This is a genomic window from Plantactinospora sp. WMMB334, from assembly GCF_049179095.1.
Classification (GTDB): Bacteria; Actinomycetota; Actinomycetes; order Mycobacteriales; family Micromonosporaceae; genus Plantactinospora.
In genome coordinates, this window is record NZ_JBMHME010000002.1 from 3449255 (window position 1) to 3679940 (window position 230686).

The 230686-nt window shown below is 69.5% G+C and carries 174 protein-coding genes, 2 tRNA genes and 7 pseudogenes (2 of these 183 cut by a window edge); 67 read left to right on the top strand and 116 right to left on the bottom strand.

What is annotated here, in order from left to right; all coding sequences use genetic code 11:
* Positions 1 to 883, top strand: the end of a protein-coding gene (locus tag ACN27G_RS14785) for an Hsp70 family protein (RefSeq protein ID WP_421493394.1). 1340 nt of this gene lie to the left of the window's left edge; 883 of the gene's 2223 nt are visible here — the last part of the coding sequence; the start codon falls outside the window, past its left edge; the stop codon is at positions 881 to 883.
* A gap of 238 nt (positions 884 to 1121) precedes the next feature.
* Positions 1122 to 2327 (top strand): esterase-like activity of phytase family protein, encoded by a 1206-nt coding sequence (locus ACN27G_RS14790; RefSeq protein WP_421493395.1) that lies wholly within the window; start codon positions 1122 to 1124, stop codon positions 2325 to 2327.
* 53 nt (positions 2328 to 2380) lie between these two features.
* On the opposite strand, the gene ACN27G_RS14795 is transcribed toward ACN27G_RS14790, so the two are convergent.
* The 9 genes from ACN27G_RS14795 to ACN27G_RS14835 form a co-directional block, all read right to left on the bottom strand.
* The gene (locus tag ACN27G_RS14795; RefSeq protein ID WP_421493396.1) at positions 2381 to 3244 is read right to left on the bottom strand and encodes an ArsR/SmtB family transcription factor; all 864 of its coding nucleotides are present in this window, start codon (positions 3242 to 3244) and stop codon (positions 2381 to 2383) included.
* 215 nt (positions 3245 to 3459) lie between these two features.
* Positions 3460 to 5166 carry a phosphoenolpyruvate--protein phosphotransferase gene (gene ptsP, locus ACN27G_RS14800; protein ID WP_421493397.1) on the bottom strand — a complete coding sequence of 569 codons (1707 nt, stop codon included), beginning with the start codon at positions 5164 to 5166 and terminating at the stop codon, positions 3460 to 3462.
* Positions 5159 to 5443 (bottom strand): HPr family phosphocarrier protein, encoded by a 285-nt coding sequence (locus ACN27G_RS14805; RefSeq protein WP_421493398.1) that lies wholly within the window; start codon positions 5441 to 5443, stop codon positions 5159 to 5161. The genes ptsP and ACN27G_RS14805 overlap by 8 nt, the downstream gene beginning before the upstream one ends.
* Before the next feature lie 47 nt (positions 5444 to 5490).
* Positions 5491 to 6531, bottom strand: a complete 1041-nt coding sequence (locus tag ACN27G_RS14810) for a zinc-dependent dehydrogenase (RefSeq protein ID WP_421493399.1) — start codon at positions 6529 to 6531, stop codon at positions 5491 to 5493.
* Positions 6528 to 6977, bottom strand: coding sequence for a PTS sugar transporter subunit IIA (locus tag ACN27G_RS14815; protein ID WP_421497331.1), 450 nt, complete (start codon positions 6975 to 6977; stop codon positions 6528 to 6530). Before ACN27G_RS14815 ends, ACN27G_RS14810 begins: the two co-directional genes overlap by 4 nt.
* A 1-nt stretch (position 6978) precedes the next feature.
* Entirely contained in the window at positions 6979 to 7287 is a 309-nt protein-coding gene (locus ACN27G_RS14820; protein ID WP_421493400.1) for a PTS lactose transporter subunit IIB, read from the bottom strand.
* A gap of 32 nt (positions 7288 to 7319) precedes the next feature.
* Positions 7320 to 8477, bottom strand: a complete 1158-nt coding sequence (mtlA, locus tag ACN27G_RS14825; RefSeq protein WP_421493401.1) for a mannitol-specific PTS transporter subunit IIC — start codon at positions 8475 to 8477, stop codon at positions 7320 to 7322.
* Between the two features lie 117 nt (positions 8478 to 8594).
* On the bottom strand, positions 8595 to 9539 hold the full coding sequence (gene pfkB / locus ACN27G_RS14830) for a 1-phosphofructokinase (RefSeq protein ID WP_421493402.1): 945 nt from the start codon (positions 9537 to 9539) through the stop codon (positions 8595 to 8597).
* The gene (locus ACN27G_RS14835) at positions 9536 to 10297 is read right to left on the bottom strand and encodes a DeoR/GlpR family DNA-binding transcription regulator (protein ID WP_421493403.1); all 762 of its coding nucleotides are present in this window, start codon (positions 10295 to 10297) and stop codon (positions 9536 to 9538) included. Before ACN27G_RS14835 ends, pfkB begins: the two co-directional genes overlap by 4 nt.
* Positions 10298 to 10676: 379 nt before the next feature.
* Here ACN27G_RS14835 and ACN27G_RS14840 point away from each other — a divergent pair, with 379 nt between their 5' ends.
* The 3 genes and pseudogenes from ACN27G_RS14840 to ACN27G_RS14850 all read left to right on the top strand — a co-directional run bounded on the left by ACN27G_RS14840 (position 10677) and on the right by ACN27G_RS14850 (position 15651).
* Entirely contained in the window at positions 10677 to 12494 is a 1818-nt protein-coding gene (locus ACN27G_RS14840; RefSeq protein WP_421493404.1) for a DEAD/DEAH box helicase, read from the top strand.
* Between the two features lie 119 nt (positions 12495 to 12613).
* Positions 12614 to 14896: pseudogene (locus tag ACN27G_RS14845) on the top strand (glycosyltransferase); the annotation flags it as partial.
* Between the two features lie 107 nt (positions 14897 to 15003).
* A complete protein-coding gene (locus tag ACN27G_RS14850; RefSeq protein ID WP_421493405.1) occupies positions 15004 to 15651 on the top strand; it encodes a class I SAM-dependent methyltransferase in 648 nt (215 codons plus the stop codon).
* On the opposite strand, the gene ACN27G_RS14855 is transcribed toward ACN27G_RS14850, so the two are convergent.
* From ACN27G_RS14855 to ACN27G_RS14865, 3 genes are all read right to left on the bottom strand, one after another.
* The gene (locus ACN27G_RS14855; protein ID WP_421493406.1) at positions 15611 to 16420 is read right to left on the bottom strand and encodes an AfsR/SARP family transcriptional regulator; all 810 of its coding nucleotides are present in this window, start codon (positions 16418 to 16420) and stop codon (positions 15611 to 15613) included. The two genes, ACN27G_RS14850 and ACN27G_RS14855, sit on opposite strands and share 41 nt — an antisense overlap.
* A 93-nt stretch (positions 16421 to 16513) precedes the next feature.
* The gene (locus tag ACN27G_RS14860; protein WP_421493407.1) at positions 16514 to 17263 is read right to left on the bottom strand and encodes a polysaccharide deacetylase family protein; all 750 of its coding nucleotides are present in this window, start codon (positions 17261 to 17263) and stop codon (positions 16514 to 16516) included.
* Positions 17260 to 18261 carry a glycosyltransferase family 2 protein gene (locus tag ACN27G_RS14865; protein WP_421493408.1) on the bottom strand — a complete coding sequence of 334 codons (1002 nt, stop codon included), beginning with the start codon at positions 18259 to 18261 and terminating at the stop codon, positions 17260 to 17262. Before ACN27G_RS14865 ends, ACN27G_RS14860 begins: the two co-directional genes overlap by 4 nt.
* A 277-nt stretch (positions 18262 to 18538) precedes the next feature.
* On the opposite strand from ACN27G_RS14865, the gene ACN27G_RS14870 reads away from it, so the two are divergent.
* From ACN27G_RS14870 to ACN27G_RS14895, 6 genes are all read left to right on the top strand, one after another.
* On the top strand, positions 18539 to 19852 hold the full coding sequence (locus tag ACN27G_RS14870; protein ID WP_421497332.1) for an aspartate aminotransferase family protein: 1314 nt from the start codon (positions 18539 to 18541) through the stop codon (positions 19850 to 19852).
* Complete coding sequence (locus ACN27G_RS14875) at positions 19846 to 20871, top strand: NAD-dependent epimerase/dehydratase family protein (protein ID WP_421493409.1); 1026 nt, start codon at positions 19846 to 19848, stop codon at positions 20869 to 20871. The genes ACN27G_RS14870 and ACN27G_RS14875 overlap by 7 nt, the downstream gene beginning before the upstream one ends.
* 11 nt (positions 20872 to 20882) lie before the next feature.
* Positions 20883 to 21872, top strand: coding sequence for a UbiA prenyltransferase family protein (locus ACN27G_RS14880; RefSeq protein ID WP_421493410.1), 990 nt, complete (start codon positions 20883 to 20885; stop codon positions 21870 to 21872).
* A gap of 59 nt (positions 21873 to 21931) precedes the next feature.
* A complete protein-coding gene (locus tag ACN27G_RS14885) occupies positions 21932 to 22945 on the top strand; it encodes a glycosyltransferase family 2 protein (protein ID WP_421493411.1) in 1014 nt (337 codons plus the stop codon).
* A complete protein-coding gene (locus tag ACN27G_RS14890) occupies positions 22942 to 24000 on the top strand; it encodes a glycosyltransferase family 2 protein (protein WP_421493412.1) in 1059 nt (352 codons plus the stop codon). Before ACN27G_RS14885 ends, ACN27G_RS14890 begins: the two co-directional genes overlap by 4 nt.
* 335 nt (positions 24001 to 24335) lie before the next feature.
* Positions 24336 to 25391: an endonuclease/exonuclease/phosphatase family protein gene (locus ACN27G_RS14895; protein ID WP_421493413.1), complete on the top strand. Its 1056-nt coding sequence runs from the start codon at positions 24336 to 24338 to the stop codon at positions 25389 to 25391.
* Here the strand turns inward: ACN27G_RS14895 and ACN27G_RS14900 are convergent.
* Together ACN27G_RS14900 and ACN27G_RS14905 are read right to left on the bottom strand one after the other, a co-directional pair.
* Positions 25358 to 26092, bottom strand: coding sequence for a 4-carboxy-4-hydroxy-2-oxoadipate aldolase/oxaloacetate decarboxylase (locus ACN27G_RS14900; RefSeq protein WP_421493414.1), 735 nt, complete (start codon positions 26090 to 26092; stop codon positions 25358 to 25360). The genes ACN27G_RS14895 and ACN27G_RS14900 overlap by 34 nt on opposite strands.
* Entirely contained in the window at positions 26089 to 26823 is a 735-nt protein-coding gene (locus ACN27G_RS14905; protein WP_421493415.1) for a PIG-L deacetylase family protein, read from the bottom strand. Before ACN27G_RS14905 ends, ACN27G_RS14900 begins: the two co-directional genes overlap by 4 nt.
* Before the next feature lie 348 nt (positions 26824 to 27171).
* Between ACN27G_RS14905 and ACN27G_RS14910 the strand changes: the two genes are divergently transcribed.
* The 3 genes from ACN27G_RS14910 to ACN27G_RS14920 all read left to right on the top strand — a co-directional run bounded on the left by ACN27G_RS14910 (position 27172) and on the right by ACN27G_RS14920 (position 28870).
* Positions 27172 to 27255 (top strand) — tRNA-Leu (locus tag ACN27G_RS14910).
* A gap of 263 nt (positions 27256 to 27518) precedes the next feature.
* Positions 27519 to 27845 carry an AbrB/MazE/SpoVT family DNA-binding domain-containing protein gene (locus ACN27G_RS14915; RefSeq protein ID WP_278062168.1) on the top strand — a complete coding sequence of 109 codons (327 nt, stop codon included), beginning with the start codon at positions 27519 to 27521 and terminating at the stop codon, positions 27843 to 27845.
* Positions 27842 to 28870, top strand: coding sequence for a site-specific integrase (locus ACN27G_RS14920; RefSeq protein ID WP_421493416.1), 1029 nt, complete (start codon positions 27842 to 27844; stop codon positions 28868 to 28870). Before ACN27G_RS14915 ends, ACN27G_RS14920 begins: the two co-directional genes overlap by 4 nt.
* A 99-nt stretch (positions 28871 to 28969) precedes the next feature.
* Here ACN27G_RS14920 and ACN27G_RS14925 read toward each other — a convergent pair whose 3' ends face one another.
* Together ACN27G_RS14925 and ACN27G_RS14930 are read right to left on the bottom strand one after the other, a co-directional pair.
* Entirely contained in the window at positions 28970 to 30034 is a 1065-nt protein-coding gene (locus tag ACN27G_RS14925) for a tyrosine-type recombinase/integrase (RefSeq protein WP_421493417.1), read from the bottom strand.
* An 8-nt stretch (positions 30035 to 30042) separates the two neighbouring features.
* The gene (locus ACN27G_RS14930; RefSeq protein ID WP_421493418.1) at positions 30043 to 31482 is read right to left on the bottom strand and encodes a hypothetical protein; all 1440 of its coding nucleotides are present in this window, start codon (positions 31480 to 31482) and stop codon (positions 30043 to 30045) included.
* Between the two features lie 2078 nt (positions 31483 to 33560).
* On the opposite strand from ACN27G_RS14930, the gene ACN27G_RS14935 reads away from it, so the two are divergent.
* Entirely contained in the window at positions 33561 to 34169 is a 609-nt protein-coding gene (locus ACN27G_RS14935; protein ID WP_421493419.1) for a pentapeptide repeat-containing protein, read from the top strand.
* A gap of 15 nt (positions 34170 to 34184) precedes the next feature.
* On the opposite strand, the gene ACN27G_RS14940 is transcribed toward ACN27G_RS14935, so the two are convergent.
* Positions 34185 to 35891 (bottom strand): carbamoyltransferase C-terminal domain-containing protein, encoded by a 1707-nt coding sequence (locus tag ACN27G_RS14940; RefSeq protein ID WP_421493420.1) that lies wholly within the window; start codon positions 35889 to 35891, stop codon positions 34185 to 34187.
* A complete protein-coding gene (locus tag ACN27G_RS14945; protein WP_421493421.1) occupies positions 35888 to 36190 on the bottom strand; it encodes a hypothetical protein in 303 nt (100 codons plus the stop codon). The genes ACN27G_RS14940 and ACN27G_RS14945 overlap by 4 nt, the downstream gene beginning before the upstream one ends.
* Before the next feature lie 270 nt (positions 36191 to 36460).
* Here ACN27G_RS14945 and istA (ACN27G_RS14950) point away from each other — a divergent pair, with 270 nt between their 5' ends.
* The 3 genes from istA (ACN27G_RS14950) to ACN27G_RS14960 are packed head-to-tail and all read left to right on the top strand — an operon-like array spanning position 36461 to position 38897.
* Positions 36461 to 37879: an IS21 family transposase gene (istA, locus tag ACN27G_RS14950; protein ID WP_421493422.1), complete on the top strand. Its 1419-nt coding sequence runs from the start codon at positions 36461 to 36463 to the stop codon at positions 37877 to 37879.
* A complete protein-coding gene (gene istB / locus ACN27G_RS14955; protein WP_013289162.1) occupies positions 37876 to 38637 on the top strand; it encodes an IS21-like element helper ATPase IstB in 762 nt (253 codons plus the stop codon). Before istA (ACN27G_RS14950) ends, istB begins: the two co-directional genes overlap by 4 nt.
* The gene (locus ACN27G_RS14960) at positions 38637 to 38897 is read left to right on the top strand and encodes a hypothetical protein (protein WP_421493423.1); all 261 of its coding nucleotides are present in this window, start codon (positions 38637 to 38639) and stop codon (positions 38895 to 38897) included. Before istB ends, ACN27G_RS14960 begins: the two co-directional genes overlap by 1 nt.
* 21 nt (positions 38898 to 38918) lie before the next feature.
* Here ACN27G_RS14960 and ACN27G_RS14965 read toward each other — a convergent pair whose 3' ends face one another.
* The 5 genes from ACN27G_RS14965 to ACN27G_RS14985 all read right to left on the bottom strand — a co-directional run bounded on the left by ACN27G_RS14965 (position 38919) and on the right by ACN27G_RS14985 (position 42635).
* On the bottom strand, positions 38919 to 39929 hold the full coding sequence (locus ACN27G_RS14965) for a B12-binding domain-containing radical SAM protein (protein WP_421493424.1): 1011 nt from the start codon (positions 39927 to 39929) through the stop codon (positions 38919 to 38921).
* On the bottom strand, positions 39908 to 41101 hold the full coding sequence (locus ACN27G_RS14970) for a radical SAM/SPASM domain-containing protein (protein WP_421493425.1): 1194 nt from the start codon (positions 41099 to 41101) through the stop codon (positions 39908 to 39910). Before ACN27G_RS14970 ends, ACN27G_RS14965 begins: the two co-directional genes overlap by 22 nt.
* A gap of 158 nt (positions 41102 to 41259) precedes the next feature.
* The gene (locus ACN27G_RS14975; protein ID WP_421493426.1) at positions 41260 to 41460 is read right to left on the bottom strand and encodes a hypothetical protein; all 201 of its coding nucleotides are present in this window, start codon (positions 41458 to 41460) and stop codon (positions 41260 to 41262) included.
* A 197-nt stretch (positions 41461 to 41657) separates the two neighbouring features.
* Positions 41658 to 41972: a helix-turn-helix transcriptional regulator gene (locus ACN27G_RS14980; protein WP_421493427.1), complete on the bottom strand. Its 315-nt coding sequence runs from the start codon at positions 41970 to 41972 to the stop codon at positions 41658 to 41660.
* A 51-nt stretch (positions 41973 to 42023) separates the two neighbouring features.
* Positions 42024 to 42635, bottom strand: coding sequence for a GNAT family N-acetyltransferase (locus ACN27G_RS14985; RefSeq protein WP_421493428.1), 612 nt, complete (start codon positions 42633 to 42635; stop codon positions 42024 to 42026).
* 103 nt (positions 42636 to 42738) lie between these two features.
* Here ACN27G_RS14985 and ACN27G_RS14990 point away from each other — a divergent pair, with 103 nt between their 5' ends.
* A complete protein-coding gene (locus ACN27G_RS14990; protein ID WP_421493429.1) occupies positions 42739 to 42978 on the top strand; it encodes a hypothetical protein in 240 nt (79 codons plus the stop codon).
* 295 nt (positions 42979 to 43273) lie between these two features.
* On the opposite strand, the gene ACN27G_RS14995 is transcribed toward ACN27G_RS14990, so the two are convergent.
* Entirely contained in the window at positions 43274 to 43492 is a 219-nt protein-coding gene (locus tag ACN27G_RS14995) for a hypothetical protein (protein WP_421493430.1), read from the bottom strand.
* 108 nt (positions 43493 to 43600) lie between these two features.
* On the opposite strand from ACN27G_RS14995, the gene ACN27G_RS15000 reads away from it, so the two are divergent.
* Positions 43601 to 44827: an ISAs1 family transposase gene (locus ACN27G_RS15000; RefSeq protein ID WP_421491150.1), complete on the top strand. Its 1227-nt coding sequence runs from the start codon at positions 43601 to 43603 to the stop codon at positions 44825 to 44827.
* Here ACN27G_RS15000 and ACN27G_RS15005 read toward each other — a convergent pair.
* The 6 genes from ACN27G_RS15005 to ACN27G_RS15030 all read right to left on the bottom strand — a co-directional run bounded on the left by ACN27G_RS15005 (position 44817) and on the right by ACN27G_RS15030 (position 49762).
* Positions 44817 to 45638, bottom strand: coding sequence for a hypothetical protein (locus ACN27G_RS15005; RefSeq protein WP_421493431.1), 822 nt, complete (start codon positions 45636 to 45638; stop codon positions 44817 to 44819). The two genes, ACN27G_RS15000 and ACN27G_RS15005, sit on opposite strands and share 11 nt — an antisense overlap.
* A 125-nt stretch (positions 45639 to 45763) precedes the next feature.
* Entirely contained in the window at positions 45764 to 45898 is a 135-nt protein-coding gene (locus ACN27G_RS15010) for a hypothetical protein (protein ID WP_421493432.1), read from the bottom strand.
* A gap of 350 nt (positions 45899 to 46248) precedes the next feature.
* Positions 46249 to 46884: an N-acetyltransferase gene (locus ACN27G_RS15015; RefSeq protein WP_421493433.1), complete on the bottom strand. Its 636-nt coding sequence runs from the start codon at positions 46882 to 46884 to the stop codon at positions 46249 to 46251.
* Positions 46881 to 47510, bottom strand: a complete 630-nt coding sequence (locus ACN27G_RS15020; RefSeq protein WP_421493434.1) for a GNAT family N-acetyltransferase — start codon at positions 47508 to 47510, stop codon at positions 46881 to 46883. The genes ACN27G_RS15015 and ACN27G_RS15020 overlap by 4 nt, the downstream gene beginning before the upstream one ends.
* Positions 47510 to 49042 carry an APC family permease gene (locus ACN27G_RS15025; RefSeq protein WP_421493435.1) on the bottom strand — a complete coding sequence of 511 codons (1533 nt, stop codon included), beginning with the start codon at positions 49040 to 49042 and terminating at the stop codon, positions 47510 to 47512. The genes ACN27G_RS15020 and ACN27G_RS15025 overlap by 1 nt, the downstream gene beginning before the upstream one ends.
* A 42-nt stretch (positions 49043 to 49084) precedes the next feature.
* A complete protein-coding gene (locus ACN27G_RS15030; protein WP_421493436.1) occupies positions 49085 to 49762 on the bottom strand; it encodes a GOLPH3/VPS74 family protein in 678 nt (225 codons plus the stop codon).
* A gap of 668 nt (positions 49763 to 50430) precedes the next feature.
* Between ACN27G_RS15030 and ACN27G_RS15035 the strand changes: the two genes are divergently transcribed.
* Positions 50431 to 51282, top strand: a complete 852-nt coding sequence (locus ACN27G_RS15035) for a helix-turn-helix transcriptional regulator (RefSeq protein ID WP_318396653.1) — start codon at positions 50431 to 50433, stop codon at positions 51280 to 51282.
* On the top strand, positions 51279 to 51482 hold the full coding sequence (locus ACN27G_RS15040) for a DUF397 domain-containing protein (RefSeq protein WP_421493437.1): 204 nt from the start codon (positions 51279 to 51281) through the stop codon (positions 51480 to 51482). The genes ACN27G_RS15035 and ACN27G_RS15040 overlap by 4 nt, the downstream gene beginning before the upstream one ends.
* Positions 51483 to 51582: 100 nt before the next feature.
* On the opposite strand, the gene ACN27G_RS15045 is transcribed toward ACN27G_RS15040, so the two are convergent.
* Complete coding sequence (locus ACN27G_RS15045) at positions 51583 to 51783, bottom strand: DUF397 domain-containing protein (RefSeq protein ID WP_318396655.1); 201 nt, start codon at positions 51781 to 51783, stop codon at positions 51583 to 51585.
* A gap of 116 nt (positions 51784 to 51899) precedes the next feature.
* Here ACN27G_RS15045 and ACN27G_RS15050 point away from each other — a divergent pair, with 116 nt between their 5' ends.
* The 4 genes and pseudogenes from ACN27G_RS15050 to ACN27G_RS15065 all read left to right on the top strand — a co-directional run bounded on the left by ACN27G_RS15050 (position 51900) and on the right by ACN27G_RS15065 (position 56185).
* Complete coding sequence (locus ACN27G_RS15050) at positions 51900 to 52430, top strand: DUF6879 family protein (protein WP_421493438.1); 531 nt, start codon at positions 51900 to 51902, stop codon at positions 52428 to 52430.
* Positions 52427 to 53278 carry a helix-turn-helix domain-containing protein gene (locus ACN27G_RS15055; RefSeq protein ID WP_421493439.1) on the top strand — a complete coding sequence of 284 codons (852 nt, stop codon included), beginning with the start codon at positions 52427 to 52429 and terminating at the stop codon, positions 53276 to 53278. Before ACN27G_RS15050 ends, ACN27G_RS15055 begins: the two co-directional genes overlap by 4 nt.
* Before the next feature lie 640 nt (positions 53279 to 53918).
* Positions 53919 to 54938 (top strand): annotated as a pseudogene (gene istA / locus ACN27G_RS15060) (IS21 family transposase); the annotation flags it as partial.
* Positions 54939 to 55066: 128 nt separating this feature from the next.
* A complete protein-coding gene (locus ACN27G_RS15065) occupies positions 55067 to 56185 on the top strand; it encodes a hypothetical protein (protein ID WP_421493440.1) in 1119 nt (372 codons plus the stop codon).
* Positions 56186 to 56347: 162 nt separating this feature from the next.
* Here the strand turns inward: ACN27G_RS15065 and ACN27G_RS15070 are convergent, their stop codons facing one another.
* On the bottom strand, positions 56348 to 58009 hold the full coding sequence (locus tag ACN27G_RS15070) for a UvrD-helicase domain-containing protein (protein ID WP_421493441.1): 1662 nt from the start codon (positions 58007 to 58009) through the stop codon (positions 56348 to 56350).
* Positions 58006 to 59943 (bottom strand): ATP-dependent nuclease, encoded by a 1938-nt coding sequence (locus ACN27G_RS15075; protein ID WP_421493442.1) that lies wholly within the window; start codon positions 59941 to 59943, stop codon positions 58006 to 58008. The genes ACN27G_RS15070 and ACN27G_RS15075 overlap by 4 nt, the downstream gene beginning before the upstream one ends.
* 641 nt (positions 59944 to 60584) lie before the next feature.
* On the opposite strand from ACN27G_RS15075, the gene ACN27G_RS15080 reads away from it, so the two are divergent.
* The 3 genes from ACN27G_RS15080 to ACN27G_RS15090 all read left to right on the top strand — a co-directional run bounded on the left by ACN27G_RS15080 (position 60585) and on the right by ACN27G_RS15090 (position 61631).
* Positions 60585 to 60659, top strand: a tRNA-Pro gene (locus ACN27G_RS15080).
* A 76-nt stretch (positions 60660 to 60735) separates the two neighbouring features.
* Positions 60736 to 60990, top strand: coding sequence for a hypothetical protein (locus tag ACN27G_RS15085; RefSeq protein ID WP_421493443.1), 255 nt, complete (start codon positions 60736 to 60738; stop codon positions 60988 to 60990).
* Positions 60991 to 61136: 146 nt separating this feature from the next.
* On the top strand, positions 61137 to 61631 hold the full coding sequence (locus tag ACN27G_RS15090; protein ID WP_421493444.1) for a hypothetical protein: 495 nt from the start codon (positions 61137 to 61139) through the stop codon (positions 61629 to 61631).
* Positions 61632 to 62167: 536 nt separating this feature from the next.
* Here the strand turns inward: ACN27G_RS15090 and ACN27G_RS15095 are convergent.
* Together ACN27G_RS15095 and ACN27G_RS15100 are read right to left on the bottom strand one after the other, a co-directional pair.
* Entirely contained in the window at positions 62168 to 65770 is a 3603-nt protein-coding gene (locus ACN27G_RS15095) for a Helicase associated domain protein (RefSeq protein WP_421493445.1), read from the bottom strand.
* 82 nt (positions 65771 to 65852) lie between these two features.
* A protein-coding gene (locus tag ACN27G_RS15100) for an IS5 family transposase (protein ID WP_421492440.1) occupies positions 65853 to 66730 on the bottom strand; the annotation gives its coding sequence in 2 pieces (ribosomal slippage) (positions 65853 to 66380 and positions 66383 to 66730; 876 coding nt in all).
* Positions 66731 to 67234: 504 nt separating this feature from the next.
* On the opposite strand from ACN27G_RS15100, the gene ACN27G_RS15105 reads away from it, so the two are divergent.
* Both ACN27G_RS15105 and ACN27G_RS15110 read left to right on the top strand, forming a co-directional pair.
* Positions 67235 to 67468 carry a hypothetical protein gene (locus ACN27G_RS15105; RefSeq protein ID WP_421493446.1) on the top strand — a complete coding sequence of 78 codons (234 nt, stop codon included), beginning with the start codon at positions 67235 to 67237 and terminating at the stop codon, positions 67466 to 67468.
* A 99-nt stretch (positions 67469 to 67567) separates the two neighbouring features.
* Positions 67568 to 68188: a hypothetical protein gene (locus ACN27G_RS15110; protein ID WP_421493447.1), complete on the top strand. Its 621-nt coding sequence runs from the start codon at positions 67568 to 67570 to the stop codon at positions 68186 to 68188.
* A 119-nt stretch (positions 68189 to 68307) separates the two neighbouring features.
* Here ACN27G_RS15110 and ACN27G_RS15115 read toward each other — a convergent pair whose 3' ends face one another.
* Positions 68308 to 69198, bottom strand: a complete 891-nt coding sequence (locus tag ACN27G_RS15115; protein ID WP_421493448.1) for a hypothetical protein — start codon at positions 69196 to 69198, stop codon at positions 68308 to 68310.
* A gap of 131 nt (positions 69199 to 69329) precedes the next feature.
* On the bottom strand, positions 69330 to 69644 hold the full coding sequence (locus ACN27G_RS15120) for a hypothetical protein (RefSeq protein WP_421493449.1): 315 nt from the start codon (positions 69642 to 69644) through the stop codon (positions 69330 to 69332).
* Positions 69645 to 69707: 63 nt separating this feature from the next.
* On the opposite strand from ACN27G_RS15120, the pseudogene ACN27G_RS15125 reads away from it, so the two are divergent.
* From ACN27G_RS15125 to ACN27G_RS15135, 3 genes and pseudogenes are all read left to right on the top strand, one after another.
* Positions 69708 to 70042 (top strand): annotated as a pseudogene (locus ACN27G_RS15125) (transposase); the annotation flags it as partial.
* A 110-nt stretch (positions 70043 to 70152) separates the two neighbouring features.
* Positions 70153 to 74628, top strand: coding sequence for a hypothetical protein (locus ACN27G_RS15130; RefSeq protein ID WP_421493450.1), 4476 nt, complete (start codon positions 70153 to 70155; stop codon positions 74626 to 74628).
* A gap of 179 nt (positions 74629 to 74807) precedes the next feature.
* Positions 74808 to 76034 carry an ISAs1 family transposase gene (locus ACN27G_RS15135; protein ID WP_421491150.1) on the top strand — a complete coding sequence of 409 codons (1227 nt, stop codon included), beginning with the start codon at positions 74808 to 74810 and terminating at the stop codon, positions 76032 to 76034.
* An 87-nt stretch (positions 76035 to 76121) separates the two neighbouring features.
* Here ACN27G_RS15135 and ACN27G_RS15140 read toward each other — a convergent pair whose 3' ends face one another.
* The 12 genes and pseudogenes from ACN27G_RS15140 to ACN27G_RS15195 form a co-directional block, all read right to left on the bottom strand.
* Positions 76122 to 76817, bottom strand: a complete 696-nt coding sequence (locus tag ACN27G_RS15140; protein WP_421493451.1) for a transposase domain-containing protein — start codon at positions 76815 to 76817, stop codon at positions 76122 to 76124.
* Positions 76756 to 76950: a hypothetical protein gene (locus tag ACN27G_RS15145; RefSeq protein WP_421493452.1), complete on the bottom strand. Its 195-nt coding sequence runs from the start codon at positions 76948 to 76950 to the stop codon at positions 76756 to 76758. Before ACN27G_RS15145 ends, ACN27G_RS15140 begins: the two co-directional genes overlap by 62 nt.
* A gap of 498 nt (positions 76951 to 77448) precedes the next feature.
* Positions 77449 to 78651, bottom strand: a complete 1203-nt coding sequence (locus ACN27G_RS15150) for a TIGR02679 domain-containing protein (RefSeq protein WP_421493453.1) — start codon at positions 78649 to 78651, stop codon at positions 77449 to 77451.
* Positions 78648 to 82160: an SbcC/MukB-like Walker B domain-containing protein gene (locus ACN27G_RS15155; protein WP_421493454.1), complete on the bottom strand. Its 3513-nt coding sequence runs from the start codon at positions 82158 to 82160 to the stop codon at positions 78648 to 78650. Before ACN27G_RS15155 ends, ACN27G_RS15150 begins: the two co-directional genes overlap by 4 nt.
* 93 nt (positions 82161 to 82253) lie before the next feature.
* The gene (locus ACN27G_RS15160) at positions 82254 to 83624 is read right to left on the bottom strand and encodes an IS110 family transposase (protein WP_421490773.1); all 1371 of its coding nucleotides are present in this window, start codon (positions 83622 to 83624) and stop codon (positions 82254 to 82256) included.
* Positions 83625 to 83870: 246 nt separating this feature from the next.
* Positions 83871 to 84878 (bottom strand): annotated as a pseudogene (locus ACN27G_RS15165) (chemotaxis protein); the annotation flags it as partial.
* On the bottom strand, positions 84875 to 86038 hold the full coding sequence (locus tag ACN27G_RS15170) for a TIGR02678 family protein (RefSeq protein WP_421493455.1): 1164 nt from the start codon (positions 86036 to 86038) through the stop codon (positions 84875 to 84877). The gene ACN27G_RS15170 and the pseudogene ACN27G_RS15165, both read right to left, overlap by 4 nt.
* On the bottom strand, positions 86035 to 87606 hold the full coding sequence (locus ACN27G_RS15175; RefSeq protein ID WP_278062218.1) for a DUF2397 domain-containing protein: 1572 nt from the start codon (positions 87604 to 87606) through the stop codon (positions 86035 to 86037). Before ACN27G_RS15175 ends, ACN27G_RS15170 begins: the two co-directional genes overlap by 4 nt.
* A gap of 1503 nt (positions 87607 to 89109) precedes the next feature.
* Entirely contained in the window at positions 89110 to 91914 is a 2805-nt protein-coding gene (locus tag ACN27G_RS15180) for an RNaseH domain-containing protein (RefSeq protein ID WP_421493456.1), read from the bottom strand.
* On the bottom strand, positions 91911 to 95255 hold the full coding sequence (locus tag ACN27G_RS15185) for a hypothetical protein (protein ID WP_421493457.1): 3345 nt from the start codon (positions 95253 to 95255) through the stop codon (positions 91911 to 91913). The genes ACN27G_RS15180 and ACN27G_RS15185 overlap by 4 nt, the downstream gene beginning before the upstream one ends.
* Positions 95252 to 96487, bottom strand: coding sequence for a hypothetical protein (locus ACN27G_RS15190; RefSeq protein ID WP_278062224.1), 1236 nt, complete (start codon positions 96485 to 96487; stop codon positions 95252 to 95254). The genes ACN27G_RS15185 and ACN27G_RS15190 overlap by 4 nt, the downstream gene beginning before the upstream one ends.
* 69 nt (positions 96488 to 96556) lie before the next feature.
* Positions 96557 to 97831 (bottom strand): hypothetical protein, encoded by a 1275-nt coding sequence (locus ACN27G_RS15195; RefSeq protein WP_421493458.1) that lies wholly within the window; start codon positions 97829 to 97831, stop codon positions 96557 to 96559.
* A gap of 551 nt (positions 97832 to 98382) precedes the next feature.
* On the opposite strand from ACN27G_RS15195, the gene ACN27G_RS15200 reads away from it, so the two are divergent.
* The gene (locus ACN27G_RS15200) at positions 98383 to 98634 is read left to right on the top strand and encodes a hypothetical protein (RefSeq protein ID WP_278062226.1); all 252 of its coding nucleotides are present in this window, start codon (positions 98383 to 98385) and stop codon (positions 98632 to 98634) included.
* Between the two features lie 332 nt (positions 98635 to 98966).
* Here the strand turns inward: ACN27G_RS15200 and ACN27G_RS15205 are convergent, their stop codons facing one another.
* On the bottom strand, positions 98967 to 99956 hold the full coding sequence (locus tag ACN27G_RS15205) for a recombinase family protein (protein WP_421493459.1): 990 nt from the start codon (positions 99954 to 99956) through the stop codon (positions 98967 to 98969).
* Between the two features lie 171 nt (positions 99957 to 100127).
* On the opposite strand from ACN27G_RS15205, the gene ACN27G_RS15210 reads away from it, so the two are divergent.
* Positions 100128 to 102224, top strand: coding sequence for an N-6 DNA methylase (locus ACN27G_RS15210; protein WP_421493460.1), 2097 nt, complete (start codon positions 100128 to 100130; stop codon positions 102222 to 102224).
* Positions 102225 to 102276: 52 nt separating this feature from the next.
* Here ACN27G_RS15210 and ACN27G_RS15215 read toward each other — a convergent pair.
* Positions 102277 to 103511: pseudogene (locus tag ACN27G_RS15215) on the bottom strand (IS3 family transposase).
* A gap of 177 nt (positions 103512 to 103688) precedes the next feature.
* Here ACN27G_RS15215 and ACN27G_RS15220 point away from each other — a divergent pair.
* Both ACN27G_RS15220 and ACN27G_RS15225 read left to right on the top strand, forming a co-directional pair.
* On the top strand, positions 103689 to 105059 hold the full coding sequence (locus ACN27G_RS15220; protein ID WP_421490773.1) for an IS110 family transposase: 1371 nt from the start codon (positions 103689 to 103691) through the stop codon (positions 105057 to 105059).
* Positions 105060 to 105152: 93 nt separating this feature from the next.
* Positions 105153 to 106646: a type ISP restriction/modification enzyme gene (locus ACN27G_RS15225; RefSeq protein ID WP_421493461.1), complete on the top strand. Its 1494-nt coding sequence runs from the start codon at positions 105153 to 105155 to the stop codon at positions 106644 to 106646.
* Between the two features lie 36 nt (positions 106647 to 106682).
* Here ACN27G_RS15225 and ACN27G_RS15230 read toward each other — a convergent pair whose 3' ends face one another.
* The 5 genes and pseudogenes from ACN27G_RS15230 to ACN27G_RS15250 form a co-directional block, all read right to left on the bottom strand.
* The gene (locus ACN27G_RS15230) at positions 106683 to 108038 is read right to left on the bottom strand and encodes an IS4 family transposase (RefSeq protein ID WP_421491116.1); all 1356 of its coding nucleotides are present in this window, start codon (positions 108036 to 108038) and stop codon (positions 106683 to 106685) included.
* Positions 108039 to 108305: 267 nt separating this feature from the next.
* Complete coding sequence (locus ACN27G_RS15235; RefSeq protein WP_421493462.1) at positions 108306 to 109469, bottom strand: hypothetical protein; 1164 nt, start codon at positions 109467 to 109469, stop codon at positions 108306 to 108308.
* Positions 109470 to 109517: 48 nt separating this feature from the next.
* Entirely contained in the window at positions 109518 to 110150 is a 633-nt protein-coding gene (locus ACN27G_RS15240; protein ID WP_421493463.1) for an AAA domain-containing protein, read from the bottom strand.
* 208 nt (positions 110151 to 110358) lie between these two features.
* A pseudogene (locus ACN27G_RS15245) lies at positions 110359 to 111999 on the bottom strand (AAA domain-containing protein); the annotation flags it as partial.
* A gap of 431 nt (positions 112000 to 112430) precedes the next feature.
* A complete protein-coding gene (locus ACN27G_RS15250) occupies positions 112431 to 113777 on the bottom strand; it encodes a protein kinase domain-containing protein (protein WP_421493464.1) in 1347 nt (448 codons plus the stop codon).
* Positions 113778 to 114057: 280 nt separating this feature from the next.
* Here ACN27G_RS15250 and ACN27G_RS15255 point away from each other — a divergent pair, with 280 nt between their 5' ends.
* On the top strand, positions 114058 to 114234 hold the full coding sequence (locus ACN27G_RS15255; protein WP_421493465.1) for a hypothetical protein: 177 nt from the start codon (positions 114058 to 114060) through the stop codon (positions 114232 to 114234).
* Positions 114235 to 114292: 58 nt separating this feature from the next.
* A complete protein-coding gene (locus tag ACN27G_RS15260) occupies positions 114293 to 114448 on the top strand; it encodes a hypothetical protein (protein ID WP_421493466.1) in 156 nt (51 codons plus the stop codon).
* Positions 114449 to 115585: 1137 nt separating this feature from the next.
* On the opposite strand, the gene ACN27G_RS15265 is transcribed toward ACN27G_RS15260, so the two are convergent.
* Both ACN27G_RS15265 and ACN27G_RS15270 read right to left on the bottom strand, forming a co-directional pair.
* On the bottom strand, positions 115586 to 116344 hold the full coding sequence (locus tag ACN27G_RS15265; protein ID WP_421493467.1) for an SDR family NAD(P)-dependent oxidoreductase: 759 nt from the start codon (positions 116342 to 116344) through the stop codon (positions 115586 to 115588).
* Positions 116345 to 116558: 214 nt separating this feature from the next.
* Positions 116559 to 117170, bottom strand: a complete 612-nt coding sequence (locus ACN27G_RS15270; protein WP_421493468.1) for a TetR/AcrR family transcriptional regulator — start codon at positions 117168 to 117170, stop codon at positions 116559 to 116561.
* Positions 117171 to 117574: 404 nt separating this feature from the next.
* Between ACN27G_RS15270 and ACN27G_RS15275 the strand changes: the two genes are divergently transcribed.
* A complete protein-coding gene (locus tag ACN27G_RS15275) occupies positions 117575 to 117874 on the top strand; it encodes a hypothetical protein (RefSeq protein ID WP_421493469.1) in 300 nt (99 codons plus the stop codon).
* A 161-nt stretch (positions 117875 to 118035) separates the two neighbouring features.
* Here the strand turns inward: ACN27G_RS15275 and ACN27G_RS15280 are convergent.
* Positions 118036 to 118464 (bottom strand): annotated as a pseudogene (locus ACN27G_RS15280) (helix-turn-helix domain-containing protein); the annotation flags it as partial.
* 197 nt (positions 118465 to 118661) lie between these two features.
* On the opposite strand from ACN27G_RS15280, the gene ACN27G_RS15285 reads away from it, so the two are divergent.
* Both ACN27G_RS15285 and ACN27G_RS15290 read left to right on the top strand, forming a co-directional pair.
* Positions 118662 to 119357: a TetR/AcrR family transcriptional regulator gene (locus ACN27G_RS15285; protein WP_421493470.1), complete on the top strand. Its 696-nt coding sequence runs from the start codon at positions 118662 to 118664 to the stop codon at positions 119355 to 119357.
* On the top strand, positions 119357 to 120712 hold the full coding sequence (locus ACN27G_RS15290; RefSeq protein ID WP_421493471.1) for an acetylhydrolase: 1356 nt from the start codon (positions 119357 to 119359) through the stop codon (positions 120710 to 120712). The genes ACN27G_RS15285 and ACN27G_RS15290 overlap by 1 nt, the downstream gene beginning before the upstream one ends.
* Positions 120713 to 121680: 968 nt before the next feature.
* Here ACN27G_RS15290 and ACN27G_RS15295 read toward each other — a convergent pair.
* The gene (locus ACN27G_RS15295) at positions 121681 to 122673 is read right to left on the bottom strand and encodes an AfsR/SARP family transcriptional regulator (RefSeq protein ID WP_421493472.1); all 993 of its coding nucleotides are present in this window, start codon (positions 122671 to 122673) and stop codon (positions 121681 to 121683) included.
* A gap of 191 nt (positions 122674 to 122864) precedes the next feature.
* Between ACN27G_RS15295 and ACN27G_RS15300 the strand changes: the two genes are divergently transcribed.
* Entirely contained in the window at positions 122865 to 124067 is a 1203-nt protein-coding gene (locus ACN27G_RS15300) for a hypothetical protein (protein WP_421493473.1), read from the top strand.
* Positions 124068 to 124077: 10 nt separating this feature from the next.
* On the top strand, positions 124078 to 125016 hold the full coding sequence (locus ACN27G_RS15305; RefSeq protein ID WP_421493474.1) for a carbohydrate kinase family protein: 939 nt from the start codon (positions 124078 to 124080) through the stop codon (positions 125014 to 125016).
* On the opposite strand, the gene ACN27G_RS15310 is transcribed toward ACN27G_RS15305, so the two are convergent.
* Both ACN27G_RS15310 and ACN27G_RS15315 read right to left on the bottom strand, forming a co-directional pair.
* Entirely contained in the window at positions 124966 to 126975 is a 2010-nt protein-coding gene (locus ACN27G_RS15310) for a tetratricopeptide repeat protein (protein ID WP_421493475.1), read from the bottom strand. The genes ACN27G_RS15305 and ACN27G_RS15310 overlap by 51 nt on opposite strands.
* A 258-nt stretch (positions 126976 to 127233) precedes the next feature.
* Positions 127234 to 127776 (bottom strand): hypothetical protein, encoded by a 543-nt coding sequence (locus tag ACN27G_RS15315; protein WP_421493476.1) that lies wholly within the window; start codon positions 127774 to 127776, stop codon positions 127234 to 127236.
* Between the two features lie 431 nt (positions 127777 to 128207).
* On the opposite strand from ACN27G_RS15315, the gene ACN27G_RS15320 reads away from it, so the two are divergent.
* Together ACN27G_RS15320 and ACN27G_RS15325 are read left to right on the top strand one after the other, a co-directional pair.
* A complete protein-coding gene (locus tag ACN27G_RS15320; RefSeq protein ID WP_421493477.1) occupies positions 128208 to 130787 on the top strand; it encodes an ATP-binding protein in 2580 nt (859 codons plus the stop codon).
* 102 nt (positions 130788 to 130889) lie between these two features.
* The gene (locus ACN27G_RS15325; RefSeq protein ID WP_421493478.1) at positions 130890 to 133976 is read left to right on the top strand and encodes a hypothetical protein; all 3087 of its coding nucleotides are present in this window, start codon (positions 130890 to 130892) and stop codon (positions 133974 to 133976) included.
* A 109-nt stretch (positions 133977 to 134085) separates the two neighbouring features.
* On the opposite strand, the gene ACN27G_RS15330 is transcribed toward ACN27G_RS15325, so the two are convergent.
* The 3 genes from ACN27G_RS15330 to ACN27G_RS15340 form a co-directional block, all read right to left on the bottom strand.
* Entirely contained in the window at positions 134086 to 135174 is a 1089-nt protein-coding gene (locus tag ACN27G_RS15330) for a serine/threonine-protein kinase (protein WP_421493479.1), read from the bottom strand.
* A 186-nt stretch (positions 135175 to 135360) separates the two neighbouring features.
* A complete protein-coding gene (locus tag ACN27G_RS15335; RefSeq protein WP_421493480.1) occupies positions 135361 to 137397 on the bottom strand; it encodes an ABC transporter permease subunit in 2037 nt (678 codons plus the stop codon).
* Positions 137394 to 138824: an extracellular solute-binding protein gene (locus ACN27G_RS15340; protein WP_421497333.1), complete on the bottom strand. Its 1431-nt coding sequence runs from the start codon at positions 138822 to 138824 to the stop codon at positions 137394 to 137396. The genes ACN27G_RS15335 and ACN27G_RS15340 overlap by 4 nt, the downstream gene beginning before the upstream one ends.
* Before the next feature lie 998 nt (positions 138825 to 139822).
* Between ACN27G_RS15340 and ACN27G_RS15345 the strand changes: the two genes are divergently transcribed.
* The 4 genes from ACN27G_RS15345 (at position 139823) to ACN27G_RS15360 (ending at position 149283) form a co-directional block, all read left to right on the top strand.
* Positions 139823 to 142153, top strand: coding sequence for a beta-L-arabinofuranosidase domain-containing protein (locus ACN27G_RS15345; RefSeq protein ID WP_421493481.1), 2331 nt, complete (start codon positions 139823 to 139825; stop codon positions 142151 to 142153).
* Between the two features lie 279 nt (positions 142154 to 142432).
* On the top strand, positions 142433 to 145858 hold the full coding sequence (locus tag ACN27G_RS15350) for a hypothetical protein (RefSeq protein WP_421493482.1): 3426 nt from the start codon (positions 142433 to 142435) through the stop codon (positions 145856 to 145858).
* Between the two features lie 254 nt (positions 145859 to 146112).
* On the top strand, positions 146113 to 147942 hold the full coding sequence (gene fadD11 / locus ACN27G_RS15355; protein WP_421493483.1) for a fatty acid--CoA ligase FadD11: 1830 nt from the start codon (positions 146113 to 146115) through the stop codon (positions 147940 to 147942).
* Positions 147943 to 147978: 36 nt separating this feature from the next.
* On the top strand, positions 147979 to 149283 hold the full coding sequence (locus ACN27G_RS15360) for an FAD-dependent oxidoreductase (protein WP_421493484.1): 1305 nt from the start codon (positions 147979 to 147981) through the stop codon (positions 149281 to 149283).
* 97 nt (positions 149284 to 149380) lie between these two features.
* On the opposite strand, the gene ACN27G_RS15365 is transcribed toward ACN27G_RS15360, so the two are convergent.
* Together ACN27G_RS15365 and ACN27G_RS15370 are read right to left on the bottom strand one after the other, a co-directional pair.
* Positions 149381 to 150604 (bottom strand): alpha/beta fold hydrolase, encoded by a 1224-nt coding sequence (locus ACN27G_RS15365; protein ID WP_421493485.1) that lies wholly within the window; start codon positions 150602 to 150604, stop codon positions 149381 to 149383.
* A 32-nt stretch (positions 150605 to 150636) separates the two neighbouring features.
* Positions 150637 to 151779: an alpha/beta fold hydrolase gene (locus ACN27G_RS15370; RefSeq protein WP_421497334.1), complete on the bottom strand. Its 1143-nt coding sequence runs from the start codon at positions 151777 to 151779 to the stop codon at positions 150637 to 150639.
* On the opposite strand from ACN27G_RS15370, the gene ACN27G_RS15375 reads away from it, so the two are divergent.
* Together ACN27G_RS15375 and ACN27G_RS15380 are read left to right on the top strand one after the other, a co-directional pair.
* Positions 151729 to 151896: a hypothetical protein gene (locus ACN27G_RS15375; RefSeq protein ID WP_421497622.1), complete on the top strand. Its 168-nt coding sequence runs from the start codon at positions 151729 to 151731 to the stop codon at positions 151894 to 151896. The genes ACN27G_RS15370 and ACN27G_RS15375 overlap by 51 nt on opposite strands.
* Before the next feature lie 170 nt (positions 151897 to 152066).
* A complete protein-coding gene (locus ACN27G_RS15380; protein WP_421493486.1) occupies positions 152067 to 154388 on the top strand; it encodes a DUF4157 domain-containing protein in 2322 nt (773 codons plus the stop codon).
* 99 nt (positions 154389 to 154487) lie between these two features.
* Here the strand turns inward: ACN27G_RS15380 and ACN27G_RS15385 are convergent, their stop codons facing one another.
* Complete coding sequence (locus ACN27G_RS15385; RefSeq protein ID WP_421493487.1) at positions 154488 to 155831, bottom strand: ferric reductase-like transmembrane domain-containing protein; 1344 nt, start codon at positions 155829 to 155831, stop codon at positions 154488 to 154490.
* Positions 155832 to 155901: 70 nt separating this feature from the next.
* Positions 155902 to 156417, bottom strand: a complete 516-nt coding sequence (locus tag ACN27G_RS15390; RefSeq protein WP_421493488.1) for a sigma-70 family RNA polymerase sigma factor — start codon at positions 156415 to 156417, stop codon at positions 155902 to 155904.
* Positions 156418 to 156844: 427 nt separating this feature from the next.
* Between ACN27G_RS15390 and ACN27G_RS15395 the strand changes: the two genes are divergently transcribed.
* Entirely contained in the window at positions 156845 to 157843 is a 999-nt protein-coding gene (locus ACN27G_RS15395; protein ID WP_421493489.1) for an ADP-ribosyltransferase domain-containing protein, read from the top strand.
* A 47-nt stretch (positions 157844 to 157890) separates the two neighbouring features.
* Here the strand turns inward: ACN27G_RS15395 and ACN27G_RS15400 are convergent, their stop codons facing one another.
* Genes ACN27G_RS15400 through ACN27G_RS15485 form a run of 18 tightly spaced genes read right to left on the bottom strand, consistent with a single transcriptional unit; the run spans position 157891 to position 173994 of the window.
* Complete coding sequence (locus tag ACN27G_RS15400; protein WP_421493490.1) at positions 157891 to 158091, bottom strand: hypothetical protein; 201 nt, start codon at positions 158089 to 158091, stop codon at positions 157891 to 157893.
* A gap of 29 nt (positions 158092 to 158120) precedes the next feature.
* Positions 158121 to 159719 (bottom strand): hypothetical protein, encoded by a 1599-nt coding sequence (locus ACN27G_RS15405; protein WP_421493491.1) that lies wholly within the window; start codon positions 159717 to 159719, stop codon positions 158121 to 158123.
* 15 nt (positions 159720 to 159734) lie between these two features.
* Complete coding sequence (locus tag ACN27G_RS15410; protein ID WP_421493492.1) at positions 159735 to 160361, bottom strand: phage tail protein; 627 nt, start codon at positions 160359 to 160361, stop codon at positions 159735 to 159737.
* Positions 160358 to 161320: a hypothetical protein gene (locus ACN27G_RS15415; protein ID WP_421493493.1), complete on the bottom strand. Its 963-nt coding sequence runs from the start codon at positions 161318 to 161320 to the stop codon at positions 160358 to 160360. Before ACN27G_RS15415 ends, ACN27G_RS15410 begins: the two co-directional genes overlap by 4 nt.
* 8 nt (positions 161321 to 161328) lie before the next feature.
* The gene (locus ACN27G_RS15420; protein WP_421493494.1) at positions 161329 to 164880 is read right to left on the bottom strand and encodes a putative baseplate assembly protein; all 3552 of its coding nucleotides are present in this window, start codon (positions 164878 to 164880) and stop codon (positions 161329 to 161331) included.
* Positions 164877 to 165278, bottom strand: a complete 402-nt coding sequence (locus ACN27G_RS15425) for a GPW/gp25 family protein (RefSeq protein WP_421493495.1) — start codon at positions 165276 to 165278, stop codon at positions 164877 to 164879. Before ACN27G_RS15425 ends, ACN27G_RS15420 begins: the two co-directional genes overlap by 4 nt.
* Positions 165275 to 165673 (bottom strand): PAAR domain-containing protein, encoded by a 399-nt coding sequence (locus ACN27G_RS15430; RefSeq protein WP_421493496.1) that lies wholly within the window; start codon positions 165671 to 165673, stop codon positions 165275 to 165277. The genes ACN27G_RS15425 and ACN27G_RS15430 overlap by 4 nt, the downstream gene beginning before the upstream one ends.
* A gap of 13 nt (positions 165674 to 165686) precedes the next feature.
* On the bottom strand, positions 165687 to 166331 hold the full coding sequence (locus ACN27G_RS15435; RefSeq protein WP_421493497.1) for a phage baseplate assembly protein V: 645 nt from the start codon (positions 166329 to 166331) through the stop codon (positions 165687 to 165689).
* Complete coding sequence (locus ACN27G_RS15440) at positions 166328 to 167386, bottom strand: phage late control D family protein (RefSeq protein WP_421493498.1); 1059 nt, start codon at positions 167384 to 167386, stop codon at positions 166328 to 166330. Before ACN27G_RS15440 ends, ACN27G_RS15435 begins: the two co-directional genes overlap by 4 nt.
* A 15-nt stretch (positions 167387 to 167401) precedes the next feature.
* A complete protein-coding gene (locus ACN27G_RS15445) occupies positions 167402 to 168181 on the bottom strand; it encodes a LysM peptidoglycan-binding domain-containing protein (protein ID WP_421493499.1) in 780 nt (259 codons plus the stop codon).
* On the bottom strand, positions 168178 to 169452 hold the full coding sequence (locus tag ACN27G_RS15450) for a hypothetical protein (protein WP_421493500.1): 1275 nt from the start codon (positions 169450 to 169452) through the stop codon (positions 168178 to 168180). The genes ACN27G_RS15445 and ACN27G_RS15450 overlap by 4 nt, the downstream gene beginning before the upstream one ends.
* A 14-nt stretch (positions 169453 to 169466) precedes the next feature.
* Positions 169467 to 170009, bottom strand: coding sequence for a phage tail protein (locus tag ACN27G_RS15455; RefSeq protein ID WP_421493501.1), 543 nt, complete (start codon positions 170007 to 170009; stop codon positions 169467 to 169469).
* A complete protein-coding gene (locus ACN27G_RS15460) occupies positions 170006 to 170179 on the bottom strand; it encodes a DUF6760 family protein (RefSeq protein WP_421493502.1) in 174 nt (57 codons plus the stop codon). The genes ACN27G_RS15455 and ACN27G_RS15460 overlap by 4 nt, the downstream gene beginning before the upstream one ends.
* The gene (locus ACN27G_RS15465; protein WP_421493503.1) at positions 170176 to 170562 is read right to left on the bottom strand and encodes a hypothetical protein; all 387 of its coding nucleotides are present in this window, start codon (positions 170560 to 170562) and stop codon (positions 170176 to 170178) included. Before ACN27G_RS15465 ends, ACN27G_RS15460 begins: the two co-directional genes overlap by 4 nt.
* A complete protein-coding gene (locus tag ACN27G_RS15470) occupies positions 170553 to 170990 on the bottom strand; it encodes a phage tail protein (RefSeq protein ID WP_421493504.1) in 438 nt (145 codons plus the stop codon). Before ACN27G_RS15470 ends, ACN27G_RS15465 begins: the two co-directional genes overlap by 10 nt.
* Positions 170991 to 171016: 26 nt before the next feature.
* Positions 171017 to 172162: a phage tail sheath family protein gene (locus ACN27G_RS15475; RefSeq protein WP_421493505.1), complete on the bottom strand. Its 1146-nt coding sequence runs from the start codon at positions 172160 to 172162 to the stop codon at positions 171017 to 171019.
* Between the two features lie 19 nt (positions 172163 to 172181).
* Positions 172182 to 173381: a phage tail sheath family protein gene (locus ACN27G_RS15480; protein ID WP_421493506.1), complete on the bottom strand. Its 1200-nt coding sequence runs from the start codon at positions 173379 to 173381 to the stop codon at positions 172182 to 172184.
* A gap of 19 nt (positions 173382 to 173400) precedes the next feature.
* Complete coding sequence (locus tag ACN27G_RS15485) at positions 173401 to 173994, bottom strand: DUF4255 domain-containing protein (RefSeq protein ID WP_421493507.1); 594 nt, start codon at positions 173992 to 173994, stop codon at positions 173401 to 173403.
* A 187-nt stretch (positions 173995 to 174181) separates the two neighbouring features.
* Here ACN27G_RS15485 and ACN27G_RS15490 point away from each other — a divergent pair, with 187 nt between their 5' ends.
* The 3 genes from ACN27G_RS15490 (at position 174182) to ACN27G_RS15500 (ending at position 178970) form a co-directional block, all read left to right on the top strand.
* On the top strand, positions 174182 to 175705 hold the full coding sequence (locus ACN27G_RS15490; RefSeq protein ID WP_421493508.1) for a dynamin family protein: 1524 nt from the start codon (positions 174182 to 174184) through the stop codon (positions 175703 to 175705).
* A gap of 79 nt (positions 175706 to 175784) precedes the next feature.
* Positions 175785 to 177791: an Hsp70 family protein gene (locus ACN27G_RS15495; RefSeq protein ID WP_421493509.1), complete on the top strand. Its 2007-nt coding sequence runs from the start codon at positions 175785 to 175787 to the stop codon at positions 177789 to 177791.
* A 162-nt stretch (positions 177792 to 177953) separates the two neighbouring features.
* On the top strand, positions 177954 to 178970 hold the full coding sequence (locus ACN27G_RS15500) for a hypothetical protein (RefSeq protein WP_421493510.1): 1017 nt from the start codon (positions 177954 to 177956) through the stop codon (positions 178968 to 178970).
* Between the two features lie 19 nt (positions 178971 to 178989).
* Here ACN27G_RS15500 and ACN27G_RS15505 read toward each other — a convergent pair whose 3' ends face one another.
* Positions 178990 to 180138: an alpha/beta fold hydrolase gene (locus tag ACN27G_RS15505; RefSeq protein ID WP_421493511.1), complete on the bottom strand. Its 1149-nt coding sequence runs from the start codon at positions 180136 to 180138 to the stop codon at positions 178990 to 178992.
* Here ACN27G_RS15505 and ACN27G_RS15510 point away from each other — a divergent pair.
* From ACN27G_RS15510 to ACN27G_RS15525, 4 genes are all read left to right on the top strand, one after another.
* Positions 180130 to 180408, top strand: a complete 279-nt coding sequence (locus ACN27G_RS15510; protein WP_421493512.1) for a hypothetical protein — start codon at positions 180130 to 180132, stop codon at positions 180406 to 180408. The two genes, ACN27G_RS15505 and ACN27G_RS15510, sit on opposite strands and share 9 nt — an antisense overlap.
* Positions 180409 to 180502: 94 nt before the next feature.
* Positions 180503 to 183646 carry an AAA family ATPase gene (locus ACN27G_RS15515; RefSeq protein WP_421493513.1) on the top strand — a complete coding sequence of 1048 codons (3144 nt, stop codon included), beginning with the start codon at positions 180503 to 180505 and terminating at the stop codon, positions 183644 to 183646.
* Between the two features lie 105 nt (positions 183647 to 183751).
* On the top strand, positions 183752 to 185287 hold the full coding sequence (locus ACN27G_RS15520; protein WP_421493514.1) for a hypothetical protein: 1536 nt from the start codon (positions 183752 to 183754) through the stop codon (positions 185285 to 185287).
* 142 nt (positions 185288 to 185429) lie between these two features.
* Positions 185430 to 187247, top strand: a complete 1818-nt coding sequence (locus tag ACN27G_RS15525; protein ID WP_421493515.1) for a dynamin family protein — start codon at positions 185430 to 185432, stop codon at positions 187245 to 187247.
* 61 nt (positions 187248 to 187308) lie between these two features.
* Here ACN27G_RS15525 and pcaC read toward each other — a convergent pair whose 3' ends face one another.
* From pcaC to ACN27G_RS15575, 10 genes are all read right to left on the bottom strand, one after another.
* Positions 187309 to 187707: a 4-carboxymuconolactone decarboxylase gene (pcaC, locus tag ACN27G_RS15530; RefSeq protein ID WP_421493516.1), complete on the bottom strand. Its 399-nt coding sequence runs from the start codon at positions 187705 to 187707 to the stop codon at positions 187309 to 187311.
* 20 nt (positions 187708 to 187727) lie between these two features.
* Positions 187728 to 188126, bottom strand: a complete 399-nt coding sequence (locus ACN27G_RS15535; protein ID WP_421493517.1) for a cupin domain-containing protein — start codon at positions 188124 to 188126, stop codon at positions 187728 to 187730.
* Positions 188127 to 188178: 52 nt separating this feature from the next.
* Positions 188179 to 188697 (bottom strand): nuclear transport factor 2 family protein, encoded by a 519-nt coding sequence (locus ACN27G_RS15540; RefSeq protein ID WP_421493518.1) that lies wholly within the window; start codon positions 188695 to 188697, stop codon positions 188179 to 188181.
* A 62-nt stretch (positions 188698 to 188759) separates the two neighbouring features.
* On the bottom strand, positions 188760 to 189455 hold the full coding sequence (locus ACN27G_RS15545) for an ABC transporter ATP-binding protein (protein ID WP_421493519.1): 696 nt from the start codon (positions 189453 to 189455) through the stop codon (positions 188760 to 188762).
* Positions 189452 to 190147, bottom strand: coding sequence for an ABC transporter ATP-binding protein (locus tag ACN27G_RS15550; protein ID WP_421493520.1), 696 nt, complete (start codon positions 190145 to 190147; stop codon positions 189452 to 189454). The genes ACN27G_RS15545 and ACN27G_RS15550 overlap by 4 nt, the downstream gene beginning before the upstream one ends.
* Positions 190148 to 190166: 19 nt before the next feature.
* A complete protein-coding gene (locus tag ACN27G_RS15555) occupies positions 190167 to 191246 on the bottom strand; it encodes a branched-chain amino acid ABC transporter permease (protein WP_421493521.1) in 1080 nt (359 codons plus the stop codon).
* A complete protein-coding gene (locus tag ACN27G_RS15560) occupies positions 191243 to 192094 on the bottom strand; it encodes a branched-chain amino acid ABC transporter permease (RefSeq protein ID WP_421493522.1) in 852 nt (283 codons plus the stop codon). Before ACN27G_RS15560 ends, ACN27G_RS15555 begins: the two co-directional genes overlap by 4 nt.
* A gap of 29 nt (positions 192095 to 192123) precedes the next feature.
* Entirely contained in the window at positions 192124 to 193308 is a 1185-nt protein-coding gene (locus ACN27G_RS15565) for an ABC transporter substrate-binding protein (RefSeq protein ID WP_421493523.1), read from the bottom strand.
* A 194-nt stretch (positions 193309 to 193502) separates the two neighbouring features.
* A complete protein-coding gene (locus ACN27G_RS15570) occupies positions 193503 to 195029 on the bottom strand; it encodes a flavin-containing monooxygenase (RefSeq protein WP_421493524.1) in 1527 nt (508 codons plus the stop codon).
* A gap of 426 nt (positions 195030 to 195455) precedes the next feature.
* Positions 195456 to 195752, bottom strand: a complete 297-nt coding sequence (locus ACN27G_RS15575) for a hypothetical protein (RefSeq protein WP_421493525.1) — start codon at positions 195750 to 195752, stop codon at positions 195456 to 195458.
* Between the two features lie 62 nt (positions 195753 to 195814).
* Here ACN27G_RS15575 and ACN27G_RS15580 point away from each other — a divergent pair, with 62 nt between their 5' ends.
* On the top strand, positions 195815 to 196210 hold the full coding sequence (locus ACN27G_RS15580; RefSeq protein ID WP_421493526.1) for a RidA family protein: 396 nt from the start codon (positions 195815 to 195817) through the stop codon (positions 196208 to 196210).
* A 23-nt stretch (positions 196211 to 196233) separates the two neighbouring features.
* Positions 196234 to 196464 (top strand): MBL fold metallo-hydrolase, encoded by a 231-nt coding sequence (locus tag ACN27G_RS15585; protein WP_421493527.1) that lies wholly within the window; start codon positions 196234 to 196236, stop codon positions 196462 to 196464.
* Positions 196465 to 196692: 228 nt separating this feature from the next.
* Here ACN27G_RS15585 and ACN27G_RS15590 read toward each other — a convergent pair whose 3' ends face one another.
* From ACN27G_RS15590 to ACN27G_RS15605, 4 genes are read right to left on the bottom strand one after another with little or no spacing between them, the layout of a single operon-like run.
* The gene (locus tag ACN27G_RS15590; protein WP_421493528.1) at positions 196693 to 197655 is read right to left on the bottom strand and encodes a TIGR03620 family F420-dependent LLM class oxidoreductase; all 963 of its coding nucleotides are present in this window, start codon (positions 197653 to 197655) and stop codon (positions 196693 to 196695) included.
* The gene (locus ACN27G_RS15595) at positions 197652 to 198794 is read right to left on the bottom strand and encodes an acyl-CoA dehydrogenase family protein (RefSeq protein ID WP_421493529.1); all 1143 of its coding nucleotides are present in this window, start codon (positions 198792 to 198794) and stop codon (positions 197652 to 197654) included. The genes ACN27G_RS15590 and ACN27G_RS15595 overlap by 4 nt, the downstream gene beginning before the upstream one ends.
* Positions 198795 to 198808: 14 nt before the next feature.
* Positions 198809 to 200989: a 3-hydroxyacyl-CoA dehydrogenase NAD-binding domain-containing protein gene (locus tag ACN27G_RS15600; protein WP_421493530.1), complete on the bottom strand. Its 2181-nt coding sequence runs from the start codon at positions 200987 to 200989 to the stop codon at positions 198809 to 198811.
* Positions 200986 to 202212 (bottom strand): acetyl-CoA C-acetyltransferase, encoded by a 1227-nt coding sequence (locus ACN27G_RS15605; RefSeq protein ID WP_421493531.1) that lies wholly within the window; start codon positions 202210 to 202212, stop codon positions 200986 to 200988. Before ACN27G_RS15605 ends, ACN27G_RS15600 begins: the two co-directional genes overlap by 4 nt.
* Positions 202213 to 202273: 61 nt before the next feature.
* Here ACN27G_RS15605 and ACN27G_RS15610 point away from each other — a divergent pair, with 61 nt between their 5' ends.
* A complete protein-coding gene (locus ACN27G_RS15610) occupies positions 202274 to 202888 on the top strand; it encodes a TetR/AcrR family transcriptional regulator (protein ID WP_421493532.1) in 615 nt (204 codons plus the stop codon).
* A 114-nt stretch (positions 202889 to 203002) separates the two neighbouring features.
* On the opposite strand, the gene ACN27G_RS15615 is transcribed toward ACN27G_RS15610, so the two are convergent.
* From ACN27G_RS15615 to ACN27G_RS15630, 4 genes are all read right to left on the bottom strand, one after another.
* Entirely contained in the window at positions 203003 to 204466 is a 1464-nt protein-coding gene (locus ACN27G_RS15615) for an RICIN domain-containing protein (RefSeq protein WP_421493533.1), read from the bottom strand.
* A gap of 205 nt (positions 204467 to 204671) precedes the next feature.
* Complete coding sequence (locus tag ACN27G_RS15620; RefSeq protein WP_421493534.1) at positions 204672 to 205997, bottom strand: RICIN domain-containing protein; 1326 nt, start codon at positions 205995 to 205997, stop codon at positions 204672 to 204674.
* 39 nt (positions 205998 to 206036) lie between these two features.
* Positions 206037 to 207566, bottom strand: coding sequence for a family 43 glycosylhydrolase (locus ACN27G_RS15625; RefSeq protein ID WP_421493535.1), 1530 nt, complete (start codon positions 207564 to 207566; stop codon positions 206037 to 206039).
* A gap of 331 nt (positions 207567 to 207897) precedes the next feature.
* A complete protein-coding gene (locus ACN27G_RS15630; RefSeq protein ID WP_421493536.1) occupies positions 207898 to 209673 on the bottom strand; it encodes a cellulose binding domain-containing protein in 1776 nt (591 codons plus the stop codon).
* 334 nt (positions 209674 to 210007) lie between these two features.
* On the opposite strand from ACN27G_RS15630, the gene ACN27G_RS15635 reads away from it, so the two are divergent.
* The 3 genes from ACN27G_RS15635 (at position 210008) to ACN27G_RS15645 (ending at position 211607) form a co-directional block, all read left to right on the top strand.
* Entirely contained in the window at positions 210008 to 210622 is a 615-nt protein-coding gene (locus ACN27G_RS15635) for a superoxide dismutase (protein ID WP_421493537.1), read from the top strand.
* A gap of 6 nt (positions 210623 to 210628) precedes the next feature.
* Positions 210629 to 210907: a superoxide dismutase gene (locus tag ACN27G_RS15640; protein WP_421493538.1), complete on the top strand. Its 279-nt coding sequence runs from the start codon at positions 210629 to 210631 to the stop codon at positions 210905 to 210907.
* Positions 210908 to 211016: 109 nt separating this feature from the next.
* Complete coding sequence (locus tag ACN27G_RS15645) at positions 211017 to 211607, top strand: copper resistance protein CopC (protein ID WP_421493539.1); 591 nt, start codon at positions 211017 to 211019, stop codon at positions 211605 to 211607.
* Between the two features lie 89 nt (positions 211608 to 211696).
* On the opposite strand, the gene ACN27G_RS15650 is transcribed toward ACN27G_RS15645, so the two are convergent.
* The 10 genes from ACN27G_RS15650 to ACN27G_RS15695 all read right to left on the bottom strand — a co-directional run.
* The gene (locus ACN27G_RS15650; protein ID WP_421493540.1) at positions 211697 to 213562 is read right to left on the bottom strand and encodes a LamG-like jellyroll fold domain-containing protein; all 1866 of its coding nucleotides are present in this window, start codon (positions 213560 to 213562) and stop codon (positions 211697 to 211699) included.
* A gap of 105 nt (positions 213563 to 213667) precedes the next feature.
* Positions 213668 to 214945 carry a WxL protein peptidoglycan domain-containing protein gene (locus ACN27G_RS15655; protein WP_421493541.1) on the bottom strand — a complete coding sequence of 426 codons (1278 nt, stop codon included), beginning with the start codon at positions 214943 to 214945 and terminating at the stop codon, positions 213668 to 213670.
* 132 nt (positions 214946 to 215077) lie between these two features.
* Positions 215078 to 216418 carry a hypothetical protein gene (locus ACN27G_RS15660; protein WP_421493542.1) on the bottom strand — a complete coding sequence of 447 codons (1341 nt, stop codon included), beginning with the start codon at positions 216416 to 216418 and terminating at the stop codon, positions 215078 to 215080.
* A gap of 14 nt (positions 216419 to 216432) precedes the next feature.
* A complete protein-coding gene (locus ACN27G_RS15665; protein ID WP_421493543.1) occupies positions 216433 to 217443 on the bottom strand; it encodes an LPXTG cell wall anchor domain-containing protein in 1011 nt (336 codons plus the stop codon).
* 13 nt (positions 217444 to 217456) lie between these two features.
* Positions 217457 to 218365 (bottom strand): heme ABC transporter ATP-binding protein, encoded by a 909-nt coding sequence (locus tag ACN27G_RS15670; protein ID WP_421493544.1) that lies wholly within the window; start codon positions 218363 to 218365, stop codon positions 217457 to 217459.
* Entirely contained in the window at positions 218362 to 219483 is a 1122-nt protein-coding gene (locus tag ACN27G_RS15675) for a FecCD family ABC transporter permease (protein WP_421493545.1), read from the bottom strand. The genes ACN27G_RS15670 and ACN27G_RS15675 overlap by 4 nt, the downstream gene beginning before the upstream one ends.
* Positions 219480 to 220553 (bottom strand): heme/hemin ABC transporter substrate-binding protein, encoded by a 1074-nt coding sequence (locus ACN27G_RS15680; protein ID WP_421493546.1) that lies wholly within the window; start codon positions 220551 to 220553, stop codon positions 219480 to 219482. Before ACN27G_RS15680 ends, ACN27G_RS15675 begins: the two co-directional genes overlap by 4 nt.
* A gap of 420 nt (positions 220554 to 220973) precedes the next feature.
* The gene (locus ACN27G_RS15685; RefSeq protein WP_421493547.1) at positions 220974 to 221702 is read right to left on the bottom strand and encodes a thioesterase II family protein; all 729 of its coding nucleotides are present in this window, start codon (positions 221700 to 221702) and stop codon (positions 220974 to 220976) included.
* Positions 221703 to 221750: 48 nt separating this feature from the next.
* Complete coding sequence (locus tag ACN27G_RS15690) at positions 221751 to 229061, bottom strand: amino acid adenylation domain-containing protein (RefSeq protein WP_421493548.1); 7311 nt, start codon at positions 229059 to 229061, stop codon at positions 221751 to 221753.
* Positions 229058 to 230686 carry the 3' portion of an amino acid adenylation domain-containing protein gene (locus ACN27G_RS15695; protein WP_421493549.1) on the bottom strand. It continues 2793 nt past the right edge of the window, so only the last 1629 of its 4422 coding nucleotides appear in the window; the start codon falls outside the window, past its right edge; its stop codon occupies positions 229058 to 229060. The genes ACN27G_RS15690 and ACN27G_RS15695 overlap by 4 nt, the downstream gene beginning before the upstream one ends.

Consider the following 230686-nt stretch of genomic DNA (forward strand, 5'->3'; position numbering starts at 1 on the left):
CACCGGCTCCATCCTCGACCTGGCCTTCGACGGGGCCGGCGGCGACCTGATCGCCACCGGAAGCACCGACCAGACCATCCGGTTGTGGAGCGTCGCGAACCGGGGACCGGTCGGCGCCGCACTCCCCTTCAATCCCGGCCGGGGCCCGGCCAGCCCCTGGTATGTCCGTGGCGTCCGGTTCAGCCCGGACGGCAGCATTCTCGCCGCCTGCGGCAACGACTACGTGGTCCGGCTCTGGAAGGTGGCCGACCGGACCCGGTTCGGCGCGCTGACCGGGCACACCGGGGTGAACTACGTCGTGGCGTTCAGCCCGGACGGGCAGATCCTGGCCAGTTCCAGCGCCGACACCACGATCCGGCTCTGGGACGTGGCCCGACGCAGGCCACTGGGCGCACCGCTCATCGGGCACACCGAGAACGTGTACGCGCTGGCGTACCACCCCGGCGGCGACCTGCTCGCCTCGGGGGGCGCCGATCACACCGTCCGGCTCTGGGACGTGCGTAACCGCCGGCAGATCGGCGGAACACTGATCGGCCACGACGACAACGTCAGCTCGGTGACGTTCAGTCCCGACGGGCGGCTGCTGGCCAGCACCGGTATCGACAGGACGGTGCGGCTGTGGGACACGGCGAGCCGGCAGCCGCTCGGTGCGCCGATCACGCAGCCGTACGCCTCGCAGTCGGTCGCGTTCAGCCCGGACGGCTCGGTCCTGGTCAGCGGCGGCGAGCACGTCCGGATGTGGCGGCTGGCCACGCGTGAGCTGATCGGTGCGCCGCTCTCCGACGGCACCGCGAGCGTCACCGGCGTCAGCTTCAGCCCGGACGGCGGCACCCTGGCCGGTGGCGTCGGCAACTCCCTCTTCCTGTGGGAGGTGCTCCGCTGAACCGGCCCCGGACACCGCTGAACCGGCCCCGGACACCGCTGAGCCGGCCCCGGACACCGCTGGGCCGGTCCCGGCGCCGCCGCGGGGTGACCGGCGATCGTGCCGCAGCCGGCCTGACCTCGGCGGCACCGATGAGGTGGGCCTCGCAAAGGTTCCGGCAATCACCGCCTCGCAGACAGCCCGCATTCACCGGCCGCACCTAGCCTCCCAGCGAGTTCCTGACCCGAAAGAAGGACCGATGGGAATAATGAAGCGGGTCGGCATGGGCGCCGCGCTCGCCGCCCTGGCGATCACCGTGCCGGGGGTGGCCTCCGCCACCGACCGGAGCACCTGGGACCGCGCCGAGTTGCTGAGGTTCGCCGCGCTGCCGGCCGAAACCTTCGTGCCGGGCAGTGAGCCGTCCGGGTCCCTGCTCGGGGGTACGCCCAGCAACGGCGTCGTGCCGCCCTTCGCCGACCAGCCGGTGCAGGGCTTCAGCGGCGTGCTCCGCAACAGCGACGGCACCTTCGACGTCCTCTCCGACAACGGGTACGGCAACAGGGCCAACAGCGCCGACTTCCTGCTCCGGATCCAGCGGATCGGTCCGGACTTCCGCTCCGGCGCCGTCGACGTGCTCGGCGGGATCACCCTCACCGACCCGGACGGCCGGGTGCCGTTCCCGCTGACCCGGCCGGACCGGGTGCTCACCGGCGCCGACTTCGACGTGGAGTCGATCACCCGTACCGTCGACGGGACGTACTGGATCGGCGACGAGTTCGGGCCGTGGCTGCTGCACTTCGACCGGGCTGGCCGGCTGCTCGCGCCGCCGGTGCCGCTGCCCGGGGTCTTCGCACCGGAGAACCCGACCCGGGGCGAGACCCCGGCCAACCTCGGTGGCAGCAAGGGTTTCGAGGGCATGGCGCAGTCGCCGGACGGCCGCACCCTCTATCCCCTGCTGGAGGGTACGGTCGCCGGTGACGCCCCGGGCGCGTTGCGGCTGTACGAGTTCGACACCGCCCGCGCCGCGTACACCGGGCGGCGCTGGACGTACCAGCTCGACGACCCGGGCTTCGCGATCGGCGACGCGATCGCGGTGGACCGGGACCGTTTCCTCGTCATCGAGCGGGACAACGGGCAGGGTGCGACCGCGACGGTCAAGAAGATCTACCTGGCCGACCGGCGGGACCGCAACCGCGACGGCCAGCTCGACAAGACCCTGGTCGCCGACCTGATGAACATCGCCAACCCGAAGCGAGTGGGTGCCTTCGGCCGGACCTTCACCTTCCCGTTCCAGACGATCGAGGATGTCGTCATCCTGGACGACCGCACCATCGCCGTACTCAACGACAACAACTTCCCGTTCTCCGACGGCCGCACCCCAGGCCGGCCGGACGACAACGAGTTCATCGTGATCAGGCTGGACCACGGCCTCGACGCCGACAAGCGGATCCTGCACCGGTACTGAGCTCCGGCCGGCCCCGGGGCGTCGACCGTCCCGGGGCCGGCCGGCAGCACGAATCAGGTGGCAACCGCTGCCGGGCGCGCCGCCGGCTCCGGCTCGTCCTGCCGTTCCGGGTCGTCCTGCCGTTCCGGTCCGCCCTGCGGCAGCGGCTCGCCGGTCTCCAGCAGCGTCTTGAGGCTGGAGAGCAGCTCCGACCAGCCCTCCCCGATGCTGTCCAGCAGCGGGCTGTCCGGTGCGAAGCCCTCGTGCACGACGGTCAGCCGCACCGTCCCGCCCCGTGGCTCGATCTCGAAGCTGACCCTGCTGCGCGGCTCCTCGGCCAGCTTGGCCACCTCCGCCGGATCCATCTCGTACGCCTTGGCGAACTCCGGCGTGAAGCTGTGCCAGGTGAACGACAACCGCCGGTACGGCTCCGCCTCCAGCACGACCTGGGCCGGGTCGGCGATCCGGGCGCCGTTCGCCACCCAGACCATTTCCGAGCCGGGCTGCCAGTCCGTCTCGAAGATGACCCCCCAGTACCGGCTGGTGAACGCGGGATCGGTGATCGCCTGCCAGAGGCGTTCCGGGGTGGTGTTGATGAATGTGGTGTAGACGAATTCACGCTCGGCCATGGGTGCCTGCTCCAATGCCCTCTTGAGGTCGGCGAGTGCGTGCACCCGCGCCCGGTCGTACTGGTTGATCCAGCGGTCCGCGATGGCGTTGATCGGCTCGGCGTTGAGGTAGTGCAGCTTCTCCCGGCCGCGCCACAGCGTGGTGACGAGGTTGGCCGCTTCCAGCACCGCCAGGTGCTTGCTGACGGACTGCCGGGTCATCTCCAGCCCGGCACAGAGCTCCCGCAGGCTCTGCCCGTTGCGGGTGTTCAGGCTGTCCAGCAGCCGGCGGCGACTGCCGTCGGCCAACGCCTTGAACACCCCGTCCACCGTCGATCCCCCAACATGCAGTCAACTGGTTGCCCAACCATAGGCAGCCATCTGGCTACATGTCAACGACCCAAGATCTTCGGAAAGTTATGGTTCGTCGCGAACCGTAACTTTCCAAGATCTCGTAGGGCCGTTCCGGACAGTGGGCGGCGCGGGCCGGGAAGGGGCCCTCGCCTATCGCCACGGGCGCGGTAGGCGAGGGCCCTTCCTTCCGATCAGGCGACCTGGCGGGCCTGGGCGGGGTCGTCGGCGGCAAGGGCCAGCCGGGCCAGGCGTTCACAGTCGGCGTACGTGCGCCCGGCCAGTGCCGCGCGCACCGGGGCCAGCGAGCGGGCCGACATGGAGAGGCTCGTCATGCCGAGGCCGGCCAGGACCGGGGCGAGCAGCGGGTCGGCCGCCGCCTCCCCGCAGACCCCGACCGGCTTGCCGGCGGCCCGGCCGGCGGCGCCGACCTCGGCGATCAACCGCAGCAGGGCGGGCTGCCACGGATCCAGCAGCTCGGCCAGCGCGCCGGACTGCCGGTCGGCGGCGAAGGTGTACTGGCTGAGATCGTTCGTGCCGATGCTCAGGAAGTCGACGACCTCCAGCAGCTGCGCGGCCTGCAACGCCGCCGCCGGCACCTCGATCATCACTCCGGCCTTCGGCAGCCCGGCCGCGTGCACCGCGCCGGCGAACTCGGCCGCCTCGGCCCGGGTGGCGACCATCGGCGCCATCACCCAGACGTCGGCCGCGGTCCGCTCCGCCGCGCGGGCGATCGCCGCCAACTGGGTGTGCAGCAGCTCCGGCCGCTGCCGGGCCAGCCGCAGGCCGCGTACCCCGAGCGCCGGGTTGGGCTCGTCGGTCTGCTGCAGGAACGGCAGCGGCTTGTCCGCACCGGCGTCCAGGGTGCGGATCACCACCCGGCGCCCGGCCAGACCCGCGAAGACCTGCCGGTACGCCTCCGTCTGCTCGTCCAGCGACGGCTCGCGGCTGCGGTCCAGGAAGAGGAGTTCGGTGCGGAAGAGCCCGACCCCCTCGGACTCCTCGACCGCGGCCAGGTCCCGGGCCGAGCCGATGTTGGCCAGCAGCGCGACGGGGTGCCCGTCGGCCGTCCGGCCCGGCCCGGAGCTCGCCGCCACCGCCGCCTGCCGCTCCCGTTCGGCGGACTCGGCGGCGGTCACCTCGGCCGGGTCGACGTCCACCCGAACCTGCCCGGTCGCGCCGTCGACAAGCACCGTCGTGCCGTCGGCGACGTCGCGCACCCTCGGACAGGCGACCACCGCGGGGAGCCCGAGGGCGCGGGCCAGGATCGCGGTGTGGCTGGTCGGGCCGCCCGACTCGGTGACCAGGGCGACGACCTGCTCCGGGTCCAGGTCGACGGTGTCGGCCGGCGCCAGGTCCCAGGCGGTGAGCACGTAGCGGTGCCCCGGCGAGGGCACCCCGGGCATCGGCCGGCCGAGGCAGACCGCCACCGCCCGGTTGCGCAGGTCGTCGAGGTCGGCGACCCGCTCGGCGAGGTAGCCGCCGGCCGCCTCGAAGGCCGACCGGTGGGTGGCGAAGGCGGCGTCGATGGCGTGCGGCCCGTCCGTCCCGGAGAGCACGTTGTCGCGTACGGCGTCCAGCAGCACCGGGTCCTCGGCCATCATCGCCTGGGCGCGGAGCACGTCGACCAGGGTCTTCTCGCCCGACCGGTCGGCCCGGCGGGTCAGCTCGGCGACCACCTCGCGCAGCGCCGCCACCGCCCGGTCGGCCTCGGCGGGCGGGTCCGCCACCGGCACCGGCTCGGGCAGCGCCGGCACCCCGGCGACCCGGAGCACAGGCCCACCCGCGAGCCCCGGGCTGACCCCGATCCCGCGCAGCACACCACCGCCCGCGGACTGCACACCACCGCCCCCGGACTGCGGCGCTGCGGTCGCGGACTGCGGGCCGGCCGGCTCAGGCATCGGCCGGCTCCTCCGCGTCGAGGTCCCGGGCGAGCAGGTCGGCCAGGTCGTCCAGGACCGCCTCGGCGCCCTCGCCGTCGGCCTCCAGCACCACCTCGGTGCCCTGCTTGGCGCCGAGGGAGAGCACCGAGAGCATGCTGTTGGCCGGCACCGCCCGCTTCTCACCGGTCCGGATGGTCACCGGGACCGGTGCGGCCCCGGCCGCCGCGACGAAGAGCGCCGCCGGGCGGGCGTGCAGGCCACTGGCGGAACCGACGGTCACCGTACGCGTAGCCATGATGGCCTCCCTCTCAGGAGTCGAGTCGGTCGTGAGGATGCGTTCTCTCAGGGTTCGATCGTGACCTTGATGGCCTCGCCCCGGGCGACCACGCCGAACGCGTCGATCGCCCCGTCCAGCGGCAGCCGGTGGGTGATCAGGTCCGACACCGGCACCGCCCCGCTGGCGATCAGGCGGAGCGCCTCGGCGTTGTGTGCCGGGCTGGAGCCGTTGGCGCCGACGATGGTCAGCTCCCGGTAGTGCACCAGGTTGGAGTCGAGCGAGATGATCGGCTTGTCCTTGGGTAGGCCGCCGAAGAAGCTGATCCGGCCCTGCCGGGCGGCCATCTGCACCGCCTGCTCCTGGGCCGCGCCCGAGGCCGCCGCCGTGATGATCACGTCGGCGCCGCGCCCGTCGGTCAGCTTCAGCACCTCGTCGATCGGGTCGACCTCGGCGCCGCAGATCGCCGCGTCCGGATGCACCAGCGCGGCGGCCATCTCCAGCCGCTCCCGGTTCAGCTCGACCAGGAAGACCCGGGCGGCGCCCCGGGCCCGGGCCAGCCGGACGTGCAGGCAACCGATCGGGCCGGAACCGATCACGACGACGTCGTCGCCGTCGCCGACCCGCGCCAGTTCCTGCCCGTTGAGCACGCAGGCCAGCGGCTCGGCCACCGACGCCTCGGCGAAGCCGAGCCCGTCCGGAATCCGGTTCAGCCCGTCCACCGCGAGCACCTTGGCCGGTACGACCAGGTACTGCGCGAAGCCCCCCTCGTAGTGGTAGCCCATCGACTCCTGGTTGGGGCAGACGGTCATCCGCCCCCGCCGGCACTCGGCACACCTACCGCAGGGAATGGCGGCGATCACCTGCACCCGGTCGCCGGCCGACCAGCCGGTCACCTCGGCGCCGGTCTCCACCACCTCGCCGGCGATCTCGTGCCCCATCACCCGGGGCGGGTGGATGTGGTGGTGCCCGAACTTCGAGATCTTGACGTCGGTGCCGCAGGTGGAGCAGTTGCGTACCCGGATCTTGACGTCGCCGGGGCCCGGGGTGGGCTCGGGAACGTCGTCGATGCGTACGTCGCCGGGGGCGTGGAATCGAACGGCCTTCATGACGTGCTGTCCTCCCGTGCCGGCGCGAGCAGCGCCAGCACGTCGTCGGGATCGGTGGCCTCGCGCAGCGCGCGGGCCCGGTCGGTGTCGAGCAGGATCTCGGCGAGGCTGGCCAGCAGCTCGACGTGGCCGTCGCCGCGGGCGGCGATCGCCACGCAGACGGCGACCGGCTGACCTCCCCAGTCCACCCCCTCGGGGAACCGGAGCACCGCGAGCGCGTCGTGGTGCACCAGGTCCTTGCCGGCGAGGGTGCCGTGCGGGATCGCCACCCCCTCGCCGATGTAGGTGGAGACCGAGCGCTCCCGGGCGAGCATGGTCTGGATGTACTCCGGGTGCACCGCGCCGATGTCGGTCAGGGCCTCGCCGCAGCGCCGGATCGCCGTGTCGCGGTCGGCGGCCACCTCGGTCAGCCGGATCGCCCGCCGGTCGAGCAGGTCGCCGGTCAGGTCAGCCACTGACCTCACCGCCGGACTCGATCGCCTTGACCACGGCGGTCACCGCCGGGTCGCCGAGGAAGACCTGGAACGGTACGACGATCTTGCCGGGCGCGGCGGCGCGGGCCCGCGCGGCGAGCCCGTTGTGCGTGAGCACCACGTCGGCGTCACCCGGGATCGAGTTGACCGGCGTGTGCTCCACGGTGACCGAGAACTTCTTGAGCTGCTTGCGAAGTTGGCTGGCGAGCATGACACTGCTGCCCATCCCGGCGTCGCAGGCAACCACGACCTTGTGGATGTCCCTACCGTTGATGCTGCCCATGGCAGTCCCCTTCCGTTCGTACGGTGGTCTGGTCAGCTCTCGGCCGTCGCGGAGCGGGCGACGGCCGGGCTGGACTCGCGGTCGCGCTCCGCCGCCGGGTCCTCCGGCTCCGCGACACCGGCGGCCTCCTCCTCCGACTCCCCGTTGAGCTTGCCGAAGCCGAGCAGCGCCGAGGCGACCACGAAGGAGACCCCGGTGGCGACCAGCACGCCGAGCAGCATGCCGAACCAGCCGCCCCGCGGGGTGACCGCCGCGTAGGCGAAGATGCTGCCCGGCGAGGGGGTGGCGACCAGCCCGGCGCCGGTGACCATGAAGGTGCCGACCCCGGCGGCCCCGCCGGCGATGGTGGCGAGGATCAGCCGCGGCTTCATCAGCACGTACGGGAAGTACATCTCGTGGATCCCGCCGAGGAAGTGGATGATGCCGGCCGCCGGCACGCTCGGCCGCAGCGAGCGCGGTCCGAAGAGGAAGAAGGCGAGCAGCAGCCCGAGCCCCGGGCCGGGGTTCGACTCGACCATGAAGAGGATCGACTTGCCGGTCTCCTGCGCCTGCTGCACCGCCAGCGGCGAGAGCACGCCATGGTTGATCGCGTTGTTCAGGAAGAGCACCTTGGCCGGCTCGACCAGTATGGAGGCGACCGGCAGCAGGTTCTGCCCGATCAGCCAGTCCACCCCGTTGCCGGCCCATTCGGTGAGCCGGCCCACCACCGGGCCGGCGAACCAGACCGCGAAGAGGGCCATCGCGCCGCCGACGATGCCGGCGGAGAAGTTGTCCACCAGCATCTCGAAGCCGGGCCGGATCCGGTCCTTGACCATGTTGTCGAAGAGCTTCAGCAGGTAGGCGGTGAGCGGGCCGATGATCATCGCGCCGAGGAACATCGGGATGTCCGCAGCCACGATCATGCCGACCGTGGCGATCGCGCCGACGACCGCACCGCGCTGACCGTGCACGATCCGGCCGCCGGTGTAGCCGATCAGGATCGGCAGCAGGCTGAGAATCATCGGGCCGACCAGCTCGGCGAAGCGCTCGTTCGGCACCCAGCCGGTCGGGATGAAGAACGCCGTGATCAGGCCCCAGGCGATGAACGCTCCGATGTTGGGCATGACCATTCCGGCCAGGTGACCGCCGATCCGCTGGACCCGGGCTCTGAAGCCGGTGCCCTGGACCTCCGGTGTGTATGACACGGCCATGAGGGGGACTCCTTCGCGAAATATGGTCCGCGTTATCGAACGCGGCCGGGTTCGGGTCTCATCTGTCGGCTCCGGGGGTCGGCCGACGTCCGGAGCACGGTTGTTGGCATGACCGGCTCACCCCTGCGGCAGCAACGGCCGGACCAGGTCCGGCCGCGGGTGGAGTCGGACACTGTTCCGGAGCAGGTCGCCGGGGCCGGGCATCCGGCTGCCGGGCAGGCTGACCGCCGCCGCGCCCCAGGCGAGGCCCTCGGCGAGGGCGTCCGGCCCGCGCGCACCGGCGGCCAGGAAGCCGGCCAGCAGGGCGTCCCCGGCCCCGACCGTGCTCTTCGGTTGGGTCACCGGCGACTCGCCGGTGACGACGCCGTCGGCGTCGACCAGCACCGCGCCGTCGGCACCGAGGCTGGCCAGTACCGCACCCGCGCCCCAGCTCCGGACCTGGCCGGCGGCGTCGACCACGTCGCCGAGGGAGCGCAGCGGGCTGCCGACCGCCTCGGCCAGCTCCTCCCGGTTCGGCTTGACCAGCGCGACGCCGGCCTCGACCGCGGCCCGCAGCGCCGGCCCGCTGGTGTCGACCGCGAGTCGCACCCCCGCGCCGACCAGCAGGGCGCAGAGGTCGCCGAAGGCCGCCACCGGCAGACCCGGCGGCAGGGTGCCGGCGGCCACCACCCAGTCGGCGGAACCCGCCGCCGCGAGTACCGCCGCGGTGACCTCGGTGAACTCCGGCCCGGTCAGGACCGGACCGGACTCGTTGATCTTCGTTACCGTGCCGTCCGGCTCGGCGAGGGTGATGTTCGAGCGGGTACGGCCGGCGATCGGCACCGCCAGCAGGTCGACCCCCTCGCTGCCCAGCAGCCGGACGAGCTGGCTGCCCTCCTCGCCGCCGACCGGCAGTACCGCCCGGGACGGCACCCCGTTGGCCAGCAGCGCCCGGGAGACGTTGACCCCCTTGCCACCGGGATCGAGGTGTGCGGAGTCGGCCCGGATCACCTCGCCACGGGCCAGCCGGTCGATCTGCATCGCCCGGTCCAGGCTCGGGTTGAGCGTGACGGTCAGGATCATGCCCGCACCACCCGTACGCCGGCGGCCTCCACGTCGTCGGCCAGTTCCTCGTCCACTCCGCTGTCCGTGATCAGCAGGTCGAGGTCGCCGAGGGTGCCGAACCTGGCCAGGTAGTCGTTGCCGATCTTCGTGTGGTCGGCGAGCAGCACGACCCGGCGGGCGGCGCCGATCATCGCCCGCTTCACCGCCGCCTCGGCCGGATCGGGGGTGGTCATGCCGCGCTCGACCGAGCAGCCGTTGGTGCCCATGAAGGCGACGTCGACGTAGAGCTCGGCGAGGGGCCGCAGCGCCCAGTCGTCCACCGTGGCAAGCGTCTTGCCGCGCAGCCGGCCGCCGAGGAGCAGCACCGTGAGGTTGGGCTTGAGCCCGAGCGCCGAGGCCAGCACCGGCGAGTTGACCACGACCGTCAGCTCGCGGTCGGAGGGGAGGAGCTGGGCCAGCCGGGCGGTGGTGGTGCCGGCGTCGAGGATGACGGCACCCTCGTCGGGCAACTCGGCCAGGGCCGCCTTGGCGATCCGCTCCTTCTCGTTGATCAGTACGGCGTCCCGGGCGGCGAGTGCCGGCTCGAAGCCGATCCGCTCGACCGGGATCGCCCCGCCGTGCACCCGGCGGAGCACGCCGGCCCGCTCCAGCACGGTGAGGTCCCGGCGGATCGTCTCCGCCGTCACGTTCATGCCCTCGGCCAGCGCCATGACGTCGACCCGGCCCGCCTCCCGGGCCAGCCGCAGGATCTCCTGCTGACGTTCCTCGGCGTACATCTCGTGAGATCTCCCGCCCGATCGCTTTTGCTTCGTTTCTGTTTACGCCCGTTCCTGTGGCTCGTCAACATCTGCTCGTAACAGTTTGGTCATCTGATCGATTCAATCAGTATGATCCGCGACATTTCACCCGTGCTGCCATCAGTTGTGCTACCGAACTCGGCCGGAGAGCGCGGCAAGGCGCCGGGCATTACGATCCGGATCGAAACAGACAACGAACTCCGATTGTGTGGGTTTCCTCCCTGCCTGCGCGCGTTCCCCGGGCCACCCGGTCCGGGACCGGTTGCCGGGTCTGGCGGGAAGGGTCGGGCCGTGCGTGAGATCATCGAGATCCATGTCGCTGTGCGGCGGTGTCCGGGGTGGTGAAAGGCTTGCGGGTATGAGTTCCGACAGCGCACCACCCGCTCCACCGACCGACCCGCGTCCGGACGACCCGCGTCCGGACGACCCGCGCCAGACCGACGCAGACGCGGGCGCGGAGACCGACGCCGACGCCGACGCCGGCACCTTCACCGACCTCGGGCTGCGGACCGAACTCCTGGACGCGCTCGGCACGCTCGGCTACGAGGAGCCGACCGCCATCCAACGGGCCGCCATCCCGCCCCTGCTGGCCGGTCGCGACCTGCTCGGCCAGGCGGCGACCGGGACCGGCAAGACCGCCGCCTTCGCGCTGCCGTTGCTGCACCGGCTACCGCCGGACCGAAGCTCGGGTGCACCGCAGGCGCTGATCCTGGTCCCCACCCGCGAGCTGGCCGTCCAGGTCTCCGAGGCCATCCACCGGTACGGCCGCGACCTCGGCGTACGGGTCCTGCCGATCTACGGCGGGCAGCCGATCGCCCGGCAGCTGCGGGCGCTCGACGGCGGGGTGGACGTCGTGGTGGCCACCCCGGGGCGGGCGCTCGACCACATCGCCCGGGACACCCTGCGGCTGGACGGCCTCGACACGGTGGTGCTGGACGAGGCGGACGAGATGCTCGACATGGGCTTCGCCGAGGACATCGAGGCGATCCTGCAACACGTGCCCGAGCAGCGGCAGACGGTGCTCTTCTCCGCGACGATGCCGGCCCGGATCGACGGCCTGGCCCGGCAGTACCTGCGGGACCCGGCCCGGATCGAGATCGGCCGGCAGCCCACCCCCACCGGCACCGGCCCGCTGGTCCGGCAGACCGCATACGTCGTCGCCCGGGCGCACAAGCCGGCGGCGCTCGGCCGGGTACTCGACGTCGAGGCGCCGACCGCGGCGATCGTCTTCTGCCGCAGCCGGGAAGAGGTCGACCGGCTCACCGAAACGATGAACGGGCGCGGATACCGCGCCGAGGCGCTGCACGGCGGAATGACCCAGGAACAGCGCGACCGGGTGATGGGGCGGCTCCGGGCCGGCACCGCCGACCTGCTGGTCGCCACCGACGTGGCCGCCCGGGGACTGGACATCGAGCAGCTCACGCACGTGGTCAACTACGACGTGCCGTCCGCGCCGGAGTCGTACGTGCACCGCATCGGGCGGGTCGGCCGGGCCGGCCGGCAGGGGGTGGCGATCACCCTGGCCGAACCCCGCGAGCACCGGATGCTCAAGACCATCGAGCGGACCACCGGGCAACGGATCTCGATCGGCACGATCCCGACCGTGGCCGACCTGCGTACCCGACGGCTGGAGATGACCCGGGCGGCGCTGCACGAGAGCCTGCTGGAGGACGACCTCGAACCGTACCGGGTGATCGTGGAGACCCTCACCGACGAGTTCGACGTGATGGAGGTGGCGCTGGCGGCGGTGAGGCTGGCCCACGAGTCGGTCGGCGGCCCGGTCGACGAGGAGGAGGACATCCCGCAGGTCACGTTCCGGGCCGACCGGGACGGCCGGGCCCGGCGCGACGGCGGTCGGGACAGCGGCCGGGACGGTCGCCGGGACGACCGGCGTGGCGGCCGGCCCCGCTCCGCGGAGATGGCCTGCCTCTTCATCGGCGTGGGCCGGCGTGCCGGCATCCGCCCGCAGGACCTGGTCGGTGCGATCACCGGCGAGACCCCGCTCAGCGGCCGTGAGATCGGCTCGATCGAGATCGCCGACCGGTTCTCCCTGGTGGAGGTGCCGAGGTCCGCCGCGTCCGAGGTGATCAGCCGGCTGCGGCAGAGCACCATCAAGGGCCGCCGGGCGACCGTACGCCGGGACCGCGAGGGTGGGCGGGACGAGCGCGGCGGCTGAGCCGTCCGTCGCACTCGGTAATCCAGGCCGGTTCCAGAAATCGCGGTACGCCGATTGCTACGGTTTGCCGACCCGGCTGGAGCTTCGCCGACCTGCGGAACGAGGGGGTGACCCGGCGCATTGTCCGAAGTCGACCACACCGTCGATCCGCAGTCCGCGCGGGTGTCGGTCATCGTCCCCAACTACAACAAGGAAAAGACACTCCGGGCCTGCCTGGCGGCGGTCCACGCGCAGACGCTGCCGCCGGCCGAGGTGATCGTCGTCGACGACGCGAGTACGGACCGGTCCCGGCAGATCGCCGCCGAGTTTCCCTGCACCCTGCTGCCGTTCGCGGTGAACCGGGGCGTCTCCGCGGCCCGTAACGCCGGTGCCGCCCGGGCCGGCGGCGACGTGCTCTTCTTCGTCGACTCGGACATCGCGCTGGCTCCGGACGCCCTGGCCGGGGCGGTCGCGGAACTGCGGGCGCATCCGGGCTGCGGCGTGGTGCAGGGCATCTACGACCTGGAGCCGCTCTTTCCGGACGGTCCGGTCGAGTCCTACAAGACGCTCTTCGAGCACTTCTGGCGGCGCCGGGCCGTCGGGGTCACCGGCACCACCATGTTCGCGCTCACCGCCCTCCCCCGCTCCGTCTTCGACCTGGTCGGCGGCTTCGACGAGCGGCTGCGCGACGCCGAGGACATCGAGTTCGGCACCCGACTGCCGGCGTCGTACGAGATCCGCACCAGCGATCGTGTGTTGGGGCGGCACGACGACGTGGACCGGCTCTGGCCCTACCTGTCGGAGCTGTTCCGCCGCGCCCGGACGTACGCCGGGGCGGTTGTCGCGGCCCGTTGGGCAGCGGAGCCGGCCGGGTCGCCGACGGCCGGCCCCGAGGTGGCCGGCGCGGAGCCGGCTGTGGCGGAGGCGGCCGGCGCGGAGCGGGCGGGGCGGCGAACGCCGCACCGGATCGACCTCGGCTCGGTCGCGGGGCTGCTCGGCAGCGCGCTCACGCTGACCGGCCTACCGCTCGCCGTCTGGTCCCCGTGGCTGCTGCCGGTGCTTCCAGTTCCGCTGGCGGTCTTCCTCGTCGCCGACCGGGCGCTGCTCGGGTTCGCGCTGCGGCAGCGCGGGCCGGGCTTTCTGCTCTTCGCCACCGCGATGCGGTTCCTGACCCACCTGGCCGAGTTCGCCGGACTGGCGCTCGGCCTGGCCTGGGCGCTGCTCCGGCCTTCCCGGCGGACCGGCCGGGTGGGTCGGCTGGCCCCGGAGTCGAGCCGGTGAACCCGCCGATCGGCCCCGCCCGTCCGGAGCCGGGCCCGCTCGCAGAGGCGCGCCCCGGAACCGAGCAGGCGCGCCCCGGAGCCGAGCAGGCACGGCCCGGAACCGAGCAGGCACGGCCCGGAACCGGGGAGACGCGGCTCGGGATTGGGAAGGCGCGGCTGGGGGGCGGGACGTGGCGCGGCTGGTGGCAGCGGCTCAACCACCTGCTGGCCGCGGCCTTCGTGGTGGCGCTGGCGGCCGGTCTGGTCCTGTTCCTGCGGGACCAGGACTGGACCCCGCTCCGGTCGCTCGCGCAGCGGCTCGATCCGGTCCAGGTCACGCTGGTGCTCGGCGGCGCCCTGCTGATCAACTCGGTCGGCCTGCTGCTCGGATACCACTCCTGGCAGGCACTCTTCGCCGACCTGGGTGCGGCGGTCGACCGGTGGACCGCCGCCCGGTTGTTCTTCGTCGGGTTCCTGGCCAAATTCGTGCCGGGCCGGTTCATCGCGCTGCCGGTGCTGCTCCGGATGGGCCGGGAGATCGACGTCGGTGCGGTCCGGCTGGCCGGCGTCTTCCTGCTCAGCTGGGCCGTCGTCGCGCTGACCGGGATGACCGTCGGACTCGCGGCCGGACCCGCCATGCTGGGCGGCGCGACCGCCTGGATGCTGCTCGCCGTGCTGCCGCTGGTCGCCCTCTTCGCCCGGCCCGACCTGCTCAACCGAGGGCTCGCCGGCTCCGCCCGGCTGCTCCGCAGGCCACCGCCGCAGGTCACCGCCTCCCGGGCCGGGATCCGGCGGGCCATCACCACCCAGTCGCTCTCCTGGCTGATCTCCGGACACCACCTCTGGCTGCTGGCGGTGACCGCCGGCGCCCCGCCGGCCCGCTCCTATCTGGTCTGCGTCGCCGGGTTCGCCGCCGCGACCGTGGCCGGGCTGCTGGTGATGGTCGCCCCGGACGGACTGGGGGTCCGGGAGGCGGTGCTGATGGTCGGGTTGGCCACCGTGATGCCGGTGCCGGTGGCCGCACCGGTGGTGCTGACCAGCCGACTGGTCTGCGCGCTCAGCGAGGTGACGGTCGGCACGGGCGGGCTGCTCCTCGCCCAGTACCTGCACCGGCGCCGGCACGGCCTGCGCCGCAGCCCCGACCCTGCGCTGACCGGCTGAGCCGGCTCGCCGCCACCGCCGCGCTACCTCCCTCCCGGTACGCCGGGACCCGTTCCCATCGCCAGAGAGAAGTCGGTGACACCATGTCGAATGCTTTCTTCCGTACGGTGGCACGTCTGATCCGGGTCCCCGTGCGGGTGCTGATCCGCGCCAACCCCAGGATGAACGCCGCCTGGTGGAACACCCAGTACGCGTTGGGGTTCTGGCGCTACCTCGACGGCATGTCCGACGGAAGCATGCCGCTGTCACTTGTCGAGACCTGGGCGCCCCGGCCGACGATCCTGGACCTCGGCTGCGGCACGAGTGCCAACCTGCCGCTGGCGCGGGGCCGCTACCGCCACTACCACGGCGTCGACCTCAGCTCCCGGGCGATCGAGGCGGCGCGGGCGCTCGCCCGGCCGGACACCTCGTTCGAGGTCGCCGACATCCGCACCTTCGACACGGCGCGGCGCTACGACGCGATCCTGCTCCGCGAGGTCATCTACTACCTGACGGAGCCCGAGTCCACCCAGTTGTTGCGCCGGCTGCCGGCGATGCTCACGCCCCGGGGCCGGATCGTGGTGCAGATCTACGACGTGGCCCGGGCGGAGGAGTTCGTCCGGGTGATCCGGTCCTGTGGCCTCTCGGTCATCGACGAGGTCCCCGCGCGCCTCGGGGACAGCCCTCAGGGTGCCTTCTTCGTCCTCACCGGCGAAGCCGCCGGTGACCACGGGATCAGGCCGGGACCCGCCGCTCCCACCACGGCCGCACCGTGACCGGCTCGCTGCGCAACAGCCGCCGGTGCAGGTCCTGCAGCCGGTGCCCCGGTTCCACACCCAGCCGGTCGGCGAGGGTGACCCGGGCGTCCTCGAAGGCGGTGAGCGCCTCGGCCCGGCGCGAGGTCTGGCCGAGCACGATCAAAAGGAGCTCCCAGAGCCGCTCCCGCATCGGCTGTTCGGCGAGCATGCAGCGCAGCTCGGAGACGAGGTTCTCGACATCGCCGAGGAGCAGCCGCACGCCGGTCGCCTCCTCCACCGCGTCCTGACGCAGCTCGGTGAGGCGGATCCGTTCCGCCTCGGCGAGCGGCCCGGTCGCCTCCTGCAACGCCAGGCCGGACCAGCGGGCCAGCGCCTGCTGGAAGCAGTCGAGCGCACGGGTGAGCTCACCCTTGGCCCGGGCCGTCCGGGCCACCCGGACGTCGTACTCGAACCGGTTGACGTCGACCGCGGCCGGCGGCAGGTCGAGGGTGTAGCCGGGCCGGGTCGAACGGAGCACCCGGGCCAGCGCCGGTGGCCGGCCGGGATGCTCCAGCACCCGGCGCAGCCGGCCGATGTAGGTGTGCACCATGTTCTCCACCGAGTCGGGCCGGCGCCCGTTCCAGATCGCGTCGACGATCTGCGGAACCGACATCACCATCCCGCAGCGCAGCGCCAGCACGGCGAGCACCTCCCGCTGCCGGGGCGTACCCAGATAGAGGTTGGTACCGTCCCGCTCGGCCCTGATCGGCCCGAGGAGCAGGATCGTCAGGTCGTCGTCCTCCGACATCTCGTTTCCCCCTAGACAGGCATCGCTGCTTCCCCCCGCACGACCGGGCCGCACTGCCCGGCGTCGTCGTACGACATTTCGGCACGTCGTCACCTACCGGTCGGCAGCCGGTACGACGAACCGCAGTCCCCGGTCGCGCAACCGGGGCAGCACGGTCTCCAGTGCCTCGACGGTCTGCGACCGGTCACCACCCCCGTCGTGACAGAGCAGGACGTGCCCGGGCCGGCTCCGGGACAGCCGCCGCACGATCCGCCCCACCCCCGGGCTGCGCCAGTCGCTCGGGTTGACCGTCCAGTCCACCGGCGCCAGGCCGAGGTCGGCGCCGGCCCGCAGCACCGCCGGCGACCAGTTGCCGCCCGGGGCACGGAACAACCGGGGTGTCGCCCCGACGGCGTCCCCGATCCACCCCTGCGCCTCGGCGATCTCGGCACGCAGCCGGACGGGCGGCAGCGCGGCGAAGGGCTGCGGGTGCGTCATGGAGTGGTTGCCGATCGCGTGTCCGGCGTCGCGGATCCGGCGGGCCAGGTCGGGGTGCTCGCGTACCCGGGCGCCGATCAGGAAGAAGGTGGCCCGGACGCGGTGCCGGTCGAGCAGGTCCAGCATCCGGGGCGTCCACTCGGGGTGCGGCCCGTCGTCGATGGTCAGCGCCACGCTCCGGCCCGGCACCCCGAAGACCGGGCGGTGCGGGTCGCCGAGCATCGGCCGGCGGCTGCGGAACTGCTGCGCCCGGAGCGCGAAGAGCAGATAGTGCAGCGCCTGGGCCGACAGGTATGGCCAGCAGAGACGCCGGACGTGCGGCTCCTCGCCCGGCGCCGCGCTCCCCCCGACGGTCGGCCCGGTCATCGCGGCAGTTTCGCGACGGCCACCCGGGCCGGGCCGAAGTCGCGGTCCACCAGGTGACGTAGCCCGCCGATCACGGCACCGGCGACGACGGTCAACTGGACCAGCAGATGCACCACATAGAAGAAGACGACGAAGCCGGGGCCGCGCCGGCCGGCCACGAAGCGCAACAGTCCCGGGTCGGCGACGGCGAAGAGCAGCAGCAGGCCGAGCGGGACCAGCAGCAGCGCGGGGGCGGCGAGGCCGAGCGGCAGGGTAGCCGGCACCAGCGCGGCGCAGAGCAGCCCGGCCGGGGTGTTGGCACGGATCCCGGCCGGCCCGCGCTCGGCGAGCGCGACCGGCACCAGCAGTTGGGAGCGGCCGAACTGCTTGCGCAGCAGCCGGCCGAGGTGGCTGTCGTCGTCGTGCCGGCAGACCACCGTGTCGGTCAGCACGATGCCGTACCGGTCGCCCATCCGGTCGCCGAGCTCGACGTCCTCGGAGGCGCGCAGCCGCTCGTCGAATCCGCCGACGTCGGCGAAGACCGCGCGGCGGATCAGGCAGATCGCGAAGAGGGTGGTCCGGACCCGCCCCACGTTGCGCAGCCGCCAGTAGTGCCCGTGCAGCAGCCGGTACGCCTCCACCGGCCCGTCGTCGTAGAGCGGCCGCAGCGAGTAGATCCCGTGTACGCAGGCGACGTCGGGTTGGGCGGCGAGGATCGCCAGCGCGTTGCCCAGCGCCTCCGGCTCGGGTGCGCAGTCGGAGTCGAGGAAGAAGAGCAGCTCGCCCGTGCTGGCCCGGATGCCCCGGTTGCGGGCGGCCGCCGGGCCGGCGTTCCGCTCGGTGTGCAGCACGCGGCACGGGAACCCGGCGGCGATCTCGCGGGTGTCGTCGGTGCTGGCGTCGTCGACGACGATGACCTCGGTGACCGGGTGCCGTTGCGCGTAGACGGCCGCCAGGCACGCGCGCAGGGTCTTCGAGCCGTTGTGTACGGGGATGATGACCGACACCGTCGGCGCCATGTTCACCCACCTCAGCGGGACTGCGTGACAACTGCCAGGGACATTGACATTTCGAGATCTACCTGTCGCGACCAAGTTATCCAGTGGTCTGTCCACTGGCAAGCGTTGCCTTACGTAGTCAAGGTTGCGTACAGCACGGGTCCAGAGAAGATCCCGCACCAATCGATAGCGTTCCGACATGCCCAATCTGGTCAGCCTGTCCGATTGCGATCGACTCACCGTTCGCGAGGTGCACGACATCTATCGTCGTTACGTCAACGCGAGCCAGGTCAGCCTGATGACCTCGTTCGGGTTCGGCCGGGAATTGGTCGACCACGCCGAAGGCGCACACCTGGTGCTCCGGGACGGCCGCCGCATCCTCGACCTCACCGGCGGGGTGGGCGTACTCAACCACGGCCACAACCACCCGCGCATCCTGGCCGCCCGGCAGCGCTTCGCGCAGCAGCGGCGGATGGAGGTGCACAAGACGTACTTCTCCCCCTACCTGGCGGCGCTCGGGCACAACCTGGCCCAGCTCCTCCCCGGCGACCTGCGGATGTCCTTCCTGCCCAACTCGGGCGCGGAGGCGGTCGAGGGGGCGGTGAAGCTGGCGTACAAGTACCACGGCGGCCGGCGGGGCACGATCCTGCGGGCCGACCGCGGGTTCCACGGAAAGCTGCTCGGATCGGGCGGGCTGACCGGACAACCGTCGTTCGACTTTCCCACCATTCCCGGCATAGTTCCATTTACCTATGGAGACCTGGACTCGGTCCGGGAGGCGGTCGCGTCCCATCCACGGGACGTTTACGCGCTTGTCGTCGAGCCGTTCAGCGCCTCCACGGTGACATGGTGCGACGAGGACTTCCTGCGCGGCATTCGTGAGCTGTGCGACCGGCACGACATCGTGCTCATATTCGACGAGATCTACACCGGTTGGGGTAAGACCGGCAGCCTCTTCTACTTCATGCGGTATCCGGGGCTGGTGCCGGACATCCTTACCACGTCCAAGTCCTTCGGCGGTGGAAAGTCATCGATTTCTGCATTCGTCGCCCGGGAGAGGGTCTTCCGGAAGGCGTACGACAACCTGACCGACGCGCTGCTGCAGAGCACCAGCACCACGTACTACGGCATGGGCGAGGAGTGCGTCACCGCGCTCGAGGCGATCAACATCGTGGTGGAGGACGACTACCCGGCCCGGGCCCGCGAGCTGGAACGGGTGCTGGAGCCGGCGCTGAAGCGGCTGGCCAAGGAGTTCCCGGACGCGGTGGGCCGGGTCGCCGGGGCGGGCGCGCTCTGGGGCGTACAGATCGAGGGTGGCCCGAAGATCCTCGACCTGGTCTCCCGGCTCGCCCCGGCCGGGATGGCCCGGGACCCGAGGTTCAAGGCGAAGCTTGTCACCTGCGCGGTGATCCAGGCGCTCTACGCCGACCACGACATCTACACCTACTACACCCTCAACGGCCGCAATCCGCTGGTCATCGGGCCGTCCCTGGTCACCGACCCGGCCGACGTGCAGCGCGCCACCGACGCGCTCGGCGCGGTGCTGGAGCAGGGGCTCGGCAAGCTGGTCACCCGGTTCGTCACCCAGAAGGTGGGGTCGGCGCTGTGGTGATCACCGTGACCGGCGCCGCCGGGATGCTCGGCTCCCGGCTGGTCGAGCGGCTGGCCGCCGACGGGCACGACGTGCGCGGGGTGGACCTGCGGGCGGAGCCCGGCGTCACCCTGGTCGGCGACATCCGCGACCCGAGGGTGATGGACGAGGCCGCCGACGGCGCGACCGCGGTGCTGCACTGCGCGGCGGCGCTGCCCAGCTATCCCGCCGCCGAGATCCGCTCGATCATCGTGGACGGCACCGCGAACGTGCTGCGGGCGGCCCGGCGGGCCCGGGTGGAGCGGGTGCTGCACGTCTCCTCGACCGCCGTCTACGGGCTGCCCCGCCAGGTGCCGACGCCGGAGGAGCACCCCCGGGAGCCGGTCGACACCTACAGCGCGGCCAAGGCGGCCGCCGAGGAGATCGCCGAACGGTACCGGGCCGAGGGCCTGCCGACGGCGATCCTCCGGCCGAAGACCTTCCTCGGGCCGGGCCGGATGGGGCTCTTCGCGATGCTCTTCGAGTGGGCCGAGGAGGGCCGCAACTTCCCGGTGCTCGGCTCGGGCGACGTCCGGATCCAGATGTTCGCCGTCGACGACCTGGTGGCGGCGGTACTCACCGTGCTGGCCGCGCCGGAGGAGGTGGCGAACGACACCTACAACCTCGCCGCCGAGCGGTTCCGGACGCTGCGCGAGGACTTCCAGTCCGTGCTGGACGCCGCCGGCCACGGCAAGCGGGTGGTCGGGGTGCCGGCCCGGCCGGCACTGTTCGCCCTGGAGCTGCTGGAGCGCAGCCGGCTCTCCCCGGTCTACGGCCGACTGCTGCACAAGCTGCGGCACGACTCCTACGTGAGCATCGACAAGGCCGCCGAGCGCCTCGGCTTCACGCCCAAGTTCTCCAACGAGGACGCCATCCTGCGCACCTACGAGTGGTGGCGCTCCACCCGCGCCACGGCGACCGGGCCGGCGCGGGGCGGTGGACGGACCAGCCGCGAACCGTGGCGGCAGGGCGCGCTGTCCCTCGCGAAGATCTTCTTCTGACGGGAGTTCAGGTGACCGCCGTCGAGACCGCCGTCGAGACCGCCCTACCGGCCGCCGCACCGCCGGCCGCGCCCGCGCCCGCGGGTGCGCTCCGGCCGGCCGTGCTGGCCCGGGCGCTCGTCGTGCTCACCCGCCCCGGCCACGCGGTCAAGAACCTGCTGGCCGTGCCGCTGGCGCTGATCGACACGCCGGTCTGGACCGGGTCGGCGCTGCTGCGTACCGGCTGGGCCGTGCTGGTGTTCACGGTGGCCGCGTCGACGATCTACGTCGTCAACGACATCGTGGACCGCCGGCTGGACCGCACCCACCCGGTCAAACGGCACCGCCCGGTCGCCGCCGGGACGGTGCCGGTCCCGCTGGCCTGGCTGCTCGCCGTCGGGCTGGCCGGGCTGCTGCTCGGGCTGGTCCTCGCCGGACCCGCCGTGCCGTGGTGGCCGCTGGTCGGCTACCTCGGCCTCAGCATCGCCTACAGCAGGTGGCTCAAGCACCTGCCGATGCTGGACATCTGCGTGGTCGCCGCCGGCTTCGTGCTGCGGGTCCTCCAGGGGTACGCGGCCACCGGAGCCGCCCCGTCCGGGCTGCTGCTCACCGCCGTCTTCGGCGGCTGCCTGGTGCTGATCCTCGGCAAGCGGCGGCACGAGCTGGCGGTTGCCGGAGCGGCGCACCGGCCCGCGCTGGCCGGCTACAACGTGCGGCTCACCGACCACCTGCTCGGGCTGAACGCCGCGCTGACCTGCACCACCTTCCTGCTCTACCTGAACACCGACGCGCCGCTGGGGTCCTGGCGCCCGGTCACCCTCGCCGTGGTGGTGCCGCTCGGCCTGCTCGCCGCGTTCCGCTACCTGCAGGCCGTGCTGGTCCGGCAGTCCGGCGGCGATCCGATCCGGGCCCTGCTGCACGACCGGATGATCGTGGCCAGCGCCGTCCTGATCGGCACCACGCTGACCCTGGCGGAACTCGGCGCCCGCTACCCCGCCCTGCTGAGCTGGATCGGCAACTGACCGACCTGGATCGAGAAATGACCGACCTGGATCGAAGAATGACCGACCTGGATGGAGAAATGAACGGACCGCTCGTCTCGGTCATCGTGCCGAACTACAACTACGCGCGGGCGCTCGGGCTCTGCCTCGACGCGTTGCGCGCCCAGACCTATCCGCGGCTGGAACTGATCGTGGTCGACGACTGCAGCACCGACGACTCGGTCGCGGTCGCGCAGGCGTACGGCGCACGCGTGCTGCGTACGCCGACGAATTCCGGACCGGCGGCGGCCCGCAACCTCGGTGCGGCGAACGCCAACGGCGAGATCCTCTTCTTCGTCGACTCGGACGTCGCGGCAAAGCCGGACGCGGTCGCCAACGCCGTGGAACTGCTGAGCGCCGACCCGGAGATCGGCGCGGTCTGCGGCAACTACGATCCGGTACCGCTGGTCCGGGACAGCCTGCTGGAGGAGTACCGCTGCCTCCAGCAGTCGTACTGGCTGATCGCCGACGAGGGCCGGATCATGACGCTCTACACGGCGCTGCTGGCGATCCCGGCCCGGGTCTTCGCCGAGATCGGACCCTTCAACCCGCGGCTGCGGGAGACCGAGAACGCCGACTACGGCATGCGGCTCGCCCAGCGCTACCAGATCTGGCTCTCCCCGAAGGTGCGCGGCGTACACGACCACGACGCCGATCTCGGTGTGCTGGTGCGCAAGGTCTTCACCCGCACCGCCCTGCACATCCCGATGTTCGCCCGCCGGCCGGAGTTCCCCGGCGGGCTGAGCAGCGGCCCGCGCGCCTGGGTCAGCGTGGCCGCCCTGCTGACCGTGCTGACCCTGGTCCTTCCGGTGCTCTTCGGCGCGGCGTTCGTGGCGGTGCCGCTGGCCGCCCTCGCCGCCTGCCTCGCCGGGGACCGGCCGATGTACCGCTTCGTGCGCCGGGAACGTGGCATCCTGTTCCTCGGCTACTTCGCCGCCATGCACTTCCTGCTCAATCTGGTGATCGCGGTCGCCGCGCTGTCGGGGATGGCCGCCTGGCTCGCCTCGGGCCGGTTCCGGGGCCTCTACGACCGGCCGGAGGTGGCCACCCGATGACCCCAGACGGTGCCCGGTCCGGTGGCGGACCGCTTGTGTCGGTGATCGTGCCGAACTACAACTATGCCGAGTCGCTGGACCTGTGCCTGCGGTCGATCCTCGACCAGACGTACCCGGAGGTCGAGATCCTGATGGTCGACGACTGCTCGACCGACCACTCGGTCGCGGTGGCCGAGGCCCTGGGCGTACGGGTGGTGAGCACCGGGCGCAACGGCGGCTGCGGCCGGGCCCGCAACATCGGCGCCGCGCACACCAGCGGGGAGCTGATCTGCTACGTCGACTCCGACCTGGTGCTCGCCCCGGACGCGGTGGCGAACGCGGTACGGCTGATCCTCGCCGAGCCGGAGATCGGCGCGGTCTGCGGGATCGAGGACCCCGAGCCGCTGCTGCACGACACGGCGGTGGCCCGGTACCGTGGCCTGCAATATCACTACTGGTCGATAAGCTCGGAGGGCGACGTGTCGTTCCTCTTCCCGGCCGTCTGCCTGCTCCGCCGCCAGGTCTTCGAGGAGATCGGCCCGTTCAACCCGGAGCTGCGGCACACCGAGGAGGTCGACTACGGCTACCGGCTGACCCGGCGTTACCGCCTGGTGCTCACCTCCCGGGTACGCGGCCGGCACGACCACGACCACGAGCTGCGCGGCCTGCTCCGCAAGCTGTTCCACCGGGGCCGGCTGCGGATCCCGCTCTACGCCCGGGCCCGCCGGTTCGGGCAGGGCTTCGAGACCGCCGCCCGGGCCTGGGGCAGCCTGGCGGCGTTCGGGACGCTTCCCGCGCTGGCGCTGCCGCTACTGCTCGGCCCGTGGGGGCTGGTCGTCCCGGCCGGGCTGCTGGCCGCCTCGCTCGGCTGCGACGCCGGCATGTACGGCTTCGTCCGCCGCCGGCACGGCGTGCCGTTCCTGGTCTTCTTCGCCGGGCTGCACTTCCTGGTCAACGTCACGATCACCGCCGGGGTCGCCACCGGTACGCTGCAGTGGCTCGCCTCCGGCACGTTCCGCCGGCTCTACGACGCCTCGTTCCCGGTCGACCCGACCCCGCTGCAGGGCCCCGCATGACGGTCACCGCCGCCGGCGGCGGTACTCCACCGCCCGGCGGAGGATCGGCGACGACCGGCGCCCCAGCGCAACCGGAGCAACCGTCGCAACTGGAGCAGCCATCCACTCAGGAGCAGACTGCCCAAGGGCTCTCCGGGCGAGTGCTGCCCGGCCGGGAGAGGCCCGGCGCCGAGCGACCCGGTGGCACCGAGCGACCTGATGCCGAGCGACCTGATGCCGCGCGACTTCGTGCCGTGCGACCTGGTGGCACCGAGCGACCGGTTCCGGCCGCCGGGTCGCGGGCGGCGCCGGGTCGGGGCCGGCGTGGCTGGCGGTGGTGGCTCTACACAGGTCTGGTGGCCGCCGGGGCGCTCTGGCTCGCCTTCACCGTGGCGCATCTGGTGCTCAGTGGCCAGTGGTGGTTCTGGCTGGCGGTCGACGCGATCCCGCCGGTGGCCTTCGTCGGCGTACCGCTGCTGCTGGCCGGGGCCGCCGCGACGTGCCGGCGGTCGCGCCGGCCGGTCGCGCTGCTCTCCGCCGCGGCGCTGCTGCTCGGCGGCCAGCTCTCCGGGATCAACCTGCGCGGGCTCGGCGGCGGCGACGGCCCGCCCCCGCCCGACGCGGTCCGGGTCTTCAGCTGGAACACCGGGTACTGGGACGAGGGCGGCCAGACCGAGCGGATGTACGCCCTGCTCCGGGCCGCCGACGCCGACGTCTACCTGCTCCAGGAATACTGGTACGAACACTCCCCCGGCCCGACCGGGGCGGAGCTGGCCCGGCTGCGCGCCGAGTTTCCCGGCTTCGAGATCGCGGTCGCCGGCGAACTGGTGACGCTCTCCCGCTATCCGATCCTGCGCCGGATGCCGCTTGCGGCGCCGGGGATGCCACCGCCACCACCCTGGGCCTCGGCGAATCACTGGCTTTACAAGGTCCTCCGTACCGATCTGGACCTCGGGGCGGGCCGGACACTGTCGGTCTACAACCTGCATCTGCCGGTGCAGCTGGTCCCGGACCACAGCCCGCTCGGTGGCGACTTCTACCGGGTGATCCGGCAGCAGCACGCGCAGCGCGAGCCGCAGTGGCGGGCGCTGGCGGCGGACGTGGCGGCGAACCGGCATCCGATGCTGGTCGCCGGGGATCTGAACACCAGCCCGGCAATGGGCGACCTGGCCAAGCTGCCGGGTGGGCTGCGGGACGCGAGCTACGCGTCGTCGGCACGCTATCCCGCGACCTGGTCGGACACGCCCGGCTGGCCCCGGCTGTGGCGGCTGGACTGGGCGTTCGTCTCGGCGACGGTCCGGGTGCACTCCTACCGGTTCGGCGGCTCGACCGGCGGCGTCTCCGACCACCGGCCCCAGCGACTGGTGATCTCGACAGGTCAGCCGGGACCGTCGGGATCGGCGTCGAGGTAGCGGACACCGAGCCGGTCCAGCAACGGGCGTAGCTGGTAGATGTCGAGCCCGAGTACGCCGTCGGCGAGCTGGCGACGCCGCTCCTCCTCGGCGGCCTGGCGTGCGGCTCCGGCGGCGGCCACCTCGCGGGCCCGCTCCCGGGGCACCACCACGACCCCGTCGTCGTCGGCCACGATCACGTCGCCGGGGCGTATGCGGGCGCCGCCGAGCACGATCGGGACGTTCACCGAGCCAGGGCTCGCCTTGACGGTGCCCTGCGCGGAGACCGCCCGGGACCAGACCGGAAAGGCCATCCCGGTCAGCGCGGCGACGTCGCGGCACCCCGCGTCGATGACGAGCCCGAGGACGCCGCGGGCCCGCAGCGAGGTGGCCAGCAGCTCGCCGAAGGCCCCGTCGGTGCTGGGCGAGGTGAAGGCGACCACCAGCACGTCTCCCGGGCCGGTCTGCTCGACCGCCGCGTGGATCATCAGGTTGTCGCCCGGCGGGGCCGAGACGGTGACCGCCCGGCCGGCCACCCGGGCACCGGGATAGATGGGTCGGAGCAGGTGCCCGAGGAGGCCGGTCCGGCCCTGGGCCTCGTGCACCGTCGCCACGCCCTGCCGGCCGAGGTGCGCGACGGCGTCGGCCGGCGGTGCGGCGCTGCACCGGACGACGACGTGCCCGTGCGTGCGACCGGGTTCGTAGCGCTCGCCGGCCGTCACAGCAGTTCACCTCCGACCACCGGAAATATCCGCTGGAACGCCTCGGCGTGGGTGATCGACCGGTCGCCGCCGTTGCGCACCGCCTGCACCCCGCGCCGGAGACCGAGATCCGTGTAGTAGGCCACCAGGTGACTCTGGGCTCCCATGATCCGCATCGCCTCGATCTTGCGGTCGAAGACCGTGCTGACGTCCAGCAGCAGGTTCGGGACGAAGCCGCACTGCTCGGGCTGGTGCGGCTCGAACTGCAACACGTTCGGCGCACCGATCGGCCGGGTCTGCGGGTCGTGCCCGGCCGCCTGGGCGACCATGCGCGCCCGCAGCACGATCTCGTGCGCCAGAGAATGATCGAGGTTGTACGGGTCCCGCGCGGGATGAGTAATGATCACGGCCGGGTCGACCCGTCGGATGGTCGTGGTGACGTGGTCGTGCAGGTCGTCCGTCGCCCGCAGCGGGTAGTCCCCGGCGTCGAGGAACTCGATCTCGGCGCCGAGTATCTCCGCCGCCCGCCGCGCCTCGTCGCGTCTCGTCTCCTTGGCCCGTTCCAGGGTCATCCCGGGCTGCTTCCACAGCGCCTGTGACTCGCCCCGCTCGCCGAAGGTCAGGCAGAGCACGTGGACAGGCTGGCCACGGGAGGCGCTGAGCGCCAGGGCACCGCCGGCACGCCACACGAAATCGGCGGCATGCGCGCTGACCACGAGGACCGGCCCCCGCCCGACCGGAGACGCTGCCATCGACGATCCCTTCGGAGCGGTTCGGTGGGCGCGTTCGTGCGCCGCCGTAGGTGCACCGGCTCGGCGGCCGGCAGTGCGATCGTAGGTCGGGGCGCCGCTATTGCCAACAATATCGTCGACAATCTTACGGGCGGTCGGAGCTCGTCCCCGGAGGGTCGTGCTCACCCGCGCTCCGGGTGTCGGACAGCGCCCGCCGGAGTGACCGGGCCGGGCAGCGGGTCGGGTCGGCGGCCGGACCATGCCGCCGTGCGCGGCCCGAAGTCGGCGTGTACAGTAATGCCCCGTGCGGCGCTGCGGCGGACGCCAGGCGAGATCGTCGTCTTGGCGCTCGGTGGCGGCGGCATGCAGGTCCGGGTGGCGGAATGGCAGACGCGCTAGCTTGAGGTGCTAGTGCCCGTATAGGGCGTGGGGGTTCAAGTCCCCCCTCGGACACAGATTTTACGCATCGGTGCGCAATCCCTGTGTGGGTGTTCAAGTCCCCTTGAACACCCAGTTCACTGTATTTCATCACTGTCGGTAACCGCCGTGCAGGGGCGAAGGTGGTCGCGATGACCACGTCCGTGCCGCCGGTGGTTCCCAAGTCGATTCCCCGAGGTGCTACTGCCGACCCGGAGACACCGGGCCGCACTCGACAGCCACTTCCCGTGCCAGCCTCGGATGCCCAGTTCGCACGAGCGACCGACACCGTCTACGCCTTGAGCGCGGTCGACAAGCGCGGTCGGATCGGTGATCGCAGCATCGTCCAGGTACTTGGTTGGGCGCCGGGAACTCGCCTGGACATTCGCGAGCGGGCCGGGATCATCATGGTCCGCGCGGCCCTCGACGGCGTCCACCGCATCGACATTCGCGGCTACCTGGTCCTGCCGTTGGCGGTGCGTCGGTGGTGCCGGCTCACGGCCAGGGACCGGGTTCTGCTTGCCGCCGACCCCATCAACAGTGTGTTGGCGGCGCATCCCCTGGCGACGCTTGACCGGCTGCTGGCGGGCGCACACGAAGCCGTGGCAGGGGGTGAGGGGGCGTGAGTCAGAGCATCGCCGGCCGGCCCGAGTTGGAGGCCGCCCGGCTGCTGCTTGAGCGGATGGGCATCTCCCCCGCCGATCTGCTGGAGGTACGGCCGGCCCGTCCGCCGGCTCCGACGTTCGCCGAGTACGTGCCGGTCGTCGCCGCCGCGGTGTCGCCCGGCACCCGCCGGGCGTACGGCACCTACTGGAAGAAGGTGGTGCAGGCATGGGGTGACCGCCGCATCGACGAACCTCTCCCTTCCGAGATCGAGCAATTACGCGCCCAGGTGCAGGCCAACGTGGTGGCGCGACGCAACAACCGGGGCGGCCGGTCCGCGGCCGAGCACGTGGTGGCCGCGTTGCGCTGCCTGTACCGGCGGGCGGTGGCGGACGGGTATCTGGACGCGGCCGACAACCCGGCGTTGAAGGTGAACAAGCCGCGCCGCCTGCCCAGCACGCGGCGGGCGATCGGCGACGCCCGCCTATCGGAGATCAACGAGGTGGCGGTCAGCACCGGCGATGACCCGGGCCTGGACAGTTTGCTGATCCGGCTGCACACCGAGACCGCCTGCCGCCGCGCCGGGGCGCTGGCGCTGCGGCCACGGGATCTGGACACCGACGAGTGTCTGATCTTTCTGCGGGAGAAGGGCGGCACGTCCCGGTGGCAGCCGGTCTCCCCGACCCTGATGCGGCACCTGGTGGCGCACCATGCGGAACGGGGTGACGGCGACCGGGACGGTAGCCTGCTGCGCTACCGAGACGGTCGCCCGTTGACCTACCGTCGCTATGACCATCTATGGGCGCGAATCGGGCAGCACCTGCGGTGGGTGCACACCCAGCAGATCAGTACGCACTGGCTGCGGCACACCACGCTGACCTGGGTGGAGCGCACCCATGGTCATGCTGTGGCCCGCGCCTACGCTGGCCACACCGACGGCGGCGGGAGTGGAGCGACGGCCACTTATGTGCGGGCGACGCTGCAGGAGGTCGCGGCCGCGTTGGCTGCGTTGACCGGCGAGGACCATCCGCTCGCCCCGGAAGTCTAGATCGTTTGGTGGCCTCCCTCGGTCTCACGAGGGGGGCCACCGATTTCATCTAAGGGAACCGGCGCCGTCGTGTTCAGGAGCGGGCCAGCGTGGTGAGGTTCAGACGGAAGCGGAATTGTCCGTGGTTGGATGATCGTGTGCGCTGTTCTCGGATCTGGCCAAGGGGTGCGGCTCGCCGGTGAGCCGGGCCAGAGCGGTGGCGACCTCCTGGATTTCGGCGCGCACGTAGGTCATGGTCGTGCCGATGTCGTTTCTGCCGCTGTGTCCGGCGTAGGCGCGGGCCACCGCGTAGCTACAGGTGCGTTCGACCCAGGTCAGGGTGGTGTGACGCAGCCAGTGGGTGCTGACCTGCTGCGCCGCTACCCAGGGCAGGTGGGTGCCGACGCGGTGCCATAGATGGTCGTAGCGACGGTAGGTCAGCGGCCGACCATCGCGGTAGCGCAGCAGGCTGCCGTTGCGGTCGCCGTCGCCCCGCTCGGCGTGGTGTGCCAACAGGTGCCGCATCAGGGTCGGAGAGACCGGCTGCCAGCGGGACGTGCCGCCCTTCTCCCGTAGATAGATCAGGCATTGGTCCGGATCTAAATCTCGTGGACGCAGCGTCAGCGCCCCACCTCGGCGGCAGGCGGTCTCCAGGTGCAGCCGGATCAGCAGGCCGTCCAGGTGTGGGTCGTTGCCGGTGGTTGCCGCGATGTGGGTGATCGCGGCCAGTTGCGCCTCTGGGATGGCGCGGCGGGTGCTGGCCAGCCGGCGGGGCTTGGCGACCCTGGCTGCGGGGTTGTCAACCTCTCGGATCAGACCATCCATGACCGCGTGCCGGTAGATGCAGCGGATGGCGGCTATCAGGTGTTCGGCGGCGGTGCGGCCGCCGCGGGCGTTGCGGCGCACGACCACTGCGCTGCGGATCTCCTCGGCCAGCCGCTTGATCTCCAGCGGCGTCGGCTCGGTGATTCTCCGGGTGCCCCAATGCTGACGGATCCGTTGCCAGTACGAGTTGTAAACGCGGCGGGTACCTGGTGAGACGGCCTCGGCGACCTGAAAGATGTACTCGTCGAACGTCGGCACCTCCACGGGGGCTGCCGTCGTTTCGGCGAGCAGCTGTTCAGGGGTGATACCAAGCTGCTTCAGCAGGCTGCGTAGCGTCTCCAGCGCGGCGCGCTGTTCCATTGGCCCGATCATCGGCCGGCCTGGCTGTCGTCTGGCTGGCGGTAGCGGACGACCATGTCGTGCAGGGTGGCCATCGGAACTACCAGCAGCTCGTTTCGTCGCGGGTTCGCGGCGAGGAGCACTCGATCTTTGGCGGCGATGCGACACGCGCGCCGTACCGTCAGGGGAAGCCGTAGATGGCCACGCGGGTTGATGCGGACTGTACGACCGGTGCGGGCCACCACGATCGGGCCGCTCGGTCCAGGCTCAATCGCCAACTCGATCGGGTGCCCGGCAGCCCAACCCATAAACCTCAGCGCTGACCGATCGGCCAGCCGCCCATCGCGGTCGACGGGCGTGACCACGCAGCGGATCCCAGCGCCGTCCGCAGCGCCGGGTGGCTCGGGGATCGGCAGTCCCACCATGGGCCGCGGCTCCGGGCCCGTGCCCGTGCGTCGCAGGGAGGTCGGCCTGGTGCCTTCAAGCGATGTGTCCCCGGCATCGCACCAAGCGGTGGTCCGGTCTCTCGCCGGAGTGGTAGGGCCGAAGCCCGCGACCTGTGTTGGGTGGCTGCTGTGGCTACCGCAGGGTATGGCGCGTCGTGACGCGCCGCTCCCGACCTGTTGTGAGCCTCGGTCAGTCATGGTGATCTCCCGCGGCTCGGGGAGCGGGTCGATGTGGCAGATCGTTTCGCTTGTCAACCGGCGGCGACATTCGGGGCCTGCGGCACCGAGCGCGGCGTGTAGCGTGTCGCAGTCAGTCGTCACGACTCCTGCTGGTGTAGACCAGAAGGTCGACGCTGGAGCTCGGACCGTTGTCGCCGGTGAGCCAGTCCTGCCGCGCCGCCTCGACCTCAGACGGGTGGCGTAGTAGAGGAACTGTTCGCCGTCAACGGGTGCGGTGACCGCGACGATCTGCGAGACGTAGGTCAGGCCCGCGGCGCGGGCAGCCGGCAGGAGTTCGGCGAGGTACTCGGCATACGTCGTGCCGGGCTGACCCGGTGCCGCAGGACTGACGGCGAGGATGGTGTCGGCGGTCATGATGAGCCGGCAGGCGGCAAACAGATCAGTGACGCTGGCGGGCGTGCGGGTGGGGTGCGACGGTGGCCATCGCAGGACGACGAGGCTGACCGGGTCGGTGATCGTGTCGAGGTCGGCGACCGTGCTGGGATCGGCGATGGCCAGGTACGAGCGGTACGTGCGCGCGGTGGCGTGTTCCAGGTACGGGTCGCTGTCGAAGTCGACGACCGCGTCGCCGCGTCCGGTGTACACGAGGATGAGTCGCTGCGCCATGCGCGACGCGAGTCGGCTGCCGGCAGTGGCGGGTGCCGTGTCGTCACGGTTGTCGAGCCGCCAGACGGCGATCGGGACATCGCCACCTCCGAGAACGGTGACGTGTTCTCGTGCCTCCTGGTCGGACAGGTTGGGACGGACTACGCCGCTGGGCGTGGAGTGAGGCTTTGCAATCATGTGCGGGTGGCCCCCGCGCTGACTGGCCGTGTTCGCACCTACAAATGGCCCTGCCAGACCGGCACAGACCATCCGCTCATGTCGTCGCTTACCCAACAGAATCCCAACAGGTCGGGGCTTGTCGGGGCGGCACCCGCCCAACAGGTCGCGCCGCGACGCCCAACAGGTCGTCGGCGTCGACCCAACAGCCCTGACTGTTGGCAAGCATTCGCTGTTAGCCAACAGCGAAAGCCGCTCCTGCTTTGGCTACCCAACAGCAGGCATCGTGTGGCGGTCGACCAGACAGCAATCTCAGGGGGCAGCCACGCCGGAGCCGGGGTTAACTGGTCGAGGCGGCAGGCGTTGACTCGGTAACGCATCGCCGCGACCCAACAGGGATGACTGCGGTCCAACAGCGTATGGCCGCGCGAGCCCGTCGCTCCTGCCGACGGCGCGACTCAACATCTGGTCGCGGCGACCCAACAACGAGTGGCCCCCGACCCAACAGCAAGTCGCTGCTGCGGATGCGACCCAACAGCGACCCAACAGCGATGCGCTGTTGGGTCGCTGTTGGGTCGCGGGTCCACGCCGGACGTTGTGTTGGCCACCCAACAGCGGACGTTCGTGGGCAAGACACCGGAGCGAGAAACGGCCGGTGTCGGCGCCCCGGGGGATCGGGGCGCGGCCGGCCTGAGTGGCCGTGTTCGCCCCCAATCATCGATGGCTGGAAGGAGCGACGCTCCCACGGCCCTGCCCCGATCCCTGGTGCGCCACCTCAACCCCATTCCGAGCCCCGCACGCGGGGCGGGGAGGCGCCCGCCATGTTCCGCCGCAACGGTGGTCTGCGCCGTTTGGCCACTGGCGGCGACCCGATCGAGATCGAGAAGTCAACTCCGCCCTAAGAACGCCCTCCTCGGTTACGTGCTAGCGGTCCTCGCGCCGGTTCTGCACGCGATCGTGCAGGGCTGGATCGGGGGCTGACATGGACGACTGGTTCGTCAAGCAGCTGATCGGCTCCATCCTCCAGTGGTTCGCCGAAACGGAGTCCGGCGTACTGAACGCCTGTGGAACTGCTGTCGGCCACCGTGTCCGTCAGCCCTGACGTGACCACCCCGCCACAGGTCACCGCGTTCGCCAGCACGTCGCTGGGCCAGTGCGGTTCGGCGGGCAGTCGCCCGTGCGGTGGCAGGCACCGCCAGAAATCGATCGGCGAACCCCAGCTCGCCCGCGGAGCCGACAACCCCTCCGCGGCGACGATCCCGACTCGGTCGACCCAACAGCAACCCAACAAGACCCCCGCGTAATCCAACAGACGCATTCGGCAACGCCCGGATATGAGGCCGCTCATTCTCCAGACCGCTGTAGGCAGTACTCATACACCGTCGGCGGTAGGCAGCGAGGTTCCTCAGCGGCCCAGGGGAAGCCGCCGAGGAACCGCATCAGCGTACGCTCAGCCACCATCCGGTCACCAAAGTGGAATCCCAGGCGACACCGGTCCGGTCCCGCTCTGCCGCCCCGGCCAGGATGTGGTCCTCGCATCGGCCACCGACCCGGCCAGTGCCCGGGCGCCGTACTGCCGGGGCCAGGCCGACCACCCTCACCCAACAGCCCAGGTAGGAGCCGTCCTCTCCGCGAACAGCAAATCCCGACAGTTCCCTGAGGGGAACTCGCGGAGGGGGAACGGAGGTTGGTGATCTTTGCGGTGCCCCGGACGAACGTGAGGGGTCGTGCTCTCTACGACCACCCCTCGCCGTGCGCCCACTCACACCTGCATCGACATCTCGCACCGGCCACTGCCTCAACGCCCGATGGCCGTCGTCTCTTGGCCGCGGCTATCGGCGTGCTGGCCATCACCGGGCATCCTTGCGAGCCGAGGCGCCGACGCGCGGTCGCCCAGGTCGGACAGCCGAGGCCGCCGTCGCTCACTGGCGCTGGGCGGGCGCATTTGTAGGAATGGGTCCGGCGTGTGGACCGGCGCGTTGGACGATCACCTCGGTTAGCGTGCGGGGATGACTGTGCGGTCGTCCCGTCGTGGTGGTGTCGCTCGTTGGCGGGCGCCAGCGAAGCCTAGGCCGCCGTCGTCGCTGGACCTCGCAACCATGGAGGACCATGCTCTCGACGACGAGGCGACGTTCCGACGACTCGGCTTCTTTGATCTGGACATGTCGGCGCAGTCCGCAGATGGCGTCGAGTTCGCACAGTGTCGCTTCAGGGGCTCGGACCTGAGCGGTGGCCATCTCGACGGTGGGACCTTCACCGATTGCCTGTTCGAGCGTACGAACCTGGCGAACCTGCGGGCGGAGAAGTCGTCCATGCTCCGAGCGCGGTTGTCTGCCAGCCGGATGACGGGGCTGCACTGGATCAACGGGGCTGTGCGGGACGTGACGATCACGGCGTGCAGGCTCGACCTGTCCTCGTGGCGGTTCACGGACTTCGCCAGCGTCTTGTTCGAGGACTGCAACCTGACCCAGGCGGATTTTCAGAACGCGGATCTGAGCGGGGTACGGTTCACGAACTGCGACCTGACAGCGGCCCAGTTCTCGCAGGCAACCATGGCGGGTACGCGGTTCGCCAACTGCAACCTGGCTGGGATCGGCGGCGTGACGAGCATGAGCGGGGCCGTCATCGCCCATCAGGATCTCATTGCCTTGTCGTACACCCTGGCGGCAGCGCTGGATATTCATATCGAGGATGTCGGCGGCGAGTAGCGACGGTCACGCATCCTACGGACGCACGTCGGGGGCGTCTTTGCTGACGAGGTAGGGGCCGACCTGCATGTGTCGCAGCTCGGAACGGTCCAGAACGGCGAGCGCCTCGCCTGCGGTACGGACGATCGGGTGCCCGTGCAGGTTCAACGAGGTGTTGAGCAGAGCTGCGCGACCAGTGCGGCGTTGGTAGGCGGTGAGGATGCGGGCGAGGCCGGTGTCGGCGTCGTCGGGGACGATCTGCGGCCGGCAGGTGAGGTCGGCAGGGTGCAGGGCGGCGATCATCTCCGGCACCGCTGCCGGCTGGGCGGGAAAGGCCATCATCATGTACGGGCTGTCGATCCGTTTGGGGTTGTCGAGGTAGTCGTGCTGGCGGCTGGCGAGGATCGCGGGAGCGAACGGCATCCAGAAGTCGCGTTGCTTGACGAGGCGGTTGAGTACACGGGGTAGGTCCGCGTTGCCAGGGTCGGCGAGGATGGACCGGTTGCCGAGGGCGCGGGCGCCGAACTCCATGGGTCCTGCGCACCGGCCGACGATCTCTCCGCTGGCGAGGAGGTCGGCGACGGTCCCATCGATGTCGGACGGTCGTCGAACATTCCACTTGATGCCGCTGAGGGCCGCAGTGGCTTGTGCGTCGGTGACATCGTCGCCGAGGTAGCAATCGCCCAGCGGCTCAACTACGTCGTGACCGCCGACGTTCCTGCTAGTGAGGTAGAAGGCGCCGATGGGCAGGCTTTCGTCTCCGCAGGACGGGAACGCGGCGAACGTGCGGACCTCCGGTAGGGCGGCGATGCGCCCGTTGGCCTTGACGTTCATGAAGACGCCACCGCTGGCGAGGACGTCGGAAATGCTGGTGTGCGTGATGGCGGCGGCGGTCCAGGCGCACATCAGGTCTTCGGTGAAGCGTTGGAGGCCGGCGAAGACATCGTCGAACCGGTGCCGGTGGAGCTGGCGACGGATGGCCGGCCAGGACTGTTCCAGACTGACGCCCGTGTTGCGGACGAACCGGAGGCCGCTGGCGTCGAGGGTGAGGTAGCGGGCGTAGATGGCGGCGACCGCAGCGGCCCGTTCGGGGTTGGCGTAGGGCGCCATCCCCATGAGCTTGTATTCATCCTCGTGCGGGGTGAAGCCGTACGCGTGGGTGGTCCAGAAGTAGAGCAGGCCGACGGAGTTTCGTAGGTCGGTGCGGGCGATCTCGCGGTGTTGGCCGTTCTGCCAGAGGGAGACGGTGGCGCAGGCACCGTCTCCGAACCCGTCGCAGGTCAGTACCAGGTACCGGCTACGGGGGTTGGCGCGAAGGCCGTAGTAGGCGGTGGCGGCGTGGGTGAGGTGGTGGTCGGTGAAGGTGACGGGCGCGGTGATTCCCACGTCGGCCAGGTGTGCTCGGATCCGGTTCTGCACGGCCGGGGATTCGTCGGCGAGCAGCGCCATCTCCTGCTCTGCGCGGTCAGGGCGGACGTGGAAGGCCGCGAGTCGGCGAAGGAACTCCTCGCGGGGGCAGTGCTCGGTGGAGCCTGATCGGGATCCGTAGGCGACGTGGGTGATGTCTTCGGGCTTGGCACCGAGCCGGTCGAGGCAGGCGGTGACGGCCTGGGTCGGGAAGCCCATGTAGCCCTTGATGCCGGTCAGACGCTCTTCTTGGACGCAGTACAGCAGCCGTCCCGCGCTGCCGATGGCCGCGGCCGAGTTCGCGCCGGCGTAAAGGCCGAGAACGAGGTTCGTCATCGGGCGGCTCCGGTGGCGGTCGTGGTGGGGATGCCGAGGGCGGCGGTCAGCCATCGCCACTCCGCGATTTTCAGCTCGGCGAGGACCCTCAGATCGTCATCGCGGCTCTCCGATAGCCGTGGCAGGACGGGTGTCACGTTCTGGACGAACCAGGCGGCGAGCGCGTCGTAGAGGTCGGCGACGTCCGGTCTGGCGAAGCGGAAGGCACGACGGAACGGGGCGGCGTCAAGCAGGCCCGCGCCACGGATGTGCCGTTCGGCGACAGTACCGGGGATGACCAGGAGCCGGCTGCGGGCCATGAATTGCGGTATCCGGTGGCGGCCGAAGCGTTCGATGGCGGCGAGTTCCAGTCGTAGTCCTTCGATGGTCTGCCAGGGGTGCCAGAGGATGTAGCTGGCGACGGTGGTGATGCCAGCAACGTCCGCTGTCGGGGTACGGCTTGGAGTGCAGAGCTAGGTACAGCTGATCTTGCAGAGGTGCGCACTGTTTGTCCGTCGTCAGCGGGTGACTGAGGGTGAGGCTGCTCGGGTCGTGATCGGGCAGGCGTGGGGCGGCTGGCGGTGGGGGCGATGGATGAGCAGCGGTGGCTGGATGTGCGCCGGTTCCGGGCGTTGCACGAGGCTGGTGCGAGCGTCTCGGAGATTGCTCGTGAGACGGGCCTGAACTGGCGGACGGTGAAGAAGTACCTGGCTGCTGGTGGCGGTGAGGTGGTGCCGCCGGTTGCGGCGCGGCCGGCTCGTGGGCAGCTGATCGACGTGTTCGCGCATGTGGTCGATGCGTGGCTGCGGGCGGAGTTGCTGCTCAAGGGCACGGTGATCCACGAACGCCTTGTTGAGCAGTACGGGTTCACCGGCAACTACCAGCGGGTGAAGTTGTATCTGCAGCAGGCCCGGCCGCGGATCGCCGCGGAGCTGGGGATCAGCCCGGATCAGCTGGCCGGGCTGCACCGCCGGTTCGAGGTCGTTCCGGGTGCGCAGGCGCAGGTGGACTGGGGTGACGAGGGCGGCATCCTGGCTCACGTCGGGATCGCGAAGGTGTACTCGTTTCACATGGTGCTGTCGTACTCGCGGGATCCGTTCTGCTGCTTCACCACCAGCCAGGACCTGGCCGCGTTCTGGGAGTGTCACCGGCGGGCGTTCGCGCACTTCGGCGGCGTTCCCGGGACGATCGTCTACGACCGGACCAAGACCGTGGTCCGCCGGCACGTCGCCCCGGGCCAGGCGGTTCCGCTGCACCCGGAGGCGGTCGCGTTCGCCGGGCACTACGACTTCGACATCGATGTGCTGGCCGCCTACCGGCCGACTGGCAAAGGGCGGGTCGAACGGCAGGTCACCATCGTCCGTGATCATGTCCTGGCCGGGCGGGCGTTTGCGTCGCTGGCCGAGCTCGACGCCACGTTCGTGGCCTGGGTTCCGCAGCGGCGGGCCGTGCGGCATCGCACCCACGGCGAGATCATCGGCGTGCGGGCGGTCCGTGACCACGCCGCGCTGCGACCGATCCCGGCCAGGGCGTATGTGGTCGCCGACCGGCATCTGCGGCACGTCGGCAAGGACTGCCTGGTCGCCTACGCCGGCAACCTCTACTCCGTGCCGGCCCGCCGGGTCCGCCACCGCCAGCTCGTGGAGATCCGGGCGACCGCCGCCACCATCACCATCCACGCCACCGTGCCCGGTCTGGACGGCGCCACGTTGCTGGCCACACACCAGCGGGCCGTGGGCCGCGGCGCCCGCGTCGTCGACGAAGCCCACTGGGACGGTCTGCCCGACGGACACACCCGTGCCGTCACCGCCGGCGACCCCGACGGTGGGCAGCCAACCACACGCCGACCGGCCCGCCATGCAAGCGGCCAGGGGCCGCTGCAAGCCCTGCTCAACCGGGCCGCCGCCGCCCAGGTCGCCGTCGAGGCCCGCCCGCTGTCGGTCTATGAACAGATCGCTGCCGCCAGCCCGTTCACCAACCGCCCACACCTGAAGGACGTCTCGAAGTGAGTGAGCTGGTCACCAACCGCATCCACGCCAGCGCCACCAAACTCGGCCTGCCTCACCTGGCCAAGACGCTGCGGGAACTCACCGGCCGGGCCGACACCGAGGCCATGGGCTACCTGGAGTTCCTCGACCTCGTCCTGGAAGAGGAACTCGCCGTCCGCGACGAACGCCGCTTCCGCGCCGGGCTGCGCCTGTCGAAGCTGCCGCACCACAAGACCCTCGACGACTACGACTTCAGCTTCCAACCCGATCTGGACCCCCGCAAAGTCCGTGACCTCGCCACCCTCGCGTTCGTGCAGGCCAAAGCCAACGTCGCTCTCCTCGGCCCACCCGGTGTCGGCAAGACCCACATCGCGGTGTCCCTCGCGGTCGCCGCCTGCCGAGCCGGGTTCACCGTCTACTTCACCACCCTCGACGACATGGTCCGCCACCTCACCGCCGCCGACGCGATCGGCCGACTGGCCCGCAAGCTGCAGACCTACCTACGCCCCACCGTCCTGGTCATCGACGAAGTAGGCTACCAACCCCTCGAACGACCCGAGGCCAACCTCGTCTTCCAAGTGATCTCGAAACGCTACGAGAAGGGCTCCACCCTGCTCACCTCGAACAAAGGCTTCGGCGAATGGGGCCAAGTCTTCGGCGACGAGGTCCTGGCCACCGCCATCCTCGACCGGCTCCTGCACCACTGCGACGTCGTCCCCATCAACGGCCCCAGCTACCGACTCAAGAACCGCCTCACCGCCATCGAGAACGTCGCCTGATGCCCACCCCGACCAACCCGGACGACCCCGCGACCACCAACGACACCCACCACCGCAACCTGCTGCAACTCCTGCTCCAGATCTGCGAGGACTTCCTCACCCACACCGGCCCGGCAACCCACCACGAGGTCGACATCCTCCTACGCGCCCGCGGCATCACCGGCGGACCCGGATGGCTGATCGACATGCTCGGCCTCACCCGCCTACACCTGCAAGACGCAACCCACCGTGACGAACAAGGCGCCCACCACGACACCTGACCTCTGCAAGATCAGCCGTACTCACCTCTGCACTCCAACGAGTACCCCGACATCCGCCGCCCCCACCACTTCATGGAGGTGACCGACATCTTGGCGTTTGCCGTACAGGCGGTGCAGCGTGTCGGGGTTGAAGGATTCGGCGCCGATCAGGATGACGTCGACACCGGCCGCCGCGAGCACGGTCAAGATGTCCGGGTCGAGGGTTTCGCTGCGGATGTTGAGGCTGATTCGCAGCCGCCCGGCCAGGCCACGCTGGTGTAGTTCGTCGAGCAGCTCGGCTGCGCGTTGGGCGCAGGCGGCGCGGGTGCCGCCGAAGTCGGTATCGGCGAACGCGAACCGGGTCGCGCCGGTCAGGTGATGCAGGTGTGCGATGTCGGCGACCGCCGCCGTCATCGGCAGCCGGGTCCAGCCGCCGCCGAGGTCGGCGTTGTAGGCGCAGAAGGTGCACCGGCTGCGGCAGCCCCGGCTGGCGCTGACCGACACCACCGCGTCGGGCTGGTAGGGCACGTCCGCGTCGGTGAGTGCGGTCAGCGGGGTGTGGCCGGTCAACTGGGCTGCGGCGTCGGCCATCACGGCGGCGACTGTAGCGTTCTTGATCGCCATCGGATGCTGACCGAGGCTGATGGTGTGGTCGACGGCCTGGTGGTGGCGCAGCTCGGTGGAGGCGCTGGTTGCCAGAGGACCGAAGCCGACGACCGGGATCTGGTGTCGGGCCCGGGTCGCGGCCAACTCGTCGGCGATGCTGCGTAGTCGTGGCCCGTAGGCGTCGGAGGTCCACAGGTGGACCAGCAGCACGTCGAACGGCCCCTGGTCGGCGATCACGTCATCGAGGGCGGTGGCGCGGCGGGTGCGGTAGTAGGCGTCGAGTAGCGTGCTGTGGTGGCCGGCGGCTCGCAGGTGAGCGTGCAGGGCGAGGGCTTCCCCGTCGACGTGGCGCTGTTTGAAGTGCAGCTCGGACAGGGCGGGCGCGTACAGCAGCACCCGCGCCCGGGTACTCGGGGTCGGCTGGGTCAGCATTCGCAGCGCCGGCACGGGGTCGGCACCTCCCCTCGGAAGGCGGCCAGGATCGGCGAGGCGAACCAGACCTGATCCAGGTCGTCGGTGAGCAGGCTGCCGCACCGCTGGGCAGGATTCTCGACACCGAAGATGCAGGGGTATATATCGGCGCGTTGGTCGACGGCGAAGCCGACCGACCCGTTGCCGCAGGGTTGCCCGGGGTTGACGGTCTCGATCTCGACCCGGTGCGCGTCGGCCAGGCGGGCACACTCGGCGCGCAGTTCGTCCATGATCTCGGAGTCGGAGAGTGTCAGGTCACGGCTGGAGCGTCCGACGGGCTTCTGCGGAAAGAACTTGAACCGGCGGCACCCGTGCGCGATGCCGACCTGGACGACCTGCTCCAGCTCACCGATGTTGATCTTGTTGACGACGGTGTTGATGACCACGTCGCAGAACTCGCTGATCCGGTCGATCCCCGTCAGGGTGCGGGCGAAGGAGCCGGGGGCGCCGCGGATCAGCTCATGGGTGGCCGGCGTGCCGCCGTCGAGGGAGACCTGCACGCTGCCGATGCGCAACCGGCGTAGCCGGGCGATGACGCGTTCGGACAGGACGGTCGCGTTGGTGCTGACCCCGAACCCCATCCCCCGGCCCAGGATCTCTTCGGCGATGGCGAAGAACCCGTCACGCAGGAGGCTTTCGCCGCCGGTGACGTAGATGTCGAGCACGCCGTAGTCGTCGAGCTTGCCTACCAGTGACAACCACGTCGGCACATCGAGGAGGAAGTCGTCAGCTTGCGGTCCGCCGGAGCAGTAGCAGTGCAGGCAGCGCTGGTTGCAGCGGGTAAACGGCTGCAGATGAACCCACAGCGGTTTCAGCACCGGCACGGTGGGGGTCTGGGCGGCGATCCGCGACGCGACCGCGTCGATGGCGTCCGTGTCGACCGGCATGGCCGGGCCGTCGACCGGCACGAGGATGCCTTGGGCGAGCAGTTCGGTGGCGTGGTGCGCCCACGCGGTCAGGTCGATACCCAGGCGGGACTGGGCGTGTGTCGCCTCGGCTTCGCCGAGTTCGGTCGGGCGCGGGGTCTGGTGGAGCAGGGTGAGCGCCGTTGCGGCGGGAGGCAGTCGGTGGATGCGACGTGGGTGGGTGTTCCAGGCCAGGGCGCCGAAGTGTTCGTGACGCAGCCGAAGACCGGTGGCGGTGCTCACTGCGAGTGGGACCTGCGGTGGCGCTGGCATGGGAGACCTCCGGAAATCGGGTGCTGGGCGCCAGGGCGCCGGGCGCGTCAGGGGATGCGCGTCCGGCGCCCCGGCTGTCAGGAACGTTGTGTGTCAGCCCGGCTCCGGGACCAAGCCGGGCGGGTGGGTCAGGGCAGCCGCTCGGTCGTGGCGACCGTGCCCGAGTAGGTGCGGTGGCCCAGCGACAGGGACGCGTCCGCCACCGTGGCGAAGCTCGTCACCGCGTCCGAGGGCCCCTCGGTTGCGCTCGTCGCGGTCGGGACGGTGCCGCGCCCGAACTGTGACGCCGTCTCGGTCACGCCCGCGTGGGCCGGGTAACCTGGTGCCATGTCATCCTCCTCCGGTTCTTGAAATCTGACGGGGTGGTCGCCCCGCCATATCCATTAACACGTCTTTGCGGCCTCGGCGCTAGGGATGCGATTCGCACAAATACACAGGATGATTGTTGTGCGATTGGATTTGCCGGGCGCGTTCCGACAAAAGACAGCGACTCCCCACGCAAGGCAAGCTGGCGCCTCACGGACAACTATTGACTGCGGGCACGCCGGACTCGTCGACGCCTGCCGTCGCTGGCCTCCCGCATTTTGTCAACCACAGGCCACAGGTTCAGTAACTCACCCCCCGCCCCCAACACGTCGTCGCACCGTCGAGCAAGCTCCTGGGTGGGCCATCGCTCGGCGCGCTCCACCGCTCCGACAATTTCCGGGCTGTGGCGGATCAATCGCGCAAGAGCGTTCTGTGACAGCCTCTTGCGCACCCGAAGATCACGCAGACGAGCGCCGAAACGGTCGCGCGGCGATCGTTCCGGTGTCAATGCCTTCAACGGTCGCGCCATCGTCATCTTTCCTGCCGAAACGGCCACTAAGGTACGGCCGCTTGATTCGTTTCCTGCTCAGCAATCCTCGCCGCCCTCCACCGCCGGCACTGGTCGCCACATCAGGCAGATTCGGCTTCCGTTGGGGACCGTGACGGCACAGGTTGGGCTGTAGCCGAGTGCCCGGTAGAACTCGCGGGCGGAGTTCGTCGCAGCATCCGCGTACGTCGGGACCTCGGCCCTGTCGAGCCTCGCCAGATGGTGTTGCACCAGCAGCCGACCGATTCCGCGTCCTCTTAGGCCAGGAGTCACTGCGACGAACGCCAAGTGCTCGTAGCCGGCAGGCTCTCGGTACATGTCGAGTTGCTTGCCCAGCACCGCGAACCGGTGACTGCTGCTGCCAGCGACAGCGAGAAGCCTTGACTCGTAATCCAGCGGAGGAGGCAGGGGTCGATGACGGTCGAACCACACAGCGACAGCGGTGCCATCACGTAAGACCTCGACCGTGCCATAGAACAAGGCGTGCTCGACGTGTATGCGGGCGACCTCTCCGAGGATCGTTCGCCGTTCCCTGCGGTTAGGAACGAGCCACGCCGCCTGATCAAGATCACACCACGCGTCGGCGATGATCCGGGCAACGGCGTCCACATCCGCCGCCTCAGCATGCACGAATCCTGGGGGGTCGCTCACCGCCGCCGTGCCTCCATATCTTTCACTCCGGCCAGACACCCGCCAGATTCGGGTCTCGGTATATGCGTTGAGCCGATTACGTACCAGGTAGCGATCGGCGCCCGTGCTCGAAGAGCTGATATTGAAAGAGTGCGGGTGGTTGATTGTTCAAAGACTCTTGATGCGCAAGCAGCGCGCCTGTTGTGCGATCGAAGACGAGCGTGGTGGTCGATGGGCCGCCATTCAGGCTGACAGCGACACCGGCCCGACCGGCAACATCGGTGACCTCGCCCTCGTAACGCAAGAATGGAACGGGCGCCGGCACACGAAGAACCGCTGCCCGCTGGCGGTGGTCGAGGTATAGGGGCCGGCGTGCGAGTCATCGGACTTGGGATCGATTCGCGCGGCGAGTGCGCACAGCCAATCGCTTACGCTCGGGCGGACGGGTAGTGACGGCGCGACCGGAGGTGGCGTCGATGCTGCCTGGTGCAGGACCGACGTTTCCCCTTCCGGTGGCTGCACGATCACAGCCGTTGAGGCAATGAAGGCGAGGGTAGTCCCGGCGGCTAGCGCGAGAACGCCGAGGCGCCCTGGAGGGCTCAACGTTGACCTGGTGCTCATGATCTCACATCCTTCTTTGGGTGATGAGTCGACACCGCTTAAGGGTTTGGTCCTTGGAAGTGGCGCATCGATTCAGGACCGGCGCCTGTGGCCGTCAGCAGCGGCGAGGGCAGGTCGATGTCGGCGGCGACGAGTCGGTGGTCCGACGGAACTACGCCGCCGGGATCGGGGACGTGGACCTTGTAGCTATCGGCAATCACGTAGGGCGCCATGGCATCGTTGACCAGCAGCCAGTCGATGAGGCACGGCCGTTTCATGATCGATAGTGGCGTTGAGTGACGATGCCCGCGTTGGCGTGTCGGATATGGACGAAGCTCCGTTGAGTCCAGGTCTTTCCACAGATCTGGTTCAAACGGAGCTTCGTCGTGCCGCAGTCTGCCACCCTCATCGCCGATCCGTCGCCCGTGCCGCTGCCCGAGGACGTCTCGTTCACGCCTTCGTGTCACGGTCTGCTCGATCTGCTGCTCGCCGTCGGCGACGGCCGGTCCGACCAGGGCCGTGATCATCCGGTCGCGGTCGTGCTCGCGCTGGTCGCGGCGGCCACGGTCGCCGGCCTGAAGGGCTACACCGCTATCAGCGGCTGGGTCGCCGACGTGCCTGCTGAGATCCTCGACAGCCTGTATACGCGGGTCGAAGCCCGCCCCGGTGCACGACCGTCACGCTCGACACTGTGGCGGGTATGCACCGACACCGACGGCGATGTCCTGGACGCGGTGATCGCCGAATGGACCACCGCCCAGCGCACCGGCACCGGCACCGGCACCGGCGAACAGGATTCCACCAGCAGCGATACACCGGCACAGATCCGTCTGGACGGCAAGACCGTACGCGGCGCCGTCGACGCCGACGGCGAGCAACTGCATCTGCTGTCCGCCCTGGCCGGATCGCCCGGCCCGGACCCGGCCGCCGTCATCATCGCCCAGGCCCCGACCGACGGCGCCAAGACCCGCGAACCAGAGACCGCCCGCGCCTTGCTGGAGACCCTCGATTTGCGCGACGCGACCGTCACCGCCGACGCCCTGCATACCGTCAAGGCCACCGCCGAGCTCATCCACCAGCAAGGCGGCCACTTCGTGCTACCGGTCAAAGAGAACCGGCCCGCGCTGTTCGATGCTCTCAACGTCCTGCCCTGGGCCGACACGCCGATCGGTTACGAGAGCACGGAAACGGGGCACGGCCGTACCACCCGCCGCACCATCCGGGTCCTGCCCGCCCCGCCCGGCCTGCCGTTCCCCCACGTCAGCCAGGTCTGGCTTATCGAACGCTACGTCACCACCGGCGACGGCAAGCAGTCCGCCGCCGCGCAACTCGGTGTCACCAGCCACCCCGCCGAGGCCGCCGGCCCGACCGAGATCGCCGCGTTCAACCGCGGCCAGTGGACCATCGAATCCCTGCACTTCATCCGCGATACCTGCTACCGCGAGGACCACTCCCGCGTGCGCACCCGCTCCGGCCCACGCGTCCTCGCCTCGCTACGCAACCTCGCCATCAACGCCCTACGCCTGGCCGGCCGCACTGATATCACCGAAGCCACCCGCTGGGCCAACCGCGACATGACCAGGCCATTCACCATCCTCGGCCTCACCGGATGATGTTGAAACGGCCGTGGTCGATGAGGAGACCGCCACCAGCATCGACGCCAGCGTTGACGGTCGGCAGGATCGGTCGATTGGGGTTCCTCTGCCAAGCCATCTCGGCAATGGCGTAGAGACCGCAACCATCTTGTCGAGTTTGGGTCTCCGTATTCCAGGTACCGAGGAGGTAGTCCATTGCGCGGGTGTCTGGCCCCCACTTGCCGTCGGGCCCGAGGATGCCTTTGTGGGATCGGTGACTGAAACCCGCAGCCATCCAGTCCCTCTGTGGCAGGTGGTCGCCCGACGCCGTGGCGTTCAAATCGCCACCTCCAATTACAGGAAGCGGCTGCCGGTCGCCGTATCGGCTCAGTCGTCTTGCTTCCTCCAAGCGGACATCGCCGGAGAGCGGTTCCCAGTGGTTAACGAAGGCCAGAAACTCTGTCCGCTCCTCAGCGATCCGACCGCTTTCACGTACTGCGAATCTCGCGACGTTGCGCTGATCCTCGTATGCCCCTGGATCGTCCTGATTCCACCAACACCGAAGTACTAGAACGTTTGGGTTGTAAAAGATGGCAGGCGGGAGTGGGCCGCGGTGCATCGATCCGAGCTCGACCGAGTACGGCACTCCCAGCTCGTCCGACAGCGCTTCCGCTGCCGCGTACTTGGCCTCGCCTGCCTGGTCGCGATAGTTCTTCGCCTCACAGAAGAAAATCAGGCTCGGCGGCTCGTTGACATCGGCGAAGGCAGCCTGAAGCTTGGTGAAGTTGTATGTCCCATCGGCGGCGCGCCCGCCATTTTCATAGTTGAACAGCGCGACGGATATACGCATGGTGACCTCTCGACGGACCGGTGGGTGGGTGGGCGGGCGGGCTGGCTGCGCCGGGCGTCCGGGTGCGCAGTGCCCGGGGCGCCGGCGGCCGGGGCCGGTGGGAGACTCGCCGGCCCCGGCTTTGGTTACAGCGCTATGAGCATCAGCGCGAGCAGCCGCTGCTTGAGCGTGCGCTTGGCCAGCCAGCGCTTCAGAGCACCACCTCGACGCGTCGCTGGCGCGTCGGGGTGGTCTTCAATCTGGTGGACTGCCACAGTCATGGATCTCACCTCCTCTCCCGGCTTGTGGCTCAGTTCGGTGGGCCGGCGCCTGACCTACGGACGCCGGGTATCCGCTGCCGGCGGCAGCGAAGTCTGTGATGGATCGGCTGGCCTGACGCCGGCCCGTCTCGTCGCCGGGGGACGCCGAGACGGGCCGGCTGCCTGGGCCGACTAGTGGAAGTCGCCCCAGGCGAAGGCACGGCCAGCGGCCGATGGCGTAACGCCACCGGCGCGAGCCGGCGCCGGCGGCACCGTCCAGGTCCGAGTGACCTCGGAGATCCACAGGCGGTAGTGCGTCATACACCAAAGCGGAAGAGCGTTCCCGTCGGCGAGTGCATTACCCCGAGTCATTAGCCCTCGCTGAGGAGCGGAAGTTGCGGATTCGATCGGATGGGTTCTTGGCAGTCGCGCCACATAGGGACGATTTGGCCTCCCTCTGCCGGTAGCGTGATGGGTTCTCGGTTGACATAGCCGTGGGCACTCAGCAGGCGCCGTCCGGCAGTGGTGAGGACATGGCCGCAGGTGGGTTCCCCAAGACGCCTGGGGTGTTCGGAGCGGTAGCGCAGCAAAGCGTCGGCATGTCCCTGCCGCTGATGGTCAGGATGGGTGGCGAGGAAGACGAGTTGGGTGTGCGCCTGAGTGGGATGGTGATTGGCGAGCTGCTCGTCCAGGTGCTGGAATTGGTGGAGGTACTCGCCGCAGGCGGCGGTGAGTCGCCTCCGGTAGTCGACCGGGCCGGGTGTCTCGCGGTCGTGGGGAAGCCAGACAGCGACGGCGGTGCGGTTGTCGAGGAGGTGGATGTCTCCCCAGAGGAATGCGTGCTCGGTCCATATCCGAGCCCATGCGGCCAGGACCGGTTCGCGGCGGCCCGCGTCAGGAACGAGCCATGCGCCGAGCGGCTGCGGGGCGATGGCGGCGGCGATGAGTGCAGATGCGTCAGGTATCTCGACGGCAGTGGCTCGACCGACGCGCAGGAGTTGGTTCACGGCTTGCCCCCGTCCGCGCTCGGGGCCTGGGCATGCGGATCGCGAAGCATCGGCCAGATCTGTGGTCCGTTGTCCGGTAGCTGAACTGGCCCGTCATTTCGGTACCCGTGGCGCAGGTACAGTGCGCGGTTGCGGTGGTTGCTGGCTTCCAGGTATGCCGGTAGCCCGAGCGTGGCGAGCTGGGCATGGTGGTGGCGGAGCAGGGTTCCACCGATCCCCTGTTGCTGTCGGTCGGGGGCAACGGCGAGGAAGGCCAGGTAGTGGTGAGGCCAGGTCGGGTGATGCTCGGCGAACACGTCGGCCAGCAGGTCGAAGCGCCGCCACCAGCGACCGCATCCGGCGATGAGGCGCCAGTCGGCATTGGGATCCGGCATCGGATCGGTCATCGAGTACCAGATGGCGACGCCGGAGAGGTCGCCAGTGACGTGGACCATGCCGTGCTGGAGTGCGTGCTCCACCCAGATCCCGAAGTAGTTGCGGTAGATGGCAGGGCGGGCAGTGTCGTCAGGCACGAGCCAGTCCGCGAGCGGGCCGTCATGGAAAGCCACGGCCAGCAGGCTGACGAGATGCTGCTGATCGTCGGCCCTTGCGTGGCGGATCACCGCCGGAGGTGCAACACGGGTCATCAGGATCGGTCCATTTCCTCGGCTCCGGCGGGGATCGAGCGGGCGAGCGGGGCCAGGGCCCTGGCGGTGACGCTGCGCGCGCCCAGGCCGATCCCCTCGTACACGGCAGGTCTAAGCACGCGCAGGAGCAGCGCCCAGCCGATCCCGATCAGGGCAGCGACCGCATAAGCGACGGGGAAGATCCACCGCAGCGGCGAGGACGGCTCGACGCCAAGGAGCGTGGCGAAGTCGTCGATGGTCGCCCACAGCACGAGGCCCAGGAGGCCGGTCGCGAGGCCCGGAGCGACCAACCATCGCCACCAGGTCTCGCCCCGCCGCTGGAAGATGAAGAAGCCGACCACGGCGGCCGAGGTGCTGGCCATGAGGATCAGCACACCGAGGCCACCGGTCACGGTCACCCAGAAGAACAGGTGCTTGATCGGGTCGGCCTCGGCTACTACGTAGCCGACCAACACCGCCAGCGCAAGCACGGTCTGGGTGAGCGATCCTGCGGCGGGAGCCCCGCTACGACGGCTCGTCCGCCCCAGCCACGCCGGGACGACCCCTTCCCGGCCGAGGGCGAAGGTGTAACGGGCCACTGTGTGGTGGAAGCTGAGTACGGCAGCGAACAGACTGCTGATGAAGAGCACCTGTCCGACGGTGACGGCAAAGCGCCCCACGTGTGGTTGGACGAGGTTGAAGATGAGGTTTGTGCTGTCTTCGGTCGCTGCGGCGACAATGCGGTCGGGGCCGGTGGCGACCGACATGGCCCACGCGCTGAGTCCGTACAGCAGGCCGGTGATGGCAACCGCGATGTAGGTGGCACGCGCGACCGTGCGCTTCGGGTCCCGGGTCTCTTCGGCGAAGACTGTGGTGTTCTCGAAGCCCACGAACCCGGTGAGCGTCGTGACTAGGGCGGCGCCGATTCCGGGGGCGACCAGATGTGCTGGAGATAGCGTGGCTAGGCTCAGGCCCGTACCGGGTGCGGGATGCGCGAGCATCACGACGTCGAACAGCACCGCGATGAGGATCTCGGCGCTGAGCACCACCGCCAGGACTCGACCGTTGAGGTCGACCCGCAACACGCCTAGGACAGCCACGGCCGCCCAGGCGGCGAGCGCGTAGGCCCACCAGGCGACATCAACGCCGAGTCGCGGATTGACAAAGTCGGCGGTCACGGCACCGAAGCCGCCGTAGAGCCCGATCTGCATGGCGTTGTACGCCAGCAGTGCCACGATCGCTCCACCGACGCCAGCGGGTCGGCCGAGCCCCTTGGCGATGTAGGTGTAGAAGGCCCCGGCATTAACGACGCGCCGGGACATGGCGACGTAGCCGACGGCGAACAGCGCAAGGATCGCCGCCGTCGCGAGGTACGCGACAGGGATGCCGGGAACGCCGGTGATCGCATAGCCGGTCGTGGCGCCGCCAGCGACCACGGTCAGTGGCGCGGCAGCGCTGATCACGAAGAACACCACCGCCGGCACGCCGAGGCGGTTGGCGGCGAGGGTGGCGGCGATGTTGCTGGTGGGTGTTGGTGGGCTGTTCAAGAGCAACTCCGGGAATCGAGGGGGGTATGCGGACGGAGGGAGTGGCGCTCAGGTGCGGTGGGCCAGAACCGCATCGCCGATCGTGGCCTCGGTATGCACGAGCAGTTCTCGCATTGGTTTCCACGTGTGAGTGACGACTTCCCGGAGGTAGGCGACGCTCGCCGAACTGGCGCCCGCGAGCAGCCACCTGTCCAGGCCCGTCGCCACGGCGAGCCCTGCCAGGCATGTCATCTCGTACGAGAGCTGCTGGCCGTCTCGCAGCCGCATCGACAGCGACAACCACGGCCAGGCTGCCTGGTTCATGTCGGTGGGAAGGTATGTGGTCGTCGGCGGTCCGAACAGCCTTCGTGAGGTTTCCGCCCGCAGGTGCCCGTGACGAATCAGGCGGCGGGCCACCTGTGTCCGGGCCGCTTGCGACAGGAACAGCAACCAGGTCCGCACCGTCTGGCGGTGCTGCTCCGCCAGCAGACTGTCGAGCACGGTGTGAGACAGCGCGTCGAGCGGTGGCGTCCTGTTGACCACCACGAGGTGACCGTCGTGAACCTCGATGTGGCGAGTCGACAGCAACTCACCCAAAAGCGCGGCTGCCAATCCGATCTCGACGGCGCGGTGGTGCAGACGAGGCCGCCCGTCAACGTCGTGATGCGCCAGTCGAAAGTAGTCATCAGCGAGCACGACCAATGAGCCCTTCAGCGGGATGGAAACGATGGACAGGTCTCGTGACATCGGCGGGCGGTCGCATCAGGTCCGCCAGACGAGCGACAGCTCGCCTGGTGCCGCCCCGATGCGAACGGCCATCAGCGCTCCCGCGAACAGCACTCCCCAACCGGGTTCGGGCACGCCCTCGACGGGTACGGCACCTCGCGACTCCAAGGCGTCGTACGTACGTCGCTCGACAGCCGCAGCGTCGACCGGGCTCATCCGGCAGCCACACGGTGAGCGGTAGCAACGACCGTCAAGAGATCGCAGCGGACACAGAGGAAGGTCGCAGCCGCTGCAGATCAGCAAGCCCCACAGCGGGTAGAGCTGGCCTGCGGAATCCGGGCCGTGCAGCATCGCGGCGAGGAGCCTCGTCGCGTGGAACCGGGATCGGCAACCAGGACGATGGCAAGCGCAACCGGTCGCCGTCGGCTCGTGCGTCCTGAAGACGTCAACCACCAGGTTGGCCATGTGCGAACCGTTCTTCATGACGAGAGCGCCCATGGCGCAACACCCCTTCCGGCCTGCTCTTTCTCGATTGCTGGCGTATGTCGCTCGTCGGGCGGACCCATGCTCGCCCGCATGTATGCGAGGTCGACTAGGGCTAGTCGGCTAGGCGCACCTAGTCTTACAGCTTCGACTAGATCGAGACAAGTTGTCTTGGGCAGTCTGTTTGGACATGGCATGCTGTCCCGATGCCGAACTGGCCCACTCTCCGACGCAGGCGGCTCGCTCGTGAGTTGAGCGTCCTGCGCGAGTCCATCCACATGACAATCGAGGAAGCTGCAGCTAACGCCGGGATCTCACCGTCACACCTGTCTCGGGTTGAGCGCGCGCTCGTCGGCGTCAGGGTGCCTGTCGTACGGGCGTTGCTAATGACGTACGGCGCTGACGCGCCAACGGTGGCCAACCTCGTGGAGGTCGCCCAGACGGCCACACAGCGTGGCTGGTGGCACCGATACGCAGGCAGCATCCCTGACGACTACGCGACGTACATCGGGTTCGAGTCGGACGCGTCGCGGATATGGAACTTCGAGTTGATCTCGATTCCAGGGCTGATGCAGACCGAGGGGTATACCCGTGCGATCCTGCAGGGTGGCGTGGCTCGCCTCACGGAGGAGGAGATCGAACGGCGGGTCGAGGTTCGGATGCGTCGGCAGTCTCTTCTGCATCGGGACGATCCACCAGCCCTGTGGGTCGTTCTCGATGAGGCCGCTATTCGTCGGCAGGTCGGCGGCCCACAGACCATGGCAGAGCAGATGCAGCGTCTTGCCACGATCGCAAACCTGCCGCATGTGGACGTTCAAGTGATTCCGTTCGGGACGGGCGCCCATCCCGGGACCCCTGGCTCGTTCGTCGTCCTCGGGTTCGCCGATCCCGCAGATCGGGATGTCGTCTACATCGAGACCATGGCCGGTGATCTCTATCCTGAAGGAGACGCGGACGTCCAGGCGGCAGTTCAAGCGTTCGACCGCCTGCGGGCGATGGCGCTGAGCCCGAACGACTCGGCGTCGCTGATTCAGGACGCAGTGAAGGAGCTTGCATGATCGACTTTAGCTACGCTACCTGGCGGAAGAGCACGAAGACCCAACAGAGCGGTCAATGCGTCGAGGTAGCGAGGGTAGGCGAGGTAGTCGGCGTACGGGACTCCAAAGACCCCCATGGTCCAGTGCTGGTGTTCAGGAAGGGAGAGTTCGCTTCCTTCCTGAACGGCGCGACGAAGGGCGAGTTCGGCGATCTTCTCTAGCGCTGGGGATGCACGCTTGGGTTGATTGCTCGGCGCGGTGACGCCTGGCTCGGGCGACAGCCACCGAGCCAGGCGCACACCTGCTCGCCCTCCAGTCTGATCACAGATACACAGACTCGCCTCGACCGGGTCCCTGGAGGAACGCCCGCCACTGCGAACGCGTGAACCGGAGCACCCCACCGTCGGGATTCTTCGAGTCGCGCACCCCGACGCCATCAGGCAATGACGCCACCTCCACGCAGTCGCCGTTGAGGCTCGCCGAGCTCTTGCGCCAGACCGGGCGCCCGGACCCATCTGTCATGTCGACTCCCTTCGTTGCGTAGGATCGAGACTGCCACAAGGCGACTCGTTCGACTAGTCGTCATGCTCGACTAGACTTGATCGACAGGTGGCGGCAGAACGGACAATCTGATGCAGATGGATGAGCTGATCGACCTGTTGCGCAACACGCGTCAGTCGGTGTTCCGGCTCGAAACGTTGAGTTCCTACACTGCGGCCGGCGAGGCGGAGCTGCTCCGTGCCTTCGAGGCAGGGCTGCCGCTCCCACCTCGCGGCCCTGACACTGATCCGTGGCTACGGATGGTCGCGGACAGCGTGCGAGACGGCACGTCCTGGAGCCGGGTTCACGTCCTGGACCGTCCGCTGTCGGACTACCTCCGGTTCGAGCTACTGGGCTATCAGGGCAACATTGCCGCTGGCGAGGATGTCCGCATCGCGGAGCGCGCCACGCACCCCGAGGCATTGAACGCGATGACGCGCGATTTCTGGCTACTGGACGAGGCTCTTGCGGTGGTCATCGAGTACGACCACGACGGCCGACGGTTGACCATGGAACCAACCAATAAGGTGAGCAGCTTCGTCGGGCAGCGCGATATCGCGATGCGCTACTCCGTCCCGTTACTGGACTACTTGCCGTTAGTCCAGCACGAGATACGTAGATCCTGGTGAGCGCCGCGACCGACGACCGGGCCCGGCTTGCCGCCCAGTTGCGCGAGCTGCGCGAGGACGCAGGCCTTTCGACCACACGGCTCGCCGGGTTGCTTGGTTGGTCGCAGTCGAAGGTCTCCAAGATCGAGAACCGCCGAACAAAGCCCTCTGTCGCCGACGTCCGAGCATGGGTGGCCGCCACAGACGCACCAACCGAGATCGCGTCCGAGCTGGTGAACATCGCAGAGTCCATCCAGGTAGCCGCGATCATCTGGGACAGCACGCTGGCTGGTGGACGCGCAGAACATCAGCGGACCATCGCCCGGCTCCTTGCCGACGCAACGCAGATGCGGGTCTTCCAGAACTCTGCCGTGCCAGGCCTGCTCCAAACCGCCGAGTACGCGCGGAGTGTCCTCGCCCTCGCCGACGTCTTCCGAATCGGTGACACGCCGAAAGCAGCCGCGGCGCGAATCGAACGGCAGGCGGCACTCTACGAAACTGGAAGGCGATACGAATTCCTCATTTCTGAGGCCGCACTGCGATTCTCCCCAGTGGCGCCTGACGCACTTGCCGCGCAATACGACAAAATCCTGTCGGTCTCGACGCTCTCCAGCGTGAACGTCGCAATTCTCCGAACCGGCGCCCGGCCCTCGGCGGTCCACGCACACCCGTTCGTCGTCTACACCATGCCCGACGACGCCACATTCGCGACCATCGAGACCTACACCCGCGAACTGACACTGACTGACCCCGAAGAAATCACCGTCTATCAGCGGGTCTACGACAACCTCCTCGCTGACGCTGTGACCGGCGAGCAAGCTCGTAAGTTCTTGACCGACCTACGGTCGGAGGCCGTGGGCGCGATGTGATGTCTCGGCAAACTAATTGATCTCAATACTCACTTCAGGTTCATGTACATATCGGACCTCGCCGAGCCGGTGTCGGTCAGTGTCCGTGCGCTCCTGGAGCAGCGCGTCCAGATCCGCTCTATACGGTTAATAGCTCGTTAACCCCCAAGTGCCCAGCTCGCGCCGGCCGGTAGCGGCCCGGCGGCGGACCAGGCCGCGTGCTCGCCGGGGTCAGCCGGCCCCAACGTCACACGTTCGCCGTACCGGGCTGCCACGTACCACGCTGCCGAGCACTTCCCGCCCGGTGGTGCGCGCCGGCCGGCGGCAACCGCCGCCACCGTAACCGATCTCCCGAACCGGCGGCCCCTGGCGCCGGCGCGCCGACAGATCCAAGATCACCAGCAGGATTAGGAACCAGGGCCAGATCCAAGGTCGGCCGGCGTTGACACCTCGTACACCCGGCGCGGCTCCCAGTCCGTGTCGGGTAATTTGCGATCCCTCCAGGGGTGATGAGCGACTCCCCAGTCACATGTCGGCGGCCAGTGGAAGATCCCCATAGGCGGCCATTTACCGCCCCGCTGATGGCCAGGGTTCTCCCCGTGGACGGCCAGATACCTCCCCGCTGATCATGACGAGACGCTGGTCGGCGAGGGTCGGCGGCGTGAAACGCGGCAGGGAGATCGTGGAAATCTTGGAGGCGTACGACCTCACGGGTAGTTCCCGTGCGGCGGCCGAGCTGGCCGGGTGTGACCGACACACCGTGGCCCGGTATGTGAGGTTGCGGGCCGAGGGGCGCAGCCCCGAGGAGAGGACCCAGCGGGCTCGGCCGATCGACGAGTTCATGGACAAGATCGAGGAGTTGGTGGCCCGCTCGGGTGGCCGGGTCCGCGCTGATGTGGTGCACCGGCGGATCACCACGCTGGGCTTCGCCGGCGGGGAACGCACCACCCGCCGGGCGGTCGCGGCGGTGAAGAAGTCTTGGCAGGCCGGGCAGCGGCGGGTGTTCCGCCCGTGGATCCCCGAGCCCGGTTTGTGGCTGCAGTTCGACTGGGGCGAGGGCCCGCGTATCGGCGGCCGGCGGACCACGTTGTGGTGCGCGTGGCTGCCCTGGTCCCGGTTCCGGGTCGTGATTCCAGTTCTGGACAAGACTCTGCTGACGGTCGTGGCCTGCCTGGACGCCACCCTGCGGCGCCTCGGCGGGGTGCCGGCATACGTGCTGACCGACAACGAGAAGACGATCACGGTGGAGCACGTCGCGGACATCGCTGTCAGGAATCCGGAGATCGTGCAGGTGACCCGGCATTACGGGATGACGATCCGCACCTGCGTGCCGGCGGACCCGCAGTCCAAGGGCGGCGCGGAGAACACTGTGAAGATCGCCAAGGCGGATCTGGTGCCGACCAGCGCGAACCTGCTCGGCCAGTACCGCACGTTCGCGGAGTTGGAGGCGGCCTGCCGCGACTTCACCGACGAGCTCAACACCCGCGTCCACCGCGACACCCGCCGTCGCCCGGCCGAAGCCCTGCTCGAGGAACGCGATCGGCTGCACCCGCTGCCGGCGCAGCCGTTCACGGTCGCGTTCGGCACCACCCGCCGGGTGAACTGGGACTGCACCATCTCGGTCGACGGGGTCCGCTACTCAGTCCGCCAAGTCGAAGTCCCTGGCCGGGCAGATGCGCGCCGCGATCCCTCAGGCGAAGTTCTTCGGCATGACCGGCACGCCGCTGCGGAACCTCGCCACCGACACCTTCGAGTTGCCGACGCCTGGCAATCTGGCAAAGTCGTTGTTCCGTCTGGGAGGATCCCGCTGTGACTGATTCGCTGACCGGTCCCGCTGATGCCGGCGACGGTGCTGCGGCCCAGGAGGCGGTTGAACGTGAACGCGCCGAGATGCGGGAGTTCGTCGACGGCCTGACTGTCGACGACCTTGACTCGGGTGCCTGGTTCGCGAAGCTGTGCGCCCGCGCATTGCGCACGTATACGGAGAAGGCCACCTGGGAGTATTTCCAGGGCAAGTACCTGGGGATGCCGGCGGACGGCATCGTCGACCGGCGGATCAAACTGGCGGCGAGATACGCGATGATCGAGGGGGGATTGTCGTCCGCTGCGTACACGGCCGCCGTCGCCGCGACGATCGGCTCGCGTGGCGGCGCGAGCCGAGCCATGATCCCGGCCGGCGCCGCCGCGTTCGTGGTCGACATGGCGGTTCTAAGCCAGCTACAGATTCGGCTGGCCTACGACATCGCCGTCATCTACCGGATCCCGTTGAACGTCGACGACCCCGAGGACCTGTGGAAACTCGTCCGGGTGGCGTTCGCGATCAAGACCGGTGAGGTCGCCCGGACTGGTGCGACGAAGTTCGTTCCGGGTGTCGTCCGGCAGGTCGTGAAGAAGTACTACTCGGGTGCGGTCCGGGAATCGGCGATGGCTCTTCCCTATGTCGGGCAACACCTGCTGCAACGCAACGTGATCAAGTTCGGGATTCCCGCGATCGGGATCCCGGTCACGGTGGTCGTCAACCGGTGGACGACGAAGGCCGCGGGACGGTACGCGCGAAGCGTGTTCCGGAACGAGGCCAGGGTCATCGAGGTCGTCGAGACGCTGATCCGGCGCACCCGGCACCCGAAGCTCATACTGTGGGTCGCGTGGCTGGTCATCAACGCCGATGGCACCATCACCGACGACGAGACCCTGCTGTTTCAGCTGCTGACCCGTCTCGTCCGTGAGCAGCATCAGGTCACCGACGAGCACCTCGCTCGCGTCATCGACATCAACCCGGGACAGGTGTGGCGGCGTGTCGCCGCCGAGACCGGAGACCTCAGCGACGTGATCGACGCCGCCGAGCAGGTCGCAGCCATCGATGGCGATATCAATGCGGCCGAGAAGGCCGTCATCGCCGAGCTGCGCGACCGCTGCAGCCGCAGCTGACTCGCCAACCGGCAGGGTTCGGGACCTTTGCGCGCAGTGACGCCGGTGCGGCTCGGTTCATTGCCGCCATCTGCATGATCGTTTTACACGGAGGGCGAACGGGCTTCAGAGCTACCGCTGGCACCACCAACGGTGGAGATACACAAGTGGTGCGCGTTCCCGCTACTCACTAGGCCAGCCGCCTTCGAGACCTTGGGCGTAGGCGAGCAGTCTGACGTCGGGGTTACGGGTGGTTGACCAGTTCCATGGTGCGCCTTTTGGTTCAGAGCGGTGGTTGGCGCAGGTCAGCAGGAGGTGGCTCTTTGCTCGTGAGACTGCTACGAAGTAGTTGGCACGCTCGTCTTCGTAGTTGCCCCAGAACATTTCTTTCTCAACTGCAGGTATGACAACGGCCTCAAACTCAAGACCTTTAGACTTGTGAATGGTCATGATCTTTACCCCGCCGTCGCCGAGCCGGTCTACGGCGGCCGCGAGGTCGCTGCCTGATGAGATCATGACCTCTCGAAGTCGGCCGGCCAGTTCTGTGCTGAGATGGTTCAGTCTCGCCTCGTCGTAGAGGGAGCTCAGTGTCGCAAGCACGCTTGCGCCGATCGAGCTAACAAATCCGGTGACAAGGTCGCCGATGACCTCTGGGTCATCTATCCGCTGCAACACAACGGCTCTCGCCGCCTTTAGGTGCTCCTCCCAGGCGTGGTGGCGCCGAAAGGTACGCTCCTCATCCTCGCCGTCGAAGAGACCGCTGGCGTTGACTAATTCGTATGCTGCGGCATTCTGGTTGCCCGTGGCGAGCCTGAGGAATGCCAGCAGGACTTGGGAGAGTGGTTCAGCCAGCAAGTCTTGAAGTTGCTGGTCGTTGCGGTAGGGCACACCGGCTCGATCGAGCTCCGAATAGAGCGGCTGACCATATAGATCTGACTGTTTCGCGAAAAGTACAGCTATCTGGCTCGCTGGTATCCCGGCATCAATACGTTGCTGTATCCATTCAGTGAGGTGGACGGCCTCATCATCGGCGGTTTCAAACCCGAAAAGGTCGATCGTTCCTTCTTCGCCTTCGATGCTGTCTTCCGGTACGGCGGCGGATGAATCCATGTCGATGACCATCCGGTTTTGGAGCCGTCGGAGCCGTGGTGCTGAACGGCGGTTCTGGTAAAGGTTGAGCGACATCGCCGCGAAGTCAGAGGAGAATGTTAGGAAGATTCCCTCAAGCGCTCCGGCCCAGGCCATGATTCGTTGTTTTGTGTCGCCGACGGCAATCAGTTGGATTGGCGTCCCCTTAAAGGCTTTCGTGATCAGGGAGTACTGATTGTTAGTGCAGTCCTGGAATTCGTCCAGGAAGATGTAGCGGTACGTCTCGCGTAGTCCACGTAGGACGGCTTCGCTGTTGTCAAGGATCTCGTTGGCCAGGGGCAGGAAGTCGCTATATGTAACCTGCTTGTGTTTGATCCGGTCTGGCCCAACCGTGAAGTCTGGTTCAAGGGCGTTGATCCCCGAGAGGGCGAGCCTGAAACGCCGTATGAGCCTCATCGAGAATGCGTGAAAAGTGTAGCTGTCAAAACGCCTTGCCAATTCGGGTCTGACTCGCCGCCGTACCCTGTCGCGTAGGTTGGCGGCGGCGTCGACCTTGAAGGATATTGCCAGGATCCTTTTGGGCAACGGACATAGTCCGGTCTCGAGGAGGAAGCTTGCCCGTTGGGCGAGCAGCTCCGATTTTCCCGTACCCGGGCCAGCGGTGACCGCCATACTTCGGTCGGTGGTCCTACAGGCAATGTCCGCGTTGGGTTCTAGCTCGATCCCAGGCGATGGTGTCCATTCGGCTGGCGTCATTCGGGAAGCTCCCTGAGCTTGGCCTCGACTGCGCTGATCATGCGCTTGATGGTGTCAGGCATGCCGGTTTCAAGTTGAGCAGCGGTGAGCTTTGACAAGGCCGACAAGTGCTCTGCGGGTTTGCTTCCGTTGATGAAGAGTCGCTGATAGTTGGCGAACTGGCTGGCTTCATCGGCGGTGTACTGGGCTTCCAGTTTCCGGGCTTTGCCGAGGACTGCTTTCAGGGTGTCGTCATCTGGCGGGCCAATGGCATCCTGATCGAGGCCGTAGGCATCTGGGAAGGCCGACAGCATCGCGAAGTCGAGGTCAAGCGGCGTGGAATAGAAGACCCCGTAGCCCTCCAAGGCGGTGATTTCTGTGCTTCCTTCATCGCGGATCAGGTGTGCCGGGTCGTCCCATTTTGGCAGCAAATCAATCTTGTCATTCGTGATCGTGCTGGAGGTCTCGGGGGCTGCGTGCTCCAGCAGCTGTGTGTAGGCGTATCTTAGGCGGCCCCAGCCTGCTTGGTACCGAGCGACATCCAGGTCGAGTAGCGTGACGTGTGGTATGCGAAGGCGGTTCAGCAGCCGCCAGAAGTGGTTCACGTGCCTACCACCGAGCGGGACAACGGAGATCGAGCTCAGATCGGTGGTGAGCCCCGCCGCTTCGAGAAGTGGTGGGATGACAATCTGCTCGCTGTCGCCTTCGCCTAGAATGACCAAACGTGCGAAGTAGAGCTCCGGGAATGCCTCGACAGCCTCCCGGACGAACTTGTAGGCTTCGTGGCTTTCCGGTGGCAGCTCAATTGTCGAGATCACGGTGCAGCGGTCTTCATTAAGGCGCAGGTGCCTAATGGCGCTTGGGGTGACCCTGCGCACTACCGAGGGCGAATGGGTTGCCACAACGACTTGTGCGTCTGATTGTGACGCGAATTCAGTGAGTAGCTTGGTAACTCGTCCGAGATAGTGCGGCGAGAGGCTGTTCTCCGGCTCCTCCAGCGCTATCAGCGTGAACGACGCAGGCCGCAGCTTGGCGGTGTCGATGTACAGCGTCTGTCCGGCACGAACCTCACGGCCGATTCGGTGGAGCGCTACGACCAGCGTCAGGTACAGCAGGGATTGTTGTCCGTCGCTGAGCCGGGTCCAGTCCACAGGGCTACCACCCGGCGCAGGGTCGAATGTGATGTTGAAATGCCGCAGAACGCTGTTGATATCCGCCCTCGTGAATTCGGTCTGCGGCGTCTGAAAGTAGGTCCCGGCATGAAGACGTGCCCACGCCTGCGTCATGTGGCTGCCGAACGCGGCCACTGCGACGTTGGATCCAAGACAGCTGCTCATCTGGCGACCCAATTCCTCGATGACGGCGTGTTGTGCACTCCAGTCGATCGAGCGCATGAGTTTTCCAAGCATCGCCCCGCTGGTGTAAGCGATGTGATCGGCTGGATCTCTCCGCGCTGGCAAGTAGTGCACCTGAATCAAACTTCGGTCGTACTCCCCCATCTGGCTGACGGTCACGGGTTCATCGGTAGCCGGATCGATGCTGGTCACGAACTCGATTCGCTCGTCGACCTCGTTCAGGTCATCAATCGCGGCCGTGAGACGGATTCGGGTCTTGGGTACTTCGTGCGCCCCTTGAAGCTGCATGTGGCCAAAGAAGTCGGGTACGGCAAGCTTCTCAGCTTCGTCATCGCCCAACTCAGGGAACGAGAACTCCACCTCGATCCAGAGTTCGCGCTCGGCGACGGTCCCGCTCGTCCCGATGGTTACGTGGAAGTCGTCGGGCTGAATTTTGCGCATGGGGAGCTCAGCCGCGAACATCCTCGCGAGCGCCGTGAGTGCGCTCGTCTTGCCAGAGCCGTTGGGCCCTAGCAGGTAGCTGATGTCATCGATATCGAGCGTGGTGGGCTTGGGCCCGAAGCATTGAAAGTTCTTAACCCGAAGCTTGGTCAGGCGCACGGCATTCCCAACTTGGACTAAACGGCGATTCGAGGGCAGTCGAGTTTACTAGGGCGGGCGCGAGCGCGCTGGCGACCACGCCGATACTCACCCGTTCGAGGATTCACCACGTCCTAACGGGCAGTCAGCCCGAACGGCAAGACGGTGACGACTGCCGGTGCGAATCGGACGATCCGACCATAAAACATCACCCAACCGACCCGGCCGGTACAGGTGGCCACGCTTCGCAGCCACACCGATGAGATCCACGCCTGCGTCTTCAGTCCAGACGGAGACCTTCTCGCCAACCACCAGAACAGATCGCTTCGTGCGCCTCGGACGAGTCGCTGCTTAACCCCCGGGCAGTCAAGTTTGCCCCGCTTGAGCCGCTGCATCGTCGAGTCCGACCGCTCAGGCAAGCACTACGCGGTCGAACGGGGTCCGGGTGCGGTTTACGCCAGCAGGACATCAAAGTCCACAGCCATCAGAAATGGGAAAATGGTTCGTGTTCGGCCGGACACTTGTACTCCTCAACCCCCGTCGTGGATCCGCACCTGTGCTGTCTCGCCGAGGGCATCCGGGCGGTCGATCTTCGCAAATCGCGTGGGGAGGTCCGATGCGGTGTTCTATGGTCTGCTGGCGACTCGGTCGGGTCGTGGCGGCAGCGTGTAGCTCAGTGAGTAGAGCACCGGGCCCGGGACCCGGAGGGCGCGGGGCTGGGCCGGCCACGCTGGCCATGGAGAGCAACGAGACGTTTCCGCAGGTGGGGTCGGCGTATCCGGTGGGGCAGCTGGCTCGGCGTACGTGACGGCGGTGACGCACGAGGACGCCGGTACCCGGTCGCACGCCGAGGAACGGGTGCGCCGCTGGTCGCGGGCGCCGGTGGCGGGGCTGCCGGTATGGGTGATCCCGCAGGTGGTGCGCGGTGGGTTCGCCACGGGTTCCCCGGCGGCGGACGGGCCGCTGCACCCGTACGAGATGGAGCCGGCTGCCCGGGTGGGCGTGCCGGCTGAGCGTGGTGCGCTGTTCGCCTACTTTCTCACCGAGGCTGGGCAGGCCGAGTTGTAGGTGCTGTTGGACAGCGGCGGCTACCGGATGGAGCTGCCGGAGCAGGCCGCGTTGTTGACGGTGGTTTGGCTGCTGCGCGCCGGTGACCGGACGCGGGCGTTGGGGCTGCGGGATGGGATCGGCCCGTACGTGGGGCAGCTGTGTTCATGCCGGTGCCGGATCCGGCGGGCGGGCAGGATGTGGCTGAGGTGTGGCGGGCGGACGCCGGCGAGGTCGGCGCCGCGCTGGCCGGGCGGCGGCCGAACCTGCGGGTGGAGGCGATGCGCGAGGCGCTGACGGTGTGGAATCCGTTCGCCGACGAGTTGCTCGAGCTGTGGTTGCCACCCGGGATGATGCCGGCGTGGTCGCCGCGGTGTTGCCGCCCGGCTGGTCCGAGCGGGCGCGGGCGCTGCTGGCCCGCTACGAGGTGCTCGCCGACCAAGGAGAACCTAGCCATTCTGCGGACCGCTACGCAGGAGGTCACCGGCGGACGGCCGCTGGTGCCCCGGGCCCGGGGGATGCTGCGCCGCGCGGTCTACGCGATGCTGGCCATGCGCGGCCGGCCGGGCTCGGCCGCGCATGCCGTGCTACGCCGGGCGCAGGCACACGTCGCGGCGAAGCCGGCTCATCACCTGCTGGCCCGGATCGTGGTGCCCGGCTAGTCGCGCACGACTCGGAGATGGGCGTGCGGGACGTGGACGCGGTGTGCGCACCGGTCAACGCCGCGGAGGCAGCTACCCACGAGGTACCGGTCGGCACGCCGATGCCCGAGTCGATTCGGCGGGTGGTTCGCCGCGCCACCGTGGGCACGGTGCCGGAGCGGCGTACGCCTGGCAGCAGCATCTGGTCTTCTACCTGTCCCTTTCCGACACGGGCGACCCGAGGCCTCTTATCGAAAATCCTTCCACGCCGAACTCGCCGCCGCGCCGGACGGCGTCCGTACCCGGCTGGCTCCGGCGCTCGTCGGACTTGGCTACGTCGCCGCCGGGGCCGGTTCACCGGCGACAGCACGCCGGCCGCAGGCCGCCGCTGCAGGGCTGGACCACCGGCCACCACTGGCTGAACCAGCCGTCGACAGATCGCACCCCACCAGAAACCGGGTCGGCATATGAAGATCGCGTTCTCGGCCTCGTCGCGGGTTCGCCACGACGTCCGCTACACGAGTTCGATTTTTAACGTCGACCGGACCGCCGTTGCATCAGCTCTCCACGCCCGGCCGTCCCTCCCAAATCCATCCCGGCACCGCCTCGAGTTGCTGGATGCGATCGGGGGCGAGTCCACCGCGCTTGTACTCGGCGCGTCTCCGGCTGACCCAGGCGCCCAGTCTGAACCCGTCCGCACATCTGTATTTGACCGGTACGTGTCCATGGCGGTGCTCGGCGACATAGTCGAGTAAGGCCGCCATCCCGGCCTCGAAGCTGCCGCTGCGAGCGGAGGGCGGCACCGTCCACCGCCACCCCGGCAAGCTCTCAAGTTGCGCGACGCGATGCGTCAGGAGGACGCCCTTGCGATGCTCCTGTCGGCGGGCCGCGACCCAGCCACCGAGCCTGAAATGGTCGGCCGTGACGTATGACTGGGAGACGCACGCGTCACCGTGCACCTCAACATATACCCGCAGTGCTCGCAGCCCATCGTCGAAGTTGGCTGTGTGCCGTCCCCACGACCAGCCCGGCAGTGACTCGAAGGCGGCTATCCGGTCCGGCGCCAGCCTGTCCGCCTTATACGCCGATTGCTGCTTGGTGATCCACTTACCCAGATCGAATCCATCCGCCGTAACGTGATCGTGCGGCACCCGGGCGTCGCCGTGCTCGGCGACATATTCCTGCAGCGAGGCCATTCTATGCTCGAAGCGGTCGTTTCGGGTGTGCCATGACCAGCCAGGAAGTCGCTCCAGTTCGGCGGCGCGATCCTCGGGGAGCTTGCCCTTCGCCCGGTCCTGGCGGCGCACCGTGACCCACTGTCCGAGCTTGAAGCCGTCCTCGGTCTTGAACGCCGACGCAACGCGGGTGTGGCCATGCTCGTCGGCGTAGGCCCTCAGCGCGTCCAGGCCCGCGTCGAAGCCTTCGTCGAAGACCTCCCACCGCCAGCCGGGCAACGCCTCGAGTTCCGCCACCTGCTCGGCGGAGAGCCGATTCCGCTTACGGCCCGTGCGTCGCTTGCTCACCCACCTGCCAAGGTGAAAATCGGTCGCGGTGACATGCCCCGCTGGCACCCGGGCGTGGCCGTGCTCCGCGACGAAGGCGCGTATCGCGTTGTATCCCCTCTCGTACCGGGAGTCGCGTACGTTCCACGACCAGCCAGGCAGGTCCTCCAGCTGCTGCTGGCGCTCACGCGACAACCTGCCGATCTTGCGATCGAGCCGGCGTACCTGCACCCATTGCCCTAGCGCCAATCCATCGTCCGTGACGTGGTCCTTGGGCACCCGTGCATCGCCGACGGCGGACATGTAGTGCCGCAGCGCTTGGAGCCCGGCCGCATAGTCGGCGTCGCGGGAGTCCCATACCCAGCCGGGCAACACCTGCAACGTCGAGGCCCGCTCGCTCGCCAATCGGCCGGCCCGGTGCACCGCGCGCACCCGAGTGACCCAAGCGCCGAGATTGAACCCATGCGCCATGACGTAGCTCTGCCGGACCCGGGCGTCGCCATGCACGCTCACGTATGCCTGCAACTGTCCGAGTCCCTCGTAGAAACCGCTGGAGGTTACCTCGACAGCCCTGATTCTAAGCTGACCGGCCAGCTCGGACGAACTCCACACCGGGAGGTCGACGACGAGCCGCCCGAGGCTTCCACCCCCGATGATCCCGTCGCGGCCGAGCGCAGTACGCAGCTCGTCGAGTTCCTCGGCCAGGCGTTCATCGTGGTCTCGTAGCGCCGCGATGACCTGCCATACCGCATCAAAGGCGCTGCTGGCGAGTACGGTGTCCGGGTCGTCGTTCTGCCGCAGCACGACCGGCAGCACGATTAGGCCTCGCTCCTTGGTCGCGGTTCGGCGCAGCGCGCGGCCCACCGCCTGCACGATCTCGATCGTGGATCGGCGCGGATCAGCAAACACCACTGCGTCCAGATCGGGGAGATCGACACCTGCGGTCAGGCACCGCGCGTTGGCCAGCAGGGCCCGTGGTGGACCGCCGGACGTGCCGGTCGCGGCGAATTGACGGATCAGCCTGGCGCGCTGGCTGCTGGGCATGCCTCCGCTGACGTAGGCAGCGTTGATCGGGCCGGGTGAGGCGCTGGGCGCTACTGCTTCCAGTTCGGTGAGCAGCTCGGCGAAGCATCGGGCCCGGGCCACCGTCGTGTGAAAGCTGAGCGCGGTCCTGACGTCGCGTTCCCGGAATGCCCGTCCGGCGGCGACCAGGGCGGCAAACGTGGTGGCGTCGATCGTTCGCCCCCCTGCGTCGACCAGATGCCGGTTGGTCACCGCCGCGGCTGCCTCCGAGTACGGGTCGACGCCCAGCACGAGCACCTGGTAGTCGGCCAGTAACCTCAGCCCAATCGCGTCGGCGAAGCTGAGCCGATGTGCGACTGGCCCGAACACCGCCGTGTCGCTCATGCTGATGACCGACAGATCTAGCTGACGTGCACGGGCGGCGATCCGAGGCTGCACGACCTTGGGCGTCGCGGTCGCGAATACACGGCGGGCCGCGGTGATACGGCCGCGGTCCAGAATGGTGCCGAACGCGGGCGGGCAGTTCCCGGCCAGGTAGTGCGCCTCGTCGGCTACGGCCAGATCGAAACGTGCCGGCGTGCCAGCTGCGGCGAGGATTCGCTGCGCCTCGGCGACGACCGGGCTCGAGTGATATGTCGAGAAGACCACCAGGGGCCGGCCATTCTCGGGAGCAGCCTGCATCCGGGCGGCCAATGCGCGGGCATCAGTGAGCACCGGGACGGCCAATTCGGCCGCCGAGATGTCGGCGTCCGTTGCGGCAGCAGCGGCGACGGTGTCGTCGCTGCACACGGCGATCGGCTGCACTTGCCCGGCCGACTGGGCCGACCATTCCCTGAGCGTCTGCGCCAGCAGAGCCAGGCTAGGCACCAGGACTAGTGTCTTCCGGGCTGCGATCCGCTCGGCGATGCCGTGGCAGGTCAGCGTCTTGCCGGAACCGCAGGCCATGATGAGGCTGGCGCGGGCATCGTCGCCTGCGCTGAGTTGACCCTCCAGCTCGGCGACGACGTCGTCGACCGCCGAGAGCTGGTGCTCGCGCAGCGGGCGCCGGGCGCAGCGCAGCGACGCGGCGGGGTCGGCCGTATGTAGACCTGCCAGTGTCTCTGGCCAGCGCACCGGTGACGCCTCCAGCTGGGCGAGCCCGACAACGACGACCGGGATGGCCTGTTTGAGCATGGTGCGTTGGGCGTGTGGAGCGAGCCGGTCCGTCGACATGACCAGCAGCCGTTGGGCGAACGCGCTGGTCGCGGATGCGGATAAGAATGAGTCGATGGCGGCCTTGGTAACCGACCCGGTCGCTGCGTAGCCCTTGCACTGCACCGCCCACAGCTGCCCACTGACGGTCTCGACCACCAGATCGATTCCCCGGTCGGGGCCGTCGGCGCCGGGCCAGTCCTCCCAGCGCCATATCCGGGCCACCTGCGGCGCGTACACCGGGTCCGCCCGCAACCAGAATCGCACGATCGTTTCGAACTGCCGTCCCCGCAGCGTGCTGTCGCCGCATGCGAGCAATGCCAGTAGATTCCCCACAGTGCCCTGATGCGGCGACGGCACCTCCACATCGAGAGGGTTCCAGCAGTCCCCGTTCTCGTCCGCGCGGGCGAGGGCCTCAGCTCGACGAATGTGTTTTAACGGCATGCGCTCTCCTCCAGCCATGCAGGCGACGCCGGACTGAGCCATGGCCTTCAGAACCGGACGGCGCTAGGTGGTGTCCTGCGGATCATGGAGTGTGGTCGGGTACGGCACGGAGCCAGTCGAGCATCTCGATGAGGTCCAGTGTGGCTTCGTAGCTTTCGATGAGCTTGTCGTACCTGGTCGCCAGGCCTCGCCAGTGTTTGCGTCGACCGAAGCCACGTTCGACCTGGTTGCGGTGGGTGTATGCGCTGGTGTCGAAGTCTGGGGGACGGCCGCCTGATGATCCTTTCCTTGTCCGGTTGGCTTTCTGGTCGGCGCGTTCGGGGATCACGGCGGCAATCTTGCGGGCCCGCAACGCGGCCCGGTTCGCCTTGGACGAGTACGCCTTGTCCGCGGTCAGCGAGTCCGGACGCTTACGGGGACGGCCGACGCCGCCGGGTCGGGTCACGGCGATCTGATCCAACAAGGGCACCAGCTGCTTGGTATCGGAGGCCTGGCCCGGGGTGATCCGCGTGGCGAGCGAACGGCCTCGCCCGTCGGCCATAGTGTGCACCTTCGTGGTCAACCCTCCCCGGGAACGACCCAGACCCTGACGTGCCTGCGAATCCTTGGTGGTGAGCCCCCTTTACGGGCACCGGCGGCGTGCTGGTGAGCGCGCACGACCGTGGAATCGACCTGAGCGTCCCAGTCGATGTCACCGTCAGCCTCAGCCAACGCGACCACCTGCTGCTTGAGACGGGTCCAGGTGCCGTCGGCAGCCCACCGGCGGAACCGTTCATGACAGGTCTTCCACGGCCCGTACCGCTCGGGCATGTCCCGCCACGGCGACCCGGTCCGTTTCACCCAGCAGATCCCGTTGATCACCTGCCGGTGATCGCGCCACTGCCCACCACGACGGGGCTGCGCGGGCAGCAACGGCTCCAACACCGCCCACTCGGCATCAGTCAAATCAAAACGCGCCACGACCAGAACAACGAACCACCATCAAGATCCGCCGGACACCACCTAACGGTACGGTGAACCCCCGACAAAAAGGCCTCCAACGGCCGGCACGACTGTCCTAATACTGAGTGGGCATCTGGATGTACTGGGGTGATGAGTTCGTGCCCACGAGCCAGGCCCGACGAGCGATGACCACCTGGCTGGGCGACCCCCGCGTCAGCAAGAAGCAGGCCAGACAAACCGCGCAGGAACTCCTCCGGCAGCTCGACAACCCCAATGCGAGCATCGCCGCAAGGCGCGAGCTTCTCGATGCCCTGACCGACATCGCCTACACCGGCCGGCCGGACTACCCGCGCCTGGAACACGCGGTGCGTAACGTCTTCGAGCCAGCAGGAGGCAAGATTCGCAAGGCTGTCGGCGATCCCGCTGCTCCGATGATGGCGGACTCGATGATCGACCTGGCCAAGGCTCGCCCTCGCGGCCGTAGCTCGTCTGCGCGCCGGCCACGTAACGGACGAGGAGTTCGTGCGAGCCCGCCACCTACACCTGGTGACCTACTCCGAGTGCGCCATCCAGCAGCCCAGACTTGCTGTCGAGGCACCTGCAACCGCCCCGGACCTGTACGAGCCCGTCACGGCCGAGGCCGCGTTGAACAGCTCATGCGGCAACCTCCTCACCACCCTGGGGCTCGCCGAACTGCACCCGGAACACGCCACCCGAATCTCGGCAACACCTGCGCCCCGGATCAGCTTCGTATAGGAGCTGATGGTCGGCCCCAACGGTGCAAGCGGTAGGCGTGCCCCTGGAGGCACGTCCCACGGACTCAAATGAGTGGACGGCGGGCATACCCTGGGTCCTGTGGCGTGGTCTCTGAGCCTTCACGAATTTCGGCAGCCGGTCCTGGCCGACGCGCTGTTGCTGGCTGCGGGCAAGGCGCTGTATCTGGCCAACTCGTTCGAGTCCAAGTGCCGGTACATCTTGCGAATCATGAATCTGGTGCAGGTGATCGAATCTGATCCTGTGCTGACGCTTGAGCAGGCGATTTCCGGACTGCCGCAAGACAAGATGCTCGGGGCAACGATGAACGACATCGTCACCCACCCCATCGGCGGCGCGAGCGCCGACCTTCTTCATAACGCCCGCCGCGCTCGGAACCTCATCGCACACGAGGGAACGCCAGCAGCACCGATTTGGGACCTAAGCAGAAGGTCAATCATCGAGCACGCCGCGCGCCTTCGAGCGGCGGTCGCCGACCTCGCTGCTGGCGACAACGTCGTTTCGACATGGTGCTATGAAATCGAAGAAAAGATGCCTGCGCCGCGCGACTTCAAGGCGGCTTACCCAGACATGGTGACCAACTGGGCGTTCGGTGATCTTGACCGCCTGATTGCCGAGGGGGAGGGCGAGCCCGACGACAACCCGCGCACAATCGTGGAGTACCTGAGACGGCGTCAAGCCTCCCGCAACCCCGCAATCTAGCCGGGAGCAGGCACCAACGCGCATACGTGACGGGCATAGAACTTCTCCGTCGCAGCACTGCCCGCACGGATGACGGGCAACCACGCGGCATCCGACGCGCGGCATGCTAAGGCGTGCCATTAGATAGGATCGGCCAGTATCTTGATCGCGATTTCTTCCAGATCCAGGAAGACTCGTTTGACGTGGTTGAGATGCCGGTAGATGGCCGCGCGCTCCTCGCCTTTTGTAGTAGATCCGCGCCAGATCGGATCAAAGACCTCCGGATTACCCACGGCTGTTTCCGCAGCATCGAGCGCCTCTAGCAGATCCGGGTGACTCGTTTCAAGGCGGAGCTTTCGTGCGTTTGACCTGATGAGCTGCATGTCGCTCGCCATCGCGCCGCCATTATCGGCAACCCACGCGATGATGGCCCGCTTGTTCCACCGGTCGCCTGCGCTGCTAAGGGTGGCCGCCTGCAACGCGTCAGTCCAGTTGTTGGCGGCATGAACCGTATCCGCAATAAGCAATCGCTGTCGTTGGCGTCGCTCATCTTGCCGGGCAGACTCCGCAGCTGCACAAAGCCCTCCGAGAAGCCGTTCTTCCAGCGTAGTAAAGGACGCAGCGACGACGTCCGTCACTTCGACGTCAGTCAGGCTCCAAGAACGTTGCAAGGTCTGATACTCAGCGAGTTGTGCCCTTTTCCACTCGCGGAGCACGTCAGCGGTGAAATGCTGCGGAGTTTGATCAATCTCCCACGCATGCGTGTCGCACAGAGGGATCAAATTCGACGCGTCCCGGTTGGCCGCCTCAGACATGTCTGGGTCCCAGCGTGCGCCGCCCTGGCTACGGGCGTGTATGTGGGCGATCCGGCTGTTGAGGATGTACTCACCGGTGTCACCGTTCAGCCGATACAGCGGCTTCTTGCAGGTTGGCTCGCCACACCGCCATGCCGTGCCGTAGAGCTGCTTGATCGTGCCCTCAGTCGGCGTCCGATGCTCAATCGACCCGGCGCTAGGTGATGGGTTCGACACCCGACCATCATCGCCTACGACAGCTCGTCCAGTGCCGACATAGGGGTCGGAAGCTCTGGAGTCGGTAACCAAGCATCGACGCCTGGGCAAGGCTGAAGAAGGTATCGAACTCGCTCAGCACACCGCCGGCACTAGGCGCTGCTGCCGAGTTCGTTGATCCTGGCGCGGATGCTCTCCACCTGGTCGCCCAACGTGATAAGCAGGAACCGGCGGGGATCATCGGCGGGCGCCTCGGCGACGGTGCCAGCGAGGTGGGCGTACAGGCCCTGCGCGTTCTCCAACTCCGGAAGAAGTTTGGCGAGCTGCTGCTCTGGTGGCAGCGCACGGAACTGTCGTCCGAGGTCTTCGTGTAGCCCGTTCACGACCGGGTCGTTGAGCCAGGCGTCCACCACGTCGGACTCACCGGGATCGAACGCGGCGGGGTCGCCGTCTGGGTCATAGGTCACATTCTCATCCTCTCAGCCGGTGCTACGTAGCTGGTACGCGGCCGCTCGCGGGGCGCATAAGGTGCCGATCGGTGGACCTGGCTATCATCGCCGCCCACACCCAGCTCCGGCTGGCCCGAACCCCTCACCGTTGACCTGCGTCGCCCCTGGGAGCGACCAGCCCCGCCCGAACGACTCACCCCCGCCCGGGTCCGGCGCGGCTTTCGGCACCTACGCCCAACAACAGCCTGTCCCGCGCAAGCACCGAAACCCACCCGGCCAGGACCCGGACGACCACCTGGCACACCCAACCGCCAGCCCACCCGCCGCTACGACGTCCACATCGTCACCAGCAACGAGACCAGGAAGACAGCCTCCAGAAAGAAAAATCCGCCAACCCCCGACCACGCCGCACAGGTTTAGAAGTCAAGCTAGCGCGCCAGGTCACTAGCATGAACCGACTGCCCTGGCCCGGCGTAGCGGCAGCAATCGCAATGGGGAGGTCAGAAGGATTATGTCTCGGTTTCCGGTGACGACGTTCGACACACTGCGCCCGTGGGAGGGTGAGCAGAGCCGGGCTTTCGAGGAGCTGTCGTACCAGCTGCTCAAGAGGCAGGTGCCGGCCGGGACCGTGGCGATCCGCACGGGCAACCCGGACGGCGGGGTCGAGTGGTACGCGGTCGAACCGGACGGCACGGAGCACGGCTGGCAGGCCAAGCACGTACACGGTATCGAGGCGCTGTTGACGGCGATGACCGATTCGGTCAGGCGGGTCGCGAAGGAGCGCCCTGCGCTGCGCACGTTGACGTTCGTCATCTCGTGGAACCTGGGGACCAGCCGGCAGATCCGCAAGGGAACGCGGCTCAAGTCGCAGCGTGACAAGTTCAACGACAAGGTCGGCGTCTGGAAGCAGACGATCCCGGGCGCAGACAGAATCAGCTTCAAGCTGGTCCAGGGCAGCGACCTGCTTGACGAGCTGGCCAAGCCGGAGCACGAGGGCCGCCGTTGGTTCTGGTGGGGCGAAACTGTCCTCGGCCGCGACTGGCTGCGCGATCACCACACCGTGCAGACGGAAGCGGCCGGCGAGAAGTACCGACCGGATTTGCAGGTCGACCTGCCCATCCAGGAGGATCTGCTGGCGCTCGGTTTCGACACCAGCGTGCGCGAACGGCTGCAGCGGCTGGTTCACGAGGTAGGCGCGGGTGTCGCCGAGTCGCGGCGCTACCCGCCGGCCAAGCCCAGCCCGTTGTATATGGCGGTGGTGCAGGCCGCGGACCGACTCGCCAACGCGGCCACCGCGTTCGACCTGCAGGCCGGTGATCCCGCAACCGTTCTCGAGCGGCTCGACACCCTGCTGGAGGAGGTGCAGCGGGCGGCCGAGCCACTCATCGAGCGGGACCGGGCCACCGTCGGGGACGGGCATCAGGTTCGGCACAGCACCGATTTCCGTGACCTCCTCAAAGCCGTCCGCGAGCTGTCGTGGTGGCTCGACTCCTCCCCCGGGCAAACCCTGCGCCGCCGGGCCTACTTTCTCTCCGGCGTGGCCGGGTCCGGCAAGACGCACCTGCTCCTCGAGGCGACCCGCCGCGCCCTCGAGCAGGGCCGGCCCGCCGTGTTCCTGGCCGGTGCGCAGCTCGGCCGGGGCGAGTTGTGGACGAGTATCTGCGACCAGCTGGGCCTGGAGAACCTCGGCGCCGACGGCCTGCTCAAGGCCATGGACACCGCCGGGGAAGCCGCCGCCAAGCGCGGCAGCCGTTTTCTCCTCATCATCGACGCGGTCAACGAAACCGCCCAGGCGGACTTCTGGGCCTCCCGCCTGCCGGCGCTGCGCGCCAAGGTCGCCCAGTATCCACATGTCGCCCTGGTGGTGTCGTGCCGCGACACCTACCAAGACATCGTCTCGGACTACGCCGAGCGGGCACGCTTTCACCAGCGCACGCACCCCGGCTTCGCCGGCCACGAGGTCGAGGCCACTCTCAAGTACTTCGCACACTTCAAGCTCGAAGCGCCAAAGATCCCGCTGTTGACGCCGGAGTTCACCCTGCCGCTGTTCCTGCGCATGTACTGCGAGAGCGTCGCGCACGCCGGCCGGGCCGCCGGCCACGAAGGCCACCAGGGCCGGGTGGCGATCTTCGAGCAGTACCTCGCCGCGAAACTCGCCGTCGTCGCACGCCGACTCACCCGAGACGCGGTCTCCGACTACGAACGTGACGCTGCCCGCGCCCAGGCCCGCTCAGCCTTGGACGCCCTGCTCGACGAGATGGCACTACTCGGGCGAGAAGGACTGACCATCAGCGAGGCCGACACGGTCGTCCGGTCCGTGTTAGACGGCCCTGCGGTGTCTCCGGCCAAGCTCCTCGGCCTGCTGCAGGACGAGGGTGTCCTCACCCGGGAGCATCTGTACCTTGGCCCCGACACGTTCGGCGACGGCATACGGATCGCCTTTCAGGCGTTCTCCGATTTCCTGTTGCTCACGCGCCGCCTGACCGCCTCGCCGAATCCGCTCACCGACACCGACCTGCACCGATGGCTGGCCCAGGACGCCAGCGGGGGCATCGTGGAAGCCGCCACCATCGTGTTTCCCGAGGTCTACAACACCGAGCTACCTGACCTGCTCAACCTGGATCTCCGGCACGGCAGCCATGACGCGGATTCTCGACAGCGGATCCGCGTCCGGCGCATCTACCGCAGCCTGACGGCCATGCTGCCTTACAGGGCCACCACCGCGGTCACCGAACGAACCATCGAGCTGCTCAACGTTACCCCTGGGCTCTCGCCCACCGACGTCTACCGGGTGCTGTTCGCCATAGCCCCGCAGCCGGGCAACCTGCTCAACGCCGAACGCCTGCACACCCACCTCACCCGCATGCGCATGCCCGAACGCGACACCGCCTTCGGGTTCGCCACCTATCACGAGCTGTTCGACGACACCAGCCCGGTGCCCCGCCTCGCCCGATGGGCCGCCGCCGGCCCCTACCCCCATTACGACCCCAAGGTGATCGAACTCGCCTGCATCCCGCTGTGCTGGCTGCTGTCCTCGCCGAACAGATACATGCGCGACTGGATCACCAAAGCCGTCGTCCAGCTGCTGCGCGGGCATCTCGACGTGATGCGCGCCCTGGTCGAGCGGTTCTGGAGCATCGACGACCCGTACGTGCTGCAACGCGTGATCGTCATCGCCTACGGCGCCCTGCTGCGCAGCACCGCCGCGCACGCCACCGACGCGGCGGCCCTGGCCACCACCGTGCACACCCGCGTTTTTACCCAGCCAGTCCGCGCCGATGAACTGCTGCTGGACGCAGCCCGCGGCATCACCCACTGGGCCATCGCCCACCAGCTCCTTCCCGACACCGCCGCGCGCGCAGCCGAGCGCCCCTACGGCCTCCCGATCCCAGGACCGGCGCCGACACAGGCGACCCTCGACGCCAAATACGGCCGGTACGACGACATGCCGCCCGAGGATGACTACCTGTCGGTCTTCATCTCGGTGCTCGGCATGGGCGACTTCGGCCGCTACGTCGTCGAGTCCGGCATGCACCACTTCTCGCGCTACCGCGTCGGACAGCCTCGCCCCGACCGCCGGACCGGCTACGCCCGACCGCGGCTCATCAAGTCCCGCTGGGCCGCGTTCCTCGCCTCCCTCAGCTCGGAGCAGAAAGCCGAGCACGCCGCCTTGCTGGTCGACCCCCAACCTCACGCCATCGCCCTACGCCGCTACAAACTCAGGACAGGGCAAGACCCATTCACGGCCGAGCAGCAGGAGCTTCTCGACGCCGCCTGGAAATATCCGAAAATCGTCAACCACGACTACCCAGCCGACCAGGCCCGCCGGTGGGTCTTCCACCGAACCCTGAGCCTCGGCTGGACCCCGGCACGCTTCCGTGCCGAGGACCGCAGGATCGGGCACGGCCGAGGCCGGGAAGGTCACAAAAGCGAACGATGGGGCAAGAAGTACCAGTGGATGGCCTATCACGAGCTCCTCGCCCGCGTAGCCGACAACTACCAGAGCGCCCACCGCTACGACGACTCCCCCACCTACGACGGCCTGCACCGCCTCATCGGCGACCGCGAGATCGACCCTAGCCTGCCTCCGATCGACTTCCGCGCCTTCAGCGAACACGACGGCCAAGGCGCGACCGCGTGGCAGCCACCCATGATCAGTCTGGCCGGCTGGCCACCAGCCGACCTCGACTTCCGCCGCCACCACGGGAACATCCAGAAATTGTTGGCTGACACCGACACTGAACCCACCATCGACGATTCCGCTTTCCTGCACGACACCAACGGCACCGACTGGATCGTGCTGGAGAGCTTCACAAAGACGACCGACCCGGCCGCCCACAAGAGCTGGCGTGGCCTGCAGCAGTCCTGCTCCGTCGACACCCTGCTCATCGCCAGAACGGACGCGAACCCGTTCCTGACCGCCCTCGCCGAGCAAACCCGGCACGGGACCCTCGACCTGGTCGACAGCCATGGCCATGTCGACTGCTGCTACGTCGGCGAAATCGGCCGCACGGGCCCACCCTGCTACCACCGCCACGCCGGCTTCGAGACGGTGACCGTGGCCGACAAACAGTTCGCCATCGGCCGTACCGTCGAGCCGTACGCGTGGGAGGGCAGCATCTACGACTGCTCGATCGGTGAGACCGCGAGCACGCTGCTGCCCTCCGCACTGCTTCAGCAGACAGCCGGGCTGACCTTCGACATGCGCGGGCCAAGCTGGCTCGACACTCAGGAGTCACCGGTATTCACGTTCTACCAGGAGCCCGGAAGCAGTAACCGAGCCCTGTTGGTCCGAGCCTCTTACCTGCGCGAGCTCCTCGCCGAACGCGATCTCGAACTCGTCGTGCTACACACCTTCGAACGCATGGAACTCAAAGACGACTACGACCATGACGGCCCCTTCCCCTCGATCAGCGCATCCGTCGAAGCACGCCTGGGCTCGGACCTGACCGTGCACACCGGTCGTCCGCGCCGGGAGGAGCGCGACGTGCTCCTTCCTTGATGGGGCGAATATCGCAGCAGCACGACGGCTTTTGCCTTGCCTGTTGGCCGTGTCAGGCACGGCCGTTTCATGATCGATAGTGGCGTTGAGTGACGATGCCCGCGTTGGCGTGTCGGATATGGACGAAGCTCCGTTGAGTCCAGGTCTTTCCACAGATCTGGTTCAAACGGAGCTTCGTCGTGCCGCAGTCTGCCACCCTCATCGCCGATCCGTCGCCCGTGCCGCTGCCCGAGGACGTCTCGTTCACGCCTTCGTGTCACGGTCTGCTCGATCTGCTGCTCGCCGTCGGCGACGGCCGGTCCGACCAGGGCCGTGATCATCCGGTCGCGGTCGTGCTCGCGCTGGTCGCGGCGGCCACGGTCGCCGGCCTGAAGGGCTACACCGCTATCAGCGGCTGGGTCGCCGACGTGCCTGCTGAGATCCTCGACAGCCTGTATACGCGGGTCGAAGCCCGCCCCGGTGCACGACCGTCACGCTCGACACTGTGGCGGGTATGCACCGACACCGACGGCGATGTCCTGGACGCGGTGATCGCCGAATGGACCACCGCCCAGCGCACCGGCACCGGCACCGGCACCGGCGAACAGGATTCCACCAGCAGCGATACACCGGCACAGATCCGTCTGGACGGCAAGACCGTACGCGGCGCCGTCGACGCCGACGGCGAGCAACTGCATCTGCTGTCCGCCCTGGCCGGATCGCCCGGCCCGGACCCGGCCGCCGTCATCATCGCCCAGGCCCCGACCGACGGCGCCAAGACCCGCGAACCAGAGACCGCCCGCGCCTTGCTGGAGACCCTCGATTTGCGCGACGCGACCGTCACCGCCGACGCCCTGCATACCGTCAAGGCCACCGCCGAGCTCATCCACCAGCAAGGCGGCCACTTCGTGCTACCGGTCAAAGAGAACCGGCCCGCGCTGTTCGATGCTCTCAACGTCCTGCCCTGGGCCGACACGCCGATCGGTTACGAGAGCACGGAAACGGGGCACGGCCGTACCACCCGCCGCACCATCCGGGTCCTGCCCGCCCCGCCCGGCCTGCCGTTCCCCCACGTCAGCCAGGTCTGGCTTATCGAACGCTACGTCACCACCGGCGACGGCAAGCAGTCCGCCGCCGCGCAACTCGGTGTCACCAGCCACCCCGCCGAGGCCGCCGGCCCGACCGAGATCGCCGCGTTCAACCGCGGCCAGTGGACCATCGAATCCCTGCACTTCATCCGCGATACCTGCTACCGCGAGGACCACTCCCGCGTGCGCACCCGCTCCGGCCCACGCGTCCTCGCCTCGCTACGCAACCTCGCCATCAACGCCCTACGCCTGGCCGGCCGCACTGATATCACCGAAGCCACCCGCTGGGCCAACCGCGACATGACCAGGCCATTCACCATCCTCGGCCTCACCGGATGATGTTGAAACGGCCGTGCCGTGTCAGGAGACGACGGCATGCGTCTTGATCGACAGGGCGGGCCTCACGAAGTGCGCCGGGCACACGGGTCACCTGGTGGGCTGGCTCCGGGCTGACGCGGCCGGCAGGGCCCCCAGCGAGTGGCACCTCTGACCGGCCCGCCCACCCTCCCAAACACGAAACGCATACACTCCGACCGGACTGACCGAATCACCAGTCGGCCAGGACGTCGAGCGCGTCGGGTACGAGTCGCGACAGCGCGGCGGGCCAGTGGACTCGTCCCGTTGCTGCAAGTCACGTGCGCCGGCATAATCACTGACTGGACGTTTGCTTCGGGTAGAAGACCATAAGAGCCAATTCGCATATTCATGGACGCCACAGATTTTACCCGGACCATGACCATCCGCACTTTCGGGAACGCCGACGGATTGCCGGCCGAACCCGCATACCCGGACGCAGCCACGTTCTCCGGCGTGTCCGGCGCGTCCCACTCGACCCCGTCGATACTCATTAACTGCCACGGCCCGAGAAACCCACCCCGGGTCAGCTCCTCCGCGACCGGCACCGCGACCCGGTCGAACACCTCGACCATCGGCTCCGGCCCCAACCGTTTCCGGGCCAAGGTGATCCCACCCGAGGTCGGCGCCGTCCACTCGCGATCCCAGCACCCCCCACGCTCCGAGGGTCTCGGTCAGCCGGACCGCGACCTCCTCGTAGTCGTCGTCAGCGAACAACGCCAACGCCATCGCGAAGTACACCATCACGTGCGGCGGACAGCTTTCCATCCGAACGCAGCGCCGCCTTGCCCGTGACCTCGACCGCCTCATCGACGACCTCACGCGGCACCGACCCCGGGAGGACGCTGATCGAGATCCAGTCCGGCAACCGTCCACCCACGACCTGCGCATCCGTGACCACCCACAGACCGTAACGCCCGCAACCGGCGGACCTATCACCGCGACACCAATGGCCACGAAACCCCAGCACACAACCATGATCAACTTACGTTAAGTGGCATTGGTTCTTGGAGGCATTCCGGATGGAGATCCACTATGACCTCCGTACCAGCCGCGCCACGTCCGCAGCTGAGATCAGCGCAGAAACAGTCAACCAGCTCGCTCAGCAGGCCGGGCGGGCGGAAGCCACCCTCTGACAGGCATCCGCGAGCACCCATCAGTCAGAGCCACATCAAAGGGAGCGACCCGCCGAGTCAGGCGGGTCCCAGATGATCAAGGCTAGCAGTTTTGGTGAGCGCCCCCGGCAGGGCACCAACCTGCGTATTCGGGGCGGCCGGCTTGCGCGTGGCTACGCCAACACGACATCCATATCAGCCACGGTCGGATATGGGAATTTGGTTCGTGTTGGGCCTGATACTTGTACTCCTTCACGACGACCAGTGGAGAGACAGTGCTGGAGCTACCCCGTCGAGCCCTCCAGCCGTGATCGCGGACTGTTCGGATAGGTGGTGGCGGGATCTTCGTATGCGGCATGGCTGGCCGGGCTGAGGTCGGTGATGAGGGCTCGGAGTCGGGCTTCCTCATACAGGCCGTCGGCGTCGGGTAGCCATTCGGTGGCGCCAGGCAGGACGAGCATTTCGGCGAGGAATCCGCGGCCTGCAGTGTCGCGGTCAGCGGTGACCCGTAGTTGGACGTCGGCGGCGGCGAGGCCGCGGAGCAGTGTCCATGCTGCCGATGAGGGTCGTCCGTAGATGCACACCAGCGGCAGGCAGGTGGTGCCGAGTTGTTCGGCGGCGGCCTCGGCGACGGCGGGGTTCTCGCAGACGCGCACGACGGTCAGCGCGGGTGCAGGTGCCCAGCCTCCGCGTAGGCTGCGGCTGGTCAGCCATACCGGTTCGCCGTGTTCGGCTGCAGCGCCCGCGATCCGGGTTGCTGGGGCTTTCCCGGTCAGGGTGAGGTTGAGGACCAGGACGGTGGCGGAGACCTCGTCGCAGCTGATCCCGTGCTCGGCCCACACGTGCCGCCAACGATCGGCGGTCAGCGCGGTGTCGGCGGCGGAGGCGGCGTTGTCCGCGGTGGCAGAGGCGGCCGCGAGCAGGCGGGCGGCGGTGCGGCCGAGGTCGTGGTCGCGGTCGAGGCGGTGCGGGTCGCCGTAGAGGGCGTTGGCGATTTCAGCGAGGGGTCGGCCGGTGCCGGGCAGGGCGTGCCACAGGTGTTGCAGGTCGTCGGAGCGGCGGGCGGCGGTGTCGGGGTCGGTGCCGAGCCAGCGGCGTTTGCGGGCAAGCTGTACGGCGTGGTCGGGAAGGCCTGTGGTGGTGAGGCTGGTGTAGGCGGCGTCGATGGTGGCTGCGGTGCGGGCGGCGGCTTGTTCGCGGCGGCCGCGGACGTCGTCGATGGCGCCGCCAGTGCGGGTCAGCAGGTCGAGCAGGTCGTCGCCGGTCCGGGTGAGGGCAGTGCGGAGTTTGCCGAGGGTTACGGGCTGGCCGGATGTGTCCCACGCCACGCCAAGATAGCGGGCCACTTGGGCTCGTTCGGTGGCGGTGAGCTCGACGCGGACGGTGACGCCGTTGCCGGTGCGGCGTTCCTGCAGCAGTTCCCGGACCGCGGTAAGGACCTTGTGCGGGCCGGGCTGGGCGGCCCACCGGTCGGTTGCCGCGCTCATGCGGGCTCACTTTCGTCGATGCCAGCCGCGTCCGATGGTTCCTCGGTGCCGGTGTGGTGGGCGCCGTTGGTGTGCGGTGGCTCGACCGGTGCCGGGTCGGGGAGCATCGTGGCGAACAGGTCAGGGCCGAGATCTTCGGCGCTGCGGCGTGGGGTGAGCAGCCGGGTGGCGTAGTCCCCGACGGGGATCTGTTCAAGGGTGTGCCCGGCCCACAGCATCAGGGACAGGTCGACGCCGGGAATGGGTGCGGGTGCTCGGGTGATGACCCAGACTGCGGCGGCGGGGACTTGCGCGACGGCGACAAGCGGTGCGGGTCCGGCGAGCAGGAAGTCGAGGTCGAAGTCCGTGAGCATCCGCATCATCGTGGCGCGGTTGCCGGGGTCGACGCCTTCGAAGGCTTCGTCGAGCCAGAGCGGCCGGGGTGCTTCTGGAGATTCGGAATACAGGGCGACCAGGGTCGCCAGCAGCGGCTGCAGCAGGGTGAGGACTTTGCCTCCGCCGGAATCGACGCCGTGGACTTTCCTGGTGAGGTCTTTCCACCGGGTCTCGTCGTCGTCGCTGTCGCCGACTTTGTATTGGGCGACGACGTCGAACCAGGCACGATAGTCGAGCAGTTCGGCGAGGCGGTCGGTCCAGTCTTCGGTGCCAACGAGGCCGGCTTCCTGGGCCTCGCGCAGACGGGCGCCGAGGAACAGTTGGATCTGTTGCTGGGCGGCGTCGGATTCTATGGTGCCGTCCAGGAGTGCTTTGAGGATCTTGAAGCCGGGCGCTTGTCCTTCGGCGGGGACGCGGCGTAGCCGCAGCGTGATCTTGTTGGCGCCGGTCGGATGTTTCTCCAGAACCTCGTTGACAACCGCGAGCAGCGTGATGACCTTCTTCATCCGGTCGGCGAGGTGGTCGATGAAGGTGGAGGAGAGAAGTTCGGTGTACATCTGGTGGAGCTTCTCGTCGTGGGTACGCGACAGGTCGTCGACCAGCTTTTGCAGGTGCAGGATGGCTTCAGCTGGGTCGAGCGAGGTGCCAGAGGCATCGACGATCAAGGTGACCGACGGCAGGGGGTGCTGGTCGTCGGCTTCGGTGATGATGATCGAGCGGCCGCCGTGGGCTTCGAGGACGGTGCGCAGCTCGATCAGGGAGCTGCCGAGCATGCGCGAGAGTGCGGCTTCAACGCGTTTGGCCTTGTCGTCGAGCCGGTCGGGCCACATCGGCGGGCGCAGCCGCTCGGTGGCGGTACGGGCGTGAGCGAGCGCGGCGGGCAAATCACGGCTGTCCGGGGCGGGCAGGTTACGAGCGGCAGTGAGGCCGGCGTCAACAGGTGTCCACCAGGCGGCAGCCGCGGCGTCGCGGTGTTCACCGGCCGCCGTGTGGTCCTTGCAGGCGCCCTTCCAGGCGTTCTCGGCTTCACCCGCCTCTTTGGAGCGGGCCAGGCCTTCGCGTCGACTGGCCGAGATCGACGGACCGTATTCCTCGACTTTTCGTTCGAGTTCTTCGGCCTGGGCGAACAGCTGTTGCGCGTCGGCGTCCACGGACTGCTCGGCCAGGGTCGCGTTCGTGTCGGCCAGCTCGGCGGCTGCCGCTTCACCTTCGGCGAGGGTGACGGCGGCGGTGACCCGGCCTTCTTCGGTGGTGAGCCGTTCAGCAGCATCCGTGGCCGCGGCAGTGGCGGCTTTGAGCCCGCGCAGTGCCAGCCGCAGGGAGCCGGCGGCGGCGGCGGTTGTGTCGAGGTCTGCGGCGAGGGTGTCGAGATGCTCCTCGCTGGTGGGGAGCTGGTTATCGACGCCGTACCGGATGACCTCTGCTGCCTTCTCCTCCGAGAGGGTGCGGGCCTGTTCTTCTCGGCCGCGAGCGTCGCGGTAGGCGGTGCCGGCTTTCTCGGCTTCGCCGGTCGCGGCGGTGTGAGCAGCGGCAGCTGCGACGACGTCGGCGTCGGTGGGTGCCTGCCTGGCGCTGGTGCGCAGGTTCGTGACCTGGGTGCTGACGGTGTCGGCTTCGCCGGTGAGGCGCTGCGCTTCGTCGCGGAACGCGGTGGCTTGCGCGCGTAGGTCGGCGATGTTGCGGCGGCGGGTCGCGGCGCGGGCGGCGGTGCCGATCAGTTCAGCGCCGTGTTCGGCGGGGGCTGCCCGGCCGGCTGCGGCGGTGGTTCGCCAGCGTCCGTCGGCGGCGAGGCACACGGTCGCGGTGAGCGGGCCGTCGGTGGTGTAGCCGATGCCGTTGAGGATCTTCGTGACAGCGTCGGTGAGGGTGGCGGCGTCTTCGGCGGGCTGCAGCACGGCGGCCAGTGAGGTTGTCGCGACAGGGAGGGTGCCGGTGGTGATGACGGCGTCGTCACCGTGCTCGGGTCCGAAGGCGCCGTCGGTGGTGACCCATGTGTCGAGCAGGCCCGCGGCGGCCAGGGCCGCCTCGACATGGTCGAGGACGGCGGGGTCGAGACCGTCGACCGGGTCGAGCAGTCGCCACAGCGGGGCGCCTGCCGCTGTCGGGAAGGCGGGACGTGTCCGGCGGGTCCAGCGCGCTGGCGGGTCGGGGATGGGGTCGCCGGCGGCGGCGAGGTGGTCGGCTTCGGCGTCCGCCGCGGTTGCTTGTGTGGTGGCGGTTTTCGCGGCGGCGCGTAGGTCGGCGGCGCGGGTGATCAGCGGTGAGGTGACCGGGTCCAGCCATTGGCGGGTCAGCAGGGCGGTGAGTAGTTCCCGTGGCCGGTCGCCGCGGGTCTGGTCGGTGACCGCAGTGATCCACTGGGTGCGGGTCTCGGTCGGTGGTGCCCATTCGTCGAGGGCCGATGCCCAGCGTTCCAGGTCGTCCGACAACGTCTGTACGGCTTGGTGCAGGGCGTTTTCGGTGGCGGTGGCGGCGTCCGTACGGATGATGAGTTCGGTTTCCGCCTTCTGCGCCAGGTCGTCAAGGGTGTTCCAGGTCGCAGCGGCGGTGCTGGCGGCGCGGATGAGTTTGCGCAGTGCAGCGACTTGCCCGCGGCGGTTGGTGATCGCGACGTCGAACCGGTCGACGTCTCCGGCGGCTGCCCAGGCCGGTGCGTGCTCGCCGAGCCCTGCGGCGGTGGCGGCCTCGACGGCGTGCCCGCCGGCGGTCTCGACCTCCTGTTGCGCGATCGTGAGCTCGTCCGCCGCCTTGTCGCGGCGGCCGATGGCCTTCTCCAGGTCGCCACGGGTGGTGGCCAACTGGGCGGTGGCCTTGCGGGCGCGCTCAGCCGCGGCGTTGGCCTCAGCGCGCAGGCGTTTGGCGTCGTTGGCGCGCTCGACGGCGGTGGTGTACGCCGATGAGCGCAGCAGTTGCATTAGTTCGGCGCGGGTGCGCCCGAGGGCCTTCTCCAGGTCGATGGTGTTCTGGGCTTCGTCGTTTAGGCGGGCGCGGGCTGAGACGAAACTCGAACCTTGAGCACGTGCGCGGCAGCGTCCCGGCGGAGCCGGGACATGATGGTTTCCGAGCATGGTGAGGTGCTTGCCGTGGGTGGCCGGGGTGCGGCAAGCTGGGTCGTTGGTGGGGAGAGCGACCACGTTGTCGGCCCTTGTGGTCTGACCTTTTGCCGGAGAACGGCCTTGTCGGCGCTCTTCCCACCGCTTGTGTGCGGGTGCTGCTGGTAGGCCGTTTCAGGCGGCGGCCTCGCCGTCGTGGTGGCTGCCGAGGCTGTCGTCGTCGTACGGGCCGTTGTCGTGGTCGACGAGGACGATCTTCTTGCCGGACAGGGCCTCGAGTTGGGCGATCAGTCGGCGGGTGTGGGTCTCGGGGTTGACGCGGCGGGTGTAGTAGTCGTGGCCGAGATCGGTGTAGGGCTTTCCAGTGGCCAGCACGGTCCAGATGACCTTGATGAGGGTGTGCGCGACGGCGAATCCGGCCTTCTTGGCGGCGGTCTTGTTCGCCTTGCCACCGAAGCGGCGGTGCAGCCGGTGAAACCGGGCCCCGAGCCGGGTCCGCGTGCGGGAGGCGGACAGGGCAGCCTCGATGAGGATCGACTGGACGTGCGTGTTGCCTTTGCGGTGCCGGGCCCGGTGGCGCCGGCCGGCGGACTCGTTGTTGCCCGGGGCGAGCCCGGCCCACGCGGCCAGATGCTTCGCGGACGGGAACCGGCTCATGTCCACGCCGATCTCGCTGACGATCACCGCCGCGACCCGGTCGCTGATCCCGGGGATGCTGGTCAGCAGCCGGATCTGCGCGGCGAACGGGGCGAGCAGCCCGGCGGGTTCGGTCGCCGCCCGGCGGCTGGTGCCCGGGGCCCCGGGGTGGCCGATCTTCTCTTTGACCTGGTCGATCATCTGGTCGAGGTGGTCGAGCCGGGCTAGGTGGAACCCGATCATCTGCCCGTGATGGGCGGTGAACCGGCCGGCCAACGCCAGCCGCAGGTCCTCGGTCTTGTTCCGCAACACCCCACGCGCCAACCCGGCGAGGACCTGCGGGTCACGCTCGCCGGCAACGAGGGCGTCCAGCATCGCCCGGCCGGACACGCCGAACGTATCGGAGGCGACCACGTCCAGCTTGATCCCGGCCGCCTCCAGGACCTTGAGCAGCCGCTGCTTCTCCCGGGAGCGTTCCTCGGTCAGCTTCGTCTGATACCGGGTCAGGTCCCGGATCTCGCGGATGTCGTCCGGCGGCAGGAAACTGCCCCGTAGCAGGCCGACCTCCAACAGCCGGGCCAGCCATTGCGCGTCCTTGACATCGGTCTTGCGGCCCGGGACCGCTTTGACGTGCGCCGCGTTGACCACGTCGATCGTCAGGTCCGGCCCGCCGGCTTCCCGTAACGCGGCGTACACCGGCCACCAGTACGCGCCAGTCGACTCCATCGCCGCCCGGGTCACCCCGCACTCGGCCAGCCACGCTCCCATCGCCAGCAAATCCGCGTAAAACGTGCGGAACGTGCGGGTCTTCTCCCGCCGCAGCGCCGGCCGCCGCGGATCCGGGGTCCGCACCGTCACTGTGACCTGCTTCTTATGCACATCGATCCCCGCGACATGCGTGTACAACACGTCCAAACGACACGCCTCCGTCCCGATCACCAGCCAGGGGCGATGTCGCTCGCAGAGCCCGTCATAGACTCATGACACTGAGACACGTGCACAGGGGGCAACAACCTGGGGTACCAGGGACGGACTCCCGCACCATTCTTGCTTTCAGGCACCGCGAGGGCACCAAGCCCAACCGGCGACGGCGAGCGACACCGCCGACCGAGTTTCACCCACCTGTGGGTGGCCCCGCCAGGGGCCATGGTTTTCTTGCTTGAGCGTCGTTTCCGCTGCGGTGGCGTCGTCGCCGGCTTTGACGAACGCGGTGTCGGCGGCGATCAGTGTGTCGGCGTGCAGGCGCAGGACGGCGTCGCCCCAGGGCCGCCAGGCCCGGTTGAGGTAGACGGTGATCGCTTTGCGGGCTTCGTCGGCGTGGTCACGGTCGCGGGCGAGTTGTTCGAGTTCCTGCCAGCCGTTGGCGAGTTCGGTCACCTCGCTTTTGGCGACCGGGGGCAGCGCGGAGCGGATCTGGGAGGTGAACCAGGCCGGGTCGAGTTTCTGTCCGAGGTGTGGGGTGCGCAGCACCTTCAGCATCTCGATCACGGTCGCGTAGCGTTCGGTGTCGTCGAAGCCGAACAGGTCGGTGGCGAGCCGCTCGGTGTAGTCGGAGCCCTTCGGGTAGACGGTGACCCCGGCGATGCCCTCGAGTTCCTTGGGTTCGGTAACCGCCTGTCCGACGGCCAGGTCCAGGCCGTCGCGGACGCGGGCGGTGCCGTGGCAGACGACCCAGGCGCGGGTCATCTGCTTCACGCCGCGTTTGGTCTGGGTGTAAAGCATGGTGGTGACGAATTCGGGGGTGCCGAGCGGGCCTATGCGGCCGTATTCGACCCAGGCCCAGCCGCGATTGGTTGAGGTGGAGGCGTCGCGCCGGTCTCGGTCGTCGGTGACGGGTTCGACGTAGTACCGGTATTCCTTCTCGGAGTCGCCGAACGTGTCGACGTACTTGCGGTCGAGGCTGCCGGCGAGCATGAGCAGCGTGGTCAAGGCCATCATGGTGGACTTGCCGGACTGGTTCTGGCCGACGAACTGGGCGCGGCCGTCGGCGAACCAGTATTCGGCGACGTCGAATTCCCACAGGCCGATCACGCCGGCGCGCAGGACCTGCCAGCGGGAGCGGGACGGGTCGGGCAGCCCGGCGGTGGTCACGGCGTCTCGCCAGGCGGCCAGTTGCTCGTCGGTGGCGGCCGGCCCCGGTGCGGGCAGGTCGAGCGTCGTCATCGGGTTGGCTCCGTCGGATCGATCAGGGTGATGTCGGGGTCGCGGTAGCGGCCGGCGACCGGTGACAACGTCCACGAGCCGTCCGGGTCGACCTGGAGCAGGCCGAGTTCGGTCAGGATCGTTTCGGCGTCGCTGCGGACGGTGCCGGGCACGGTCTTCTGGTCTTTGGACATGTAGTCACCGCGCCATGCGACGAGGTCGTCGACGACTTCATCGACCTGTGTACTGGTCAGCCGGACGGTGCCGGTGGGGGCGCGGGTGCCGTGGCGGCCGGCGAGGTCGGCCATCAGCAGGGCAACCCAGTCCGCGGCGCGGGCGCGGGGCCAGTCAGCGACGCTCGGCTGCCGGTCCGGGTCGTCGGGTAGGGCGAGCAGGAGCCCTTCGGCGCGGGCTTCGACGGTGCCGCCGGTCATCTGCGTCAGATCTGCGGTGCGCAGCCCGCGGGCTTTGCGTAGCGCGTCGGCGTCGTGTTCGTCGAGGTCGGCGTAGACGACGGCCGGGGTTTCCAGCAAGGCCCGTAGTTGCCGCACGGTGCGGGTCGCGGCGAGCTGCTCGGCATCAGCCTCGGGTGAGTGCAGGGCGGCTGCCAGGACGTCGGGGCTGGTCATCAGCAGCAGGGCGTCACGGTCGACGTCGTAGCCGGCGCCGGGTCCAGCGCCGTCTTCGGTCCAGTCGAGCAGCATCTCGTCGCTGGTGCGGCGGCGTAGCACTCCCCAGTCGGCGAGCAGGGTCGCGGCGTCGCGCAGCAGCCGCCGTTGCGGTTTCTGTTCCGGGTCGTATCCGGTCACTGGGGTGCCTGCGGCGCCGGTCAGGTCGCGGACCATGTCGGACAGCTGTTGCAGGGTGACGGTGGTCGAGACTTCTTCGCAGCATCCGGCCAGGCAGCAGGCCAGTGCCAGCAGCCGTCGGCCGGGCGCGCCGGTGGGGCGTGGTGGGGCGGTGACCTGTCCGCCGACGGGTACCCGGATCAGCCGGACGGCGCGGCCGATGCGCTGGATGCGGTAGCCGGCGCGGCGGGCATGGTCGGTGATCTGGCGTTGGTGGCGTAGCACGTGCCGGTGCAGGATTCGGTTGGTGGCCGGGGTGATCAGCGGTTGGGCGAGCAGGCCGAGGAAGGCCTGCTGGGCTTCCTTCTCGATGGCGGAGGTCGCGGTGTTCACGGGCGGCTCGCGGCCGGGGTTATGTGCAAGGCGATGTCGGGATGGACCAGGCGCCCGTCAGGAGTGTGCACTATCGCGGCGGGGGCGCCGTCCGGCGGTGGATCGGCGTGCAGCTGCCAGCGGGCGTCGCCGGTGGTCGCCGACCTGGTGCCGGCCTGGTCGGGGCGGGCGGCGGCGATCGTGCCGAGCAGGACCAGCAGCATCTGCAGCTCGTCGACGCTCACGTTGCGCCATTGCGACAGCCGCTGCCCGGACCGGGCGAGGATTCCGTTTTCGGTGAGCGCGGCCTGCGCGGCCATGCGGGCGGCGCGTTCCCGGGCGGCGCGTTTGGCGCCGGTGCGGTCAGTGAGCCGGGCGGCGGTGCCGGTCACGGCTTTGGGGCCTTGTTTCCGCAGCCGCGCTTCGATCGGGACCGGGTCGGCGTCCCAGAACGACACGGCGCCGGCGCTACCGGCCGGCGGGCTCGTTTCACCGGGCAGGTGCCGGGCGGCGAACAGGCCGGTCGCGGCGCACCACAGTCGCCACGCGGCGTCATCGTCGGCGGCCGATTCCAGGCGTGCCGCCAAATCGAGCAGTTCAGCGCGCCGGGAGACGTGGCCGCCGACCGCCGCGAGAGTGCGCTGCCCGCGCAGCAGCGGCCCGATCGTGTCGCGCATCTGCCGGCGTAGTTTACGGGCCTGGCAGTCCGGGCCGTCGAACCAACGCCGCAGCGTTTGCAGGGTGTGCTGGTGGGTGTCGACCAAGGCGTCGATGGCCGGGTCATCGGCGTTGGCGCCGAGGGTGTGCACGGCGATACGCCGCCACACGTCGGCAGGCAGCAGGGCGAGTCTCCCGGCGCGGGTGGTGATCGTCTCGGACTGGGTATCGATGCCGGCGCCCCACATGTCGACGTAGCGGCGCAGGGTTTCCTGCACGGTGGTGATCTTTTCCGGTGTCGGGGCGCCGGCCAGAGCTCCGGCGAGGCGCGCCTGCCAGCTGGCGGCGGCTTTCACCATCGACTGGTGGGTTGTGGCGATCACCGACCACGCGGCGGCGGCTGCGGCCGGGTCGGTGCGGGCGCAATCGTGCAGCAGGTTCAGGTTAGCGGTCAGGATGCCGGGGGCGAGGGTGGCGGCGGCTTCGGCCGCGGTGTCGTCACCGAGGGAGGTGATCGCCCGGTGCAGCTGGGCGACGGTCTCGGTCAGCTGGTACCGGTCGCGGTCGAGGACGAATTCGGCGTCACGGACAGCTTTGTCCTGGAACGTATAGACGACACCCCAACGTTCGAGCCGGGTCATCCGCTCCTTGAGCCGGAAGCCGGGGTCGTCGAGCAGGGCTGGGTCAGCGCCGAGGTGCTGCAGGCGCCGGCGTAACAGCTCGGGCAGGTCGGTGGCGGCGACGCCGGTCAGCGTGTGTTCCTGTTCGGCAAGCAGCACGTCCACGATCAGCCGGTACTGCGCCGCGAACCGGCTGGTCAGATAGCTGGCCTGCAGCAGTCCGCCGGGGAGACCGGCGAGCTGCCACAGGTCGAGACCGTCAGCGGGACGTTCGTCGTCATCAACCTCAGAACTGTCCGGCCGCACCCGCATCCCCTTCCCCGCCGCATCCCGGGAACGCGCTGCTGCCCGCAGTGTACGGGCGGGGCGCGCTGCCGTCCGGCGAGCATAGGAGCTGGATGCGACAGGTACCGCTTGGCGAGTTCGTCCAGGTGACGATTCGCACCATGATCAACTGGTGGCGTTGCGCAGGCACGGCACTACTGAACATCACCATTCCACTCGATACGGGCCAACTGTCAGCTCCTTGACACTCGGCCTCCCCGGCACCGGGCCACTCGCCCACAGGACCCGGCCCGGGGCCGCTCCACCCGATCGGACCGACGCGACCCGCGCCGTCGTCGATCCACAGCGCGATCAGGCCGCACTCTGCCGTCCGCGCCGCGTCCGGCGCGCTGGCCACGGAGCCAGCGCCAGACATGCGCTTCCCAACGCAACGCTGTAGAAGGGATCGTCGCCATCGGCCGTCACGCCCGCCATCCCCGCGAACGGATCCGTGAGCGAAGCCACGACATCGCCGGGGTAGGGTACTGCTCCCAGAGCAACTGCCAGTCGTCGCCGGCACCCCACAGCCGCCGAGAATCACCCCTCACCGGCTCCGACAGATCCGGGCGATCCAGCGGGTCGTACCACCAGTTCCCCAGCCCCCATCGCTTGTCCGGCGAAACGCAGGCGACCCGGACGAAGAGGCCCGCGAGCAGGGACTGCATGTCGTCGCTGACAGGCGGAATCGACGCCAAGTCAGTCTTCTCCGCCTGCGTCAGGCCAAGTCCGTCGGTTGACGGTTGCCGAAACGGACACCGCCCGGAGGCCTGCCTCAGCTCGAAGGGTCTCGGAGCCCGGCAGATAGCCATGGCTGCGCCGGTCCCGGAAAGCTTGCCCCTGAACCGTGTGACCCGCGCCGACCGGGGGCGGGCGTGGTTGACGGACGACGCAGGCTGCCAACCCATGTCGACGAAGTTCAATCGAAAGGCGCTCAGCTGGCGACCGGCTGCGGTTGGCGCCACATCACGACGGGGCTCGCAGCGCCAAGGCGGCCGCGAATGATCTGGCCTGGCACGAACTCGTGCCTTTTGTACAGCGCACCGTTGCGGTCGGTCGACGACTCGAGATAGGTCGGTTCCCGGCGTACGTCGAGGCGCTGAAGCCGATGTGCGATTAGCGCCCCGCGACCATCCTCAATGGGCCGGAATCCGGTTCAGGGGCGTGCACGTCGCCATCGCCTATGGGTGTCAGAGTCGATGCGACCGACGGCACAGGGGCATCCGCAGCGCCGACAGCCCAATCCTTGGCGAGCGACTGCCGATCTCGGCAGTAAGCAACCGAGTCGCTACCCGAACTTCAGTCACCTGCTGGCGGCGGCGCGCTTTGCCAGCATCATCTCTGCGTTGTCTGGCACCTCGGCGAGGCAACCTCACGCACTGTCGTAAAGCGGATGACGCGCCGGCGCGAGAGCGACCATGTGCCGGAAGCTCGGCGCCCGTGCCGGGCGCGGAGCTGACAGTCGTTCTCGTGCCGCAGCTCGAGCTTCGGAGCCTATTCTTCTGCATCGGAGCTGGCTTCCTCATCGGCTGATTGCGCGGTGCGGCGGTACTGCGGATGGTCTTTGTCCATCTGGATTGCCGCGTGCAGGGCGACCGGGTACCGGGCGCGATCGGACCAGTACATGGTTTGGTGGCAGAGCTGGGCGGTGGCGAACGCGAGCGCTTCGTGGGAGACGCGGTCGTTGAGGGCGATGGGAAAGATTTCCGTGGCGGTCATCGAGTACCACGGCTCGGGGATCTCGCTCTTCCGGCGTTCTTCCTTGTTCTCCGAATTGACGGAATGTTTCGCGTCCCAGCGGGTGTACTTCGCGCCGAGCCGGCCGGAGTTGCCGCCGTCGTAGTTGCGGGGAACGTTGCAAAGCAGCCATACAGGGGTGCTGAAGTCCGTCTCGATCTCGTACAGCGCCTTGGTCGTCTCGCCTTCTTTCTCCTCCTCTCGGCTGCTGAGCACGTGAGTGTAGCTAACCGGCGGAGGCACCCGGTCGTCGGCGATGTTGATACGGATGACCGCGTCGGGCTGTTCGTCGGCGGGGAGGGTGAAGCCGGGCAGCCAGTATTTGCTCTTGCGCGTGTCGGGATGCAGCCCCTGCTTGCTGTTCTGCAGACCATCCCAGATACGCCGCGCGCTGTCTTCGTCGACAGTGACGACATAGGGGCGGCCGTCGAGTTCTTCAACGAGGTCTTCCAGCGCCCGTTCGATGATGGCCCCGATGTCGTCCCACCGCTGACGGTGGGACTTCTTGCCGCCAGCCTCGCTCGGGTAGTTCGTGGCGTGGAACTCGTTCTGGGCGCAGCGGTAGGGCTGCCAGCGAGCAGCGGTCGAACTCCAGCCGCGCAGTTGCCACACGTCGCCCGCGACGGCCGGCGGAACCAGTGCGGTTGCGGTCACGACGGCCTTGGGGGCGCCTTTCTCGCGTTTGCGGTTGTTCTGCTGGCGGATGTGGAATCCGACGTGGGCGATGCGGTCGGCGCCGTATGCGGCGTGCCGGGCTTCGGGACGCAGAGCGTTGGCGATGCGATCGTCGATGATGCCGAGGGAGCGGTACAGGTCGAGCAGCGCCATCTCACTCGGGTGGTCGGGCGTTTTCGGCGCGATGACACCCTGCGCGTTCTTGCCGAGCAGGTACTGGCTCGCGATGTCCCGGCCAGCCAGGATCATCTTGGTTTGCGGCTTGGCGTCCAGTTCCTGCAGCTCGGCCGGTTTGCGGCCGGGGGCGTCCTCGGCAGTGGGAACGTGAGTTTCACACCACGTGCCGACCAGCACGCCGCCGCTGGAGTCGAGCGCCGCCTCGGCCGGCTTCAGCGCCTTCGTTCTGCCGTGCGGGCTGCCATGGGTGAGAAAATCACCCATGAATCGGAAGACCGCGGTGACCGTTCCGCCGTAAAGGTCGATCTCCTGGCCGTCGCGTGGGTCCAAGCCCTCGGTGGCGAGGCCGTAGGTCTTGGCGAGGGTCGCGATCATCCGCAGGCGGGTCTCGTCGCGGTACCACAGACAGACCAGGCGCAGTTTAGTGAAGCCGGCCGCCTTCACTGCGGCGGCGATGGAGGCGGGGTCAGGGAATGCGGTGCCTTTGCCGCGCAGCCGCACCTCGGCGCCGGCTTCGCGGGCAGCCTTGCGTCGATCCAACTCCGCCTTGGACACCTTCTCCGGGTCGGTGGGCCGGTGCGGCAAGGTCAGGGTAGTGGCGCGCGCGACGATCGGTTGGGCCAGATCACCGAGCCGGTCCACGATGTGCTGGTTGAGCACCCGCAGGTGGTGCATGCCGGTGCCGACGCCAATGGGGAACTGCCGGTTCTTCGCCAGCACCGGCCAGATTTGGCTCGGGCGCTCGCGGGAGAACGTCAGCTTGGGTTTGTCGTCGTGGCCGACCTTGGCAATGGCTTCGGCGCGCATCCGTTGTTCGGCCTGCGAGCGGGTCGCGATGGCTTGCAGGATGGAGTAGTCCATGTCGAGGCGCCCGAGCGCTTCGAGCGCGTATCGGCTGATCGTGCGGGCTCCGCCACCGCCGTGCAGAGCGACCTCGAGGATCGGCCGGTTCTCTCCGGGCTGGACCGCCAGGACCGTCCTGCTGAAGATCAGCGAATCCGAGATCCGGGTCACCCGGGAGGTCACCATGAGTACGGGGTTGACGATGTTCGGCACGGTTTCCAGGCTCAGTGCGGTACGTGACAGCGCGTACCGGCCGCCCTGGTCGCTCTCCCACGGCTTGTCGAGGGCTACGAGGCCGCCGGTGACGTCCGGGCGCAACGTGACGCTGAGCCCGTCGCGAACCGCCCACGGGCCGGCCAATTTCTGCGCCAGCCCCCAGGTGATGGTGCGGTACACCCAGTTTGGGGCGACCGGCTGAACACCGTCCTGCGTCCGGATGTGCTGGGCAAGGTACTCCTTCTTCTCCGGCGTATCGGCGATGCTCTGCGCCACCTCCGGGGGCCGCCGCAGGTCGATCTCGTGGATCGTCACGCCGTGGGCAAGGCCGTAGGTGAGGGTGAACACCCGGCAAAGCAGCTTGTCGTCGATCGGCTCCCGCGAGGCCAGGAACGGCTGGGGACCGCCGGGCTCGAAGTAGACGTATCCGCCGGTGAGCACGCTGAGCACGGTGGTGGCGATCGAGTACGGTGCCTGCGCTGATTCGTTGCCGTACCGGTCTTTGCAGGCGCGTTCGAAGTTCTCCCAGAGGGAGCGGGTCTCGGGGCTCAGATGCCGAAGGTACACGGCGTCGTCGCGGACCAGGTCGGGGGTGCAGCGGTACGCGAGCGTGTCGAGATAGCGACCGGGAGCACGGCGTTGTGGGGTCACTCGTCCTCTCCTCCGAGAGCAGTTGTCAGAGGGTATTCGTTCGGGTCGATTCCGGCGTACGACAGGAACGCGTTGAGCGCTTCGCCGTACAGGGCGTTCATCTGTGCCCGCACCTCGGGCGGCCATTTGGCGTGGATGCGGCGCAGAATCGTGTCGAGATCAGCGCTCCAGGTGTCCTCGTGGAACGCGAAGTCGACCATGTGCAGGACGGCTTCCGTGCCGCCGCGGCGGGCCCGTCCGGCGAGCTGGATGAGGTCGACGATCATGCCCGCGACGACTTCCTCCTGCAGCGACTTCTGCATGGAGGTGAACTGGTTGGCCGAGCGCAGCAGCAACCGCAACCGCTCCCACGCGGCGTCGCGAGCACCGGCGAGCGCGGCGATCGGGTCGCTGCTTCCGCTGGCCGGCAGGGCTCGCATGCCGGCGGCATTGATGCTGGCGTACATCTCCGACGGCTCGTTGAGCAGCGCCAGGGGCCGTACGCACAGGTAGACCGAGCGCACCGCAGAGCGGATGCCCTTGACGATGTTGAGCCCGCGCGCGATCAGCGGCAGCGGCACGACCAGGATGTTGCCCCGGTCAGGGAAGGTCTCGAACTCCTCACCGGTCAGCCGCACGGCACGGTCCTCGCGGGGCAGGTCCGGGTTGAGGCTGTGCCGGTCCTCGGCGCGCACTGCCACACACAGCCCGGACCGGTAGGAGCCGGACTGGGAGATGCCGCGGGCGAGCCAGGCGCACTGCTCATAGGAGTTCGCCACCACCAGCACGTGGGCACGATCAGGGTCGTTGACGGCGGCTTTCTCCAGCTCACTCCGGATGTAGCGGTCGTAGAGCTGATCGCCGAGTTCGATCAGCGCATCACGTTTGCGGCTGGTGTGCAGACCGGAGACCTTGATCGGTTCGCCGAACAGCGGGTGGCCCTTGCCGTACTCGACGCGGCGTTTGCGGGCGCGGATGGAACGTGCTTGCGCGTCGGTCATCCACCAGCGCACCGGTGCGTGCACGTGCTCGCGGACCGCCTGCGGGAAGAACGCCGTCGCCGACAGCCCCATGACCGGCCGCTGCGTGCCGGCCAGGCTCAGCGAGACGATCCCACCGAGTTCAGCGGTGAACAGGTGCGGATCACCACCGATGGTCTGCGCCACCAGCTCGGCGCTGCGTTCCCGGTCGTCGAGACCGGTTACCCGATAGCCGGTCAGAGAACGGCCGAGCATCCCGATCGGCATCACAGCGGTGATCGCCGAGTTCTGCAACTGTTCGACGATCTTCTGAGCGGACCGCAACCCGGACGACCGGTACCGCTGAGCGGTCTTGCGGACCTCGGCCAGAGCCTCGTCCAGTTCGATCATCACTGCGCGGGTCGCCAGCAGGTTGATGATCTGCGCACGGCGATGCCCGTCGCTGATCGAATCTTCCAGCAGTTCGTGCAGTTCGATCTTGACGGCGTCGAGCAGGGTCTCGCCGCGCGGCCCGACCAGTGCATTCAGGCCGCGTTGGACATCAGCCCAGACCGGCTCGAGCGTGCCGCTGGCCCGTCCGTGCCGGTCCTCTTGCTGGTAGCGCTCGGGCATCAGCGCGTTGATCCGTTCGATGACCTCGGCAGGGATGCCGGCCTCACCGACCTCAAGGTCGGGCCACAGCAGTGCGGCGAGCGTCCGGTCGCGGCCGCGGGCCATGTGCCAGCGGCTGCTGGTCTGGTCGGGAATGCGTTCCTCGGCGCGTTTATCCTCCACGACGGTCAATGTCAGCGCGTTGCGGCAGATGCTGAGCAGCAGGAACTCGGCCATGAGCCGGACGTGGCTGACCGAGGGCAGCAGTTCGTTCTCGTCGTGGATGGGCAGCCGTTTCGCGTCGGTGTCCATCGACTGCGGAGCGGATGTCCAGTGGCGGCGCGAGTGCAGTTTCACGTCGCTGGCGCAGCGTTCGATGGCCCGGGACTGGAACTGGTCGACCTCGTCGATGAGCACGGCGTGGCACGTGCGCAGCGCAAACTCGGCGGCCGTTAGCGTGTACACGGGCCGGCCGTCGAGGTTGACGCCGATGCGCAGGGAGCCCTGCAGGAACAGGAAGTGGTTCATGACGACCACGTTGGCGTCGCACGCCTGGTAGACCGGGGCGAACTTGCTGCAGGTCGGGATCCACGGGCAGGCCGACATCCCGACACCCTGCCGGACCAGCGACAGGCACGGTTCGCGACCAGGCGGATAATCGCCGGTGGCCTCGGTGAATTCCCGCTGTGCGCAGCCGTAGGCGAGCGGGTCGATGTCGCGTTCTCCGCGCAGCCCCCAGTCGCCGGGCGCGTCGGGATCCTCGTCGATCAGCGAGGCGTGCTTGACGGCGCGCTCGTGCATCCGGCTGGTGGACATCAGGTGTGCGCAGGTCGGCATGTGCTCCAGCGCGTGTTTCGTTTGCAGGTGGGCCAGGTCACCGCGGATGTTCCACGTCATGGCCAGGCAGGACTTGATGTCGGGCTGCACGATGGCCAGACGCCGGTTGTTCAGGGCGAACCAGCTGGCCATGACCCGGACCAGGACGCTCTTGCCGGTGCCGGTCGGGGCGTGGAAGATTTCCAGCCCGCCGGCCAACATGGTCATGACGTCGCAGGGCGAGACAGTGTCGGTGGTCTGCAAGACCTCGAACAGCCCGGACAGCGTGGTGTGCAGAAACCGCTTGTCGGCCGGGAACCGCTCGTCGATCTGCGCAGCCAAGCTCAACAGCTCGTTCGCGGGAATGCGCAGCTCGGGCTCGTACGCGACAGTCGACGCGCGCGGCAGCCGGTCATGGCCGAACGGTTCGGTGAAGTGCGGATAGCGGGGAATACGTACCCGGCCGTAGATCTGACCGCCGTCCTTGACGTAGATCGTCGGGGTAGTCCACGTCCCGGGGCCAGCGAAGTCCGGCGGTTTCGGGCGGGCGCTGGGGCGCCGGAACCGGGCGGTCTGCCGGTCGGCGTACTCCAGCAGGTCCCCTCCCACACGGGGGTACGCGGCGTCGGCCTGGAACGGGTTCTTCCCGGCAAGCTCGAACGCCGCCAAAGCCACGGGCTTGCCCTCTGTTCCGGGATCCGGCGGCGCGAGGATCGTGCGGGCCGCGACGGAGAAGGCACGATGCTCGGCCAGGTCGGCCGGGGCGACCGATCCGAGCAACGCGATGCGCTGCTTCTCGGCATGCGCGAGCCCGTTCCAGCGGTCCCACACCGTGTATTTGCCGGACAGCAGGAACGCGGCATCGGCAAACCCGGCGGCGTCACGGGCATCACCCGCGATACGGCGGGGGAAGTAGTGCGCTGCCAGCGCCAGCGCGGCGTTCACCACGCTGGTCTGCACGGTCGGGTCGCTCACGCCCACCTCACCCCCGCCTTCGTGCAGACCAGCTCGCCGAAGGCCGACGCGGTGACCGCCTTCATGCCGTAGCGGGCGCACACCTCCGACAGCAGAGGAATCTGCCCGGCCCGGTAGTCCGGGACCACGAGCCATTCGGCACCGCCCCGGTCGCCCTCCTGCGCGTGGATGAGGCTGCCGAGCGTTGTCGCCGATGTGTAGTCCTTGACGTCGACTTTGAAGGGCTTGCCGACGCCGGGAACCTTCACTCGCAGGTCGTAGGCGTCAAGGGATGGCCAGAGTTCCGCTGCCAGGCCACGCTCATACAGTTGGTCGCGCAGCGCCAACTCGGGAATGCCCGGGACCGTGGTGTAACGCCACACGCCGCGAACCAGAGCCTTGTGCTTGTCCACCGGCGTCGGCTCCGGGATCGCGTCAAGGTCGGGGAACAGCACCGACTCGGGACCGGTGGGCGGGTCCGGGCGCGACTCGGGACGCAGTGCCGCGGCTGATCCGTCACTGGTCGGCCGGAACAGATACGAGGCGCCCATCTCGGCGTGCGGGGTGTGCCAGCAACGGGCCGAGCCTGTCAGGACGCTGGCACTCTTGCGCAGCACGAGCCGCATCGGCCACCGGCAGATCGGGCACGGATACCACCAGCCCTGGTGTGTCGAGCCGTACGGGATCTCCTGGTAGAAGTCGGCCACGCTCGGCGGCAACCGCAAGTCCGCCAGATCATCCGTGTGCCCGGCCGGGGTTCGGATCAGATCCTCGCGCCCGTTCTCGTAGACCGATTGGACACCTTGCTTGCTCAACGCCTGGTAGACCGTCTCCTGCTCGACCTCCTCGCGGAATTCCCGCACGCCCGCCACGCCCGCGGCCCGGTGGAGTTTGTGCAGGGTGTGCAGCAGCATCCGCTGCTCGAAGTCCAGGTCGAACGCGTTCTCGGTGATCTGCCCGTCCTGATCGACGACAGCCAGTCCCTTGAGGTCGACCGGTTCGACCCCGGCAGGCAGCAGCTGCGCGAGGTCACCCGAAAGTGCATCGCGGAATCGCCCGAACGGCAGCGGGCTGCCGGGCCCACGCGCGGCCAGGACGCTGCCATGGCACTCCATCAGCGTCTCCAGCCGCTGCTCCGGTTTCCGGCCGGGGCTGGTCAAAGCCTTCGCGGCGTGCACGGCGGCCTTGGTCACGAGATAGCGTGCATGGTCATCGCTCAGTGTGCTGGTGTCGTCATCGACAGCATTAGTCACGTGGGCGGATGCTAGACCCACCCTCCGACAAGAAACCGGGCGCGAAGCGACTGGGCCCCGTGTCAGAAGTCAGACGATGCCCTCGATGCCGGTGCAATCCACTTGCGGATACCGCCGACGATAAAGATCAACGAACGCGGCGAGGTGCTGTCGGCCCAGGTCGGTCAACCGCCACCGGAACTCCTCCACGTGCGTCCCACCGGCGGCGAGAACCGCCACCGACTCGATCAGCCCTCGGCTCGGCGGCCCGCCGGCAGCGCTGCGGTAGCCGACGCCGAGAAAGAACAGCGCCCGGCCCGCCAGCCGATCCTCCGGCAGACCGTCGGGCTCGGCCGCCGCAACCCGGACCAGAACGCTCCACAGCCACTCGGACAGCAGATGCGGCTCGTGATCAACTTCCACCGGCTCGTCCAAGCCGGCCCGGGCCGCGGCGCGGCCACGCCGGGTGATCTCGACCAGGACCCGGACCACCTCACCGGCAACCGGGTCATCGACGACATCCTCGGTCACGACCACCAGACCCCGCCGGGCCAGGGCATGCACTGTCGGACCCGTACCCGGATCGTGGACGCCGCGCCGACGCAACCGCTCCTGCAAACGGGTGTACCCGGTCTGCGCCGGCGCGCCTTTGAACGCCAGCGGAAGCCGACGCCAATCAGCACTCCTCGGAACCGGCAACCGCTGCAGCCTGCGCATCCACATCTCCGTAGCCGTCATGCGGTCGTCGCGCATGATCTCGCCCAGATACACCCGCTGGCGTTCATTCAGCGATGCCCACGCCGCGACCGCAGCGCGCGAAGGGCCACCGCTGTCCGGCGTCTCCACCAGCGGCGCAGGTTCCTGCGGCCGGGTACGCATCCACGCGTCCAACACCATCCGTACCGGCACTGCGTAGATCCGCGCCAGCACAGTCACGAGACGACCGGCCACCACCGGTGTGTCCCACCCCGGCTCATGAAGCGACTCGCCGTTTTCCAGCGCGGACAGCATCTCAGCCGATACGCGCAGCTCTCGACCAGCCGGAGACGATCCGGCCAGCGCCGCCGCGTCGGCCAGCCTCAACCCCACCGCGAATCGTAGGTCTGCCAACGTCTCACGACCCGGTTCGATATCGATCAGCTCATCAGGGCGGCAGCCGACAGCCCCCGCCAGGCGCTCCACCCCAGCCGGGCCCGCGGCACGCAACCCCTCCTCGTAGAGGAAGACCTCCCGCGCGGACATCGCTGCCAGCGCAGCCACATCGCGCCGAGACAGACCACCCGTCAGCCTTCGCGCGCTCAGCGCGCCCGGGATCAGCTGGCGGGCTGACGAAGTGGCACTGTCGGTGCTGAGAATGGCCGTCATCGCGACCACGTCAGCCCGAGATCAACAGACACCACCATCAAAGCCATCGCAACGTCACCAGCAGCGACGATAGCCCGTCGTTGGCCGCGGCGCAGAAGACCGGCCCAGGATCACCGGCTGCGCCACCACGACAGGCTATCGAACACATGTTTCATTTTTGCACGGATGAGCCGGTGGGGTCGAGTAGCCGCAGATCACGGGTTCCATCAAGCCGCAGTACGGTGCACGACCGGCGCCCCGATCACGCGACTGCAATCCATACACCCATCTCAACGACATCGGACCGGCACAGAGCCGGATACGGCGGCCTTGCAGCTGCTGGCGGACCAGGAAGGCATCGCCGCAACATCAGAGCGTGATGTCGCCGTAGCCTCTACCAACGGCTGGACCGGTCCCTCGGTGGGAACGACGCCGAACGGCGAATCCTGCGCACCTACGCCGAGCGGTACGTACGGCTCAGCCCCGACATCCCCGCGCTGATCCCGCAGGTCTACCTCCACTACGACCCGTACACCGAGCGCCAGGGGTCTACCGCCCTCACTCGCCAGCGAATGGACTTTCTACTGCTGCTGCCTCACCGGGTCCGTGTCGTGATCGAGTGCGACGGCAAGCAGCACTACGCGGACGACGACGGCCGGGCCAGCCCCCGCCGCTATGCCGAGATGATGACTGAAGACCGCGAGCTACGGCTCAACGGTTACGAGGTCTACCGATTCGGAGGCGCTGACCTCGTCGACGGCCCGGAGACGGTACGCCGCCTCGACGCCTTCTTCGACCGGCTCGCCGTTCGCCATGCTGCTTGAACGCCGGCTATGCGCTGTGGCCGACACGCTGCGGCGCTACATCTCTACTACACCGGCTGCCGAGGAACGTCCTGCGCGGCCTGCGGCTGCTGGTCCGCCCGGAGACCGTGCTTCGGTGGCACCGGGATCTCTTGGCCCGCTCCACGAGTTGCTGGGCGAACTCCCGCTCCGCCGACGTCGGCTGCGGAAGTTGAGCAGCAGTCGCTTTCTTGTCTGCCAAGACGTGGTCCTTCCCGGACAGGATCGACGTCCTGTCCAACGGACCACACCCAGGTCAACACGGAAATCTGCGCAGTCCCACCGACAGCCTGTAGTATCAGCGCATGCGCACTCTAAAGTGCGCGCTGGTGCTGATCGTGGGGGTTCAACTCCCCCCTCGGACACGTTAACCCCCACCAAAGCCGTTCATGTTTCCGAGCGGTTCGGGTGGGGGTCGTTGCTTCTGGCGTGGGACTCGAGCTATCAACGGCCGTCGACCGAGTGTGATGGTGTCGGCGTCGCAGGTGACGGTGATCTGGTTCGCCCGCAGGTACGCGGCGGTAGCTCGCGCGTCGTCGCGGGCTTCCGTCGTTCGATCGTCGAGTTGCCGTGCGATGTGGGCGAGGAGCAGGTCTTCGCGTAGGTACAGCGGCTTGGGCCGGCCGGATAGGGGCCGGGCTGGCGCTGGTGTGGCCGTGTCGGCACCGGTATCCGGGCCGCCCGTGTACCCAGTGCGCGTCGGCACGTCGGCCGCAGGCTCGGCAGATGACCAGTCCGGTGAGCAGGTACCGGCGCGGCTGGCCGTCCTCCGGCGCGGGGACCGCGTTCACCGCTTGAGCCTTGACGAAGTCCGCCTCGCTGACCAGCGGCGGGTGCACGAACCGGGCGGACAGTATCCACTGGTCTCGGGGATTCCAGCGCCGTACCGAGCCTCGACTGGTGCGCGGGTCCCCCGGCTCAGTCTCCTGATGGTCGGTGTACTGCCGGTTCCACACCTGCCGCCCCGTGTAGCGGGGGTTGGCGAGGATCTCCGCGACCGTCCGTACCGTCCACCCGTCCGCTGTCCGGTGCCGGTTGCGCTTGCGGTCGTACTGCGATGGTGACGGAACACCCAGGTGGTTGAGGGTACGGGCGATGCCGCCGGCACTGGTGCCAGCGTTTCGCTCCGCGAAGATCCACTGCACGTGCGGTGCGGTGACCGGGTCGGGGGCGAGTCGATGTAGTCGCCGTCCCCAGCGGGCGTGCGCGGTGACAATCGCCCCGCGACCGGCCACGAGTTCGCTGGCGCAGTCGAGCTGCCAGTGCCGCGACATCGCGCAGTCCTGGTACTCGACCGTCGACATCCGGCCGTAGAGCTGCCAGTTGTAGCCGACTTTAAAGCGGTTCGCCCCTTTGTTACCCGACTGCTAAGTCTACAAGGGACATGCACGCGTGGCTATCGACCAGTCGCAGGTTGTGTCGGCAGTCGTGCCCGGGGATTCTGTAGTACCAGAGTCTCAGCCACAGGAGGCTCCATGGCCAGTCCCGCACGTCGCCGCCAAGCCCATTCCCAGGCTCCGAAGCTGCGCCTCGTTCCTGACCCGGTCTCAGATGCCGTGGCGATCTTTGGTGAGCTGATCGCCGAGAAGCTCGGCCGGGGAGGCGATCAAGAGGATCAGCTGCGCGGTCCGCTCGAGCAGTTGTTGCGTCGGCTCGGCCGGCACATAGGTGTCGATGCTATCCCGTACGGCGAGGTGAGACTTCAGAAGATCCGCGCCCGACCGGACTTCGCAGTGGACGTGGGCGGAGTTCGGGTCGGATATGTCGAGCTGAAAGCACCCGGCCGTGGCGTGCCGACGACCTGGCGCCGGCCGGATAGGCGGGAACGAGAGCAGTGGGAGAAGCTGAAGGCGCTGCCGAACGTCCTCTACTCGGATGGCGTGACGTGGGCCCGATACAGCTACGGCGACCTCGCTGGGCCCGAGGTTCGACTGGAGGGAGATCCGTTCGACATCCGGCGGCCTCTGCGGACTGACGGATCCGGGTTCGAGGCGCTCATCCAGCAGTTTCTGCTGTGGGAGCCGGAGCAGCCCCGCACCCTCACGCAGCTGATCAACATGGTGGCCGGCCTCTGCCGGTTGCTCCGGGACGAGGTCACCGCCATCCTGGGCGATCCCACCCGGGACGTAGCCCACGAGGAACTCTCCTTGCTCGCGGCTGACTGGCGCGACCTGCTCTTTCCCGACCTCGACGACCTCGGCTTCTCCGACGCCTATGCGCAGACAGTGACCTTCGCCCTGCTGCTCGCACGGGTGGATGGGATTGCCTTCGAGCAGACGCCGCTTCACGAGATCGCCCGCCTGCTCGGCAAGAAGCACTCACTGATGGGCCGTGCCCTGGCGGTACTTACGGACAACGAAGCTGCCGACGAACTGCGCATGATCCAAACTCTGCGCCGGGTGATCAGCTGCATCGACTGGAACGTGCTCGATGACGGGCGGACAGACGTCCACGCGGATCTCTATGAGCGGTTCCTCGCGGCATACGATCCAGCCCTGCGGCGACGCAGCGGCTCGTACTACACCCCCAAGCCGGTTGCCGCTGCCGTGGTCGACTTCGTCGATGAGATCCTCACGGTCCGCTTCGACCGCTCCTGGGGCCTCGCAGCTGACGACGTGGTCGTGGTCGATCCGGCGATGGGCACCGGAACGTTCCTCGTCGAGGTGCTGAGATGCGTGTCGGACACCATTGACGAGAGACAGGGCAAGGGAGCGAGGGCACCCCGACTTCGCGAGTTCTTCCAGGACCGCCTCGTCGGCTTCGAGATCCAGGCTGCGCCCTACGCCGTTGCCGAACTCCGCCTTCACCAGACGATGCAGGTCCAGTTCAAGACCGAACTGCCCGCCTCCGAGGTTCGTTTTCTCACCGATGCGTTGGAGGACCCGGTCAAGCAACAGGGTCGGCTGCGAGCCGCGTACCGCGTCATCGAGCGGGCCCGGCAGGAGGCCAACCGCATCAAGCGGGACGTGCCGGTGATGGTGGTCATCGGCAATCCGCCGCACGTCGAGAACAGCAGGGGCCGAGTTCCCTGGATCGAGGAACGCCGGAAGGTGCCTCTGCTGCCCGGCGCGTCATCCGGCCGTCCGTCACTCGACGAGTTCCGCGTCCCCGGTGGCGGCAGGTACGAGTCGGACCTCTACGGCCTGCCGTGGTGCTTCTGGCGCTGGGCGCTCTGGAAGGCGTTCGAGGCCCACCCCACCGAGCCCCAAGGAATCGTTGCCTTCGTCACCCCATCGAGCTTCCTCAAGGGCAAGTCCTTCGAGGGCATGCGCGAGTATCTGCGGCGAACCTGCGACGAAGGCTGGATCATCGACCTGTCCCCGGAGGGCAACCGGCCCCAGCAGGACACCCGGGTGTTCGGCCCTGAAGTGGGGCGGCAGTTGTGTATCGCAGTGTTCGCACGCTACGGGAAGAGCGATCCGGACAGGGCGGCGATCATCCACCGCATCTCGCTGACCGGCACCAAGCAAGAAAACCATGGCCCCTGGCGGGGCCACCCACAGGTGGGTGAAACTCGGTCGGCGGTGTCGCTCGCCGTCGCCGGTTGGGCTTGGTGCCCTCGCGGTGCCTGAAAGCAAGAATGGTGCGGGAGTCTGTCAAGCCCCGGGTTTGGTGGAGAGTTGGTTAGCTGGTTTTCAGGGGTGTGGTGACCGGTTGGGTCATTGCGTGTAGCGTTTCGTGTTCGGCGGGTGGGGCGTGTCCGAGTTCGCCGTGGAGCCGGCGGTTGTTGTACCAGTCGATGTACTCGACGGTGGCCATCTCCAGGTCGTCGAGTCCGCGCCACGGACCTCGGTTGCGGACGAGTTCGGCCTTGTACAGGGAGTTGAACGCCTCGGCCATCGCGTTGTCGTAGGAGTCGCCCTTGGACCCGACCGAGGCGACGGCGCCGGCCTCGGCGAGGCGTTGGCTGTAGCGAATCGCTCGATACTGGACTCCCCGGTCCGAGTGGTGGACCAGTTTGCGCAGGTCGGCGCCCTGGTGTTCGCGGCGCCAGATCGCCATCTTCAACGCGTCGAGCGCCAGATCCGTGTAGAGGCTGGTGGAGACCTGCCAGCCGACGATCATGCGCGAGTACACGTCGAGGACGAACGCGGCGTACACCCAGCCCACGCTGGTGCGCACGTAGGTCAGGTCGGCGACCCACAGCTGGTTTGGCCGCACGGCGGTGAAGTCACGTTTGACCAGGTCAGCAGGGCGTCCGGTCTCGGCGGTGGGCCGGGTCGTACGCGGTGACTTGTCGCGCAACAGCCCGCGCAGTCCCGATTCGCGCATCAGCCGCTCGACGGTGCACCGGGCCACTTCGACGCCTTGGCGGCGCAGCTCGTGCCAGATCTTGCGAGCCCCGTAGACGCCGTAGTTGACCGCGTGAATCTGCTCGATCAGCGCGGTCAACTCCTCATCGCGCCTCGATCGGGCCGAGGCGGGGCGGGTCCTGGCGGCGTAGTAGGTCGACGGTGCGATCTCGGCTGGCGTGCCTTGCAGCGCCCGCAGGACCGGCTGGACACCGTGTTCGACCTTCTGCGAGTCGACGAACGCGACCTTCATCGCGACGGCCGGTCCAACTCGGCCGCGAAGAAAGACGCCGCGGAGCGCAGGATCTGGTTCGCCCGCCGCAGCTCACGATTCTCCCGCTCCAACGCGGCCAGGCGTTCCGCGTCGCTGCTGGTGACGCCCGGACGGTCACCGGCGTCGGTCTCGGCCTTCTTCACCCACCCACGCAACGCCTCGGGATGCACCCCGAGCTGGCCGGCGATCCGCCGGATCGCCCCTACCGCACTGGCGGGATCCCGACGGGCCTCGACCGCCAACCGGGTCGCACGCTCACGCAGCTCATCGTTGTACTTCTTCGGTGCGGGCATCGCTGGAGTTCCTCCCAGGTTTCGATGTCTCCATCAAACCCGGTGCGGGACAGTCCGTCCCTGGTACCCCAGGTTGTTGCCCCCTGTGCACGTGTCTCAGTGTCATGAGTCTATGACGGGCTCTGCGAGCGACATCGCCCCTGGCTGGTGATCGGGACGGAGGCGTGTCGTTTGGACGTGTTGTACACGCATGTCGCGGGGATCGATGTGCATAAGAAGCAGGTCACAGTGACGGTGCGGACCCCGGATCCGCGGCGGCCGGCGCTGCGGCGGGAGAAGACCCGCACGTTCCGCACGTTTTACGCGGATTTGCTGGCGATGGGAGCGTGGCTGGCCGAGTGCGGGGTGACCCGGGCGGCGATGGAGTCGACTGGCGCGTACTGGTGGCCGGTGTACGCCGCGTTACGGGAAGCCGGCGGGCCGGACCTGACGATCGACGTGGTCAACGCGGCGCACGTCAAAGCGGTCCCGGGCCGCAAGACCGATGTCAAGGACGCGCAATGGCTGGCCCGGCTGTTGGAGGTCGGCCTGCTACGGGGCAGTTTCCTGCCGCCGGACGACATCCGCGAGATCCGGGACCTGACCCGGTATCAGACGAAGCTGACCGAGGAACGCTCCCGGGAGAAGCAGCGGCTGCTCAAGGTCCTGGAGGCGGCCGGGATCAAGCTGGACGTGGTCGCCTCCGATACGTTCGGCGTGTCCGGCCGGGCGATGCTGGACGCCCTCGTTGCCGGCGAGCGTGACCCGCAGGTCCTCGCCGGGTTGGCGCGTGGGGTGTTGCGGAACAAGACCGAGGACCTGCGGCTGGCGTTGGCCGGCCGGTTCACCGCCCATCACGGGCAGATGATCGGGTTCCACCTAGCCCGGCTCGACCACCTCGACCAGATGATCGACCAGGTCAAAGAGAAGATCGGCCACCCCGGGGCCCCGGGCACCAGCCGCCGGGCGGCGACCGAACCCGCCGGGCTGCTCGCCCCGTTCGCCGCGCAGATCCGGCTGCTGACCAGCATCCCCGGGATCAGCGACCGGGTCGCGGCGGTGATCGTCAGCGAGATCGGCGTGGACATGAGCCGGTTCCCGTCCGCGAAGCATCTGGCCGCGTGGGCCGGGCTCGCCCCGGGCAACAACGAGTCCGCCGGCCGGCGCCACCGGGCCCGGCACCGCAAAGGCAACACGCACGTCCAGTCGATCCTCATCGAGGCTGCCCTGTCCGCCTCCCGCACGCGGACCCGGCTCGGGGCCCGGTTTCACCGGCTGCACCGCCGCTTCGGTGGCAAGGCGAACAAGACCGCCGCCAAGAAGGCCGGATTCGCCGTCGCGCACACCCTCATCAAGGTCATCTGGACCGTGCTGGCCACTGGAAAGCCCTACACCGATCTCGGCCACGACTACTACACCCGCCGCGTCAACCCCGAGACCCACACCCGCCGACTGATCGCCCAACTCGAGGCCCTGTCCGGCAAGAAGATCGTCCTCGTCGACCACGACAACGGCCCGTACGACGACGACAGCCTCGGCAGCCACCACGACGGCGAGGCCGCCGCCTGAAACGGCCTACCAGCAGCACCCGCACACAAGCGGTGGGAAGAGCGCCGACAAGGCCGTTCTCCGGCAAAAGGTCAGACCACAAGGGCCGACAACGTGGTCGCTCTCCCCACCAACGACCCAGCTTGCCGCACCCCGGCCACCCACGGCAAGCACCTCACCATGCTCGGAAACCATCATGTCCCGGCTCCGCCGGGACGCTGCCGCGCACGTGCTCAAGGTTCGAGTTTCGTCTCAGACAAGCTGGCCCGGCTGACCTCGCTGCGGCTTGCTGCTCCGGAATGGGCGAGTTGCCGTCCGGAGTGGCGTGCACCGTTCCTCGCCGGCTCCGACACCGAGTGGGATAGTTATCCGAGCCTCAAGGACTTGTTCCCCGAGTCGTCCCGTGGCGTCACCGCCGGACGGACCTGGGTGTACGCACCCGATCAGGAGACGCTCCAGCGACGCTGGGCCACGTTCACACGCAGTGTGGAGGGGGCGCGTCGGCAGATGTTGCCGGAGTCCCGCGATCGCACGATTGACAGCGTTGTCCGGCCCTTGCCCGGCTTCCCTCCGGTAGAGGGCACCCTCGCGACCGAGACAGGGGCGCCGGCAGCACCGATCCGGGTCGCGTATCGAGCCTTTGACCGTCAGTGGCTGCTCCCGGACAGTCGACTGCTCGTCATGCCAAGGCCGCCGCTGTGGGCGGTTCGCTCACCCCAGCAGATATTCATGACTGAGCAGAACAGCCAATCGATCGAGAGTGGCCCAGGCGTCGCCTTCACACACCTGATCCCCGACCTCCACCACTACAATGGGCGGAGCGGACGGGTCTTCCCGCTCTACTGCGACGCGTCAACCCACCGACCCAACGTTACGCCCGGCCTCTGCGCTTTCCTGGGAGCGGCCCTCAGGCAGTCGGTCGCTCCGGCTGACGTCATGGCCTACGTTGCCGCTACCGTCGGGCATCGCGACTACACCCGACGGTTCGCCCGCCAGCTCCAGCACCCGGGCGTGCGAGTGCCCCTCACGGCTGATCCGGAACTCTGGACGGAAGCGGTGCACATTGGCAAAGAGGTCCTGTGGCTCCACACCTTCGGCAACAGCACGCCCGATCCCGCGACGCGGCCGAGATTTTCGGACTTCGTCGAGGCCGCAGGCCCACGGGTGGTTGCGGAGATACCAGATCGACCAGGTGAACTGCCGCAAACGATCAGTTACGACGCGGATCACCGGGTTCTGCTGGTGGGCGAGGGAAAGATTGCCCCGGTTCACCCGGACGTCTGGGAGTACGACGTGGGCGGCATGCGTACTGTGCGCCACTGGTTCAACTACCGATGCGCCCACCAGCGCCACCGACGCAGGTCTTCGGTCCTCGACGAGGAAACGCCGCTGAGCTGGAGCAGCGCGTTCACCGATGAGCTGCTTGAGATCCTGGCTGTCCTGGAGCAGTGCGTCGCACTCGAGCCACAGCAGGCCGCTCTCCTGGATCGCGTTTGCGCCGGTCCGCTGATCTCCACAGCCGGACTCACGGACGCCGAGGTGCTACCTCCGAACCGGCCGAACAAGCTAGGGGTCACCGGCGACGAGACAACGCCGCGCCTGTTCTAGATGCAACGCCGTTCAGTTAGGGCAGTGGTTGGTTGGTCAAGGGTCGTTGGTGATGACATCGATGCTGGTGGTGGCCTTGTAGGTGCGGCGATCGATGTTCGGTCCGCGGGCTTGGTACTTGGAGTTCGAGCGTTTGATCATGCGGCTCTTGGTGCGGATGCGGCGTTCGGGCAGCAGGTTGGCCAGGACACGTTCGCCGATGGCGCCGACCAGGTCGATGACGGTGTCGGCGATGACGCCGGCGGCGTGGACGACTTGGTCGCGGGCGGCGTTGAGGGCGGTGGTGAAACTGGCCCGGTCCGGGTCGAGGCCGGGCTGGCTGTCGGTGGCGTCGACCATGGCGGTGCGTAGCAGTTGGTAGACGATCAGCAGGGCGTGGATCTCCTGGTCGACGCCGTCGGGGGTGCGGGCGCGTAGGACCCGGCCGCCGAGGATGGTGGATTTGAGTTCCAGGTAGGCGGTCTCGATCTCCCATCGCTGGTGGTAGAGGGTGACGAGGTCGGCGGCGGGGTAGCGGGACGGGTCGAGCAGGGTGGTGATGAGCCGGTAGTCACCGATGTGGCTGCCGGTGGTGGTGGTGATGCTGATTCGGGCCTCGATCACGCGGACGTGTCGGCCGCCGATGACTGATAGCCAGGATCCGTCGCGGTAGCGGTGGATCAGCGGGAGTCTGCGGCCGGTCTTGCAGCGGATCAGCAGGTTCGCTCCGGTCGCGGTGAAGGCGGTGATCAGGTCGGCGGCGCAGTAGTTGCGGTCGGCCAGTAGCAGCATCCCGGCGCGTAGGCTGCGGGCGAGTCGCTCGGCTTGGGCTGTCTCGCCGGTGGTGCTCGGGTCGAACACGGCGTCGATGACCGTACGAGTGCCGCAGGTCAGCAGGGCGCTCAGCCGCAGTGTCGGGTAGCCGGAGCCGCCGTTGTTGCACCGGTGTTTGACGTAGCGGTGCAGGTTGGCCGGCGAGTCCGCGACAGTGATCATGGTGCCGTCGATGACGACCGGCAGCAGGCCCCGCCACCACACGGTGGCGACGGCGCCGGTGGCCGCAGGCCCTCGTAGCAGGTCGAACAAGGCCCGCAACGGGGCCGGGCCGAGTCGTTGCCGGGCTTGGCGTAACGCGCTGCCGCTGGGGTCCGGTACCGGTAGCCCGCGCAGGCCGGCGACGAGTTTCGCCCACACCTGCCGGTAGCCGCAATCGGCGAACAGACAACCGGCCAGCAGCAGATACACCACGACCCGGGCCGGCAACAGGCGGACCCGTCGCTGCGTACGCCGGGTCGTGGCCAGCACATCATCGACCATCTCGAACGGCACGAGGCGGGTCAACTCACCGAGATGACCCGCCGCGAACGGTCCGGCAGCTACCGTGACCGTCCGTGTTATGGCAATCTGATCCACCGAGCGGGGTTCCTGGTTCGGGTTGTCTTGGAGTGACAAACCTTGATACCGGAACCCCGCCTCTCATTCCCTGATCAACACACCCCTTGACCAGCCCCACCCACGCCTAACTGAACGACGTTGGTTCTAGACATCCCTGCCCGGCCGTCAGCGCTCCCGACCGAAGGCGACGGTGTGACATTACGGACTGCTCGGGGAGGCTCAGCTCGCGACAGGCCGTGAAAGATGCCGACGTCCAGGTACCGCGCCGCCAACCAGGAAGCGCCGCTACTCCAGTGCGTCGAAGTGGAGGAGGTACGCGTGCAACTGTTCTCTCTTCGCGTACCGGCGTAATTCGTCGAAAGTGGGTACGGTCACCTCAAGTTGTTCGGCCACTGTCCTCATCCGGTTGGTGAGGTCGGCTCGGGTACGGACCTCGCGGAGTTGCGTCATGGCCAAAGCCCGTTGCATGGCGGCTTGCCGCCGTAGTTTCGTATCGTCGGTCCAGACTTGTATGAAGTGCCGCTTGCGCAACTGGTACGACCCGATTCGGTTGAGCGGCAGCTTTGGGGTGCCACCAAAGCTGTCCGCGACGAGCGTTGCCCGCCAGACGCCGCTGGGGAGGTACCGCAGAGTGCCCTTTCGTTTGCCGTCGGCGAGCCAACTGGTCCAGATCTCTCGCGGATCCTGCGACGGCTCGGTGGCGATCAGTTGCTTGATCATTGGGATCCGATCGCACACGGACTCCAGAAAGGTGTCTCGTTCCCCGGCCACCCCGCTGTACGCCAGCAACCGGCCATCGGCGCTTTCGATGAGGTACGCCGGCAGGTAGGCGTCCTGGTCCCCGAGCACGCGCAGATCCCGCAGTTGCTTGGGCAGATTGAAGTCGAATCGATCGGGACGCTCCCCAAGCTGTGTGACGATCTCCGGCCGGAAGGCCGAGGGAGAGAAGAGCGGAGCGAAGCGCGATCCGTCGCTGACCTGCTCGGCCGGCACGTCCGGGGTGGGAAGCAAAGTCAGCGAACCCTGGTAGTGGCTGCGTGGAAGTGGCCGGGCGGTGAAGCGTTCGACGAGAAGCTGCTGGCGGCTTTCCTTCGGCACGTAGCGGATGCCGACTCGGGCGGAACCTTCCCCGAGCGGGGTAAGCGTGACCAACCCCTCGGCTTGGCGGACGTGTCCGATGAGGGTCAGAAACGCCAGGCAGCGCTCCACCAGCGAGTGCGGCAGGCCGTAGAACGCGGCCAAGTCCACCGATCGGGTCAACCCAGCCTCCAGAATGCCCCGCACCAAGAAGCGATCCAGCACCTCGTACGGCTGCTCGTCGTAGACCTGCGCGGTCGTCTCCACCTGCCACAGCGGCCACAGCACCGGGAAGAGCCGCGACGGACGCACACCCGGCACGGTGACCGCGTGCTCGATGGCCCGCCGGGCGGGATAGATGATCCGGGTCATGGCAACAACCTGCTCTCCGGGCTGATCAGCACTGCAGACGCCGTTCTGTCAGGCACCGAGCACCGACTCAATTTCCAGGGAGGGCCGGCGGTCGCCCACCGCGTCGAGATGGTCGGTCAACGATTGGATCAACGCGGCGAAACTCGGATCGCGCGCGGTACGCAATGTCGCCGTGTCACCCACCAGAACCAGCTGACGCCGGGGCCGGGTGATCGCCACGTTGAGGCGTCGGAGTTCGCTGAGGAACCCGATCTCGCCCCGGTGGTTGCTGCGGGTGAACCCGTAGACGATCAGGTCCCGCTCACCGCCCTGAAACGAATCGACGGTGCCCACGTTGTCGACCACCTCGGTATCACCTAGTTCCTTACTAAGCAGCTGGGTGATCAACTCGGCCTGTGCCCGGTACGGGACGATGACCGCCCAGTCGGCGTACCGAGTGGCGTACCGGCCCAAAAGCTGGACGATCAACCTGGCCTCCAACTCGTTCACGTAGCCGGGCCGCCCCAACCCATCCGCCGTGCGATCGGGTTGCTCCCTCCGCCGCGTCGCCGGCTGGTCCGAGGTGTCGATCATGGCCAGCGGCGCTCGGAACACCGGATCCGGTGGACCTCCGGGATGCTCGGTCTCCAGTAGTCCCCGATAGAAGGCGGCCGACACGAACTGGGCCAGCTCCGCCGGCATGCACTCGCAACATAACCCGGTTGGTGTCGCCCAAGCTGGGATAGAGCCTTTCGAAGGCGCTGCGTCGCAGCACGTCACCGATCAGTGTCGCGACTGCGGGAGGCACATCGGTGGCCTGGTTGTCGGCCCAGTCGCGTACCTCGTCGTCGAGGAAGGGCGGCAGCTGATTGTGATCGCCGACCAACACCGCTCGGCGTGCCCGAACCAACGGCACCAACAAATTCGGCGTGGAGATCTGCCCGGCCTCATCGACGATCGCCACATCGAATTCCAGCTCGGCCAGGAGGGCGGTGGTGGCGGTACCGATACAGGTGGCGGCCACCACATCGGCGTACCGCACCAGCTCTCGATGCAAATCCTGCTCGGCGACAGCCACCTGGTCACGCCATTGAGTAAGCAGCCCGGCCCGGAGGCGGGCCAGGGTCGCCGCCGAGGTCAGCTCCTGCTCCAGCCGTGTCCAGCCGGCCAGGTCGCCCGGCACCCCGACCGGCACGGCGACCGCCGGGTGCAGCACCTCGCGCGTCTTCTCCACCGCCCGCGCGGCCTCGCCCAGCGCCTTCTCGCGGACCTGGCAAGCACTGTCGCGAGCGCTGGTGACCGCTCTGACCGCCGGGTCGGCCGCGATCAGAGCGTCGGCTCGGGCACGAACAGCACCGTGCGACTCCTCGGCCAGTCGCATCGCCGTCTGTGCTGCGCTGAGCTGCTGAAAGCTCGCGGCGAGACGCCGTTCCCGGCGGTCGGCGAGCCAACGGAAGAAGAACGCCAGCATCCCCGAGGCGGCCCGCCGCCGCGCCACCTCGGCGCGCACCTCGTGGTTGCGGTGTTTCTCTGCGAGCGGCGCCAGACTCGCGCGTGATTCCCGTACCCCCTGGTCGGCGGCGGCGAGCTGTACAGCGACCGGTGCGGCGGCCCGATCGACCGCGGCTGCCAACTCGGCCGCGCGGGCCTGGACGTCCCCGTCCGCGAGCCGGGCCTCAGCGAGCCGGGCGGCCAGGTACTCCAGCCACCGCCCAGCCTGGTCCTCGACACCGACGAAGGAAGCCAGCCGGGACGCCATACCCTCGGTCGCGGCCAGGATCTCCAGCCGAAGGGCGTCGACCTGCGTCTCCACCATGAACCCGCGCGCGTGCGCGGTCATCGCATCCTCGTTGCCGACCCGGACCGCCCGGACGTCCGGCGGTAGTCGTTCGAGCACGTTGTCCACTGCGCGGTTGGTGTGCGAGGTGACCAGCACCCGCTGTCCACGTTGGGCGCTGGCGGCGGCGATCTCGGTGATGGTACGGGTCTTTCCGGTACCGGGCGGGCCGAGCACCAACAGGAGATCGGGCACGGTCAGGGCAGCGCGGAAGGCGTGCAACTGCGCCGAGTCGAGCGTTTCGCGCGGCTGGGCGCCAGTGTCCGGCCGGTACGGCGCCACACGGTGGTCGACCAACTGGGTGAGCAGGTGGGGCTGGGCGGCACGCCGTTCCCGAAGAACCTCCACCGCGTCAAGTTGCGCGCGGTAGACGCGGTCGCTGGGCAGCACCTGCAACGCACCCTGCTTAGGTATCCGGGCGTAGTCCACCGTGCTGTCGAACCGCACAGTCACCTCTTGGTCCTCGACCCGTAGCACCCGCCCGCGCAGGTCAGGTTGGTCGGTCAGGAAGACCTGCGCGCCTCTGCCCACCGTGGCGTTGCGGAGCAGTTGGAAGGTGTAGACGCCACGGGCGGAGTGCCGCTCCTCACGGGTGCTGTCGAGCCTGCGGTACGGCAGGGCCGGCGCCTGGCGTTGTCGGGCGATCTCGATGTCCCGGGTCGCCTCGACGACATCGGTGAGCAGGTCGAGGTACGCGATGTGGTGCGCCGGCATCGTCGGCGTCGCCTCCGAACGTGTAACGCCCAGATTCGCCCAGGCTTGGCAAAGCAGGGGCCAGTGTGACGACAACCGCTGCGGAACGTCACGGACGTGGTGATAGGCCCACCAGCCGGCCGTACCGCCGAGCACCAGCGCCGCCTTGAGTAGCCGTTCCTGGTCCTTGAAGGAAAGCGGTGAGACGTGTCCGAGTCGGTACGCGTCACCGTGGTCGCTGGGATAGAGCCAGGCCGCCCAACGTTTGCCGTAGACGACCAGCCTGGACCGGTCCGGCTCGACCCGCGCCGGCAGCGCGTTGAACGAGGCCAGGCTGCCGAACTCGTTGATCAGCGCGGACGGATCACGCAGACCGCCCTGTGCGAGTTGGTCGATGGCCTTGCCGGACGGTACGACCGCGACCGGGCCGGGCAGGAGCAGGGGCGCGATACTCAACGGGTACCTCTCTGGGAGAGCTGTCGACGTCCCTCGCGGAACGCGACGGCGAGCGCGCGTGGCCCGACGGGACGGCGGGACGGGTCCGGGTCAAGGCAGCGCAGCAGCAGGTCGTCGAGGTGTTCGGGCCACTCGGACAGGCTGGCCCGGATCGGTGGCGTCGCGTACGGCGACGGCGGATGACCGGTCGTCGTGTGATAGACCAGCGCCGCCACCTGGTAGACGTCGACCGGGGTCGCGGATCCGCCGCCCCGATGCTGCTCCGGGGCACGGTAACCGGGAACCCCCTCACCCGGCTGCGGCGTGAGGGCGGCCAGACCGCCGTCGACCAGCGCCGCGCGCCGGGTACGTCCGGTGAGCACGATGCTGTCGGGACCGAGCGCCCGGTGACTCGCCCCTTCTCCGTGCAACAGCGCTAACGTGGCGCAGACTTCGGCCGCCGCGCCAAGCACCCCAGCGGCGGCAAATCGGGCCAGCGGCGTATCGGTGGGGCCGAACGCCTGCCGCCAGCTAGGCCCGGTAGGCAGCACCGTGACCAGTGTGGTGGCGGCGGCCTCCTCGGTGAGATCGTCGAGCGACGGCAGCCCGCCCGTACCGCCGAGTTTGCGCAACAGGTGGCCCTGCGCGCGTACCTCGTCGCGGCGCCGCTGCGCCGTCGACGTGTCCCGGACGAGGTGGAGTTGGCGGAGCCGGACTCGAAGTGGATCGTGTTGGACGCGGTCGGCGGTCGCCTCCCGCCAACTCCACGAATGGTCGAGGCTTACCTGCTCAACCGAGTCCGCGTACAACAGGTAGCGGTGCGCGCCGATCCGGCGTTCGTCACCACCACCCCACGGGGTCCCGGCGTGGTCGGAGGGTTGGCGTGGCAGCGCGGATGGGACCGTGACTGACTCCGAGCTCTTTGGATGGTCGGAGTCCTGGTCGCCAGCGTCCTGGTAGGGGTGGTAGTAGGCGCGCCGGACATACCGCGCGGCTGGCCGCATCAATTGACTACGCAAGCCCGTCTCGTCCCACAGGACCAGCCGTACGCCGGTGAGCCGCGCCTGTGTCTGCCGCCAGCTGTCCCACCACTGGGTCATTTGGGGGTCGAGGCTAGACGGGACGCAGAGCACCCACTCCTGAACTCGGTAACCGTGCTGGGACGCATTACGCACCGCCGAGGCGAACGAGCCTTCAATCTGCCCCCGGTGCCTGTTCGTCACCCCGTGCGGAAAGTACTTCGCCTGCCAGATCATGACCTGACCGTTGAGGTCGCCCACCAATGCGTCGATGCCCCAGTCGCCACCGTTGGCGAAGACAAGCCGGGCGTCGCCGCGTACCGCCTCGACCAAGAGCGCGATCATCTGCTCGAAATCCTCACGGGCACCGGCCTCACCCGCTCGCGCCTGATGTGCGTAGAAGTGGATCGGCGGCTCCCCCGACGCCGCACGTGTCACCGCGTCATCACGTCCCTGCCATCACCCAGGTGTCGATCCGTACGGCAGCGAGCATCCCAAATGACCGGTGTCGACGGCAAGGTGAACACCCGCAGAAGGCTCTACCGGTCTTCCGTCACCCTCTTCGGGATATCCGGAATCGTCACCGTCGCATTCACGCTGTCCGCTAACGTACAGCGTTCCAGCAATGACCAGCACCACCGCCGGCAAGATCGTTGCCGGCGACTGCTACATCGTCTCCGCCTTCGCCTACCGGAGCCGAAAGACCGAGGTCTGCTGTAGGGCGGAACACGTCGGTAGTGGCGCCGGTGGACCGCCGGCGGCGGTTGACCACGGTGCCGTCCGTACGGGCCGTGCACTGTGACGCCCGGCGACCCCAGGGCGCTGCGCCCCGTCCGTCGGCTAGCTATCCTCGCGAAGTCATGTCTTCTCCCCCGTCCCCGCTTGACGGGCAGCCGACCGGCTCGAAGCTGGAGCGGCGTGTCATCACCGCCGCGCAGGCCGCGTTGGCCCGCCATCGACATGGTTCGCCGCTCATCCTGCTCAGCGCGCTCGGTTGGCTTCCGGGGACGTGGTGAACCGGTGGCGCCGGGGCCGTGTTCCGGAGTTGGAGCGGAGTGCGGCGGTGCCGCCGTCGCGGCTGTTGGAGGCGTTGGAGATCTTCGGTCGCTGGGCCCGGGGCGAAGGACTACAGTCGGACGAGGTCGACTACCTCGCCGCCACCCGCGATCGCCGCCAGCTGCGCTTCACCGCCGACGACGATCCGCAAATCGAGCGGGCATACCGGACACACTGGATTTCCGGCACGCTTTCCCAGACCGCCCGGGCGCGGCTGGTGCAGCGGCAGAGCGCGCCGCCCGACCTGGTGGTTCACTCGGCGCTCACCCCGTGGACCTGCGCCGAGTGCGGGGAGACGGGCGAACTGCTCGTCTCCGAGGACGCGACGACCCTCTGTCTGACCTGCGCGGACATGGATCATCTGGTCTTCCTGCCGGCCAGGGACGCGGCGATGACCCGGCGAGCGAGGAAGGCCAGCACGCTGTCCGCCGTGGTGTTGCGATTCAACCGTGCCCGGAAGCGGTACGACCGGCCAGGGCTGTTGGTGGAGCCGGCCGGGCTGGACAGCGCCGAGCGGCAGTGCCTGGGTGACGAGGCCGCGCGGCTACGTCGCCGCGAGCGGGACCGGGAACGCCGAGCCGACCAGGATGTGGCGTTGGTGGCCCGGATGGCCGAGGAGATCGTTCGACTCTTTCCGGGGTGTCCGGCGCCGCGGGCGGAGGCGATCGCCGAACACACCGGGCTGCGCGGCAGTGGCCGGGTCGGTCGCTCCGCGGCTGGCCGCGCCGTCTCCCAGGACGCGATGACCGACTCCTTGACGGCGCGAATGTGCTGCCTCGCGTGCAGCGGCTGGTTCGACTGGCCTCGGCCGCCGCCACCTGCGAACCCTGCCGGTCCGCCTACCCGTACACCGACGGATTCTGGGACTTCGCCATCCACCCCGCCTGAGCCCGGTGATTTCTGTCGTTGCGCATTACGGCGATCTACGACGGGTTCCTTGGCATTAAGAAGTGTTCTTAATGACCGTACATATCGTATGCCAAGGAACCCGCCCTCAGTTCATCCGGCCCGCACACCTTCGGCCACAAAGGTCATGACCGGCGCCAGTCGCCTCTGTCTTCTGGTGCGGATCGAGACTGACCTCTTGATACGAGGTGTCACATGGCCTTCGCCATATGGCCGCCATCCACGAGAATGGTCTGTCCGGTCAGGAAACTGGCTCGGTCGCTCGCGACGAAAACAACAACGTCGGCGATCTCCTCCGGGGTGCCGAGACGGCCGAGCGGACTGATTTCTGCCATCTTCTGGAATCTGTCGGCACCGATGAACTCGACGACGTTGTCGCTCGACACGTTGCCCGGCGCGATACCGTTTACCCGGACGTTCGCGGGACCCCACTCGGCGGCCCACGATCTGGTGTAGGAGTCGATCGCAGCCTTCTGTGCGCCGTAGGTGGACATGTAAGGCATGTGGCGTGCTCCGGCCATGCTGCTGATATTGATGACTACACCACCGCCGCGGGCGGCCATCCCGCGTGCAAAGCCCGTCGTCAAGGCGAATGCTGCCCGAATGTTGACGTTCCAGGAGTCAGCGTTCTCGGCGATGGTCTGATCCAGGCTCGGCCTGATGCTGTCGCGGTAGCTCGCCGCATTGTTGACGAGGACGTCGACCTCGCCAGCCTCCTTGATGATCCGGTCGACGTCCTCCAACTCGCTGAGGTCGGCGAGGATGAACCGGGCCTCACCGCCCGCCGCGCGGATGTCGGCGACGACCTCGTCACCACGCTCTTGGTGCCGGCCCGTGATCAGAACCGTGGCCCCGTCGCGCGCGAACGCATGCCCGATCGCGGCGCCGATTCCACCCCGTGATCCCGCTCCCGTGACCAGGACATTCTTCTTTTCCGTACGCACGGTCATTCTCAGCCTCTCCGTTGTAGTAAGCGCTGTTCAACCGCAGCCGCAACCTGTGATGTAAGGGAAAGCCTCTTCGAAGACGAATAGCGGCCTCAGAGTCAGGCCAATACCGTTCGCGCCGCCGGACAATTCCGCCGAGTTGCCTTCGATCTCCGCTTGAATTCCTTGCTAGTTGACCGGTCGGTCAAGTTCGTTGTCAAAAAAAATTCATGTCGGCTCAGACCGTTGTCAAGTTGATTCCCAAGGCGTGATTGAGCCGTACTCGCAGATCCGCGCCCAGCGGCGCGAGGTCGTTTTGGATGCGGGCCAAGACCATGGCGCTCAGGATCACGTCGTGAATCTCCCGAGCCATAGCCTTAACGTCGGTATCACGAGGTATCGTACCCTCGATCACCATGTCACTGATCGCCGTCTCGAAGTATCGGGCCCGGGTGTGGACCAACTCCTCGAACTTCTGGGCGTAGAACTCGCTCTGGCCGGCCAGTTCGGAAGCGAGTGAGGTGACCGGGCAGCCGCAAACTCGGCCGAACGTTTCAGCCGCATGGGCCTGCTGCTCCAGCAGCGTCGCCGTAAGGTTCTCGAACCGCCGCGCCGGCGAAGTGTCAGCCGTGAACACCTGGCCATAAGCCTCGTCCGAGCGTCGGATTTCCTCATCCATCGCCGCCAGCGTCAGATCGACCTTGGAAGGAAAAAAATGGTAGAAGCTTCCTTTCCGTACGTCAGCCGCCTTGCAGATGTCGTCCACACTGACCGACCCGTAGCTGTTCCTCCAGAGCAGCTCCAAGGCCGTCGCGACAAGCTTCTGCCGGGTATGCGTCCCTGCTGACATCTGGATCACCTCTCCCTTCCGCACCGAACGCTAGCACAGGATCTGACCAGTCGGTCAAGGAGTGTGGCGCACGTCCCCTCCGAGTCCGCAACGGTGGGAAGTCAGCTCGATCATCTAGGTGTAAGCCTGCAGCCGACTGGACCACCGCGGAGATCGTCGATCGCGGGCGGCTCGGTAGAGCGGCGACACAGCTGGCGGGTAGCAGCGTTGCCGGCAGCGCGGCCACCGCGGTTGGGTGAGCCGCTGCCCCGTCGCGCTCGACTCGATCGCTGGCTGTTTCTGCGCACAGCACGAGGTTTGGTGCGCCGCCGCACATACGACGGCGTACCAAACCGTGGTGCCGGCACGTCGGCGACGACTCGCGTCGGTACTTCCGGGTCGTTTCCCACTCAGCGTGGCCGATCATGAACGAGCTTGCGTTGTCCCCATCACCCCGAGTCTCGTCACCGGTGCTCGGCAACGCGGCGCACCGTCCGTCGGCCCTGCTGGTCATGCCCCGCGACCTGGTCGACGACGTATACGGACCGGAGGAACGTGCCCACCTGGTCCACTGGACCGGCCCGGACGCGACGGTCGAGCAGGTCAGCACGCGACCAGCGCTACTGGCCGACGTCAAGCTGCTCGTCACCGAGGTCGGCCGCTTCGTCACGGGCCAGCCGCTGCTACATCAGGTCCGCGCTGCCGATACGGCGCTACGCACATGACCCATGGGTCGGGCGGCGTCCGCGCTGCGGGCGCTGCTGTTGCCGTGGCGGCAGCGGTAGCCCGGTCGGTCGTGCACCCGATGTGCCTCCATACGGCGCCGGCAGACGCCGCAGCGCAGCGGTCCGGCGAGCATGAGGGTACGGGTGCCGCCGTCCTCGGCGGGGCGTGCGGCCCGGATCGATTCAGCGGGGACAGGGTGCGGTCGCCTTTGCGGCGGCGCATCACGCCCCAGAGCTGGTCGTCGGCGAACCTGTAGCAGCCGTGGAAGCAGCGGATGCCGTGCGTACGCCCGTAGGTTGCGGGCAGCCGGTCCGGAGGCGATCGCGGCGCCCACCCAGCACCGTGGTGCGGGCGGATCGACAGCGGCCCGAACGGGTCGAAGGCGGAACACCGCCGCGGAAACCGCCTGGTCACCTCTTCGATCCGCTCGAGTTGGCGTCGTAGTCCGGATCCGAGGATCCCTTCCACGTTCCAGCGCGCGTAGCCCGATCTCGTTGAACAGGTGGATCACGTCGCGGACCGTGTCCTCGTGCGCGGCGACCAACCGAGCGATCGACGTGACAGGTGTCCCGGACACCGACGCTCTCAACGGCCTACCTCACCGACGTCGGGAGTGAGCCCTCACCACCTCGTCCGGACGCACGCCACCCGGCGTCTCACCGACCCGGCAAACGTTCATGGACAACGCGCCGGGTCTCCGTGCCGGCGCGGCTTCACCGCGTTGTGGCTGGGGCCATCGAGGCTGCCTGGTTGCGCGTGGCCGGAGAGATAATGTAAACATGAGTCATGTTTAGTTCTGCCGAGGCCGCGACACCGGGAACCAAGCCCGCCTCCCAACGGCGTTCCCGCGAGACCCGCGACAAGCTGATCACCGCGTTGGACGAGTTGCTGCGCGAGAAGGACTTCGGGGCGATCAGCGTCGCGGAGATCGCCAACCGGGCGGGGGTCTCCGTCGCGTCGATCTACCAGCGCTTCGACAACCGGAACGCCGCGGTCGCCATCCTCATCGCGCTGTACCTGCGCCGGGTGACGCAGTGGTGGAGCGATCTCGCCGACGGGGCCTCCGGCCGTGCAGGCTCCTCGTCGCTGCGCGAAGCGCTGGTCCTGGTCGGCCGCGCGGCCTGGCGCCAGTTTGACGACCTGCGCTACATCATGCGGCCCGCCTACCTCCAGTCCCGCCTGCACCCCGACCTGCTCGACGAGCACTGGCGGACCCAGGAGGAGGGCGCCGTGGGCGGCTTCCTCTCCCTGTTGCGCGACCACGCCGAGGAGATCCGCCATCCCGACCTGACCCGGGCGGCCAGCATGGTCACCTACTTCTTCAACCTGATGTTCCTGGGACGCCTACTCCATCCGGAAGGAATGTCCGGTTGGGACATTCCGACCGAAGGCGACGAGTTCGCCGAGGAACTCGCCGACTTCGTGTGCGGCTACCTCGGCGTCACGCGGACCTCGGGCCCGCGGGAACAGGCAGCAAGCTGATGCCGGCCATGCTCGAACGAACCGTTCTGGCCGTGGCCTCGCTTGCGGCGGTGTTGAGCCTCGCCGACACCACGGCGGGCCCGACGGCGCTGGTGGCGGTCGCCGTCGCAGCCGTCCTCAGCGTCGTCCGGCTGGCGACCAACCACGCCCGCTGGCAGATGGTGCCGGCCTATCTCGCGGTCACCTGGCTGTCGGTCGGGCTCGCCGTGGACCTTCCCAGCAGCGCGCGCATCGCCGGCGGTGTGGTCACGTTGATGCTGTTGGCCCTGGCCGGCGGGCTGACAACCGGCCTTCCCGTCCCGAGCCTGCCGCGCCCCGACGGACCCTTCGGCGTCGGCACGATCACCACAATGGAGGAGCGCCACACCACGGCAGTCTCGACCACCCCGCGCAGGAGGCTGTTCATCAAGGTGTGGTACCCGGCGGAGGTGGACCAGGTCCGGTCGCACCGCGAGGGCGAGGCGCTCTGGTCCGAGCTCCGCGAGGCGCCCGGAATCCCTGTCGGGCTGCGACTTCTCACCGGCTACCTGCGACAGGTCCGGACCCACGCAGTCCGCGACGCCCGCTTCAGCCGGGTCGCCGTTCCTGGTCCGGTGGTCCTGTACCACCACGCGCTCATCTCCATCAGCGCCGAGAACTCGCTGCTGATGGAGTCACTGGCCAGCCACGGCTATGTGGTGGTGAGCACCCGGCACATCGACCAGCGGACGGAACTGGCGGAGGTCAACAAGGACGCTGACCCGGCTGCGGCAGCCCGGGTGCAGGAGATCAACCGGGATCTGCTGGGTGAACTCACCCGAGCCGAGCGTGCCCGCCTGGCACATGAGCTCTTCCAGCTGAGCGCCGCCACGGCGACCATCGTCGCCCGGCGGGCGGCGGACGCCCGTCATGTGCTCGACCGGCTCCCGGCCGTCCTCGCCGCCATTCCGGGCTACCCCACCGGCAGGCCGGCGCCGGACCAGGTCGCCGCCATCGGACTCTCCCTGGGCGGAGCCGTCGCCAGCGAGCTCAGCAAGGCCGACGAGCGGTGCGCCGCAGTGGTGAACATCGACGGTGAGCTCTACGGTGAGCTACTCCAGGAACCGCTCACCAGCCCTTACCTGATGATCTACAGTGAACTGAACTCGGGCGGCAACGACATCGCCCGGCAGGCCGCGCAGGCCACCTTCCATGAGGTCACGGCATTCGGTGCGAAGCACTTGGACTTCCACGACGCCTCGGTCGTGCTGCCGCTCCTGAGGTGGTTGGGACAGCTGGGCAGCGGCTCCGGGGCCCAGATCACCGCTTGGAAGAACGAACAGATCCGGCGGTTCCTGGACCAGACCATTCGGGCCACAGAAGGAGCCTCACCGTAGGTCACATAGCCAGATGCTGGTCGGGCGTACCGGCCCGCGCGGAGGTCCCCGCGCGCAGATGAGCGTCGCCACGGCCCGAGCGTTGACGGTTGGCGATTCACGGCCCATGGTGCCGTGCTTGCGAAGTGGCATGGTTGATCATGCTTGACTCGACGCCATCATGCTCCGACGCCAGGGTTGGCCGGTCGCGGTCGGACCGGCCAACCCTGAGGCTTCGCCGCGACTGCCACCCCTGCGCGCCGCACCGGCTGTGAACTTGAACCCACATCCCGGAACCGCTCACGGCAGGCGGGGGCGGAAAAAGACCGCAACACCACCATCACTGGATACAGCGTTCCCAGTGAACACGGCAGACCAGGCCAGCAATAGCTGGTGCGGCCACGGGGGCGAAGAAGGTTAATGCAACGATGCAGGTGGCCGCCCAGCGCCTCGACCCTGGTCCGAAGACCATCCTTGATGCTCCTTTCAGCGCCATTCGGCGACGAATTCCTGTGCAAGTGGTAAAGACGCGCCACTTGAGTACTTCTGCCCGCGATGCCGTTCTTGAAATCACGAGTAGTATCCCGCTCACCATCTGCCGTACAACAACGCAGGAAGTGTCGTTCAGTTCCCTAGACAGGCCCACAGACTTCGCCAGGGACAGAAAACTTCGGTCACAGGACACTACTCTTCCCGCTCGGTACCGCCATCGGTTCACGCGGAACGCGTCCGCAGGAATTTAGCATTGAGGACGGACTTGAACAACTGCCGCGAGCCGGCCCCACTACGGATCCCACCGGGGGTTCCGACACGAGGTCGCCCGGGCCGGAGTGCGGACCACGCAAACTGCCGCTGACGTGCGGATAGGCTCCTGGATCCGTCGGTGCCGCCGCCTCTTATGACGCAGGGCCAACTCATTGTCACCCAGTGCTCCATGCCACCCCGAAGGCGGCCCTTCGATTCGCCAGCGACGCTACGTGTCCAGGAAGCTACGTTTCGTTAATGTATTGGTCGCCGGCGGTCTGGTAGACATTCCCGTTGGACGTCGCCGTCATCGTGACGTTGCTGTGCAAGGTCCGCTCGTCACGAACGGAACCCTTCGACAGCTGTCGCATGAGGATTATTCGCGATGAGTCAGGGTTGCCCTCTGCCTCGTCGTCCGTCCTGGGTCTGTGCGTGTCAGGCTCTGCCACGGACGGTAGGCGACAGTCTGAGCGGTCGGCCTGGGATTCGGTTGCGGAAGCTCGAGTGACCAGCCGTCGTACGAGCGCGTTGACGTCGGGCCCCGGGCGGACCTGGACGGTGTTCCACATTCGGTCGGCGGCCCGGTTCACGAATCCTGGGATCATTGAGGTCTGCCCGCAGTCGGCTAGACCTTGGACGGCGAGCGCTATCAGCCGGTCGGTGGGCACGACGTCGTTGACCAGGCGGACGGCGTTGGACGCCACGGCCTGGTGGTCACCAATCTTCAACTGCTGTTCGAAGAGCGCACAGAGGGTCTCGAGGTGTGCCTGGCGTAGGTCATGCCGACGCTGGTCGGCCCAGTCGCCGTCGATGTTGGCGAGGGGTTCGCCGTGCCAGAGGCTCAGTGCCTGCTGGTAGGTGAGAACAGCGCCCTGGGCGTCTCCGCCATGGGCTTTCGCCCGCCCGGCGGAGGCCAGGACGGTGAACCGGTGGTAGTCGACGGCCTCTGGTGTGATACGTAGCTCGTAGGCGCGGGGACGGCGGTTCACGAGCCAGTCACGGTCGCCACCCGCGTCCTCGATCGCGCGGCGGACAGCACGGACATAGGTGGCGATCGTCTGGTCCGCTTTCGTCGGCTGCCGGTCGCCCCACACGTTGTCGACGAGGGTGGCTGTCCGAACCGGCCGGCCGGGGCTGAACGCGAGCGTGGCCAGGACGCAGCGCTCCGCGGAGCGCTCGAGACTGATGCTCTTCGCCTCGGTCTGGATCTGCACTTCGCCGAGTACCCGAAGATCCATGTCGTCTCCCACCGCGTCGCTTGATGGAAGTGTGTCACCACCGCCCCCGGCTGTCCCTTCGAGAACTGATTTCAAGGGTGCTGACCTGCACCGTCCGCACTCGTGTCCGATGTGGCGCCCGTATTCCTGCCCGGCACGCTCCCGCATCCTCTGAACGCGATGTCGACGCGGCGGGAAACGAGGTAGGTGTGATGACCCAGGACTGGATCACGGTTCCGGTCGGCAGGGACGGCGCGCGGTGGCAGACCGCGACGACGCAGCGCCTGGTGTTGGCGGTCGTCCACACGCTGGCCGCTGCCGGGCACGTGCTGGACGCGATCGAGCTGCTCGAGTGTGACCAGCGGATACAGGTGGCGTTCAGCCAGGCACCGGACATGTTCGGCGGCGGTGTGCAGGAGCACCTGCGGGCGCTCGGCGCGATGGTGATCCCGTGGTCTCAGGCCAGAGAGATCGACTTTGACCTGGTCGTGGCAGCCGACTGCGGCGGCGTGCACGAACTGCACGGCCCGGTGGTGATGCTGGCGCACGGGGTGGTGAACAACAAGATGGCGCCAGCGGCCCTGGGCGGGCCCGCCAGCGGGCTTGTGGTGGGGTTGGGAGCGCCCTGGTTGACGTGGTACGGACGGCTCGTTCCGGCGATGGTGGCGCTGTCGCACCGAGACGTGATCGAGGTGCTGGCCCGGCAGTGTCCGCAGGCGGTTCCGGTCGCGGCGGTGGTGGGTGATCTGTGCCTGGATCGACTGGTCGCGACCGCACCGCATCGTGACGAGTACCGGCGGTCCCTCGACGTCGGTGACGGGCGGACTCTGGTCGCGGTCAGTTCCACCTGGGGACCGGAGTCGCTGATGGCCCGCTGGTGGCGGACGCTTGTCGACCTGCTCGACGGGCTGCCGCCGGACGCGTACGCGGTACGGCTGGTGATGCACCCCGGCGTGTGGTGCCACGGGCGTCGTCAGATCCTCAGTTGGCTGCGCCGGCAACTGCGATCCGGCCTGCGGGTGGTGGAGCCGACCACATGGCGTGGGCTCGTCACGGCCGCGGACGTGGTCATCGGTGACCACGGTTCGGCTACCACCTACGCCGCCGCGGCGGGGACACCGGTGCTGCGCGCCTGCAGTCCGCTCGGCTGCGTCGCGCCCGGTTCCGCCACGGAGCGGCTGGCGAGGGCGGCGCCAACGCTGACGGCGGGCCAACCGCTACCAGTTCAGATTCGTGCCGCGGCGAGGGCGAGCCGGGAGGGGGCGTACCTGCCGGTCGCGTCGGCGGTCACCTCCGAGCCGGGGCGGGCGGCGCGGTTGCTTCAGGCGCAGATGTACCGGCTGTTGGCGTTGTCCGTGCCGTCGGAGGGCTGTGAGGTCAGGCAGGTCGGTCCGCCGGTGTTGGTCGAGTGGTGAGGGGTGCGGGATGGGTAGCAGGATTGTGGTGGCCGGGGTGGCGAGCCTGGCCGTTCATCTGGCGGTCGATGGCTTCCCGGTCGGGTACGCACCGGTCTCGGCGCCGGCCTGGATCGACGCCGGGCTCGGTGGTGCGGGTGCACAGATCGCGGCCGTCCTTCGGCATCTCGGTGACGACGTCGATCTGTGTTCGATCGTTGGCTCGGACGTGCCGGGTGAACTGGTGCGGACACATCTGCGTGCGGCGGGTCTGGACGGCTCCGGGGTGATCGAGGGGCCGGGTTCGTCGCAGACCGTGGTGCTGGTGGCGCCCGACGGCGCCCGGATGGTCTATCCATATTTGTCGGTGGTGAACGCGGTAGGGTATCCGGAGGATCGGTTCGTGCGGGCTCTGGCCGGTGCGGACCTCGCGGTACTGACGAATGTGGAATTCGTGCGGGAACTCCTCCCCGCCGCGGTGCGGGAGGGCGTGCCGGTCGCGGTCGACGTCAACGTGATCGCCGACGTGCACGAGGCGTATCACCAGCCATGGCTTGAGGTTGCTGACATCATCTTCTGCAGCGGAGAGCGCTTGCCGTGTCCCGCGCCGGAGTGGGTCGCGGAGGTGTTGACGCGATATCCGGGGGCGACGATGGCCGCGGTCGGCTGCGGCGCGCGGGGCAGCGTGCTCGGGTTGCGTGACGGTCGCCTGGTCACCGCCGCCGCGGTGGCACCGCTGGGGGTGCGCAACACCTCCGGCGCTGGCGACAGTCTCTTCGCCGCGTTTCTGCACAGTTGGCTGGCGACCGGCAACCCGGTGGAGGCGCTCGGTGACGCGGTCGTTTTCGCTGGATGGCGGGTCGGTCACCGCCGGCCGACCTCGGCGCTGCTGAGCGGATCGGAGCTGGCGCGGCTGCGGTTACGGCATCCGGTGCGGGTCAGCGTCGGGTGGTGGGATCAGGGAGGCTAGCTGACGCACCTGCTCGGCTTCGGCGTCTTCGTTGCCCTCGTAGAGGTGCAGGGCTCGGGTCAGGTGGGTGTGGGCTTCGGTGAACTCCTGCTCGACCAGGGCGAGTTCGCCGAGCCGGTGGAGAGCCTGTGCCTGGCCTCGCGGGGAGCCGAGGCGCCGCATGTCGGCCAGGGCGTGGGTCAGCTTTTCACGGGCCGGGCGGCGGTCGCCGAGGCGGCCGAGCGCCCGGCCCGCTTCTATGCGTATCCGGGCGTCGTTGTAGGGGTCGACGTCGCCGAGGCTGGCGAAGATCGCTGCGGCGTCGTCGAGGTGGGTGAGCGCCTGCTGGTGCCGGGCTGATTCGTTGGCGACCGTTGCCAGGTTGAGCAGGGCCAGTCCGGTCCTGCGAGGTTCACCCGAGTCGAGGCACAGTCGGAGTTGACGGGTGAAGAGTGCGGCGGCTTGCGGGTACTGGTGCTGTGCGAGGGCGACCAGGCCGAGTCCCTCGACTGCTGACGCCGTGCCGTACCCGTCCGCGGTCTCGTTGCACAGCCGCAGGCACCGTTCGAACAGCTGCCGTGCCATGTCGAACTGGGCGAGGTCGAAGTGTGCGAAGGCCCACCGGCGCAGCATTTTCGTCTCGCGGTCGCGGTCGTGCAGCTGCTGGGCGCATTCCACGGCGATACGGTCGACCTGCAGTCGGTCGCGGTGATGCCGGTGGTAGTGGAACAGCGGCCACATCGCGTCCGAGATCTGCCAGGCCAGCAACGGTTGATCATGGAGTGCGGCGTGTCGGACGGCGGCGACGAGGTTGACGCGTTCTCGTTCCAGCCAGGCTAGCGCCCCGTCCCGGTCGCTCAACCCGACGATCGATGTCTCCGAGCTGACGAAGGGGTTGTCCGGGTCCTTGCGGCGGTACGGGGTCAGCAGCCGGTCCGCGGCCGACACCCCGGCCAGGTACCACTCGATGATGCGTCGGGTAAGGAGCGGGTGGTCCGGGTCGGTTTCGGCGCACTGTCTGGCGTGTAGCCGGATCAGGTCGTGAAGTTTGTACCGGTCCTCGGTGGTTTCGTCGAGCAGGTTCGCCTCCAGCAGGGCGTCCAGCATCCCGACGGCCTCCTGCCGTCCGACGCCGAGGGCCGCTGCCACCACGTCGAGGCCGAACTCCGGTCCCGGGTGCAGACCCAGTGCGCGGTAGCACCGCGCTCCGGGTTCGGACAGTTCCTGGTAGGACAGGTCGAAGACGCTCTGGATGGAGATGTCCCCGTGTCCGCCCAGGCTCCGCAGTCGTCGACCGTCCTCGGTCAGTTCGTCGACGATGCGACGGATCGGCCACCGCGGGCGGGTTGCCAGTCTGGCGCCGGTCACGGTCAAGGCGATCGGGAGTCCTGCGCAGAGGCGCACCAGCGACGAGGTTGACGTGGGGTCGCTGCCGGTGCGGTCTTCGCCGACCGTCCTGGTGAGCAGTTCGACGGCGGCCGGTTCCGGCAGGGGGGCCACGGTCAGGAAGCGGGCGCCGTCGCTGACCAGGCCGGCCAGCCGCCACCGTGTCGTCACCAGGACCACGGATGACGACGATGTTGGCAGCAGCGGGCGGACCTGGGCTGCGGATACGGCGTCGTCCCACAGCAGGAGAAGCGCCTTGCCCGCTGTCAGGGATCGGAACATCGCCGCCTGCTCCGCGGCACCCGCCGGGACACGCTGCGGGGCGATGCCGAGTGCCCGCAGTGCCTGGCCGAGGATCTCACCCGGGGCTACCGGGCCGGCGGGATCGAAGGCGCCCAGGTGCGCGTACAGATGGCCGGCGGGAAACCGCGGACCGGCCCGCTGTGCCCACCGGAGAGCCAGGGCTGACTTGCCGATTCCACCGGCTCCGTTGATGACGATCAACGCGGGACCTGTCCTCGGCTCGCCGACCAGCCGGTCGATGTGCGCCAGTTCCGCTTCTCGTCCGACGAAGTGTGCCGATGGCGCCGGCATCTGTCGCGGAACCGGAATGCCGCTCTCGTCCCGATGGTGGAAATGTACGCCACCATCGATCTTGCCAGCCTGCACCATGGACCCCGCGACGGTGCCGCGCGTGACGTTGGTGACGCTATCGGTCTCGTTGGTCCCCGACATTACGCATACCCGCCCCACTTCCCGGCCGCCTCAACAGTTGCCCCGACTCCCCACCGATCACAAGCATCGATGGCCGTCAAGGCATGGCGGGCTACTCACCAAGTCGGGTGGACCCCCTCAGGAGCCCGGTCCAGGTGGCCCCAGGCGGATCCCACCCTGGACGTCCCGCGCCTGCACCAGGGTGCCGCTCACCGGACCGATCGCCCGGTTGACCATCCCGTTGCCGGCGTCGACACCGGCAACGGGCCGGTGTCGCAGCTGTATCCACAGCTCGTTCAGTTCCTCGGCGAACCACCGGTCCCGAGCCACGGCCGTCTCCAGAACCGCCGCCAGCCGCCGCACGCACTCGTCGTCGTGCGGTTGCGCCCGGGCGGCCTCCAGCGCCCTCTCCGAGTCGGGATCGCCACGCAACCTGTGCCGCACGAACCGTGCGAGAGCAGAGAACGCGGCCCTACCGCCGTCAGACAAACCCTCCGCGGCCTTGGCAGCAAGCGCCGATGCCACAGCCACCATCACGGGGTCGGTCACGTCCCACCTCCGGACCGGTAGACCCAGACAGATCTTGAAGATTACGTCGGTACCGGTGTCAGGCACGACAACCGAGACAGTGATTACCCCACAATGTGCAATCAGGCAAAGAGTACAGGCAGCGGCGGCCATCAAGAGCAGGAAAGAAGAGGAGCGAATCCCATGAATAGCGAGCGGGGACCCGACAGCCGGAAAGCGGCGCACCCGTAGTCAATCATGAGGAATCGCTGGCCACGAGGTCGACCAGGCAGACGGTCTTTGAGATCGACTTAAACCGATCAAGTTGGATTGGCGACGGAGCAAACACGACATCGACTCGCATGTTTACCGTGGATATAACGCCGTCCCAAGGGGGGTCCCATGAACTCGATGCTCGCCGCACTCGCAACCACCATCCTGGACGCTTACGGCATCGGCATCGCGTACGACTCGATCCACACATCGAGGCGATCATGATGACCGCCACCGCCAGCAACCCCCGACCAGAGGCACATGACCGAGCGGCACAGGCCGCGCGCGGCGCCGACGCACCCGATCCGGATCCGACGTCAAGCCCGCCCACGATGGCCGAGCGCAACCTCCAGGCGCGCAGCAACAACCGCATCTACCAGGCAGCCGGAAACCAATACATCTACGACAAGCCCGCACCCGCGCCCGCCGCGGTCAGCAACACACTCCCCCGCGACACACCCGCCTTCATCGGCCGGGACCCAGAGCTGCGCAGCCTGGTTGAAAAGGTCGCCTACCTCCTCGACAACGACCACACGATCCCCGTCCACGCCATCGACGGCATGCCCGGAATCGGCAAGACCGCACTGGCCGTCCGCGCCGGCCACAGCCTCACGCACCGGTTCCCGGACGGGCAGTTCTTCATCGACCTGCACGCCCACAGCCCCCACCAGGGGCCAGTCCGACCTACCGACGCCCTGTTCGGGCTCCTCACCGCCGACGGGTTCGACGCCAGCCAGGTCCCGACCGACACCGACTCCCGCGCCGCCCTCTGGCGCGGCCGCGTGGCCGGCAAGAAGGCCCTGATCATCCTCGACAACGCCGCCGGCCACGACCAGATCGAACCCCTCCTGCCCGGCGCTCCCGGCTGCCTCGTCCTGATCACCAGCCGACGGCGCCTGACCGGCCTCAGCAGCCGCCACCACACGGTGCCGCTGCCGCTGACCACCCTCTCCCCCGAACACGCCAGCGAACTGTTCGCCACCAGGGCCGCCCGACCAAACGTCGGCGCCGACGCCATCACCATCTCCGAGCTCGTCAACCTGTGTGGCCACCTACCCCTGGCGATCTGCCTGCTGGCCGCCAGGCTCTACCCGGAGCCGCAGTGGCACGTCGCCGACCTGGTCCAGGAACTCAGCCGCGCCAACGATCGACTGCACCACATGTACGCCGAGACCATCGGCGTCGCGGCCGCCTTCGACCTGTCCTATCGCCGATTACCTGCCGGCCTCCGCCGCTTCTTCCGCCGCCTCGGCCTGCATCCCGGGACGGAAATCGACCCGTACGCCGCCGCTGCCCTCGACGCCATCAGCCCATCCCAGGCCCGACGACATCTTGAGACGCTCTATCACGACCACCTCGTTGACCAGCCAAACCGGGGCCGGTACCGCATGCACGACCTCATCCGGGAGTACGCCCGGCACAGGGCCGGCCGCGACCCCGCCCGGGACAGGGCCGAGGCCACCAACCGCCTGCTGGACTACTACCAGCACGCCGCCCAGATCGCGAACCGCCAGCTGGCCCGACCCGGACGACACCGCCCCGACGATTCCCCGCGCACGCCGGCCGCGCTGCCTGACATCCACAACCGGCAGGACGCACTGGCGTGGATGAACGCCGAACGCGGAAACCTGGCCGCCTGCCTCGGCGCCCTCACGGCCGGCCAACAGACCCACCGCATCGTCACGCTCGCCGCCGCAACGGCACCCTACCTGCGCGACAACGGTCCCTGGGACCACGCGGTCTCGCTCCATCAGGCCGCAGCCTCCGCCGCCCGACGGGCCGGCAACCGACGCGCACAGGCCGACGCCCTGCGCGAACTCGGCACCGTCCACCGCGCCTCCGGCAACTACACGCCCGCCACCAACGCCCTACACCAGGCCCTCGACCTCTACCAACAGCTCGACCACCCCTGCGGCGTCGCCGATACCCTCACCCAACTCGCCACCGTCCGCCGCCACACCGGCGACCATCCGGCAGCCATCAGCGACCTGCAGAATGCACTCGCCATCTACGAGAAACTCGACGACCGGCACGGGTTGGCCGCCGCACTCAACGAACTCGGCGTCGTGCACCACCAGACCGACAACCGCCTCAGCGGCATCCAGGCCCTCCAGCGGGCCCTTGCCATCCACCACGAACTCGGCGACCTACACGGACAGGCCGACGCCCTCAACCAGCTCGGCACCGCCCATCAGATCGTCAGCGACTACCACCTTGCCATCGACGCCCACCGACGGGCGCTCGACATCTACCTGGAACTCGGCGATCGTCACGGACAAGCCCGCGCCCTGAACTACCTCTGCGCCGCCCTCTGCGAAACCGGTGACCTGCCCACTGCCAAGCACACGCTCACCGATGCCCTCGCGATCCACCGCAGACTCGGCTACCGCCTCGGCGAGGCCAACGCCCTCACCTACCTCGGAACCGTGCACTCCGCCAACGGCGACTACACCGCGGCCGAACACGCCCTGACCCGCGCACTGGCCCTCTACCGCAACCTCGGCTACCGGACCGGCCAGTCCGACGCGCTCAACCAGCTCGGAACCCTTGCGCGCCTGACCGGCCGACACGACACCGCCGACGCGCTCCACCACGAGGCCCTGACCATCGCCGAGGCCGACGACGACCCACTGGGCCAAGCACAGGTGCTCAACCAACTCGGACAGCTGCTGCTGGCCCGCAATCAACCAGCGCACGCACTGGATTGCCACCAACGAGCCCTGCACCTGGCCCGGCACGCCCAGAACCGACGCGAGGAGGCCCAATCACTCGAAGGGGTTGGCCGCTGCGCCCAGCACACCGGCAACCAGCGACAAGCCGCCGAACACCTCGACCGGGCACGAGACATCTATCAACAGCTCAGCGCCCCCGCCGGCCGGACGGAAGACCGCCCGGACGGGCCACCCCGATAGCCAGCCCAGGCGCCGGCCTCGGGCCGGGGACAGCGCGGCTACGCCGTCCGCCGCCGTGATGGCCCGCCTGGCTGAGGACAGCCGGTGTGACAGGATGCGAGTGTGGCTCACGTCACCCGGGTCCGCAGGCCGTATCCGCTGCTTGTCGCCGCGGCCGTGCTGCTGGTGCTCGGCGCGACCGTGGCCGGGGTCGTCGGCGGCGCGCTCGGGCTGCACCACACCCCGGCCGCCGTGCCACGTGAGGACGTCGCCGCCGCACCGCCGCGGGTCGCCGCACCGGCACCGCCGTTGGCGTCACTCGCCGTACCGGACGAACCGCGCGTCGTGAAGGCCGCCGTCGCCGTCGCCGACGCGGTCGTCCTCCGTGGTCTGCCCCGGCCGGTCGTCACCCCGGGCACGGCGCGTCCGATCTCGACCTCCGAGAGGCTCGCCCCGGGCACGGCGGCGCCGGCTCCGCCGGGCGTGACGACGCTGCGGGCACAGGTGCTTCCCACCCTGACCGCAGCGCCGGAGTCGTACCGGATCGGCGTCAGCGAGTCCGAGTTGGCCGTCGACGGCAGCGATGTCGCGGGGGTCGCGGCCGGGTTGTACCGGCTCGCCGACCGGATCCGCTCCGGCGCCGAGGCGCTCCCCGCGGCCGACGCGGGCCGGGTGGTCACCCCCCGGCTCGGCCTGCGGCTGACCGACGCCGGCTCGGTCGGTCGTGCGGCGGATCCGGACGCCTTCGCCCGGGGCGACGACTACAGCCTGAACGCCGACGTGGTCGGGCAGGCGTTGCTGCCGCAGGCGCCGTGGGTGGACGGTGCGGCGGTGGCCCGGATCGGCGCGGAGTTCCGGCAGTTCGTCGACCATTCGGTGGCGCAGGGCTACAACGGGATCGTCGTTCCTGGCTTTCTGGAATACGTGACCTTCGCGAAGGTGGCCGACGGGCACGCGGTCTACCCGCCCGGCGACCCGCACGTCGAGCGGGCCCACGCGATGGTCGCGGCGTTCGCCCCGGTCCTGCGCTACGCCGAACTGATGGGCGTGAAGGTCTTCCTGCTCACCGACATGCTCGCGGTGTCGCCGCCGCTGGAGGCGTACCTGACGAGGACCGTCGGCGGCCTCGACGCGGCCGATCCCCGGCTCTGGTCGGTCTATCAGGCCGGGCTGGCCGAACTGTTCGACAGCATGCCGTTCGTCGACGGTCTGATGATCCGCGTCGGCGAGGGCGGCGAGGTGTACGCCGAGGACGGCTGGGACTACTCGTCGAAGCTCGTGGTCACCACGGACGCCTCCGTACGCGCGATGCTGCGAGCCCTGCTGGACACCGCCGGCAGTGCCGGCAAGGAGGTCATCTTCCGAACCTGGACCGTGGGCGTCGGCGCCGTCGGCGACCTGCACACCAACCCGGAGTCGTACGCGAAGGTGCTGGACGGATTCGACGACCCGCACCTGCTCGTGTCCACCAAGTACACCCTCGGCGATTTCTACAGCCACCTGCCCCTGAACACCACACTGCTCGCCGGCACGCACCGGCGCATCGTGGAATTCCAGGCCCGCCGCGAGTTCGAGGGGTTCGGTGCGCTACCCAACGACCTGGGCCCGCTGCACCGCCATGCGCTGCGCGAGTTCCTCGCCGCCAATCCCAGGATCGAGGGCGTCTGGAACTGGACCCAGGACGGCGGCCCGCTGCGCGCCGGACCCATGTCGCTCTACCTCCGCGCCGGCTTCTGGCAGCTGTACGACCTCAACACCTACGCCGTCGGGCGGCTGGCCTGGAATCCCGACGCCGACCCGGCGCGGATGACGGCGGACTGGGCGTACCGCGTGTTCTCCGCCGATCCGGCCACGGTCGCCGCGATCGGGCAGGCGATGGCACTGTCCCGGCAGGCGGTCACCACGGGCCTGTACGTCGGACCGTACGCGGACAGCTCGGTGCGGGCGCTCGGCCTGGAACCGCCGCCGATGATGTGGATCTTCGAATGGGACATCCCGACCGGTGACTCCGCCACGCTCCACAGCATCTACGCGGTGACCGGCGATCGCGTCGACGAGGCGATCGCCGAGGGCGAGCAGGCCATCATGCTGGCCCGACGCATGCGTGACCTGGTCGCCGCGACCGATCCGGCGACCTGGCGGGACACCGGACTGCGCAGGCACTTCACCAGGACGCTCGACTACCAGGTGAACCTCTTCGAGACCCTGGGCGCCTACCGGACCATGGTGCTGCGGCACGCGCAGTGGCTGGACACCGGATCCCCGGCCGCCTACCGGGGCTGGCGGCTGGCCGAGACGGCCTACCGCGGTGCGCGCGACGTGCACCGGCAACGCTACGACGGCGACCTGGACCTGCCCGCGTACAACTTCACGGCCGCGGACATCGGGGCGCTGCGCGCGGACCGGGATCCCGCGATGGCCTGGGCGGCCCGGGTTCTGCTCGGACTGATCGTGCTGGTGCTGCTGCTCGGCCTCGGCGGACGTGGCACCGGTGGCGGCGCCGCGCGGGGTCTGCTGCTCGGCGCGGTCCTGCCGTGGCGGGTCGCCACCCTGCCGACGCCCGGATCGCGAGTCGACCGGGTGCTCGTGTGGCTGGTCCCGGCCGTGGTACTGGTGGCGAGCCGGCTCGTCCTCACCTGGTTCGCCGCTCCGGCGCACCTGCTGGTCACCCTCGGCGGGTGGGTGCTGTTCGCGCTCGTCGCACGCCTCGTCGTCGGAAGACGGGACCCGTTCCACCTCTGGGCCACCATCGGCGGCGTCGCGCTGCTGCGCAGCGTGCTGCTGCTGGCGGTGCTCGCCGGACGCGGACCGGGAGGGTGCTGGTTCGGCTTCTGGACCGCACCGGCCGCGCGCACGGCGTACCTCACCGTCGCGTTCGCGGCGTTCGGCTGGCTCTTCGTCGCCACCGCCGGGATCCTGCGGGACCGCTACGGCCTGCGACGTCGAAGCGCCGCCGGGCTTACCGTGACCGCCGCAGCCGTCCCGCTCGCGCTGCTGTCCGGCCTGGTCGGGGCGGTCGGCCTGGAGCGCGCGCTGACGGTGTGGAACGACCAGATGGCGTTGCTGCCCTGGGGCCTGGCCCGCATCCTCGGCATCACCGTCCACCTCGGCATCCCCGCCGATCTCCCCGGTCACGTCGCGGTTGTCGGTGCCGCGCTGGCCGCCGCCGGCCTGCTCCTGGCACGTGGCCGCCGCGGGAAACCCACCTGACCACCCCGCCGAGCAACCACACCGGCGGCCTGGTCACCGAGGACGGCAGGCTGCGGGCACCGTCGCCACGGCATCCTGGCGGCTCGCGTGGACAGCTCTCGCGGCGGAGTCAGGCGCGGTGCCGTCCCGGGCGTGCGGCCCGCGAACCCGCGGCCTGCGAACCGGACCCTGCCGGAGCCGGTGGAGGCCAACCGGGACCCGGCGCGTCGCCGGCCGGATCGCGCCGACGGGATGGCGGCGGCGAGAACGGCTCCACGGCCCCGGCCCGGGTCACCTCGTCGAGCACCGGATCATCGGCCGACGTCGGCTCCCGGGGCGCCGGGGCGGGTGGACGGGAGGGTGACGGCAGGACGCCGACCGGGACGTACACCTGCGCATCCACCGCCTCGGCCAGCAGCAGCGCCATGGCGGCACTGGTCGGCCGGTCGGCCGGGTCGGCGCTCAGGCACCGCTGGCAGAGCTCGGCCACGTCGGCGGGCAGGTCGGCGACCGGTGGTAGCGGATCCGGTGTCCGGTGGACGTGGGAGAACGGCCGATCCGGTTCGGTGCGTACCGGCCATGGCAGCCGCCCGGCCAGGCAGAGATAGAGCAGCACGCCGACGGCGTACACGTCGGTGGCCGGGCTGGCGCCGACCCCGCTGAGCCGCTCCGGGGCGACGAACGCCGGCGTCCCCACCAGATCGCCCCCGGGCACCGGGTCACGCTCGCCGACCAGTGCCGCGATGCCGAAGTCAAGGACCTTCACCCCGGTCGGGGTGAGCACGATGTTGGCCGGCTTGACGTCCCGGTGCACGACGCCGCCGAGGTGGGCCGCGGCCAGCGCGGCGCCCGTCTCCGCGCAGACCCGCACCGCGATCCGCCAATCCAGCGCCCCGGACCGCCGCAGATGCGCGGCCAGCGTCTCGCCCTCCACGAGCTCCATGACGATGTACGGCGCCGGCCGACCGTCCGGCAGGGGCGCCAGGCCGAAGTCGTGGACGCTGGCGATGTTGGGATGGGCGAGCCGGGCCGCCGAGCGGGCCTCCGTGCGGGCCTGGTCCACGGTCGCCCGACCGGCCACCGGATCGGCGTACGGCAGGGTGATGAGCTTGACCGCGACCGGCCGGTCGAGCACCTCGTCGTGCGCGTGCCAGACCTCCGACATACCGCCGGCCCCGACTCGCCGATCGAGGCGGTACCGCCCGTCCAACACCGGCATCCCCGCCCCCGACACCTCTTCCCCGCCGCCGGTCCGGTCGACGACGGTCGGAAACAGCGCTACCCACGGTCGGCCCCGCACAAACCGCCCGAGCCAGGTGCCCGCGCTGCGGGGCCTCCTGGTGCGGAACGATCACCCAGCCGCGGCGCCCTCGCTGACCAGGTCAGCCCTTCACCGCGCCCGCGGTCAGCCCTTCACCGCGCCCGCGGTCAGCCCCTCGGTCAGGAAGCGCTGCCCGAAGGCGTACATGACCACGACCGGGATGCTGACGAGCAGCGACGCCGCGGCGAGCTGCCCCTGCGGCACGACATCTCCGGCGATCATCGACTGCATTCCCACGGGGAGCGTCTTGTAGTCGTCCTTCGTGATGAACACGAAGGCGAAGAGGAACTCGTTCCAGGCATTGGTCAGGGTGAACAGCGCGACCGCCAGCAGTCCCGGCTTGGCAAGGGGCAGCACCACCCGGCGGAACGCCTGGAGGCGGGTGCAGCCATCGACCAGGGCGGCCTCCTCCAGCTCGACGGGGATCGACGAGAAGTAACCCGCCAGCAGCCAGGTGGCGAACGGAAGCGTGAAGGTCGGGTACGTCACCACCAGGGACCACAACGAGTCGGTGAGCCGCACCCCGATGAGCAGCTGGTACAGCGGGATGAACAGCAACGCGCCCGGCATCACGTAGGTGATCAGCACCGTGACGGTGAAACCCTGCGCCCCGCGGAACCGCAGCCGGGCCAGCGCGTAGCCGGCCAGGGCGGCGCAGAGCAGCGCCACCGCGGTGGACGCCGCGGAGACCAGCACCGTGTTGAGATACCAGCGGCCGAACGGCTGGTTGGCGAAGAGGGCGCCGAACTGCTCAAGGGTCCACGGCGTCGGCCACAGGTCGTGTTCGCGCATCACGACCTGGCCCTCGGACTTGAAGGCCGTGACGGCGATCCAGTACATCGGGCCGAGCACGAAGGCGAGCAGGCTGGCCAGCGCGACACCGGAGCCCAGGCCCGAGACGAGGGACGACGCACGGCGACCTCCCCGGGCCTGGAACGCCGAGGTCAGCCGACCGACGGCGGCCGCGACCAGCAGGATCACCCCGAGGACCACCGCCGCCTTCCAGAAGATCTGCGGCGACGCCCAGAGCAGCAGACCGGCGACCGCCGCGCTGACGACCCACGGCAGCGCCTGCCGCGCCGGCCCGGCCCACCGCGCCGGCCCGGCCCACCGCGTCGTCCGGGTACGCCGGGATGGCGTGACGCCGGTGTCCTGGCGCAACAACCGGACGAGGACGAACACCAGCCCGCCGATGATCGGCAGCATGACGAGCGTGACCGCCGCCCCCGCGCCGTACTGCAGCTGCAGGATCGCCTTCGAATACGCGACGAGCACGTACGGCGCGGTCACGTCGCCCGGGCCGCCCTGGGTCAACAGCCAGATGAGGTCGAAGTTGTTGAACGTCCAGATCGACGACAGCGTCACCGTCACGGTGATCACGTGGCGCAGTCCGGGCAGCGTCACGTGGACGAACCGCTGCCACGCCGAGGCGCCGTCGATGGTCGCCGCCTCGTACTCCTCCGCCGGGATCGCCTTCAACCCGGCGAGGAAGCAGATCGTGAAGAACGGCACGCCCTTCCACACATTGACAAGGATCACGGACGGCATCGCCAGCGAGGCGTCGGAGAGCCAGCCCGCCGGCCAGCTCTCGACCAGCTGCGCGGAGGCCAACAGCGGCCCGATCCCCGAGGCGGTGAGCAGCGCGTTGACGCTGCCGAAGATCGGGTCGAGCAGGGAGCGCCAGCTGAACGCCGTCACCACCGTCGGCACCACCCACGGCACCAGGAGCAGGCCGGTCAGCAGGGCCCGCCCACGACGCCGGTGGTGCAGCAGCAGGGCCGCGGCCAGCCCCAGCACCACCTTGAACACCTCGGCGTACGCGGTGAAGACGAACGAGTTCACCACGCCCGTGTGGAATTGCTCGTCGCCGACGAGGGCGAGGTAGTTGTCGAATCCGACGAAGACGCTCTCCGAGCCGTGCCGTTCCGTGGTGCTGGTGACGATCGACCGGGCGATCGGCAGGAGTACGAGTACCCCGACCAGCACGGCCGTCGGGGCCAGGAACAGCGCTGCCAGCCGCCAGTCACGACCCAGCCGCCGCTGGCTCGTCGTGAGGGAGCCGGGCCCCGGCGGCGAGGATGCCCTCGTCGCCGGGGCCGGCGCCGGGCGAACCAACCTCACTGCGGCAGCCCCTGCTGGGTGAAGATCTGCACCATCTTCGCGTGCGCCGCCGTCACGGCCTGTGCGGGCGTCGTTCCCTGGATGACCTGCTGCATCATGTCGGTGAGGACGTAGGCTGCGACGACAGCCTGCTGGCCGGCGCTGGCCGTCTGGGGGAAGGCCAGGCCGTTCCTGGTGGAGAGCGGCAGCGGCTGCTGGGACATGGTGCGCAGCATGGAGAACGCCGGGTCGCCGCTGGTGAAGAACGGGTCGGCGTCCCAGACCTTCTCCCAGGCGGGCATCGCCAGGCCGGGCGCCTCCTTGGCGACGCCGACCAGCGCCGGCGCACTGACCAGGTACTGTGCCAGGAGCTTGGCGAGCGCGGCGTTCCTGGCGCCCTTGAAGACGACGAAGGCCTGGGACTGGCCGAAGAGCAGGGACTTGTCGGTCGCCGGCCCGATGCAGTCGGAGAAGACGTGGGTGTTGCCGTAGACCGGGTTCTTCTTGGTCTTGGAGTCCGCGTAGACGCTGAAGCTGTTGCGGGTGTAGCCGGTGACCCCGGCGAGCCAGTTCTCGTTGTTGCTGGTGTCGGTCCAGCTCGCCACACCCGGCGGCAGCATCGACCTGTACTTCGGGTTGGTGTAGATGTCGCCCAGGAAGGTCACCGCCTGCACCGTCTCGGGCGAGTCGAAGGTGACCTTCCGGCCGTCGTTGGAGGCGATCGCCCCGCCGTAGGAGTTGATCAGAGCCTCGATCATGCCGTTGCCGTCACCGGACCGGTTGACGGTCATGCCCCAGCCGAACCGGCGCCTGCCCGGATCGGAGATCGCCAGGCACAGGTCCCGCACCTCCTCCCAGGTGTAGACGTCCTTGGGGGCGATGCCCTTCTCCTGCATCCAGTCCTTGCGCAGGAACGACCCGATCCCGATGAAGTGGTACGGGATGGCGAACCACTTGCCGTCGAAGACGCAGAAGTGTCTGGCCTCCGCGCAGGGCTCGCCGTACCTGGCCGTCAGGGCCTCGACGACGTCCGTCACCTCCTCCAGGTCGCCCAGCGCCTGGAACTGCGCGACGAACCGCGAGTCGGTCATGAACGCCAGGTCACGTGCCACGCCGCCCTTGACCTCTGCGTCGATCTTGGCCACCACGTCGCCGGCGTCGGCCTGGACCAGACTGTTCTCGATCTTCGTCCCGGTGGTGTCGGCGAACTTCTTGACGGAGCTGTCGAGCATGTCGTTCGCCGCCGTCGAATACAGCTTCTGCGACAACATCCCCATCGAGGAGCCCTGCAACGACGCCGCGGCGTCGAGTAGCTCCTGCGGCACCTCCGCCTGCGCCCCCGGGGGCGACTCCGAGTCGCCTCCGCACGCGGCCAGACCGGCCGCGCCGAGCACCCCCACCCCGAGCCCCAGAAAGCCGCGCCGGGACCACAACGGGTTGTCCTCCATGGCCACTCGCCTCCTTCCTTACCTCACAGCCGCACGCCGAAGAGGCTGGAAGGCCGGCCGCCTCCCTTGTGACACCTGCGAACCGCACACGAGGACCGATCGCCCGAACGGGTGGTCGCAGCCCGCCTCTGTCGCGCAGTCATCGGAAAATTGCCCCGGGCGCGACGGGCCCTCCCCCCGACCTGCCCGAGACATGCGCACCGCCGGCCTGGGACGTCGACCTGCCCGGCGGTGCGCTCACCTTACCCATCTCGGAAAGTCGCGCCTAGAGAGAAGCGGCAAAATCCAGGACGTCGATGCCATTCATCGACGTCAACGAGTTGCGATCGGCGTCGGCCATGCTCCTTGGGCCTTCGCCATCCAGCGATGTCGTTCCTCATTGCGATGCCGAGGTGCACCGACGCCGATGTCGCACTCCTCGCTCTACACCGAGGACCCGCTCCTCGCGCTCCTTACCGCGCCCGCCGCGACCGACTCGCGCCAACGTGGGTCCGGCCACCCGGGCCTTCGGTCTGACAGCTGCGGTGTTAGCGTGAACATGATCTCTCGGCCCCCGGAAGCGGCACACGGGGCCCCCAGGCCCCGCCCCGCCTGCCGGGTGATGGGTCAAGCTGTAACGCCACCGCAAACCCCACACAGCACCAGGGCTTGCTATCGCGTTGACGTCGATATATGTTATCGCTCACATCTATAGCTCGCCACGACATCGCTGACCTCCGCCCGTCCGCACGCCAGGGGGCGACGCCTCGGCCCGCGCGGTCCAGAAGCCACGGCGGGCTCGCCGGCCCCGGACACGCGGCGCGCAGCGCAGCCGCGGAAGCGCCGCAACCCCGCTCCGACCCCGAAGGACCGCCGCCTGCCGCGACAGGCTCGGGCACGAGGAAAGTCCCACCGCTGTCGCCCGGACTGCTGCTCAGCAGTCCGGCCCGCGGCCCGCCTCGACCGTCCAGGGGCCAGCTTCCACCGGCCCACCGCTTCCCGTGAGATGGAGAACCACCGTGTCGTTCCCGCCCGTGAGCCGGCGCCGGCTGCTGCAGGGCGCCGGTGCCGCCACCGTCGCCACCGCCGTCGGCCCCGGAATCGCCGAGGTAGCCGCGGCGGCCGCCGTTCCGCCGGCCCGTCCGGACATCGGTGTCTCCGCCCACCCGTTCGAGCTGGGCCAGGTACGACTGACCAGCAGCCGGTGGCTGGACAACCAGAACCGGACGCTGAACTACCTGCGGTTCGTCGACGTCGAGCGGCTGCTCTACAACTTCCGGGCCAATCACCGGCTCGGCACCAACGGTGCCGCCTCGAACGGCGGGTGGGACGCACCGTCGTTCCCGTTCCGGACCCACATGCAGGGACACTTCCTGACCGCCTGGGCACAGGCCTGGGCGGTGCTCGGCGACTCCAACTGTCGGGACAAGGCCAACCGGATGGTGGCCGAACTCGCCAGGTGCCAGGCGAACAACTCCGCCGCCGGCTTCAACCCCGGCTACCTCTGCGGCTTCCCCGAGTCCGACTTCACCGCCCTGGAGGCGCGCACGCTGAGCAACGGCAACGTGCCGTACTACGTCATCCACAAGACCATGGCCGGACTGCTCGACGCCTGGCGCCAGATCGGCAACAACCAGGCCCGGGACGTGCTGCTGGCGCTGGCCGGTTGGGTCGACTGGCGTACCGGCCGGCTGAGCGCGAGCCAGATGCAGAACATGCTCGGCACGGAGTTCGGCGGCATGAACGCCGTGCTCGCCGACCTCTACCAGCAGACCGGCGACGCCCGCTGGCTGACCACGGCGCAACGGTTTGACCACGCCGCCGTGTTCAACCCGCTGGCCGCGGGCTCCGACCAGCTCAACGGTCTGCACGCCAACACCCAGGTGCCGAAGTGGATCGGCGCCGCCCGGGAGTACAAGGCGACCGGCACCACCCGATACCGGGACATCGCCAGCAACGCCTGGAACATCACGGTCGGCGCGCACACCTACGCGATCGGCGGCAACAGCCAGGCCGAGCACTTCCGCCCGCCGAACGCCATCGCCGGCTACCTCCGGCAGGACACCTGCGAGCACTGCAACACCTACAACATGCTCAAGCTGACCCGCGAGCTGTGGCTGCTCGACCCGAACCGGGCGGCGTACTTCGACTTCTACGAGCGGGCTCTGCTCAACCACATCATCGGGGCACAGAACCCGGCCGACAACCGCGGGCACATCACATACTTCACCCCGCTGAACCCGGGCGGCCGGCGCGGCGTGGGCCCGGCCTGGGGCGGCGGCACCTGGAGCACCGACTACAACTCGTTCTGGTGCTGCCAGGGCACCGGCATCGAGGTCAACACCGCGCTCATGGACTCCGTCTACTTCCACAACGGCAACACGCTGACGGTGAACCTCTTCCTGCCGTCGGTGCTCACCTGGAGCCAGCGCGGCATCACCGTCACCCAGACCACCACCTTTCCCGTCGGCGACACCAGCACGCTCACCCTCTCCGGCAGCATGAGCGGCTCGTGGAGCATCCGGGTCCGTATCCCGGCCTGGACCAGTGGCGCGACGATGAGCGTCAACGGCACGGTGCAGGACGTCGCCACCACCCCGGGCAGCTACGCGACGGTCACCCGTACCTGGTCCGCCGGGGACACCCTCACCGTCCGGCTGCCGATGCGGGTGGTCACGCAGGCCGCCAACGACAACCCGAACGTCGCCGCGGTGACCTACGGCCCGGTCGTGCTCTCCGGCAACTACGGCAACACCGCCCTGTCCGCCCTGCCGGCGCTCACCGTCTCGTCGGTCAACCGGACCGGTAGCAACTCGCTGGCCTTCACCGCCACCGCGAACGGCGCCACGGTCAACCTCGGTCCCTTCTACGACGCGCACGGGCACAACTACACCGTCTACTGGAACACCAGCGGCGGCAGTGACCCGGGCACCTCCAGCTACCGCCTGGTCAACGCCGGGACCGGCCTGGTCCTCGGCATCCGGGACATGTCCACCGCCGACGGCGGGCTCGCCGTGCAGTGGGGGGACAGCGGCACCGCCGACCACAACTGGATCGTGGTCACCGAGGGCAGCGCGGTCAAGCTGCGCAACGTGCACAGCGGCAAGGTGCTCGGCGTGGAGAACATGTCCACCGCCAACAACGCCCGGGTGCTCCAGTGGGCCGACAACGGCACCGCCGACCACCTCTGGACACTGCTGGACCAGGGCGACGGGACCTACAAGATCCGCAACGTGCACACCGGCAAGCTGCTCGGCATCCTCGACGGTTCCACCGCCTGGGGCGCGCAGGCCGTGCAGGACCCGGACAACGGAAGCGCCGACAACCGCTGGCGGCTGGTCCGCAACTGACCCACGCCCCGGCCCGGCGCGACCACCCGGGCGGATCATGCCGTCGCCGCTGATCGCGGCGGCGGCCACGGAGCGAAGTTGGATCTTGCGCGACCGAGCGGTAGGCGGGAGGATGCGGGAAAGCGCTTGCCCAACGACGGGCGAAGCGAGATGGAGAACAAAGTGCACAAAACACTGCGCAAAGTCGTACCCCTGCCCCTGACGCTCGCGGTGAGCCTGTCCCTGTGTGGCTTCACGTCTCCGGCTGCGAACGCCGCCCCTGCCGCCGGTCCCCGCCAGATGGAGTATCTGACCCGCGGCCTGGTCGCCGCCCAGACCCCGGGCGGCATACTGCTGAGTTGGCGCTTTCTGGGCAACGAACCCGACGGCATCTCCTGGAACGTCTACCGGAAAGACAGCGGTGCGGAGTTCGCGAAAATCGCCACGATCGCGCCCAGGGACGTCCAGCCCGAGAGCGACTACGACACGAACCCCGGCGTCGTGAAGGAAAACGTCACCCCGTCCAACTACACCGACCCGGACGGAACGCTCACCTCCGGCTACGAGGTCGCCCCGGTCGTCGGCGGCGTCGAGGGCGAGCGGCAGGGCATGAGCGTGCCCATGCTGTCGGCCCTGACCGGCCAGGCGGGCCAGGCCAACAGGGGCGCGGCGACCTACATCCCGCTCAAGCCCGCGCCGGCCCCCGTGCCGCTCGTGCACTTCACCTACCGCGGCCAGCGGTTCGGCCCGGGCACCAACCTGAACGCGGCCAACATGGTCGTCCCGGGCACCGGAAACCAGAACTGGTACGTCGTCGACATGGATCTGCTGCGAGGCTTCCGGGTGGCGTACGACGACCAGGCGACCGTGACCCAGGAGCAGTTGGACGGTTGGGTCGCGCGGCTCAACGAGCACAACACCACTCCCAACGCCCTCGGCGTCGCCACCTACCCCACCCCCCGGCCACTGACGAACTCTCTCGTCGACGGCAGAATCACCGAAGCGCTCTACAAGGAACTCGAAGCCGAGTTCGTCAAGTACGTGGAGAACCTGGACTCCGGCACCACGCTGCCCTACGCCAAGACCGGCACCGGCGCGATACACACGTCGCAGAGCAGCCCCTACTCCACACATGACATGACGGTCGGCGACTTCGACGGCGACGGCGAATACGAGATCGTCGTGAAGTGGCGGAGCACCCAGCAGGACCCGATGTACTCCGAGCCGATCTTCGCCGGCAGCAACACCACGACCGCTCCGGAATACGTCGACGTGTACAAGCTCGACGGCACCATGCTGATGCGCGTCGACATGGGCTACAATGTCAGGGCGGCCAACGACCACGAGACCACCCTGTTCGCCGAGGACTTCGACGGTGACGGCAGGGCCGAGCTGATGCTCAAGACCGCGCTGGGCACGCGCATCGGCAACTGGGACGAGGCGTCGCAGTCCGTCGTCTACCCGAACACCCTCGACACCGTCGTGGGCGGCGCGGACGGCCTGAAGACGACCACGGACACGTTCAAGGAGTACTTCACCGCCGGCGACACCGAGGCGCTGGACACCTACTGGTCGCTCCTCAACAGCTTCACCATCAGCTACCGCAGCCCGGTGGCCGGAGGCGGCAACGACGGGATCAACGATCCGGCTCTCAAGCGGTGGATCAAGACGTACCACGTCGGCCCGATCGGCCCCGCAAAGGACGACCAGGAGTTCTTCTCGGCCTTCAGGTGGGACGCCGCCGCCGGCAGGGGCGTGCTGGTGGACAGCGCCAGGTATCCGTTCCCCTACGAGGGCAGCGTCGACGGCGACAACTGGGCCATGACACCCGCCACCCAGCGCGGCAACTACGCCTACCTGGCCTACCCCGGCCCCGGCGCCGGTAGCGGCCCCGGTGACTACAAGTCGCAGATGATGGCGCCGTCGGAGGCCTACTGGCTCGAGAAGCCGTGGAAGGCGGCCTCCTGGGGCGACGCGCAGGGCAACCGCGGCAACCGCTACGTCGGCGTCGTGGCCGCCCTGGACGGCACGCACAACTATGCGGTCTCCCAGCGTGGCTACTACGCGCGGACGACTCTCGCCGCCTTCCGTATCGTGGACGGCAAGGTCGTGCTGCAGGCCAGCTTCGACTCGGCCGACCCGCAGTACTGGTCGCTGGGCGGCACCGCCTACGACTACCAGAACCGCGGCAACCACCACACCTCCTCCGGCGACCTCGACGGCGACGGCCGGGACGAGATCGTGATCAAGGCCCTGGTCCTCGACCTGAACGCCGACGGCACGAAGATCCTGCCCGAGGTGCTCAACGGCGACACCATGCCCACCATCGAGGGGCAGGACGGCGTTCCGCCGGTCGCCGGCAGCTTCGAGTTCGCCACCGACGCGGTCCGGGACAACCCGCTGAACACCTGGGCCCCGCTCCGCCACGGCGACCGCAGCGCGCTGCTTCCGGTCGACAAGGACAACACCGTCCGCATGTGGTCCGGCAGCGAGGAGAACCTGCTGGACGACATCCGCACCGGCCGGCAATCGGGCTGGCTGCCCGGCACCGAGGCGCATGACCCGATGGCGGGCAAGCGGCGCAACGACCAGGGCGAGATCGTCCACGAGAACTCGATGATCTACGGGGTGTACGCCGGTTCCGACACCGAGGGGACGGTGGCGGGCAACTTCTCCAACCGCTGGCCCGGCGCGCAGGGACACTCGCAGAACGGTGCCAGGAGCATGGTCACCGGCGAGCTGCTCAACGGCAGCCGCAACCTGGGCGGCGGCCAGTACGCCATCTGGTTCGGCGGCGGCCTGACGGCGATGGCCGCCAGCAGCGCGACCATCAGCACGGTCGACGACCTGACCTTCGCGACGTCGCCGTATCTCGCGACCGGTCTCACCTCGACCGGCAACAAGAGCACGCCGACGCTCAAGGCCGACCTGCTGGGCGACTGGCGCGAGGAGCTCGTGCTCCGGGCCTCCGGCAACCGTCTGGCCATCGTCACGACCCTGTCCCCGACCGAGTACGGCATCCGCACCCTGATGCACGACCCGATGTACCGCGTCGGCGTGGCCAACAAGAACACCGGCTACGACCAGTTCGGGTTTGCCAGCTTCTATCTCGGTGACGAGGCCGGGCTGCCCCCGATGCGGACCGACATCTCCGTCCCGGCCGCGCCCGACACGACCGCGCCGACGGTCACGGTGAAGCCGGAGTCGAAGGGACGGGGCGGGGTCTACCGCAACGTCTCGTTCAAGCTCTTCGACGCCGGAAAGATCGACAGGCTGACCCTGAACGGGGTCGGGAAGGACCTGACCGACAACACCTGGTCCGACCTCAACGGCGTCAGGCCGGGCACCTTCGGCGGCAGGGCCGGCAGCAACGAGTTGAAGGTGTACGACGTGGCGGGCAACGTCACGCCGCTGACCTTCACGCTGGACGTCACGGGTCCCACGGTGACGGTGAAGGACGGCGCCACCGAGACGGTCGGCAGCGCGGCGGCCGGCTACGAGCTGGTGTCGTTCAAGCTGTTCGACGCGGGCAGGGTCGACAGGCTGACCCTGAACGGGGTCGGGAAGGACCTGACCGACAACACCTGGTCCGACCTCAACGGCGTCAGGCCCGGGGTGTTCGGGGCGGTGCTCGGGGCGAACGAGCTGAGGGCGTATGACGTGGCGGGCAACGTCACGACGCTGACCTTCACGCTTGTCGCGCCGGGGCCGGCGGCGCCGGCCTGAGACTCGACGCACGCGGTACCACAACGGCGACCGGGTCCCCCTGACAGGTCGACGCCGGGGAAGGGCCGGTCCGGCAAGGACCGGCCCTTCCCCGTTCCGCGACGGCACGCCCTGGGTGCGCTGCTCCCGCGGAGAATCCTCTTCCTCAGAGAATCCTCAGAGTTCGACCAAGCCTCGACGTCACGGAAGGTCCGATGGTGGAGCGGTCCCGGAACACCAGCAATCCCGGGCCGAATCGGACGATTGGATCGAGCATGAGCACGCCCAGAACGTTCTGCGAAGCGTTCCAGCGAATCGCGGCCGTGGACCCGGACGCGGTCGCCCTGCGCACGGTCGGGGACACCGCGACCGTGACCTGGCGGCAGTACGCGGATCAGGTGCGTGCGGTCGCCGCCGGGCTGAGCGCGCTCGGAGTGGGCCGGGGCGACACGGTCGCGCTGATGATGGCCAACCGGCTGGAGTTCTATCCGCTGGAGGTCGGGGCGCAGCATCTCGGCGCCACGTCGTTCTCGGTGTACAACACGCTCTCCGCCGAGCAGTTGGCCCACGTGCTCGCCAACGCCGGTGCGACGGTCGTGGTGTGCGAGGAACGCTACGTCGAGCGGATCCGCCGGTCCGGAGCCGTCGTCGAGCACCTGGTGTGCGTCGACGGTGCACCGGAGGGCACGATCAGCGTGGCGGAGCTGGTCGGCCGCGGTTCGCCGGCCTTCGACTTCGAGGCGGCGTGGCGGGCGGTGCGGCCGGACGACGTGCTGACGCTGATCTACACGTCGGGCACGACCGGCGATCCCAAGGGCGTGGAGATGACCCACCGGAGTCTGCTGTTCGAGGTGTACGCCGTCGCCGAGGTGCTGCCGGTCGGATTCGGCGACCGGACCACGTCCTTCCTGCCCAGCGCGCACATCGCCGACCGGGTGGCCGCGCTGTACTTCCAGGAGACGATGGGCACCCAGATCACCGTGGTCCCCGACGCCCGGCAGATCGCCGCGGCGCTGGCCGACTGCCGGCCCACGATCTGGGCAGCGGTTCCCCGCGTGTGGGAGAAGCTCAGGGCCGGCATCCTCGCGGCCGTGGCGGCCGAGCCGGACGAGGCCAGGAGGTCGGGGATGGACTGGGCGCTCGACGTGGCGGCGCGTAGGGCCGAGGCCGCGATGTCGGGCGCACCGCTGAGCGCGCAACTGGCCGCCGAGTACGCCAGGGCCGACGCTCTGGTCCTGTCCACGCTGCGCTCCAGGCTCGGGCTGGACCAGCTGAGGTGGGCGGTCTCCGGTGCGGCGCCGATCCCGAAGCAGGTTCTCGCGTTCTTCAGCGGGCTGGGTGTGCCGATCACGGAGGTCTGGGGGATGTCGGAGCTGAGCTGCGTCGCCAGCGTGGTCTCGCCGGCCGAGCACCGGCTGGGCACGGTGGGCCGGCCGCTGCCCGGGATGGAGGGCAGGATCGCCGAGGACGGCGAGTTCCTGGTGCGCGGGCCACTGATGATGAAGGGCTACCGTGCCCAACCGGAGGAAACCGCCAAGGCTATCGACGAGGACGGCTGGCTGCACACCGGCGACGTGATGACGATGGACGACGACGGCTACCTGACCGTGGTCGACCGGAAGAAGGAGCTCATCATCAGCGCCGCCGGCAAGAACATGTCGCCGGCGTACATCGAGAAGGCCATGAAGGACGCCTGCCCGCTGATCGGCGGCATCGCCACCATCGGCGACGGGCGGGCGTACAACACGGCGCTGGCGGTGCTGGATGCCGAGACGGCGGCCGCCTACGCCGCCCGACGTGGTCTGCCGGACGCGTCCGCGACGGCGCTCGCCGCCGACGCGGACGTGGTCCGCCGGATCAGGGCGGGGATCGCCGAGGCCAACGCCAGGCTGTCCCGGGCCGAGCAGATCAAGCGGTTCCTGATCCTGCCGACCTTCTGGGAGCCGGGTGGGGACGAGCTCACCCTGACCTCGAAGCTGCGCCGCAGGCCGGTCGCGCGGAAGTACGCCGCCGAGATCGAGGCGCTGTACGCCGACTCGCCGGGAGCGGGCGTCCTGGAACCCGACGCTGCCCTCGCACCGGCGTCCGCGTCGGCCACGAACTAACCCGTAGCCGGCCCGGGCGTGAGCCGGAGGCAGTCGATGGGCAGGCGTCAGCGCACCAGCGCGATAGTCGTCGGCGCGGGCATGGCCGGTCTGCTGGCCGCCCGGGTCCTGAGCGATCACGTCGATCAGGTACGGATTCTGGAGCGGGACCGCCTGCCCGGGGACGCGGTCCCGCGCGGCAGCGTCCCGCAGGGGCGTCATGCCCATGTCCTGCTGGTCGCCGGCCAGCGGCTGCTGGACGGCTGGTTCCCCGACCTGGCGGACGAGCTGGTGGCAGCCGGCGCTGTCCCGCTCGACGCCGACGAGCCGGTGCGCCATCGGGGGCGCGGACACCGGATACCGTCCGATCCCGGCTTTCCTGCCCTGTCGATGAGCCGGCCGCTGCTGGAGGGGACGATCCGCGGACGGTTGCTGCGGCAGCGGCCCAACGTGTCGGTCGCCGACGGGACGCCGGTCGACAGCCTCGTCCTGGAGGGCGGCCGGGTGGTCGGCGTGCAGGTCGACGGCGTGCGGCACCGCGCCGACCTCGTGGTCGCGTGCACCGGCCGGCACACCCGTTTCCTGGACCAGTTGGCCGGGCTGGGGTTTCCCGCGCCGCAGGTGTCGGCGATCCGCATCGACGTGGCCTGCGGGACGTGCGTGGTGCCGCGCCGGCCGGACGATCTCGGTGGCGCCCCCGCCGTCGTGGTCAACGACCTTCCCGGTGACCACCGGATGGGCGTGATGGTGCCGGTGGAGGGCGACCGGTGGATGATCACCCTCGGCTCGTTCCACGGTGAGGCACCCCCGATCGAGCCGGCCGGCTACGAGGAGTTCGCCCGGCGCCTACCAGCGCCGGTGATCGCCGACGTCCTGGCCCGGTCCAGGGTCCGGACACCGGTGCTGACCCACCGGATGCCGGCCAGTCAGCGCCGGCACGTGGAATGGCTGGACCGTACCCCGCCGGGATTCCTCGTGCTCGGCGACGCCGTCTGCAGCCTCAACCCCGTCCACGCACAGGGGATGTCGTCGGCGGCCCTCCAGGCCCGGGCCCTGGGGCGGGCCGTGGCGCGCCACGGCCCGACCTCACCGAGGCTGCCCCGCGCCTTCTACCGGCGGGCCGCCAGGGTGGTCGACGTGCCGTGGCGCCTCGCGGCCCGGGCCGGCGGCCCCGGCGTGGTCAACCGCTACCTGGACATGGTCTTCCGGGCCGGCCGCACCTCGGTCCCGGTGGCCCGCCAGGCGTTGCGGGTGCGGAATCTGCTCGCCCGGCCGGAAACGCTGATGACCCCGGCCATGGTCCTGCGGGTCCTGCGGGCCGCCCGCCGCTCCCCCGACGACAGTGAGGGAGCGGCCAGGTAGCGACGCCGACCGCCGGCGACGGCCCGGCGGGCGGGAACGCCGACGGCCAGCGACGGGCCCGACGCGCACGGACGCCGGCGGCCTCGGCGGGTGTCGGTCACTCCGCCAGGAAGGCATCGATGTGGGACAGGAACTCGGACCAGGCCGGTTCGGAGGCGGTCAGCAGGTGATTGCGGCTGTCGAGCAGGACCAGCCGGCTGTCGGGTATGAGCGCGGCCAGATCGCTCGCCTGCGCGGCCGGGACGCGTGCGTCGTCGCGGGAGTGCAGGATCAGCGTCGGACAGGCCACCCGGTGGGCGATGCCGGAAACGTCGATGCGGGCGAACTCCTCCAGGAACCGGACCCCGTTGGCCGGCGATGTCGTCTGCCGCTGGAACACGGTGAAGTCGTCCCAGTCCCGTGGCGTGCCGTCCGGCAGGAACTGGGAGGCGAAGACCTGCAGAAAGCGCGGATCCTGATTGCCCCACCCCACCCGGGCCAACTCCAGGTCGATGGCCGCCGCCTCCCGTTCGGCGTCGTCGCGGGCCCGCACCTGCCGTCCCTGGGCGTACGCCCCGGCGAGAATCAACCGGCTGACCCGCTCGGGACGGCGGACCGCGTACGCGATCGCGACCGCGCCGCCCTGGGAGACGCCCAGCAACGGGAACCGGTCCAGCCCTATCGCCTCGACCACGGTGTCGAGGTCGTCGACCCAGTCGTCGAAGCTGAAGCTGGGCACCTGCCAGTCCGACAGTCCGCAGCCCCGCTCGTCGTAGCGGATCAACTGGCGGTCGCGGGCCAGCCCGGACAGCCAGTGTGACCACACCGGAGTCGTCCACTCCAGGTCCAGGTGTGACATCCAGTTCGCGGCCTTCAGCAGCGGCGGACCCGTGCCGATGGTGGCGTAGGCGATGCGGGTGCCGTCCTCCGCCCGGCAGAACCGGATCACCTGGCGCTCCGTGCCGTCGAGCAGCTGCGCCGGGACCGCGGGACCCGGTCCGGCCCCTGCCGCCGGACCGGGTCGGACCACCGTGGCCGGCGCCACGAACTGGTAGCCCCGACGGTGTACGGTGCGGATCAGCCGCTGCCGTTCGCCGGTGTCCCCGACGGCCAGACGAGCCGTCCGCAGCGCCGTGGTGAGCGCGGCCTCGCTGACGAAACGATCGCCCCACACCGAGTCGAGGAGCTCGTTCTTCGACACCACCCGATCCCGGTGCGCGACCAGATGGCACAGCAGGTCGAAAGCCCGCGGTTCCACATGCACGGGCTCGCCGCCACGGCGCAGCTGATGACCCGCGACGTCCAATTCGTACTCGCCGAAGCGGAGCACTTCCCCAGCCACCGACGCAGCCTACTGATCTTGCGTGGCCGGGCTCAACCGGGGTCGGGGCCGTCTTCGGCCAGGAAGGCGTACATTTCGTCCAGGAATCTGGGCCAGGCCGGCTCGTCGCCGGTGAGCAGGTGGTTGCTGCCCTCGAGCAGGACCAGCCGGCTGTCGGGGATGAGCTCGGCCAGTTCCCTGGCCTGCGAGACGGGAACCCGTGGGTCGTCGCGGGAATGCACGATCAGCGTCGGGCAACGCACCCGCCCGGCCAGGTCCGAGACATCGAGCCGGGACTGTTCCTCCAGGAACCGGGCCCCGCCGGCCGCCGAAACGGAGCGCTGCTGGAAGCTCATGTACTCGTCCCACCGGTGCGGCGCACTCCCCGCGAAGAACTGTGCGCCGAAGAATCGCTGGTAGCTGTGGTTCTGGGCATGCCAGCCGGCCAGGGTGAGCTTCAGGTCGAGGTGCGCCGCGTCGCGCTCGGCGGCATCGCGTGCCCGGGCCAGCTGGCCGCGGGCGTAGGCCGCGTTCAACACCAGCCGGCTGACCCGCTCGGGCCGCAGCGCGGCGTACGCCACCCCCAGGGCGCCGCCCTGGGAGATGCCGAGCAGCGGGAAACGACCCAGCCCCGCCGCGTCGACCACGGCGTCCAGGTCCTCCATCCACTCCTCAAGGGCGAAACCCGTCGTCCGGTCCGACAGCCCGTAGCCCCGCTCGTCGTAGCGGATCAGCCGGCGACCACGGGTCAGGCCCTCGAACCAGTGCGCGAACGCGGGCACCGTGCGTTCCAGATCCATCTGGCTCAGCCAGTTGGCGGTTCTGACCAGAGGCGCTCCGGCGCCGGTGACCGCCCAGGCGATACGCGTGCCGTCCGCCGTCCGGCAGAAGCGCGTGACGTCGCGGGACCAGGCCGGCGCCTCACCCTCACCAACGGCACCGGCCGTGCCCGCGGCTGACTGGGCAGCCGCCGTGGGCGCGACGAACTGGTAGCCACGGCGATGCACGGTCCGGATGAACCTCTGGTCGCGGCCGGTGTCGCCGATCGCGAGCCGGACGGTGCGCAGCGTCGTGGCAAGGGCGGCGTCGGTGACCGTCTCACCCTTCCAGACGGCGTCAAGCAGCTCTTTCTTGGACACCACGCGGTGGCGGTGCTCGACCAGGAGACAGAGTACGGCGAACGCCCGCGGCTCGATCGGAACTGGACGCCGGTCCTGACGGAGTTGACCGAGACCGGCATCCAGGTCGAATTGGTCGAAGTGGTAGGTTGCTTGGCCCACCACGGCAGTTTACGCCTCAGCGTCAGCAGTTGACGCCTCAGCGTCCGAGATCGGACCGGCGGCGCGGCGCGAGACGCCGCCGAGACGCCAGGCGCGTATACCTCTGCGCGGCGGTTCGGTCCCGGACTCTCCTCGTACCCCGATGGTGTCGCGGACGCCGGGCCGCCGGTGACGGTTGGGCGCACCGCGAAGGGGTTTCTCGGGTGGCGGCTGTGGCGGGTCCGGCGCATGACACGGCGAGGGCGGGGCGGACGGCGACGCCCACTGATCGCGGCGCGGTGGCTCGCCCGCCCGGTGGGATAGCCGCGCTGCACCGCCGATTCGGCAATCGCGGGGTCCGGCGGCTGCTTCAGGCGAAGCTGGAGGTCGGCGCGGTCGACGACCCGCTGGAGCGGGAGGCCGACCGGATCGCGGCTCGGGTGACGGGTGTGTCGCTGCGCCGGTCCCCCGCTGCCGGCGGGGGCGTGCCGGCGGCCGGGGGCGGCGTGGCGGACGCGGCCGTGGCGACGGCCGTCCGCCGGTCGCGCGGGGGCGGCCGGCCGGTGCCGGACGGGATCCGGCGACGGATGGAGGCCGCGTCCGGCGCGGACCTGAGCGGCGTACGGATCCATGTGGGCGCGGAGTCGGACCGGCTGAACGGATCGCTCGGGGCACGGGCGTTCACGGTGGGGTCGGACGTGTTCGTACGGCGTGCCGAATTCGCGCCGGGAACGGCGGCGGGTGACGCGTTGCTGGCTCACGAGTTGGTGCACACCGTCCAACAGGCCGCCACGCCGGTCGTGCGGCGGGCCGTGAATCCGGTCGCCGGGTCCGTTGCCGACGCCGTCGCGGGCACGACCGCGGAGGCCCTCCTTCAGACGACGTCGCCCGCACAGGCGGCGGGTCGGCTTCTGGGCAGCAGGGACGAGTGGCCCTACGGACGTGATGCGGAGGCCGACGCGCACACCGAGATCCTGGCCAGCGCGAAGTACCTCCACCGGCGCAGGGTCGAGTGGCGGGCGGAGCTGAAAAATCGCCTGCAGGAGGACGGGCTCGACCGGCAGGACGATCGGCCCGCCTGGGAGAAGTTCCAGCAGGCGACCGCGGACGGCGCCGCGCAGGAGAAACCACCGTGGTTCCTGAACCCGAAGGCGCCCGGCGCCCCCTACTCCGACCTTGATGACTACCAGAGGATCAACCAGGACTTCATGGAGCAGGCGAAGAAATCCCTGACGGCTCCGGAGCACGACCCGCAGCGAAGGCTCGGCGCCACCTACGATCGAGACACCAATTTTCCGTTCAGCGATGCGATCGTCGCGGACGAACATCAGGAGCTTATCAGCATCTCTGCCCTGGAACTCGCGCCCGGCAGAATCCTGCGCCTCTTCACCGACTCCAATGTCTCGACGAGCACCGAGTACCGCTTCCACGTCGGAAGAAAAAGGAACCAGGATGGAGTCACCACCCTGGACGCTGTCGTCATGCCCACGACGACGGGGGAGTTGGCACCGGCGGGCACCAGAGTGGAGATCTCGGAGCTGCCGTCAAGCGCCCTGAAGATCTGCCAGGGAAATACCGTGCTGGCGGAGAGATTCTTTCCGACGATGATATCGGCGACGCGGGGCTTCTTCGAGTCCGTGATCGCGCCGGCCGACGCCCAGGGACCGATGGGGGCGGGAGACGACGAGGCCAGGTTCCGCAACCGTTCGCCGGAATTACCTCACGACGAGGCGATGCTGAACATCATCCGCGGCCGCAGCGATCCCACCGATCTGCGCAGTTATCATCACACGGTCGGTCCGTGGGCCAACCGGCTGAACATCAAGTCGCTGGGCTGGGGTGTCTCGGTGGCGTTGTACCGACGGCTCGGCGGAGACGCCACCTTCCAGGAGGCGCAGCACGACGACAGGGCGGATTTCTACACCCCCCTCATCATGCCCCCACGTCTCGCCAGGCCCGCGGCGCGCCTGGGACAGTCCACGTCCGCCAGGAAGGTCGACGCCAGTGACCCGGAGTGGTACCTCAAGGAGCTGGAGCACCAGCCCGGCCGGTTCGTGGGCGGCCGCTCCAACAGCACGCTCAACTACATGCAGAGTGCCTCGCTGCTCTGGCAGCGGAAGAAGATGACGAGTCAGGAGTGCATCGACCTGATCGCCTTCGTGATCGCCGACATGGTGGTCAGTGGCAACCACAGCATGGAGGAGTGCATGACCACGGTGGTCATGGCCGCGCCGGTCTCCCCTCCCTGGAACAGGATCCTGACGCTGTTGATCAGCCGGCCCACCCCGACACTGACGCTGTGGCTCACGCTGATCGATCGCCACACCATCGGTTCGATGCGCGATGAGACGCGGGAGACGCTGGAAAAGCAGATGGGCAGGCTCCGGAAAAGGTCGGACCAGACCCTCCAGAGGACGGACCAGACCGTCACGAAGGATTCCCTCGCCGCGTCGTTGCAGGGTAACCGGAGCTTCGAGCCGGCACTTCTCAGGGCTCTGGTCACGCTGTACGACCAACTCTCGAAAGCAACCCCGACGCAACCCTGAGCCGAGGCCACGTCCGCCAACCCCCACTCGCCGGGCGGTCGGCGGACGCGCTGCTCGCGTGGTGTGTCGAGTGCTGAGGTCAGACCCCGAGCCGGAACGTCAGACCCCGAGCCGGAACGCCTCGACGTGCCGCTGGTGGGCGGGGACGCCCAACGCCCGCAGACTTCGCGACACCACATCGGCCATGGCGGCCGGACCGCACATGAAGACGTCCCGCTCCGCGATGTCCGGCACGAGGCCGCGCAGGCTCTCCGGGCTGAACGGCTGGTTTCCGGGGCCGGTGCGGCCGGTCAGCAGGTGCATCCGGGCGCCGCGCTGTTGCACCAGGTTGCGCAACTCACCGAGCAGCACCGCCTCGTCCTGCGCCCGGGCACGATAGAGCAGCACGATGTCGCCGGTCAGGTCCGGGTCCTCCAGCAGCGCGCGGATCGGGGTGATACCGATACCGCCCGCGATCAGCACCACATCCTGCCGGGTCCGGCGGGCCGTGGTCAGCGCGCCGTACGGTCCCTCGGCGTAGACCCGCGTGCCGACCGGCAACTGCCGCAGCCCGGCGCTGGTACTGCCGATCGCCTTCGCGGTCAGCCGCAGCGTGCGGCCGTCGGGCGCGGCCGACAGCGACCAGGGGTTCACCTGCCACCAGGAGTTGTGTCGGGGGAAGCGCCACCAGAAGAACTGGCCGGGCCGGGCCCGCAGCCGGTCAAGGTCGCGGCCGGCCACGTACACCGAAACCGCCTCGCCGAGTTCGGGGACCACCGCGACCACCCGCAGGCGGTGCCGCACGTTGCGCACCACCGGCACGACGAGCCGGTTGGTGAGCAGGGCTCCGATCGCGAAGGTCCACAGGCCCCACCAGTAGATCTGGGTGTACGCGCTGGTGGTGAAGGCGCTGCCCTCGTAGACCTGGTGGATCACCGCCAGCACGAGCATGACGTACACCACCAGGTGGACGGCGTGCCATGCCTCGTACGGCAGGCGCCTGCGGATCGCCCGCACCGAGGTGAGCGCCATGACGCCGACCAGGCCGGCGGCGATCATGCCGAGCAGCACGGGCATCTGCTTGGCCAGGTTGGACGTCTCGGCGAGGAAGGAGATCTGGTCCAGCTCCGCGAAGCCCAGCAGCACGAAGGTCGGGTGGAGGATCACCAGCCAGAAGATGCCGAACCCGGTCCACCGGTGCCAGTTCGTGAGCGTGTCCATGCCGATCCGCCGCTCGAGGAACGGCAGACGGGCGATGAGCAGCACCTGCAACGCCATCACGAAGCCGAGATGCAGTCCGAAGAAGCGGCCGAGTGAACCCAGGGTGTTGTAGGCGGGCCTGGCGGGATTGGCGAACATGATCTCGACGATCGTCAGGTTGACCAGGAGAAATATCGCAACTGCCAGGTAGGCCGTCCGGGCCGTGCCGGCGCGGCGGACGCGCGGCGGTGTCGCCGTATCCATGGAGACCTCTCTGAAGCCGGGCCGAAACAGGCACCGGTGCGGATGTGAAACGGACAACCAGGGGTCGGGCTCACGCCGCGGCGGCGGTGAGCTCGGCGCGGAGAGCACGAACCGCGTAATGGGCACGGGACTTCACGGTTCCGGGCGGGATCCCGATCGACCTCGCCGCCTCGACGACGGTGCTGCGCCGGTAGTACAGCTCGAAGATCACGTCCCGGTGCTCGGCGGTGAGCCGGCGCAGCGCCGGAATCACCATGGCGTTGCTGACCACCGCGTCGGCGTGGTCGGGCACGGAGCGCTGCGCGGTGTCCCAGACCTCGTCGGTCACGTGGCACAGCCGCCGTCCACGCGCCTGGTCGACCACGAGATTGCGCGCGACCGTGAACAGCCAGCCGCAGACCCGCCCCTCCCCTTCGGCCTCTTGCATCTCAATCAGCAACCGGCGATGGCGCCAGGCCCGCAACATCGTCTCCTGGAGCACGTCGTCGGCAAGGCTGTGATTGCCGGTCAGTTTGCGGGCATAGGCTCGGACGGGCACCCCGTATCGCGCCACCAGTTCCGTGTACGCCTGATTGTCGTCTCCCACCGTGCCGGACGCTTCGGTAGTTGGGCGATGGCCCGTTGTCACGTGCGGCGGCCTTTCCCTCGACGTTTCGGAGTCCGTGGATTCGGCCCCGGGAACAGCTTGAGGGACGCACCGCGACGACACTTGAGGAAGATCTGAGGGAAACCTGAGGAAACGCCATCGGGTACGCGCGACCACAGGAGGCGGGAGCGGTTGCCCGGCCTCCACACATGTCGTTAGCGCGCACTGTCAGGTCGACGACAGTTTCGAGTCTCGTAGGCGACCCGGCTCCATTTAAGGCGATGAAATCGCCAGGCGCAAGCGGTGCCGACCCGCGCCGAAGGCGGTGGGACGACGGCGGGCCGGCGGGGAGAGTCGGGAGGCGTGACATGGCGTCGATGCGGGACGGCACCGTATTCTCCTACCGGGAGAGTTCGATTTCGACGCCGTGTACGCCGACAGCGTCGACGGAGAGGACGGGTCCGTGCGCGCCTATCATCGCGAGTCGACCGCATCACCGACGACCTCGCCCGGACCCGTGGCCCGGACGGCCCGCGTCACCCGACCTCCGGACGCACTGATGCGGATACACCGTCAGTACGGTAACCGGCGATCCCAGGCGATCATCCAGGCCGGGTTGCGGGGTGAGCAACCGATAGACGAACCCGCGATGGCGGGAGCCCCGGCATCCAGCGCTGCTCTGCTGGTGCAGCTCAAGCCGAAAGAAGTCGACGACCCTGATGGCGGGGACACGGACGAGGAAGCGGAGCGTCGCCCGTCGGGCATCGCGATCACGGACTTCCAGAACGAAACGACAACCCGCCGAGACTCCGAGGACGGACGAAGCGAGGACGGACGAAGCGAGGACGGACGAAGCGAGGACCAACGGAGCGACGACCAACGAAGCGAGGACGAGCGGAGCGACGACCGACGGAGCGAGAGACAGAAGAGCGAGGAACAGCAGCGGAGAGAGCGGCTGATCGCGGCCATGCGCCCCTACACGGGCGAGGATTTCGGGTTGCTCAACGACCATCTTCGGGAACGGGGAGAGAGCGGTCCCCGCTACGCTCACATCGGCGTGGTCGCGAGATTGTCGAGGGCGCTCCGCCGCCTGCCCGAGAGTCCAGGGCTGAGCTATCGCGGAGTACAGCTCTCGAGGGAGCAGTTGGACGCCTATCAACCCGGGGCGATCGTCACCGAGTTCGGCTTCACCAGCACCGCGCGCTACCCGCGAAACGCCTTTGGCGGCAATACGCTCATGCTGGTCTACGGGTGGACCGGCAGGGACGTCGACGAATTCTCGCAGAATCCTGGCGAGCACGAGGTCCTGTACGACCGCGGGAACCGCTTCAGGGTCCTGCTCAAGGTCTGGGATCCTTCGAGCCAAAAATGGATCATCGTCGTGGTCCAGGTGAGACCCGGGCCGCGGCGCCTCCGTGGCGGTTGATCCCTCGATCCATGAGCTCTCCCGCCACCGCCCGGTCGGGAGTTCCGTCAGGAAGCCGGTTGCCCTTCGCGTTGGTCGGGATCGGGATCTTCGGCAAGTAGCTCCTTCAACACCTGGACGGCGCCGGTGATGCGCAGCAGGGTCTGCTGGACGTCGGTCCGTTTCGCCTCCAGCTCGGCGAGCATCTGCTGGCCCGCGCGCAACTCGGTTTCCAGCTCGGCGATCCGCTTCTCCAGTAGGGCTCTCATCGGATGGGGTCCTTTGCCGTGGTCAGCGTTCATCGGGGATTACGAAGCTCCCAGCGTGCGTGATTGAGGTTTGTGTCGTCCGCCGCGGAGGCGAGCACATAGCTTTTCTTCGTCATCAGATGCTCGTAGATGCTCGAGTGGGCGTACACATCCCGGCCGGTGTTGAACAGCTCGATAATCAACTTCCCGGCGGCAAGCTTCTTGAGGACGCTCATCTCGTGTTCGGTGATGACGGTCGAACCGATCCGGAGGTTGTCCGCCTTCACCATCGCGGCGTCCACATACGACGCGTGAATATCGCTGTAGTCGTCGCTCTTGAGTTCCCCAACCCGGAAGTGGAAGCCCGCCTCGTCGACCTCCAGCCGGTGACCGTACCGATTCTGGTGGACGAACCGGAGGTTGAACGACGAGTTGGCGATCTGTGGCGGCAAGGTGTCGGTCTGCTGGAGGTCGAGGAACGAGGTCCTGCCTCCCGCCTCGGCCGTGCGCTTGTCCCGGAGCAGTAGCAGATGCTGGTTGTCGGCGAGGACGGCCAGCCGCGACCCCCGCGTGTCGCTGGAGCCGATCCCGACGCCGCCGGAGGCGCCGACGGTGAGCCGGGCGGTCTGGTTGGTGACGAGAGTCAGCGGGCTGTTCGTCGTGGTGCCCACGATCATGCCCGCCGGTGCACCGTACATCGTGCTCTCCCGCGCGATCACCCGTCCGTCCACGTTCGCCGTCCGCACCGACAGCTTCGTGCTCGCCGAGCCCACCACGTCGACGACCCGACCCCACCCCTCGGTGTTCGCCGGGGTGGCCGTGCCGACGCCGACATCGCCGTCTGCGCCGACGAAGAGCCGGGTCGTCCCGGCACTGTCCCCGTCGTGTGTCCGGACGTGCAGGCCCCGCCCGGCGGGGAGCCGTCCGTCGTACTCGATGGAATAGCCCTGATACTCCGCTTCCGCCCACAGCCGGATCCCGCTGCGGTGTCCGCTGCCGGCGGCGGTCTTGAACGTCAGGTGCCGGTCCCGCGGGTCGAAGTCGCCGATGTCCAGGTCGCTGCCGGGATCGGCGGTGCCGACCCCGACGCGGCCGGAGACCGAGAGGCTGGACCGATGGGTCATGGCGTGGTCGACCGTGACGTCACCGTTGTCGGCCACCGTCAGCCGGCCGAGCAGCACCGTGTGGCCGTCCAGGTCCGGCGCGGCATCGGCGGGTGAGACCGCGGTGAGACCGTTCGGGGCGACCGCCACGACCGTCGGGCTCTCCTCCCACCGCCGGGCGCTGGAGCCACCGTCCGCGATCTGTCCCGCATCCGTCGGGGACTCCCGATAGGCCAGGTGCACCTCGACGTTCTGCTGGTTGGCGAATCCCTGCCCCAGCGACAGCGTCCTGCCGGCGGCCAGGACGAGGTGCCGGCCCCGGGCGTCGACCGCCATGCCGCCGGCGACCGTGAGCTGGTACCGCTCACTCCCCGCCGCCAGGGTCAGGCCCTCGCTGACGCCGGTGAGCCGCAGCAGCCTGCTCTGCCGGCGTACCCGGTCGAGGTGGAACTTCTGCTCGTCGATGAAGTCCTGGTCCTCCAGGAACTGCCCGTCGAAGAAGCGGACACGCTTCGATACGACGTCGGGTTGGGTGTAGTCCGCCATCGGGCCTCCTCGGTCTCAGTTGGAGTCGCGCGTGCCGAGCAACGTGTTGACGCCGAGGACGAGCCGCTCCGGCCTGCCGCCTTCACGCTCCTTCAACTCCTCGGAGACGATCCGCATCGTGGGCACCACGACCTTGAGGGCGTAGAACGTGTGTGCCGGCTTCTCCCGGTCGATGATCGCCCTGGCGACCTCCTGCACCCTGCGCAGACCCACCGGGTCGGAGTCGCCGAGAGTCAGCTGGACCTGGAAGTAGTGGTCGGGCGCGTCGAACCGGTCGAGGATCACCACGTCTTCCCGGGTCACCTGGTCGGCCAGCGGGTTCAGATAGATCTCGAGCATGCGGCGCAGCCCGGCCAGGGTTCCCCGCTGCCGGTAGAGCGGCACCACCTCCCGGATGAAGCCCTTCTTCCGCGCCACGTCCCAGTCGGCGCGCAGGCTCAGCGCCACCCAGCCGGCCAGCCACGGCAGGAAATCCTCATCGGTCTCCATCGGGTCCAGGTAACGTGCCGAGCGTTCGATGAGCTGTTCGAGGCCGTCGACGTCGTCACGGCCCGTCAGGACCGCCTCGAAGGCCAGCAGGAACCGGCCGGCGAACGGGTCGCCCCGGAACATCGCCGGCAGGTGGTCGAGGTAGCGGCTCACGCCTGCCTCACCCAGCTCGACGGGTGGCTGCGCCCGTAGCTGTCGTAGCCGGTCAGGTCGAGCCGGGTCAGGCGCGGCAACTCGTGCGTCTCCAGCGGGATGCTTCCCGTGCCGGCGTCACCGACCGCGCCGGCCGGGGTGACCCGGACACTCTCGATGTAGTCGAGCAGGGGTGCCTGTTCGAGCACGGCGTAGACCTCGGACGGGTGGATGTGCTGTCCGAAGGGCCAGCCGTCGCCGGTGGTGCCGCCGGTCAGCGGGGCGTAGAAGGCGCGCAGCCGGGCCTGGGCGTCGGCGATGGCGTCGCCCGGCAGGGCGTCCGCGCGGACCGCCAGGTCGGCCGAGATCTGGATGTCGACGTATCTCGGGCCGACCACGTGGTGGCGCACCGTCAGCAGCCTGCGAGGATCGAGAAAGTCGTGCAGCCCACCGGTCAACGCCTCGGTGGGCAGCGGGTGGGTGTCCGTCCCGTCGGCCGGCTCGGGAAGGACGACGACGCTGACGTGCGCCGGTGCGGCCGCGACCGGGTCGGCTCCGGCGAGGTCGCGGCCCGGGACACAGCGCACCCGCCGTACCCGGGCCAGCCCGGCCGCCTGTGGCTGCTCGGGCCAGGTCCTGCCGACGAGGTACTCGTAGTCGTCCACGGTCACCGCCCGGTAGCGCTCGTGCAGCGCCGCCATGACCTGCCGGACGGCCGGGCCGAGATCACCCGTGACCGGCGGGATCCACTCGGGACCGGCGAGCAGCCGCAGGAAGTTGCGGGTGTGGCTCTGCGGGACCTGGTTGACCTGATACAGCTGCATTTCGGTCAACCAGGCCAGCATTTCCACGAGCATGATGCCCGGGTCGCTGGGGTTGTGGTCGGTCCACTCCGGCAGCAGGACCGGGATGAGCGCCCGCGCCTCACCGACAAGGTCGTCGTAGTCGCGGTCGTCCAGGTTCGGCAACGCAATCGGCACGGGAGTCCTCAGGCTGGAAGGGTCACGGTGATCTGGTGCCGTCCGGAGTAGACGAGCGCCCGCTCCAGCCACCGGGTGAGGTCCGCGGGCACCGGCGTGGCGCCCTGCGCGAGCGAGCGGTCGAGCACCTCCGCCAGCCGGGCGCCGAGCGACTCGGACTCGGCCACCTGCGCCACCGCGAGCTCGCGGACGTGGTCGACCCCGTCGACGGCCTCGATCGCCGCGTACAGGTCCGAGCGGTGCGGCTTGCGCCCGAAAGCCCAGCCGGTGCCGTCCGTGCCACCGGCCAGGGGGTGCAGGAAGCGGTCCAGGGCCTGCTCGACCCGCACCTGGATCAGCACGGCCGCCTCCGGCGAGACGGCCACCACGGTGGCGGTGACCGCCACCTCGATCCACTCCGGTCCGGCGACCCACAGCGCGGCGGTCGGGCCGCACCGGTCCCGCAGGTACGCCTCCACCTGGCGCAGCAGCCCGATGCTGGGCGTCGGCCGGGGGGCGGCGGAGTGCGGGACCACGATCACCCCGATCCCGCCCGCGTCGGGCTGCCCGTGCTCGTCGCGCGGCTGCTCGTCCGGGTCGAGCCACAGGTCGAACGGGTCGAACCCGGTGGGTGGCACCGCCTGGGCCCGAGCCACCTCGGCCGAGGACTCGAACGCGAGGTCCGCGACGTCGTCGGCGGTGACCGCGCGGTCGCGGTGGCGCAGTGTCTTCGGCCCCCGGCTCCGCACCCGGTCCAGCGGCTCCCAGTCGGAGCCGCCCGAGGCTGGCTCGTGATTCGTCACCGCGTCCAGATACGGCACGGAGGATTTCAGGGTGGCGATGGTGCCGGCGGGCCGGTTTCCCCGCTCCCCACCTCCGCTGCGGTAGGTGAGCCGGACGTTGTTCTGCCCGCGCGGCACCACCCGCCCGGCCCCGCCGTCGCCGAAGCTGATCACACCGGTGGCGGCGTCGACGGTGTAGTGGCGGTCGCCCGGCCCGGAGCGGTGGAAGTCGGTCACCTCGTGCCATCGCACCCAGACCTGTTCGAGATCCGCGCTGCCCGGTCCGGTGCTCCGGCCCTCGTCCCCGAGGAGGACGGCGTTCTCCTCGGCCGGCGGCCGGGGCTCGCGGACGGCAAGGTCCTGGCCGGCCAGGACCGGTGTCCGCGCGGTGCTGAAGCGCTGGCCGGCCTCGGCGGTGCCCGACCCGAGCAGCTCCTCGGTCACGGTGGTCGCCTGGGTCGCCCAGGTCGTGTTCGGCAGGATCCGGCGCAGCCGGGGCGGGATCGCGAAGCTCCCGTCCCGGTGGCGCAGTCGCAGCCAGCAGCGCTGCTGGCCGAGGTGCTCCCGGGCGGTCAGGTCCGGCGGCCCGACGAAGCGCACCACGCCGCGTTCGCCAAGCGTGCCGGTCTCGTCGAGCGCGGCCAGGGTCCGCCAGCCGGCGGCACCGCTGTATTCCCAGACCAGGTCGGCACGGTCGGTCAGGTCGACGGTGGCGAGCCGGTCGGCCACCACGTCCTCCGGCTCCGGCGCCTCGACCTGGAGATAGAGGGTGACGGGCCGGTTGCCGAACGGCTGGTCGAAGCCGAGGTAGAGGGCCGCGTCCCGCTGCGGGTTGGGCGCGAAGGGGGTCACGTCCCACGGCCCGCCGGCGTGATGGCGATGGGTCACGAGGCGGAAGTCGTTGCTCGTGACGCAGGCCTGTGCCGGGACCGGGGCCGCGAGTCCGGCGCGGGACCGCCACGAGACCGTGCTGACCACCGGCGGCGCGAACGTGGCGGCGGCCAGTTCGTAGCTGCCGTCCTCGTCCTGGGTGTAGTGGGCCGCGATCCCGTAGTCACCGCCGACCAGCCGGACCCGGACCCAGTACTCCTCGACGCCGTTGACCACGGTGCGCGCGAAGCCGGCGGGTGCGGTCAGCGTCAGGGTGGCGTCACCGGTGAAGGCGTACGCCGGGTCGCTGACGGTCATCCCCCGCCAGCTCGCGCCGTCCCAGGCCTCCCAGACGATTCGCGGGTGGCCGTCGGTGCGCACCGGCGGCACCGGACCGTCCGGCTGGCCCGGCGCGTTGGTCAGCGTCACCTCGGCGACGAGTTCCGTGCCCGGCCAGACCAGGCTCGCCGGGCACGCGAGATAGCAGGTGTCGTTGAAGCGCGGCTGCTCGCCGAACGGGTGGAAGTCCTTTGTCACGTCCAGCGGGCCGGCGTTGGCGAACGCGCGGGGCAGCGCCACCGGATCCGGCGCGGCCAGCATCCGCACGTCGATGCCGGTGAGGGTGGGCACCTCCCAGTCGTAGGCGACGGTGACCGCCGCCAGCCGGGGCAGGATGGCGTACGTCGCACCGTCGTCGACGATCTCGGCCCGCAGCCAGCGGCCCGACCGCGCCTGGAACAGCTCGGCCGGCCACTCGGCCGGCACCCGGAAGCTGACCTCGCCGTCGCCGGTGAACGCCATGGTGCCGTCGAGTAGCGCCCCGTCGATGTCGTCGTCGTCCTGCACGGGCGCCGAGGCGGAGCCGCCGAGCTGCCGCCACTCGTCGCCGACCCTGTAGGACCACCGCAGGCGCACCGGGGCGGCCGGGTCGGCGACCACCCCGGGCCGGGCCAGGGCGACGCCGAGGCGTATGAGGGCGTTGGGGACCGCCGCCGCCGCAGGGAGGCTGAGATAGCACCAGCGGCTCTGGCCGGCTTCTCCGAAGGGAAAGACTCCCTCGACGTCGACCTGCGGGGCCCGGCGGCCGGCCGCGACCGCGTCGAGCGCCAGCCCGGAGGCGGGATGCGGCATCGGCATGTCGAGCCGCGCCCGCAACCAGCCGGCCGTGGTGCCGTCCACCTCGTACCCGGGCAGCGGCGGCAGCCCGGCGAGGGTCACCTGCCAGGCGTGGCCCCAGACCGTGCTGGCCGCCTCGATCGGGTGCCATTCCGCGCCGTCCCAGTAGGCCCAGGTGATCGGCCACCCGCCGAACAGGGCGGCCCGCGCGGCGGTCAACACGATGGTGACGGTCTTGGTCCCCTCCATCGCGAGTACCGGGTCGCAGGCGATGAAGAACTGGTGCGGCACCAGCCCGTCGCCGACGAAGGCCGCGAAGGGTTCGTCCCGCTCACCGGTTGCCGCGGCGGTGCGGTCGGCGTACCGGTCGCGCGGCGCGTCGTCCACCAGCACGGTCCGCAGGTGTGCGGGGGTGACGACGAGGTCGGTCGCGGTCTCGAAGACGACCTCGCCGTCCTCACCGTCGTCGCCGTCGGGTGGAGTGGCCGCGATCCGGGTGCCCGCCGGGACCACCGCCTCGGTCCGGCTGCGCTGCGACAGGGAGAAGGTGAGCGGCACGCGGGCCGGCCGCGGCGGCGCCGGCTGGATCCCGATCAGGTTGAGGAAGGCGAGGTAGTCGCGTTCGGGCACCTGGTTCAGGCGCTGCACCACCAGCTCGGCGTAGCGGGCGAAGACGCCGATGAGCGCCTGACCGGCGTCGGGCCGCCCGTCGGCCGGCGGTCGCCAGCCGCTGTACCGGGTCGCCAGGGCCGCGGTCTGCGCGGCGAGCGCCTCGCGGTCGCGCTTGTCGATGGGTGGAGGCTGCCCGGTCATGCGATGTAGAAGGGGTAGACGAGGTTGAACCGGCTGTTGGTCGATCGCACCTCGTAGTTGATCTCGATGAGCAGCCGGCGCCGGTCCGCGGGGTCGGGCGTCGGATAGACGTCCAGGACGTCGATCCGCGGCTCCCAGCGGGCCAGCGCCTCCCGCACCGCCCGGCTGATCCGCCCGGCGGCGCTCACGTCGTTGACGTCGAAAACGACGTCGTGGATGCCGCAGCCGAAGTCCGGCAGCATCACGCGCTCACCGGGCGCGGTGCCGAGGATCAGCCCGATCGACTGCCTGATCGTCGCCACGCCGTCGTCGGTGAGCCGGATGCCCCGCTCGGGGTCGCCGCCGATCGGAAAGGCCCAGCCGGTGCCGAGGAAGCCGCTGTTCGCCAGGCCGGTCACCCGATCGTCACCGTGCCCGTGGCGACGACCTTCCCGATCGGCAGATCCATCGGGTCGTTGCAGGTGGTCGCGGGATCACCAGACCTGATCGCCGGCTTGCCGTTGATCATCACGGATGTGCTGCCGCCCTGGACGGTGGCCGTGTTGGACGGCTCCTTCTTGAACTTCGCGGTGGGACTCCCGGGTGTGTGCGCCGGAGTGTTCTCGGCGGTGGCGCCCGCCACCGCCGCCCACTCTCCCATGATCTTCACGTTGGTGCTCAGGCCCCCGTTGATGACGCCGGTGAACGGAAACGGCGTCGGCACCTCCGTCAGCGCCGGCCCGCTGGGGACCAGCACGACATGGATGTCGTCGGCCTCGACCCGGTCGCCCTTCTTCGCCGCGGACGCTCCCATCGATTCCACCCCCTCAGTTGATTCTGACTTGACTGCCGATGATGTCCATCTCGCCTTTGGATTCGGCCCTGAGCGTGGTCTTGGCGTCGACTGTGACGTCGGCGCCGGAGGCGATCTCGACACCGGCGCCGGCCAGACGGAGCCGCCCACCCGCGGAGATCAGGATGTCCGCGTCCGCGGTGATCGCTATCCGGTTGTCCTTCGTGCTGATCACGATGCTGTTCCTGGCGCTACCGTCGACGATCTCGATCCGCTCGTCCTGCTCGGTGTCGATCAGCCGGATCACGTGCCCGCTGCGGGAGACCAGCGCCCGTACGTCGTTGCGCCCGTCGCTGTTGGCGACCGGCGGGCCGTCCTTGCCGTTCCACAACCCGCCGATGACGTAGGCGCTCTCCGGGTTGCCGTGCTCGAAGGCGACCAGGACCTCGTCCCCGACCTCGGGCAGGAGGTAGCAGCCCCGGCCGGCGCCGGCCATCGGGGCGGCCACCCGCGCCCAGTCGGTCTCGGCACCGTCGGAGAGCCACGGCAGCGCCACCTTGACCCGTCCCAGCCCGGCCCGGTCCTGGTTGTTGGTGACGATGCCGATCACCACCCCGTGGAACCGCCCGTCCGCCCGGCTCGGCGTCTGGTCCATCAGGTGGTCGTAGAGGTCTGTCACGCCGCGTTCCTCCGTACCTCGAGGCTGGTCCGGTATCCCTGCTGTGCGGTCACCGAGTGGCTGGCGGACACGACGTAGTAGGCGCCGCTGAAGGCGGCGCCCGCCCCCTCGATCTCGACCACCTCGCCCGCTCGCAGGCGGGGCTCTCCCCCGCACTCGACCTCGCCGGTGATGTAGGTCAACGCCCGCTCGTCGAAGTGCCCGGTGGCGATCTCGTCGGCCCGCTCCCGGTCCGGCACCCGCAGGTCCACGGTGGCCGAGACGGCCCCGTCGAACACCCGGCCGGCCTGTTGGGGGCCGGTGGCGGCACCGCCCATCGTGCTGGACTCCGCGCCAGCTCGCGCGGTGGAGACGACGGCCCGCTTGCCCGTCACGTCCCAGCCCCGCACGGAGTGCTCGGCCACCTGGGCAAGGGCGCGCAACCGGGGCGTGAAGCGGGAGATCTCGCCGCCGACGCCGAGCTTCGCCGCCGGTGGCCGGCCGTGCTGCGGCGGCCGGAAGTACAGCACCCTGTCCCGTACGAAGATCTCGTAACCGATCACCTTCGCCCGCTGCTGGAGGAACTCCAGATCGGTCTGGTTGTTCTGCAGCACGTAGTCGAGCGTGGCCCTGGTGTCGGTCACCTCGGCCCGCAACTGCGCATCGGCGGCCACCTGGCGGGCGATGGCGCTGTCCCGGGTTCCGGTGAAGGTCCGGGTCCGCTGCCGGCGGAACAGCCGGGTCCGCAGGTCGTACCCGCGCACGGTCAGCATCGGCGTCCGACCCGCGTCGAAGGCGGGCTCCAGGCTGGTGACCTCGCCGACCATCACCGGATACAGCTCCCTGACGGAGCCCAGCGAGATCCGCACCTCGGTGCCGACCGCGAACAGCGTGGCGTCCGACCAGGTGACGGCGAGGCGCCTGGCGTCCCAGTTCTTCAGCGTGACGGTGAACATGCTCAGGGCGTTCAGGTCCTCCAGCACGGTCACCGACTCCACGTCGCGGTGGGCTTCCGGCGGCAGTCGCACGCCGCCGCACTGGATCTCGAAGTCCGGGCCCGACTCGTCGGTTGTCATCGTCCGGGTCTCCGCTCAGCTCAACCTGGGAATGATCAGCACCGTGCCCGGGCGTAGGTCGCGCGGGTTGACGACGCCGTTGGCCGAAGCGATGCGCCGCCACAGGCGGGGATCCCGGTACTCCGCGGCGGCGATGCTGTGCAGCGTGTCGTTGCGCCGCACCACCCACGTCTTGTGTACGTCGGACGAGTGCATCTCCCGCTCTTTGAGCTGCGCGTCGGTGAGCGACTCCGCGAAACTGCACGAAACGGTGGCCCGCACCGGAGTGCCGTCGGGCAGGAACATGGTGAACCGTTCGTCGATCCGCGTGAGGACGCCGGTGAAGATCTCGGTGAAGGCACCCCAGGACAGCGTGCACAGCGGTGGACGGTGCAGTTCCCTGTCGAACTCGGCGAGTTGGCTGACCCGGCTGGTCAGCGCGGTGACGTTGGTCGAGTCGCCGGTCTGGAAGGGGTTCGGCGGCGTGAACGACGTCGCCAGGTCCCACAGGGACGCCTCCGCCCTGGACTCGTAGGTGTCGAAGAACAGCTCGACCGAGAGCGTCGCGGGCTGCATGGCGGCGAACTCCTGCTGCATACCGCTCCACGTCCAGGCGCTGCCCTTGCCCGCGCTCTCGTGCGTCTGCCAGCTGACGGAGCGGGACCGGCTGATCTCATTCGGGTTGAACAGCGCCTCGATCGGGCCGTTGCGGGCGAAGTCCGTGCCGTCATGAGTGATGGTCAACTTCTGCAGTCCACCACCGCCCGGCCCGAACCCGAGCAGCGCGTTCGCGACGCTCGCCTTGTTGACGCTCACCGCCGCACCCCCCGGCGCTCGGCCTCGACCGCCAGCCGGCGCAGGATCCGGTGGTGCACCTGGTCGGTGACGTGCCCGGCGACCGCCCGCGCGACCTGCGCCGGCTGTGGCTGTGGCTGTGGCTGTGGCTGTGGCACGGTGTGCGTGGCCCGGGGCGTGCCGTCCGGCGGCCCGCCGGCCGTCCACCCGCCGTCGACACCGTACCCAGGACCGCCCCGACCGCTGCGGGCCGGAGCCGCCGGGGCCGCGCGGGGCGGTACCCCACCCGCCGGCCACCCGCCGACGGCGTAGGGCGCCGGGCGGGCAGGTGGTGCGGTCGCCGCCCGCGCCGCGGCCAGCGGAAGCTGCCGCACCGGTGGGACCACCGGCCGCCGCGCCGGGACCGGCGCCGGCCGAGCCGTGGGTCGGGCATCCACGCGCCGCCCGGACGTCGGCAGCGGCCCGGTGTCGCGGCCCGCCGCGTGGCCCGGCGCAGGTGTGGGGGCGGCCGGGACGGGGAAGGCGACCTGCTGCCCACCGGCGTGCCGGTCCGGGCCGTGCTGCGGGGCGGGCCGGACGACCGGGCTCGACCCCGCCGGAGCCGCCCCCTCGGATGCCCGCGAGCCCGCCGAACCGCCCACCTCACCGGTCGCGGTCGGCGCACCGGCGGATGCCGGCCGGTCGGCCGGACCTGGCAGCCGGAGCGGACGCGACCCCTCACCCGTGCCGGTGCGGGTGGACGGCGCGACCGGCTCGGCCGTCTTCCGCTCGATCGGCGACGCATGCCCGGAGGCGGGTCGCGGCGTCACGGGTCGCACGGGTGCGTCGGCACCGGGACCGGCGGTGCTCCGCGCCGCGCTCGCCTCGCCGTCCGACCGGGACGGGCGGGCCGGCACCGCCGGGCCCGCCGACCCGTCGGCCCTGTCGGCGGGCATGAGGCGGGCCAGGGCGAGCGGCCCGGAACCGACCGAAGTGGACACGGCGCTGTCCGGAACGGTGGTCGTGGCGGGGCCGGTCGGGGAGGCACCGGCCGGGCGGGCGGGCGCGTCGCGGTGCACGGCCTGCGGTGGCGGCGCCGGTTGGGCGTACACGACGGGCATCGCCGGCCCGGCATACTGTCCGGTCGCGTCGACGTAGCGTGCGGCAACCTCGGCCAGCGGCAGCCCCGCCGTCATGCTGCGATGGCGGGCGAGCAGTGCCCGGATGTGGCCGAGGTCGACCAGTCCCGGCCGCCGGGCCGGCCGCGCCAGCCGGCGTACCAGGGCCGGGTCGAAGACCGTGTCGTCGTCCATCCCAGGGCTCCCGGTCAGCCGGCCATGCCGGCGACGCCATGCCCCAGCGCGGCGGCCTGGCCCAGCAGCGGCTTGGTCAGGCCCTCGTGCGCCAGCTCGACGGACTCGAAGCCGACCTCGTCGCCGCCGGCGTTGAAGGTCGGGCCGGACCAGCGCACCGGCAGCGCGTTACGGAAGTTCCACCACATCACGGGGATCTGTCGACGATCGAGCAGCACGATCGTGCCGCTCCTGCGCTGGATGACGCCGCGGGTGGTGTTGTCGTACCAGTTCCACAGGCTGCTGAGTGCGCCCAGTCCCTGGCGCAGGACCAGGTTGGCCGGAGTGGCCGCACCCGGCAACTGGTGGGCGAAGCCGTTGACCCCGCCCTCCCGGTACGCCTGCATCTCGATCTGGCTGTCCAGGCCGCTGACCTCGTTGAAGCCGGCGACCAGCAGACCCTCGATCTCCACCGCGAAGTTGAAGGTCGGGAACGGATCCGGTAACCGCAGGCCGCTCCAGTTGCCCACGGCGGCCGTCGCCCAGCTGAGCCCGAGCGGAATCCCGGTGGACATCATCGCCGTGCCCCTCCCTCTTCGTTGAGCCGTTCGTTGATGCGCGCGATCTCGGCGACCCAGCGCTGCCGTTCCCGGTGGTCCAGCTGCATGATCTCGTGGTAAGGCCAGTGAAAGTGAAAGGCCAGGTACGCTACTTCCTCGTGCAGCCGGTCCGGGGAGTAGCGCGTCATCCCCCCAGGCTGGGCTGCTCCACTTCGAACGATCCCCCGCAGTGCGGGCAGTCGACCTGCAGCCGGGCGTGCCCGTTGAGGTTGACCCGCTGGTAGAGATCCTGCAGGTAGGCGAGGTCGGCGGAGTAGAGGTTCTCGACCACGTTGGTGTTGACGTAGTCCAGCCCGCCGAGCCGCGTGATGACCCGGGCGAGCAGGATGACGACCAGGTAACCCGGGTTCGCGCGCACCCGGGGGTCCTTGATCGGCTCGATCTCGTCGAGAGCGGTGGCCATCCGCATGGTCCCCTCGCGGTGCACCGTGCCGTCCGGCGCGACGAGGCCGTGCGGCAGGGTGAACGGGAACTCGGTGCGGCGGGCCTCGGCGACACCACCTAGCTCCACTGGTCGACCTCGATCCGCTCACAGGCGAGGGTCAGCTGCTCCACGGCGATCTCGTCGCTTGTCGCGTTCAGGCTGGGTCCGGTCCACGACTTGGGCCAGCACTCGAAGAGGTTCCAGGTCACCCGCGGGTTGCCCTGCTGGTCGAGCAGGGTGATCGACACGTTGTGCCGCTCCACCGTGCCCTTCATCACCCGCTGCCGCCACTCCCACAGCTTGCTGTCGTTGGTCAGGCCACGACTGAGGGTGATGTCGCCGTAACTGTTGAGCCCGGGGATCTTGCGCGGGGCCAGGTTCCGGTCGGTGCCCTCCCGGTACTCCGCGCCGTTCTGGCTGGTCTCCAGCCCGGAAGCCTCGCGGAAGCCGGCCCGGGTGATGCCGTCCAGCTCCACCGCGAAGTTGTAGCCGAAGTATGGATCGAACCTGTCCACAACCGCACCTCCTGTTGTCGCGCCGTTCACGCCGCGCCGACCGTCACCCCGCTCGCGCCGTGGATGACGCGAACGGTGATGAACTCGGCCGGCGCGGTCGGCGCCACTCCGATGTGTGTCACTACCACCCCGGCCTCGATGACCTCGGGTGGGTTGGTCTCGTGGTCGCACTTGACGTAGAACGCCTCGGCGGGGGTGCGGCCGCGCAGCGCGCCGCGCTGGAACAGCCCGTCGAGATACACGGTCAGTTCCCGCATGATCCGCATCCAGAGCCGTACGTCGTTGGGCTCGTGGACCAGGCCCGTCATGAACCGTTCGATCCAGCGGCCGATGGTGCTGACCAGGCGCCGTGCGGTCACGTCCCGCCAGACCGGATCGGCGCCGAGGGTGCGCGCGCCCCACACCCGTATTCCCCGGCCGGGCAGCGCCCGCAGGCAGTTGACCCGCTGCTCGTACAGCGCGCCCAGCTCGGCGGCCGCGAGGTGCGTCTGCAGGTCGACGACGCCCTCCAGCACCGTGTTGGCCGGCGCCTTGTGCACGCCGACACGCTGGTCGCCGGCCGAGTAGACGCCCGCCACGTGCCCGGACGGTGGCAGGTGGCGCAACCGTCCGGTCCCGTCCGGCACACCGAGCCACGGGTAGTACAGCGCCCCGAACGCCCCGTCGGCCCCGGTCAACGCCGCACACTGGTCGGCGACCTTCGCGGTGTCCAGGGCCGGCACACCGTCGAGCAGTGCGAACCGGTCACCCCGGTCCCGGCAGTGCCGCAGCAGCAGCGCCTGCGCCGCGACGATCGGGGCGAGGTCCCCGTCGTCCGGCCACGGCGGGGCGGGGACGATGTCGGTGGCACAGACGAGGTCGACGTCGTCCAGCGAGTCCAACACCGCCAGCCCGCCCCGCACCTCGTCGGCGGGCGTCAGCGCCTCGGGGAGCCGTACGGCGTGGCACACCGTCCCGCCGTTCTCGAAGAACCCCCGGACCGCGTCGGCCAGGAAACCGTCCGTGGAGCCGCCGAAGGCCGCCTCGAACTGCGGCCACAGCGTCAGCCGCTGCGGCGTGTACGGTCCGGCGGCGGCCCGGCCGAGAAACACGGGCACCCCGGTGAGCATGGTCGGTGGCAGCGGCGGGAACACGTCCTGCCGGTGCACACCCGGTGTGAGCTGGTTGGTCACGGTGTCGTCCGGCGGCGCGCTACTGGATCCCGCCGGCCCACTGGCTGATCCGGAAGACGACGAACTCGGCCGGACGCACCATCGCCACGCCGATCTCGACCACCAGTTGGCCCGCGTCACGGACCCCCGCCGGGTTGACGGTCTCGTCACAGCGCACGTAGAACGCCTGCTCCGGGGTGTTGCCCAGCAGCGCGCCGGAGGCCCACACGGTGGTCAGGAAGGCGCCGACGTTGCGGCGGATCTTCGACCACAGCTCCGGCGCGTTCGGTTCGAAGACCACCCACCGGGTGCCCTCGTCGATCGACTCGCGCAGGAAGTTGAACAGTCGCCGGGAGGAGATGTACCGCCACTCGGACTGCTCCCTGCCGGCCAGCGTACGGGCGCCCCAGATCGTGATGTTGCCGTCGAACCTGCGGATCACGTTGATGTCGTCGGGGTTGAGCCCGGCCTGACCCTGCTTGCTGACCAGCGTCTCGACGCCCAGCGCGCCACGGATCACCTCGTTGGCCGGCGCCTTGTGCACGCCCCGCTCCGTGTCGACCCGGGCGTAGACCCCGGCGATGTGCCCGCTCGGCGGCTGGTACACCGGGTTGCCGTCGTCGTCGGTGACGCCCACGTCGATCCACGGATAGTAGATCGCGCCGTAGCTGCTGTCCCGGACGCCGCCCTGGATCGCCGCCTTGGTCAGGGTGGTGGTCCGTCGGCCGTCGAGGATCGCGAACCGGTCCTGCAGGTACTGGTTCTCGCAGTGGTCGACCAGCTTGGTCTGCACCGCGTCGCTCACCGCGCCGGGGATCGCGACCAGCGCGATCTCGTCGATCGCGGTGAAGGTTTCCAGCGCCTCGATCAGGTCGTCGTCCAGGGACTCGCCACCACCGGCGACCCGGGTGATCCAGCAGCGCCCGCCGCCGTTGTTGAAGAAGCCGTACGCCGCGTGGGCGAGGACCTGGTTGCCGGGCTGGATGTCGCCGAAGAGGTTCTTGAAGGTCTCCCAGCCGTCCACGAGCTGGGCCACGCCCGCAGGCGCGACCAGGTGGAAGTCGGCCGGTTCCACGGCGCCGTCGGCCTGCACGCCGGAGCGGCCCGGCAGCAACGGCATCGCGACATCGTCGGCCACGACTCCTACGAAGCCGGCGGTGCTGGTCCCTACGCCGGCGATCGGCTTGATCGCCGAGGGGACCTCCTCGACGTACACGCCCGGCGCTAGATACTGCGGCATCTGTGGGTACTCCCCCTCGTCAGGACTCCTGGTCCACGCCCCGGCCGACCCGGATGACCGTCTCGGTCACCTCCGGACCGACCTCGGTCGAATCGAAGACGTCCACGCTGAGCGTGACGCTGTAGTGCAGGACCGCCTTGGGTCGCCCGCCCATGGCCTGCCAGAACTCGCCGATGCCCTGCAACTGGCTCTCGGCGGTGACCAGGGCACGCAGTGGTGGTTGGTGGCCGATCAGCTCACCGCGCAGGTAATCCTCCGGGATCTCGCGGTGACGCAGCAGCACCCGCAGCACGTCGCCGAGCAGCCGGTGCTCGTCCTGCGCCGGATTGGGCGCGCTCTCGTTGGGCCAGGCCGTGACCAGATAGGAGCAGTCGACCCGCGCCGGCACCCGCCGGCGCGTGACCATTCCCGGCGGCTGCCGGACGTTTTCCCACTGGTTGATACGCAGCTCGTGGTTTTCCCGGATGTCGTACAGGAAGAACGCGATCGCGGGCAGGGTGACCCCGGACGGCGGGAACTGGTCGTCCGGGGTGGCGAAGCTGATGGTGATGCCGGGCAGCGCCAGCTCACCTTCGACGAGCGCGGCGAGGGTGGCGTCCAGGTCCTGGAACATCACCCCTCCTCGTCCGGCCGCCTGTCGGCCCGGAAAGGTCTACCCAGGGGCCGTCGCACCGGCGTCTGCCGCCGCGTCTCCCCGTCGACGGAAAACCGCCGCCCGGAAAAGACATGGCGGCAGACGCCGGCGAGACGCCCGCCCGGTAGGTATGTCCAGTGGCCCCGTCGGCGGAAAGGAGACCACGTTGAAGGGCACCGAATCTCGGCCTCCGTCTGCCGGGGCGGCGGCACACGGTGCCCGGACGAGCCTGATCGAGCGCACCAGGCACGTACTCGGCCAGGCGGTCGAGGTGTATCACGGCACGCCGCAGGAACGGCGTCTGACCGCGGTGCGGGACCGGCTCGACGAGCCGCTGCGGGTCGCCATCGCCGGGCGTATCAAGGCGGGTAAGTCCACATTGCTCAACGCGTTGGTCGGAGACCGGCTGGCACCCACCGACGCCGGCGAATGCACCCGCGTCGTCACCTGGTACCAGGACGGGCACACCTACCAGGTGCTCGCGCGCCCTCAGCAGGGCCCGCCCAGGCAACTCCGGTTCAGCCGCGAGAACGGCGCCATCGAGTTCGACCTGGCGGACCTCAGCGTGGACGATGTCGCACAGTTGGAGGTCACCTGGCCGTCGCAGGCGCTGAGGACCGTCACGTTGATCGACACTCCCGGCATCGGTTCGCTCTCCGAGCAGGTCTCGCAACGGTCCTGGCACCTGCTCGTTCCGGACGACGAGGAGACCCCGGCCGACGCCGTCGTCTACCTGATGCGGCACCTGCACAGCAACGACATCGACTTCCTGCGGGCATTCCACGACATGGAGGTGTCCCGGCCGAATCCGGTCAACGCCATCGGGGTGCTGTCCCGGGCCGACGAGATCGCCGTCGGCCGGCTCGACGCGATGGCGTCGGCGCGCAGGATCGCCGGCCGGCTGAGCGTCAACCCGAGCGTGCGGCGGCTGGTGCAGACCGTTGTTCCGGTGGCGGGGTTGCTCGCCGAAACCGCCGGGAGCCTGACCGAAGTGGAATTCGCCCAGCTGCGCCGGATCTCCGATCTGCCGGCGGCGCAGTCCGATCAGTTGCTGCTCTCCGCCGACCGGTTCGTCCAGAGCATGCCGGAGCTGGGCCTCACCTCGATCGAACGGGAGGCGCTGCTGGGTCGGTTCGGCCTCTTCGGGCTGCGGCTCTGCACGGTCATGCTGCGACACGGCACCTGCACGAAGGCCACGGAGCTGGCCCGGGAGCTGACCGAGCGCAGCGGGCTCGCGCAGCTGCGGGAGGTTCTCGGCTCGCTGTTCTTCGAACGTCGGGACGTGCTCAAGTCCCGATCCGCGCTGCTCGCCCTCGCCGACATCACGCGCGTCGACCCCCGGCCGGGTAGTGAACACGTCGCCGCGCTGGTCGAGGAGGTCACCGCGTCCGCGCACCCGTTCAACGAGCTGAGAGTGCTCGCGAGCCTGCGTGCGGGTTGGGTGACGGGCAGGCCCGCCGTGATCGACGAGCTGGAACATCTCATCGGCGGGGCCGGTGCCGCACCCCACCAGCGGTTGCGACTGCCGCCGGACGCCTCCGAGCGGGAGCTGGACGAGGCGACGGACGCGGCGCTGGCCCGCTGGCAGCGCCGGGCGGAAAATCCCCTGACCTCGGCCGAGATGGCGGTGGCGGCCAGGGTGGCCGTGCGGTCCTGCGAGGGCCTGATCGCGGAGCGGCGGTTCCGGTGAGTCCGCCCCCGCGCTTCACGGCTGCTCCCCGGCGGCCTGACGAACCCCTGTAGTGAATTCACAATCGGAGCATTCATCGATGTACGCGCTTGGTATTGACCTCGGAACCACGTTCACGGCAGCGGCCACCTGGCGCGACGGTCGGGCGGAGACCGTCACGCTCGGCGATCGGAGTGCCGCCATCCCGTCGGTGGTGCTGCTGCGGCAGGACGAGACATTCCTGACCGGGGACGCGGCGCATCGGCGTGGATTCTCCGAGCCGCAACGGGTCGCCCGCGAGTTCAAACGGCGGCTCGGCGACACCACCCCGATTCTGCTCGGCGGCGTGCCGCAGTCCGCCGAGGCCCTGATGGCGCGGTTGCTCCGCTGGGTGGTCGACGAGGTGGCCCGCCGGGAGGGCGGCCAGCCCGCCTCGATCTGCATCTCCCATCCCGCGAACTGGGGTCCGTACAAGATGGACCTGCTTCGCCAGGCCGCGCGGATGGCCAACCTGGACCTGCCGGTGACCTTCACCACCGAGCCGGAAGCGGCGGCGGTCAACTACACCCAGCAGCAGCGTGTCGAACAGGACACCGTGGTGGCCGTGTACGACCTGGGCGGCGGTACCTTCGACGCCGCGGTGCTGCGCAAGACCGGGGCCGGGTTCGAGGTCATGGGACAGCCCGAGGGCATCGAACGACTCGGCGGCATCGACTTCGACGCCGCGGTCTTCAGCCACGTCCAGGCGGCCCTCGCGGGCAAGCTGGAGGAGCTCGACGAGGACGACCCGGCGGCGATCAACGCGGTGGCACGGCTCCGGGACGAGTGCGTCCAGGCCAAGGAGGCGTTGTCGTCGGACACCGACACGTCCATCCCGGTGCTGCTGCCCAACGTGTCCACCGAGGTCCGACTCACCCGGGCGGAGTTGGAGACGATGATCCGGCCCGCTCTGCACGGATCGGTGGAGGCTCTGCAGCGAGCCATCCGGTCCGCCGGCCTCACCCCGCAACAGGTGCATTCGGTGCTGCTCGTGGGCGGCTCGTCCCGGATGCCGATCGTGGCCCAGATGGTCGGCTCCGAGCTGGGCCGGCCGGTCGTGGTCGACGCCCACCCCAAGCATTCCATCGCGCTCGGCGCGGCGTGGCTGGCCAGCGGCGGGCTGACGATGCCGGCCGGCCGCCCGGTCCACCCCGTTCCGGCGAGCGACCAGGTGGCAGCCCCGACTCCGCATGGCCGGCCGGCGGCTGCGGCGGTACCGGCAGCGGGCGTGTACCGCAGCGAGCCGGCACCCCAGCAGCCGGCCAACGCTCCCGCGCCGACCGCCCAGATGCCGGCGGCCGTTCCGGAACCGAGGACCGGCCTGGACGGGGCAAGCACGACCGCGGCCCGGAAGTGGCCACCCACGGGCACCGGGTCGGCGCCCGTTCCCGGCAGCCACGGCACCGAACCGATCGCTCGCTCCGCATCCGTACCCGCCGCATCCGTACCCGCCGCACCAGGCAAGCGCCGGACACGCGGCCCGGTGCTGGTCGCCGCGGCCGTCGCGGTGCTGCTCGCCGCCGGCGGCACCGCGTGGGCGCTGACCGGCCGTGGTGATGGCGACCGGGACCAGGACGCGGTGGCCGCCGCGCAACAGGACGGCGCCGGGGCCGACCAGCAGCAGCAGGAGGGCGCGCAGGGCGATGGTGCGGACCAGGATGTCGCCGTGGTGCCGCCGGACGAGGACTGCACCGAGGTGAAGAAGAGCACCCGCTGGGTCTGCATCACCAGAGCCACCGTGCAGGACGGGGTCTTCACCGTGTACTTCGACGCCGAGTGGGCCGGCAGCAAGCCGGACATCCAGAACGGTTTCCACCTGCACCTCTACGGCGGCGACGGCACCAACCCCGACGAGGCGACGATGGGTAGCCAGGCCAGCAGCCACGGTTCGTACTACTTCGACGACGAGCAGCCCTCGGTCCGCAGGACCAGCAGCCGCGACTTCAAGGAGTCCATCCGCGACGCCCAGAAGGTCTGCGCCCGGATCGCCAAGAACGGTCACGAGCTGGCGAAGGCCAGCGACGGCAGCTACCACACCGGCAACTGCCTCCCGATCGAACGGCACTGACCGCGAACGGGACCACCGGCGACGGGAGGACAGGTGCCACAGCGAGGTTCTCGCTCCGTCCAGCGGTCCGCCGTGGGCGGTGCGTCACGCGCCGTCGCCCGGCCTGACTCACACCGGGCGTCGGCCGCACCGCCCCGGTCGACCAGCCGTTCCGACGACTGGATGGCGGCGGCACTCGGGCCGGGGCGCGTACCGCGCGCCCCGGCACACCCGGCCGCGCTGGCCCAGCTACAACGCCGGGTCGGCAATCGCGCGACAGCGACCATCATGGCCCGCTGGAATCGGGGGACGACCGACGACACCGGGTCGTGGCCGTCCGCGTCCGGTGCGCCGGAGCCGGCAGCGGCCCGCCCACGCGGTGCCGCCACGGCCAGGCCGCGGCCGGCTCCGCCCGTCGACCGGCTCGGCACGCCGCGGGCTGTCCCGCCCGGCGCGCTCACCGGCGCCGGCCAGGACAGCGCGTTCATGATCGTCTCGAACAGCCAGGCGGTCGGGCTGGACTGGCTGAGGAACAGGTCCCGGACGCGGGGTATGGAAATCGGTGTGACGACTCCGCCGGTGGGATCACAGGCCCCGGACTACGACCCCGGCATCACCTGGGACCCGGCGACGAACATGTGGTATTGCCGGCCCGTCCTGCTCCGACAGCACGACAGGGGCAGGAACGAGTCCGGGTATCTGCGGGCCGGTGACCACGAAACCACCGACATGCGCACCAACCGCAGCGGATATCTCGTCATGTCGGACGCGATGGCCGTGCTCGCCCGGCAGGGCGAAATGGAGCACGTCAACGATATTCGGTACGCCGGCGACATCTCCATCGTGGCGGCGGAAGATGTCCTGGTCAACCATGTGTGCGGCCAGGTCTTCCCGGCCGCGGCCACCCAGACCGCTGCCGAGCAGTATGTCATCGACACGATCGGGCGCCGGTTGACCCAGTCGCTGGGCAGTAGAGCCCGGGCCAAAAAGCTCGGCACCGACCCGATGATGTGGAACGACCGGTACCGGGGTCTCTGCGAACTCAGCCGGAAACGCGACATCCGGCACTGGCACGACTTCGACCTCGTGAAGACGGCCAAGGGTTCGATGGCGCAGGTCACCAGGGTGGTGACGACCAACGACACCGCCATCAACCAACATCCTTCGAATCAGGTCATTCTCTACCGGGACCTACCGTGAATCGACGGCACCGGGAAAATCAGCCGCGGCCGGGCTCCTCCTCCGCGAGGAAGGCGTGTAGCTCGGCCAGGAAGGCGGGCCAGGCCGGCTCGTCGGCGGTGAGCAGATGATTGCTGCCGTCGAGCACGACCAGCCGGCTGTGCGGGATGCGGTCGGCCAGTTCCTCCGCCTGGGAGACGGGAACGCGCGGGTCGTCGCGGGAATGCAGGATCAGCGTAGGGCAGGAGACGCGGTGTGCGAGGCCCAGAACGTCGACGACGGAGTGCAGCTCCAGTTGCCGCGCCCCGCTGGCCGCTGAGGCCGTCCGTTGCCGGTAGTCGGTAAGGTCGTCCCACCACTGCGGCGGGCTGCCGGCGAAGAACTGGGCCCCGAAGAACCGCAGGTAGCTGCGCTCCTGGCCATGCCATCCGGCCAGGTCGACCTGCATGTCGAGGGCCGCCGCGGCGCGCTCGGCGTCGTCGCGCGCCCGGGCCAGCCGGCCCTGGACGACCGCCGCGTTCAGGACCAGCCGGCTGACACGTTCGGGCCGGTGCGCGGCGTACGCCACCGCCTGGGCGCCGCCGTGGCAGACGCCGAGCAGCGGGAAGCGGTCGAGTCCCGCCGCGCCGGCCACGGCGTCGAGGTCGTCGACCCACTCGTCCACGGCGAAGGTCGCCGTCGGCTCGGACAGGCCGCATCCCCGCGAGTCGTAGCGGATCACCCGCCTGTCGCGGATCAGGGCCTCGCGCCAGTGCGCGAATATCGGAGTGGTCCCTTCGATGTCGATCCGGCTCAGCCAGTTCGCGGCCTTGACCAGGATCGGTCCGGTGCCGGTGGCGGCCCAGGCGATGCGCGCGCCGTCGGCCGTGCGGCAGAACCGGATGACGTCTGACGCGGCGGTGTCCGCCACGCCGGGACCGGCCGGCGCGTCGGCCACTGCGGTCGGGACGGACCCGGTGGGCGCCACCGCGGTCGGGGCGGACTCGCGGGGCCTCACCGCCGTCGGGGCCACGAACTGGTAACCGCGCCCGTGGACAGTGGAGATGAGCCGCTGCTGGCGCCCGGTCTCGCCGATCGCCCGCCGGAGGGTGCGCAGGGTGGTGGTGAGGACGGCCGCGGTGACGGACTCGCCCGCCCACACCGTGTCCAGCAGTTCCTTTCCGGGCACGATGCGATCGCGGTGCCGCACGAGATGGCAGAGCAGGGCGAATGCCCGGGGCTCGATGCGGATCGGCCGCCGTCCGTGGGAGAGACGGCCCAGGCGCGGGTCCAGGTCAAATTGCGCGAAGTGGTAGGTCGCCGCGAGCACATCGCAGTTTATCGACTCGATGTCGCCGCAACGCTATCGGACGCCAAGCTGACTTTTTTGGATACGTTCGTCCGAGTGTTCTTCTCCGGTGCGGTGACGACGAGCTTCCTCATAACTTCCTCAGATTCTCCCCAAGCGTGCGCCGCGTGAGTCTCGGAAGATACGACGTACCGGCGTGGGCGGTGAGAGCCGTTCCGGGTCAGGGCGACGACCAGGCTGGTCCGCGGCGGCTCAAGGGGGGTTCGTGGTCAACGGCCTGCAGGTGAGGCTGTTCGGTGACGTGTCGATCCAGCGGGGCGGTCGATCCCTGACCTTTCCGCCGGGTAAGGCTCTGGAGCTGTTCTGCTATCTGCTGATCCATCGCGACCGTGCGCACGCCCGCGAGGCGGTCGCGGAGATGTTGTGGCCGGAGGCGGAGCCCGGCGCCGGCAGAAAGAACCTGCGGCAGGCCCTGTGGCGGCTCAACACGACGATGCCGGACCGGTCGGACGAGCACGGTGCCGGAAGCGCGCTCGTCGTCATCGACCCCGGTTGGGTCCGGGTCAACCCCGACGCGCCCTACTGGTTGGATGTGAACGCGTTCGAGGAGAGCTACGCGGCCGTCCGCGATGTCCCCGGGCACACCCTCTCCGACGTTCAGGCGAACGCGGTCGAACGCGCGCTGGAGCTCTACCGGGGGGATCTGGTCACCGCGTGGTACCACGACTGGTGCCACCCCGAGCGGGACCGCCTGCGCCATGCTCACCTGGCGATGCTCGACCAGATGATGGGCTATTGCGAGGCGCGCGGGCTCTACGCGAAGGGGGTCGGCCTCGGGCAGGCCCTCCTGGGCCATGACACCGCGCGGGAGCGGACCCACCGGCAGTTGATGCGGTTGCACTACGCCGCCGGCGACCGGACCGCGGCGCTCCGCCAGTACGAGCGGTGCGTGGCGGTGGTGGACCGGGAGTTCGGAGTGCGACCGTCGGCGGACACGACGCTCCTCTACGAACAGATCTGGGCCGACCGGGCCGACGACATCATGCCGAAGAGCGCTCTGACGGCGGTCGCCGAGCGGTCGCCGCGAGCGCCACGAGAGCGGGCCGCCGTGGACGGAGCACGTGGCCGGGTCGGCCAGGTCCACGCGGGGGCGATCACGCTGCCCAAGCCCCGTCGTACGGCCGTCGCCACACACGTCGGTGCAGCGAGAGTGGTGGGGTTGCGCCCCGAGGACCGGGACGAGGTGCGGGGTTTCATGGACGGTGCAGGCTACGCCGACTCGACGCAGCATCTGCTGGCCGAGCTGGCGCGACTCGACATCCTGCTCGAAAGGCAGGTGCGGCGGGCGCGGCTCTCGCACGGGGAACGCGACGACAGGCTCTCCGCGTACTACATTCCCGATGCCGAGGTCGACGCGCTTCTGGGGCGACCGGTCGACGCCCCGCCGCTGGACGACGATCCGGAGATCGGATCTCGCCTGGACCGGCTGTCGAACGAGATCGCCGAACGCGTCAAGCGCGGCGTACGGGATGGTGCGTTCCTGCGGCTGGTGGCGTTGGTGGAGCGCTTCGATCTCTGCCCGCTCGACCTCGAGGTCGTCGTGGCGTGCCTGGCGCTCGAGACCGATCGGCGGTACGAGCGCCTGTACGGCTATCTGAACGACGATGTGACGCGGCGGGCGCCGACGGTCGACCTGATCCTGACCCTGCTCTGCACCGGGCTGCCGGCGCGGACCGCCGCACGCACCCGGTTCACGTCGGCGGCGCCCCTGGTCAGGCACCGTCTCATCCTCCTCTCGGACGATCCCGCGCAGCCCTCGCACTCCCTGCTGGGCAGCAACGTCCGACTGGATCCGCGGGTCGCCGGGTTCCTGCTGGAGGACGACGAGATCGCCGATCAGCTGCGACCGTACGCCCGGGTGGTCGCACCCGCCGGAAGCCTCGACGACCTGCACTTTCCCGTGAGCTTCGGGGCCTCGGTGGCCCGGTTGGCCGAGCGGGCCGGCGACGACCTGATGGTCTACTGCCAAGGGGGCTACGGCCTCGGCAAGCAGAGCGTCGCGGCGGCCTGCTGCCAACGCTGGCACGCGCCGCTGCTGGTCGTCGCCGCGGATCTGCTGGCGGATCGCCCGATCGAGGAGTTCGCGACCCTGGTCGGTCTCGTCGACCGCGAGGCACGACTGCTGGGTGCGGTCATGTACTGGGAGAACATCGATGCCCTGCTGGCCGAGCAGGGCCGTCCCCGGCTGTCGCTGCTGCTGTCGATGCTGGCGGCCCACCGCGCCCCGGCGTTCCTGGCCGGAGAGACCGGGTGGGAGCCGGCCGACCTGCCGGGCGGCGTCACCTTCGTCCGGCTGGAGTTCCCGGCACCGGGCTACGACGAGCGGATCCGCCTCTGGGAGGCGGCGCTCGGCGGCGCGGCACCGGCGGTGGAGCTGGCCGAGGTCGCCGGCAAGTTCCGGCTGAGCGGGGGCCAGATCCAGGACGCGGCGGCGACCGCCCGCCATCTCGCGTACGCCCGGTCCCCGGGCGCGCCACGGGTCAGCTCCGCCGATCTGTACGCGGCGTGCCGGGCGCAGTCCAACCGGAAGCTGGCCGAGCTGGCCCAGCGGATCGCGCCGCACTACTCCTGGGACGACATCGTGCTGCCCGCCGACCGGATGGAGCAACTCCGGGAGATCGCCAACCAGGTGCGTTACCGGGCCCTGGTGTACGAGTCCTGGGGATTCGAGCGGAAGCTGGCCAACGGGCGAGGGCTGGCCGTGTTGTTCGCCGGCCCCTCCGGCACCGGCAAGACGATGGCGGCCGACGTCCTGGCCCACGACCTCGGCCTGGACCTCTACAGGATCGACCTGTCGACGGTGGTGAGCAAGTACATCGGCGAGACCGAGAAGAACCTCTCCCGGATCTTCGCCGAGGCGGCCACCAGTAACGCGGTCCTCTTCTTCGACGAGGCCGACGCGCTGTTCGGCAAGCGCTCCGCCGTCCGCGACGCGCACGACCGGTACGCCAACCTGGAGATCAGCTATCTGTTGCAGCGGATGGAGCAGCACGAGGGGGTGGTCGTGCTCGCCACCAACCTGCGCAAGAACCTCGACGACGCGTTCATCCGCCGGCTGCACGCCACCATCGACTTCCCGGTCCCCGGCGTCGAGGACCGTCGCCGCATCTGGCGGCAGGTCTGGCCGGATGGCGCTCCGCTGGAGGAGGGCCTCGACCTGGACCTGCTCGCCGGGCATGTCGACCTGCCCGGCGGGAGCATCCGCAACATCGCCCTGGCCGGCGCGTTTCTCGCCGCCGCCGAGGGCGGCGTGGTCACCATGGCCCATCTGCTCCAGGCCACCAGGCGGGAGTACCAGAAGATGGGCAAGCTTGTATCCATAAAGGACTTCGCCGCGTCGGCGACCTAGCTCGACCGGCCCTTCAGCCCCTGCACGAGCCGGCCAGGCAGCACCCCCGCGAACCCCAGATCTCCGCCCACCGGGACGAGCCCGATCAGACACACAGGAGAGGCCATGACCACTGTAGAAATCACCCCGTTGATCCTGGACAAGGTTCGGGCGCTGTTCGAAAAGGTGTTCAGCAGCGAGGAGGAGACCGCGAGGTTTCTCGCCGACCCGGCCGGGTCGTTCGCCGCCAACGACATCGACGCCGAGACGCTGGGCGCGGTCGACATCAACCAGATCGCCAACGAGGCCGCGTTCGGCAGCGCCGGTGGTCCCGGAGGTTTCAGCGGCGGCGGCTCCGGCGGCGGTCCTGGCGGCGGTCCTGGCGGTTTCGGCGGGGGTGGTTCCGGCGGCTCCGGTGGTGGCGGATTCGGTGGCGGTGGGGCGGGCGCCTCCGCGCCGTCCGTCCAGACCGTCCAGCAGGTCACCAACGTGGCCCAGAACTTCACCACCCAGAACTTCGTCGACAACTCCACCACCTTCACCGACAACTCCACCGACATCGACAACTCCGTCGACGTCGACGTGGACGGCGCGGTGCTGGGTGACATCGACGTCGACTCCACCAACCTCAACCAGGCCGGCGACGGAAATGTCGGCAACATCGGCGACGGCGACGTCAACGCGGCGACCGGCGACGGCGCCGTGGCCCAGCAGGGCGACGGGGACCAGGTGGCCGCGACCGGTGGCTCGGTGGCCGCCGGTGACGACGCGTTCGCCGCCACCGGTGACAACTCGTCGGTGGAGTTCGTCGACGGCGACAAGATCACCGCGGGAGACGGCGCGGTGGTGGGGACCGGCGACGGTGACGTGCTCGGCGCGACCGGCGACGGCGCCTTCCTCGGCACCTCGAAGAACGGCGACGTGGTGGGCAACACCGGCGACAACGCGGTGACCGCGGGCGACGACATCGACGGGGTCGTCAACACCGGCACCAACTCCGGCATCCAGGCCGACGGCGACGTCGACAAGGCGATCCTGGGCGACAACCTCGGCATCGTCGGCGACGACGTGGACAAGGCCGTGGTCGGGGACAACAACCAGAGCGCGCAGTTCGACATCGACACCGGAGGCGGCGCCGGCGGCACCGCCGGGGGCACGGGTGGCGACGGCGGCCGCGCGAACGCCGACGGCGGAAGCGGCGGCGACGGTGCGGCCGGGGTCGGCGTCGGTACCGGCGTCGGCGTCGGGCTCCGCGGCAAGGGGGAAGGCAGCGGCGAGGGTAACGGTGAGGGCGGTGACGGCGGTGACGGCGGCAAGGCCGTCGGCGGCGACGCCTCGGGCGGCAAGGGCGTCGGCGGCGACGCCAGCGGCGGTGCCGGCGGCAGCGTCGGCCCGATCAACCTCAACTTCGGCGGGGGCAGCCAGGACACCGTCAACGCCTCCGACGTCGAGGACTCCTCGCTCTCCGCCGGCGGCGACGCCAGCACGGCACAGGACTCCTTCAACGACCAGTCGACCAACGACTCCAACAACGACCAGTCCGTCGACGACTCGTTCAACAACGACGACTCGTTCAACGACGTGGCCGCGTTCAGCAACAACGACACGAGCGTGGGCGACACCGCCGGCAGCCCGGAGCCTGACCCGAGCCTCGGCGCCTGAGTCCCGAACGCGCCCGAGTCCCGAACCGGGTCGAGCAGCGCAGGCGTGGTGGGTCTGCGGCCCCACCACGCCGCGCCCGTGCTCTGGCCGACCGATGGGCCGAGCCGGTCCGCCACACATCCACGTGCCGGAAGGAACGACGTTGGCCACCACCACAGCACCATCCGACGCCGACAGCACGCTGCGACGGGCGACCCAGGTGGTCGACCTCGCACAACGTGCGTGCGCGGCCTACGACCGCGCGGACCTCAACGGCCGGCTCGCCGCCATCCGGGCGGGCCTCGCCGACCCGGCGGTGCACGTCGTCGTCGTGGGCGAGTTCAAGCAGGGTAAGAGTTCCCTCGTGAACGCGCTGGTCGGACACAGGGTCTGCCCGGTCGACGACGACGTGGCCACCGCCCTGCCAACCTATGTGCGCTACGCCGAGACGCCGTCCGCCAGTCTGCTTCTCGACGACGTACCGCCGCGGCGCGAGCCGGTGCCGGTCGAGCGGGTGCGGGAGTTCGTCCTGGAACGGGAGAGCGCCGGCACGGCGGACAGGACCACCGGAGTCGAGGTACGGTTGCCCCGGCCGCTGCTCTCCGGCGGCCTCGTCATCGTCGACACCCCTGGCGTCGGCGGCCTCGGCTCGGTGTACGCGGCCGCCAGCCTGACCGCCGCCTCCATGGCCGACGCGCTGTTGTTCGTCACGGACGCGGCCCAGGAGCTCACTCGCAGCGAGGTGGAGTTCCTGCGCCAGGCCCGCGAGGTGTGCGGCACGGCGGTGTGCGTGCTCACCAAGACCGACTTCTACCCGTACTGGCGCAAGATCCGTGACCTCGACGCGCGACACCTGGCCGGCGAGGGAGGAGATCTACCGATCATTCCGGTCTCCTCCGACCTCCGGCAGCGCGCCGTCGCCGCCGGAGACAAGGATCTCAACGCCGAGTCCGGGTTTCCCGAGCTGGTGAAATTCGTCGCCCAGCGGGTCTCCGGTGGAGCGGCCGCCCGGGCAGCCGCCCAGGCGGGCGCCTCGGTCGTCGGGATCTGCGAGCAGATCGAGAGCCAGTTCGAGGCCGAGCGGGCCGCGCTCGCGGACCCGGCGACCGCGGCCAGGGTGATGGACGGCCTCGCCGAGGTGAAGCAGCGCGTCGAGTCGCTCAAGGCCGCCGCGGCGAAGTGGCAGCAGACGCTCAACGACGGCGTCGCCGACCTCAACTCCGACATCGACCACGACCTGCGCGGCCGCATCCGCCGGCTCGTCGAGGAGGCCGACACGCAGATCGAGGAGAGCGACCCGGCTGACAACTGGGCCGAGACCGAACGGTGGCTACAGGCTCGGGTCTCCCACGAACTGCTGGCCAGCTACATGATGCTCCGGGACCGCGCGATCAGCCTCAGCGACGATGTGGCGACCCACTTCCAGGAGGCCGCCGGCCAGGCACTCCGCGAGGTCGCGGTCACCGACCCGGTACGGCTGGCGGGCGCCGCCCAGGTCGACCACAAGATCGAGCTGGCGAAGATGAAGGTCGGGAAGCAGGCGATGGTGGCGCTCAAGAGCGCCTACGGCGGCGCGCTCATGTTCACCATGCTCGGCACCCTGGCCGGTATCGCCCTCGGCCCCATCGGCATCGGGATCGGCCTGGTGATGGGGCGCAAGGGCCTACGCGAGGAGAAGAAGCGGCAGCGGACGAGCCGGCAGAGCCAGGCCCGGAACGCGATCCGGCGCTACTGCGACGAGGTCAGCTTCGTGATGACCAAGGACTCCCGCGATACCCTCCGCCGTATCCAGCGCCAGCTTCGCGACCACTACAGCGGCATCGCCGACGAACTGGCCCGGTCCAACAGCAAGGCGCTGAGCGCGGCGTCGGAGGCGGCGCAGCGCTCCACGGCCGAACGCGAGAGCCGGCTCCGTGACCTGACGTCCGAACTGGATCGCCTGCGGCAGCTGCGGGAGCACGCCACCGCGCTCGTCTCCTGACCTCTCCCCCGCCGGGCTCGGCCGCTGGCGGGGTCGGCCGCTGGCGGACACTCCGCCGTGCTCACCCCTCGCCGCGCAGCTCCGTCAGGATCCGCTCCGCCACGCGGAACGACTCCAGGGCGGCCGGCACCCCGACGTAGACGGCGGCCTGCATGAGCGTCTCCTGGATCTCCTTCTCGGTGACCCCGTTGTTGACGGCGCCCCGCACGTGGACGCCGAGTTCGTGGGAGCGGTTGAGGGCGGTCAGCATCGCCAGGTTGAGCAGACTCCGGGTCTTACGCTCCAGGCCGTCGCCGGACCACACCCCGCCCCAGCAGTACTCGGTGACGAACTCCTGGATAGGGCGCGAGAACTCGGTGACGTTGCCCAGGGACCGGTCGACGTGCTCCGCCCCGAGGACCTCCCGTCGCACCTTGAGCCCCTGCTCGTACGACTCCTGGTGGGTGCCGTTCGCCGTCATCTTGTCGTGCTCCCTTCGGTTCAGGCCGAGGTGGTCGCGGCGGCGCCGTAGTCGCCGTCTGCCACGGGCTCGGCCCACTCGGTCCTGCCGAGCGAGATCGCGGTGTGGGTCAGGAAGGAATCCGGCGCGCCACCGTGCCAGTGGCGTTCCCCGGCGGGAATCCAGACGGTGTCCCCCGCCCGGAGCACCTCGGGTCGCTCACCGGCCGTGCAGATCAGGCCGCGGCCGGCGACAACCTGGAGAATCTGCCCGTGCTCATGGCTGTGCCAGTAGGTCCGGGCGCAGGGCGAGAAGGTGACGGTATTGATCGTCACGCCATCCGTGGACGGCATGGTCAGGTAGTTCCACACGTCGCCGGTGAACTTCGAGCCCGGCTTGCCGGCGGTGCCGGCCTGCTCCGCGGCACGGGTGATCTTCATGCTGTCTCCTTCGGGTCGTTGAGGTCGCCTGGGGCCCGCGTCGACACGGGCCCTAGACGCGACGGTCGACATAGCGCTCGTCCTGGTACGGCCAGCGCTCGGACATGTCGGCGGCGGTGGGATACCAGCCGTGGAAGACCTCCCTGGACTCGGCGAAGAAGGAGGTGATCCGACGCTCGATGAGCCAGCCGGCGCCCGCCCGGACATAGGCCACGTCGTAGGCGCCCGAACTGTTGCGGATCGAGACCCGCCCGTCCACGACCCCGATGGCCCGGTACTGGAAGTGGACGCGGCACGACGCCGTGTCCCCGTCGATGTCGAACCTGGGGACCATCATGTAGTGGATCCCGTGCCACGGCTGCTCGTTGCAGAACCTTGCGAGGTTCTCACGACCCGCGACGAAGTTTCCCGCCTGGCCATCCATCACACGCGCCTGATAGATGCCCTCCGCGGTGAAGAGGTCCGCCCACTCCTCCCCGTGGCGTCCGTCGTAGGTGGGCGCGTAGGCGCCCTCGATCCGCATCAGTGCCAGCGTGTCGGCCGTGAGATCGGCCACCGCTTCCTGGGTCATCTCCTTGCTCCTTCCGGATGGACGATGGTGGTGATCGCGTACCCGCACCACGGCGACCGTGGTCAGACGCCCACGGTGCTCCTGAGCTCCTCGATCGACTCGCCCGTCACCTCTCCCGTTCCCACGACCTCGCCCTTGACCAGGGCCACGTAGCGGCTCGCCAGCCGCGAGACGAGCCTCAGGTTCTGCTCGATCAGGAAGAGCGCCGTCCCGGTCTCGCCGATCGAGGCGAGCGCGTCGATGACCTCGTCGATCGCGACCGGGGAAAGCCCCTCCGCCGGCTCGTCCAGCACCAGCACCCGGGGGTTGGACATCAGTGCCCGGCCGATGGCGAGCATCTGTTGCTGTCCGCCGCTGAGCGCATGGCCGTTGTAGCGTGCCCGCTCGGCGAGGATGGGAAAGAGTGCGTAGACGGACCGGAGGTTCCACGAGCCCGGCCGCGCGTGCGCGGCGCCGAGCAGGAGGTTCTCCTCGACGCTCAGGTTGGAGAGGATGCGCCGGCCCTGGGGGCAGAGCGCGATGCCCGCCCGGGACGCGTGGTAGGCGCGGGTGGGCCTGAGCGGCTCGCCGTCGACGACGATCGAGCCCTCGACCCGAGGGATGCCGTACAACGACATCGCGAGCGTGGACTTGCCGGCGCCGTTCCGTCCGACCAGGGCGACCGCCTCGCCGCTCTCGATCGACAGGGAGACGTCCCTGAGGACCTGGGCCGGCCCGTAGAAGGCCGATACCGTGTCGAGGGTCAGGACCGCGCTCATTCTTCCCTCCCCAGATAGGCGTCGCGCACACTGCGGTCCTGCCGCACCTGCGCGGGGGTTCCGGACATCAGGACACGGCCCAGGTTGAGCACCGTGATCTCATCGCAGACCTCGAACACGGCGTCCACGTCGTGCTCGATGTAGAGCACCGCCATGTCGCGCTCCTGGGCCAGCCGCCGGATGAACCGGGCCAGCTCCAGGCTCTGCGAGCGGGACAGTCCCGCCCCCGGCTCGTCCGCCAGGAGCACCGCCGGCCGACCCACCAGCGCCATGCCGATGTCGACCCGCCGTTGGTCGCCGTACGAGACCTGTCCGCACTTGCGGTCGAGCAGCGGCTCCAGCCCCAGGGCGTCGACGAGCTCGTCGACGCTCTCGTCCCGCAGGGTGCGGCCGACCAGCTCGAAGTGGGCCCGGACGGTGAGGTCGGGAAAGACGCTGGTGCGCTGGAACGAGCGCGCGATGCCGTGGCGGCGCCGCCAGGTGACCGATCGGCCGGCCACGTTCTTTCCGTCGTACACGATCGACGCCCTGCCGCCGCGCCGGCGGCCGGAGACCACGTCGACGAATGTCGACTTGCCGGCACCGTTCGGCCCGATCACCCCGTGGACGCGGCCGCGCTGGAGGTCCAGTCCTACGTCTTCGAGCGCCGTCACACCCTTGAACCGCACCGTGACGTCGCGAACCGTGAGCACCAACTCTTCCTCACCGCCCTCAGTTCGTGCTGGCCAGGTCGACCGGCGGTCGACGGCGTTCCCGGTGTCGAAGCCACTGCGCCTGCAGCGAGCCGACCACGCCGGCCTTGGCGAAGACCATGACGACGATGACCGCGACTCCGACGTACAGCTGCCACTCGGTCCGACCGCCCGACACCAGCATCGCGTTGCCGACGGTGTAGATCAGCGCCCCCCACAGCGGCCCGGTCGCCACCCAGCAGCCGCCGATGAAGGAGACGATCAGGGCATTGCCCGATGTGGTCCAGGCGAGGACGTCGAGGGAGAGGAACGAGTTGTAGAACGCGAAGAGCACACCCGCGATGCCGGCGATCAACGCCGAGACGACGTAGGCGGCCAGCACCGGTAGGTAGGTGTTGGAGCCGTTGAACCTGACCCGCTCCTCGTTCTCGCGGATCGCGTCCAGGAGCTTTCCGAAGCGGGAGCGTCCGATCAGAGCCAGGGCGACGAGAGCCAACGTCACAGCCGCCCAACAGATGATCCACATGGTGACCGGGTCGGAGAAGTCCCGGGCGGTGAGGCCGAAGAGCGTGCCGTTCATGCGTACCGGCAACCCGTCGTCGCCGCCGGTGACCGAGCGCGTCTGGGTGAGCCCGGCGAGCGTGAAGGCGAACTGGCCGAACGCCAGGGTGAGCATGGTGAAGGCGATGCCGCGGGACCGCACGAGGAGGCTTCCCACCGCGAGCGCGACCGCGACCACCGCACCGAGGGCCAGCACCAGCGCAGGGATGATCTCCAGCTCCGCGTGCGTGCTGAGCGCGCCGAAGGCGTACGCCGCGCCACCGAAATAGAGGGCGTGCCCGAGGCTGACCATGCCGAGACGCCGGATCAGGAACGCCACGCTCAAGCCGAAGATCCCCAGGATGGCGGCGTTCACCAGAAGATGCCGCTGGTACGGCCCGGTCACCACCAGGGGAACGAGGAAGCCGATCGCCACCAGGCCGGCGTTCACCGCCCACCTCGGCCGGATGCGCGGTCGCCCCGGTCGGCGGTCGTTGCTTCCGGACGTCTCTTCCGCCCTGGTACGTCGCTCCGTCGCGCCGTCCGACGTCACGGTCATGTCTCGATCCTTCCTGCGATGCCGCGCGGATGGACGATCAGCACGATGATCATCACCACGTACGGCGTGAGCGCGGACCAGCCCGGGAGGTTCACGTCGCCGATCACCTGGATGAGGCCGAGAGCGATGGCCGCGATCGCCGCTCCGCCGATGCTTCCCAGGCCACCGACGGTCGTGACGATCAGTGCGATGACCAGGATCCTCGCGCCCATGTCGATGCTGACGGTGGCGTAGGGCGCGACAAGCACCCCGGCCACGCCGGCCAGGCCGAAGCTCACCGCGGCGACGACGGCGTTGAGCCGGTCGGTGTTGACCCCGGCGACACCGGTCATCTCCAGGTCGCGGCTCGCCGCCCGGACGTGGAGGCCCATCCTCGAATAGCGCAGCCAGGAGGCGATACCGATCGCCACGGCGAGGCTGAAGACGATGATGAACAGCCGGTACGACGGGTAGGCGTCACCCAGCACGCTTACGGAACTGTCGAAGGGCGCCGGGGGATCCAGCGCCTTCGGCTGGGTCCCCCACAGAATGACGACGACGTTCTCGATGACCAGCGCGCCGCCGTAGGTGATGATGGCCAACTCGATCGGGTCCCGGCTCCGCAGGAACCTGAACGCGCCCTTGTCCACCAGGTAGCCGACCAGCGCCAGCACGGCCGGGACCGTCACCAACGCGAGCCAGAACGAGACCGCCGAACTGAGCGAGTAGGCCGTGTAGGCGCTGAACATGTACAGCGCCCCGTGACCGAAGTTGAACACACCGCCGAGCCCGAAGATCATCGCGAGGCCGAGTGCGAGGATGAGCAGCAGCGAGCCGTAGGCGAGCGCGTTCAGGAGCTGAATTGCCATTGGGTGACCCTCGCTTGGGTGGTAGTCCGCTACATCTTGCAATCGGGAGATACCGGAATGGAGACCTTGTCCCTCTCGACGACCGCGGTGATGTCCCACTTGATCCCGCCGGTGGCGTCGTCGCGAACGATCTGACCGAACCAGTTCTCCCGCTGGATCTGGTGGTCCTCGGCCCGCAGTTCCACGTTGCCCATGATCGTGTCTGTGCTGAAGCCGGTCAGTTGCTCCGCCAGGGTCGCCGGTTCGGTGGAGTCCGACTCGGCGACGGCGGCCAGCAGCATCTCCAGTGCGACGAACGTGTTCGCCTCGATGTAGAACGGCTCGCGCCCGAATTCCTTCTTGAACGCCTCGACGAACTTCCTGTTGCGTTCGTTGTCGAGCGCGGGATCGTAGCCCGGCACACCGTAGAGTCCGAGGCCGGCGTCACCGATGGCGTCGAAGACCAGCACGTCGAAGCTGTTGACGCCGACGATGGCGTCGAAGTGGTCGAGTACCCCGTACTGGCTCGCCTGCTTGAAGAAGGTGATGGCGTCGGCGCCGGCGACCCCGGTGAAGAGCCCCTTGGTGCCCTCGTCGAGAAGCTGCGAGATGTAGGACCCGTAGTCGGCGTGGGTGAGCGGCGGGAAGTGCCCCGGCGCGACCGTGGTGCCGGGCTGGCTCCCGGCGAGGCGCTTGAACGCGTCGTACGCGTCGTGCCCGAACGCGTAGTCCGAGCACAACGCACTCCAGCTCGTGATGCCCAGGCCCCGTACGCCGTCGGCGAGCGTGTTCAGGTTCATGCTCACACTGGGCACCGTGCGGAAGTAGAGCGGATTGCAGGTGGCGGCGGTGAGACCGTCGGCCTGTGCGTCCGGGTCGACGAACAGCAGCCCCAGCCGGTCGAGCGACTCCTGGATGGCCGCGGACTGGGCCGACGAGAAGTAGCCGGTCAGGATCTCGAACCCGTCCTGGCGCACCGCGCTCTCGACCGCGCGGATCGCGTCGGCCGTCTCCCCGTTGTTCGGATAGATCTTGAGCTCGATCCTGCGCCCGTTGGCGCCACCGGCGTCGTTGAGGTACTTGGCGGCGAAGGGCGCCATGTCCAGCACCGCACGTCCGTAGATCGCCAGTGCTCCGGAGGTCGCGGAGGTGACCGCGATCCGGATCGGGTCTCCGTCGGAACCCGACCCACCGCCGTCGCTCCCGCAGGCGGAGAGCACGCTTGGCAGAGCCATCATTCCGAGTACGCCTGCGGATCCCTTGAAAATCTGTCGTCGCGAGAGCTGGGGACGGTTCATCCGAGGGTTCATTGCTACTCCTGGTTGGGCTCGACGCCTCCGGTGGGGGCACTGTCGGGTGTGGTGTGTGTGGTTTCTTCGGTATCGCGGGTGTGACTTCCGGACGCCGCCGTCGGCGACGACACCGCCCGTCAGTCGCGGTTCGTGATCCGGTCCGGGGCCACCGGCTCACGGCGACCGGCGGCAGCCGGCGGTGAGAAGGTGATTCCCCGGCCCCGCCACAGCTTCGTCATGACGAGGTACCGCAGATGGGTGCCGGGCCACTGGGTGGCGTTCGCCCCCGATCCCGAGTGGTAGTAGTTCGTGCAGCCGGCTTCCATCGCGCTGGCATCGGTCGCGAGCTTCTGGTCGACCCAGCGGATCCACCGGTCCAGCGCCTCCGGAGTCGTGTCGACGGTGGTGGCGCCCCGCCGCACGAGCTTCTTCAAGGCCCAGACCATGACCTCCGCCTGTCGCTCCTGCTGCGCGATGATCGATCCACCGCCGTTCGTGTTCGGGCCGTAGATCAGGAACAGGTTGGGAAAGCGCGGCACCGTCACGCCCAGGTAGGCGCGCGGACGGCCCGCCCAGTAGTCGTGCAGCCGCACGCCGCCACGACCCCGCACCTCGACGGTGTCCAGATAGTCGGTGGTGCGGAATCCGGTGCTCATCACGAGCACGTCGACCTCGTGCGCGGCGCCGGTCGCGTCGACGACGCCGTTGCTCGTCGCCCGGACGACGGGAGCGGCGACGAGCGTGACGTTGTCCCGCATCAGCGCGGGATAGAAGCTGTCGCTGAGGACGGGCCGCTTGCATCCCCACGGGTAGTTCGGCGTGACCTTCGCGGCGAGCTGCTCGTCCGGAATGGCGGTGCGGATGAAGTCCACGGACCTGGCCCGGGTCTTCGCCTGCGCGCGGGACTCGACGTCGAAGCTTCCGAAGCGCCTGTAGTAGTCGTAGAAGATCTTCAGGCGGTGCGCCTTGGCCGCCAGGGGCAGGTGGTAGAGGCTGCGCTCGAACGGCGAGAAGTCCCGGTCGTTCTTGGCGTTGATCCACCCGGGCTCACGCTGGAAGACGTGGACGTGTTCGGCGATCCTGGCGACCTCGGGGACCACCTGGGCGGCGGTCGACCCCGTGCCGACCACCGCCACGCGCTTGCCACGGAGATCCACCGAGTGGTCCCAGCGCGCCGTGTGGAACCTGGGACCCTCGAACGAGTCCAGCCCCGGCCAGTCCGGATACTTCGGGACGCTGAGGAAGCCCACGGCGGTGACCACGACGTCGTACTCGGTGCGCGCCCCGTCGCTGGTGTGCACCAGGTAGGTGGAGCTGTCCTCCTGCCACTCGACGAGCTCGACCGACGTGCCGAACGTGAAGTGCGGGCGCAGGTCGAAGCGATCCAGGATCGCCTCCGTGTAGGCCATGAGCTCGGGCTGCCGGGCGTGGGTCCGGGTCCAGTCCCAACCCATGAACGAGAAGGAGTAGCTGTGGGACGGGATGTCGACCTCGCAGCCCGGGTAGGTGTTGACCCGCCACGTGCCGCCGGCACCCTCTTCCTTCTCGTAGATCCGGATGTTGGTGAAGCCGGCCGTCTTCAGCTTCACCGCCGACCCGATGCCACCGAAGCCTCCGCCGACGATGGCGATGCGAACCTCGTCCCGGCGTCGGTGGCCGGTCATCGGACACACCGTCCGGCGCCCCGGGTCGGGCGGTCGATGTCGTGCGGCTGGTCTTCGCAGACTCTCAACGGCATTGACCGGTCCCTTCAGCGTCGAAGCCAGTCACTGCCCGGGACGGGTGCGGACGGCGTTGGTGTGTGGTCGAGCTCACGCTTCGCCACATTGTATGACCGTCGGACGGTATGTCAAGAGAGCCCGCGACCCGCCCGGCGCCGCCTCGGACGCTCCCGGTCCAGGGCCGTCGAGAGGTCGGGATACTACTGGTCACGGCATCGATGAGGCCGCGTGGTTGTTGGTCGGTGCGTCGCGTGACCCGACGATGGTGGTTGCCCCGTTGGCGCGGTGCCAACCGACCAAGGCGTTACGGAGTGTGTCGAACGATGGCAGGGCTGTTGCCGGCGACAGCCGGGGACGCGTGACAGCCCGTCACCGCCGCGCCGGCTCCACCGGGGCACCGGTGCGCAGGGACCGGCCGCCGCCTCGGCGAGCCGGGTGGTGTCCGGGTCCGCCAGGCCGACGATCGGGCACCGGGTCCGCCAGCCGACGATCGGCACCGGCCTCGGTCCAGACCCGGGCGTGCAGGGCGCCGAGGCGGGCCAGATCGCGGCCGGCCGCGGCGATGGCCGGCTCGTCGACGGCGACGACCGCTCCCCCGCTGTCCCGGGCGGCGGCCAGGGTCAACAGCCCTTCGTCCTCGTAGGCTCCCGGTCCCGGTACCGTCACGACCGCTACGAGGTCATGTCCGACCTGCACCGCCCGAGCACCGAACCGAGGGAGCACAACAGATGACCTGGACCGCACACACCAGCCCCGAGCTGCCCGAACCGGCCGGACCGTACAGTCATGTGATCGACGCGGGGACGATGGTCTGGACGGCCGGCTTCGGTTCGCAGGACCCGGCCACCGGCGCCGTGCCGGAGGGCATCACCGCGCAGACCGAACAGGTGCTCGACAACGTCGAGGTCGCGCTGCGCACCGTCGGGCTCGGCCTCGCCGACGTCGTGAAGGCCACCGTGCACCTGCAACACCTGGACCGCGACTTCGCCGCCTACAACGAGGTGTACGCCAACCGGTTCCGGCCGCCGTACCCGGTACGTACCACCGTCGGCAGCACCCTCGCCGGCATCCTGGTCGAGGTCGACGTCGTGGCGGTACGCCGCGACCGGGCGGCGGCGGGCTGAGCGCGACGGGTCCCGTGCAGGTGGTGGACTCCGTCTGGCTGGTCGGCAGCGGCAGCCACCCCGAGGCGCTCACCGATCCGCACGACTGCCGCTGCTACCTGGTCTGGGACGGCACCGGCGGGATCCTGGTCGACACCGGAACCGGCCTGGGCGCCCGGGCCTGGCTGGCGGCCGTGGCCGAGGTCTGCGACCCGGCCGCCCTGACCGGCGCCGTCGTCGCGCGCCACCACGCCGACCACGCCGGTGGCGCCTGAGCGACCGGCACCCGACTCCCGCTCCCGCGCACGGAGCTGGGGTGTGCCCTTCTCCGAGGGAGGATCCCGACGACCCGAGCCTGGCACAGAGTGATCGCCACCAACCAGGACCGGAAGCTATCCGGCGTACGCAGCATCCGCAGTTCCCGCAGGGCACGCAGCGTGGGCGCCTGCACGACGTCGTCGACGTCCGGATGGCCGCTCAGCGCCCGCAGGAGGCCGACGAGATCAGCGAGGTCCAGGGTCGATCCTGGCGAGGGCCGGCGCAAGCGCCCGCCACTGGCCGGCCGGCACATCGAACGGTGATGTGCCGAGGGCCTGGACAACGACGTGGTCGGCACCGGCGTCGAGATGCTCGCGGACCCGTTGCGCGATGGTGTCGGCATCGCCCCGGACAACCAGGGCTTCCTGGAGCCGGCGGGATCCGCCCGAGACGAAGTCCTCGTCGGTGAAACCCTGGCGGCGCCAGGAGGCCCGGTAGTTGGGGAGACCGGTGTAGATGGCCAGATGCCACTGGGCGCGCAGCGCGGCCTCGTCTCGATCCGCGGTGAGGACGACGGCCTGCTCGACGCAGAGGAAGGCGTCCGGTCCGAGTGCGGCTCGGGCGGTGCGGGTGTGGTCCGGCGTGACAAGGTAGGTGTGAGCGCCGTCGGCGGCCGTGGCGGAGAGGCCGAGCATTGCCGGCTGCAGGGCGGCCAGGACGCGAGGTGGCGCGCTCTGCGCGCCGTACGCCAGGAAGGGGGCGTCGTCCATCGCGTCGAGATAGGCCCGCATGGTCCGCAGCGGCCGACCGGGACGATGTCCCCGGAGCCGTTGCACGACCGGGTCGTGCGAGACGCCCCAACCGACGATGAACCGGCCGGGATGGGCGGCTTCGAGGGTGCGGCTCGCCGCGTTGCCGGTGACGGCGTCGCGGCCGTAGATGGTGGCGATCCCGGTGGCGACGACGAGCCGGTCGGTCGCCGACAGCAGCAGCCCCGCCGTGGTGAAGGCCTCGCGTCCGTACGCCTCACCGAACCACAGTGAGCCGTAGCCGAGATCCTCCAGTTCGGCAGCATGCGCACCCGCGGCTCGGGGGCTCACGGCATCGAGCGCGGCCGTCCAGATGCCGACGCGATTCTGCCGGAGGCGTGCCAGGGCCCAGGTGTTGCGGTCCCCGGATGCGGTCGTGCCGCCGGGCGTCGTACTCACAGCCCGAACGCCCGGCCGATGATGTCCCGTTGGATCTCGCTGGTACCGCCGTAGATCGTTCCGGCCAGCGCGATGCGGGCATGCCGCTGCATGTCCGACCCGACGGCGTAGCCCTGGCCGCCCATCATCTGGATGCCTTCCAGCGCGACGCGACGAGCGGTTTCACTGGCCTTGAGCTTTGCCATGGATGTCTCCAGGGGATACAGCGTCTGCGGCTGGGTGTCCAACAGCCGGGCAACGGCGTACACGAGAAGACGGCAGCATTCGATCTCCGTGGCGAGGTCGGCGATACGGTGTCGTAGCGCCTGGAAGCGGCCGACGGGCCGGCCGAACTGGTGCCGGTCCCGTACGTGCGCCAGCAGGTCGTCGAGGGCGCGCCGGGCCAGTCCGAGCGACACCGCGGCGAGGATCAGCCGCTCGGCGTTCAACCCGGCCACGAGTTGCTCCCAGCCGGCGCCCTCGGCGCCGAGTCGGGCGGTGAGCGGTATGCGGACGTCGGTGAGGTGGACCTCGTTGACGGTCCGGCCGCCCAGCGTGTCGATGCCCCGGATGTCGACTCCCGCGGCGTCGCGCGGTACGGCGATCATCGACAGGCCGTCGTGCCTGCCGCCGGAGGCGTCGGTGCGGCAGACGACCAGGATCGAGTCGGCGATGTGGGCCTCGGAGATCCATGTCTTCTGGCCGGTGAGGACGTAGTGGTCGCCGTCGCGCACCGCGCGGCACCGGATTGCGCCGACGTCCGAGCCGGCGTCCGGTTCGGAGATGGCGATGGCGTGGACCGAGCCGTCGCTGATCGCCCGTAGCACGTCCTCCTTCTGCGATTCGGTGCCCCAGCGTTGGTACGCGCCGGCGACGATCATCGACACGCTGAACCCGGCAATCGGTATCTGCCCGTAGCTGGCCTCCTCGAGGAACAGGCACATGTCGACGGCGCCACCACCGGCTCCCCCGTATCGGGTGGGTATGGCCGCGCCGAGCCAACCGAGGGCCGCGATCCTGCGGTACAGCGCCGGGTTGTGCTGCACCGTGCCGTTGTCGGTGAGGGCGGCGCGCTGGTCCCAGGTGCCGCACTCGCGCCGGGCGAGCTTCCGGATCGCGGCGACGAACGCCTGTTGTTCGGCGGTGAGAATGAGATCCACGAGACTTCCTTCGGTCACCGGTACGGGGAATCGCGATGGTCGTCGACGTACGGCTTGCCGTGCCGGGCGCGATCGATGAGCGAGGCCGGCGGGGTGAAGCGCGGCCCGTGGGAGTCGGCGAGGCGGCGGGCACGGGCGACGAATCCGGCCGGTCCGCCCGGGTAGCCGTTGACGTACTGCAGAACGCCGCCGGTCCAGGCCGGGAAGCCGATGCCGAGCAGTGAGCCGACGTTGGCCTCGGCGACCGTGCCCACCACGCCTTCCTCCAGGCAGCGCACCGATTCCAGGGCTTCGACGAAGAGCATCCGTTCGCCGAGATCGGAGAGGGACAGCGCGGCCGGGTCGTGGCACGGCGGGAACAGGTCGCGGAGCCCTGGCCAGAAAGTCGTGCGGGCGCCCGCCGGGTCGTAGTCGTAGAAGCCCGCTCCGCGGGCCCGCCCGGAGCGGCCCGCGTGCAGTAGCTGGTCGATGGCCTCGTCGGCCGGCTGCGCCTGCCCTGTGCCGTCGCCGCCCGCGCGGGCGGTGGCACGGACCCGCGCCATGAGGGAGAGGCTCAGCTCGTCGGCGAGTTGCAGCGCGGGCACGGGGTAGCCGGTCTGCGCCGCGGCCTGTTCGATCGACGGGGCAGGAATCCCCTCGGTCAGCATGGCGATGCCCTCGTACAGATACGTGCCGATCACCCGGGAGGTGAAGAAGCCTCGGGAGTCCCGGACCACGATCGGCGTCTTGCCGATCTGCCGGGCCAGGCCCAGGGCGCGGTCGAGCGTGCGTGGTGAGGTCCGCGCGCCGGTGACGATCTCCAGCAGGGGCATGCGCTCGGCCGGGGAGAAGAAGTGCAGTCCGATGACGTTTTCCGGGTGCGTCACCCGCTCGGCCAGTGTGCTGATGGGAAGCGCCGAGGTGTTGGAGCCGATCACGGCGTCGTCGGCGAGGTGCGGTTCGACCGCGGCGAGGATCTGCGACTTGACGGCGAGGTCCTCCACGACGGCCTCGATCACCAGGTCCGCGCCGACGGTGTCGGCCAACCGGTTCGTCGGCCGGATCCGGCTCATCAGCAGGTCGGCCTCGACCTGCGTCATCCGGGCGTTCGCCACCCGCGCGGTGACCAGTCGCCGGGAGTGATCGGCTCCGCGGTCGGCCAGGTCCTGTGACACGTCGACGAGGACGACGTCGATGCCGGCGCGCGCACAGACGTAAGCGATGGCGCTGCCCATCATGCCGGCGCCCAGGACCGCGACCCGGCGGACGGAGTGCTCGGCGGGTGCGTCATCGTCCCGAGTGCCGCCGGTTCTCCGGACGGTCTGCAGGTCGAAATATGCCTGGATCATGTTGGTGGGCTGGGGTCCGGTGGCCAGATGGACGAACCATCGCCGCTCGATGGCGAAGGCACGGTCGAGGTCCACCTGCGCGGTCTCCACCGCCGCGGCCAGGATGGCGGCGGGCGCCGGGCCCGGTGCGCCCCTGAGCTGCTGGCGCAGGCGCGCCGGAAAGGCCGGCAGGGCGTGGCCCAGCGAGTCCGGGGTCCCGCCGGGCATGTGGTAGCCGGGCTGGTCCCATCTGGCGACGGCATCGGGGTGCTCGGCGATCCACCGCTCGGCGGCTGGCAGTAGGTCGGCCGGGCGGGTGACGACGTCGTCGACGATGCCGAGTTCCTCGGCCTGTGCCGGCCGTAGACGCTGTCCACGCAGCAGCATCCGGGTGAGGGCTGCGGTGAGGCCGAGCAGCCGTACGGAGCGGACGATTCCGCCGCCACCCGGCATCAGGCCGAGTTCGACCTCGGGAAAGCCCACGACGGCGTGGGGATCGTCGACGATGATCCGGTGATGGGCGGCGAGGGCGATCTCCAGCCCGCCGCCGAGGGCCGCGCCGTTGAGAGCGGCGACGACGGGGCGTCCGAGCGTTTCGAGCCGGCGGAGCAGGTCGGTGACCCGCGCGAGCGCGGCCGACAGTTCGTCGCGGTCAGCACCGGTGAGTCCGCGGAGCTCGGTGAGGTCGCCGCCGGCGAAGAAGGTGGGCTTGGCCGAGGTGAGGATCACGCCGCGGATCGTGTCGCGGTGTCGTTCCAGGCTTTCGACGGCGGCTGCCAGGGAGTGGCGGAACGCGGCGTCCATGACGTTCGCCGGGCGGCCCGGCGCGTCGAAGGTGAGCACGACGAGGCCGTCGTCGCGCCGGTTCCAGTCGATGCTGTCGTTCATCGCAGCGCCTCCACCACCGTGGCGATGCCCATGCCACCGGCCACGCAGAGGGCGACCAGTCCGTAGCGTCCACCGCTGCGGTGAAGCTCGTCGACGAGCGCGCCCAGCAGCATGGCACCGGTGGCGCCCAACGGATGGCCCATGGCGATGGCGCCGCCGTTGACGTTGACCTTCCCGGGGTCCAGCCCCAGTTCGCCGATGACGTGCAGCGGGACGGCCGCGAACGCCTCGTTGACCTCGGCAAGGTCGAGGTCGTCGGGACTGAGACCGGCGCGCGCCAGCGCCTTCCGGGCGGCAGGGGCGGCTGCGGTCAGCATGATCGTCGGGTCGCCGCCGGCCACGGCGGTGGCGAGGATGCGGGCCCGGGGCACGAGGTCGTGGCGCCGCCCGGCAGCGGCGGATCCGACGAGGACGAGGCCGGCGCCGTCGGCCAGTGCGGACGAGTTGCCCGCCGTGTGCCGGTGCTCGATGCGCTCCAACCAGTGGTAGCGCTGTAGCGCCACGGCGTCGAATCCGCCCTCGTCGCCCTGCGCCGCGAAGGCGGGCGGTAGGGAGGCCAGCGACTCGGGCGTGGTGTGCGGTCGCGGCGTCTCGTCGCGGTCCAGTAGCACGGTCCCGGACAGGTCGGTGACCGGCACGATCGTGCCGGCGAAGCGGTTCTCGTGCCATGCCTGCGCGGCGCGTCGCTGGGACCGGACCGCGTAGGCATCGAGGTCGAGCCGGGTCAGGCCGGCTTCCGTGGCGAGCAGATCGGCACTGACACCCTGCGGTACGAAGCCGATCCGCAGGTTGGTCGCGGGATCCATGATCCACGCGCCGCCGTCGGATCCCATCGGTACCCGGGACATGGACTCGACGCCTCCGGCGAGTAGGAGATCCTCCGCACCGGACGCGATCGCCTGCGCTGCCACGCGTACCGCCTCCAGGCCCGAGGCGCAGAAGCGGTTGACCGCCACACCGGGCACGGTGGCGGGAAGGCCGGCCACGATGGCGGCCGCTCGGGCGATGTTTCCGCCCTGGTCACCGATTGCGGTGACCACACCGAGCACGATGTCGTCGATCCCGGCGGGGTCGAGCGCGGGATGGCGGTCGACCATCGCACGGACCACGCCGGCAGCCAGGTCGACCGGCTTCACTGTGACGAGTGCGCCGTCACCCCTTCCCCGCCCCCGGGGAGTGCGCACGGCGTCGAACACGAACACGTCTGTCGGATGGAACGGCACCGACACAGCCTAATACATTCGTTCGTGAACGCAAGTTTTTGCGGTCGGTAGACTGTCCCGCATGCGCTCGTCATCCACTCCGACCCGCCGTACGCAGGCAGAGCGCAGCAACGCGACGCGTGAGGCACTGCTGAACGCCACCGTCGAGTCGTTGATCGAGATCGGCTACGCGGCGACCACCACGGCCCGGGTCGCCGATCGCGCCGGGGTCTCCAGGGGTGCGCATCTGCACCACTTCCAGACCCGGCAGGCCCTGGTGACCGCCGCTGTCGAGCACCTCGCGGCACAACGGGCCGCCGAGTTGATGGAGCTGATGGGCCGACAGGTGCCCCGGCCGCTGCCGGAGCGGCTCGATCTCGTGTGGCAGGGCTACACCGGACCGCTGTTCCAGGCGGCGCTGGCGCTCTGGTCGAGCGCCCGCAGCGATCCCGGTCTACACCAGCAGCTGGTGGCGGTCGAACAGCGCCTCGATCAGCAGACCGCGCAGGCGGCCGCCGTGCTCTTCCCGGAGATCGCCGAACGGACGGACCGCCCTGGCCTGGTGGAGATGCTCATCGCGACCGTGCGCGGGCTCGCGCTCCTCGACACCCTGCAACCGGAGAGCCACCGCGGCTACGGGCAGTGGCAACTGGTCCGCGGCCACCTCGAGAGGCTGTTCCGGGACAGCTCCACCTGACACCGCCGGTCCACCCGCCGGGTCCAGATCGTCGGCGCCGCGGCGCCCCGGTGCCGAGCGCGGCACCGGGGCGTGCGGGACCACCGCGGATCCGCGGTCACGTCGGGACGACCACTAGACGGCCGTACGCGACCACTGCTGGTTGGTGCCGCTGTTGCACGGATACTGTTTGAGGATCGCGCCGTCCGCGGTCGACGCGGCCGGCACGTCGACGCACTTGTTGCTGTGCCGGGCCCGGAGCTGGAAGTAGCTGCCGTTGGCGACCATCTGGAACTGCTGGTTGCTGCCGCTGCCACAGGTGTACTGGATGAGCTCGGCACCGTCTGCGGTGGAGGCGCTCACCACGTCGAGGCACTTTCCGCTGTGCCGGCTGACGATGCGCCAGTAGCCGCTGCCGGCATCCTGGAACTGCCACTGCTGCCACGCGTTGCCGTTGTACGTGTACTGGCCGACCCGTGCACCGTTGTCGGTGTTCGGCGACTGGACGTCCATCGCCTTGCCGCTGTGCCGCACGGTGATCCGGTAGACCGTCCCCGTCGCCGGCGGCGGCGTCGTGGGGCCGCCGCCGACGGTGTCGCCCCAGGCATACCGGATCCGGTCGGCGCCGGAGGCGTTGCGGACGGTCAGGTTGAGATTGGTGCCGCTGCCGCTGAGGGAGAACATCGAGTACCAGTCGTAACCGGAGTTGCCGGGCTTGCCGCCGAGGGCGGGCCAGTAGGTGCCGCCCATCTGGTTGTCCCGCATGACCTGGGCCATCGCGCGGATGTGCCGTACGAAGTTGTTGGAGCTGTTCGCGTCGGCGTAGTTGAGGCCGTTGTCCATGGGCGCGCCGAACTCGGTCGCGACCGCGCGGGAGGCGCAGTTCCCGAGCCGGGTCTGGATGTGGCTCCGGAAGGCGTCGTAGGTCATCTCGCTGTAGAAGAAGGCGTAGTGGTGGAAGGAGAGCAACGTCGAGTTGAAACGGCTGTCGTTGCAGACGTCCCGCAGGTCCTGGCTGTAGCCGGTGCCGCCGATGAGCACCCGGCCCGGCACCGCCGAGTAGTGGTAGCTGAGCCAGTCGGCCGCGACGTTGCGCCACTCTGCCGAGCTGTAGCCGTGCGGCTCGTTCATCGGCTCGAAGTAGACGTTGGTGTTCGAGCCGTACGTGTTCGTCACCGTGGACCACATCGTGTTCCACGCGGCGATGTTCGTGATCCTGCCGCCGGAGGCGGCGCCGTCCTCCCAGTACGCGAGGATGACCTTGAAGCCGCGGTCGGTGGCGGCGTCGATGGCGCCCCGGTAGGCGTTCCACCACGTCGTGCCGACGGTGTGGGTGTTGATCGGCAGCCGGACGGTGTTGACCCCCATGGTGGCGGCCATGTCGTCGTAGACGGCGTTGGCCTTGGCCCGCACCGTCGCGTTGCTGTCGGACTGGCTCAGGCCCTGCACGACGAGCGGGCCGGTGCTGAAGTTGTCTCCCAGCACGGCCCAGTTCATCCCCCTGAACTGGCTGGTGGCGGCGGTCGCCGGCGACGACGTGACCGCGATGCCGCCCAGCGCCGCCAACGCGGTCGCCAGAGTGATCAGCGAGAGGCGCAACGACCGGGTGCTCCGCGAGGGTCCGGACAGGCATCCGCCAGACGACGTGATCCGTGTCGTGAGATGTCCAAGCACTGAACCTATCCCCTCTGGTTCGGACATCAGAATGATGTCGTCTGGGTTACATCGGTAACGGAAACAACAACAAGAGACCAGATTTCGAACCGAAACATTCACGAACATTCGGGCTCGAACACCCGACCACCTAGACCGCGGCGCGGGACCACTGCTGGTTGTGCTGGCTGCCGCACGCGTACTGCTGGATGTCGGTGCCGTCGCCCGTCCCGGCGCTCACCACGTCCAGGCACTTGCCGCTGTGCCGGGCCACGAGTTGGTGGTAGCTGCCGATCGGACGCCACTGCCACTGCTGGTTGGTCGCGCCGTTGCACGTGTACTGGATGACGTTCGCGCCGTCCGCGGCGGAGGCGCTGGCCACGTCGAGACATTTCCCGCTGTTCTGGTTGACGATCCTGACGTATCCACCACCCGCGTCCTCGAACGCCCAGGTCTGGTTCGTTCCTCCGTTCCAGCCCCACTGCTTGACCTCGGCGTTGTCGGCCGTTGACGCCTCGATGACGTCCATGACCCTGCCGCTGTGCCGCGCCGTCACCCGGTAGCGTTCGACGGGCGGGGACGACGGCACGGCGAGCACCGTGCCGTGCCTGCAGCCGGCACAGTTCACGCTGCTCAGTCCGGACCAGCTGTTCAGGTCGGAACTGGTGGCGGTCCATATCCCGCCGTTGGTGTACCGGTCGACGTAGATCCGCCAGCTGCCGTTCTCCATCTGGACCAGCGCCGGTCCCTCGTACCCCGAGCTCCAGAGGGCACCGCGGGACGTCCAGCCACTGGTGAGGGTGGCGGTGGTCGTCCAGTGCTCGATGTACTTCGAGGTCTCGTTCTTCACGAAGGCGTGATAGGTGTTGCCGGACCGGACGACGAACGTGTCGATGTAGTTGGTGCCGAGCCCGCCCATCTGGGCCGGCCCGCTCCACGATCCCAGGCTGCCGTCCTGGGCGGTGTAGACGTAGGGCCGGAAGCAGCCGGAACACGTGGTCTGGGCCACGCTCGCGATGACGCGCACCGTGTTTCCCTCGACGAAGAACTCCGGGGCCCAGACGAACCTGGTGTCGGCGATCCCCGAGTTGACGCTGGCCACATGTGTCCAGGTGACCAGGTCCGTGCTGGAAGCGATGTTGAAGTAGGTGGAGTTCGTCGTCCAGGACTGGACGGTGTGCGCGATGTAGTACCTGCCGTTGTGGCTGATGATGCTGGGGTCGCGGAGCACCCCGGTCGGGCCGCGGTAGTTCGTGTCGGCCAGAACGCCGAAGCTTGTCGCATTCGTCGACTGATAGACCCACAGCTCCTGGTCGGCCGCGCCGTCGCCCTTGAACGTGGTGTAGAGGTACGTCGTGGCCGCGGACGCCGGCGTCGCCAGGGCGAGTGCGCCGCCGGCGACCACGAGCAGCGCAACGGTCAGCCGGGCCACCCACCGTCCGATCCTGTTCACCGGTCGCCTGGTGCCGAGTTCCACAGGTCTCTCCTCACGCGCTCGTGCTGTCGATGTGCGGGATCAGGACGTCCGGCGGAACGTGGCGTCGGCGCGGCCCGGGTCGTCGTTGACCGGGTCGATCCGCAGCACGTAGTTGCTGTGCCTGACGTACCGGTCGGGGAAGTTGTAGGACTGGAACGACGACCACGACGAGTTCGCCAGTCCGGCCACCTGGCGGAAGGTGGCGTCCTCCCGGAACGTTGTCGAGCCGTTGTTCGGATCCAGCCGCAGCACGTAGTTGGCATGCCGTAGGTAGCGCCCGGGAAAATTCACCGACTCGAACGACACGTACCCGGATCCGTTGTTCGCCAGCCCGGGGACCACCCGGAACTGTCCGTCCAACGCCGGGTTGACGTTCGGGTCGATCCGGACCGCATAGTCCTGGTGCCGCACGTAACGGTCCTGGAAGTTGTACGACTGCAACCGCTGGACCGGCACCGCGCCCGCATTGTTGAGCTCGCCCGACGGTCCGGCCAGTACCGTCGAGGTCGAGACGGGCACACCGAGATTCGGTGTGCCGTCCGGGTTCCAGGAGATCCGCTGCGCCCGGCTGGTACGGGTGGTACCGCAGCCCTGGGAGGACGACGAGTTGGCGTGGTAGACGATCCAGTCCTCCGTGCCGTCGGGCGACGTGAAGAAGGAGTGGTGGGCGGGACCGTACACGCCGTTGGCGTCGCTGCGCTGGAAGAGCGGGTTGGCGAGCTTGCTCCACGAGCTGCGGCTCAGCGGGTTGGTGCCGGTCAGCTCGAGCGCCCCAATCTTGTAGTCGGGTGTGCCGCAGTAGCTGGCCGAGTAGGTGAGGAACGTACGGCCACCGCGTTGCAGCACGTAGGGGCCTTCGTTGACGGGGTTGCCCTGGCGTTCCCACGAGAGGGTGGGCTCGGAGATCAGCGCCCCCAGCGCCGCCGGCGTCCACGGGTTGGTCAGGCGTGTGATGTACAGGCTCTGCAGGCCGCCGTTCTCGAACCCGGAGTTGTTGGTGAACGCGGAGAAGACGAAGTAGTTCACCCCGTTGACCGTCATGACGCTACCGTCGATCGACCATCCGTTGTTCGGCATCAGGCTGAGCTGGCCCCGATAGGTGTAGGGACCCATCGGATCGGTTCCGGCGCTCTCCAGCACATGCTGTCGTTGCCCACCGCAGCACGCGCTCGGGCCGGCCGAGTAGTACAGGTACCAGCGCTGCCCGTTCGGGCCGTTGAGCAGGTGCATGCTGGGCGCCCACATGTTCGATGTAGCGTTCGGCTGCGACATCGTGAACACCCGCGTCTCCGGAGCGGTCCGCAGGCCGCCGAGAGTCGACGCCCTGCGGATGTAGATGTTCCCCGTCCAGGTGGTGGCGGTGTAGTAGTAGTTGCCGTTGTGGTACCCGAGCCACGGGTCGGCGCTGTTGGGGGTGCCGACAACCGGGTTCTGGAAGGAGGCTCCGGGAGCCGCGCCGCTCGGAGTGGGAACGGCGACGACGCTCACAGCGACAGCGACGGCGGTGACCAACGCGGCGGCCATGGCTCGTGCACGTATCCGCATGCTGCGTGGTGGGTTGTCGGTCACGGCGTGTTCTCCTTCTCCGACGGCGGTCCGAAAGGTGACGCCCACGAGAGGCGTCCGTGTTAGCGCTAACATTTGTCGTGCCGCCGACCCGGGAACCATCTTCGTGAAACGTCGACGGGGGCGCGGGGACGGAGGCCGCCACGCCGACGACCACCTTGGACACAGCGGCATCGCGCGCCGCCAGACGTCTGGTCGCCGGTTAAATCCGTGTTGCGGATGAGTGTTAGCGATAACACCCCGGCCTGTCAACCCATGTACATCGATCCCCCACCCTCGACCGCACCGACGCCGACGGGTGCGGCGAGTGCCGCACCCGTCCGGAGCGGTGTGTTCAGCTGCAGGTGTTGCCGTTGAGGGTGAAGCCGTTCGGTGGGGTGTCGTTGCCGTTGTGGCTGGCTTGGTAGCCGATGGTGGTGGAGCTTCCGGGTGGGATGGAGGCGTTGTAGCTGGCGTTTGTCGCGGTCACCTGGCCGTTGGTTGGTGTGTAGGTGGCGTTCCAGCCGGAGGTGATGGTCTGTCCGGGGGCGAGGGTGAATCTCAGCGACCAGCCGTTGACGGCGCTGGTGCCGGTGTTGGTGATGGTGAGGTTGGCGGTCAGGCCGGTGTTCCATGCGTTGACGGAGGTGGTGACCCGGCAGGTTCCGGTGCCGGTGGGTGGGGTGGTCGGCGGGACGGTGGGTGGTGTGGTGGTGGGTGGTGTGGTGGTGGGTGGGGTGGTGGGTGGAACGGTTGGTGGTGTGGTGGTGGGGTTGGTGGTGGGTGGGGTGGTGGGGGTGGTGCTTTCGGTGATGGTGATGGTGGAGATGCTGCGGGCGGGGACGGTGATGGTCGCCTGTCCGTCGCTGAGGGTGACTGGTTGTGACGCGGCGCCCTGGTTCTGCGAGGTGGCGGTGTATTCGGCGGTGGAGATGCTTCGCGGCGTCTGGACGACGACGTTGTTGACCGTGTTGTTCGAACGGTTCAGCATCACCAGTGTGGTTTTGCCCCGGCCCTGGTAGGCGGTGACTTCCAGTGCCGAGGTCCGCGAACTCTTCGACAGGGCGACCCGTCGGTCGCCGGGGCGGACGTATTTGGCGTATTGCGAGAATGCCTGGCCGCGTCGTAGGACTGTGCCTTTTGTGGTGCCGTACTGGGCGTCGCCGTCGCCGATGAAGGAGTAGAAGCGGCGTCCGTACCACCAGACGTAGGCGCTCCAGCCGGATTCCATGGATCGGTGTACGGTGCGCATGATGTCGTCGAGGGTTTCGTTCCAGACGGCGGCGTTGCTGGGGTTGCCCCAGATGTTCGAACCGTTGCCGTCGGCGGCGTGCAGGTTCCATTCGGTCATCCACTGGTTCTTGCCGTGCTGGGTGGCCAGTGGGTAGGGGGAGAGGTTGCCGCTGTTCTCGGCGTCGTAGAGGTGCCCGCCGACGTAGCCGATGGTGTTGCGGGCGGTGGGGTCCTGCAGTGTGGGGTCGGTGTAGGCGCGGTTGAACCGTAGGGACTCGCCCACCATGAGGCTGGTGTCCCTGACCTTCGCGCCCTGGTCGCGGACCCAGTTACGCATTTCGGTGCCGGTCCAGTCCATCGAGTCGTAGTTGGGGTGCCAGTCCGGTTCGTTCTGCACGGAGGTCACGTCGATCGTGACGCCCTGACCCTTCATGTATTGCACGTAGCTGTTCAGGTGGTTGGCGTAGTCGTCGTAGTAGTCGGTGCGTAGTTTCCCGCCGTTGACCCGGCTGTTGTTCGTCTTGAAGTTCGCCGGCGCCGTCCACGGCGAGGCGAGGATCTTGACATCGGAGCCGTACGACTTCGCTGTCCGCAGGCTGGCCGCGTACAGGCCCCACTCGCTGGACACCGGCGAGATCACCGTCCGGACGATCGACATACCGAGCTGACCCGGACCCAGACCCACCAGGGTCTGCGTCTCACTGTCCGTCCACGGGCCACCGGAACCGTTGAAGATCGGCGTCGCCGCACCGAACCCGTCGATCGTCTGGAACGACGAGCCGGTGTTCACGGTGAGGTCAGGCGTCGCCGCCAACAGCGGCGGAGCGGTCAGCGCTCCTCCCGCGATCGTGACCAGGGTGGTCGCCGCAGCCACCACCACAACCCGAAACTTCTTCACAATCTCACTCCATCAGTTCGTACGACGCGGTTCGGGGTCATGGACGAGGACGCTCCCGACAGCCGCGCCAGCCATGGTGGCCGCATCGGCAGAGCTGCTGGCCCGACAGGGAGATCTTATAGGTAGCTATCGATGTTATCGAGAACATAACCGCACCGTCACGCACTCGCAACCCTCGCGCCCGAGCACGGCACGGCACGGCACGGCAGCGAGGGTCGGCAACCACTCTGTGCGGATCCGTCGTCCGTCGCCCCGACCAAGCCGCCCTCCTGCCGGTGCTATTGCCATAGAGTGGCAGAAGCAATCTTCTGGCAGAACTGGGAAGGAACCACGGATGGCCGTCTACACGCTCCCCGACATGCCCTACGACTACGGCGCCCTCGAACCCGCCATGTCCGGCGAGATCCTGGAACTGCACCACAGCAAGCACCACGCCGCCTACGTCAAGGGCAGCAACGACGCCCTCGACCAGCTCGCCGAGGCCCGGGACAAGGGCGACTACGGCACCCTCGTCGGGCTGGAGAAGACCTTCGCGTTCAACCTCTCCGGCCACGTACTCCACTCGATCTTCTGGAACAACCTCTCCCCCGACGGCGGCGACCGCCCCGACGGCGACCTCGCCGCCGCCATCGACGAACACTTCGGATCCTTCGAGAAGTTCTCCGGGCAGCTCTCCACCGCCACCAAGGGGGTGCAGGGGTCCGGCTGGGGCGTGCTGGCCTGGGAGCCGCTGAGCCGTCGGCTGATCGTCGAGCAGGTCTACGACCACCACGGCAACGTCGGCCAGGGCTCCACCCCGATCCTCGTCTTCGACGCCTGGGAACACGCCTACTACCTGCAGTACCGCAACGTCCGCCCCGACTACGTCGACCGGCTCTGGAACCTCGTCAACTGGACCGACGTCACCGCCCGGTTCGACGCCGCCCGAGCCAGCCAACCCACGATCTGAGCACCGGTGGGCCACCCCGACCCGGTCCACACCGCCGAAACGGTGCAGCGCGCCGCCGGAGTCATCGCCGCACGCCGACGCGGCGACCTCGACGGCGCCGAAGCCCTCCTCGCCGCCTTCCCCACCGAAACGGCGAAGACCCTCGGCTTCTACCTCCTCGCCGACCTCGCCCTCGGACTACTCCAGGCGCAGTCCGGAGAGTCCATCGACGACCTTGTCCGCGAACTCACCCTGCACCTCGCCGCCGCGGCGGGTCAGCCGCCCTCCCCCGGCCCCCGGGGGTAGCGTGAGCGGTGGTCGGGTGGATCGGGACGTCATCGTCCCGGTCCGCCCGGCCACGGCTCGACACCACCGGGCCGTCGGTCCCGAGATGCAGGGGCGCTACCGTGAAGCGGTGACCCGGAACCGCCTGCTCCCCACTGCCACCGCTCTCCTCGTCGGGGCGCTCGTCGTCGTCTCGCCGGCCGGTCCGGCCCACGCGCACACCGAGTTGAGCCGCACGTCACCGGCGGCCAGGAGTACGGTCAGCAAGCCGCTGACCGCCGTGACGCTGACCTTCAGCGGGCTGGTCAGGAGACCCGGCACCACGGTGGAGGTGACCGGCCCGGACGAGGTCTCCTACAGTGACGCCGACGCGCAGGTCCTGGACAGGACCGTCACGCAGAAGGTGAAACCGCTTCCCGTCGGGACCATCACGGTCGCCTGGCGCACCGTCTCCGCCGACGGCCACACGATCAAGGGCAGCTTCACCTTCACCAACAAGGCCGCACCGCCCACCCCGACCGCCGATCCCACGCCGACCGCCGCCCCGACGCCGACGGTGGAGCCCAGCACACCGCCCGCCGTGTCGCCGGCCGCCGCGACCGGCACCGGTGACGGCGGGACCTCCCCGGCGCTCTGGTGGGCGGTGATCGTGGGCCTCGTGCTCGTGGTCGCTCTCGGCGCGGGCCTGCTGCTCCGTCGCCGCAGGTCGACCAGCACCTGACGCCCGGCCCCACGAGGGACGGGCGGGCAGGCTCCGGCCGGCGGGAAGCCGGAGGCCGAAGAGACGAGGCTCGATCAGGCGACGCTCGATCAGGCGTACGGCGTGAGGAAGTCCTTCGGGCGCAGCGCCTTCGCGGTGATCCGGACATCGCCGATCCAACCGTAGAATCCCTGGCCGTAGGCGAGGTCGAACGAGGTCGCCCCGATCACGAACGGCCGGCCGAGGGTGGCGATGCCGGTCGACGGCTGGTTCGGGTTACGGGCGATCTTCGAGCCGTCGACGTGGACGACGGTCCGCCGGGAGTCGTTCACCACCGCGATGTGCAGCCAGCGGCCGGTCGGCAGGGCGTGGCTCCATGACGTCGGATCGGCGTCCTGCCGGTCGGCGTAGACGACGTACTGGAGGAACCGCTCCGGGGAGATGTTCAGGCTGCACGTGCACTCCAGTGGGGACCAACCGGTCGTCTTGCCGGCGTCACCGCTGCGCCCCTCCCAGCTCATGATCCCCATCCAGGCGTGGTCGCCCTGGAACGGCTCGGGAAGCTTGACGAACGCCTCGATGGTGTACCCGTCGCGGAACTTCATGCTGTTGATCGGCGCGTTCGGGCCGGCCCGCAGGATGGCGCCCCGGTCCGGGCCCTTGCCGCCGTCGAAGCGGAGGCTGGCATGGGCCGGCTGGCCGGGGTGGTGCTCGGTCGAGCGGGTCAGCGTCTCGGCGCCGCCGGCACCGATCCGCGCGACGGTGAGGTCGTTGCCGTTTCCACTCAGGTCCCGCAGCACGGTGCCGTCGGCGACCGGGCTGCCGGCCGTACCCGTGGAGAGGCCGTAGGAGTCGAACCGCCAGTATCCGACCGTGCCGCGCGGCAGCACCGCCACCGGCGGCCGGGGCGCGGGCGGCGGCACCGGGGCGAACCCGCCGAACCGGGCGGCGAAGTCGATCTCCATGCTGAACCGGTCGACCGGGCCGGTCAGCTCGATGGTCTCGGCCTCCAGCGGCGTCCGCCTGGCGGGATCGCGGGCGAGGAACCATGGCGCGAAGGTCTCGACGTCGATCACGCCCCGGGCCAGGTCGAAGTGGTAGAGGCGGATCATCGCCGCCCCGCCGTAGTAGCGGTCCTGGTAGTTGGTGATGTGCACCTGCACGTCGTTGCCGGCCGCGTTGGTGAGCGTGGTCCGGCCGGGCGGCCAGTAGTGGCCGTTGAGGGTGAGGAAGATCTGGTCGTTGTCCCGGATCAGCCGGTCCCAGAGTCGCTGCCCGTTCTCCGACAGCTGCGCCTGGCCGGCGTCGTCGGCCCAGGCCAGGTCGTGGGTGGTGAGGATCACCGGCAGCGTGCGGTGCTCGTCGATCACCTGCTGCGCCCAGGCCAGACCCTTGTCCGAGGCGCGCCAGTCCAGCGCCAGCACCAGCCAGTCCCGACCGCCGGCCCGCAGCACGTGGAAGCTGTTGTAGCCGTCGGGTGAGGCGCCGCCGAAGGTGGGCATCTTGGCGAACCGCTGCGGCCCGAAGGTACGCAGGTAGACGCTGTCGCCGCGCTGGTCGTCGCCGCCCCGGATGTCGTGGTTGCCGGCCAGGACGCTGTAGGGCAGCCTGCCGTCGAGCACACCGAAGGTCTTTCCGGCGAGGCCGATCTCGTGCTCGCTGCCGTGCTCGGTGACGTCCCCGAGGTGCGTCATGAACACGATGTTCGCGTCCCTGCGCTCCTGCGCGAGGTAGCGGAACGTCGCCCGCAACGGCTCCGGGTCGGAGCTGTCCTCGTCGAAGAGATACTGCGTGTCCGGCAGCACCGCGATCGCGAAGCGGGGGTTCTGCGGGTCGAACACCCCGGCCGGCCCGGCCGCGGCCGGGGTCGACGCGGTGCCGAGCAGGGTCGCGCCGGCGCCGGCAGCGGGCGCGACGAGCGCGGCCTGCAACAGAGCGCGCCGATCAACCCGACGATGATCGCCGTTCGTTGCCATTGTGGTCTCCAAGCACGTGATCGAGCCCTTGCCCGGACACTGTCCCGGGCCCAGGTGAGCAGCCCGCGACCCGGGGCTGAACGACGGCATGCCGCAAACCAAAGATCAACTTGGCGGGGTCGCCGCACCGGCTTCGCCGGCTGCCGGTCGTTCCGGGCCGGCGTCGAGCACGGCCTGGACCGTCTCTCTGACGATCGCGGCGATCTGGACCGCCTGCTGGTGCGCCGCGGCCTGCCGCCGCCGACGACGGCGGAGGCGCCACATCACCCACAACGCGGCGACGGTGACCACCAGCAGCAGCGCCAGCTGGGACCAGGGGATCGACCAGGTGGCCGCCGACTCGGTGGCCAGCGGGGTCTCCGGGGCGAAGACCTCGCCCTCCCGGGTGGGGACGGGACGCAGCTCGACGGTGCCGGCCGTCCGGAACGTCGGCCAGACGTCCGGCACGTCGACCGAGAAGGTCAGCGAGTTCGACGGCAGCAGCTCCGGCATCCGCTCCAGCACGACCTCGCGTCCGGGGAAGCCGAGCCGCCCGGGCACGACGACGACCTGTTCGGCGCCGAGCCGGACGTTGCCGGTGTTGGTGGCGGTGTAGGTGACACGCGCGTCGCCGGGCCGCACCGGGTTGCCGGTGCCCGAGTAGCTGACCCGGACCTCCGAGACCGTCAGTTCCGGCCGCAGCTCACCGCCGACCCGTACGTACATCCGGGTGCCGAGGCGGCGATCCACGACGACGGCCCGTCCCCTGTTGTCGGTGCCCGGGGAGCGGTACGAGGTGACGATGCCACCGGTGTGGTCGCCGTGCTCCGCGCCGGCCGGCACCACCATGGTGAACGGGACGTCGACGTGTCTCTTCGGCGGCACCTCGATGACGCCGCTGTCGAGCACGACCCACTTGCCCACGTCGGTGGGCTGTTCACCGGCGGGCAGCAGGTCGAGAGCCCCGCTGGACGTGGTGCGGGCGTCGCTGGCGTAGAGCGCCAGCGTCAGCGGCTCCGCGCCGAAGTTGCGTACCCGGATGCTGTCCTCGATCCGCTGGCCGGGGACGAGGTCGTAGGAGAAGTTCGGCCGCTCCGGCTTACCGGCGGCCGGTGTGGGCCGCACCGACCAGGTCAGCGTCGGATCGGCGGCCTGCGCCCTGGCGGCGGGTGGCACGGCGGCGGGTGGCACGGCGGCCGTCGCCGGGGCGGCCCCGAGAGAGCCGGCAACGGCGAGCGCCACGGCGAGCAGCGGTCGTGCCACCCGTCGGGGCGCACGCCCGGCGCGCAGGTACACCGCCCGCTGCTGGGCACGCCGTCGCTGCTGCTCGGTCGCGCCTCCGGAGGCGCGACGCCGGACCGGCTCGGCGGTGGGCCGGCCGGGCGGCCGGGCGAAGGGTGACATACTCGCTCTGTCCTGTCATGACTGGCGCGCGGTGGTGGCGGGCGGGCGGCCGGGACCCGGCTCCATCGGGTCCCGGCCGCGTCCGCGCACGCCATCCGGCGCGGTGGTGCGCTACGAGAGCGCGGTGGTGCGCTACGAGAGCGCGGTGATGGTGAGGGTGGTGGTGTAGCTGCCGGCCGCGGTCTCGACCGGCAGGCGCAGGTCGAGATCGGCACCCACGCTCGCGGTACCGCTCGGGTGACCGCCGGGCGCGGCCGCCAGGGTCGACGGTTCCGAGAGCCCGGCTCCGCCGCCGTTGAGGGTGGACGTCACCGTGCTGCCGGCCACGGCACCGGCACCCGTGGTGACCACCTTCGGGCTCCAGCCGAGGTAGCCGCCGGAGAGCCCGCCGGTGAAGTCGGACACCTGCCCGGAGATCGACCACTCGGGGCCGCCCATCCGGGTGTCGGTGACCGAGATCGGGTCGATGGCCCCGGTGGCCTGCAGGTGGGTACCCTGGTCGGCGGTCTCACCGAGATCCACGGCCTGATCGCCGTCGATGCTCCACAGGAACTCACCCGGCTCGGCCGTCTCCGGCACCGTGACGCTGATGGCCTGCTCGCCGTCAGCCGGGCCCGGCTCGCCACCACCGCCCTGGTAACTGATGGTCAGGGCGGTCGGCGCCTTGTACGGGTCCGCCGTCCCGCCACTGCTGTACCAGTACGACGTCAGCCCGGTCTCGTAGTGGAAGTCGATCCAGCTGCTCGGCCAGGCGCCCCAGCCCGGACTGGTGCGGTTCTGCGGCGTGCCACCGGAGCCGGTCGGCGGCTCGTACTCCACACCCGGGTAGTCCGGCGTGACGGTGAAGCCGTCCTCGCCCGTGCTCGCCACGTCCGACAGGTTGGCGACCACCACACCGGGCACCGGATCGAGCGGAACCTTGACGTTCGGGTCCTCCATCGAGGAGCCGTAACCGAACAGCGTGGCCACCATCTGTCCGTTGCCGTCGGCGTCCACCGTCACCACCGGGTTCTCGACGGTGAACGGCACCAGCCCGCCGTAGAAGTTGACGGAGAGCCGCCCGGTGAAGGCGAGTTCCACCTCACCGGTCGCCGGATCCGCCGTACCGCTGCCGCCGCCCCAGACCACCTCCTGGTTGGCGGCGTGGCTGGCGGCACCGGCACACTTGTTCGCCCAGGTGGGCGCCGCACCGTCCTTCAGGATGGTCACGTCGCCCGCACTGGTCTGGTAGCTGGCCTGGGTGCCGTCGGACTCGCCGGCCGAGAGGTAGTTGCAGCCGCCGAAGGGCGGTGCGGACTGGACCTCGGTGCTCAGCCCCCAGCGCAGGGTGGCGCCGTCGATCGTCTCCGGCGCCGCCGACGCGGGCGTGGCGCCCACGGCGACGGTGCCGACGACGACCGTGCCGGCCACGGCGAGCGCCGCCAGCCGCCGGCCCACGCCGGGCGGGTGCACCGCATGGTCGGGTTGTGTCATGGACGGGTACCTCCTCAATCTGTTGGTGATACGGGTGCAGTGGGGTCGTGGGGGCCGGTGGAGCGCCTGCGTCGCCGCCGCCAGAGCCCGCCGCCGGCGAGCAGGGCGACGACGAGCCCGGCCGCGGCGAGCAGGACGGGCGGACTCACCCCGCCGGTGCTGCGGACCGACCGGGTCGTACCGGCCAACTGGCCCGGCTCGCTGCTGTCCTCGACCGCGAGGTCGCCGTCGGCGGGCGGCGTCGGGCCCGGCCGCGCCGCGCCGGTGGGCGTACCGGTCGATCGGGTCACCGTGGGTGCCCCGGCGTTGCCGCCGGCCGTCGGTGCCGGGGCGTTGCCGCCGCCGGCCGTCGGCGCCGGGGCGGGGCCCGCCCCGCCGGCCTGGAACCTGATCGGCACGAACCGCTCGTTCGTGGCGCTGGTCACGCCGTGCGCCCCGATGGTGAAGACACCGCACCGGACCGTGCGGCAGTCGAAGGTGCGGGTCGTGCCGTCCGGCATCGTGGTGGCGAAGGTGGAACCGAAGATCCGCATGGTGGTCTTCCAGTTGCCGTCCCCGTCCATGTGGAACCGGGTCGCGTCGCCCGAGGCGCCACCGGCGGTGAAGGAGACCAGCCGCATGGCGCCGGTGCCGTCGTCCCGGGTCGCGGCGTCGCCCGCGTTGCCCGGGTACGCGTACGTCACGCCGACGGTGCCGTCGTTGTTGTTCGAGTTGCGCGTGCTGGGTCCGAAGCGGTTCGCGTCGGCGACCCAGCCGAAGAAGACGTACACCCCGCCGAAGACCTCGACGCCCGGCGCGTGCGGCGGGACGAGGTAGCTCCGGCCGGTGACGGTGACGGTGCTGACCCGGTCGGCCGGCAGCGTTCCCGGCGACACGGTCAGCGACGGACTCCTGGCAGCCTGCCCGGCGGTGGCGCCGACCGCCGGCGCCACCACCAGCGCCGCGACGAGCGCGAGCGCGGATGCGGCACGGAGGGTGCAACGGGTCCGGGCGGCGGCCCAACGAGGGCCGGCGAGGGATGTCATGGCGGCTCCCATCTCAGGTGGTCGATGCCGTGCCGGTGCCCGGATCGGCGGGGCTCGCGGTGCCCGGACCGTCCCGGCGGGGTACGACGAGCACGGCACCGGTACGCGGATGGCGCAGCACCTCGATCGGGTACTGGTAGACCTCGCTGAGCCGCTGCGCGGTCAGCACCTCGGCGGGTGGCCCGGTGGCGGTCACCCGCCCCGCGGAGAGCACCGCCACCCGGTCCGCGTACGCCGCGGCGAGCCCGAGGTCGTGCAGGACGACCAGGACGGCGTCGCCCCGGCTGGCGCGCTCGCGGGCGATCGCGAGGATGCGCTCCTGGTGTCCGATGTCGAGCGAGGCGGTCGGCTCGTCGAGCAGGAGCGCGACCGGTTCCTGGGCCAGCACCCGGGCGAGCGCCGCCCGGGAGCGTTCCCCGCCGGAGAGCGAGGTGTAGACCCGGTCGGCGAAGGCGGTCATGTCGGTCTCGGCGAGGGCGGCGGCGACGACCTCGTCGTCCCACTCCTCGGCCGGCGTTCCCGCCCACGGTGCCCGTCCCATCCGCACCACCTGGGTGACGGTGAACGGGAACGAGATGTCCACGCGTTGCAGCAGTACGCCGCGGCACAGTGCCAGCTCGCCGGCGGACCAGGAACGGAGCGGGGCGCCGCCGACGGTGACGGTGCCGCTGTCGGGCGGGTGGTCCCCGGCGAGCACGCCGAGCAGGGTGGACTTGCCGGCCCCGTTGGGCCCGACCACCGCCAGCACCTCGCCGGTCCGGACGGCGAGGTCGACCCCGCGCAGCACCGGCGTACCGCCCAGCGACAGTGACACGTCCCGCGCCTCGAGGACGGCGGTGCCCTCGGGCGGCGGTGTCGGCACCCGGGTCCGGCGTCGCCACACCCCGTCGAGCACCGGACGGGCTCCCCGGAGAACGGTCATGCCCAACCTCCGGCCCGGGCGCGGGCGCGCATCAGCAGCCAGAAGAAGAACGGGCCACCGACCAGCGCGGTGAGCATCCCGATCGGCAGGTCGGCATAGTCGACCGCGGTACGCGCCACCAGGTCGGCGAGGGTGAGCACGAGTGCACCGCCGACCGCGCTGCCCGGCAGCAGCGCACGGTGGGACGGACCGATCGCCATCCGGATCAGGTGCGGCACCACCAGACCCACGAACGCGATGATCCCGGCGAACGCGACACCCGCCGCCACCATCAGGGTGGTGAGCACGATCGCGGTCAGCCGGAGGCGTTCGACCTGGACACCGAGGTGCCGTGCGGCCCGCTCGCCCAGGGCGAGCAGGTCCAGTCGGCCGGCGAGCGTCCAGGTCGCGACCAGGCCGGCGAGGACCAGCGGGGCCACCACCTGCACCTGGACCCAGCGGCTGCCGTTGAGGCTGCCGAGCTGCCAGAAGACGATCTGTTCGCGGGCGGCGGTGTCGCCCAGGAAGACCAGGTAGGCGATGAGCGCGCTGGCCACCGCGTTGACGGCGATGCCCATCAGCACCAGGGTGACCACCTCGGTGCGGCCGCCACGCCGGGCCAGTCCGTAGACGACGATCGTGGTGACGAGGGCCGTGCCGAACGCGGCGGCGGGAATGGTCATCGGCCCGAGGAAGGTCCAGCCGAAGACGATCACGGCGCAGGCGCCGACCCCGGCACCGGCGGAGACGCCGATCACCCCGGGCTCGGCCAGCGGGTTGCCGAAGATGCCCTGCATCACCGCGCCGGACACGCCAAGCCCGGCCCCGACCAGCAGCCCCATGACCAGGCGCGGGAACCGGATGTTCCAGAGCGCGGCCTCACCGTTGGGGTGGGTCGGCAACTCGCCGAGCTGCAGCCCCAGGCGGTGCAGCAGCGAGCCGATCACCTCGCCGGGCGGGACGTGCAGCTGTCCCGCTCCCGCGGAGACCAGCAACGTCCCGCCGAGCGCGACCAGCAGTACCGCGATCACGACCGTGGCCCGCCCACCGCGCACCGGGCCGGGCGCGGGTACGCCGGCCGGCGGCGCGCCGCGCCCCGGGGGCCGTTCGATCGACCGGGGTGTCGCCACCGTGCTCACGGACGGGCCGCCTCGCCGTAGACGGCCTCGGCAAGTGCCTCGAGGGTCGCGGGGAACTGCGGCCCGAAGCTGAGCACCTGGTGGTCGCTCATGTCGACCACGCAGGCGTGGGCGCCGGCCGGGGTGTCCGCGACGCCCGGCAGCTGCATCAGCCCGTCGACGCCACCGACCGACTCCAGGCCCCGGGTCATCATCAGGTAGAGGTCGGGGCTGGCCTTCACCAGCCCTTCGGCGTTGAGCGGTCGCATCCCCTTCAGGCCGGCCTCGCTGGCGACGTCGATCCCGCCGAGGTCCTGGATCAGGCCGTCCGCGCCCGAACCCTCGCCGAACCAGTAGTAGACCCCGGCGTTGCCGCGCAGGTAGAGGAAGACCATCCGCAGCCGGTGCGCCGGGTCCGCCGGCACGAGTTCGGCGACCCGGGCCCTGGCCGCCTCGGTCTCGCCGCGCACCCGCGCGGCGAGCTGCTCGCCCGCCCGTGGCACCCCGAGCGCCTCGGCGACCGCCTCGATCTGTGGGCCGATCAGGTCGCGGGAGCGTTGATCGCTCATGATGACCACCGGTATCCCGGAATCGCGCAGTTGGAGCTGCACCTCCAGCGGGCCGATGCTGTAGTCGGTCAGCACCACCGATGGCCGCAGGTCCAGGATGGCCTCGCCGTTGAGTTGGTGGCCGTTGTGTGTCACCAACGGCAGGTGCGTCAGCTCGGGGATGCCGGTCGAGACGTCGCGCCCGACCAGCCGGTCCCCCAGGCCGAGGGCGTACACGGTCGTGGCGAGCGTGCCGTACGTGTCGAGTGCCAGGATCCGGCTGGCGTCGGTGACGGTCACCGGCTTTCCGGTGATGTCCGTGTAGACGACCGGCAGGTGCGGCGCGGGATCCGTGGCGATCGGCGCGATGGTGGCCGGCGACCGCGCGGTCGCCGGGCGCCTGCACTCCAACCGCCCGTCGCCGGCCACCGGCCGGTCCGGGGTGGCCGGTACGCCGGGGGACGAGCACGCCGTGAGCAGCGCCAGCGAGAACACTCCGACGCAGAACCGCACCACCACCCGGGATGCTCGCCTCGCCGGCATCTCCGCGCCATCCACGTGACCACCGCCCGTGCTGGGAACTCGCGCCGTGCCACCGGCACCGGTGGCGACACGACATCCATAGTTAGGTAAGGCTTACCTTCCTCGGTATCCTCGCCGCCTTTCCCCTGGCACGTCAAGGAGATGGCCGCCAGCTCACAGGGCCGGCTTCGGCGCCGTACGGTCGACGTCAAGATCAACCGTTTGGCCGGGCGGGCCGGGCCGGGCCGGGCGGGGCAGGCGGGCCGGGGCGCGCTGCCACGGCACGGCCATCGTGTCGGCCCGTCACACGAGCGGCGCCGACCGGCGGGAGACGGCCGCCCCTGTCAACCGCGTCGGTGAGGGCGACCCCCGGTCACCGGCGTCGATGCTCCGGGCGAACTCGCCCGGCTGTTCCGGCACCGTGCGGATCGTGATGACGTACTACCGGACCGGCACCCGCCCCAGCGCCTTCCGCACGAGCGTGCGTGCGTGTTGCTCGACGTAGAAGTGGCCGCCCTCGAATATCTCGAGCGTGAAGTCGCCGGTCGTCGCCTCCCGCCACGCCCCGACGGCGGCAACCTCGACCTCCGGGTCGCGGTCGCCCCCCGCCGCCAGGATGTCGACGTCCGTGCGCGCACCGGGCTCCGGCCGGTACGACTCGACGACGCGGTAGTCGGCGCGCAGGACGGGCAGGACCAGCTCCCGCAGCTCCGGATCTGCCAGCACCTCGCGCTGGAGCCCGCCCAGCCTGTCCAGCCTGGCGAGCATCTCGTCGTCGTTGTTCATCGCGGGCCGGGCGGTGCCGACGAGGGACGGTGCGGGCCGTGCGGAGACGACGAGCAGCGCCGGCCGCCACGACAGCCGCCGGACGGACTCGAAGGCGACCGACGCGCCCTTGCTGTGCCCGAGGAACACGGTGGGCAGATCGCCGAGCCTCTCCAGGTCGGGCAGGAGTCCGCGCACGAGCTCGTCCATGTCGGTGGCGAGCCGGTCACCGAAGCGGTCCTGGCGGCCGGGATACTGCACCGCCACCAGCTCGACATCGGTGGGAACGAGCGTCCGCCACCGCAGGTAGTAGTTCGCCGCACCACCGGCGTGCGGAAAGCACACCAGACGCGCCCGGGCGCGCTCCGGGCCGGCCTGCCTGCGAAGGCTTCCGAACACTGCCACCACCCCTTCCCTGTACGGCGCTGCTTCCCGGCTGCCGCCCCGGCCGCGTCAGCGGGACAGCAGCGACTCCGCGTCCTCCTCGGACATCGTCTCGAGTTGGGTGAGGAGTTCGTCCTCGATGACGGCGGCGACCCCGGCCGGGGTCTGACTCTCGAAGATGACCTGCATGGGCAGGTCGAGGTCCAGCTCCCTGCGCAGGTGCACGACCGCACGCATCGCGGCAAGCGAGTCACCGCCGAGGGTGAAGAAGTTGTCGTGCACGCCGACACGTTCGAGCCCCAGGATGCTCGCCCACACCTCGGCGACGACCGCCTCGACGGCCGTACGCGGCGCGACGTAGGGCGGCGCGGCATCCTCGGCCATCTCCTCCACGAGCAGCGCCTGCCGGTCCACCTTCCCGTTCGGGGTCAGCGGCACGGCGCCGAGCCTCTGGTACGCCGCCGGCAGCATGTACTGCGGCAGTGTCGCGGCAAGGGACTCCGCGAGGTCCTGCGGAATCTCGTCCCCGGCCCGTGGCGCCACGAAGGCGACGATCCGCCTGGAGCCGTGCCGCCGCCCGTGCACGACCGCGACCGCGGCCCGAACCTCCGGATGGCTCGTGATGGCGGCCTCGATCTCGCCGAGTTCGACCCGATAGCCCTGGATCTTGACCTGGGAGTCCTCCCGGCCGAGAAACTCGATCACGCCCTCCGGCAGGAGGCGGCCCAGATCCCCGGTCCGGTACAGGCGCTCCCCGGTCACCGGATGCACGACGAAACCCGCCCGCGTCCTGCCCTCGTCGCGCAGGTACCCCTCGGCGAGACCGACACCACCGATGTAGAGCTGACCCGGCACCCAGACCGGACGCGGCCGGAGCGCGTCGTCCAGGACGTGGAACGTCTGGTTCCGCATCGGTACGCCGTACGGGATGCTGGTCCACCCGGGTGCCACCGCGTCGACGGGGTAGAGGATGGACCAGATCGACGCCTCCGTCGCACCGCCGAGGCTGACGATCTCCGGCTTCCCGACGGTCGCCCGGATCCGGTCGGGCAGGGTCACCGGGATCCAGTCACCGCTCATCATCACCAGTCGCAGCGCGAGGGGGTCGCCGTGCGGCCCGGCGACGCCCAGGTGCTCGACGAGGAGTTCCATCAGCGCGGGTACGGAGTTCCAGACCGTGACCGCGGAGGTCGTCAGGAGCTCGCGCCAGGCCGCCGGGTCGCGGTGGGCCTTCGCCGCCGGCATGACGACCGCGCCGCCGACCGCGAGGGGACCGAAGATGTCATACACCGACAGGTCGAAGCTGAGCGACGACAGCGCCAGCACCCGGTCGTCGGGGCCGACACCGAACCGCTCGTTCACGTCGGTGACCGTGTTGAGGGCCCCCCGGTGGCTGATCATCACACCCTTGGGCACACCGGTCGAACCCGAGGTGAAGATGACGTACGCGAGATCGTCCGCCGTGGTCCGGACGGCGGGCCTGTCGCCGCCCGCCCGGCCCGCCGGCAGCTCGTCGGCGGCCAGCACGGTGCGGCCGGCGCCGAACCGGTCCGCGCCCGCCGCGAGCAGGCGTGCCTGGGTCAGCACGACGGCGACCTCCCCGTGCTCGAGCAGGAACCGGAACCGCTCGTCCGGCAGGTCCGGGTCGATCGGCAGGTACGCCGCGCCGGAGGCGAGGATGCCGAGGACGGCGCCGCACTGCTCCCAGCCCTTCTCCATGGCCACGGCGACGAGCTCGTTCGGCCGCACCCCCGCACCGGCCAGTCGGGCGGCGATCCCGTGGGCGTGCGCGGCCAACTCGCCGTAGCTGACCGTGCGGTCGGGAGTGATCACGGCCGGCCGGCCGGGCATCCTGGCCGCCATACTGAAGAACGGCTCGTGCAGCAGGCCCGCCGGCACCCTCCCCTCGGTCCGGTTGTACGCCGACCAGAGCTCCAGATCCTCGCGTGGGGTCAGCGACGGCATGGGTCGGCCCCAGTGCGCCTCGTCCTCGGCGAGCCAGGCGAGCAGTTCCAGGCTGGCGGCATGGATCGCCGCGACCAGGCCCTCCGGGAAGAGGTCCTCGACCGAGTCGATCTCCAGCGCGAGCGCGCCGCCGTCCTCGTAGGCCTGCGTGTCGATCCAGACCTGCGGTGTCTGTGAGATGCCGTAGACCACCTCACCCAGCCGGGGATCCGCTGCCTCGTCGTGCAGGACACAGGTGAAGACCACGGGCAGGATCGCGGCCATGTCGCCACGCGCCCTCCGCAGCGCCCGCTGGACCCGCACGCCGCTGAAGTAGCGGTGGTCCAGGTCGGACGCGAGCTGGTCCCGGACCGCCCGGGCCCGCGTCTCGAACGAGGCACCCGCCGTCGCGTCGATCTCGGTGAGCATCACCGAGGTGAAGTCGCCGACTATCTCGTCGACCTGCGGGTGCAACGGGAGCCGGTTCGCCACGGGGAGGTTGAGGGTGAAGCGGCGGCTCTTCGACCACGTCGCGACCGCCTCCGAGTACGCGGTGAGGAGTGCCGCTGTCGGGGTGATGCCGCGGCGCCCGGCCCACTCCCTGATCCGTGCCCAGGACTCCGCCGGCAGTTTCCCGGAGAGCTTCCGGAACCTGACGACGTCGATCGTGCCCGGGTCACGCGCCAGCGGCAGCTCGGGCGCGAGCGCCATGGTCGCGACGCGTTCGAGCCAGTACCGCTCCGCGCGGCGGTAGACATCGGTCGCCTCGATGCGCTGCTCCGCCAGCACGTAGTCGCGGAAGGAGAGCGCGATCTCGGGGAGCGCCATCTCCGGGTCGTCGTAGAGGTTCTTCAGGTCGGTCTTGAGGATGCGGATCGCCCACGCGTCGGTGACGAGGCCGTCGATACTCACGTGTAGCCGGCCGCGTCCACCGGGCAGCATCGTGGCGCGGACGTCGAAGAGCGGCCAGCACGACGCGTCGAACACCTGGTGCGACATTGCGGCGCGGGTGTCCTCGACGGCTGCCCGCGCCTCGTCGGCGGGGCGGTCGCGGACGTCCCGGGTCGCGACGGCGTAGTCGGGCACGTCGGCCAGGATCCGCTGCTCGCCGTGTGGTAACACGATCATCCGCAGCATCGGGTGATGCCGGACGAGCCTGCGCCACGCGCGCTCGAGACGCGGCACGTCCAGGTCCGGGACGTCGAACTCCTCGTACAGGTGCATGCCGACGTTGCCGATCTCGTACACGCCGGCGCGACCGACCCAGAACGCCTGCTGCAGCTCGGTCAACGGGAACGGCTCGTGGGCATGCCCGGGATCGGCCACCACCGTGGGCAGCCCCTCGGGCACGGCGTCCCCGGCTTCGGCCCGGGCACCGCGGACCGCCCGGGCGATGCCGCGGATCGTCGGATCCTCGACCACCGTCCGCATCCTCGGCGCGGTCCCGCAGGTCCTGCGCACCTCCGCGAGGAGCTTCACCACGAGCAGCGAGTCGCCGCCGAGTGCGAAGAAGCTGGCGTCGGGGGTGAGACCGGACGCACCGAGAAGATCGGTGAAGATGGCGGCGATCGTTGCCTCGACCTCGTCGGGGCGCGACGCGTCGTCCGGGTCGACGGCCGACGGCGGCACGGCCTCGTCCTCGTCGTCGGCCGGGAGGACCACCTGGCAGGCACCGGGCGCGAGACCCACCGCGCGCACGGCGTACCGGTCGATCCGCGCCGCCGCGCCGCTCGGCCACAGGTAGGTCGTCCACGGCACCGCCGACCCGCGCTGGATCACCGACACGGACGCGGCGACGACGTTCGCCTGCCCCGCGTTCCGGTCGTCGCCGACGAGGACGTGCACCTCGCACGCCCGGGCCGGGACCCGGGACAGGGCCCGCGCGGTCCGCTCCAGCGCCTCGCGGACGGCCGCTAACGGCTCGCCCGCGTCGACGACCACGACGGCGACGCACGACGGGTCGGGCCCGGCCCGGCCGGAGCCCTCGGAGCCGTCGATCTCGGAACCGGACAGCTCGGGAACGGACAGCTCGGGAACGGACAGCTCGGGAACGGACAGCTCGGGAACGGACAGCTCGGGAACGGACAGCTCGGAGACAGTGGCGGCGGACCGGGACAGCGCCGCGCCGAACGCGGCCGCCAGCTCGGCCGGGCCGGCAACCGCATAGTGCGCGCCGGTGTGCCGGTCGGTGCCCGCCGCCCTCTCCCCCACCCGCAGCGGCTCCAGAGACGGCACGAACCGGTGGCCGCCGCGCAGTGCGACGACCGGGCTCTCGAACCGGCTCCGCAGCTCGGCGGCGATCCGCCGGACCTGCGCCGGCCCGGCGACATCCAGCAGGGCCCGCGTGCCGGGCCGGCCCTCCGCCCACGCCGCCAGCGCCGCCTTCGGCGGGGAGAGCGCCTCCTCGCCGGTCACCTCCAGCGCACCGGAGACGACGGCGACCACGCGGGCGTCGCCGTGACCGCGGGCCGCCAGCACCCGCTCGAGCGCGACGAGCCACGGCCCGGGTTCGTCGTCGGCGCCCGTGCCGAACGGTTCGGCACACACCACACCGGCGACGCGTTCCTCCGCGCCGAGCGCGGACGCGAGCACGCGCTCCGGGTCGGGGCCGGCCGGGACCGGCCGCACCGGCGAGCCGTCCAGCCACCCGGGCAGGTCCCCGAACGGGCTCGAAGGATCGGCGACCAGGACCCAGATGCCGTCCGGCACGCCGCCGGGCACCGCCGGCCCCACGCGCCGGAATCCCCGCACCATGGGGCCCGCCGCGGCGCCGGTGCGGGGTACGACCGGGTCGCGGGGCGGGTCGATCCAGTAGCGCCGGTGCTCGAACGGGTAGGTCGGCAGCACGACCCGCCGCGGCTCCTGCCCGCCGTGCGTCGCCGCCCAGCCGACCGGCGCACCCGACCGCCACAGCTCGGCCGCGGCCGTCAGGACGTCGACGTACGCGTCGCCGCCGTCCTCGACCGACGGCAGCGTCGCCACCGCGCCCCGCCCTCCGGCGCCTGCCCGGGCCAGCCTCGTCAGCAGATGGCCCGGGCCGACCTCGAGCAGCACCCCGCCCGAGGCGCGTACCGCCTGCAGGCCCTCGTCGAAGCACACCGTGGACTCCATCTGCCGGGCCCAGTACGCCGGGCTGGTCGCCTCCGCGTCGGTGATCCAGGTGCCGGTCACGTTCGACACGAAGGGGATCCGCGGTGCGACGAGCCGGACGCGCGCGACCTCGGATTCGAAGGCGGCCGCGGCATCGTTCATCAGGCGGGAGTGGAACGCGTGCGACGTGTTGAGCCGGCGCGTCCCGACACCCTGCTCCTGCAGTCGCCGCGCGAGCGCGGTCACCGCCTCGACCGGCCCGGAGACGACGGACCGTCGCGGCCCGTTCACCGCCGCGACGTCGAGGCCGACGCCGCCGAGCAGCGGAGCGAGTTCGGCGGCGGGCAGCGGGACCGCCAGCATGCCGCCCGTGGGCGTGCCCTGCATCAGCCGCCCGCGCGCCACGACCAGGCGGAGGGCGTCCGCCGGGGTCATCACCCCGGCGACACAGGCGGCGACGATCTCCCCGATGCTGTGCCCGAGCATGGCCGCCGGGCGGACGCCCCAGGACATCCACAGTTTCGCGAGGGCGTACCCGACGACGAAGAGCGCCGGCTGCGCGTACCGGGTCTGGTCGATGCGCTCACCCGCGGCCGACCGCTCGTCCGCCTCCGGATACAGCAGGCGACGGATGTCCAGGCCGAGGTCCGGTTCGAGCGATGCGGCGGCGGTGTCGACCTCGGCGCGGAACGCCGGTGCGTGCCGGTAGAGCGCGCGCCCCATGTCGACGCGCTGCGTGCCCTGGCCGGGGAAGAGGAAGACGACGTCCCGGTCCGTGGCCGTTTCGCCCGGGGCACCGGGGTCCGGCACCGGCCGCTCAAGGGCCTCGATCGCCTCGGCCACGGTGCTGGCGACCACGAAGCGACGGTGCGGAAGTGTCCGACGGCCACTCTGCAGGGTGTGCGCGACGTCGGCCAGCCGCTCGTCCGGGTGCGCGCGTAGGTGTGCCGCGAGCCGGGCCGCCAGGGCGTCGAGCGCGGAGGTGGTGGCGGCGGAGAGCGGCAGCACCTGGGGCCGGTGGTCGGCGGCCGGCGCCGCCCGACGCGGCGGCTCCTCGATCACCACGTGCGCGTTGGTACCGCCGATCCCGAAGGAGCTGACACCCGCCCGCAGCGGAGTGCCGCGCCACGGCGAGAGCCGGCTGTTGACGCGGAAGGGCCCGTCCGCCAGGCCGAGGTGGCGGTGCGGGACGGAGAAGTGGAGCGAGGGCGGCAGCTCCCGTGCCCTCAACGCGAGGACCGTCTTGATCATGCCGACGACTCCCGCCGCGGCGTCGAGATGGCCGAGGTTCGTCTTCACCGATCCGATCGCGCAGGGTTCGGCACGGTCGGCGCCGAAGACGCTCGTCAACGCGCTCAGCTCGATCGTGTCGCCGAGCGGAGTGCCGCTGCCGTGCGTCTCCACGTACGAGATGCTGGCGGGATCGACGTCGGCGACGCCGAGTGCCTCGGCGATCACGTCGGCCTGCCCACCCACGCTCGGCGCGGTGAAGCCGACCTTCCTGGCGCCGTCGTTGTTGATCGCCGACCCGCGGATCACGGCGTGGATCACATCCCGGTCGGCGACGGCGTCCCCGAGGCGTTTCAGCACCACGACCCCGGCTCCGTTGCCCGGCACGCTGCCGTTCGCGTTCGCGTCGAAGGCCCGGCAACGGCCGTCCGGCGACGTGACGCCCTCCGGCTCGAAGAGGTAGCCGCGCTGTGCGGGAAGGAGGATCCGCGCGCCGCCGGCGAGCGCGACGTCGCAGTCCCCGCTGTGCAACGCCTGACAGGCCATGTGCACCGCCACCAGGGAGGTGGAGCACGCGGTCTGCACGGTCACACTCGGCCCGCTCAGGTTCAGCTTGAAGGAGACCCGGGTCAGCAGGAAGTCCTTGTCGTTGGCGAGTGCGGCGGACATCGGGCCGACCCGGGCGACGAGCTCCTGGTTGGGCAGGATGTTCTGCACGTGGTAGGCGCTCTGTCCGACGCCGCCGTAGACGCCGACCACCGGCTCCCCCGCCACCGGCAGCTGCCCGGCGTGCTCGAGCGCCTCCCACGCGCACTCCAGGAAGAAGCGGTGCTGCGGATCGAGCAGCTGGGCCTCCCTCGGCGAGAGCCCGAAGAGCCGTGCGTCGAAGCCGGCCACGTCCTCCAACGCCCCGAACGACCGGACGTAGCCGGGCTGGGCAAGCTCCTCGGGCGGCACGCCCGCGGCGAGCAGCTCGGAGTCCGTGAAGGTCCTGATCGACTCGACACCGCCGCGCAGGTTCTGCCAGAAGTCGTCCAGGGTCCGGGCACCGGGCACGCGCACGGCCATCCCGATCACCGCGATCGCGTTCTCCGGCAACGGGTTCTCCTCGCTCATCGGCCCGCCCTCCGGACGTCGGTTACCGCCTCGTCGTTGTCGGTTCCCGCCTCGTCGTTGTCGGTTACCGCCTGGTCGAGGTCGCGGCCCGCCGTGCCGTTGCCGGACCCCTCGTCCTGCTTCCGCGCACGCCCGGCGAGCAGGGTCCTCCGGGCCGCCGCCCGGCGCCGGCCGGCCGCGCCCGCCGGGTTCGCACCGTCACCACCGGCGGCGAGGTGCCGGGCGAGCGCGGCCACCGTCGGAAACCGGAAGAGGTCCACCACCGGTACGTCCCGGCCGGTCGCCCGGGCGAGCCCCGACCGTAGCCGCAGGATCAGCAGCGAGGTGCCGCCGACCTCGAAGAAGTTGTCGTCGGTGGCGACGGTGTCCAGCCCGAGGACGTCCCGCCACACCGCCGCGATCGCCGGCTCCAGCTCGCCCGCGAAGGCACGGTCCCCGCCGGGCGCCGGCGGTGCGGGGGGCGGTGGCTCCTGGCCCCTCCCGCCGCGCCCGGCGCGGTCCCCGGCGTAGCGCGCCGTCAGCGCGGAGACCGGCGCGTCCGGGGCGGCCAGCGCCGCGTCGAGCAGCGACACGAAGTGCCGCGTCGTCCGCTCGACCGTCTCCCGGTCGAAGAGGTCGACGTCGTATTCGACGATGCCGCGCAGCTCGCCCGAGTCGGCCGGGGTCTCGGCCCAGCGCATCACCAGGTCGAGCTTTGCCACCGGGCTCGCCAGCTCCCTGACCGACACCGCGAGGCCGGGAAATCGCGCCGTCCCGGCCGGGATGTTCTGCATCGCCACCATCACCTGCGCCAGTGGCGTACGGCCCGGGACGCGCGGCGGTTTGAGCATCTCCACGATGTCCTCGAACGGCACGTCCTGGTGGTCGTACGCGCCGAGGGTGCGCTCCCGCACCAGCCCGAGGAACTCCTTGAAGGTGAGGTCGTCGGTCCAGCGGGTGCGCAGCACCAGGGTGTTGATGAAACAGCCCACCACCTGCTCGAACTCGGGACGGGTGCGTCCGGAGACCGGGATCCCGACGCTGACGTCGCGCACGCCCGCGTAGCCGCCCATCAGGAGCTGGAACACCGCGACGAGCGTGGTGAACGGGGTCACGCCGAGGGCCGTACCGGTGTCGGTGAGCCGCGCGGTGAGGTCGGCGGGCAGCCGCAACGGCAGCGCGTTCCCCTGGTAGCGGGGCACCGCCGGGCGGGGCCGGTCCGTCGGCAGGTCGAGCGCCGGTGGCGCCCCGGAAAGCTCCTCGGCCCAGTACGCGAGCTGGCCGTCGCGCGCGCCGCCGTCGAGCAGCCGGCGTTGCCAGTCGGCGAAGTCGACGTAGCGCAACGGAAGCGACGGCAGGTCGGGCGCCGTACCCGCCACCGCCGACGCGTAGTATGCCGCGAGGTCGTCGACGAGTACCCCGACCGACCAGCCGTCGCAGATCGCGTGGTGCATCGTGATCAGCAGCTCGTGCCGACCGGGGGCGAGCCGCAGCAGCCGTGCCCGGACGAGCGGGCCGGTCGAGAGCTCGAACGGCCGCCGCACCTCATGCTCCATGACGGCGTCCGCCGCCGCCCGCCGTGCCTCCGTCGGCAGGTCCTGGAAATCGTCGATCTCGAGCCGGACGGCCAGCTCGGCCGCGACGAC

Excerpts from the sequence above, each read along its gene's own strand:
- ACN27G_RS14865 (WP_421493408.1), bottom strand. The coding sequence starts at position 18,261 with ATGGCGCCGACGGTGTCGGTCATCATCCCCGTACACAACGGCTCGAAG.
- ACN27G_RS14855 (WP_421493406.1), bottom strand. The coding sequence starts at position 16,420 with ATGTCGGAGGACGACGACCTGACGATCCTGCTCCTCGGGCCGATCAGG.
- ACN27G_RS15535 (WP_421493517.1), bottom strand. The coding sequence starts at position 188,126 with ATGAAGATCACCCGTGCCGCGGAGCAGGCCGGCACCGCCGGCAAGCCG.
- ACN27G_RS15045 (WP_318396655.1), bottom strand. The coding sequence starts at position 51,783 with ATGACAGATGGGTCCGGGCGCCCGGTCTGGCGCAAGAGCTCGGCGAGC.
- ACN27G_RS14870 (WP_421497332.1), top strand. The coding sequence starts at position 18,539 with ATGACCTCGTTCGGGTTCGGCCGGGAATTGGTCGACCACGCCGAAGGC.
- fadD11 (WP_421493483.1), top strand. The coding sequence starts at position 146,113 with ATGAGCACGCCCAGAACGTTCTGCGAAGCGTTCCAGCGAATCGCGGCC.
- ACN27G_RS15500 (WP_421493510.1), top strand. The coding sequence starts at position 177,954 with ATGGCGGCGGCACTCGGGCCGGGGCGCGTACCGCGCGCCCCGGCACAC.
- ACN27G_RS15360 (WP_421493484.1), top strand. The coding sequence starts at position 147,979 with ATGGGCAGGCGTCAGCGCACCAGCGCGATAGTCGTCGGCGCGGGCATG.
- ACN27G_RS15040 (WP_421493437.1), top strand. The coding sequence starts at position 51,279 with ATGATCGACTTTAGCTACGCTACCTGGCGGAAGAGCACGAAGACCCAA.
- ACN27G_RS15250 (WP_421493464.1), bottom strand. The coding sequence starts at position 113,777 with ATGATCGCGCTCTTGGTCGAGGCGGTACGCGGCGACGCCCGGCTTGTC.
- ACN27G_RS15035 (WP_318396653.1), top strand. The coding sequence starts at position 50,431 with ATGCCGAACTGGCCCACTCTCCGACGCAGGCGGCTCGCTCGTGAGTTG.
- ACN27G_RS14885 (WP_421493411.1), top strand. The coding sequence starts at position 21,932 with ATGAACGGACCGCTCGTCTCGGTCATCGTGCCGAACTACAACTACGCG.
- ACN27G_RS14945 (WP_421493421.1), bottom strand. The coding sequence starts at position 36,190 with ATGGCCCGCAGCCGGCTCCTGGTCATCCCCGGTACTGTCGCCGAACGG.
- ACN27G_RS14890 (WP_421493412.1), top strand. The coding sequence starts at position 22,942 with ATGACCCCAGACGGTGCCCGGTCCGGTGGCGGACCGCTTGTGTCGGTG.
- ACN27G_RS15570 (WP_421493524.1), bottom strand. The coding sequence starts at position 195,029 with ATGACCGGCCACCGACGCCGGGACGAGGTTCGCATCGCCATCGTCGGC.
- ACN27G_RS15205 (WP_421493459.1), bottom strand. The coding sequence starts at position 99,956 with ATGTCGACGGTCGAGTACCAGGACTGCGCGATGTCGCGGCACTGGCAG.
- ACN27G_RS15210 (WP_421493460.1), top strand. The coding sequence starts at position 100,128 with ATGGCCAGTCCCGCACGTCGCCGCCAAGCCCATTCCCAGGCTCCGAAG.
- ACN27G_RS15385 (WP_421493487.1), bottom strand. The coding sequence starts at position 155,831 with ATGGATACGGCGACACCGCCGCGCGTCCGCCGCGCCGGCACGGCCCGG.
- ACN27G_RS15670 (WP_421493544.1), bottom strand. The coding sequence starts at position 218,365 with ATGACCGTTCTCCGGGGAGCCCGTCCGGTGCTCGACGGGGTGTGGCGA.
- ACN27G_RS15290 (WP_421493471.1), top strand. The coding sequence starts at position 119,357 with ATGCCGGCCATGCTCGAACGAACCGTTCTGGCCGTGGCCTCGCTTGCG.
- ACN27G_RS15315 (WP_421493476.1), bottom strand. The coding sequence starts at position 127,776 with ATGGCCGCCGCTGCCTGTACTCTTTGCCTGATTGCACATTGTGGGGTA.
- ACN27G_RS15175 (WP_278062218.1), bottom strand. The coding sequence starts at position 87,606 with ATGCGGGTGCGGCCGGACAGTTCTGAGGTTGATGACGACGAACGTCCC.
- ACN27G_RS15405 (WP_421493491.1), bottom strand. The coding sequence starts at position 159,719 with ATGGCGGACTACACCCAACCCGACGTCGTATCGAAGCGTGTCCGCTTC.
- ACN27G_RS15440 (WP_421493498.1), bottom strand. The coding sequence starts at position 167,386 with ATGACAACCGACGAGTCGGGCCCGGACTTCGAGATCCAGTGCGGCGGC.
- ACN27G_RS15260 (WP_421493466.1), top strand. The coding sequence starts at position 114,293 with ATGTCTTCTCCCCCGTCCCCGCTTGACGGGCAGCCGACCGGCTCGAAG.
- ACN27G_RS15545 (WP_421493519.1), bottom strand. The coding sequence starts at position 189,455 with ATGAGCGCGGTCCTGACCCTCGACACGGTATCGGCCTTCTACGGGCCG.
- ACN27G_RS15495 (WP_421493509.1), top strand. The coding sequence starts at position 175,785 with ATGTACGCGCTTGGTATTGACCTCGGAACCACGTTCACGGCAGCGGCC.
- ACN27G_RS15235 (WP_421493462.1), bottom strand. The coding sequence starts at position 109,469 with ATGACCCGGATCATCTATCCCGCCCGGCGGGCCATCGAGCACGCGGTC.
- ACN27G_RS15090 (WP_421493444.1), top strand. The coding sequence starts at position 61,137 with ATGCCGGTGCCGGATCCGGCGGGCGGGCAGGATGTGGCTGAGGTGTGG.
- ACN27G_RS15295 (WP_421493472.1), bottom strand. The coding sequence starts at position 122,673 with ATGGATCTTCGGGTACTCGGCGAAGTGCAGATCCAGACCGAGGCGAAG.
- ACN27G_RS15150 (WP_421493453.1), bottom strand. The coding sequence starts at position 78,651 with ATGAGCGCGGCAACCGACCGGTGGGCCGCCCAGCCCGGCCCGCACAAG.
- ACN27G_RS15480 (WP_421493506.1), bottom strand. The coding sequence starts at position 173,381 with ATGCCGCAGTATCTAGCGCCGGGCGTGTACGTCGAGGAGGTCCCCTCG.
- ACN27G_RS15430 (WP_421493496.1), bottom strand. The coding sequence starts at position 165,673 with ATGGGAGCGTCCGCGGCGAAGAAGGGCGACCGGGTCGAGGCCGACGAC.
- ACN27G_RS15680 (WP_421493546.1), bottom strand. The coding sequence starts at position 220,553 with ATGCCGGCGAGGCGAGCATCCCGGGTGGTGGTGCGGTTCTGCGTCGGA.
- ACN27G_RS14960 (WP_421493423.1), top strand. The coding sequence starts at position 38,637 with ATGCCCACCCCGACCAACCCGGACGACCCCGCGACCACCAACGACACC.
- ACN27G_RS15520 (WP_421493514.1), top strand. The coding sequence starts at position 183,752 with ATGACCACTGTAGAAATCACCCCGTTGATCCTGGACAAGGTTCGGGCG.
- ACN27G_RS15030 (WP_421493436.1), bottom strand. The coding sequence starts at position 49,762 with ATGTCACGAGACCTGTCCATCGTTTCCATCCCGCTGAAGGGCTCATTG.
- ACN27G_RS15635 (WP_421493537.1), top strand. The coding sequence starts at position 210,008 with ATGGCCGTCTACACGCTCCCCGACATGCCCTACGACTACGGCGCCCTC.
- ACN27G_RS15690 (WP_421493548.1), bottom strand. The coding sequence starts at position 229,061 with ATGAGCGAGGAGAACCCGTTGCCGGAGAACGCGATCGCGGTGATCGGG.
- ACN27G_RS15140 (WP_421493451.1), bottom strand. The coding sequence starts at position 76,817 with ATGGAAAGCTGTCCGCCGCACGTGATGGTGTACTTCGCGATGGCGTTG.
- ACN27G_RS15555 (WP_421493521.1), bottom strand. The coding sequence starts at position 191,246 with ATGACCGTGACGTCGGACGGCGCGACGGAGCGACGTACCAGGGCGGAA.
- ACN27G_RS15460 (WP_421493502.1), bottom strand. The coding sequence starts at position 170,179 with ATGACGCGCTACTCCCCGGACCGGCTGCACGAGGAAGTAGCGTACCTG.
- ACN27G_RS15400 (WP_421493490.1), bottom strand. The coding sequence starts at position 158,091 with ATGAGAGCCCTACTGGAGAAGCGGATCGCCGAGCTGGAAACCGAGTTG.
- ACN27G_RS14860 (WP_421493407.1), bottom strand. The coding sequence starts at position 17,263 with ATGACCGGGCCGACCGTCGGGGGGAGCGCGGCGCCGGGCGAGGAGCCG.
- ACN27G_RS15005 (WP_421493431.1), bottom strand. The coding sequence starts at position 45,638 with ATGCGTATATCCGTCGCGCTGTTCAACTATGAAAATGGCGGGCGCGCC.
- pfkB (WP_421493402.1), bottom strand. The coding sequence starts at position 9,539 with ATGATCCTGACCGTCACGCTCAACCCGAGCCTGGACCGGGCGATGCAG.
- ACN27G_RS15310 (WP_421493475.1), bottom strand. The coding sequence starts at position 126,975 with ATGCCGGCGCCATCGGCACACTTCGTCGGACGAGAAGCGGAACTGGCG.
- ACN27G_RS15265 (WP_421493467.1), bottom strand. The coding sequence starts at position 116,344 with ATGACCGTGCGTACGGAAAAGAAGAATGTCCTGGTCACGGGAGCGGGA.
- ACN27G_RS15195 (WP_421493458.1), bottom strand. The coding sequence starts at position 97,831 with ATGACGGCCATTCTCAGCACCGACAGTGCCACTTCGTCAGCCCGCCAG.
- ACN27G_RS15275 (WP_421493469.1), top strand. The coding sequence starts at position 117,575 with ATGAACGAGCTTGCGTTGTCCCCATCACCCCGAGTCTCGTCACCGGTG.
- ACN27G_RS15560 (WP_421493522.1), bottom strand. The coding sequence starts at position 192,094 with ATGGCAATTCAGCTCCTGAACGCGCTCGCCTACGGCTCGCTGCTGCTC.
- ptsP (WP_421493397.1), bottom strand. The coding sequence starts at position 5,166 with ATGCCTGAGCCGGCCGGCCCGCAGTCCGCGACCGCAGCGCCGCAGTCC.
- ACN27G_RS14975 (WP_421493426.1), bottom strand. The coding sequence starts at position 41,460 with ATGGCACCAGGTTACCCGGCCCACGCGGGCGTGACCGAGACGGCGTCA.
- ACN27G_RS15320 (WP_421493477.1), top strand. The coding sequence starts at position 128,208 with ATGGCCGAGCGCAACCTCCAGGCGCGCAGCAACAACCGCATCTACCAG.
- ACN27G_RS14835 (WP_421493403.1), bottom strand. The coding sequence starts at position 10,297 with ATGTACGCCGAGGAACGTCAGCAGGAGATCCTGCGGCTGGCCCGGGAG.
- ACN27G_RS14790 (WP_421493395.1), top strand. The coding sequence starts at position 1,122 with ATGGGAATAATGAAGCGGGTCGGCATGGGCGCCGCGCTCGCCGCCCTG.
- ACN27G_RS14805 (WP_421493398.1), bottom strand. The coding sequence starts at position 5,443 with ATGGCTACGCGTACGGTGACCGTCGGTTCCGCCAGTGGCCTGCACGCC.
- ACN27G_RS15655 (WP_421493541.1), bottom strand. The coding sequence starts at position 214,945 with ATGTCACCCTTCGCCCGGCCGCCCGGCCGGCCCACCGCCGAGCCGGTC.
- ACN27G_RS15660 (WP_421493542.1), bottom strand. The coding sequence starts at position 216,418 with ATGACACAACCCGACCATGCGGTGCACCCGCCCGGCGTGGGCCGGCGG.
- ACN27G_RS14810 (WP_421493399.1), bottom strand. The coding sequence starts at position 6,531 with ATGAAGGCCGTTCGATTCCACGCCCCCGGCGACGTACGCATCGACGAC.
- ACN27G_RS15200 (WP_278062226.1), top strand. The coding sequence starts at position 98,383 with ATGGACTTTCTACTGCTGCTGCCTCACCGGGTCCGTGTCGTGATCGAG.
- ACN27G_RS15270 (WP_421493468.1), bottom strand. The coding sequence starts at position 117,170 with ATGTCAGCAGGGACGCATACCCGGCAGAAGCTTGTCGCGACGGCCTTG.
- ACN27G_RS15010 (WP_421493432.1), bottom strand. The coding sequence starts at position 45,898 with ATGACTGTGGCAGTCCACCAGATTGAAGACCACCCCGACGCGCCAGCG.
- ACN27G_RS15610 (WP_421493532.1), top strand. The coding sequence starts at position 202,274 with ATGCGCTCGTCATCCACTCCGACCCGCCGTACGCAGGCAGAGCGCAGC.
- ACN27G_RS15020 (WP_421493434.1), bottom strand. The coding sequence starts at position 47,510 with ATGACCCGTGTTGCACCTCCGGCGGTGATCCGCCACGCAAGGGCCGAC.
- ACN27G_RS15285 (WP_421493470.1), top strand. The coding sequence starts at position 118,662 with ATGTTTAGTTCTGCCGAGGCCGCGACACCGGGAACCAAGCCCGCCTCC.
- ACN27G_RS15240 (WP_421493463.1), bottom strand. The coding sequence starts at position 110,150 with ATGCCGGCGGAGCTGGCCCAGTTCGTGTCGGCCGCCTTCTATCGGGGA.
- ACN27G_RS15340 (WP_421497333.1), bottom strand. The coding sequence starts at position 138,824 with ATGGAGGACAACCCGTTGTGGTCCCGGCGCGGCTTTCTGGGGCTCGGG.
- ACN27G_RS15420 (WP_421493494.1), bottom strand. The coding sequence starts at position 164,880 with ATGACCGGGCAGCCTCCACCCATCGACAAGCGCGACCGCGAGGCGCTC.
- ACN27G_RS14820 (WP_421493400.1), bottom strand. The coding sequence starts at position 7,287 with ATGGGCAGCATCAACGGTAGGGACATCCACAAGGTCGTGGTTGCCTGC.
- ACN27G_RS15455 (WP_421493501.1), bottom strand. The coding sequence starts at position 170,009 with ATGATGTCCACCGGGATTCCGCTCGGGCTCAGCTGGGCGACGGCCGCC.
- ACN27G_RS15255 (WP_421493465.1), top strand. The coding sequence starts at position 114,058 with ATGACCAGCACCACCGCCGGCAAGATCGTTGCCGGCGACTGCTACATC.
- ACN27G_RS15540 (WP_421493518.1), bottom strand. The coding sequence starts at position 188,697 with ATGACCCAGGAAGCGGTGGCCGATCTCACGGCCGACACGCTGGCACTG.
- ACN27G_RS15665 (WP_421493543.1), bottom strand. The coding sequence starts at position 217,443 with ATGACATCCCTCGCCGGCCCTCGTTGGGCCGCCGCCCGGACCCGTTGC.
- ACN27G_RS14940 (WP_421493420.1), bottom strand. The coding sequence starts at position 35,891 with ATGACGAACCTCGTTCTCGGCCTTTACGCCGGCGCGAACTCGGCCGCG.
- ACN27G_RS14995 (WP_421493430.1), bottom strand. The coding sequence starts at position 43,492 with ATGAAACGGCCGTGCCTCATCGACTGGCTGCTGGTCAACGATGCCATG.
- pcaC (WP_421493516.1), bottom strand. The coding sequence starts at position 187,707 with ATGACGGCGAACGGCACCCACCAGGAGTCGTACGAGCAGGGGCTCAAG.
- ACN27G_RS14840 (WP_421493404.1), top strand. The coding sequence starts at position 10,677 with ATGAGTTCCGACAGCGCACCACCCGCTCCACCGACCGACCCGCGTCCG.
- ACN27G_RS15350 (WP_421493482.1), top strand. The coding sequence starts at position 142,433 with ATGGAGTATCTGACCCGCGGCCTGGTCGCCGCCCAGACCCCGGGCGGC.
- ACN27G_RS14980 (WP_421493427.1), bottom strand. The coding sequence starts at position 41,972 with ATGACGATGGCGCGACCGTTGAAGGCATTGACACCGGAACGATCGCCG.
- istA (WP_421493422.1), top strand. The coding sequence starts at position 36,461 with ATGGATGAGCAGCGGTGGCTGGATGTGCGCCGGTTCCGGGCGTTGCAC.
- ACN27G_RS15450 (WP_421493500.1), bottom strand. The coding sequence starts at position 169,452 with ATGGACGACGACACGGTCTTCGACCCGGCCCTGGTACGCCGGCTGGCG.
- ACN27G_RS15050 (WP_421493438.1), top strand. The coding sequence starts at position 51,900 with ATGGATGAGCTGATCGACCTGTTGCGCAACACGCGTCAGTCGGTGTTC.
- ACN27G_RS15565 (WP_421493523.1), bottom strand. The coding sequence starts at position 193,308 with ATGGCTCTGCCAAGCGTGCTCTCCGCCTGCGGGAGCGACGGCGGTGGG.
- ACN27G_RS15330 (WP_421493479.1), bottom strand. The coding sequence starts at position 135,174 with ATGCCGGTGTTGGACGGGCGGTACCGCCTCGATCGGCGAGTCGGGGCC.
- ACN27G_RS15485 (WP_421493507.1), bottom strand. The coding sequence starts at position 173,994 with ATGTTCCAGGACCTGGACGCCACCCTCGCCGCGCTCGTCGAAGGTGAG.
- ACN27G_RS15650 (WP_421493540.1), bottom strand. The coding sequence starts at position 213,562 with ATGGCAACGAACGGCGATCATCGTCGGGTTGATCGGCGCGCTCTGTTG.
- ACN27G_RS14905 (WP_421493415.1), bottom strand. The coding sequence starts at position 26,823 with ATGGCAGCGTCTCCGGTCGGGCGGGGGCCGGTCCTCGTGGTCAGCGCG.
- ACN27G_RS14930 (WP_421493418.1), bottom strand. The coding sequence starts at position 31,482 with ATGATTGCAAAGCCTCACTCCACGCCCAGCGGCGTAGTCCGTCCCAAC.
- ACN27G_RS14925 (WP_421493417.1), bottom strand. The coding sequence starts at position 30,034 with ATGGAACAGCGCGCCGCGCTGGAGACGCTACGCAGCCTGCTGAAGCAG.
- mtlA (WP_421493401.1), bottom strand. The coding sequence starts at position 8,477 with ATGGCCGTGTCATACACACCGGAGGTCCAGGGCACCGGCTTCAGAGCC.
- ACN27G_RS15095 (WP_421493445.1), bottom strand. The coding sequence starts at position 65,770 with ATGCCGTTAAAACACATTCGTCGAGCTGAGGCCCTCGCCCGCGCGGAC.
- ACN27G_RS14935 (WP_421493419.1), top strand. The coding sequence starts at position 33,561 with ATGGAGGACCATGCTCTCGACGACGAGGCGACGTTCCGACGACTCGGC.
- ACN27G_RS15600 (WP_421493530.1), bottom strand. The coding sequence starts at position 200,989 with ATGAACGACAGCATCGACTGGAACCGGCGCGACGACGGCCTCGTCGTG.
- ACN27G_RS15305 (WP_421493474.1), top strand. The coding sequence starts at position 124,078 with ATGGGTAGCAGGATTGTGGTGGCCGGGGTGGCGAGCCTGGCCGTTCAT.
- ACN27G_RS15300 (WP_421493473.1), top strand. The coding sequence starts at position 122,865 with ATGACCCAGGACTGGATCACGGTTCCGGTCGGCAGGGACGGCGCGCGG.
- ACN27G_RS15580 (WP_421493526.1), top strand. The coding sequence starts at position 195,815 with ATGACCTGGACCGCACACACCAGCCCCGAGCTGCCCGAACCGGCCGGA.
- ACN27G_RS15070 (WP_421493441.1), bottom strand. The coding sequence starts at position 58,009 with ATGACGCCAGCCGAATGGACACCATCGCCTGGGATCGAGCTAGAACCC.